Raw genomic sequence first — 206731 nt, 5'->3', positions numbered from 1 at the left:
GGGTGCCGGCCCGCGAGTGTGCCGGCACCCGACCGCAGCTGGGTATGCCGCGTTGTCGCGGCTACTTGGCCGCCTTCTTTGCGGCTGCGACGGCCTCGGTCCAGCCGGCGGCCGCGGTGCGCTGCCCGCCCTCGACGGCGCGCAGGGTGTTCTCCACGGCGTCGCGGACCGGCTGGTTCTTGGCGCCGAGGTAGACCGGCTTCAGGTTGGCCGCGCCGGCGACGAACAGCTCACCGACAGGGGCGTTGTTGAAGTAGTCGTTCTTGGCGTCCTTGAGGGCCGCTTCGGTGTAGAGCTTGGGGTTGGACGGCAGGTTTCCGGCCGCCTTGAACGCCGCGAGCTGGCTGTCACCCGTCGTGAGGAACTTGGCGAGCTCGACCGCCTCCTTCTGGTGCTTGCTCTGCGTCGGCACACCGAGCCAGGAGCCGCCCCAGTTGCCGCCACCACCGGGGATGGTGGTGATGTCCCACTTCCCGGAGTTCGCCGCACCGGCCTGGTCCTTGATGTAGCCGGTCATCCACGCGGGGCAGGCCAGCGTGGCGAACGAGCCGTTCTTGAAGCCGGCGTTCCACTCCGGCGAGAAGGCCTTGAGCTTGGCGGAGAGGCCGGTGTCGACCATCTTCAGCGACTCGTCCCAAGCCGACTTCACCGCGGGGTTGCTGTCGATGACCAACGTGTCGCTGCGGTCGAAGTAGGTGTGGTCACCCGACTGCATGAGGATCGAGTTGTAGGTGTTGGTGGCGCTGTCGACGAAGTGCGACTTCGCGTCCTTGATGCCGGCCTGGTACTTCTGGCCGGTGGCGATGTACTCGTCCCAGGTGGGCCACAGCTTGCCGACCTCGACGCGGTCGGTGGGCAGGCCGGCCTTCTCGAACAGGTCCTTGCGATAGCACATGGCCAGGCCGCCCACGTCGGTGCCGAGGCCGATGGTGGTCTTGCCGTCCGCCGTCGTGGCGTTGGAGTACTTCCACGGGAGCCAGTTGTCCTTGAGCTCGTTGCTGCCGTACTGCTGCAGGTTCACGAACTTGTCGGCGCTCTGCAGGAAGTTGACGACCTGGCCCTCCTCGATCGCCACGACGTCGCCGGCACCCGAGCCGGCCGCGATCCGCTGGATGAGCTGGGTGTTGTACTTGCCGAGGTCGCCCTCGGCGGTCTCCACGACGGTGACGTTCGGGTGGTCCTTCATGTACTTCGTGTAGAGGTCGGTGTAGCCGAACTTGCCGAACGTGCTCACCCGCAGCGTGACCTTCTCGCCGGGTGAGGTGGAGCCGCCGTTGTCGCCACCGCAGGCGGCGGTGAGGGCGGCCGTAGCGATCATTGCGGCTGCGGGAACCAGCCAGCGAGAGCGTGAGTGCACCGTTGCACCTTTCGTCGGGCTCCCTAATGGGAGCGCTCCCGAACAGCGTGGGACCAGGCCCGCCGCCGGGTCAAGACTTCCCTGGGAGCGTTCTCATTTCGTGATCATTCCGTGACCTTCGGCGTCGTGGCGGGCTCCGACATCGCCGCCACCGTGGCCGCGAACCGCGTCACCGAGCCCGGCGCCATCCGCAGGAAGAGGTCGGGTTCGATGAGCTCGAGCTCCATCAGGGTCGGTTGCCCGTCGACGTCGATGAGGTCGACCCGCGCGTAGACCAGGGCATCCGGGGCGTGGCCCATCGCCCGCTGGGCCACGTCGAGCTCGGCCTCGGTCGGGGTGTGGACCTCCTCCGAACCGCCGTGCAGGGCCTGCACGCGATAGTCGCCGGGCTTGGGCACCTTGCGCACCGCGTGCGACAGGTCGCCGCCGAAGAAGAACAGCGACACCTCCCCCGCCTCCACGCCCGTGGCGTACGGCTGGACGATCGTGTCGCCCGCCGCGACGAGGGCGAGCAGGTGCGCGCCCGCCTCCGCCGACCCGGCCGGCGCCTTGAGTGCTCCCCTGGCCCCACCGTCGACCGCCGGCTTGATCACCACCTCGCCCCAGCCGGTCGCCACCATGCGCTCGACGGGGTCCGCCGCCCCCCGCGCGAGGGCCAGGGTGGGCAGGACGGGGATACCGGCCTGGCTGAGCTCCAGCAGGTAGCCCTTGTGGGAGTTCCAGCGAATCACACTGGGGCTGTTGATGATTCGCGACACCGAGTCGACGTGGTCCGCCCACTGGAGGTAGTCGTCGAGGCGGTCGAAGTAGTCCCAGGTCGAACGGATCACGACGAGGTCGAACGACCCCCAGTCGACGCCCCGGTCGTGCCACACGACCACGTCGGCGTCGTGACCGAGCAGGCGCAGCTCGTCGGCGATCGCCGGCGGCTCGGGGTCGACGTACGACGGATCGGACCAGGTGCAGAGGGCGATACGGCTCACGGTGACAGTGTGGCAGCGGGCGCGCGACGAGGGCTTGCGCGACGCGGCATACGCGATATAACGTGAGTCTCGACAACGCGATATAGCGTGACTCTGGGTCACGACAGCACAGCGAGAGGACACCCCATGAGCGAGGAATGGTCGATCGACACCCCCCGGGTGCTCGACATCGGCGGAGACGGCGAGAAGGTCGGGCGGCTCAGCGTCGCCGTCGTCGGTGGCCGCGTCGACGTGGTCACGCACACCGACTCCCCCACCGCCCGCGTCGAGATCGCCCAGATCGAGGGTATGCCGGTCAAGGTCACCTGGGACGGGTGGAAGCTCAAGATCACGCACGGGGTCGACTCGACCCGGATCCTGGACCGCGTGCGGCAGGCCTTCGACGGCCTCGAGCGCAACCGGGTGGCCCTGAGCATCTCGATCCCCGAGGACGCCGAGACCTCGGTGAGCACGGTGAGCGCCAGTGGGTTGCTGGCGGGCATGCGAGCCGGGGCCAGGGCCAACACCGTCTCGGGGTCGATCACCATCGACGACGTGGTCGGCGACGTCGACATCAACACGGTCAGCGGCGAGGTCGAGTGCGGCAACGTGCGCGGCCGCCTCAAGGTGCACTCCGTCTCGGGTGCGGTCACCGCCCAGCAGAGCGACGTGCCCGAGGTCAGCATCAGCACGGTGAGCGGCGACGTGGCGCTCGACCTGGTCAACGGCACCGCTAGCATCAAGTCGACCTCGGTCTCCGGAGACGTCACGGTCCGCGCACCCCACGGCGGCTACGACGTGACGGCCAACACCGCCTCGGGGCAGGTCGTCATCGACGGGCACGCGATCCACAAGCACTCCTACACCGCAGGCAACCGGCTCACCGAGGGCGACGGCAGCCTGCGCGTGAAGGCCAACGCCGTCTCCGGGAACGTCGTCGTGCTCAAGGCCGCCGCAGCCGCCCAGCCGGGTGGTGCGTCCGCATGAGCCCCGTCTTCGCGCACGGCCAGCTCCGGCTCTACCTGCTGGCACTGCTCAACGAGGGACCGCGCCACGGGTACGAGGTCATCCAGGACCTCGAGCACCGGTTCAACGGCCTCTACTCCCCCAGCGCCGGCACGGTGTATCCGAGGCTGGCCAAGCTGGAGGAGGAAGGGCTGGTCGAGCGGGCTGAGGAAGGCCGCAAGGCGATCTACCGGATCACCGAGGCCGGGCGCCAGGAAGTGCGTGACCGCCAGGACGAGCTGTCGAGCCTGGAGTCCGACCTCGACCTCTCGGTGCGTGAGCTCGCCGAGCAGGTGCGCTCGCGCGTCCGCGGACAGACCAAGGACCTGCGGGCCGAGCTCAAGGCTGCCGCGCAGGAGGCCCGCCGCACCGCGACGCCGGTCGGTGGCCAGGAGCCGTGGAACGGCTGGAAGGGCAGTGACCCCAGCGCGATCCGCGACCTCGAGCAGGCGGTTGCCGAGCTGCGCTCAGAGGCACGCACGGCGTGGAAGCGGCACGGGCTGACCAGTGAGCAGAGCCGCGAGATCATCGACATCCTCACCGAAGCGACCGGTCGGATCCGCGACGTCTTCACCCGCCGCTGACCAAGCCCCTCAGGTGCGGACGATGAGGGTGCCGGCGGCCTTGTCGTGCAGGCTGCGGCCGTCCTTGTCCCAGAACATCGCCGGGAGGAAGAGGCACAGCAGGACCGTGCGCACCAGCACCTGGAAGGGTCTGGCGCGCTGGCCGTCGAGCGACAGCACGCGCAGGCCGACGACCCGGTGGCCGAGCGTGTAGCCCGCCGTCCCCACGAGCAGCAGCTGCTCGAGCGCGAACAGGCCGAGCAGGATCAGGGTGTCGTTGCCGGAGGCCACGCCGGCGAACGGGAGCGGCACGTCGAACAACGCTGCCGCGATGAGCTGGCAGGCGGTCCAGTCGATGAGGACGCCGACCAGGCGACGCCCGAACCGGGCGATCGAACCGCGACCGGTGCGCGGCATACCAAGTCGCTCTCCTGGGTATGCCGAGGAGGCACCTGAGCGCGAACCCGGGCCTTCGAGCCAGGACCCGAGGTCCTTGCGGTCCACCACGGCGCCAGCCTCTCACGTCGTAACACCCGTGAAACATTCGGGTCATGGGCGAGAAATCCCCACCCGTTAGGGTCGACGGCGACACCAGTTGAGCCATGGGCGGTTTCGCCCGCCCCACCACAGGAGGTTGGTTTGTTCAGCAATGCTGACGAGGTCCTGAAGTTCATCAAGGACGAGGACGTCATCTTCGTCGACGTGAGGTTCTGTGACCTGCCCGGCGTGATGCAGCACTTCAACGTGCCGGCCAAGAGCCTCGACGCGGAGTTCTTCAAGGAAGGCCAGATGTTCGACGGGTCGTCGATCCGTGGCTTCCAGGCGATCCACGAGTCCGACATGAAGCTGGTGCCGGACCCCACGAGCGCGTACCTCGACCCGTTCCGCAAGGAAAAGACGCTCATCCTCAACTTCTCCATCGTCGACCCGTTCACCGGCGAGGAGTACTCGCGCGACCCCCGCAACATCGCGGCCAAGGCCGAGGCGTACCTCAAGTCGACGGGCATCGCCGACACCGCGTACTTCGGTGCGGAGGCCGAGTTCTACGTCTTCGACGACGTGCGCTTCGAGACCAGGCAGAACGCCAGCTACTACTTCATCGACTCCATCGAGGCCGCGTGGAACACCGGTCGCGAGGAGGAAGGTGGCAACAAGGGCTACAAGACCCGCTACAAGGGTGGCTACTTCCCGGTGCCCCCGGTCGACCACTTCGCCGACATGCGCGACGAGATGACCCTGGCCCTGGAGGACGCGGGCCTCACGGTCGAGCGCGCCCACCACGAGGTCGGCACCGCCGGTCAGCAGGAGATCAACTACCGCTTCAACACGTTGAAGCAGGCCGCTGACGACGTGCTGAAGTTCAAGTACATCATCAAGAACGTGGCGTGGAAGGGCGACAAGACCGTCACCTTCATGCCGAAGCCGATCTTCGGTGACAACGGCTCGGGCATGCACTCGCACCAGTCGCTCTGGAAGGACGGCGAGCCGCTGTTCTACGACGAGCGCGGCTACGGCGGCCTGTCGGACATCGCTCGCTGGTACATCGGTGGACTGCTCAAGCACGCCCCGGCGCTGCTGGCGTTCACCAACCCGACGGTGAACTCCTACCACCGCCTGGTCCCCGGCTACGAGGCCCCGGTCAACCTGGTCTACTCGGCGCGTAACCGCTCGGCCTGCATCCGCATCCCGATCACCGGTGACAACCCGAAGGCCAAGCGCGTCGAGTTCCGCGTCCCGGACCCGTCGGCCAACCCGTACCTCGCGTTCTCGGCGATGCTGATGGCCGGCCTGGACGGCATCAAGAACCGCATCGAGCCCCCGGAGCCGGTGGACAAGGACCTCTACGAGCTGCCGCCGGAGGAGCACGACGCGATCGCGCAGGTCCCCGGTTCGCTCCCCGAGGTGCTCGACGCCCTCGAGGCCGACCACGAGTTCCTGCTCGAGGGTGACGTGTTCACCACGGACCTCATCGAGACCTGGATCGAGTGGAAGCGCAAGAACGAGGTCGACCCGATCCGCTTCCGCCCGCACCCGCACGAGTTCGAGATGTACTTCGATATCTGAGCGAGGAACGAGCGAACGTCCACCGAGTCCGCCCGCGCTGCCGTCACCGGCAGCGCGGGCGGACTCGTCTGCGTTGGGCCACGCGTGCCCATACGTGTTGAGGGTCGTCATCGGCGAGGCGTGCTGCAGCCGCGCCTGGACGATCTTGACGTCCAGCCCTGCCGAGATGAGCAGCGAGGCAAAGTAGTGCCGCAGGGTCGTGCAAGCGGAAACCCTCGGGCAGGCCCTTCACGGTCCCCCGGACTTCGCGCATCGCGCGCTCGATCGTCCATGGCGTCGCAGCCCTCTGGATCTCTGATGTCACCAGCACATCAGCACCGGTGCGGGCCACCTCGGCCGACAACATCAGCGCCAGCTCGGACGCTATGGGAACTGGTGTCATCGACGTCTCCAACTCAACGGCCGGGCCGGGTACCGGATCGCTGGCGCCAGCGATGCCACGCATGAAGTCGACGTCGGATACCCCTTGGCGCCGCGGCCTCCGACACCCGGAGGCCCGCGAACGCGCCCAACAGGACCGCAGGGCGCGGGCCCTCCGGGAAAGCGTCGTAGACGCTCCAGACTTGATCCGTGGTGGCCACGTAGGGACGCTGCTCCCCGACTTCGGCGCTGTCTTCCTCGAGCACGGCGACCTCGGGATGATGCCGTCATTGACCCCAGGGGATCCAAGAATCCCTACGCCCACGGACCGCTGGACCCGCCTATCCGCCTGATCAATCCACCTCGATTTTTCCTCACGAAGACCCTTTGGAGCGTCGTTCAGCGCAACCCTCCAGCGCTGGGTCAACAGGACCGGGTCGTCACTAGGTCCGAGGAGCGTCGTCCTCAGCGGCCCCCGGCAACTAGGCTGGCGTTTCGCAAACCTGCGTGGCGCGCTCCACTCTCACAACGCCATCCATAATCAGCAGGACCAGTCGGCTGGTGCAGGTCTGAGGCGCATCGCCCCCCACCGTGTCCCGTTCGTAGACGTTGTAGAAGGTCATCGTCTCGGTCCCGGAGTCACCTGCATACATCCGGACGGTGAGGTTCCGGTAGTGCGAGGACGCCTCGGGGTACAGGGGGCCAGCCTCACGTGTGTCTGTACCGCGGATGCTCGTCGTGTAGACGGCGCGTCCACTTGGTGTCACAGCTCCTGTCGACACGGCGTTGACCGTGAAGCAAAGTTGTGTCCCAAGGCCGTCCCAGTCGAAGCAACCGCTGAGCCTGGTGATGATGGCGCCCTTCGACGCCGGTTCGGCCGCGACCGGTGCGGCTGTCACTCCAACAACGAGCGCGGCGGCACATGTAACCACAGCGAGCCTTCGATTCATGATGCCCTCCAATCGAGTCATCGCCAGCCAAACACAAGGGCCGCTGCTGTCACACCCATCAAGTGGATTAGTCCCGAGCCGACTTCCGATTCACGCTCGACCCGGACTGGCGCACAGGGTGGGGGCCGTGAGCGGGGTTGGCCGCGCCTTCGCGCAGCAGGATGGCGTTGCGTTGTGCTAGGACAGATGGCGGGCGGACTGTGAATCTTCTGCGCGAAGCGCCTGGTTGCGGGCGGTGCCATCCTGACCAGCAGTGCGGGCACCAAGCCGCGACGAAGGGGAGGGGTTTCGTTATGGGCTGGAGCACGGTCACGCATGTGAGCCAGATCCGAAGGTCTGCCAGCGTGCTGGCAGTGACCTCCCTTTTGGCCGCGGGATGGGGCTCGCCGTCTGCTGCCTTTGCGGCAGACGGCCCAACCAACACCACCCCCGCAACGGCGATCACCTTCACTGCGCTGCCCTTCACCGCCGATGCCGAGGCAGCATTCGACCTGAACACGCCCGCCAACGACGCGTCGGCGCAGCTTGTGGCGTCCGAGTGCAACGGCGGCCAGCCGATTTACGGTCCGGTTTGGTGGAAATTCACTCCCACGAGCTCCGCCACCTTCGTCGCGCATGCGGCCGACATCGTTGGCAGCCTCGCCGGCTATGACCCTTCTGGACTGGCAGTCGTCTCGGCGGATGCCGCGTCGGTCGTGGAGTGCGGCGTTCCCCTGACCGGCATCCAAGGCACAGGCGCCCTGACCGTCCCGGCAGGCTCGTCCCTGTACATCGTGGCATTCCAGGCGCAGCCTGGGGACACCTTCTATCAGCCCGGAATCGGGGTCTACCCGAGCAGCGGGGTTCCCCCGCTGAATGATGAGCCGTCGACCGCAACCGTGATCCCGACCCTGCCGTACAGCGTCACGCAGGACACCACTTTGGCGACGATGAACTTCGGCGGCGTGGGCTGCTTCAGCAAGTACGGGCGCGGACCGGATGTGTGGTTCAGGTGGACCGCTGATCGAAGCGACCTCATCGACTTCCGCGTCGTCGGCGACTACGACGTCCACACGGCCATCGCGCCCCTGGTCGACGGACAGCCCGGCATGGCGACGTGCGACGAAGTCGTGTCGGCCGAAGCCGGAACCACTTACCTCGTCGCCGTCTGGTCCACCGCGGGCGACTTGAAGCAGTCCGGCACCATGACTCTCACAGCGGATTACCTCCCGCCGAAACCGGCGGTGACCGCGGCGATCGACCCCTCGGGCGTCGTCGCGAAGAAGGCCGGCGCCGTGACTGTCTCTGGCACCGTGAACTGTTCAGGGTCGTCGGGGACGCCGTCGATCAGCGGCACCGTCCGCCAGGTCTACAAGCGCCAGGTGCAGACCGCGCCCCTGACCTTCACCGGCCTCGCCTCGTGTACGGGCCCAGGCCGCTGGACCGCTAGGGGTTCGTCGTCGACCTTCCTCTTCACGGGTGGCACCGCGGACGTCTCGGTTACGGTCGAAGCCTGCAACCAGCGGGGATGCTCCACCGCCACCACCACGCGCACAGTCAAGCTCAAGGTGATGTGACCACGGGCGGCGGACACCATTTCGCCCTAGAAGGCGAGACAGGCCGTGTGCGGTGCCGTGCCGTAGAGCGTTTGTCAGCGTGCCCTTGCAGGAATGGTGACGGTCCGCGAGCCGCACGTGCCAGAAAGGATGCCTGAGAGCTTGGTGCGCTCGGCAGAGTCCATCGTCAGCCGCCACCGATACTTGATCTGCACCCAGTAGATCGCGTAGAGGCACCGGGAGGACGTCAGCGGAGGCAGCCACTGCGCCGGGTCGGACGCGCCCTTGGACGAGTTGAGGTTGTCCGTGATGGCATTGAGGTTTGGGTAGTACAGGTCGTTGGAGTAGCGGTGGCGGTCTGTGCTGCTCCAGTAGCGGGCCCCAGAGCCCCACGCCTCGGCCAAGGCGACATGGTGGTCGATGTCGACGTCGGCAGGGTTGGTCCATGTGTGTCCGTCCCACTTGGAGACCCACTTGCCGGATCGGACGTAGCACCGGTTACTCGAGGTGTAGGACACCGGAACCAGGGACTCAGAGACAAGGACCTCGGCCCGGGTGTTCTGGCAGTCGCCGTTGGCATCGATCCAGTCCTGGAACTTGGCCCTGTCGTAGCTCGCGTTGTTCTCGGAGGCCACGGTGATCTTGAACAGGAGCGACCGGGCGCTCGTGGTGGCGGCCTCCGCAGGCGCCGCGGCGCCGACAGCCAGGCTGGCTGATGTGAGTGTCGCCAGCACGGCGGCGATGAGGGGGCGCGAAGTCACGCATACAGCGGACCACAACTCACCCCCGGACGTCCTCGGAATCTGGATAGACGCCGAGAGAACACCCCCGCATGGGGGCCTCCCCCCGGCAGCGCGGCCGGCGTGCCGTGATCCACGCGTCCGCCAGTTGCTGATGTTCATGGCCGGTTCCGGCGCAGCCCCGGCCGTGGACGTGTGGCTGCGCCTCTTCACCGACCCTGCGTCTGCGGATGGTCGACCTGGACGGCGAGCAGGGTGAGGCCGAGGTCTCGGACCCGGTCCAGCAGTCCGTGCAGCGCGGCCTGGTCCGCCACGTCGCCGGTGAGGGTGGTGGTGCCGTCAGGCTCGTGGGTCACCGTGAACCCGTTGAACGACGAGCCCCAGTGCGCCCCGAGGTGCCCGTCGACCCGCAGCCGGTAGCCGGTGGGCGGTGGTCGGCGGTCCGGCTGGATCACGGCGAGCCCACCCGAGCGACCAAGCTGGCCGTGCGACCCGGACGAGCCTCGCGGACTCGCCTGCCGCGGCGGATGACGAGCTCCGCGACAGCGAGGTTGATCACCCAGCCGGCCCCGAGACCGAGGTCGGTCGATGGCGACCGGTCGCCGAGGACGGCATGGGCGAGGCCGAGGGTGAAGGTCTGGGTCCCGGCGCCGAGGGCGAGCGCATACGCCCGCGTCATCCAGGCCTGGTGGGTGGCGACGTCGGCACGCCGGATCGCTGCGAAGCCGAGCGTGATGCTGGCGGCCATGCCCGACCCGGCAGCCAGCCGGAAGAGGTAGGCCAGGACACCGGTGTCGGTCTGGCGGGGGTAGAACAGTGTCATCCACAGACCGGAGAGCGCGACGGCCAACCCGAGCACGACCAGCACGCGTCCGGTCCCCCGGTGCCAGCCGGGGCGACGACGACGCAGACGGGAGGAGAACTGGAAGGCGCCCAGGACGGCATACGGGATGACGCTCAGGATGTGCACCACGACCGGGGCCGGCGAGGCGGTGATGCGCGCGTTGTGCGGCATGACGTGCGGACCACCGAGCACCTCGACGAGGCGCAGCGAGCCTGCGATCACGGGTATGGCGCTGAGGGCCACGAGCGCGTACGGCACCCACCCTGCCGACCTGGTCGACGAGGTGGGTGCCGTGGTGCCGGAGGTGGTCACCTGGCGCCGGCCAGGTCGCGCCGCGAGCTGTCCGCGGTGGTGGCGGGCTGGGTAGCCCGGCTGCGACCTTCGCTCCAGAGCGAGTACCCGAGCCCGACCATGGCCACGCCGATGGGGAGCGCGAAGAGCCGGAAGTTCACCTGCGGGAGGAAGGGGATCGCGATGGTGGCGACGGTGCCGGCGGTCAGGACCACGGCCGCCCATCGGGCGAGGACGTTGGCCCGGAAGAGTGCGACACCGAAGAGGAATCCACCCAGCAGGTAGGTGACCGCGTTGACGATGCTGAGCGGTCCCATGAGCCCGAGGTCCCCGACCGCCTTGCCGTCGGTGGCAGCGGCGACCACGTCGGAGACGTATCCCGGCGACGTGTCCGCGATCGAGGGCAGGACGATGAGGCCGATGATCTCGACGCTGAGCATGATCAGGTAGCCGATCACGAACAGGCTGTAGCCGAGCAGCCCCAGGACCCGCGTCTGCCTCACCTGCCGCAGGTACATCCCGGTGATGCCGGCCAGCGACAGCACGGCCATGACCACCTTGGTGCCTTGGCGCACCTTCCACTCGGTCGTCGAGATGAACGCGAGGTCGAGCGGCGGGTGCTTGACCTGGACGGCGATGAAGAGGACTCCCGCGACGACGGCGCAGAGGCCGGCGGCGCGGATCAGCTTGGCGGTGGTGATGGTCATGGTTGGCTCCTGGGTCGAGATCCTCGGCGAGGCGCCGCGGGGGATGACCTGAAGGTAGGAGCCGACAGGGTGACGTGGCGTCACCCGACGATGTGACCGACGGGGTGATCCCTAGAGCAGGCCCCGCTCGCGCGCCCGGCGGACCGCTGCCCGACGGGTGTTGACGTCGAGCTTCGTGAAGATGTGCTTGGTGTGCGTGCGCAGCGTGTTGTGCGACACGAACAGCTCTCGGGCGATCTGCGGTCCGGTCAGCTCGCTGTCGAGCAGCCGCAGCACCTGGAGCTCCCGCTCACTCAGCAGCTCGGTCGCCGCGCGCACCTGAAGTCCACCGTCAACGCCTCCACCGTAGGTGCCCCCGCGGCCGAGGATGCGTCGGGCGCGTGCGGCGGCGGTCGCTCCCGGCCCGGCAGCGCCCTGCTGTTCGACGGCACGCAGCAGCTCGACCATCGGGGCACCTTCGTCGAGGAAGAGGCGCACGGAGCCCTCGGGTTCGGCGGCGTCGGCCAGAGCCTCGGCGAGCACCGTCGCCGCTCGTCCGCGATCGCCCGAGGCGTCGAGGGCCACGGCGGTGAGCATGCTGATCTCCAGGAGGCTGCCGTCCCGAGCGAAGGCCCGGGCATCGTCGGCCAACCTCCGCAACAGGCCGAGCGCGTCGTCCAGCGCGCCCGGGTCGGGGTGGGGGCGGTGTCGAGCGACCAGCAGCCGCACCAAGGTCAGGTGGTCGTGCTCGCGCAGGTAGTCAGGGCTGTCATCGGTCGACACGCCTCGCTCCGCTGCCCAGCGCGAGGCCCGCGACAGGTCGTCGGCCGCGATCCACACCCGGGCCCTGATCGACGCGATGGGACGGACATCGGGGAAGAAGCCGGGTCGGTAGCTCTCCTCTGCCTTGGTCAGCAGCGCGACTGCCTCGTGCGGGTCGCCGCCCGCCGCCGCCACGCGACCTCTCGCCACGAACCACCGGTGCAGGCTCTCGATCATCGGCGCCCGTTCGGCCAGCGCGGTGGCTGTGTCAAGGTGGCGCGTAGCCGCGTCGAGGTCTCCAGCGTCACGGTCCAGCTCGCTGAGTCCCACGTGCAGGGTGGCTGTGGCACGGGCGACGGGTTCGCCGTGCGCCTCCGCCACGTCCATGGCCCGCTCGTACAGGCGACGGGCCTCGCCCGGTCGACCCGCGGCGACCAACAGGTCGGCGAGCACCACGGTGCTGGTGAGCTCGTCGACCAGGTTGCCGGCCGCGTGCAGACTCGCCACCGCTTCGGTGAACGTGTCGAACGCGGTCCGCACGTCGCCCTTCGCCCAGGCCGCGAGCCCGAGGAAGCCCGCCGCCCCGCCTCGCGCGAGGTGGTCCTGCGGGCCGGCCAGCTCGAGCGCGCGGGTGGCGTGGGCGACGGTCCCGGCGACGTCACCATGCGCCTGGGCGATGGCCGCGCGGTGCACCGCGATCGTCGCGGGCAGCGTGCGCAGGTCGTCGGTGTCCGCCCACGGGGCGGACGGGTCCGGGCCCGCCGCGAGCGACCGCTCGGCATCGTCGAATCGCTCCCCGACCGCGTCGAGGTCACCGGAGACCATGAGGAGGTAGCCGTAGAACACGCTGAGCACCGGACTCCGCCGGACCGTCGCGTCGGGCAGCTCCTTGAGCCAGCCGAGCAGGAGGGGTTCGCGGCGGTGCCGCCGGATCGCCGGCACCGCGAGTTCCATGAGGTATGCCGCGCGGTCGAAGTCCCCCGCGTCCAGCGCGTGCCGGACCGCGTCGTCGGCGAGGTCCTGCTCCTCGTACCAGTGGCTCGCTCGCCGGTGCAGCAGCGGGACCAGGTCGGCGTGGTCGGCCAGCAGGTGCGCCTTCAGGACGTCGGCGAAGAGGTGGTGGTAGCGGTACCACCGCCGGTCGTCGTCGAGCGGGACGAGGAACAAGTTGGCTCGTTCGAGGGCCTCGAGGACCCGTTCGCCGTCGGAGCGTCCGGTGAGCGCATCGCACAGGGGACCGGTGAGGCGGTCCACCACCGCCGTCCGCAGCAGGAAGTCGCGGACGTGCTCGGGCTGGTGGGCGAGGACCTCCTCGACGAGGTAGTCGACGACGTAGCGGTCCGTGCCGGCGAACCGCGAGACGAAGCCGCTCGGGTCAGCCCTACCCCGCATCGACACGGCTGCGAGCTGGAGCGCAGCGATCCATCCTTCGGTGCGCTGCTCCAGCGAGGCGACGTCGGAGCGGGCCAGGCCAAGTCCCGCAACGGCGTTGAGGTAGTCCGTCGTCTCTCCCAAGGTGAAGCGCAGGTCGGCGGCGCGCACCTCGACCAGCTCGCCACGCACCCGCCAGCGCGGCAGGGGCAGGTCCGGGTCGGCGCGCGTGCTGACCAGGACGTGGACGTTCTCGGGGAGGTGCTCGAGGAAGAACGTCACTCCCCCGCGGACGTCCGGGTCGACGACGACGTGGTAGTCGTCGAGCACGAGCCAGACCTCGTCAGGTGCAGCACCCAGACCGTTCAGCAAGGGAGTCAGCAGGGCCTCCGGCGACATCGGCCCGGACTCGATGCGATCCCCCGCAGCGGGATCGAGACCGGTCACGGTCCGCTGCAGCGCGGCGGCCACATAGCTCCAGAACGACGCGGCCTCGTTGTCCGACGAGTCGAGTGACACCCAGGCGACCGCTCGCCCGGTCGTGGCCGTCCGCCGCGCCCAGTCGGACACCAGCGTCGTCTTGCCGAATCCAGCCGGTGCGGACACGAGGGTCAGTCGCGCCTGCTTCCCCGCGCGCAGGACGTCGTGCAGCCTCGGTCGGGCCACCAGACCCTGCCGTGGCCGGGGGACGTACAGCTTGGTCCCGATCAGCGGACGTGCCACGTGCTCCCCCGTTCCGAGGTGCACCACCGACCGATGCGTGGCGTTGCCCGGCCCACGCTAGTGCTCAGAAGCCGCCCATGTCGCCGCCGCCGAAGTCGCCGCCGCCGAAGTCGCCGCCGCCGAACCCGCCCGAGTCGAACCCGCCCGAGTCGAACCCACCAGCGTCGTACCCGCCCGAGTCGTAGCCGGCGTCTGCCGCCCCGACGTCGCCGGTCGAGTCGGCTGCGACCTCGCCGCCTGCGCCTCCCCCGTCGGACTGCGACCCGTCAGACCCGGACCCGTCCGAGCCAGAGGTGTCCGAGCCAGAGGTGTCCGAGCCGTCGGCCGCCGAGGTGTCGCCCGCCTCGGCGGCCTCCGGCGAGGAGTCGTAGCCGTCGAACAGCGAGTCGGCGATGGCGGAGCCGATGACGACCCCGGCGATGGTGCCCATCATCGAGCCCATGATCGTGCCGCCCATGCCGATCCCTCCGCCGGCCATCCCGCCGCCGAACCGGCCGCGGCTGAAGGTCTGCTCGAGGTAGCCCGGCTGCCGCAGCTCGGCGCGGGTTGCCGCCCGGGCCATCGACTGCGGGTCAGCCGTGGGCGGAGCCTCCCCGGCCGGCAGCCCCGAGGACAGCTCGGCCAGCACCTGCTGGCGCTGCTCGGGGGTCAGGCGCGCGAACGCCTCGGCGTGCACCTGCTCCAACGACTCCGGCGGCGCGGTGCGCAGGAGGTAGCGGTAGCGCGCGATGGCGCGGTCATCTTCGGACGCCGGGCCGGTGGGCGAGGGCCCGGTGGGCGAGGGCGCTGGGCGCGTGGACGGCGACTGGCCGGCATACCCGCCCTGGGTCTGGAGCGGTTCGCGGCCGAGCAGTCGGTCGAGGAAGCCCATGGCACTCTCCGTCGGGAGGTGGGCAGCTGGTTGCCCACGGTCCCACCACCCTGCAACGCGCGGGGGGCGAAAAGCAATCAGGCGCGACCGCGGCCTGAGTGCAGTCAGGAGGTCAGCGGGCTGATCGAGCCTTCGAAGGAGGAGCGGCCACGGCCACTGGCCCGCGACGCGTCGGCGGTGCGGGCCTGGACCGTCGAGACCATTCCGAGGGAGGCGCCCACGCCGTCACGCTGGTCGAGCGCGGAGGCGTCGCCATCCATCAGGGGGACGAAGCGATCGAGCAGCTGCTGCCACATGTCCATCCGGCCCTTCTGTGCCCAGGCCGATCGTTCGTGGAGCCGATCGGCGACCTTGCCGTCTTCTGACGCGCAGCATGAACGATGCCGGACGCCAGGTGGTGGTGGCGCGCCGCAGCATGCCGTCTCATTCGTTGGTCAGGGACCACTGGCCGAACGGCTGACCGGACAGTCCGGGACGAAGCGGGGCGAGTCGGGCACCAGCCGTCGACCGGACGCCGAGCTGCGCAGGTCAGCGGTTCAGGTCGTCCATCCGCCGGTCGCCGCGCTGCTCTCGACGAGCTCCACCGCCACCTCGAACCACACCGTCGCGCCCGCCGACGTGCGGTGCGCCCCGAACGCGTCGGCGATGGCCTTCACGAGGGACAGCCCGCGTCCCCGGACCGCCATGGTGTCGGCACCGGTGAGCAGCGGCTCCCCGCGGTTGCCGCTGTCTGCCACGGTGACCGCCACGATCCCTGTGTCGAGGTCCATGGTGAGGTGCGACTCGGTGCCGGCGTGGAGCACGGCGTTCGTGATCAGCTCGGAGATCCCGGTCACGATGGTGTGCTGGTCGCCGTCGCCGACCTCCCAGTCGGTCAGCTGCTCACGTGCCCAGTCGCGAGCGGCGCGCACCGACTCGGGCATCGGGGGCACGACGATCGCGGACCTGCGGTGTCCCTCCGGCGAGCGACCGACCGCGATCACCGCACAGTCGTCCTCCTGCCCGGAGGCCTGCACCATGGCGTCCATGATGTGGTGCGCCACGCTCCGGGGACTGCCGGGCGGGAGGTCGGCCAGCACGGCGAGCAGGCGGTCCTCGCCCTGGTCGAACGCCTCTCCCCGGCGTTCGAGCAAGCCGTCGGTGAACCCGACGAGCATGTCGCCGATCCCCAGGGTCAGGTGGTGGGCCGGTCGCACGCCCTCGATCCCGAGTGGCGGACCGACCGGCATCTCGACCAGCGTCCCGCGCGGGCGGCCGTCCTGCCGTGAGGCCCGCCCGAAGAGCAGCGCCGGCAGCGGGTGACCGGCGCTGGCCAGCACGACCTCGCCCGTGCCGGGTTCGACCGCGCCGTAGAGCATCGTCACGAAGAGCTCGCCACCGAACGCCATGCCCGGTCGGGCGCGGGGGCTGCCCAGCGGCATGGACGCCGGCCACAGGGCGTCGAGGTCCGAAACCACCCGGTCGAGGGCGGCCATCACCGACGCCGGGTCGCTGTTGGTCAGCGCCGCGCCACGGACCGCGGCCCGCACCTGTCCCATCACCGTCGCGGCCATCACCCCACGGCCGACGACATCCCCGATGACGATCGCCAACCGGCCGTCTGGGAGGAAGAACGAGTCGTAGAAGTCGCCTCCGGCCACGGTCCCCTCGGAGACCGGCTCGTAGCGGGCGGCGATGCTGATGGCGTCCGACTGCGGGAGGTTCGGCGGGAGCAGGGTCCGCTGCAACAGCTCGGCCGTCGTGCGCTCCGCGTCGTAGACGACAGCGCGACCGAGCGCATCGCCGACCAGCTCGCGGAACGGCACGAGCACCGCCACCACGTCGTGCGGCAGCGGCGCCGCCTCACGCTGGACCACGAGGGCGGCCTGGCTCCTGCCGGTGCGGAACGGGACAGCCACGATCTCGCCGTTGTCCGACAGGTACGGCTCGCCCCGGGCGATGGCCTGGGCGATGAGGGCAGCCATGTCCTCCCCGAGCTCGGACCAGATCAGGGGCAGCCGCTCCTCGTCCGGGGACAGCTGTTCGATGCGGTGCCGCCGGGCCATCCGCCACGACGACGGCGACGGCGACGGCAGGCAGATCGAGACCGACAGACCGTCGAAGGCCACCATGGCCTGGCGCAGCACCACCTTGCACACGTCGTCGACCGTGACCGCCACGGCCAGGAGCGCCGCGAGCTTGGCGACGGCGCGGGCGCGGCCGATCGCATTCGTGGTCTCGACGATGACGTGCAGCACCGCGAGGACCTCACCATCGGATCCCAGGACCGGCGACCCGCTCCTCAGGTAGTAGCCGACGTCGCTGCTGTCGGCGGCACCGAGGGCTCCCGCCCTGGTGCCCGGCCACGCACCACGCCCGCGGTCGAGCCGCAGCTCGACCCCATCGTCGAGGAAGGACTCGGCCTCGCTGAAGGCCCGCTCGAGAAGGGGCCCGACCTTGGGGTCGTCCCAGACCTCGGCGACGACCTTGCGGGCCGACTGGCCGAACGCCGACGGGTGCTTCGTCCCCAGCAGCTCCCGGAACGCGTCGTTGTAGAGCATCGTGAAGTCGGCACCGCACAACAGGGCCACCGGCAGGGGGCACTCGAGTGCGATCTCCCACGCGGCCTCGAGCTGGGTCGGCCACTGCTCCCGCGGACCGAGCGGCGTGGCCGCCCAGTCGCTGTGCGCAGCGAGGCGCCTCGCCTCTCGCGTCCGGCCCTCACCCACGCAGTCCGCCTCTGTCCGCCGCTCGCGCCGCTCCACGTGCCACCAGCGGTTCGCCCTATCCGAAAGGGTATGGCCCCGACCCCGGGTAGAACACGGTCAAACCGCACTCAATCGTGAGAGATCTTCTGCCCGGCCTGCGCCTGGTCGACGAGGAAGGCCCACTCCCAGGCCACCTGGCGCCACGCGTCGTAACGGCCGCTCTTGCCGCCGTGACCAGCGACCATCTCGGTGCGCAGCAGGACGGGCCGGGCGGCGGGGTCGCTCGCGGTGTGCTCGCGCAGCCGCGCGACCCACTTGGCGGGCTCGGTGAAGAACACCCGGGTGTCGTTCAGCGACGTCGTCGCCAACACTGCCGGGTATGCCGCGTCGCGCACGTTCTCGTACGGCGAGTAGGCCTTCATGTAGGCATAGACCTCGGGATCGGCCAGCGGGTTGCCCCACTCCTCCCACTCGACGACGGTCAGCGGCAGCGTCGGGTCGAGGATGGTGGTGAGGGCGTCGACGAAGGGCACCGCGGCGTGGACCGCACGGAAGCGTTCGGGCGCGAGGTTGACGGCAGCGCCGATGAGCAGGCCACCAGCGGAACCCCCTTCTGCCACAAGACGATCCGGCGCGACCCAGCCGCTGTCGACGAGGTGCGCCGCGCAGGTGACGAAGTCGGTGAAGGTGTTCTGCTTCGCCTTGAGCTTGCCCTGGTCGTACCAGGACCGCCCCAGCTCGCCCCCGCCACGGACGTGCGCGATGGCGTAGACGAAACCCCGCTCGAGCAGCGACAGCCTGGCCACCGAGAAGTAGGGGTCGGACGAGATCTCGTAGGAGCCGTAGGCGCTGAGCAGACCCGGGTGGCTGCCGTCCGGCTCCGAGCCGGCCGGAAAGACCAGCGACAGCGGGATCCGGGTGCCGTCGGCAGCGGTCGCCCACTCCCGGCGCTGCTGGTACTGCGACGGGTCGTAGCCGCCGAGCACCGGCTGGCGCTTGAGCAGCTCGAAGTCGCGGGTGGCCACGTCGTAGTCGAAGACCGTCTTCGGCGTCACCATCGACTCGAAGACGACCTGGAGCCGGGTCGTGGCGGTCTCCGGGTTGTCGCCGAGGCCGACCGAATAGACCGGCTCGTCGAACTCGAGGTCGTGGTGCCCACCGAATCCCGAGCCCTCTGACGCGTCGCGGGCCAGGACCCGCAGGGCAGTGAGCCCGTCGCGGCGCAGGGACAGGACCGCGACGTCGTCGAAGGCGTCGATGCCTTGGAACCGCTCCCCTGGCTGGGACCGCATCATCGTCTGCCACTGGTCGGCCGAGGTGGCGTCGATCGGAGCCCAGGCGAGGTCGGAGTCGAGCGAGTCTGCGTTGTGCACGATGAGGAGACGGTCGCCGGCCGGCTCGACGTCGTACTCGACTCCTTCGCGCCGCGGTGCCACGACCCGGAACTCGCCGGTCGGGTCGGCGGCGTCGAGGATGCGGACCTCCGAGGTCGTCTTCGACCCGAGGCCGATCATGACCCAGCGGTCGTCTCGGGAGGACCCGACGCCCATCCAGAAGCGCTCGTCGTCCTCCTGGTGGACGAGCACGTCGCCCTCCACGGAGGTCCCGACCTGGTGGCGCCAGACCTGGTGGGGGCGCCAGGTCTCGTCGACCCGCGTGTAGAAGACGTGCTTCCCATCAAGGGAGAACACGCAGCCGTAGCCGACCTGGTCGACCGCGGTGTCGATGACCTCGCCGGTGCGAAGGTCCTTGACCCGCAAGGAGAATCGTTCGTCACCCTCGGTGTCCACGGCATACGCGAGCAGCTGGTGGTCAGGGCTCACGGTCAGGGCTCCCAGCGCGAAGAACTCGTGGCCCTCGGCCTCCACGTTGCCGTCGAGGAGGACCTGCTCGCCCTCGACCACCACGTCGGCCGCCGGCATCGGCCGCGGCGCGCCCTCGACCCGTGGAGTGCGGCACTCGACCGAGTACTGCGCTCCCTCGAAGCTGCGGGAGTAGTACCACCACGCCCCGCTCGCCACCGGTACCGACAGGTCGGTCTCCTGGGTGCGCGAACGGATCTCCTCGAAGATCGCGTCCCGCAGCGGCTGCAGGTCGGCCGTCACGGCCTCGGCGTAGGCGTTCTCGGCCTCGAGGTGGGCCCGCACCGCCGGATCCTCCTTGTCGCGCAGCCACTCGAAGGGGTCGACGACCACGTCACCGTGGTGCTCGCGCACGGTCTCGCGACGCTCGGCGAGTGGCGGGGTCGGCAGGGTTGCCTCAGGCGTGCTCACGCTCGCACCCTACGTGGTGGCTCAGCCCGCGAGGCAGCGCGGGCCGAGGATCACCTTGAGGTCGCCGAAGAGCGCCTCCGTCGCGTTGACCCGGTAGGAGTCCTCGAGCTTCATCAGCACCGACCGGCCGGGCTGGCTCAGCCGCACGTGCACCTCGGTCGAGCCGGGGTGCGAGGAGAGCACCGACTTGAGCTCCTCGACCTTGGTCTGGGTGGCGCGGTTGGTGTCGATGGTGACGACGACCGGGCCCCGAGGACCCTCGGAGATGTCGGGCAGGGTCAGGTCGGACGCGAAGATCGTGGGGGTGTCGTCGCGCCGGTTCACCCGCCCCTTCACCACGACGACCGCGTCATGGGTCAGCGCGTGCTGCACGGTGAGGTAGGCGCTGGGGAAGAACAGGCACTCGATGGCGCCCTCGAGGTCCTCGACGGTCACGATCGCCCAGAGGTCGCCCTTCTTGGTGCGCTTGACCTGGAGCCCGGTGATCAGCCCGGCGATGGTGACGTTGGCCCCTTCGGGTTTGCCGTCCTCGCCCATCAGGCTCGCGATCGAGGTGTCGGCGTGCGAGCTGAGCACGTGCTCGATGCCGAACAGCGGGTGGTCGGAGACGTAGAGCCCCAACATCTCGCGCTCGAACTGCAGCAGCGTCTTCTTGTCCCACTCGACCCCGGGGATGGTCGGGAGCACCGAGAAGTCGACCGACTCACCAGCCGCGTCGTCACCGAACGAGCCGAACAACGAGTCCTGGCCGATCGCCTCCTGCCGCTTGATGTCGACGAAGTTGTCGACGAAGTCCTCGTGGACGCGGTAGAGGCCCTGGCGCGACTCCTGCAGCCCGTCGAAGGCACCGGCCTTGATCAGTGACTCGATGGTGCGCTTGTTGCAGACCACGGCCGGGCACTTGGACAGGAAGTCCTTGAAGGACGTGAACCGGCCCTTCTCCTCGCGCGCCGCCACGATCGCCTCGACGACGTTGTGCCCGACGTTGCGGATCGCCTGCATGCCGAACCGGATGTCGGTGCCGACCGCCGCAAACCGGGCCACCGAGTCGTTGACGTCCGGAGGGAGCACCTTGATGCCCATCCGCCGGCACTCGCCCAGGTAGAGGGCGGACTTGTCCTTGTCGTCGCCGACGCTGGTCAGCAGGGCGGCCATGTACTCGGCGGGGTAGTTGGCCTTGAGGTAGCCGGTCCAGTAGGACACCAGGCCGTAGGCAGCGGTGTGCGCCTTGTTGAAGGCGTAGTCGGAGAACGGGACGAGCACGCCCCACAGGGCCGCGATCGACGCCTCGTTGAAGCCCTTGGCCTTCATGCCCTGGGAGAAGGGGACGTACTCGGCGTCGAGGACCTCCTTCTTCTTCTTGCCCATGGCCCGGCGCAGCAGGTCGGCGTTGCCGAGGGTGTAGCCGGCGAGCTTCTGGGCGATCTCCATGACCTGCTCCTGGTAGATCACCAGGCCGTGCGTGGTGCCGAGGATCGGCAGGAGGGCGTCCACCATCTCCTGCTGGAGCTTGCCAGCCAGCTGCGGGTCGAGGGGGGTGAGCTCCTGCTTGCCGTTCTTGCGCAGCGCGAAGTTGGTGTGGGCGTTGACGCCCATCGGCCCGGGCCGGTAGAGCGCGAGGGCGGCGGAGATGTCCTCGAAGTTGTCGGGCTGCATGAGCTTGAGCAGGGTGCGCATGCCACCACCGTCGAGCTGGAAGACGCCCAGGGTGTCGCCGCGCGCGAGGAGGTCGAAGGTCGCCTTGTCGGTCATGTCCTTGGACAGCGCGTCGAGGTCGATGTCCTCGCCGCGGTTGGCCTTCACGTTGTCGATGGCGTCGTCGAGGATGGTGAGGTTGCGCAGCCCCAGGAAGTCCATCTTGACCAGCCCGAGTGCCTCACAGCTCGGGTAGTCGAACTGGGTGATGACCTGGCCGTCCTGCAGCCGTCGCATGATCGGGATGACGTCGATGAGCGGCTCGCTCGACATGATGACGCCAGCGGCGTGCACACCCCACTGCCGCTTGAGCCCCTCGAGGCCGAGCGCGGTGTCGACGATCTCCTTGAAGTGCGGCTCGGTCTCGACCAGGGCGCGGAAGTCGCCGCCCTCGTTGTAGCGCTTGTGCTCCGTGTTGTAGATCTCGGCCAGCGGCACGCCCTTGCCCATGACGTCAGGGGGCATCGCCTTGGTGAGCTGCTCGCCCACGACGAAGGGGTGGCCCATGACCCGGGCGGCGTCCTTGACGGCCTGCTTGGCCTTGATGGTGCCGTAGGTGACGATCTGGGCGACGCGGTCGGCGCCGTACTTGTCGGTGACGTACTTGATGACCTCACCGCGACGGCGCTCGTCGAAGTCGACGTCGAAGTCGGGCAGCGACGGTCGCTCGGGGTTGAGGAACCGCTCGAAGATCAGGCCGTGCGGGATCGGGTCGAGGTCGGTGATCTTCATGGCGTAGGCGCACATCGACCCCGCACCGGACCCACGACCGGGGCCGACCCGGATGCCGTTGGCCTTGGCCCAGTTGATGAAGTCGGCGACGACGAGGAAGTAGCCGGCATAGCCCTTGGAGACGATGACGTCGGTCTCGAAGGCGGCCTGCTTGGTGGCGTAGTCGGGGATCCCGCCGGGGAACCGCTCGACCAGCCCGCGCTGGACCTCCTTGATGAACCACGACTCTTCGTTCTCGCCCGGGGGGCACGGGAACCGCGGCATGTAGCGGCCCTCGTCCTCGGTGAACGAGATGTCGCACATCTCGGCGATGAGCAGGGTGTTGTCGCACGCCTCGGGCAGCTCGCGCCAGGTGTGGCGCATCTCGGCCGGGCTCTTGAGGTAGAAGTCGTCGGCGTCGAACTTGAACCGGTTGGGGTCCATCAGGGTCGAGCCGGACTGCACGCAGAGCAGGGCGGAGTGCGCCTTGGCGTCCTCCTGCGTCGTGTAGTGCAGGTCGTTGGTGGCCACCAGCGGCAGCCCGAGCTCGCGAGCCAGGCGGAGCAGGTCCTTCTGGACGCGGCGCTCGATGTCGAGGCCGTGGTCCATCAGCTCGGCGAAGTAGTAGTCCTTGCCGAAGACGTCGCGGAAGTCGGAGGCGGCCTGCAGCGCCTCGCGGTACTGGCCGAGCCGCAGCCGGGTCTGCACCTCGCCCGAGGGACACCCGGTGGTCGCGATGAGACCCTGGCCGTACTGGCCGAGCAGCTCGCGGTCGATCCGCGGCCACTTGGCGTAGACCTGGTCGAGGCTGGCCTGCGAGTCGAGCCGGAAGAGGTTGTGCAGGCCGTTGTTGTTGCGGGCCAGGAGGGTCATGTGGGTGTAGGCGCCGGACCCGGAGACGTCGTCGCCGGACTGGTGGTCCTCACCCCACTTGACCCTCGTCTTGTCGGTGCGGTGGGTGCCGGGCGTGACGTAGGCCTCGACCCCGATGATCGGCTTGACCCCCGTGCCCTGGGCCTTCTTCCAGAACTCGTAGGCGCCGAACACGTAGCCGTGGTCGGTCGTGGCCAGCGCGGGCATGCCCATCTCGGCGGCCTTGGTGAACAGGTCACCGATCCGCGCCGCCCCGTCGAGCATGGAGTACTCGGTGTGCACGTGGAGGTGGACGAACGAGTCGCTGCTGGAGGTGCCTGAGGCGATCTGGGGGGACATCAGAAGTGATCTTAGGTCGGGGGTCCGACGAGACCTAAGGGACGCGCCTGCCTGTGACGGATGAGGTGGGTGGTATGCCGCGAAGTCGGCTTCGCGGCATACCCCACGGCTCGCGCGGGCCGCTCAGAGGCGGTCGAGCGCCTGCGCGAGGTCGGGCGGGTAGGGGCTCTCGAAGGTGACGTACTTGCCCGTGCCCGGGTGGTCGAACCCGAGGCCCACGGCGTGCAGCCACTGCCGGTCCAGGCCCAGCCGGGCTGCCAGCTTCGGGTCCGCGCCGTAGGTGAGGTCACCGGCGCACGGGTGGTGCAGCGCCGAGAAGTGCACCCGGATCTGGTGGGTGCGGCCGGTCTCGAGGTGGATGTCGAGCAGGGAGACCGCCCGGAAGGCCTCGATCACCTCGTAGTGCGTGACGCTCGGCTTGCCCTTCTCCATGACCGCGAACTTGTAGTCGTGGTTGGGGTGCCGACCGATGGGGGCGTCGATGGTGCCGACCACCGGGTCCGGCAGGCCCTGCACCAGCGCGTGGTACTTCTTGTCGACCGAGCGGCTGCGGAACGCCTGCTTGAGGACGCTGTAGGCGTACTCGGACTTCGCGACCACCATGAGCCCGCTCGTGCCGACGTCGAGCCGGGACACGATGCCCTGCCGCTCGCTCGCACCACTCGTCGCGATCCGGTAGCCCGCGGCAGCAAGGCCGCCCACGACGGTGGGGCCGGTCCAGCCGACGCTGGGGTGGGCCGCGACCCCGACGGGCTTGTCGACGACGACGAGGTCGTCGTCGTCGTGGATGATGCTCATCCCCGGCACGGGCTCGGCGATCACCTTGAGGGTCGGGCTCTGCTCGCTGGCCGGCAGCGCGACCTCGAGGAGGTCGCCGGCACTGACCCGGTCGGACTTGCCGGCCTGCTTGTGGTTGACCTGCACGTCGCCCGCGGAGGCCAGGTCGGCGGCCTTCGTGCGCGAGACCCCGAACAGGCGGGCCAAGGCAGCGTCGACCCGCTCCCCCTCGAGGCCGTCGGGGACGAACAGGGTCCTGGCGTCGGTCAGGGAATCGCTCATTCTGCGGCCTCGTGTCGTCCGTGGTGGGGGCGCCGGCCGTCGACACCGATGCCGCGCAGGGCCAGCAGCCCGATCAGCAGGGCGGCGCCGACGATGGCGATGTCGGCGACGTTGCCGATGAACAAGCCGAAGTAGTCGATGAAGTCCACGACGTGGCCCCGACCGGGGCCCGGCTCACGGGTCATCCGGTCGGTGAGGTTGCCCAGCGAGCCGCCGAGCAGCAGGCCGAGCGCCCAGGCCCACCCGCGACTGCCGATCCTGCGGGATGTGCGGATGATGACCACGAGCACGCCGAAGGCGATCAGGGTCAGCACCCAGGTGGCGTTGTCACCGATGGAGAAGGCGGCGCCGGCGTTGCGGATCAGGTTGAGCCGGATCAGCTCGCCGACCACGTTGACGGGCGACCCGACGTCGAGGGCGGACAGTGCCCAGGCCTTCGTGACCTGGTCGAGGGCGTAGGCCACGACGGCCGAGCCCACGAGCAGGGCGAACAGGCCGCGGCGGTCGGTGGGGTGTTGAGGGGTGGAGGGGGATTCGTGGGCCGCGATCAGCGGCGCTCCTGCTTCGTCTTGCATGTCACGCATAGGGTCGCACGAGGAGCGGCCTGAAGGCGAAGTTTGCCGATGGGGTTGCCGCAGGACTCGCAGATCCCGTAGCTGCCGTCGTCCAGGCGCTCGATGGCGTGGAGGTTCTGGTCGAGCATCTCGCGGGCGTTGTTGGCCAGCGAGATCTCCTGCTCGCGCTCGAAGGTCTTGGCCCCGGCGTCCGCCTGGTCGTCGCCGGCGCCGTCACCGGCGTCGCGCATCAGGCCGACCAGGTCGGCCTCGGCCACGGTGATCTCCTGGCGCAGGTGCGCGACGTCCGCCTCGATCTCGGTGCGGATCTCGCGCAGCTCCTTGGCGGTCCAGGGCGACTCGTCGTCACGGACGCGCAGCGAGCGCGGCGCGGCCTTGGTGGCTGCGCTGGTCCGCTTCACCGGCGTGGCCTTCTTGGCCGGTGCGGCCTTCCTGGCGGGGGCGGCGTTCTTCGCGGGTGCCGCCTTCTTCGCGGGTGCGGCCTTCTTCGCCGGTGCCGCCTTCTTCGCCGGTGCCGCCTTCTTCGCCGGCGCGGCCGTCTTCGCGGGCGCGGCCTTCTTCGCGGGCGCGGCCTTCTTCGCGGGCGCGGCCTTCTTGACTGGTGCGGCCTTCTTCACGGGTGCGGCCTTCTTGGCCGGTGCGGCCGTCTTCGCCGGTGCGGCCGTCTTCACGGGCGCAGCCTTCTTCGCCGGCGCAGCCTTCTTGGCCGGCGCAGCCTTCTTCGCGGGCGCAGCCTTCTTCGCGGGGGTGGTCCTGGTGGCGCTGGAAGCCTTGCTGGCTGGTGCAGACTTCGTTGCGGCTCTCGCCTTTTGAACCATGATGTGCCCGGCCCCTCGGTCGCATGGCGCTCCTAGACGAGCGCTCACAGGTGCGGTGAGGATAAGCGCTGGACGCTGCGTACTCAACGCCAAAACGCGATTGGTGCCGAATCCGTTGCAGCGGCGGGGCCGATGGACGACGAAGGGCGCCCACCGCGATGCGGTGAGCGCCCTTCGTCAGGCCCTGCTGCCAGTGACCGACCGGCTGACTACTGCTGGTCGGAGTGCTGCTCCTCGTCGCCCTGCGACTCGTCGTCGCCGGCCTCCGCGGGCTCCACACCGGTCTGCTCGAGGTCAGCGAGCTGCTCCTCGATGTAGTGCTTGAGCCGCGCGCGGTAGTCGCGCTCGAAGGTGCGCAGCTCGTCGATCTTCTTCTCGAGCAGGTTGCGCTCGCGGGAGAGCTCCTCGAGGATCTGCGCCTTCTTCTGCTGCGCCTCGTGGACCATCCCCGTCGACCGCTCGCGCGCCTCGGTGATCATCTGCTCGTGCTTGGTCGTGGCCTCGCTGACGAGCTCGTCGTGACGGTTCTGCGCGGTGGCGAGCAGCTCGTCGTGACGGTTCTGACCGACCGAGAGGAGCTCGTCGTGCTTGTTCTGCCCCTCGCCGACCAGCTCGTCGTGCCGTGCCTGGGCCTCGGAGATGAGCCGGTCACGGGTGGACTCACCCTGGCCGACGTGCTCGTCGTGCAGTCGCTGGGCCATCTCGAGCAGGGCCGCCGCACTGGCGCCCCCGCCGGCCGCAGCCGCGCCGAGGGCCACGGGGGCGCTCTGCTCGACCGGGGCCGCCTGCTCCTGCGATGCCTGCTGGGCCGCCTGCGTTGCCTGCTGGGCCGCTTGCGCTGCTGCCTGCTCCGCCTGCGCTGCTGCCTGCGCTGCTGCCTGCTCCGCCTCCTGCTGGGCGGCCTGAGCTGCCGCGACCTGCTCGGCGCTGACCCGCTGGGCCTCCTCGGCCTGTTGGCGGGCCTCGTCAGCCTGGCGCTGGGCCTCCTCGGCCTGACGCTGCACCTCCTCGGCCTGCTGCTGGGCCTCGGTGAGGCGCTGCTCCGCGGCTGCGGCGCGCTCCTCGGCCTCCTTGGCGCGGGCCTCCACGGCCTTGGCGCGCTCCTGCGCACCCTTCTCCGTGTCGGAGATCCGGCCCTGGGCGGCCTGCTCTGCCTCGTCGGCGCGCGCCTGCGCGATCTTCTCGGCCTCCTCCGCCTTCGCGGTGGCCGCGGCGATCCGCGCCTGGGCTGCCTTCTCGGCCTCCTCGGCCTTGGCGGCGATCGCGGCGAGCCGGTCCTGCGCCTCGCGGTTCGCCTTGGCCTCGGCCTCCTCGGCCGCCTTCGCGTCCGCGGCCTTGGTGGCGGCGGCGTTCGGGTCGGCCTTGGCGACGGTGGGCATGCCCTTGGTCTGGCGGCAGTCGTTGAGCTGGTCTCGGAGGTCGTCGCCCTCCTTGACGATGCGGCGCATCTCGGCGACCACCTCGTCGAGGAAGTCGTCCACCTCGCGCTCGTCGTAACCACGCCGGAACTGCGTCGGCGTGAAGTTCTTGTTGAGGACGTCCTCAGGCGTGAGCGTCATGTAGTCACCTCGGTTGGCTGGCATGAGCAGAGCAGGTCAAGCAACAGTGCGGGTCGAACAGCAGCACACCGGAACAGCGGTGCGCGTCAAGCATCCCAGAGTCTGGGTCAGGGGCCAGCCTAGAGGATTCGGCGACGACTAGAGGATGGTCATCAGCAGAGAGGTCCCGACCATCAGGACGAGGAAGGCCAGGTCCAGCCGAAGGGTGCCGAGGGTCAGGGGCGGGATGACCCGGCGCAGCGCCTTGAGGGGCGGGTCCGTGATCGTGTAGATGAACTCCGCGACGACCAGCAGCGGGCCACGCGGCCGCCAGTCACGGGCGAACGCCTGCACCCAGTCAAGAACCAGGCGCCCGAGCAGGATGACGAAGAAGAGGAAGACGGCGAAGCGAAGGACGCTCGCGATGATGTTGTCACCCAGCAGCTGCATGGGTTCACCCTGTCATGGCGGGCTGGGCGCGGGCGGTGCGGGTCAGCTCTGGTTGAACAGGCCGCGCGCGGCCGTGGGAGCCGCCGGGCCCTCCTCGGCCGAGACCTCGACGTGGGCCGGCGACAGCAGGAAGACCTTCGAGGTGACCCGCTCGATCTGGCCGTGCAGACCGAACACGAGACCCGCGGCGAAGTCGACGAGGCGCTTGGCGTCGGAGTCGTCCATGTCGGAGAGGTTCATGATGACGGGGGTGCCGTCACGGAAGCTCTCGCCGATGTTCTTGGCCTCGTTGTAGGTGCGCGGGTGGATGGTGGTGATGCGGTTCAGGGCACCCACCTCGACATCGCGGACGACCCTGGCCACGGGCGTGCGCTGCGGCAGCGGCGTGACGGCGGCCGAGCGCTCGGCCGGTGCCTCCTGCCGGGCAGGCTCGTCGTAGTCGTACTCGTCGTACCCGTCATAGCGCTCGTCATCCTCGGCGAGCCCGAGGTACACCATCGTCTTGCGCAGCGCCCCAGCCATGTGCGAGCTCCCTTTGGTTTGCGTGCCTACCGTTGTCAGCGTTTCCCCGTGCGACGGACATCGATCCGCGAGGTCACCTTCGTCGGGACTGAAGTTACCGGTGTGACTGGCGAGAACCGAGGATTGCGCTTCCGACACGCAGGTGTGTCGCGCCGTGCGCGACTGCCGCCTCGAGGTCGCCACTCATGCCCGCCGAGACCCACGTCGCCTCGGGATACGCCTCTCGTATGCCGCGGGCCACCTCGGCGAGGCGGGCGAAGGCCGCGTCGGGGTCACCCCCGAGGGGTGCCACCGCCATCACCCCCCGCAGCTCGAGGTGCTCGCAGGCGGCCACCTGGTCGGCGAGGGCCAACGCTCCCCCGGGCTCGACCCCACCCCGCTCGGGTGGTTCGTCGAGCGAGACCTGCACCAGGACGGCAGGCCGGACCCCTCGCGACGCCGCGGCGCGGTCGAGGGCCGCGACGAGCTTGGGGCGGTCGACCGACTCGACGACATCGGCATACGACACGACCGAGGTCGCCTTGTTGGTCTGGAGCTGACCGATGAAGTGCACCTCGAGGTCGGCCCGTCGTCGCAGCTCGGCGACCTTGGCCGAGGCCTCCTGGTCACGGTTCTCGCCGATCGCGGTGACCCCGAGCTCGGCGAGGAGGTCTGCGTCGCCGGCCGGGAAGAACTTGGTCACGGCGACCAGCGACACCTCGGCGGGGTCGCGTCCCGCGAGGTCGCAGGCGGCCTTGATGCGGGCGTGCACGGTGGCGAGGTTGCGCTCGAGCTCGGCGCGGCGACCCGCGTCCGAGCTCACCGCGCACCAGCCACGACGACACCGGCGTACCGTCCCGTGCGACCTTCGCGACGATAGGAGAACAGCCTCTGGTCCTCGCGCGCACATCCCGGAACCCATTGCACCGCAACGTTGTTCGCGACAAGCTGGGCGACCACCCCTGCGGCCACGTCGATCGCGGGCGTGCCCGACCACGAGCGCGCCGAGGCCTCCGGCGCCACGGCCGTGGCCGCTGCCCGCAGCTCTTCCGGCACCTCGTAGCAGCGGGCGCAGATGGACGGCCCGACGACGGCACTCAGGGCTCGGGCGCCGAGCCCACGCATGCGCTCGACCGCGACGTCGACGATCCCCGCCGTCATCCCCGGGCGACCCGCGTGCACCGCACCGACGACTCCGGCGTCGACGTCGGCGAGCAGGACAGGGGTGCAGTCGGCGACCAGCACGGCCAGGGCCAGCCCGGCCGTGGCGGTGACCACCCCGTCGGCGGGAGGCGGACCACCGGCGTCCCATGGTCCGTCGGCCACGACGACGTCCGCCCCGTGACACTGGTGCATGAAGAGCAGGTGGTCGCGTCGCACGCCGGTCGCCGTGGCCACCGCAGCTCGGTTGGCCTCCACCGCCGCCGCGTCGTCACCCACGTGGCCGCCGAGGTTGAGGGAGTCGAAGTCGCCGGCGCTGCGGCCACCCTCACGGTCGGTGAAGGCCCACGACACACGACCAGTCTGCTGGCGCCAGTAGAACACCGGCCCAACCTACGACAGGGGCGCCGGACCAGCTCGGTCCGGCGCCCCTGTCGGCGAGAATGGTGCCTGACTACTTCAGGCTCTGCTCACTTCAAGAAGTCGGGGACGTCGAGGTCGTCGCCCTCGTCGAAGGTGACGGTCCGCGGCGGTCGACCGGCGGGCTCGCGCGGTGCCACCGGCTCGACCCCGTTGGGCTGAGACGTCGTCACCGGGCCGTCCTCGACCGCGCGGGCCGGGGCGGCAGGCTGGGCGGCAGGCTGGGGGGCAGCCTGGGCAGCTTGGGGGGCAGGCGCGGCAGCCGCTGCGGCCGCCGCGGAATGCCCGGCGGTCTCCTGGGCGGCGCGCTGCGAGCCCTGGATCTGGCCGATGGCGCGGTCGTTCTCGCGCTTGAGCGGGGCGCCGCCGTCGAAGCCGGCGGCGATCACGGTCACGCGCACCTCGTCACCGAGGGCGTCGTCGATGACCGCACCGAAGATGATGTTGGCCTCGGGGTGGGCGGCCTCCTGCACCAGTCGGGCCGCCTCGTTGATCTCGAACAGACCGAGGTCGCTGCCACCCTGGATCGAGAGCAGGACGCCGTGGGCGCCGTCGATGCTCGCCTCGAGCAGCGGGCTCGAGATGGCGAGCTCGGCGGCCTGGACCGCCCGGTCGTCACCGCGGGACGAGCCGATGCCCATGAGGGCCGACCCGGCTCCCTGCATGACCGACTTGACGTCGGCGAAGTCGAGGTTGATCAGGCCCGGCGTCGTGATCAGGTCGGTGATGCCCTGGACACCCGAGAGCAGGACCTGGTCGGCGGAGCGGAAGGCGTCGAGCATGCTGACCGTGCGGTCGCTGATCGACAGCAGTCGGTCGTTGGGGATGACGATGAGGGTGTCGACCTCCTCGCGCAGGTTCGCGATGCCGGTCTCGGCCTGGTTGGCCCGCCGACGACCCTCGAAGGTGAACGGTCGCGTGACGACACCGATCGTCAGGGCGCCCAGACCCTTGGCGATCTTGGCGACGACGGGCGCACCACCGGTGCCCGTGCCACCACCCTCACCGGCGGTGACGAAGACCATGTCGGCGCCCTTGAGCACCTCCTCGATCTCCTCCGCGTGGTCCTCGGCGGCCTTCTTGCCGACCTCGGGGTCGGCACCGGCACCGAGGCCACGGGTGAGCTCGCGACCCACGTCGAGCTTGACGTCCGCGTCACTCATCAACAGCGCCTGCGCGTCGGTGTTGATGGCGATGAATTCGACGCCCTTCAGGCCGACCTCGATCATGCGGTTGATGGCGTTGACGCCACCACCGCCGATGCCGACGACCTTGATGACGGCCAGGTAGTTCTGCGGTGCTGCCACGGCGGTGGGCCTTCCTGAATGCGGTGCTGGTGGTGGTCGTCCCTGCGGACGAAGTCCGTGGTGGGGCTGGTGGTGGGGCTAGTGGTGGGGCTGGTGGTGGAGCGATGGGGTGAACAGTGCGGCGGTGGTGCGAGATCGTGCAGTCGTGGGCGGGTCGCGTTGCCTCGACGTCTAGTTGAGGGTTACCTTGCGTTGAGGTCGGGCCCACCATTCGACGCCGCCGACGCTATGCGCCGCATGGGGTGCAGGCAACAAGGTCGACCGCGTGTCGCAGCACGGATTCACCCGATTTCGCGGTTTCTTCCGACGCGGTCCGGACTGGTCGTCACACCCGTCACACCAGCCTCATTCGCACCATTCTGACACGCCGAGCCGGGCCTGGTTGACGCCCTCCCCCACTGGCCCCTCAGCGGGTCACGGGCGTGCTCGGAGCGCTGACGTCGATGAGCTTCGGGTTGCCCTTGAGCAACGCCGTCATGATGGCCAGCTTGCGCTCGGGCTCGTTCACCCCGCCCCAGACGATCGAGGTGCGCCCGATCTTCAGCGTGACCAGGTTCGCGCTGCTGACCGTCACGTTGCTGACCCGCTTCTGCGTCGTCGCGGGCAGCACCTTCACCACGCTGACGGCCGCCGCGAGGGCGTCGTGCGACAGGGCGGCCTGGGTCGCGGCATTCACCGTCGGCACCCCGGCCGGAGCCTTGGTGACGTGGGCGTACGCGACCCCCGTCTCATCCACAACCTGTAGTTGACCTTGAGGGTTCTTGACCACCAGGAAGGGCTGGCGGGGACTCGCGTGGATGACCAGCGTGCTGGGCCAGGAACGCTCGATCGACACATCGGCGACGGTGGCCCGCTCCGCCACCCGCGCCGCGACGGCGGCGCTGTCGACCCGTGCCAGGGGCTGGCCCACCGGCACCTTCGCCAGCGTGCGGATGGCGGCGACCTCCGACTCGGGGACCCCCACGACCTCGACGGTGCGCACCGACAGGACCGGGCTGAAACCGACCACCCACCCGAGCAGACCGATCACGACGACGGCCGCCGCGGCATACCCGAGGAGCCGGAGGGGACGCTGTCGCACTTCGTGGGCGCGACGCTGGAACCTGGCTCGGGACGACGCGAGCCCGGTGCGCGTGGCGGTCCGGTGACCCGAGGAGCGGGGGTGCTGGGTCATGCCTGGCCGAGGGCGCGCAGGATCTCGGGCCCGATCATCGTCACGTCCCCGGCACCCACGGTGAGGACGAGGTCGTCGGCGCGGACCAGCCCCGCCACGTGGCCGGCCACGGCCGACCAGGAGGAGACGACCGAGACGTCGGCGTCGGGACGGAGCTCGCGCAGGGCGTCCGCGACGAGCTGGGAGGAGACCCCGGGCATCGGGTCCTCCCGTGCGGCATAGACCTCCATCAGGACGACCACGTCGGCGGGCGCGAGGGCCGCGGCGAACTCCCGGGCGAAGTCACGGGTGCGTGAGTAGAGATGCGGCTGGAAGACCACGACGAGGCGGCCCTCACCCACGAGCTCGGCACCGGTGCTGACGACCGCGGCCACCTTGCCGGGGTTGTGCGCGTAGTCGTCGACCACGGAGACCCCGGCCGCCGAGCCCTTGGGCTCGAACCGGCGCCGCGTGCCGGTGAACCCGAACAGCCCGTCGAGGACGCGGGTGGGGTCCTGGCCGAGCCCATCGACGGCCACGGTGTAGGCGGCCGCCGCGTTGAGGAGGTTGTGTCGCCCCGGGATGTTGATCCGCAGGTTGCGGTCGACGCCGTCCTGGCCGGTGACCGTCACGCGGCCCATCAGGCCGCGGAACACCTCGCCCCGCAGGACGACGTCGGCCTCGGTCGACCAGCCGTAGGTGAGCACGCGGGTGCCTGCTGCCCGTGCGAGCCGGGCGAGCTCGCGGGAGCCCTCGTCGTCCTCGCAGGCGACCAAGAGGCCACCGGGCAGGATCGTGGCGGCGAAGGAGGCGTACGCCTCCCTGACCCGCTCGAAGCTCCCGTAGAAGTCGAGGTGGTCGGGCTGCACGTTGGTCACGACCGCGACCTCGGGTCGGTAGACGAGGAACGAGCCGTCGCTCTCGTCGGCCTCGGCGACGAAGACCTCGCCGGTCCCCCAGTGGGCGTTCGTGCCGTGCTTCGCGAGCTCCCCGCCCGCCGCGAACGACGGGTCGATGCCACAGTGCTGGAGCGCCACGGTGAGCATCGAGGTCGTCGTCGTCTTGCCGTTGGCGCCTGCGACGGCGACCCGGCGCGAGTCGGCCATCGTGCTGGCCAGCGCCTGCGAGCGGTGCAGCACCCGGAGACCCGCAGCGCGTGCGGCCACGAGCTCGATGTTGGACTCGCGGATCGCCGAGGAGATCACCACGGTGTCCTTGCCCTGCACGTATGCCGCGTCGTGGCCCACGTGGACGTCGGCCCCCTCGGCGGCCAGGGCGGCGAGCACCGGCGACTGCTTCGCGTCGGAGCCGCTCACCGAGCAGCCGCGGGCGAGCATCACGCGGGCCACGCCAGACATGCCGGCGCCACCGATGGCGATGAAGTGGATCGCCCCGAGCTCTTCCAGTGGAGGGATGGGCGCGGTGAAGTCGAAGCGGTCGTTGGCGCCGTTCATCGTTGCCCCGCAACGGATTCCGCGTAGGCAGCGAGGACCATGTCGGCGAGGAACTCGTCGGCGCCCCGCTCCCCCGTGGCGGCCGACGCCGCCGCCATGGCGTCGAGGCGGTCGCGGTCGGACACCAGCGGGACGAGGGTGCTGTCGATCCACGCCGGGGTCAGCGCCGCGTCCTCCACCAGCAGCCCACCACCTGCGGCCACGACGTCAGCAGCGTTGAACCGCTGCTCGCCGTTGCCGATCGGCAGCGGCACGTAGACCGCGGGGAGCCCGACCGCCGTGAGCTCGCAGACGGTGTTGGCACCGGCGCGCGCGACCACGAGGTCGGCGGCGGCATAGGCCAGGTCCATGCGGTCGGCGTAGGGCGCGACGACGTAGGGGGCTCCGGGACCGCCGGTGGCGACCTCGAACTCCTTGCCTGCGCCGGTCAGGTGCAGGACCTGCACCCCCGACGCCCGCAACGCGTCCACGCGGGCCTCGAAGGCCGTGTTGAGGCGCTGCGCCCCGAGCGAGCCACCGGTCACGAGGACGGTGGGCCACTGGGGGTCGAGCCCGAAGTGCGCGAGCCCCTCGGGGCGTGCCGCGACCCGGTCGAGCTGGGTGATCTCGCGGCGCAGCGGCATGCCGATGGCCGTGGCATGGGCGAGCTTGGTGCTCGCGAACGTGGTCGCGACGAACCGCGTCATCCGCGCCCCGAGGCGGTTGGCGAGCCCTGGGCGGGCGTTCTGCTCGTGCACCACCACTGGGACGTGCCGGCGCCGGGCCGCAAGGTAGGCGGGGGTGGAGACGTAGCCGCCGAAGCCGACGACGACCTGGGCCCCGGTGTCGGCGATGGCCTGCTCGGCCGCAGCGACGGCGGCGCGCAGGTTGCCCGGCAGGCGCAGCAGGTCTCCGGAGGGTCTGCGGGGCAGGGGCACCTTCGGCACGGTCAGCAACGGGTAGCCGCGCTCGGGGACCAGCCGCGCCTCGAGGCCCGACTCGGTGCCGAGCGCGGTGACGCGGATGTCCGGGTCGCGGCGGCGCAGGCAGTCGGCCAGGGCGAGCAGCGGGGAGACGTGACCAGCCGTCCCACCACCGGCCAGCAGGACCGACGAGGGAGAGTCAGCGGACATCAGCGACGTCCCCGACGCCCCGGCAGGACAGCAAGGGAGCGGCGGACCACGGAGGGCTTCGCCGACAGCGCCTCACGGCAGCCGGGCTCCTGGCGTGCGAAGGACAGCAGCATGCCGAGGGCGAACATCGTGGTCATGAGCGAGGACCCGCCGTAGGACACCAGCGGGAGCGGCACACCGATGACGGGGAGCAGGCCGATGACCGCGCCGATGTTGATGGTGGCCTGGCAGACGATCCAGGCCATCACCCCGGCGGTGGCGACCCGGACGAACGTGTCGTTGGAGCGCAACACGATGCGGTAGCAGACCAGCGCCAGGGCGCAGAACAGCCCGAGCAGCACGAGGGTGCCCGGCAGCCCCAGCTCCTCGCCGAGGATCGCGAAGATGAAGTCGTTGTGCGCCTCGGGCAGCCACTGCCACTTCTCGCGGCTGGCTCCGAGCCCGACACCCCACCAGCCGCCGTCGGCCAGCGCGTAGCGGCCGTGGAGGGTCTGGCGGTAGCCGCCGTAGGGGTTGGTGTCCTTGCCGAGCCAGACGTCGAACCGCTGCAGCCGGTTCGCGCTCGTCAGGACCATCGTCACCGCCAGCGCACCGAAGAGCGCCCCGCCGTAGACGAACATCCGGCGCGGCACCCCAGCCGCGAACAGCAGGGCCGCGACGATGCCACCCATCACCATGACGGTGCCGAGGTCGTGACCGAGCAGCACCAAGCCGATCGTGACGGCCGAGACCGGGAACAGGAACGGGACGACCACGTGGGCCATCCGGCCGAGCAGCTTGCGCTTGGCGGTCAGCACCGTGGCCCCCACCAGGACGAGCCCGACCTTGGCGAACTCCGACGGCTGGAGCGAGATCGGACCCACGGCGAGCCAGTTGCGGTTGCCGTTCACCGACACCCCGAGCGGCGTGAAGACGAGGAGCTGGAGGAAGAGGGCGCCCACGAGGATCGGCACCGAGAGCGCCTTCCACGCGCGCAGGGGCACCCGCGCGGCGACGATGATGGCGATCGCGCCCATCGCGGCGAACTGCAGCTGCTTGCGGAAGTAGACGTAGGGCGTCGCGTTGTCGGTCTGCACCAGGGACTTCACGGACGAGGCGGACAGCACCATGATCAGCCCGATGACCACGAGCACGATGGTGACGCTGAGCAGCACGTAGTAGCTCGTCACCGGGGAGTCGAGCCGCTGGAGCCAGCCGCCGACCCGGCCCGGCTCGTCCTGGGTCACCGAGGCGCGCGACCCGGTCCGCGCCCGCGGGGGTGCGGCGGTGGCACTGCTCACGGCTACTCCCCCGTGGACCCGGCGCGGCGGGCGACCGCCGCGGCAAAGGCGTCGCCCCGGGCACCGTAGTTGGGGAACATGTCCATCGAGGCCGCCGCGGGCGCGAGCAGCACGACGTCGCCGGGCTGGGCGAGCTCGGCTGCGCGCGCGACGACGGTCTCCATGACCCCAGTGTCCGTGCTCGGCACCTCGACGACCGGGACATCCGGCGCGTGTCGGGCCAACGCCTCGGCGAGCCTGGCGCGATCGGCCCCGATGAGGACCACGCCGCGCAGCTGCCCCACGGCGTCGCGCACGAGGTCCTCGACCTCGGCCCCCTTGAGCAGCCCGCCGGCGATCCAGACCACGTGCTCGAACGCGTGCAGCGACGCGGCCGCCGCGTGCGGGTTGGTGGCCTTGGAGTCGTCGACGTAACGGACCCCGTCGACCTCACCGCAGTCGGCGATGCGGTGGGGGTCGGGCGTGAACGCGCGCAACCCGTCGCGGACCGCCAACGGCGCGACGCCGTAGGACCGCGCCAGCGCCGCGGCCGCGAGGGCGTTGGCGAGGTTGTGGGGCGCCAGTGTCGCGGCGGCGCCACGGACGTCGTCGAGGGTGGCCAGCTCGGCCGCGGAGGTCTTGCGCTGCTCGACGAAGGCCCGGTCGGCGAGGATGTCGTCGACGACCCCCACCATCGACAGGGCCGGGGTGCCGAGGGTGAAGCCGATGGCACGGCACCCGTCCTGCACCTCGGCGTCCCTCACGAGCTGCTCGGTGACAGGGTCCTGCACGTTGTAGACGCAGGCGACCTTGGTGCGCGCGTAGACCTTGCCCTTGGCCCGCTGGTACTCCTCGAGCGACCCGTGCCAGTCGAGGTGGTCGGGGGCGACGTTGAGGCAGGCCGACGAGTAGGGGGCGATGGAGTCGGACCAGTGCAGCTGGAAGCTCGACAGCTCCACCGCGATGACGTGGTAGGGCTGGGGGTGGAGCACGGCCTCCAGGATCGGCGTGCCGACGTTGCCGGCCGCGGTGGCGCGCAGGCCGGCCGCCCGCAGCATCGAGGCGAGCATCTCGACCGTCGTCGTCTTGCCGTTGGTGCCGGTGATGGTCAGCCAGGGCGCGGGGCCCACCTCGGCACGCATCCGCCAGGCCAGCTCGACCTCGCCCCAGACGGGTATGCCGGCCTGCACGGCTGCGCGGAGCAGCGGCTGGTCGGGGCGCCACCCCGGTGAGGTGACGACGAGGTCGGGCACCTGGCCGGCCGGCATACCGGTCACGTGCTCGGGGCCCAGGCGCACGTCCACGCCGAGGATGTCGAGGATCCGGGCGCGCTCGCCGAGGGCGGTGTTGACCTCGGGGTCCCCACCGTCGACCCCGACCACGCGGGCTCCTCGTTCGTGCAGCGCATCGGCGGCGGCGAAGCCGCTCACGCCGAGACCGGCGACGACCACGTGGATGCCGCCCCAGTCGGCGCCGCCGTTGGTGAGCCCGTCGAGCCGCCCGGTCACGCTGCGCCCACCACCCACTCGGCGTAGAACAGGCCGAGTCCGAGCGCGACGAAGAGCCCCGCGATGATCCAGAACCTGATGACGATGGTGACCTCGTTCCACCCGAGCAGCTCGAAGTGGTGCTGCAACGGGGCCATCCGGAAGACCCGCTTGCCGGTCATCTTGAACGACCCGACCTGGATGATCACCGAGAGGGTGATCGTCACGAACAGCCCACCCAGGATGACGACGAGCAGCTCGGTGCGGGTGGTGATGGCCAGACCGGCCAGCCCCCCGCCGAGCGCGAGCGATCCGGTGTCTCCCATGAAGATCTTCGCCGGTGAGGCGTTCCACCACAGGAAGCCGAAGCAGGCACCCATGGCGGCGGCCGCCACCACCGCCAGGTCTCTCGAGTCGCGGACCTCGTAGCACTTCAGCCCCGGCGTCGTCTGGCAGTTCTGGTTGCCCTGCCAGATGCCGATGAGGACGTAGGCCGCGAACACCATCACCGAGGCGCCGGTCGCCAGCCCGTCGAGGCCGTCGGTGAGGTTCACGCCGTTGGACGTGCCCGCGATCATGATGTTGGCCCAGATGATGAAGAGGATCAGGCCCAGCAGCGTGCCGGCGAACGCCAGGTTGATGGGTGTGTCACGCACGAACGAGATGTGCGTGGACCCCGGCGTGCGGTTCTTGGTGTTGGGGAACTGCAGCACCAGCACCGCGAACACGACCGCCACGAGGGTCTGGCCGGCCAGCTTCTCGCGGGAGCGCAGCCCGAGGCTGCGCTGCTTGGTGATCTTGATGTAGTCGTCGAGGAAGCCGACCAGGCCCAGCCCGGCCATGAGGAACAACACGAGCACGCCGCTCCACGTCAGCGGCGTGCCGGTGATGACGTGCGCGAGCCCGTATGCCGCGAGGCTGGAGCCGATGATGACCGCGCCACCCATGGTGGGCGTGCCGCGCTTGGTGTGGTGCGACGTGGGGCCGTCGTCGCGGATGAACTGGCCGTACCCGCGGCGGACGAGGAACTTGATGAACATCGGGGTGCCGAACAGCGCGCCCACGAGGGAGATGACGGCAGCGAGCAGCACCGCCTTCACGTCGTGCCCTCCTCGCTGTTGTCCGCGCTGTTCCCGGCGCTGGTGTCCGTGCGGCTCGCTGCGCCGGTGGTGTCCGCGCCGTCGCTCGCCAGTCTGTCTCCGAGCCACCGTAGTCCGGCATCGCGGCTGGACTTGAACAACACGACGTCACCGGGACGAAGTTCTTGGGCGAGCAGGGCGTAGGCGGCCTCCGCGTCGGGCACCCAGACCGCCTCGTCGCCCCACGACCCTTCGTGCTGGGCGCCCGAGGCCATCGGTCGGGCGGTGTCTCCCACCACGACGAGCCTGGCGATGTTGAGCCGCACGGCGAGCCGGCCGATCGCGTCGTGCTCGGCCGTGGAGTCGTCACCCAGCTCGAGCATCGACCCGAGCACGGCCCAGGTCCGGCGGGCCGGAGCGGTGTCAGCGCCGCCGCGTCCGCCGCCCATCGCCACCAGCGCCTTGAGGGCGGCGCGCATCGAGTCGGGGTTGGCGTTGTAGGCGTCGTTGACGACCGTCACGCCGTCGGCGCGCTCGGTGACCTCCATCCGCCAGCGGGAGACCGGCGTCGCCGTGGCCAGGGCGGAGACGATGTCAGGCAGCTCCAGGCCGCACTCGAGGGCGGCAGCGACGACGGCCAGCGCGTTGCCGACGTGGTGCTCGCCGTGCAGCGGCAAGGTCACCTCCGCACTGGCATCCCGGGTCGTCACCCGGAAGGTCGGCCGACCCGACTCGTCGAGCGTGGTGTCCGTGGCCCGCACGTCGGCCTCTGCTCCTGACCCCACCAGCTGCACGCGGGCGACGGTCGTGGAAGCCATGGCTCGGACCGCCGGGTCGTCGACGTTGAGCACCGCGAGGCCGGTGGCCGGGAGGGCTTGCACGAGCTCCGCCTTGGCCACTGCGATCGCCTCGCGCGACCCGAACTCCCCCACGTGGGCTGTGCCGACGTTGAGCTCGATTCCTATGCGGGGCGGGGCGATTCGCGTGAGGTAGGCGATGTGGCCCACGCCCCGGGCACCCATCTCCACGACGAGGAACCGAGTCTGCGGCTCGACCCGGAAGACGGTCAGCGGCACGCCCACCTCGGAGTTGAGCGACCCGACCGGGGCGACGGTCGGCGCGGCGCTGGACAGCACGCTGGCGAGCAGGTCCTTGGTGGAGGTCTTGCCGGACGAGCCGGTGATGCCGATGACGGTGAGGTCGGGGTGACGGTCCACGACGGCGCGCGCGAGGGACGCCAGCCCGTCCTGGATGTCGTCGACGACCACGCACGGCAGCTCGTCGACGGGACGGGTGGTCATCGCCGCCACGGCGCCCAGCCCAGCGGCCGAGGCGACGAACTGGTGACCGTCCAGCTGCTCACCGATGCGGGCGATGTAGAGACCACCGGGCCCGGCCTCGCGGGAGTCGGTGACGACGGGTCCGTCGACGACCAGGGAGGCGGCGGCCCGGTCGTCGAGGCCGTGCAGGCGTCCACCGGTGACCTCGGCGATCTGCGCCAGGGACATCGGGATCATCGCTCTCCCCCGTCTGAGTCGTGCGGGTCCTCGCCCAGGAGGGACTCGAGGGCGCGTCGGGCCTCGTCCCGGTCGTCGAAGGGATGCACCGTGCCGGCGATCTCCTGACCGGTCTCGTGGCCCTTGCCGACGATGGCGACGACGCTGCCCAGGCCGGCCTCGTGGGCGGCGCGGACGGCCTGCGCGATGGCGCTCGCCCGTCCCTCGACGTCCCGCAGCGTGGCGGACCTGCCGGCGGCGCGGGCGCCGTCGAGGACCGCAGCGCGGATCGCCTCGGGCGCCTCGGACCTCGGGTTGTCGTCGGTGACCACGACGAGGTCGGCCCCCTCGGCGGCAGCGCGTCCCATCGCGGCCCGCTTGCCGCGGTCGCGGTCTCCCCCGGCGCCCAGCACGACGACCAGTCGTCCGCTCGTCGCGGGCCGCAACGCCTTGAGCGCCGCGGCGACCGCGTCGGGGGTGTGGGCGTAGTCGACGACGACGAGCGGCAGGTCGGCCGCGGCGCCCTGTGCGGTCGTGGGACCGCCCAGCCGTCCGACGACGACTCGCTCCATCCGGCCGGGCACGTGGGGGTCGACGAGGAGTGCCCGCTGGGCGTCGTCGGCGGGGATCCCTGCGGAGAGCAGGGCCAGCGCGGCCATCGCGGTATTGACGCGGTTGAAGTCACCGGGCAGCGCCGAGCGCAGGTGCAGCGTGGTCGACCCGTCGGACAGCGTGAAGGTGGCCGGGTCCTCCTCCCCCGCCACGAGGCGCCAGTCGGCGTCGACGTCGGCCAGCGAGGTCAGCGTGGTCACGGGCACCGTGGAGATGGTGGCCAGCTCCCGGCCCCACTCGTCGTCGACGCAGACGATGCCGGTGCGCGACCGCTGGGGGGTGAACAGGTCGGCCTTGGCCAGGAAGTAGTCGCGCATCGTCGGGTGGAAGTCGAGGTGGTCCTGGGACAGGTTGGTGAACAGCGCGACGTCGTAGACGACCCCGTCCACGCGGTGCTGGCTCAGGGCGTGGCTCGAGACCTCCATCACGCAGGAGTCGATGCCGCGCTCGGTCATCACGGCGAGCAGGGCGTGCAGGACGGTGGCCTCCGGGGTCGTCCGGACGCTCTTGATCCGCTCGTCGCCGATGCGGGTCTCCACGGTGCCGATGAGGCCGGTCGTGTGACCCAGCGCGAGGAGCGCCGAGTTGACGAGGTAGGCCGTGGTGGTCTTGCCGTTCGTCCCGGTCACGCCGTACATCCGCAGCGGGAGGTCCACCGTCCCGTAGACCAGCGAGGCCACCTGGCCCACGTGGCTGCGGGGGTCCTCGACCACGACCAGCGGCAGGTCGATGCCGTCGGCGTCCAGGGCTTCGGCACCAGCCGCGTCGGTGAGCACGGCGACGGCGCCGGCGTCCCGTGCCCCCGCGGCATACCTCGCGCCGTGGGTGTTGGCCCCGGGAAGGGCCGCGTAGAGGTCTCCCTCGACCACGTCCTGCGACGAGAGGGTCACGCCTGTGACCTCGCGGTCGGGACCCGCCAGCTCACCACCGACCAGGGAGGCCACCGCAGCGAGGGTGGCGTGCGGGGACGACGGACGGGGTGATGACACGGACAGCGAGCCTACCGTCAGCGGGAGGCGCCGGATGCCCCCGACCTCCGGTCGCGGAGCACCGTGGTGTCACTCGCGGGCGGAGTCTTGTCGACGCGGATCTTCGCCACCGGGGAGGTGGTGCCCGTCGGCGGGATCTGGAGCTCCTGGAGCGCGTAGGTCATCACGTCGTGGAAGACCGGCCCGGCGACCACGCCGCCGAAGTAACCCTTGATCGGTCGCTGCAGCGTGACCGCGACGACGATCTCGGGGTCGTCCGCGGGGGCGAACCCGATGAAGCTGGCGGTCTTGCCCGAGTAGCCACCGACCCGCGCGTCGTAACGGTCGGCGGTGCCCGTCTTGCCGGCCACGCGGTAGCCGGGGATCTTGGCCTCGGGCGCGGTGCCCTCCTTGCCGACGACGCCCTCGAGCATGTCGCGCACCTGCTTGGCCGTCTCGGGCGAGACCACCTTCACGGGGGCCGGCTTCTCCGTCGGGGTGAAGCCGCCCTTGCCGTCGCCGGTGGCGGCCACGATCCGCGGCGGGATCCGGACGCCGTCGTTGGCGATGGTCTGGAAGACCCCGGCGGCCTGCAGGGCGTTGACCGACAGGCCCTGACCGAAGAGCACCGTGTAGCGCTGGGAGCCGTTCCAGTCCTTGACGTTGGTCAGCAGACCGGGACCCTCACCGGGGAAGCCCATCCCGGAGGTCTGGCCGAGGCCGAACTTCTTGAAGTAGTCGTACATCGTCGACGCCTTGACCTTCTCGCCAGCCAGGATGGTGCCGATGTTGCTGGACTGCGCGAGGACCCCGGCGAAGGTGAGGTACTCGGTCGGGTGGTCGTGGCTGTCCTTGAACTCCGTGGCGGCGCGGCGGATGCGGTTGGGCACCTCGACCACGGTGGACGGCGTGACCACGCCCTGCTCGATCGCGGCGGCGGCCGTCATTACCTTGCCCGTCGAACCCGGCTCGTAGACGTCGTTGAAGGCCTTGTTGGTCCAGTTCGCACTGGACTGCCCGGGCTGGTTGGGGTCGAAGGTCGGGTAGGACGCGACGGCGAGCAGCTCGCCGGTCTTGACGTTCTCGACGACCACCGTCCCGGAGAGGGCCTGGGTCTCGATCACCTTCTGCGCCACGGCGTTCTGGGCGAACCACTGCAGGTCGGAGTCGATGGTCAGCTGCACCTCGCGACCGGGGACGGGGTTGATCGTCTCCTGGCGGGCGTTGGGGATCGGCCGGCCGTCCTGCGACTGCTCGAAGATGGTCTTGCCCGACGTGCCCTTGAGGGTCTTGTCCATCAGGACCTCGAGCCCGCCACCGGCCGAGCCGTCCGACTGGACGAAGCCGACGAGGGCCGATGCGGCGGTGGAGGTCGGGTAGACGCGGTCGGACGTCGCCTCGGAGTAGATCCCGTTGATGCCGAGCTGGGAGATCTTGCGCCAGTTGAGGGGCGTGACGTTCTTCTGCAGGATGCGGTACTTCGCCTTGCCGTCCAGCTCCTTGGTCAGGCTGGCCACGGGGATGCCGAGCAGCGGTGACAGGTCGGCTGCGGCACCGGCCACGCCCACCGTCGTGAGCTTGCCGTTGACGGTCTTCTTGTAGAAGGGCACCGCAGTCTGGTCGACGGTCACGGTGCGCCGCTCGATGCTCGAGGCGAGGATCGTGCCGTTGCGGTCGGTGATCGAGCCACGCAGCGCAGGCAGGGGGATCGTCGCGGTACGCGACGACTGGGCATCCTTGGAGACCGCCGAGGCGTCGAAGCCCTGCAGGCGCAGCAGCTGCGCGCCGAAGATGCTGAAGATGAACAGGACGGCGACCGTCATGGTGCGCATCCGGCGACGCGGGCTGGACCCGTCGAGGCCGACCTTGCGCCGACCCGGCGGGCGCGGCGGCGAGGCCGGTCGCTGGGCCGCGCGCGCGGGCTTGGTGGCCGTGGCCTTGGGCGGTTTGCTCGACCCGCTGGTCTTGGTGGCCTTGCTCGGCTTCGCCTTGCCGGGGCCGGGCTGCCTGCGCGCGGCCGTGGCGCGGGGGTCGCCGGCCTTGGGGTGCGGTGCGCCGGTGCGGGCACCACGAGGACCCGGGGACGCAGTGGGGCGCGGGGCTCCGGGGCGGCTGCCTCGGGTCTGCGTCACTGGGTACCTCGCGTCCTTGTCCTGGGTGCCGTGGCTGGGGGGTGGTCGAGCAGTGGGGTCAGTGCGCGGCAGTCGGCGTGGGGCCCGGCTTCTTCGCCTTGGTGGTCGTGGTGCTCGTCGTGGTGTTGGTCTTCGCGTTGACACTCGTGACCGTGGTCTGGACCGAGCCGTCGGGCTTGGTCACCACCACCGTCGTCGTCGTCACATCCCCCTTCTTCGTGACGCGGGTCGACGGCTCGCTGGGCTTGGTCGTCCCGGCCCGCAACGCCTTGGCCGACACCACCGCAGGAGCCGTCACCACGGTAAAGCCGCTCTCCTTCTTCGCCGGCTTCGCCACGCCGAGGACCTTGCCGTCCGACAGCCGCAGGAACGCAGCGGAGTCGGCCGGGACCATGCCCAGCCGGGTCGCCCGCGTCGCGAGGTTCGCGGGGCTGCGCTGGGCGTCGATCGCCTGGGTCAGGGCGTCCTGGGTGTCGGCGAGCTCGCCGGAGGTCGACTGCAGGTTGTGGAGGGTGAACGACCCCTCGGCCATGGCGGTGTTGAGCATGAGCAGGCCGAACAGCCCCGCGCACAGCAGGGTCATGCAGAACGCGGCGAAGACGCCGTTGCCCGGGTGCCCCACGGCAGCCGGGACGACCCGCAGCGGTTGCGGAGGGGCGACCCTCCGGGCGGGGGCCCGAGATGCGACCCTCGCCGTCGCAGTCTGCTGCTGGCTCATCGGTGCGTTCCCTTCGTGGTGCTGGGGTTGGTATGGGTGGCAGGAGTGCTTCGGGTGCGCTCGGCGGCGCGCAGGCGCACCGAGGCGGATCGGGGGTTGCTGGCCTGCTCCTCGGCGCTCGCCTCTTCGGCGCCCCGGGTCAGCAGCCGCAGGTATGCCGCGTGCTCGGGCAGCTCGACCGGGAGCCCTTGGGGGCTGCTGCCCTTGGCGCCGGCGGTGAGGACGCGCTTGGTGATGCGGTCCTCGAGCGAGTGGTACGACAGGACCGCGATGCGTCCACCGACGGCCAGCGAGTCGATCGCGCGCGGCAGGGCCGCTGCCCAGACCGACAGCTCCGCGTTGACCTCGATGCGCAGGGCCTGGAAGGTGCGCTTGCCCGGGTGTCCCCCGCTCTTCTGCGACGCCGCGGGGACCACCTTCTTGAGCAGGTCGACGAGTCGCCCAGAGGTGGTGAAGGGCTCGGCCTCGCGCTCGCGGACGATGGCCGCGACGATCTTGCGGGCGAACCGCTCCTCGCCGAAGTCGCGCAGCACGGTCTCGAGGTCGCTGGCGTCGTAGGTGTTGAGCACCTCGGCGGCGGTGAGCCCGGCCGACTGGTCCATCCGCATGTCCAGCGGTGCGTCCTGGCTGTACGAGAAGCCACGGTCGGTCTCGTCGAGCTGGAGCGAGGACACCCCCAGGTCGTAGAGCGCGGCGTCGAGGTGGTCCACCCCCGCCTCGGCGAGGGCGCGCGGCACGTCGTCGTAGACGGCGTGGACGAAGGTGACGCGACCGGCATACGGCTCGAGCCGCTCGGCCGCGAGCGCCAGGGCCTCCTGGTCGCGGTCGATGCCCACGACGTGCGCGGCGGGGCAGCGCTCGAGGATGGCCTCGGCGTGGCCTCCCATGCCGAGGGTCCCGTCGAGGTAGACGGCGCCGGGCGCCTCGAGGGCCGGGGCCAGCAGCTCGACGATGCGGTCGCGAAGAACGGGAACGTGCCGGTCGGCGGCCATTCCTCGTGCGTTCATCGACATCTCCTGCTGGACGGTGCTGGTGCGGTGTGGCTTCGGTGCGGTGCTGCTGGGTGCGGTGCTGGCTGGTGTGGCTTCGGTGCGGTGTGGCTGCGGTGCTGCTGGGGTGGCCCTGCGGTCAGGTCTCCATCCGCTCCAAGGGATGCGGCCCGGGACGGGGGAAGTCGTCCCGGGAAGCGAAGCGGCTGGAGACCTGGCTCCAGGGGCACGGTCAGAGGAGTCCGGGGATGACCTCCTCGGACTGGTCGGAGAAGCCCTGCTCGGTGGACTCGAGGTAGGCGTTCCACGCCGTGGTGTCCCAGACCTCGACGCGTGAGCCGGCACCGATGACGGTGCACTCGCGGGTGAGGCCGGCGTAGGCGCGCAGGGTGGCAGGGATGGTGACGCGGCCCTGCTTGTCCGGCACCTCGTCGGAGGCGCCCGAGAGGAAGACACGGGTGAAGTCGCGAACGGCCTTGCTCGTGGTCGGGGCCGCCTGCATCTGCTGGGTGACCTTGAGGAACTCGTCCATCGGGAAGACGTAGAGGCAGCGCTCCTGGCCCCGGGTCACGACCAGCCCGTCGGACATCCGGTCGCGGAACTTGGCGGGCAGGAAGAGCCGGCCCTTGTCGTCGAGTCGGGGGCTGTGCGTCCCGAGAAACATCACGCCCACCTCCCCTGCCGACCCGGTCGAGGACCCCACGGTCCTCTCGTTTCCCCCACTTTACTCCACCGTCACCCGCCAAGGCAGCCACTTTGCCCAACTTCTCACCCCAAGTTCTATGTTTCTGCAGGTCAGAGTGGTGGTGGAAAGTGGTGCAAGATCCTCACCGTTAGGCCGATCGGGTCTCGGACGACTCCCGAGACGGCCGGCAACAGCCGCGCACCGCCTCCCCGCGCGGCCCCATCCGCCGGCCCAGCGGTGCCGAACGACGGGTGGAGCCGTCTTCACAGGTCACGAGACGGCATACCCCCTGTTTTGGTGGTGCGTTGTGGGGGAAGATCGATCGACCACCCGGAGGGGACGCAACGTGGCGGCCATGGGGACGACGGAAGGACAGCCGGTGCAAGCCAGGCACGAGGACGACGGCACCAAGCAGGCAGCACCCACGACACCAGTGGGCACCACCAAGCCGGAGAGCCTGCTCTCCCTCCCCGCGGGGTCACCCGCCTCCCTGGGGCAGGTGACCGAGGTCGCCGGACGGCTGGCGCGGGCCATCAACACCGTGATCGAGGGCAAGCCCGACGTCGTGCACACGGCGATCACCGTCCTGCTCGCCGAGGGCCACCTCCTGCTTGAGGACGTGCCCGGCGTCGGCAAGACCATGCTGGCCAAGACCCTGGCCCGGTCGATCGACTGCTCCGTGCGACGGGTGCAGTTCACCCCCGACCTGCTCCCCAGCGACATCACCGGCGTCAGCGTGTTCAACCAGGACGTCCGCGACTTCGAGTTCCGGCCCGGCGCGATCTTCGCCAACGTCGTCGTCGGCGACGAGATCAACCGTGCCTCACCGAAGACGCAGTCGGCCCTGCTCGAGTCGATGGAAGAGGGCCAGGTCACCGTCGACGGCCAGACCTACGACCTCCCCAAGCCGTTCATCGTGATGGCCACCCAGAACCCCATCGAGATGGAGGGCACCTACCCCCTCCCCGAGGCCCAGCGCGACCGCTTCATGGCCCGTATCTCCCTCGGGTACCCGTCCTCGCGCGCCGAGGTCGCGATGCTCGACAGCCACGGGCAGGTCTCCCCGCTCGAGACCCTGCAGCCGGTGACCGACGCCGCGACGGTCTCGGCGATGGTCCGGGCGGTGCGCTCGGTGTTCACCAGTGACGCGATCAAGCAGTACATCGTGGACCTGTCGGCCGCCACCCGCTCGAGCTCGGCGCTGCGGCTCGGGGCCTCCCCCCGCGCCACCCTGCACATGCTCCGTGCCTCCCGCGCGCACGCCGCGCTGGAGGGACGCGACCACGTACTGCCGGACGACGTCCAGTCGATCGTGCTTCCGGTCCTGGCCCACCGCATCATCCCCACGGGTGAGACCCAGCTCGCGCGACGCAGCACCGGGGAGGTCTTGCAGGACCTCATGCGGCGGGTGCCCGTCCCGGCCTCCGGCCGCTGAGGGGCGGCCGTGCGTCGAATCCGAGACCTGCTCACGACCCGCGGTCGTGCGTTCGTCGCGGCGGGAATCACGTTGGTGCTGTGCGGGATCGGGCTCGGCTTCACCGACCTCACCCGGATCGGTGTGCTGCTCGTCGCCCTCCCCCTCCTCAGCGGACTGCTGATGCGCCGGCACGACCTGCGGTTCGCGCTCGAGCGCACCGCCGTGCCGGGACGCATCCAGGTCGACGAGCAGTCCCTGGTCACGCTCGCCATCGAGAACGCCGGCGGTGGGGCCAGCCCCCTGCTGATGGCGGAGGAACAGCTCGACTACGCCCTCGGCGACCGGCCCCGCTTCGTGGTGCCGCGCCTGCGCCGCGGTGACCGGCAGGAGGTGCACTACTCGGTGCGCTCCCACGTGCGCGGGCGGCATCGGCTGGGCCCGCTCGGGGTCCGGTTGCGTGACCCGTTCGGCCTGAGCACGCGCGTGGCCGCGATCTCGGGGTCGAGCGACATCCTCGTGCTGCCGAAGATCGTGCCGCTCGGCGGCGGACAGCCCCCGGGCAGCGGGGTCGGCGCCGAGGGCGCCATCCCGCACATGGTGGCCCTGCACGGCGAGGACGACGTGTCGATCCGCTCCTACCGCGACGGCGACGACCTGCGTCGCATCCACTGGCCGGCGACGGCCAAGACCGGCGAGCTGATGGTCCGCCAGGAAGACCGACCTGCGCGTCGCCGCGCCGCGATCGTCCTCGACTCGCGAGCGCGTGGGCACCACGGCTCCGGCACGTCCGGCTCGTTCGAGTGGGGCGTGACCGCGTGCGCCTCGGTCGCCGCGCACCTGCTCGACCAGGGGTATGCCGTGCACCTCATCAGTGACGAGACCGCCGAGGACAGCCGGGCGGCCAGTGCCATGGAGGTCGACCCGATGCTCGACGTCCTGGCGATGGCCGAGACCGGATCGGACGACCAGTTCGGCGACGTCCTCCAGTCCGCCCACCCGGTGACCGCCTTCGGCGGCCTGGTCCTGGCCGTCGTCACCGACCTCGACGAGGAGCTCGCCCGTCGGGTGGCCTCGCTGCGCCAGCCCGGTGGGACCGCGCTGGCCATCGTGCTGGACCCCGACGGCTTCACCGCCACCCGGCGACACCGGGCCGGCAGCAGCGACGAGCTCACCTGCGTGCCCGTGCTCCGCGGTGCGGGGTGGACGGTGGCCGTCGTCGGCGCGGGTGACGACCTGCCCTCGGTCTGGGGAGTGCTCTCCGGGTCGACGAGCCGGGTGGGTGTGGCATGACCCGCGGACGCCTAGCCGACTCGCTGATCGCGGGCGCGTGCTCCGCCGTCGTCGCGTGGCCGTTGACCACCCTCTTCACGCCGAACACGTGGATCCGGCCGACCCTGGCCATGGTGCTGGCCGTCGTCGTGGTCGGGGTGGTGGGCCGGATGCTCACGAGCTCCTGGGTCGCGATCGCCACCGCCCAGCTCGTCGGCGTCATCCTGGCCGCCGGCTGGGTCTACGGGCGCGGACACCTCTGGCACGGCCTCCCCTACACCGACACCGTCCTCGCCTTCAACAACCTCCTCGTCGAGGCCCGCGAGACCATCCAGAACTACGCCGCCCCTGCCCCGACCGGCCGCGGGATCACCCTGGCCATCGGCCTGGCCATCGGTGTGGTCGCCGTCGTCGTCGACCACCTCGCGGTCATGCGGCGGTCCCCCGCGTTGGCCGGGCTGCCCCTGTTGACCGCCTTCCTCATCTCGGCCTCGAACTCGGGCAACTCCCTGCACCCCATGTTCTTCGTGGCCGCGGGGGGCCTGTGGCTGCTCATGCTGGGGCGGCAAGGCATCGCCTCGCTCCGGAGGTGGAGCACCACCGTGCCGATGAGCACGACGGGGCGCCGGAACACCGAGGACCACGACGGGGCGTACGGCTATGCCGCGGTGGGCCGGAGCCTGGCCGTCGCCGGGCTCGTGGCCGCGGTCGTCGTGCCGGTGGTCATCCCGCACTTCCCGACCCGTTACCTCATCGACGGCCTCGGCCGCTCCAACGAGGCCACCGGCTTCAGCGACGGTCAGGTGGGGCTGAAGTCCACCCTCGACCTGACCAAGAGCCTCAAGACCTTGTCGAAGGCGCCCGTCCTCAGCTACACCACCAACGCCGCCATCCTGACTCCCCTGCGGGTCGGGGTGCTCGAGGACTACCAGGGCGACACCTGGCGGACCGGGCGCGACGAGGTCGACTACAGCCGGCAGAGCTCGGTGCCCCTGCCAGCAGAGCTCGGTGACGACGTGCCCCGCGAGACCTACCGGATCTCGGTCGAGGACTCGCGCATCGAGGCTCCGCAGATCGCCGCCCCCACCCCCCTCGTGACCGCCGACCTCGGCCGGATCAGCTGGGGCCTGGACCGCACCACCTCGGTCGCCGTCGTCAACCGCTCGGCCAGCTCCTACAGCTTCACCTACCTCGCCCTCAACCCGACCCAGGCATCACTGGCCCAGTCGCGGCAGGGACCGACGGGTGGGTTCCTGCGCGAGGACCTGCGGGTCGACCCCGACTCGCAGGAGATCGTCAGCAAGACGGTCGGTGAGGTCGTGCCGCAGGACGCGAGCCGCATCGAGGCTGCGCGGGCCATCCAGAAGTACCTGCGCACCGACGGCGGGTTCCGGTACTCCCTCGACCTCCCCGAGACGGTGAAGAACGACCTGGGGCAGGACGAGCGCCCCGACGCGATCTCCCTCTTCCTGCGCAGCAAGGTCGGCTACTGCGTCCAGTTCGCCACGGCCATGGTGATGATGGCGCGCGAGGCCGGGATCCCTGCTCGCATGGCGATCGGCTTCCTGCCCGGCACCGCCGACCGCGGGACCTACACGGTGCGCGGGTCCGACGCCCACGCCTGGCCCGAGCTGTACTTCGAGGGCATCGGCTGGCTGCGGTTCGAACCCACGCCGTCTGGCACCCAGAGCACGGTCGCCCCGCCCTACTCGCTGGCGCCGACCACCCCCGGCACCGACCCGACGTCGACCAGCACCGCCACCGGCGGGGCGACCGCGCAACCGACCCGCCCCGACGGCGCCAACGACCCCGGAGCCACCGACCCGACCAAGACCACCGGCAGCGACTCGGGCCTCGGCAGCTGGTTCGGCCCCCAGACCCGCAGCCTCGTGCTGTGGATCCTGCTGGGGATCGTCATGGGCCTCTTCGGGTCGCTGGCTGTACCGCTCGCCGCCCGGAGCCGGTTCCGGCGCAGGCTGCGGCACGCGCCGGACGAGTCGACCCGGGTCGAGATCGAGTGGCAGGCGATGACCGAGCGGATCGGCGACCTCGGCGTCATCCCGCCACGAGGCAGCACCCCACGTCAGGCCGGCCGGTTCTACCAGCGGGAGGCATACCTCGAGGGTGACCAGACCGAGGCGCTGCGCCGCGTCGTGTCCGGGGTGGAGACCTCGCGCTACGCACCTCCCGGGTCGACCGTCACCGACATCCGCACGGACACGCAGACCGTCGTCAAGGCCGTCTCCGGCGTGCGGCGGCGCAAGGACCGGCTGCGCGCCGCCTGGTGGCCGACCGAGGGTCTGCTCGAGTGGCGCGACCGCCGCGCGGCCGTGGCTCGCGTGGTGCGGCGCCCGCTCGACCGGTTCCAGGACTGGCGCGACGCGCGCCGCGACTACCGCGCGTAGCCGCGACGCGGCATACCGGACCCCGGCACACGGCGAAGGGCCCCCGAGACTCTCGGGGGCCCTTCGTGCGTACTGCTCTGCTCTCGGTCCAGCCTCGTCAGTCCAGGTAGTCGCGCAGGACCTGGCTGCGGCTCGGGTGGCGCAGCTTGCTCATCGTCTTGGACTCGATCTGGCGGATCCGCTCACGGGTCACGCCGTAGACCTTGCCGATCTCGTCGAGCGTCTTCGGCTGGCCGTCGGTCAGGCCGAAGCGCATCGAGACCACGCCGGCCTCACGCTCGGAGAGCGTGTCGAGCACCGAGTGCAGCTGCTCCTGCAGCAGCGTGAAGCTGACCGCGTCGGCGGGCACGACGGCCTCGGAGTCCTCGATGAGGTCACCGAACTCGCTGTCGCCGTCCTCACCCAGGGGCGTGTGCAGGGAGATCGGCTCGCGACCGTACTTCTGGACCTCCACGACCTTCTCCGGGGTCATGTCGAGCTCCTTGGCGAGCTCCTCCGGGGTGGGCTCGCGCCCGAGGTCCTGGAGCATCTGGCGCTGCACGCGGGCCAGCTTGTTGATGACCTCGACCATGTGCACGGGGATGCGGATGGTGCGGGCCTGGTCGGCCATCGCGCGGGTAATCGCCTGGCGGATCCACCACGTCGCGTAGGTCGAGAACTTGTAGCCCTTGGTGTAGTCGAACTTCTCGACCGCACGGATCAGACCGAGGTTGCCCTCCTGGATCAGGTCGAGGAAGAGCATGCCGCGGCCGGTGTAGCGCTTGGCCAGCGAGACCACGAGACGCAGGTTGGCCTCGAGCAGGTGGTTCTTGGCCTTCTTGCCGTCCTGGGCGATCCACCAGAGCTCGCGCTTGAGCTTCATCTCGATCTTGTCGCCCGAGTTGAGCCGCTCCTCGGCGAACAGGCCGGCCTCGATGCGCTTGGCGAGCTCGACCTCCTGCTCGGCGTTGAGGAGGGCGACCTTGCCGATCTGCTTGAGGTAGTCCTTGACCGGGTCGGCGGTGGCGCCGGCGGTGACGACCTGCTGCACGGGAGCGTCGTCCTCGTCGTCGTCGCGCAGGACGAAGCCGGCGCCCTCGGACTCCTCGTCCTTCTTGTCGTCGTCCGTCTCGTCCTCGACGACGACGTCCTCGAGCTCGGACTCGACCACCTCGGTGGGCTCGGCCTCCACGACCTCGTCGTCACCAGCCGCGGGGGTGGCGTCGTCTGCGGCGCCCTTGGCGGCCGCCTTGGTGGCGGTCTTCGCCGCGGTCTTGGTGGCCGTCTTCCTGGCGGCCGGTGCGGACTCGCCTGCGGCGGCGGCGGCTGCCTTCTTCGTCGTGGTCGCCTTGGCCGGGGCCGCCTTCGCCGCCTTCGTGGTCGTCTTGGCCGCGGTCGCCTTGGCCGGGGCCAACTCGTCGGCCTTGGCCTCGACCTTGGTCGCGGTCTTGGTCGCGGCGGTCTTCGGCGCAGCCTTCTTGGCCGGCGCGGTGGCCGTCTTCTTGCGGGTGCTGGTGGCAGCCACCGCACGCGAGGCGGTCGCCGAGTCGAGGGTCACGTGGATCCCCTGCTCGTCCAGCGAACGCAGCACAGCCTTCATCCTCTTCGGTGCGATCTCGGCCCCCTCGAGGGCGTCACGCAGCTGCGCGCTGTCGACGGAGCCGTTGGTACGGCCCTGCTTGAGCAGCTTCTGCAGCGCGGGGTGGGAGAACTCCTGGGGGAGAGACGGTGCGGGGCTCGCAGCCTTCTTGGACACAGGCGACACGGACTACCTTTCGTCGCGGACTCGCGGCACGGCGCACGTCATCACAGCCATGCTTTGAGGGGATGTCTGTGACAACAACGGCGGGAGTGGAAGTATTGCGGAGACCGCTCGGGCTGACCCGTCGAGACCTCGTTGATGACATTGTAAAACGAGATGCCCCCAGAACCCGCATCGGCGTCACGGATGGCGCCGAACGTCGCGGCGACACCGGTCGCCGACGGCCGCAGCAGGTCGATCGGGCTGCTCGGTCAGGCGTCAGCCTTGACGGCCAGCACCGGGCAGGAGGCGTCGAGCAGGATGCGCTGGGCGTTCGAGCCCAGGATCAGCTTGCCGACCGGGGTGCGACGACGCAGCCCGATGACGATGAAGTCGGCGTTCTCCTCCTCGGCCACCGCGATGAGGTCCTCGGCCGGCTCGTTGCCCCGCACCAGCTGACGCACCTCGTGCTCCAGACCCTCCTCGTCGAGCTCGCCCTGGATGCGCCTGAGCTCGGTCTCGAAGCGGTTGGCCTCCTCACCGTCGAAGTCGCGCCCACCACGCTGGGAGTTGATGACGATGAGCTTCGACTTGCGAAGCAGGGACTCGTCAGCAGCGCGACGCAGGGCCGCACGCCCTTCCTTCGTCGGGACATATCCCACAACGATGGCCACGGGGGACCTCCTACGGTCTGTTCATCGGCCCAGGGTTGGCCGGGGCGGTATTGACCGGAGCCTCGTTGCTCCGACCATGGTGCCCGTGCGGCCGCAGCCGCTGCGCCGACCGTACCGGAAATCCCCCGGTCAGGCAGGCGCAGCCAGCACCTTCGCCACGATCGCGCCGACCTGCTCGATCTCGATGAGGAACCCGTCGTGGCCGTAGTCGGAGTGGACCGTGTGGAGCGCCGTCCCGGGGACCGCGTCGGCGAGCTCGTGCGACAGCCTCGGGGGGTAGAGCCGGTCCGAGTCGACGGCCACCACCACGAGGTCGGCGGTGACCCGCTCGAGCGCTGCCGCCACTCCCCCACGCCCGCGACCCACGTCGTGCGAGTTCATCGCCTCGGTGAGGACCACGTAGGAGTTCGCGTCGAAGCGCCCGGCCAGCTTCCCGGCATGGTGGTCGAGGTAGGACTCGACGGCATACCGACCGCGGCCACCCAACGGGTCCTCGGACTGCTGCGGCTCGCGACCGAAGCGCTCGTGCAGCTCGAGCTCGCTGCGGTAGGTGACGTGCGCGATCCGCCGCGCGATCCCCAGCCCGGTCTCGGGTCCGGTGCCGCGCTCGTAGTAGTCACCGCCGTGGAAGTGCGCGTCGGAGCGGATGGCCAGCAGCTGCGCCTGGCACCAGCCGATCTGCTCCGCGGTGGCGTATGCCGTGCTGGCCAGCACGATCGCCGTGCCGATCCGGTCGGGGTGCGTGACCGCCCACTCGATCGCCCGCATGCCACCCATCGAGCCACCGAGCACGGTGTGCCAGCGGTCGACTCCGAGGGCGTCGGCGAGCAGGGCCTCGGTCTGCACCTGGTCGCGCACCGTGATGAACGGGAACCGGCTAGCCCACGGCCTGCCGTCGGGCGCGGGGCTCGAGGGCCCGGTGCTGCCCTGGCAACCACCCAGCACGTTGGCGGCCACGACGAAGTAGCGGTCGGAGTCGAGCGGCTTGCCCGGCCCGACGAGGCCGTCCCACCACCCGGGCGTCGGGTGACCGGGCCCGGTCGGCCCGTCGACATGGCTGTCTCCGGTCAGTGCGTGTTCCACGAGCACCGCGTTGTCGCCGGCGGCGTTCAGCTCGCCCCAGGTCTCGTAGGCCACCCGGACCGCGGGCAGCACCCCTCCGCGCTCGAGCTCGACGGCGCCGAGGTCGACGAACTGGCGGCGACCGACCGGGTCGCCGTCCCGCCAAGCCCCGGAAGTGGCCCGTGGTGGGGAGGTCGTGGTCATCGAAACTGCTCCTGTGGCGCTCGCGCTTGCCGCCCAGGTGAGGGTCGGCCGGGTCTTCACCCGGGGCACCCCACCGCGAGGAGGGTTGCCGCCCAGCAAGCCGGGGCTTGGCGCTGGGACTCATAACCTGCCGCTCATCATACGAGTCGGTCCTTCCCCTGTCCGCTGCGTCCGCTGCGTGGACGTGGTCGCCGTCGTCCACCACGGCTCGGTCGCTCACCCCGCCCACGCGTCCTCCCGAGGTCCCGCCCCGCGGCCCGGACGAACCCCGAGATCGAGCATCCGCTCGAGCAGCAGGGCCAGCCGGTAGCCGGGCGAGGCCCCCAGGGCACGCTCCAGACAGGTCCTCGCGAAGGCGCCGTCGCCGAGCCACCACGCGAGGTTGGCCAGCACCGTCAGAGCGGCGGCGGCGTGCTCGTCGGGCACGGCCCTGACCAGGTGCTGCAGCCGGACCAGATGTCGCCTCCCGGCCAGCGTCTCGTCGTGACCGGGGCGGGGCAGGCAGGTGTGGACGGCGTCCACGACGTCGGGCGACAGGCAGTCCCGGGGCAGGGATCCCGGGCATAGCCAGGCCACCAGTCCGTCGCGGAGCCCGAGGTCCCGGAGGCTGTCGACGAGCAGCGCGACCTGGTCGGGACGCAACGTCTCGACGATCGGCTCGTCATCCCCTGCGCCCGTGAGCCCCAGCGCAACGGCCCAGACCGACAACGCCTCGAACCGGTGGGCCGCCCGCCCCAGACCACCCGTGCCGGTGCGCTCCTTCCTGGCGGTGCGCTCGGCCCTGCCGGTGCGCTCCTCCCCGGCGGTGCGCTCGGCCCTGCCTGCGCTCTCGGCCCGGGCGGCGCGTTCGGCCCGGGCGGCGCGTTCGGCCAGGGCAGCCGCCACGGGGGCGGTGCGCGCCGGGTCGGCAGCCACGAGTGCCGCGAGCGCTCCCCGACCGGGCAGGGGTGAGACGCCGATCCCGACGAACTCCGCCACCGCCGGCGTGTCGGCCGGCGTGGGGATCGGCGAACCGGCTGCGGGACAGCACCCTTCGACGCAGTCGACCGCGAACCACCTGCCGTCGCGCACCACCATCCGGTCGAGCACCTCCACCCCGGCCCGGACCAGGTGACCGCGGACCGTGTCGAGCCCCGGCCGGCCTGCACCCCTGCGCGTCTCGTAGGCGACGAGCAGGACCGCGTCGGGCTCCTCGCGCAGCAGGGGCGGGATCAGCACCCGGGACGCCTCGTGGGCCTCGGTGGCGGTGGGCAGGTCGACCCGCTCGACCAGGACGACCGCCCGGTCGCGCAGCGCGACCACGACCAGCGAGTCCTCGGGGTGGTAGCCGAGCTGGTAGGGCAGGACGGCGACGACGTCGCCCTGGCTGCGCAACCTGATGGAGTTCATGGGTCCACCGTTCCCGGCCGCGCAGCCCTCGGCACCGTCGTGCCAGCACCCTGTGGACGGAGCGGGTCAGGGCCCACCCCCGTGCACAGTGATGGGGCGGTGCGGCGCCGTATCCGCGCCGGACCGCCCCATCGAGGCTCTGCTGGGGTGGGGCCTCGTCGCCCTCAGGACCCGAGGACGGGGAAAGACCTGAGGACCCCGCCGCGCGCTACCGCAGGACGTCGCCCTGGACGGTCTCGTGCGCGGCTGCGCCCTTGCTGGCAGGGTCCAGCCGTTCCCACGCCAGGAAGGACTCGGTCTCGTTGACCACGGTCGCCGCGATCCACGAGACGACGACGGCGTCGTCGGCCAGGCCGAACACCGACAGGGCCAGCTCGGGGATGAGGTCGATCGGGGACACGACGTAGGCGACCGCCCCGAGGACCAGGAGCAGCCGCCCCCGGGTCGTCCCGGCATACTCGCCGCGGAAGGTGGCCGCGAACAGCCTGGGCAGGCTCATCAGCCGCTCCCCCATGCCGGGCGACCCGGGACGGGTGGCGGTCCGCACCGCGGTGGCGATGGTGCGCAGGGCACCGAATCGGTTCATGGCCATGGACGTCCTCCTTGCTCCCGGACGCCAACTGGCCCGGACACGGTGCAAACGACCCGGAGGTCGTGGTGATTCCCTCGCAGCACGGTGACCACGCTCAGATCCCGGTGGCCCGGCGGGGGAACTCGTGCCGGGCGTGGTCGGCGATCTTCTTGAGGAGGAACCCGTCGAGACCGGCTCCGAGGACGCCGCCGATGACCGGGACACCCTTGCCGAACTTCGTCAGCGTCTTCTTGCCGGCGGTCGACAGCAGCCGGAACCCGACCGCCTTGTTGACCACCATCATCGCCGGACCCGGCAGGCGCTGGGCCGCGAGGTTGGCGAGGCGTCCGGTCGAGGCCACCCCGGCCTTCTTGAGCAGGTCGTCGGCATCAGCCCCGACCAGCGTCAACAGCACGGCCGAGCGGATCTCCGGCTGCTTGATGTCGTACCCGCGCAGCGACGCGATGGCCGCAACCATGCGGGTCGCCACGACGTAGAACTCGACGACGTTGGCCGGCAGCGCCACGGGCAGGGTGATGAAGCCGCCGAGACCGGTGACGAACCCACCCGCCGCGGCGAGCTTGAGGTGGCCCCGTACGACGGCGTCGACGGCCTCCTCGGCATCGGGCTTCTCGGCGCGCTTGACGTCGGCGACCTTCTGGGCGGAGTCGAACGGGCCCCTGCCGTCGATGCCCACGTCGAGGAGGCTCTCGATCAGCCCGGTGACGGCGCCGGCGAACATCCCGGAGTCCTCCCGCCCGGCCTTGGCCTGCTCGAGCGCCGAGGTCGGTGCGACCTGCGGCTCGTCCTTGCCCAATCCGAGGAACCCCACGCAACTCTCCCTGATGTCGTCCGGCGCGCTGTCGTGCGTCGGACCGGCCCGGTGACCTGCCCTGACAGCTGTGCTCGCCATCCTGCCACGAGGCCCGATGACCAGCAGGTTTAGCCTTGGAACATGCCTGAGTCCGCTGCTTCGTCCACTGACCGGTCCACCTTCTCCGCCTACGCCCACCCCGACCGGCTCGTCAGCACCGAGTGGCTGGCCGAGCAGGTCGCCGCGGGGCAGGTCGGCGGCCCCGACGGGGTCGTCGTCCTCGAGTCCGACGAGGACGTCCTGCTCTACGACACCGGCCACATCCCCGGTGCGCTCAAGCTCGACTGGCACCAGGACCTCAACGACCCCGTCATGCGCGACTACGTCGACAGCGAGCAGTTCGCGTCCGTCATGTCGGCGCGCGGGGTCGGCCGCGACACGACCGTCGTCATCTACGGCGACAAGAACAACTGGTGGGCGGCCTACGCCCTCTGGGTGATGAGCCTCTTCGGCCACGAGGACGTCCGGCTGCTCGACGGCGGCCGCACCAAGTGGGTCGCGGAGGGCCGCGAGCTGACCAAGGACGTGCCCCAGGTGGCGTCGCTGACCGGCGACGCGGCATACCCGGTCGTGGAGCGCGACGACGCACCGATCCGGGCGTTCAAGGACGACGTGCTGGCCCACCTCGGCGGACCGCTCGTCGACGTCCGCTCCCCGGGCGAGTACTCCGGTGAGCTGCTGCACATGCCCGACTACCCGCAGGAGGGGGCCATGCGTGGCGGCCACATCCCCGGTGCCAAGTCGGTGCCGTGGGCGCGTGCGGCCAACGAGGACGGCACGTTCAGGTCCCGCGAGGACCTGGAAGCCATCTACCTCACCGAGCAGGGCCTGTCGCCGACTGACCCCACGATCGCCTACTGCCGCATCGGTGAGCGCTCCTCGCACACGTGGTTCGTGCTGACCCACCTGCTCGGCTTCGACACGGTGCGCAACTACGACGGCTCGTGGACCGAATGGGGCAACGCGGTCCGCGTCCCCGTGGAGAAGTGAGACGCCGGTGAGCCAGGACACGACCCGCGCGGAGCTGCCGGCGGCGATGCAGGAGATCGCCGACGACTTCGCCGAGCTCCTTGCGCCGCAACGGTTGGAGCTGCTGCTGGAGTTCAGTGAGGGTCTGCCCCAGCTGCCGGAGAGGTATGCCGGTCGGCTGGGTGAGATGGAACAGGTCCACGAGTGCCAGTCGCCGATCTTCCTGGCGGTGGAGGTCGGGGACGAACCGGCGGACTCCCCGGGAGACCGCCCGGTGCACCTGTACTTCTCCGCACCCCAGGAGGCGCCGACCACGAGAGGCTTCGCGGGAATCCTGCACGAGGGCCTCGACGGGCTCACCGTCGACGAGGTGCTCGCGGTGCCCGAGGACGCGCCCTACCGGTTCTCACTGGGCGAGGCGGTCTCGCCGCTGCGGCTGCGCGGCATGGTCGGGATGCTGAGCCGGATCAAGCGCCAGGTCGCCCTGAAGACCCGCGCCTAGTACCCCCTCACGGCGCCTCCCCTCGGCCCCGGTGTCCCGCATTCCTCGGGTGACCCGATGAGTGGTCGTCGGCACGGTCTCCGGGCCCGTCGGGGCGGGGTGCGAGGATGAGCCCGCCATGGCTGCCCTCGTCGCGTTCGTCACCGCCCCGGACGGTCGTGCCGCCCTCGTCGGCGCCGGGCTCGACACCCCCCTCGAGCACGTCGGGCCGCTGGCCACGCTCGTGCACCGGGCCGCGGAGCTCGAGACCGACCGCCCGACCCGCTGGGTCTGGTGGTCGGCCGACGCCGACGCGCTCCCCCTGGCGTCGGCGGGCCTCCCCCTGGCGCGGTGCTGGGACGTGGCCGAGGCCCACCGCCTCCTCGTGGGCGGCTGGGAGGCGACTCCCCAAGTGGCTTGGGCCGCAGCTCACGGACTGCAGCGGGCGGGCCTGCCCGAGGCGACGCGCGGCGACCTGTTCGACTTCAGCGCCGCCCACCCGACCCACCACGCGCCGGACGCGACGGCGGCGAGCCGCGTGCTGCGGGCAGATGGGTACCTCGACCCCGACGCGGGCACGGCGAGCTGGCACCCCGACGACGACACCCTCCTGGCCTGGGGGCGGGCCGCCCTCGACTGTGCCCGCGCGCAGGAGGAGGCCCTCGGCGCGGTCGGACCCCGCGCCGTGGCGGCGGCCCACTCGGAGTCGGCCGCGGCATACCTCTGCCTCGAGCTCGCCCGCGACGGCCTGCCGGTCGACCGCGCGACGGCCGAGCGGATGATCGCGGAGGCCGCGGGAGCCCGTCCCGAGGACGAGGCAGACGCACGTCGCATCCGGGCCGAGCGCGACCGCGCCGTCCTCGCCCACACCCCCGGACGCGAGACCACCGACCTGCGAAATCCCTTGCAGGTCAAGGAGCTCCTCGCCTCGGTCGGGGTCGTCGTGCCCAACACCCGCAAGTTGGTGCTCGAGCCGTTCCGCGACACCCACCCGCTCGTGGAGGCGCTGTTGGAGTGGCGCAAGGCCGAGCGCATCGCCACCACCTACGGCTACCCGTGGCTCGATGCCCACGTCGGCCCCGATGACCGCCTCCGGGGCGGCTGGACCGCGTGCGACGGTGCCGCGGGCCGGATGACCGCCCAGAACGGCCTGCACAACCTGCCCACGTCCCTACGACCCGCGGTGGCAGCCCACCCGGGCCACGTGTTCGTGCGCGCCGACCTCGGCCAGATCGAGCCGCGGGTGCTGGCCGCGGTCTCGGGCGACGAGGCGTTCGCGGCTGCCACCCGTGCCGACGACCTCTACGCACCGGTCGCCGCCGCCCTCGGGGTGGAGCGCCCGGTGGCCAAGATCGCGGTGCTCGCCGCGATGTACGGCCAGCGCAGCGGAGCAGCCGGCGAGGCGCTCAAGGGCCTCGAACGCACCTACCCCGTCGCCATGGGCTACCTCGACGCCGCGTATGCCGCGGGGCTGCGGCGCGAGCCGCTGCGCACCTACGGGGGCCGCCTGATCCGACTCGACGCCGTCCTCGCGGACGTGCCGGCCGAGTCCGTGGCCGCGTACGACGCAGCCCGGGGGCGGTTCGCCCGCAACGCCGTCATCCAGGGCTCGGCGGCCGAGCTCTTCAAGGCGTGGGCCGCGACGGTGCGGGCGACCACGCGGGACCTCGGCGCCCAGATCGTCCTCTGCCTCCACGACGAGCTGCTGGTGCACGTGCCGCAGGCGAACGCCGAGGAGACCCGCCGCAGGCTCGACCAGGCCCTCACCGACAGCTCCCGCCGCTGGACGGGGTCGACCCAGGTGCGGTTCGTGGCCGACGCCTCGGTGATCCACCGCTGGTCGGAGGCGAAGGAGTAACCGGGATCTTGCGCCGACAAACCCCTGACCTGCGGCAACGCATGGTTAGGTGGGGGCATGGATCACCAGGACGTCAAGCAGGCCGCCTCCAGGGCTGCCGACCACCCAGCCCTCGAGGCCGTCGCCCGCGTGGGTTACGCCGTCAGCGGGCTGCTGCACCTGCTCATCGGGTGGATCACGCTGCAGGTCGCCTTCGGCGGAAGCGGCAAGAACGCCGACCAGAGCGGCGCCCTGGCGTCCCTGGCCGGCAACGGCGCGGGCAAGGCCGCCCTGTGGGTGGGCGTCATCGGTTTCCTCGGCCTGGCGATCTGGCAGGTCGCGGATGCCATCGTTGGGCACCCGGGTGACGACAAGGACGCGTGGGGCGGTCGGGCGAAGGCCGTCGGCAAGGCCCTCGTCTACCTCGCGCTCGCCTTCTCGGCCTTCAACTTCGCTCGCGGCAAGTCCAGCAACGGCCGGAGCCAGAGCATCGACTTCACCTCGAAGCTGCTCGACAAGCCCGGTGGTCGCGCCCTCGTCGTGGTGGTCGGCCTCGTCGTGATCGGGATCGGGCTCTACCACGTCTACAAGGGCGCCAAGAAGAAGTTCCTCGAGGACCTCAAGGAGCACCCCGGCACGTGGGCCACCCGCGCTGGGCGGATCGGCTACATCGCCAAGGGCGTCGCCCTCGTCATCGTCGGCTTCCTCTTCGTCGCTGCCGGGGTGCACAAGCAGGCCAAGGAGGCCAGCGGGCTGGACGGTGCACTGAAGTCGCTGCGGGACGAGTCGTTCGGCCCCGTGCTGCTGGTCGTGATGGCGGTCGGCTTCGCCGCCTTCGGCCTCTACAGCTTCGCCCGCGCCAAGCACGCCAAGGTCTGATCGACCCCGGGTGGTCGGCGCCCAGCTCAGCTGGGGTTGCCCTCGCCGGAGGCCTCGTCGTCGGCGACGTCGCGCAGGAACTGTTCGAACTCGGCCCCGATCTCGTCGGCTGACGGCAGCTCGCTGACGTCGGTGGCCAGCAGGCTCGGCTTCTGACGTCCTTCGCTGAAGGTGTCGTACTGGCGCTCGAGCGCCGCAATCACCTGGGACACCTCGTCGGACCCCTCGATCTCGCGGGCGATCTCGGCCCGGTTGAGCCCGGCCTGCGCGATGAGGTCGTCGATCGGGAGGTTCAGGCCGGTGGCCGCGGTGATGGCGTTGAGGGCCGTGACCGCGCCGTCGGCGAACTCGGCCTGGGCGAGGTAGTGCGGCACGTGCACCGCGAACCCGAGGGCGTCATGACCCGACTCCCCCAGCCGCAGCTCGAGCAGCGAGGACAGGCTGGCCGGCACCTCGACGCGCCCGAACGGGTTGTCCTGCAACGGAATCAGTCGCGGGTCGGTGGCGTGGGAGGTCAGCCCGATCGGCCGGGTGTGCGGGACGGCCATGGGGATGCCGTGCGCGCTGACGACGAGGTTGACCCCGAGCAGCACGACCAGCTGGCGGACCGCCTCGGTCATGCGCTCCCACTGGAAGTCCGGCTCGGGCCCGGTGAGCAGCAGGTAGGGGGTGCCGTCGCGGTCGACCAGCCGGTGCAGGGCCAGGCACGGGTCGTCGTAGCTGAGCCAGCGGTTGGAGTCGAAGACCATCCCCGGACGGCGGCTGCGGTAGTCGACCATCTGGTCAGTGTCGAAGGACGCGACGACGGTGGACTCGCCGGTGGCCAGCAGGTGGTCGGTGAGCAGTCGCTGCGTGTGGCCGGCGTCCATGAACCCGCCCAGCGCGACGAGCAGGACCGACGCCCGCAGCTCCTGCGGGTCGGTGTCGGTCTCGAAGTGGTAGAGCTCGGACGGGTTCAGCACGGCTACTCCAGCGGTCGGTTCGACGATCTGCGTTCGACCCGGGTCGCTGGGTGCGACCCGGTCGACAGTGCCAACGCTTCAGCATGGCAGGGGATTCCGCCGTCCACCTCCACCACCGTCGGGAGGTCGCCCACCAACTTCGGTGTGACGCCCGTCACATTCGGAGATTTTGCGGAATCGCTCGACCGGGCGTACGGTTCGATGAAACGAAACAGTTTCGTTCCATCCCGATGAGCAGGACCGAGGAAGCAGCCGTGACCCCCACCAGCACCGCCACCGCCCCGGAGACGCAGGAGGCGCCCGAGCCGGCGCGCACCCGTCCCCGCGTCGAGGGTGACCGCGAGCGGGAGATCCTCGAGGCCGCGCTCATCACGCTCGCCGACGTCGGCTACGACCGGCTCAACTTCGACGCGGTGGCCAGTGCTGCCAAGGCGTCCAAGGCGACGCTCTACCGCCGTTGGCCGGGCAAGGTCGACCTCGTCGTCGACGCGCTGCAGCTGATGATCGGGGTGGAGGCCGACCGCTTCCCCGACACCGGCACCCTGCGCGGAGACCTGATCGCCCAGGCCTGCGCCAAGGGGGGTATCGGTGAGGACCTCCCCCTGCAGGTCTTCGCCGCCCTGCTCGGCTCGCTGCACCGCGACCCGGAGCTCCGTGACGCCATCATGACCCGCCTGATGGGTCCCAAGATGGCGGTCACGCTCATGACCTTCCGCGCTGCTCAGCAGCGCGGGGAGATCGGCAAGGACGCCGATCTGGAGACGCTGGCACGTCTGCTGCCGGCGATCACCATCCACGAGGCGATGCTGACGGGTGCGCACCCGTCGCAGGAACGCCTCATCGCCTTGGTGGACAGCGTCGTCCTCCCTGCCTGCGCCGCGACGTTGCAGCGCGACTGACCACGCACCACCACCACATCAGCCGCACCACCCACACACCAAGGAACAACCATGTCCTCCACTGCTGTCGTCGAGCCTGTCTCGACGCCGGAATCCGAAGCCGCGACCAGCGGCAAGGGCCGGCACCTGGGCATCGCCCTGACCGTCATCACGGCCGCCCAGCTCATGGTCGTGCTCGACGGCACGATCGTGAACATCGCGATGCCGCACATCATGACCGACCTCGGCTTCACCCAGGAGAACCTCTCGTGGGTCGTCACGGCCTACACCCTCGCCTTCGGCGGGCTCCTGCTGCTCGGTGGCCGCCTCGGTGACCTGTTCGGTCGCCGCAAGGTCTTCATGACCGGCGTGCTCGTCTTCGCGGGCGCCTCCCTCCTCGGCGGCCTCGCCCAGACCGAGGGCATGCTGCTCGGTGCCCGCGCCCTCCAGGGCATCGGTGCCGCACTCGCCTCACCCACCGCCCTCGCCCTGATCACCACCACGTTCCCGGCCGGCCCGGCGCGCAACCGCGCCATGGGCGTGTATGCCGCGATGTCCGGTGCCGGTGCGGCGGTGGGCCTCATCCTCGGTGGCGCGCTCACCGAGATCGACTGGCGATGGACGATGTTCATCAACGTGCCGATCGGCCTCCTCGTCGCCTTCCTCGCCCCGCGCTTCCTCCCGGAGTCCGCCCGCGGCAATGGTCGGATCGACGTCCCCGGAGCGATCCTGGGCACCGGTGGCCTGGTCTCCCTCGTCTACGGCCTCACGAACGCCGCCAGCGACTCCTGGACCTCCGGCACGACCCTCACCACGCTCATCGCCGGTGTCGCGATGCTGGTCGCCTTCGTCGTCGTCGAGATGCGTTCCACCCACGCCCTCATGCCGATCCGCATCCTGGCCGACCGCACCCGCGGCACGTCCTTCGCCGTGATGCTCATCGTCGGCGCCGCGATGTTCGCGATGTTCTACTTCCTCGGCCTCTACATCCAGCAGGTGCTGGGCTACTCGCCGCTGAAGTCCGGCTTCGCGTTCCTGCCGTTCTCCTTCGGCATCGTCGTGGCGGCGCAGATCGCCTCCACCCTGATGACCCGCGTCGACCCCCGGTGGATCGCCGGCGTCGGCACCCTGCTCGCCGCGACGGGCATGTTCGGCTTCGCCCAGCTCGACGTGGACAGCTCGTACGCCAGCGGCCTGCTCCCCTGGATCACCATCCTCGCCGTCGGCATGGGCCTGACCTTCGTGCCGATGACGCTCACGGCGACCGCCGGGGTGGCCTCGGAGGACTCCGGTGTCGCCTCTGCGGTGCTCAACACCATGCAGCAGGTCGGTGGTGCCCTCGGGCTGGCGACCCTCAGCACGGTGTTCGCCAACGGTGCCAAGGACCGTGGTGCCGAGCTCGGCGCCGCCCTGCAGGCCAAGGCAGCCTCCGGCGCACTCTCCCCGGAGCAGATCCAGGCCGCCCAGCACCAGATCGCGCTCCAGGCGCAGACGTTCGGTTCCAGCCACGCCTACTGGGTGGCCGGGATCATGATCATCGTCGGCTCACTGGTCACGTTCGGTTTCCTCAACGTCAAGCACGAGTCGCTGTCGTCCGAGGGCCACGAGAACGTGCACCTCGCCTGACCGTCACCGCACCGACGAGGGCCCCGACCACAGCCGTGGTCGGGGCCCTCGTCCGTCGCGGGTGCAGGGGCGCCCGGCTCAGCCCAGGGCGCCGATGGCTGCGCGGATCCGCTTCTCCGACACCGGGTATGCCGTGCCGAGCCCGTTCGCGAACAAGCTCACCCTCAGCTCCTCGACCATCCACCCCACGTCGCGGACCGGCGCCGAGCGCCGCTCGACGACGGGCAGGGAGTCGAGCAGGTCGGCATACGCGATCTCGACCCGGTCGACCACCTCCTGGTTCGCCGCGTCGCGGGCCAGGGCGGTCGGCGACGAGGGCGCCTTCTCGAGCCGCTGGAGCATCGCCTTGAGGTAGCGGCGCAGGGCCGGCAGGTGCGCCAGCCCCGTGTCGGCCACGAAGCCGGCGTAGACGAGGCTGTCGAGCTGGGCGCGCACGTCCGCGACGAGCGCGGAGGTGGCCGGCGCCGCAAGGCTGTCGAGCCGTACCCGGACCTCGTTGGCGGCCGACAGCACCGGCTCGACCTCGGCGACCACGGTCAGCACCCGGGTCGCGACGTGGGTCCGGACTGCGGCGAGCACCTCGCCGAAGGCGGCGGCGTCACGGACACCCCCACCGCTGGCGGCTCCACCGACCGGGCGTTCGAGGACGATCGCATCGACCGCGCAGGCGAGGGCGTCCTCCAGCAGGGCAGGCACCGAACCGTGGGGGTTGTTGCCGAGGGCCAGCTTCTGCGCGTTGCCCAGCGAGGACAGCACCCGCTTCCACGGTGCTGTGGTGTTGAGCAGCAGGAGCCTGCGCACGCCCAGGACGGTCGCGGCGTCGGCCTCCCGCTCACCGGTCATCACGACCAGGTCGACGGCGTCGCCGCGGTCGACGAGGGCTGGGTAGCCCTGAACCGTGCGGCCACCAGAACTCGACTCGAAGGTGCGCGGCAGATCACCGAAGTCCCACTGCCGCAGGCCCTTTCGCTCGACTGCAGCGCCGGCGCGTGACATCCGCCGTTGGACCTGTCCGGCGAGCTCGTCCTGCAGCCGGGCCAGCTCCTTGCCGCTGCCCAGCACCCGCCCGTTGCCGTCCTCGACGGCGAACGTGATGCGCAGGTGGTCGGGGACGCGCTCGTCGGCGAACTGCTCCGCGGGCACGGCGATCCCGGTGCGGGCGTGCAGCACCCGAGCGAGCTCGTCCGCCAGCCTGCGTCCACCGCCGGGCTGCGCCTGCGCCAGGGCAGCGGCGGCATGGTCGGGGGCCGGCACGAAGTGGACGCGAGTCGCCTTCGGCAGCGACCGCAGCAGGGCGGTCGCCAGCTCTTCGCGCAGGCCGGGCACCTGCCAGTCGAACCCGTCGTCGGTGACCTGGTTGAGGACCTGCACGGGGATGTGGACCGTCACGCCGTCGGCCGCCGCGCCCGGTTCGAACTGGTAGGTCACCGGCAGCTCGATCCCGCCCTGGGTCCAGCTCTTCGGGTAGTCACGGGCCGAGACGCCCTCGGCGGTGTCGCGGGTCAGCAGCTCCTCGGTGAACGTCAGCAGCTGTGGCGTCTGCCTGCGCGCGTCCTTCCACCACCGGTCGAAGTGGCGCTGGGAGACCACCTCCGCCGGGACCCGCGCGTCGTAGAACGCGATGAGGTCCTCCTCGTCGACCAGGATGTCGCGTCGGCGGGCGCGCTCCTCGAGCTCTGAGAGTCGTTGCAACAGCGTCTGGTTCGCCTTGAAGAACTCGTGGTGGGTGTCCCAGTCACCCTCGACGAGGGCGTGCCGGATGAACAGGTCGCGCGACTCCTCGGGGCTGATCCGCGCGTACTGCACGGTGCGCGCGGCCACGAGGGGCACGCCGTAGAGGGTGACCCGCTCGGTGGCCACGACAGCGCCCTGCTTGCGGGACCAGCGCGGCTCGGAGTAGGTGCGCTTCACGAGATGGGTGGCGAGCCGCTCGGCCCAGACCGGGTCGATCCGCGCGTTGCTGCGGGCCCACAACCGGGTGGTCTCGACCAGCTCGGCGGACATCACCCAGGTCGGCTGGCGGCGGAACAGCGTCGAACCGGGCGAGATGCCGAACCGCGCGCCCCGGGCACCGAGGTAGTCACGCTTTGCCTCGTCGCGCAGACCGATGTGGGACAACAGCCCAGCCAGCAGGGCCTGGTGGACGAGGTCCGCGTTCGGCGGCTCCCCCGGGGCGGACGTCGCCGACCTCGGGTCGATGTCGAGGTCCTGGCAGGCCTTGCGGAGCTGGCTGTGCAGGTCCTGCCACTCCCGGACCCGGAGGTAGTGCAGGAACTCCGTGCGGCACATCCTGCGGAAGGCGCTGTGCGACAACGCCTTCTGCTGCTCCTTGAGGTAGGCCCAGAGGTTCAGCAGCGAGACGAAGTCGGAGTGCTCGTCACGGAACCGCGCGTGCGACTGGTCGGCCTGCGTCTGCTTGTCGGCGGGGCGCTCCCGGGGATCCTGCATCGACAGCGCGGCGACGATGATGAGGACCTCGCGGGCGCAGCCGAGCTTCCCCGCCTCGATCAGCATGCGCCCCAGGCGCGGGTCCACGGGCAGCCGGGCCAGGGCCCGTCCGTATGCCGTGAGCCGGCGTCCCTCGCGGCGCCCACCCCGGGCCCGTGGTCGGCCGCCCTCGGGCACTGCTTCCGTCCCCGCCGGCCGCTCCGACTCCGCCGCGTCCGGTGCCGAAGGGTCCGCCATGGCGAACGCGCCCAGCTCCTCGAGCAGGCGCACCCCGTCGGCGACCTGCCGCGCGTCGGGCGCGTCGACGAACGGGAACCGGCCGACGTCGCCGAGACCCAGGGCGGTCATCTGCAGGATGACCGACGCGAGGCTCGTGCGCTGGATCTCGGGCTCGGTGAACTCCGGCCGGGCGAGGTAGTCGTCCTCGGAGTAGAGCCGGATGCAGATGCCGTCCGCGAGCCGGCCACAGCGACCGGCACGCTGTTTGGCGCTGGCTTGCGAGATGGCCTCGATCGGGAGGCGCTGCACCTTGGTGCGCTGGGAGTAGCGGGAGATGCGCGCGGTGCCGGCGTCCACGACATACCGGATGCCGGGGACGGTCAACGACGTCTCGGCGACGTTGGTGGCCAACACGATCCGGCGCCCGCTGGCCCGCCCGAAGACCTTGTGCTGCTCCGCGGCGGAGAGCCGCGCGTAGAGCGGGAGCACCTCGGTCTGGGGCAGCTTCATCGACTCCAGTGCGTCGGCCGTGTCTCGGATCTCGCGCTCCCCCGACAGGAACACGAGGATGTCGTGACCGGTGCCGTCGGCGGCGCGCTCGGTCCACAGCTCCTCCACCGCCTCGCAGACGGCGGTGACCTGGTCACGCTCTTCGGCGTCGGGTCGCTCCGGGTCGACGAGCGGGCGGTAGCGGACCTCGACGGGGTAGGTGCGGCCCGAGACCTCGATGATCGGCGCCGGCTCGTCTGCGATCGTCGAAAAGTGCTCCGCGAAGCGTTGCGGGTCGATGGTCGCCGAGGTGATGACGACCTTGAGGTCGGGGCGCTGCGGAAGCAGCTGCTTGAGGTAGCCGAGGATGAAGTCGATGTTGAGCGACCGCTCGTGGGCCTCGTCGATGATGATCGTGTCGTACTTGCGCAGCAGCCGGTCGCGCTGGAGCTCGTTGAGCAGGATGCCGTCGGTCATCACCTTGACGAGCGTGTTGTCGCTGCTCTGGTCGGTGAAGCGCACCTGGTACCCGATCGCCCCCCCGAGCTCGACCTCCAGCTCCTCGGCGATCCGTTCAGCCACGGAGCGTGCAGCGATGCGGCGCGGCTGGGTGTGCCCGATCAGGCCGGCCCGCCCACGCCCGACCTCGAGGCAGATCTTGGGCAGCTGGGTCGTCTTCCCGGACCCCGTCTCCCCCGCGACGATGACGACCTGGTGGTTCCGGATCGCTGCCGCGATGTCGTCCTTGCGCGCCACGACCGGGAGGTCCAGCGGGTACTTCAACTCGGGGACCGGGATGTCCTGCCTCCGAGGCGCCGCTCGCTGCCGCGCTGGTCGCTGCCCAGTGGGTCGCTGCCCCTCCGGCCGCTTGCGCCGACCCCGGTTCCGGGCAGCACGGGGCTGCGGAGAGTCGGCGGAGGACATGGCCGCAGCATACGTTCGGCGTGCTCTCCCCGCGGACGAGGCAGGAACGACCCTTCCTCCTCTAAGGTGACCTGACGATGAACACCCGGTGAACATCTCTCCGCACCCCAAAGACGAGGTTTCCTCCTGTGACATCCCCCGACCTGTCGCCCGAGGCCGCGACCAGCGACCGCAGCGGCTACTGGAACGACTACTACGCCGCCAGGGCAGCCACTCAGCGTCCGCTCCCCTCCCAGTTCGCGGCCTTCGTCGCGGGTGAGCTCCAGGGCCCTACCCGCGTCATCGAGCTCGGCTGCGGCAACGGCCGGGACTCCCTCTTCTTCGCCTCCTACGGTCACGACGTCACCGGCGTCGACGGCTCGCAGTCCGCGGTCGCCGCTGCCAGCGCCACCGCCGAGGCCAATGGGGTCAAGGCGAACTTCCTCGTCTCGTCGATCGACGACCCCGCGCTGCCCGAGCGGCTCGGCGCCGCGTCCGGGCCACTGACGATCTACGCCCGGTTCTTCGTCCACGCGATCACTGATCGCGAGGAGCAGGACTTCCTCACCCTGGCCGCCGGTCTCACCTCGCCCGGCGACCTGCTCGCCGTCGAGTACCGCACCGTGCGCGACCAGACCGGCGCCAAGGTGACCGGTGCGCACTACCGCCGGTTCGTGGCCCCTGCGACCTTCCAGGCCCGCGCCCTGAGCAAGGGGTTCGAGGTCACCTACGCCACCGAGGGCTTCGGCTTCGCCAAGTACCGCCAGGACGACGCGTACTGCGCCCGCGAGCTCTTCACCCGAGTGTGACCCGATGACCGCCGGCGCCCAGCCCCTGGCTGACCTCGAGGACATCATCCGGGCCGGCCGCGCCCTCTTCCCGGACCTCGATGTCATCGCACCCGACGGGCTGCTCGACCTGCAGCTCGCCCATGACGGGATCCGTCGGCTGCGGGTCGAGGGAGCCTCCGAGCAGTTCCTGCACCTGCAGTCGCTGGGCGTGGACACCACGAAGGGCTCCGTCGGACGACGGGACGCCAAGGTGACCACGAGCAGCTGGCACAAGAACTTCGGCGACGCCTTCAACTCGGTGCGACTGCTCGACGTCGAGCACCCGTCCGGCACGGCCCTGCACACCGGGGCCGACAGCCCCGGCTGGGTGGAGCTGGCGTTCAAGAAGCCGGTGGACCTGCGTCGGGTGCGCCTGCGCAACGTCCCAGGAGCCACCGCGCGGCGGCTCAGGGGGGTCCGGGTGCTCGTCGAGGGCCCGGCCGGGTGGGTCGTCGTCTACGACCACCTCGCCCGGGTGGACCAGCTGCGCCAGACCCTCGCCGCGCCCGCCAGCAACGGCGCGTCGGCCGAGCTCAGCGCCTTGCTGCCCATCCTCGGCGACACCTTCGGCGGCTTCTACGAGGAGGCCCGCAAGGCCCTCGACGCCCTGACCGACGTGCCCGACCAGCAGCGCTCGGCCTTCCGCACCGTGGTCACGCACGCCCTCCTCGCCGACCGGGCGATGGAGTGGACGGTCCACGGCCCGCAGCGCTGCTTCCGCTTCTGGACCGAGCAGGAGAAGGTCCGCTACGTCGGGTCCGCGGTCGAGATCACCGACGCGCTGGCCTCCCTCACCCCGCACGTCTGCTTCGGGTTCGGGGCGGCGCTGTCCGTGGTCCGTGACGGTGCACTCATCCCCCACGACGACGACCTCGACATCATCATCGCCTTCGACCCTCACGAGGCGAGCACGCTGGCCGAGGGTCTCGCCCTGGTCGAGCAGCACCTGCGGCCCCTCGGGTTCACGGTGACGGGCAACTTCTCGGCGCACCGCCACGTGCGCAAGCCTGGCGCGAAGCACGTCGACGTCTTCGTCGGGCTCTTCGAGGGCGACGTCGTGTCCTGGTATCCGGGTGCCCGGGGCGCCCTCACCCGGGACATGATGTTCCCGGCCTCGAGCGCTCCCCTGATGGGAGTCACCTGCCCGTTGCCCCGCAACCCGCTCGTCTACCTCGAGCGGTTGTACGGCACCGGGTGGCGGCACCCCGACCCGAACTTCCGGCACACCTGGGACCGGTCGGCCTACGCCGACCTCGCCGGTGGCCGCAAACCTGCGACCACCGGCAGCTGAGGCGGACGCGGGTCAGGCTCCCTTCGCGGCGATGAAGCCCTGCTCGAGGTCGGCGATGATGTCGTCGATGTGCTCGATCCCCACGGCCAGCCGGACCAGCCCCGGGGTGACGCCGGCCTTGAGGCGGTCGCCGTCCGGACCCTGCGAGTGGGTCGTCGACGCCGGGTGGATCGCGAGCGACCGGACGTCACCGATGTTGGCGACGTGGCTGTGCAGCACCAGCGACTCGACGAACCGTCGACCCGCCTCGACCCCACCGGCGATCTCGAAGGCGAGCACGGCACCGGCCCCTCGTGGGGTGTACTTCTTCGCCTTGGCGTAGGACTCGTGGTCGGGCAGCGAGGCCCACACGACCTGCTCCACCTGCTCGTGCCCCTGGAGGTACGCCGCCACCTTGTGGGTGTTCTCGAGGTGCCGCTCGAGGCGCAGGCTCAAGGTCTCGATGCCCTGCGCGATGAGGAACGCGTTGAACGGCGAGATGGCCGGGCCGAGGTCGCGCAGCAGCTGCACCCGGGCCTTGAGGATGAAGGCCAGGTTCGCGCCCAAGGGGCTGCCGACGCCGAGGTCACGGGCGAAGACGAGCCCGTGGTAGCTCTCCTCGGGCGTGTTGTAGTTGGGGAACTTCTCCGGGTCTGCACCGAAGTCGAAGGTGCCGCCGTCGACGATCACGCCGGCGATCGAGGTGCCGTGGCCGCCGAGGTACTTGGTGGCGGAGTGCAGGACGATGTCGGCTCCCCACTCCAGGGGCCGGATGAGGAACGGGGTGGCGATCGTGTTGTCGACGACGAGCGGGACGCCGGCCTCGTGGGCCGCGGCCGCCACGGCCTCGATGTCGAGCACCTCCGACTTGGGGTTCGAGATGGTCTCGCCGAAGAACAGCTTGGTGTTGGGCTGGACCGCCGCCTTCCACGACGCGATGTCGTTGGGGTCCTCGACGAAGGTCACCGTGATCCCGAACTTGGGCAGCGTGTGCTTCAGCAGGTTGAACGTCCCGCCGTAGAGGCTGGGGCTGGCCACGATGTGGTCGCCCGCCTCCGCGATGTTGAGGATCGCGAGGGTCTCGGCGGCTTGGCCCGAGGCGACGAGGAGCGCGCCGACGCCACCCTCGAGCGAGGCGACGCGCTGTTCGACCGCATCCTGCGTCGGGTTCATGATGCGGGTGTAGATGTTGCCGAACTCCTTGAGCGCGAACAGGTTCGCCGCGTGCTCGGTGTCCTTGAAGACGTACGACGTGGTCTGGTAGATCGGCAGGGCGCGGGCGCCCGTGGCGGCGTCCGGCTCCTGTCCGACGTGGACCTGGCGGGTCTCGAACGACCAGTTGGTGGAGCTCATCTCAGGTTCCTTCACTCTCGTGTGCCGCGGTGCGGCGTCGGGGCCCGTATGCCGGTGGGTCCCGATCGAGAGTGGCTGATCGAGCTGCTGGTGCCACCTCCACGGAGGGTGCACCGGCGACACCGCCGGAGACGGTGCGGGACACGTGGTGGTCTCCCGCGCTTGCGGCCGGCAACCGGTGCCGTCCGCCAGGTCTTCACCCGGGGCACCCCACCGCGGAGGAGGGTTGCCGGCCAGCGAGCCGGGGCTTGTCGCTGACACTCATGACCTACTCGGAGGGTACGCCGCGGCGGTGAGCGCCCGGCATACCCATCTCTCATCGCGGACGAGGTGGGACTCACCGGCCAGGGGTGCCGGAGCGCGCGTCACGCAGCCGCTTGGCCTCGCTCTCCTCTCGGTCGATGAGGTGGTCGCGCAGCACCCCTGCCGCCCGACCACCGGAGGACGCCGCCTCGGCACTCAAACCGGTCACCAGCATGGTGCGGGAGCGCGCCGGGTCGCGGGTGGCGAGCGCGAGGTCGTCGAACCACTTGACCCGGGCTGCGTGCTTGGCGCGCCCGACCACCTGCTCGGTGAGCCAGTGGGCGGTGGCCGCGGGAGAGCCCGCCCGGGAGAGGGCACGGGTCGGCCGGAACGGGCGCAGCGGGCGCTTGACCTCGGTGCGGCCCAGCTGTCGGAGCTCCGCGGCGGTCGCGAGCCGCAACCGCTCGCCGACGTCGTAGCGCAGCAGCCGGCGCTCGGTGCGGGTGGCGGCGGCCCGGGCTGCGGGGTTGGTCGCGAGCGCACCCCGCTTGAGGACGGTGGACGCCCGCCCGGTGGCCATCGCGCCCGCGGAGAGGCCGATCGACGTCCAGTCGCCGTCACCGTAGGCGACCTTCACCGACGCGTCGGCGAGCAGCTTGGTCGCGCCGGCGACCCCGGCGACCACGCCGAACGCCTTGGTGGGAGGGGTGGGCAGGAGCGCGATCGACCCGGCCACGTCTTCGACCCCACCGGCTGCCCGGCTGAGGCCGGTCAGGGTGTCGTAGGCGCGCGAGTCGGCAAGACCGTCCTCGACGAGCCGGTGGAGCACCGCGGCGCACTGGCGGTCGGCCTCGAGGAACTGGCGCCAGGCCGCGGCGTGCCGGCGTTCGGCGTCCTGCGCCCGCTCCAGCTCGGCGACCTCCCGGCAGTGCAGCGCCACGGCGGTGGCGCGCTGTGCGGGGTCGGCGGACTGCTCGGCCTCGACCCGGGCGGTGCCGAGCGCCACCGCCCGCGGGTAGGCGATCGTGTGCTCGGTCACGGCTGCGCCGACCACCTGCTGGGCGTGTTCGAGCGCGGCAGCCAACGGACGGAGGGCGGCAGCGGAGACGCCGTGGCGGCGTCCCACCGAGACCAGCAGGGAGGCGGCGGCCTGTGCGCGCGCGGCGAAGGCCTCTCCGGCCGGGCTCTCCCAGGCGACGTCGGGACCGGCCAGCCCGCGCAGGACCTCGGCGCGGGTCAGGAGCAGCTCGCTCTGCACCTGCAGCCGGTCGGCCAGCGCCCGCACGGTCGCAGGATCGCCGTTCAGCGGCCGCAGGACGGTCATCGGGGAGCGGCCGGCTCGAGCCACCCGCCGACCTCGAGGTCCACCACGGCGTAGAGCCGTCCGGCGTTGGTCACGCGGCCGGCCAGGTCGTCCAGCTCGCGACCGAGCAGCTGCCGCTGGTGCTCGAAGTCCCCGAGCACCGACGCGAGCGCCCCCGCGGTGTCGCCGGGACCGAGCGCCCAGGCCTGCTCGGCGGCGCTGGTCGCCTGCCACTGCAGGTCTGCGGCGACCTCGGTGAGGGAGCGGCCGAACGCGACGAGGATCTCGGGGTCCACCTCGATGCTGGTCATCCACCGAGGGTAGGCGGGCGTCGAGAGCCGCCCGTCAAGTTGTCCACAGGCCACTCGGCCACCCTGAGGGGCGGTCGCGCGGGCGTCAGGGAGGCATGTTGGGATGGGCCCATGACCATCACCGGCGACTACGCAGCCAGCCCCACCAAGTGGGTCCGCACCCAGGTCGAGAAGATCGAGGCGGCGGGCACCACCCGGGCCGTCGACATCCAGGGGCGCCCGGTGGTGCTGCTCACGATGGTGGGCGTCTCCGGCAAGGTCCGCAAGGTGCCGCTCATGCGGGTCGAGCACGACGGCGTGTATGCCGCGGTGGCCAGCCAGGCCGGCGCTCCCGAGCACCCGAAGTGGTACGCCAACATCCGCAAGAACCCGGTGCTCGACGTCCAGGACGACGACCGCACCTGGACCGTCCGCGCCCGTGAGCTCGAGGGGGCCGAGCGGGACGAGTGGTGGCCGCGGTGCGTCCAGGCGTTCCCGCCCTACGCCGACTACCAGGTCAAGACCGACCGGCTCATCCCGGTGTTCGTGCTGGAGCCGGTCGAGGCCTAGCGGGCTGCTACACCGTGCTGCTACACCGTGCTGCGGGATCGCGCGGTGTGCCGCAGCCAGAGCAGTCCGAGCACCGGTAGGACGAGCGGCACGAACCCGTAGCCCGAGCCGAAGTGCGACCACACCGTCTTGTCGGGGAAGGCGTCCCTGTCGAGGTAGGACGCCAGCCCCACCACCAGCACGCCGACCAGCTCGACGCTGATGGCGACCAGCGCCACCCGGCGTGAGGTGCGGTCTTCCCGGGCGAGCGCCACCGTCGCCACGACGTAGATGACCGCGGCCAGCGCCGACAAGAGGTAGGCCAGTGGTGCGCGGGAGAAGTACTCGGTGATCTGGAGCACCGACCGGCCGGTGGCGGCCAGGGCGAGGAGGCCGTAGACGGCCACCAGCACCACCCCTGGCCCCGAGCGGGTGGGGCGAGGGGTCTGTGCCTCGGTCTGCTGGTCAGCCACCGAGGTTCCAGATCTGCTGGAGCCGCGCGGTCATCACGGCGACCGCGAACGCCCCGACGGCGACGACCCCCATGGCCCAGCGAGTCTTCTCCTTGAGCGCGAGGAAGACCGCCGCTGGAGGCACGAAGGGCAGCGTGATCGCGTAGGCCGCGAAGGTGGCCTGTTCCGCACTGTCGCCGGGGACGCTCCCGAGGTGCGCCAGGGCGACCACGAGCTGGACGACGAGTCCGAGCTCGACGACCGCGGCCACGAGGAGGAGGCGGTCGTCGACGAGACGCCGGCGCGCGGCATACCCGGCGGCGACGGCGAGGAGCACGACGGATGCCACGAGCAGCACGACGGTCAACGGGTAGAGCACGGCGGGAAGCCTACGCGAGGGCGGTGCCGCACCAACGCAAGGCACCCACCGGCTGACGTGGCGCGATCGGGCCGAGGTGGTCGAGGTGCTCGCCGGCGCCAGCAGCAGGTAGGCCTGGGCAGCAAGCAGCACCACGATCGCCACCCACTGGCCCGGAGCCAGCTCGACGCCCGAGCGGACCCGGTCGAGGACGACGAGCCCGACCTGCAACATGACGATCCACCCCATGGTGACCAGGGCCAGCTGGGCGTACTGCAGCGACTCTGACTACGTGGTCTCCACCGCCGGCACGAGCGCTAGCCGCCGCTCGGAGCGCCCTGGCCGTTCCCGTTGCCGGCACCGGTGCCCGGGGCCGTGCTGGTGCCCGACTTCTTGCCCTGGGTGGTCGAGGTCTCCTGGCTCTGCGTCGCCTGGGAGGTGGGCTTCCCCTTGGTCGCAGGCGCAGACTTCGTGGGGCTGACTGGTGTCCCTTGTGCCGTGTGGGTGCTGCCGGTCGAGGCCTTCGTGGTGGTCTTGCTGGCGGGCTCGCCGGTGCCCCGGTCGGTGGGCTTGCCCGTGCCCTGGTCGGTGGGCTTCCCCGTGCCGGGTTGGGCCGGCTTGGTGCCGTCGGAGGTCGTCGGGGCGCCGTGCGAGGGCTTCGCGGCGAGTGCCGTCGCGCAGTAGGCCTGGACGTTCTCCGGCCCACCGGCCGCCGAGGACAGGTTCCGGAACGCCACCGAGTGCTCGCGGGCGGTGCCCTTGGCCTTGTCAGTGGACCACGCGCGACAGAGCCCAGCGGCCGCGCTGCTCGTGGCAGAGGGGCCGACCCCGGCGGTGGGCGACGTCACCGGCTGGCGGCCGGTGGAGGAGCCCCCGCCGCGCGCGCCGGGGGCGGGCGCGCCGACGGCGTCGTGCATGGCCTGCTGCACCGGGGTCGGGAGGACACCGACGTAGGCCGCGGCACTGAACCCACCGATGGACGCAAGGGACAACGACAACGCGGTCACGGTCAGGGCGGCCGTGCGCGACCGGCCTGCGACGCCCGCGCCGCGGGCTCCCGTGCGGGCCCGGGTGTCGACGGTGCTGGGCGCCCACCGACCGCCGGAGGCGCTCCCCTGGGTGCTGCGAGGTGCGCTGCGCGCTCCGGTCCGGGAGTCGATCAGGACGAGGCCTGCGGTCCCAGGGCGGGCGGACCGTTGGCGCGCGGCGGCTCGGCGACTGCTGGTCCCCACGGCGAGGACCTTGACCTTGTCCGCGTTCGTGCGGGACAGGACCTTGCGGAACGCGCCGACGGCGACGCTCTCGTCGGCGAGCTCGGCGCGCGACGGCGGAGCAGCCAGCGACCAGGACACCAGCTCGGCCCCGGCGCCCAGACGCTCGAGCGCCCTCGCCTCGGCCCGCTCGACGTCGTCCTCGTCGACACCGACGACGCTCGCCACGGCGCTCGGAGGAAGCCCGGCGCCGAGCCGCAGCACCACGACCTCGCCCTGTCCGAGCGGCAGGTCGCGCAGCGCAGTGAGGGTGTCGGAGATCCCGCGGTGGGTGGGGTCCACGGCGTCCTCTGGTTCGAGGACCTCTTCCAGGTCGATGTCGCCGTCCCCCTCCACCAGGAAGCCTTCGTAGCCGGTCGCCGAGCCCCAGGTGCGCCGCAGAGTGCCCTCCTCGGCACGCTGGCGGGCACAGGCCAGCACCCAGACGCGCCAGTCGGTCTCGTCCCCGGTGAAGCCGGGGAGCGCTCGCACGACCGTGACCCAGCCTTCGCAGGCCTCGTCGTACGGGTCGTCGTGCCCGACCACCCTCAGGTAACGGACCATGGCCGGGTTGGCATCACGCCACAGCCGGACGAAGGCATCTTCTTCGCCGGCTTGGGCGGCGCGCATGGTTCGCGCGAAGTCGGTACCCAGCACCCTCCCAGTATCGAGGCGAACGGCTCCCGTCCCCTCATACTTTCGGACCGAGTCGAAACTCCATCATTCACTCGATTTCGTGCTCAACGACCAGCCGCGCGGCCGACCTGGTGGTCGGTCGCGCGGCTGGGGTTCCCCGACGGTTGCCGGGCTGGTGAGCGGCTCGTCAGGGTGCGGGTGCGAGCTCGGGGGTCGGCAGCACGCGGACGGGTGCCGCGACCGGCTCCTCCCGGTGCCCGTGGCGGTCCCACCAGCGGGCCAGCGGCCCGGGGGCGTACCAGTTGGCCCGACCCAGCAGCCGCATCGTCGCGGGGACCAGCAGCGCCCGCACCACGGTGGCGTCGAGCAGGACGGCGACCAGCATGCCGACCCCGATCATCTTGATGAAGATGATCCCGCTCGTCGCGAACCCGCCGATGACGACGGCCAGCAGCAGGGCGGCGCTCGTGATGATCCGGCCCGAGCGCTGCACCCCTGCCGCGACGGCCCGGGTGTTGTCGCCGGTGCGGTCCCACTCCTCCCGGACCCGGCTCAGCAGGAACACCTCGTAGTCCATCGACAGCCCGAACAAGATCGCCAGCATGAGGATCGGCTGTGTCACGTCGAGGTAGCCGGGCGACGTGAAGCCGAGCAGGCCGGAGAGGTGCCCCTCCTGGAAGATCCAGGTGACGACCCCGAACGACGCAGCGATCGACACCGCGTTCATCACGATCGCCTTGAGCGGCAACACGATCGACCCGAAGGCGACGAAGAGCAGGACGAGCATGACCAGCGCCACGGTCAGGGCCATCCACGGGAGGCGGTTGCCGATCGAGTCGATCAGGTCGACGGCGTCGGCCGTGGGCCCGCCCACCAGCGCGGTGCTGCCCGGTGGGGTCTCGACGGCCCGGATGCCGTGGACGACGTCCTGGCTGGCGGAGGTCTGGGAGTTCCCCCTCCAGGTCGCCTGCACGAGGGTGAGCGGCGCGCCGTCGACGGCCTTGCTGGCCACCGCCTGCGCCTGGGTGACGCCGTCGACGCCCTGCAGCTGGGTGACGTAGGCCGCCGTGGCCGCCTGGTCCGCCCCGCGCAGCATGATCGACGCGGTCGACGTCTCGCCACCGAACAGCTCCGCCTGGAGGTCGGCGGCCTGGCGGCTGGGCGAGCTCACCGGCAGCACGCGTTCGTCCACGCTCCCCCACGTCGCCCCGAGGAACGGGCTGCCGAGGGCGAGGAGACCGATGACGATGACGACCAGGTAGGCGACCGGGCGCCGCATGACGCTGTGCGCGACCCGCGCCCAGGCACCGTGCACGACCTCTTGGTCGGCCCCGTGCAGCTCATCCGGGGTGCGGGCGTCGGCGAGCCGGGCCCGCGAGCCGCGGCGCCACGGCATACGACCGAACTCGATGCGCGGACCGAGCACGCCCAGCAGCGCCGGGAGCACGGTCAGGGCCGCGACCATCGCCACGAGCACCGCAGCCATGCCGCCGTAGCCCATCGAGCGCAGGAAGTTCTGGGGGAAGAGCAGCAGGGAGGCCAGCGATGCGGCCACGATCAGCCCCGAGAACAGCACGGTGCGGCCGGCCGTGGTCATGGTGCGGACCACTGCGGAGCGCACACTCTCCCGCGAGGTGTCCGGCGCGAGCGCGAGCTCCTCCCGGAACCTGCTGACGACGAAGAGCGCGTAGTCGATCGCCAGTCCCATGCCGAGCAGGGTGATGACGTTGATCGAGAAGATCGACACGTCGGTGACCCCGGTGATGAGCCGCACGACGGCGAAGGCTCCCATCACGGCGATGCCGCCGACGAGGGTGGGCATCAGGGCCGAGACCAGGCTGCCGAAGATGAGCAGGCTGAGGAGGAACACGATCGGCAGCGAGATCGACTCGGCACGGGCGATGTCCTCGGACACCTGCGTGTTGACGTCGCCGAACACGGCCCACCGACCGCCGACGCTCGTGCTGAGGCCGGGGGCGGACAGGTCGTCCTTGACGGCGTCCCAGTCGTCGCTCTTCTCGTCCTGGGTGGCGCCGGCCAACGTGATGACCACGCGGGTGGCGTGACCGTCGGTGCTGACCAGCCCCGGCGACTGGGTGGCGTACCAGGTGACCGTGCCCGCGACGTCGCTCGCAGGCAGCGCGGCCAGCGTGTCGGTCACGGCCTTCTCGAAGGCGGCGTCCTGCACCTTCATCGTCGGGCTGGAGTAGACGACCACGAGGTCGGTCTCGCGGCCCGGGAAGGTCGCCTGCTCGAGGGCGAGCTCCTTGGCCGAGTCGGTGGCCGGGTCGTCGAACCCGCCGTTGGAGAGGCTGCCGAACACCCCGATCCCGTATGCCGCGGCGACCAGCACCACGGCCAGGCCACCGAGGAGGACGGCCCAGGACCGTCGGGCGACGAACTGACCCCACGTCTTCATGCGAACCACACCTTCATCTGAACCACGTCCTTGCTACCCCACATCACGAATGTTTACGCCAGTAACAGTGATGGGTGTAAACTAACTTGTCAAGGGTTCAGCCAAGGGTTCGTGGTTAACTCTTCGTGACATCGATCCGAGCCCTTCGAGTCCGAGCCCACGAGCCCGAGCCCTTCGAGGCCCACAAGCCCCACAAGCCCCACAAGCAGGAGCAGAGTGCCCATGACGGCGGTTCCGACGCGGCGCGAGCGACAGCGGCAGGCGACCTTCGACGAGATCGTCGACGTGTCGCGCCGGCTGCTGCGCACCGGCGAGGACGTCTCGATCCGGGCGGTGGCCCAGGAGATGGGACTCACTCCCCCGGCGCTCTACCGGTATGTCGACAGCCACGCGGAGCTGCTCACCCTCGTGGCGCGGTCGATCTTCGAGGACGTGGTCGCCGCGATGACGGTGGCTCGTGACGACCAGGCGGCGGACGACCCGTCGGCGCAGGTCGTCGCGGCCTCGGCGGCGTTCCGGGCGTGGGCCCTGCGCAACCGCACCGAGTTCCAGATGGTCTTCGCGTCGGGCGAGCTGATGCAGTCGGACGAGGCAGCTCGCGCCAAGAAGACCGCGCTGATGACCTCACTCGCCGACTGCCTGCCCGACGACTCGGGCGTGCACCTGTTCGCGGCGTTCTTCAGCGAGATCTTCGGGCGGCTGTGGGTGAAGTACCAGTTCGCCGTCCCGACCGACGACGAGCTCGACCCTGCACTGCTGGAGATCCTGCGCAGCGAGATCAAGCCGGACGAGGTCACCGACGGCCTTGGATCGCCCACCCCGGGGATGGTCTGGATGTTCGAACGCGCGTGGGCCCGGCTCTACGGCACCGTGACGCTCGAGGTGTTCGGGCACGTGCACCCCGCGATGATCACCACCGGCGCGCTCTTCACCGCGACCATCCTCGACATCGGCGCGGACCTCAACATCAGCGACGAGTGGCCGCGGCTGCAGGCCGTTGCGAGGGCCGAGGCGGAGCGCATCCCCGCCTCTTCCTGACGGTCCGAAAACGTTCAGGCGGGAACACTCGCTCAGGCGGGTCGCTGCCGCTCGAAGGTCACGAGCACGCCCTCGGTGCCTCCCGGACCGATCCGGCCCTTCACCTCGACGGCCGTCACGGACTTCGCCTGCCAGCCCTTCTCAGCCCATTCGTTGAGGACCTTCTCCAGCTTGTCCGCCGACATCTTGCCGCCGATCAGGCCTTCGCGGACCTGGACCACCTTGTACTCGTACATGGCCGCAGCCTAGAGCCCGCCGTCGCCATCCGGGCCTGGTCTGCAACGCCGGGTGGACGCCCTTCAGTCAGCTGGCCCGGGTGAGTGGCTCGGGGAGCGCCTCGACGCCGTCGGGTGACGCGAGGTAGAAGCCGAGGAGCCGCACCCCGTGTCGCCGACACGCCTCCACGGTCTCCTGGTGCCAGGCGCGGTCGTTGTCGGTGGGCATCAGCCCACGCCGGCGGCCGCGCCCGACCAGCACCGCACCATGGTCCGCACCGATCATCGGCAGCAGGAGGTCAAGGACGGAGCGCAGGTCGGTGGCCGGCGCGTCGGACGGCAGGTCGGACAGCACGATCGGCTGCACCCCGCGGTCGGCCTCGTCGCACAGCATCAGCGCCAAGGCGCCCCCGCGGCGTTGGTCGAGATCGAGGATCAGGTCGATGACGTTGCTCTGGATGACGTTGTCAGTCAACGGAATCGAGCGCGCGTCGGGCGGAAGGTCGTGGTAGCTCATAGTCCGATGCTGCCGCACCCGACGCCCACGTCCGGAAGTTATCCCCAGCCGGACTGGAGGATGCGGCGCAGGCGAAAGACGCCGTGCGTCTTGACGTAGCCCACCTGTGATCCAGTCGTGGGGGCGGGCAAGCGGAGCCGCGTCTAGTGAAGGTGCACCCTTACGTCCTGCCGCGACTCGTGCCGCCGTCGGTCGTCCGCGCTAGCGTGCCAAGCGTGACCCTCGACGAGATCGACGAGTACGCCACGTCGCTGGCGGGATGCAAGCGCAAGGGCCATCCCGGACGGGTCGCGTGGTACGTCGACGACCGTCTCGTGGTCCGGCAGGACGAGCCGGGGACCGTGCTCGTGAGGGTGGGCTTCGAGGACCGCGAGAAGCTGTTGGATGACCACCCCGACACGTTCGGCTTGCCGCCGCGGTGGGAGAAGCACATGAAGGTGCAGGCCGACCTCGACGGCGATGCCGACGCGATCCGCACCGCGATCCGTCTCGCGTGGGCTATGCAAAAGCGCTGATCAGCCTGCTTTCGTCGTGGGCAGGTGGCCTGTTCAGCCGACCACGATCCCACCGGTTCACCCTGTTCGGTCAGCTTCACCTCAGACGAACGGAGGGGGTGCTCGCCATTGCGAGGCTGATCGCCGGGACCCGCTCATAGCGTGCTCTTCGTGGACAGCCCCCTCATCACCCCCGACCGCACCCACGGTGCGCAGCTCGCCAGATGCGTCTGCGGAACCTCCCTCGACGAGGGCGTGCACCGCACCTGCACCGGTGACGCGGCGGTCCAGCACAGCGCCCGCGTGGAGGACAACGCCAACCTGCTCCTCAACCGGTTGCGCGCCATCGTGCTCATGGGCACCCTCGACGGCGAGCTCCGCCCGCTGTCCGTCTGACCCGGACCGGACACTCACCCGGTTCGCTCGAGGCCTCCTGCGTTGGTTGCTCTGTGGGTCTGCACTGGGGCTCAGTGCGCCACCAGGCGGGCGTGGGCCGTCTTCACGGTGAGGGTCTCGGCGGTGCCCCGGATGGTCACGTCTCCCGGGATGTCGATCCACTGGCCGCCGTTGACGCGGAACTGGCCGGAGTAGGTGACGTCCGCCCGGATCGTGAAGTCGCCGGCGCGGGGGTAGCTCTTGGTGATGTCGCCCTCCGGGTAGGGACCGCCGAGCGAGGTGGTCGCGCCGCTCGAGGAGCCGTCGCCGTAGTCGTAGGTGATGCTCTTGACCTTCGGCCGGATCTCGACCCGGAACCCGGCCATTCGCGCGGGGTCAACCCGGTCGATCTCCCCCGGCTCGTACCCGCTCCGCGGCCAGCTGGTCTGGAAGTACGTGGGCAACCTGACCAGGGTGACGTTCCCCCGAGGCTCCACGCCGAGGGTGGGCTTGGCGAAGTCCGTGTCGTGGAACGCGGCCAGCACCATGGCCATCGTCACCCTCGGTCGAGCCGGGCCGGGCGCATCCTCCGGGAAACAGGTTGAGCCGTATTGGACCCAACGGCCCGATGGCACCCCGTCAGCGTTCACCGTTCGCCGGAACAGCCGAACGCTCGGGCCCAGCCCCTGCTCGGGGGTGTTCCCGGCGCACGCCAACGCCGCATCTCGGCAGAGGTCATCAGGGTTGGCAGAATCCGGGCTGTTGTTGCCGCAGTCCGCGACCGATGCGTACTCGAATCGTGGCCCCGCCTTTGCCGCGGCCGCATCAGCCCGAATCTCCTGCAACTCGTGGCGGTCCTTGACCGTGACCTTCGCCCCGCCTGAATGCCAGTCTCCACTGGTGTCAGCGGCCGCTTGCGTGCACAAGAGTCCCGAACTGAACACAACGAGCAGGCTTCCCGCCAGCAAGCGTCCAATCATCCCATGTCGAAAAGCCACCAGCGTCCCCCCTCCCACACCAGCTTGGCGTCCCCAGAAAACCTCTTCTCGTGATCCGTCGACACGACATTGCCTTGCTGGTCAACAATATTGACCTCATGCTGCTGAATGACCGCGTGCACTCGCTCTCCGGTCCCGTCCGCCACTGCTGAGGTTGAGAGCATCGTGGACGGGCGTCGTTCGTAGCGATGCCCCTTGCTGACCAGACTCGCAGCGGTCGTTTCGAACGAGCGGCACGCCAAACAGTCTGGGAGGCCCAGGTCTCTGATCAGGCCCGTCTCGGGAGTAGTCCAGGCTTTCGAGACCTGATCCATGAAGAACCGCACGAAGGCTTCCGCTCCGGCTTTGGTGTGGGCTCTTGCTGCGGCGGGGATCTGTACCGCTGCAGAGGTCGTGATGGTGGATGTCGTCGTGGTGATGGGCGGGGACGAGCTGGGCAACGCGGTTGGCGTCCCGCCCGTCACCGCCGTGCCGGTGCCGGTCGCCGGCGGGTCCTCCGCACCGCCGGTGCAACCAGTCAGCACACCCACCCCGCACGCGACAAGCAGGCTGAGCGCGACGGCATACCCGTGCTTGGAACTCACCCGCGGACTCCCCTTCGACCACTCAGTCAACTCGAACGCACGTCAGTGTAGGCAAACCCGGGCATCCGAAGCGGTCGCTGTCCACACCCCCGCACGCCCGAGCCCCCGACAGGCTCAGTGCGCCACCAGGCGGGCGTGGGCCGTCTTCACGGTGAGGGTCTCGGCGGCGCCCCGGATGGTCACGTCTCCCGGGATGTCGATCCACGGGCCGCCGTTGACGCGGAACTGGCCGGAGTAGGTGACGTCCGCCCGGATCGTGAAGTCGCCGGCGCGGGGGTAGCTCTTGGTGATGTCACCCTCCGGGTAGGGACCACCGAGCGAAGTCGTCCCACCGCTCGAGGAACCGTCGCCGTAGTCGTAGGTGATGCTCTTGACCCTCGGCCGGATCTCGACCCGGAACCCGGCCATTCGCGCGGGGTCGACCCGGTCGATCTCCCCCGGCTCGTACCCGCTCTGCGGCCAGCTGGTCTGGAAGTACGTGGGCAACCTGACCAGGGTGAGGTTGCCGCGAGGTTCCACGTCGAGGGTGGGCTTGGCGAAGTCCGTGTCGTGGAAGGCGGCCAGCACCATGGCCATCGTCACCCTCGGTCGGGCAGGGCCCGGTGCATCCTCCGGGAAACAGGTGATCCCGTACTGAACCCACGGACCGGTCGGTGACCCGGCGGCGTTCACCGTTCGCCGGAACAACCGCACACTCGGCCCAAGCCCCTGCTGCGGCGGATTGCCGATGCAGTACTGGACTGCCGTGGTGCATAGGTCGTCGGGATTCACGGAGTCAGGTCGGTTGGATCCGCAGTTGGCGACTGATGCATAGGCGAATTGCTGAGCCTTTCCAGCTGCGACCCCAGCCTCGGCTTTGATTGCCTGCATTCCCGATCTGTCGAACAGGTTCATCTGAGCGCCGTCTTGCGTCGTGTTTCCCCACAGGGCTGAATCAGCCAGAGCCCCTCCCGCGCTGAGCTGTGTTGCGAGCCCCGCGATCAGGGCAGCCTCTACTGTGCGATGCCAAAGACGAGCCACTTGTCCCCCATCCATTTCAGCGATGTGGTCCGCGCGAGCTTGGCCTCGGGATCCGTTGAGACCTTCGTGCCGGAGGCATCAACAACGTCGGCAAGGTTTTGGACCAGTTGCAGGCGGACAAACTGTTGCCCGGCGGGGGCACCATCGATGGCTTTCACGCGCGACACGCTCACCGGTTCTGTCGCATAGTGGTGGCCTTTCGCCTTCAGCTCCGCCACCGCGCCCTGCAGCGCACCGCAGGACTTACAGGATGGATCGCTGAGAGCCGGCAGAATTGAGATGTCCGCCGTCATGCTCGCAACGTTCGATTGTTCAACGAAGAACCGCACGAAGGCTTCGGCACCGGCTTTGGTGTGGGCTCTGGCCGCCTCGGGGATCTGCACGGCGGCAGAGGTCGTGATGGTGGATGTCGTCGTGGTGGTGGGCGGGGACGAGTTGGGCGACGCGGTTGTCGTCGCGCCGGTCACCGCCGTGCCGTTGCCGGTCGCGGGTGGGTCGTCCGCCCCGCTGGTGCAACCAGTCAGCGCACCCACCCCGCACGCGACCAGCAGGCTGAGCGCGGCGGCATACCCCTGCTTGGAACTCACCCGCGGACTCCCCTTCGACCACTCAGTCCACAAAGCTCCGCGGGCGCCGTCCCTGCGACACCCATCATCGTTCCGATGACCAGCATGGCAGTCCCGAAGGTTCTGCTCAGCCCATGTCCCACAGAAGCCATCTGTCCCCCTGCCACATAGTCATGGCCGTCACGGCGATGGGTTTCCGTGGGTCAGTACTGACCACTTTGCCCGAGCGGTCGACAATGTCGACGCGCTGCTGAACGCCGATGATTCGAACCCGCCGACGCCCCTCCTTCGTCACCCCGCCGAATGCCGTGACCTTGGTGAAGAGCGCTGGAGCCTTGGCGTACCGATGGTGCTCCGCGACCAGCTCAGTTGCCTCCATCTCGAAGCCCTTGCACGACAGGCATCCCGAGTCGCCCAGGGGCGGCAGCAGCCCTGACTGCGGTCGTGTCCAAGCGACATTGACCTGCTCCAGGAAGAACCGCACGAAGGCTTCGGCGCCGGCTTCGGTGTGGGCCCTGGCCGCCTCGGGAATCTGTACCGCTGCGGTGGTCGCCGGCGTGGCTGACCTCGTGGTGGTGGGCGGGGACGAGCTCGACGACGCGGTTGTGGTCACGCCCGTCACCGCCGTGCCGTTGCCGGTCGCGGGTGGGTCGTCCGCCCCGCTGGTGCAACCAGTCAGCGCGCCCACCCCGCACGCGACCAGCAGGCTGAGCGCAACGGCATACCCCTGCTTGGAACTCACCCGCGGACTCCCCTTCGACCACTCAGTCAACTCGAACGCAGGTCAGTGTAGGCAAACCCGCGCATCCGAAGTCTCGCTGTCCACACCCCTGGACGCCCGAGCCCCGACAGAATGACGGCATGGCGTATGACGAGCGGGTGGCACAGCGGATCCGGGACCTGGTGGTCGGCGACCTCGACGTGACCGAGAAGAAGATGTTCGGCGGGCTGGCCTTCCTGGTCAACGGCAACATGTCGGTCGCCGCGAGCAGCAAGGGCGGGCTGATGGTGCGGCTCGACGAGGACGAGGCGGAGCAGTTGCTCCAGCGCGAGTCGGTGCGCCCGTTCGAGATGCGCGGGAAGGCCATGAAGGGCTGGCTGCGGGTCGACGACGCCGGTTTCGAGGGCGACGACGACCTGCGCGAGTGGGTCGAGCGCAGCGTGGAGTACGCCCGCACGCTGCCGCACAAGTAGGCAAGGGGCTGGCGGGGTGCGCGACAGCGACGGGATCATGGTGGTCTCGGTGCCGGACGGCTCGGTGTGCCGTTGTGGGGAGCAGATGGGCGCCGGGGAGCGCGCTGGTTTCGATCCCGCACGGGACGAGGTCATCTGCCTGCACTGCCTGGCTGACCGGCGTGCCGGCCGGCCTCAGGTCCTCCAGCGACACCAGCCGAGTCCGACACCGGTCCCGGCCCACTACCCCGGCGCGTGGGTCCCTGGTCCGCCCTCTCCCCGCCCGTCCGGCACACCGGGCACCCTCACGACCGTGCTCATCGCCGCCATCCTGGTCGCACTGGTGGGCGGCGCTGTCGCGTTCCGTGCCGTGGGGCTGGTCCCCAGCACCGCGGCGAGGGCGTACGACGACCCGACCGCCTACGTGTTCATGAACACGACCTCACGCGGGGCGCCTGTGACGTGGGACCCGTGCCTGACCATCGAGCTCGTCGTGAACAGCGCCGCTGCGCCCGAGGGGTCCGACACGCTCCTGGCCGAAGCCGTCGAGCGCGTCAACGCCGCGAGCGGCCTGCACCTGCACATCGCCGGTCCCACGACGCAGGTCCCCCGACCCGCGAAGAGCGCCCGCGACCTGACCAATGGCCTCCCGGGCAGCGCGCGCGCACCCGTGCTCATCGCCTGGACCACGCCGGACGTGGTGCCTGGCCTGAAGGGCTCCATCGTCGGCCTGGGCGGACCCGTGCACCGGCTCGCGAACAGCCTCGATCGGGACCGGTACGTCGGGGGTTCGGTTGACCTCGACGGGCCGCAGCTCGCCGAGATCCTGCTCCGTCCCAACGGCCACGCCCAGGCGCGGGCTGTCGTCATGCACGAGCTGGCGCACCTCGTCGGCCTGACCCACGTGGACAACCCCACCCAGGTGATGGTCGCCGCTAACGGCACAGCCACGGAGTTCGCTAGGGGCGACCTCGCGGGCCTGGCCGCGCTGGGCTCGGGTGGGTGCCCCTACGACCTCACACCCGACTCGCCCTGAACCAGCAGCTGAGCTGGCCTGCCAAAACGCAGGCTGAGCCGGCACGCTGACGGCCGTCGCTCAGTGCGGCTGGTGTCGACGCTGGTGCGTCCCGCCCTGGTTGGCGAGGAGTCGCCGGCCGAACCGCACGACGGTCCAGCACCACCAGCGGTCGATGTCCCTGGCCGCCAGGTCGGCGCGCCACTCCCAGTAGCCGCACAGCTGGACGAGCTCGGCGTCGTTGAGCGACAGGCAGATCTCGACGAAGGAGCCATACCGGCCGATCGTCGGGTCGACGAACGGCGGCCCCTCGTAGATCACCCAGGTGTCCCCCGAATCGATCCTGTCCACCTCAGCCATGGCCTGATCCTGCTCCTGCCGGACGAGGGGCGCCTCCGTCGATCGATGGAGAACGCTCTCGCGCGGATGCTCGGGCTCAGGCTGGGTCGCGCTCGGGCTCGGGCTCGGGCTCAGGCTGGGTCGGGCTCGGGCTCGGGCTCAGGCTGGGTCGGGCTCAGGCTGGGTCGGGCTCAGGCTGGGTCGGGCTCCGGCTCAGGCTGGGGTCGGGCTCAGGCTGGGGACGGGCTGGGGCAGGCTCGAGTCAGGTTCGGATCAGGCGCCTGGCACCCCTCCGACGAACCGGCCGAGCGCCTCGTCCCAGTGCGCCTTGTCACCCCGCGGGTCGCCGGCGATGCCACGCCCCTCGTGGTAGACCTCGACGCGCGTCGAGTCGCCGTCAGGATGGAGCTGGACGTCGAGCATGCTCAGCGGTCCGTCGTCGTGCGGGTGCCACGTGACCCGCACCTGCTCGACGGGGTGGATGCTGCGCACCACGCCGTACGAACCGTCGGACGCGCGCCACGGCTCGCCCTTGTTGCCGATCCTGGCGCCGTCGCCGAGGAGCGCCTCGGTGCCGGCGGGACTGACCAGGTGCTGCCAGACCTGGGTGGGCGTCGCCGTGACCTCGTGGCTGGCGTGGACGCCAGCCTCCAGGTCGTCGACGTCGTCAGGAAGCGTGTCGACCTCACTGCTCATGTGCAGACCTCCGTCCGAGCTGGCCGCGCCCCGGGTGGGCGTGACCCACACTCCGACAGTCGACCGCGTGTGGGCGCTGTCGGCAACCCCTTGGGGGCCCTTGATTTGGTCGGCCGGGTCCCGTGCCACGACACGGCCAGGGCGTATGCCGGGTGGTGCGCACCCGGCATACCCCTGGTCGGCCGTCGGCCGGCCCTCACATGGCGAGGTCAGTGCTGGGCGATGACGGTCTTCCAGCCGTAGTCGTAGGCGAAGCCGGTCGGGAAGTTGTCGTCGGTGGCGCTGGAGTCGAACACGCAGAACTGCACCCACGCGGAGCCGTTGGCGAGCGTGCCCGAGACGAAGTTCGTGCCGAACGGGTGGTCGACGAGCTTCACCGTGAAGCGCTCGACGTGCCACTGGCCATCGCACTGGATCGTCTGCCCAGCAGGGTCGTTCGCGTACTGGTAGTTGGTGTCGTACCAGGCATCGGACAGCATGCCCGAACCCTCAGCGGTCGGGTCCGCGCCGCCCTGCTTGATCGAGGCCCAGAGGTGCGTGCCGGTCTCGCCACCCCAACAGCGGAACTTGGCCTGGATGTACGCGTCGCTGCCGTTGGCGACGACGTGCTTGCCGACCCAGGCGATCTCGGGCGCGGGCAGCTCCGCCGCGGAGGCGGAGCTCGCGGGGAGGGTGATGGCAGCGGCCAGGGCCAGTACGGCGGCGGCTGCGACGCGGGCAGGTCTCATGGGTGTCTCCTCGGGGCCTCGTGTCGTCTCAAGGGGCTGGGTGTCAGCCCCCGGCCGACGCTAGGGGCGGTCGTCAGCGCGCGGCTCCCACTCAAGGGTGACCGCGCCTGCGACGGATGCCTGAGACGACGGAGGTATGCCGCGTGGTCGCCCACGCGGCCGACCGCGCCTCGGCGCGCCCCCTCGCCCTGGCGACTGCGCTGGCCACGCGTCCCACCTCGCGTCGGCGGCTCAGCCGGCCGTCACCGTGGTGAGGGGCGCACCGCTGGCGAGGATGGCGGACGTGAGGGCCTTGGCCGGCTCGGCGGGCGCGCTGCGGTTCGTCAGCAGGACGAGGTCGAGGTGCGGCAGCTTGGGCAGTCCGACGGTGGGCGGCACCTCCACCAGGTCGGCCGGCATGAGGGTCCGGGCCATCACGGCGACTCCGAGTCCTGCGCGGACTGCGGCGAGCACGCCGTTGACCCCTCTGACGGTGCAGGTGATCCGGCTGCGCCGGCCGACCTTCTCGAGGGCCTGCACGCTGACCGCGCGGCTGAGGCTCGGCGCCTGGTAGACGACCAGCGGGACAGGCTGCTCGGGGTCGATCCGGGTCGAGCTGATCCCACACCAGACCAGCTGGTCGCGCCGCACGAGCTGCCCGCGGGTGGTCCGTGGTGCGTCGGCGCCGCGCTTCACGAACGCGACGTCGAGGTGACCCGACTCGATCCGGCGCACCAGCGAGTCGTTCTGGAGGACGGCGAGCTCGAGGTCGATCCGCGGGTAGAGCTGCCGGAAGTCGCGCAGGATGCGCGGCAGGGGTGTGAGCGCGAGGTCGTCGGTGACCCCGAACCGCAGTCGCCCCTGCAGGTGGGAGCCGGTGAAGTAGCCGACCGCCCGCTCCTGCGCCGCGAGAATGTCGCGGGCGAACGCTGCCATCGCCTCACCGTCGGACGTCAGGGCGACGCTGCGGGTGTCACGGACGAAGAGGGGCCGCCCCACCGCGTCCTCGAGCCGACGCACGTGCTGGCTGACCGTGGGTTGACGCAAGCCGAGCGTCTCGCCGGCCCGGGTGAAGCTCAGCGACTGGGCGACGGCGACGAACGTCCGCAGCAGCTCGGGGTCGTACACAGCTCGCAACCTCTCGCAGATGTGTCATTGCGATGCTGCATGACACTTATAGGACTGATTCTGGATGAGAATACTGCGTTGCGCCGTTGACCGGGCGAGACTGGACCTCGTCCGCGCTTCTCGAATAGATCCGCTCCCCGACTCCACCCGCTCCCCGACTCCACCCGACCACGACGCTACTTTCCCGGGACGACCCTTGAGCTCCACCGACGCTGCCTCTGTCCGTATCTCCAGACCACTACTCCCCCACCACTTCTCGCGCACCTTCCCCTCCCTCGGCAACCGTAACTTCCGGTTGTTGCTGTCCGGCCTCCTCCTCTCGGGCACCGGCGGGTGGGTCCAGCGCATCGCCCAGGACTGGCTCGTCCTGACCATGACCGACAGCCCGACGGCCGTCGGGGTGGTCACGGCCTTCCAGTTCGCGCCCACCCTGCTGTTCGGGCTGCACGCCGGCCTGTTGGCCGACCGCCTGCCCAAGCGCCAGCTGCTCCTCGGCACCCAGGTCTCGATGATGCTGACGGCGACGGCCCTCGCCGTGCTGACCCTCAGTGGTCGGGTCGAGGTGTGGCACGTGTTCCTGCTGGCCGCCGTCCTCGGGACGGTCGCGGCGCTCGACAACCCGGTGCGCCAGTCGTTCGTGTCCGAGGTGGTCGACGGGCCCCAGCTGGCCAACGCCATCAGCCTCGTCTCCTGCACCTTCCAGATCGGCGCGATGGCCGGGCCGGTCCTCGGCGGACTGTTGATGAGCACGGTCGGCGCGGGCTGGGCGTTCGTCGTCAACGCGCTGTCCTTCGTGGGACCGGTCGTCGCGATGCTGTGCATGCGCGGCACCCCCACCCGAGCGGAGGTGCGGGCCGCCCGCCTGGCGGCCGCCGCGCGCAACGGCGCCAGTGGTCGCGCCCCAGGTGTCCGGGCGGGCCTCTCGTATGCCGTGCACACCCCGAGCGTCCTGTGGCCCGTCGTGATGGTCGGCGCCTTCGGGTTCTTCACGATCAGCCTGCCAGTGACGCTCGCGGCCTACGCCAAGGACGTCTTCCACTCCGGGGCCTCGGGCCTCGGACTGCTCAACGGCGTGGTCGCGCTCGGTGCCCTGGCGGGCGCCCTGACGACCGCCCGTCGTCGGCACCAGCCGAGGCTGCGCACGGTCGGAGTCGCCGGGTCGACGCTGGCGGTCGCCTTGCTCGTCACGGCGGCCGCTCCGGGACAGGAGGTCTTCACGCTGCTCCTGGTCACGGTCGGTGCCGCCAACCTCGGCTTCCTCACCTCGGCGCAGTCGCTCGTCCAGCTCGCAGCTGTCGACCACCTGCGTGGCCGCGTCGTCGGGCTCTACCTGCTCGTCTTCATCGGCAGCGGAGCCGTGGGCGGACCGGTGGTGGGGTGGTTGGCCGAGACCTACGGCGCCCGCACCGCCCTGCTCGCGTCGGGGGCGGTCCCGGCGGTCGTCACCCTGCTGGTGTGCCGGCACCTCGCGAGGGCTGCCTCGCTGCGGCTCGGCCTCACCTCCGTGGCGATCCACCTCCCCCGTCCGTCCCTGCTGCCCCGGCCCTAGTCGCAGCGTCACTACCCCGGCCCTAGTCGCAGCGTCACTACCCCGGCCCCAGTCGCAGCGTCACTACCCCGGCCCTAGTCGCAGCGTCACGATCCCCGTCACCGGTGGCGCCGGCCAGTCCCCGCCGACCCGAGGGCCCACGAAGGCGCCCACTGAGCAACGCCCCCCGGCGCATGGCACCCCGGAGCGTCTGGGTCGACGGGGACCGCTGATGTGGCCGCGAGGTCAGGCCGAGATTGCGTGCTGCCGCCGGTCGCCCGAGCTGATCTCGATCTTGCGCGGCTTGGCCTGCTCGGCCACCGGGATGGTCAGCCGGAGCACGCCGTCGACGTAGCCGGCCTCCACGCGGTCGACGTCGAGGGTGTCGCCGAGGAACAGCTGCCGGCTGAAGACCCCGCGCTGTCGTTCGGTGGCGATGGTGTCCACGTCGTCGTCGAGCCGCTCGCGCTCGGCCTTGACGGTGAGCACGTTGCGCTCGACGTCGAGGTCGATCGAACCAGGGTCCACGCCCGGGAGGTCGAACTCGACAACGAAGGTGTCGCCCTGTCGCCAGGCGTCCATGGGCATCACCGTGGGACGAGCCATCGTCCCGAAGACCTGCTGGGCCAGCTGGTCCAGCTCGCGGAACTGGTCAGTCCGCATCAGCATCACAAACCACCTCCAAGGATGAGGGCCTATTTCCTTCCCTGACTGCGTCTCGGTAGAATCTCAGTCATGGGCTATAGATTTTATAAATCCGTAGATACCAGTTTGTCAAGCGCTTGGGTGCGGCAGCCGTGACCGAGGAGCCCCAGCCGTCGGGGCGTCCGCTGTACGCGATCTCGGTCGCGGCCGAGCTCGTCGGCCTGCCCGTCCCCACCCTGCGCCTCTACGAGGAGAAGGGCCTGGTGACGCCCCAGCGGACCGAGGGCGGGACCCGCCGCTACAGCGACGCAGACCTGGCCCGCATCGCCCGGGTGGGTGAGCTGGTCGAGTCCGGGGTGACCCTCGCCGCCGTCGCCATGGTCCTCGACCTGCAGGACGACAACGCGGACCTCAGCCACCGCAACCGTGGGCTCAGCCGGCGCAACACCGAGCTGCGGGAGGACAACGCACGCCTGCGTCGGGCGAACGCCAAGCCGTGACTGTCACACCGGGACGAGCTGTCTTGTCTGAGTTGCTGTAGCTGACCAACGATGATCGAGACGAGATCGGAAGCGAGGCAGAACCATGAAGGTGTTCGTCGCAGGAGCCACCGGAGCCATCGGCCAGCAGCTCGTGCCGCAGCTGGTGCAGGCGGGCCACGAAGTCACCGGGATGACACGGAGTGCGTCGAAGCAGCAGCTGCTGCGCGACCTGGGTGCCGAGCCGGTCGTGGCCGACGCGCTCGACGCCGACCAGGTCGCCGAGGCTGTCGGGCGGGCGCAGCCGGACGTCATCGTCCACCAGCTGACCTCGATCGGGCCGATGGACCTGCGCCACTTCGACCAGGCCTTCGCGATGACCAACCGGCTGCGACGGGAGGGCACCGACCACCTGCTGTCGGCGGGTCAGGCGGTCGGCGTGAAGCGGTTCGTCGCGCAGAGCTTCTTCGCGGCATACGAACGCGTCGGCGGACCGGTGAAGAGCGAGGAGGACACGTTCGGGGTCGGGGCCGCCAAGGAGATGCGCCAGACGGTCGCTGCCATCAAGCACGTCGAGGACGCAGTCCTCGCGGCCACCTGGACCGAAGGGATCGTGCTGCGGTACGGCGGTTTCTACGGGCCGGGCACGTCGCTGGGCCCCGATGGCGAGCAGACCGCCGCCGTGCGGCAGCGCAAGTTCCCGGTCGTGGGCAACGGCGGCGCAACGTGGTCGTTCATCCACATCGCCGACGCTGCCGAGGCGACCGTCGCGGCCATCGACCACGGTCGACGCGGGGTGTACAACGTGGTCGACGACGAACCGGCGAAGGTCGCCGAGTGGCTGCCTGTGCTGGCGCGTACGTTGGGGGCGAAGGAGCCGATGCACGTGCCTCGGTTCGTGGGGCGGTTGCTGACCGGGGAGATCGGAGTGGCGATGATGACCGAGCTGCGGGGCGCGTCGAACGCCAAGGCCAGGCGCGAGCTCGGCTGGGAGCCGGCGCACCCGAGCTGGCGGCAGGGTTTCGCCGAGCTGACGTCCACCGAACGGGTGCGGACGTGACCGACAGCCCCCTGACGGAGCGGGAGGAGCTGCTCGACGAGCTGCGCCCGACGTCGTTCGCGATCGCGTACCGGATGCTCGGCAGTGTCTCGGAGGCCGAGGACGTCGTGCAGGAGGCGCTGCTGCGGGTGCACCAGTCGCTCGACGCCGGCGAGGAGATCGCGTCGCCGCGCGCCTTCGTCGCCACCATCACCACCCGGCTGGCGATCAACGAGCTGAAGTCGGCCCGCGCACGCCGCGAACGGTATGTCGGCGAGTGGCTGCCCGAGCCGATCATCACCGACGGCTCGGGGGCGCCCGACGACCCGGCGCGGTATGCCGAGACCGCCGACTCGCTGTCGCTGGCGATGCTGGTGCTGCTCGAGAGCCTCTCCCCCGAACAACGAGCGGTGCTGTTGCTGCACGACGTGTTCGGTTACGGGTATCCCGAGATCACCGACATCGTCGGCAAGTCCGAGGACAACGTCCGCCAGCTCGCCAGCCGCGCTCGTCAGCACGTCAAGACGCGACGGCCGAGGTTCACCACCACCCGCGAGCAACAGCGCGAGCTGGCGTCCCGCTTCTTCGCCGCCGCCCACGACGGAGACCTCGCCGCGCTCGAGTCGCTGCTGGCCCATGACGTGGAGCTGACCGGCGATGGAGGCGGCAAGGTGCCCGCCCTCGCCCGGTCGCTGCGCGGTCGCAGTCGGGTCGCCCGCACCCTCGGCAACTGGCTGCGCGCGCTGGCGCGGTTCCCACAGGTGTCGATGCGGCCGGTCGAGATCAACGGCGGTCCTGGCGCGATCTACGTCGACGACCAGGACCGGGTGCTCGGCGTGTGGTCGCTCGACATCACCGAAGGCGAGATCACCGGGATCCGCTCGATCGTCAACCCCGACAAGCTCGCCCACCTCGGCGAGGTCGGAGACGTGGTGGCGATCATCCAGTCCGCGCGCTGAGTGCACCAGTCGCCCGGACACGCTTCGCGCCCCGCCGGTCCAGGCGGGGTGTGGAGCGGGGTCATGGTTGCGGTGGCGCGTCGCCACCGTCGCCACCGTGGCCATGGTCGCCACCGTCGCTCCCGTTGCTCCCGCGGCTCCCGTGGCCAGCGGGCTGGGCGCTCCGCCACCGAGCAAGCTGGACGTCGTAGGAACCCGGTGTCAGGTCCCACTTCACGAACGGGCCGCTGAGCCCCCTGACGACTTCGCCCGCGTAGCGGTTGGAGTGCACGACGGTGTGGTGTCGCTGGCACAGGAGCGCGCCATGGGCGGTGTCGGTGGGACCGCCATCGGCCCAGTGCAGCAGGTGATGGGCGTCGCACCAGCTCGCGGGTCTGGTGCACCCGGGGAAGGTGCAGTGCTTGTCGCGTAGCCAGAGGTGGCGGATCTGCGCGCGGTTGAACAGCCGCTCGGCCCGACCTTGCTCGAGGATCTCGCCGCGGGTGCCGAGCACGGCTGGGATGACCTGGGCGTCACACGCCAGGCGCCGCACCGTCTCGATGGGCACCGGCTCGCCGCCGACGGTGAGTCCGGCACCCCGACACAGCTGCTGCAGCTCGTCGAGCTTGATGGTGACCAGCAGGCTGGTCTTGGCCTGACGCGGCACGCCGTCCGGGGCGCTCACCGCTCGCCGCACGAGGTCGATCAGGGCGTCCGCCCGTCGCGCACCCGGAGTCCGGGGGTCGTAGTCGCCAGTGTCTGGATCCTTCTGGGGCTTAGCCAGCGCATCGACGGCGGCGTCGACGATCGCGGCGCCCTCGTCGTCGAGCATCAGCGTGTAGCGCCACATCCCCAGCGGGCCCTTGGCCTTGTCCAACGCGCGGTGCGCGCGACGGACTTCCGCCTCGTGCTCGACCAGCCGGTCAGGTCGCAACAGGTCCGCAGTGCGGCGGATTGCGATCGCCAGGGACTTCTCGGGCATCCCATCGTGGCCCCGTGCTCCCCAGAGCAAGGCGGCGGTGGCGTCCTCCAGGTGGTGCGGCTCGGCCAGCGATCGCACCCCGCGGTGGAACCGCGTGATCATCGCCGCCTTGGCGACCGGCAATGCGTCTGTTGCACCGGGCCGAGCACCAGCCTCGACCGCCTCCCTCACCTCTGCTAGGCGAGGCTCAGACGCGATCTCTGCGACGGTGTCGAGGTCGGATACGAGACGCGCGCCGAGTCGGGGGGCCTGTTTGCGAGCCCAGTCCTGCGGCCCCCAGCCCTCCCCCACCCCGAGGCCCCGAGACTTGGCCTCCGTCATGACCGCCGCCAGCCGCGTCTCGGATCCGGCGTGCACGTCGCCCAGGACCGTCATGGTCTCCTCGAGCTCCGCATCGGACAACGCCCACAGCCGCTCCGAACGCGCGCCGGCCAACGCATCTCGGGCGCCCTTGGCAGCACTCAACACCGGCCGGTCGGAGCCGTGTCCGCCGGGCGCCGCGTTGTCGGGTGCGAGTGCCATGGAACAACCGTAGACGGAACCACTGACAGCCCAACGCAATGCATAGGGAGCGAATCCCCTTGCACCACAAGCGGATTCACATCGCGCGCGACCGCGTGTGACGTCAGTGAACTAGTGGTGCGATATCGCGCCGATACGGTGCCGGATCCGCATCTTTGTCCACAGGAAAGCCCAGCAACCTGAAGCGAGGCAGTCCAGGCAACGGCCGGCCGCAACCTTCCATCTCCCCGCCGCTGGACAGACGCGTTAGTGACGACTAACGTATTCAGCGTTGTGACTGACCCACTCTCCGCCGCCGCCGAACCGAGCCGCCGCCGGATCCTGCAGCTCCTGGCCCGAGGGCCCCGGGGCGTCACGGACCTGGCCGGCGAGTTCACGGTGACCAGGTCCGCGATCAGCCAGCACCTCCTGGTGCTCGCCGACGCCGGTCTCGTGGCGGCGGAGAAGGTCGGGCGCACGCGGATCTACCGGGTCGTGCCGAGCGGGCTGCAGCAGCTGCAGGCCGAGATCGACCGGTTCTGGACCTCCGAACTCGACCAGCTCGTCGCTGACGCGCACCGCCTGAAGGGAACACCATGAGCTTCACCAAGTCCGTAGTCCTGCCCGTCTCCCCCGACGAGGCGTTCGCCCTCGTCACCGAGCCGGAGCGGCTGCGTCGCTGGCAGACCGTGACGGCGACCGTCGACCTGCGAGCCGGTGGGTCGTACCGCTGGACCGTCACCCCGGGCCACATCGCCGAAGGCACCTACCGCGAGGTCGAGCCGGGCCGTCGCGTCGTGTTCGGCTGGGGCTGGGACGAGAATCCCGCGCTGCCGAAGGACGCCTCCACCGTGACGATCACGATCGAGCCGGTGGCCGAGGGCTCCCAGGTCACCCTCGTGCACGAGGGGCTCAACGACGAGCAGGCCGCCATGCACGCCGAGGGCTGGGACCACTTCTTCGAGCGGCTCGAGCGGCTCGCCACCACCGGCGACGCCGGGCAGGACGAGTGGGCCTGGGCCCCCGAGGGCCTCACTCCGCTGGTCGCTGCGGAGGCAGCCCTCGCCGCCCTCCAGCCGGTGTTGCGCGCCCTCACCCCCGAGGACCAGCCCAAGCCCACGCCCTGTGCCGACTTCACCGCCCACGAGCTCGCCGTCCACCTGCTCGGTTCGCTGGTCCAGCTCGGTGGCATGGCGGGCGCCTCGCTCGCCATCCCCCCGAGCGGGTCGCTGGAGGACAAGGTCTCGACCCTTGCCGCTCAGGCCGTCGCAGCGTGGCGCGAGGTCGACCTCGACGGCACCATCACGACCCCTGGCGGCGACGCCCCGGCTGCCTTCCTCGCCAGCATCCTGCCGCTGGAGCTGCTGCTCCACGGCTGGGACCTCGCCCAGGCCAGCGGCCAGCAGCTGCGGGTCTCCGACGAGGTCGTGACCTACATCCACGAGCTGTCCAGCGGCGTCATCGCCCAGGGCCGCGGCAGCTCCTTCGCCGACGAGGTCACCGCAGGTGCCGACGCAGATGCGGTCGAGCGCTTCGCGGCCTACGCGGGTCGCGCCCCCATCCCGGCCTGAACCCGGCGCTCCCGTCCCAACCCGGCGGGCCAGCCCAACCAGCGCCCGTCACAGTCAGACGCCATCCCAGTCCCAACAACGGACGAAAAACCCAGCCCACCAAGGAGATCCAGTCATGAGCAAGTTCCTCTTCATCTACCACGCCCCGACCACGCCCGCCGAGAACACCCCCACCGACCCCGCCGAGATGGAGGCCGTCATGGGTCAGTGGATGGAGTGGGCCGGCCGCGTCGGTGACGGCATGGTCGACTTCGGCACCCCGCTGGCCGAGGGCGTCCGCGTCACCCCCGACGGCACCTCGCCCGCGACGAGTGACGTCGTCGGCTACAGCATCATCGAGGCCGCGGACCAGCAGGCCGCGCTCGCGCTGGCCGAGGGCCACCCGCACCTCAACATGCCCGGCGGGTGCACCATCGAGGTCCACGCGGCACAGCCCGTTCCCGGCATGTGACCGAGCGGGCGCGACCCTGAGCCGCGCCCGCCACACACCGAGGGGTATGCCGCGTGGTCACCACGCGGCATACCCCTCCCGCCCCCCTAGGTGGTTCAGGCAGCCGACGTGCTGAGGACGACGCCAGCCTCCTGGGTGTGGCGCGATCCGCGCACCACCAGCCGAGCGCCGAAGACCAGCGCCCAGACCAGGTAGACCGGGATCGTGAAGTAGAACGGCAGCAGGATCCCGCAGAGGCCGGCGACGACCGAGAAGACAGCCAGCCATCGTGGGAGCGCGGCGCGAGCGGCGAGCACGATCGCCACGACTCCGACGAAGAACGCCGGCCCGCACAGCGCCAGCAGGTTGCCGATCTCGCTGATCGTGTAGACGACCGGGTGCGGCACGCCCTGCCTGACTGCGTCACCTCCCTCGGCCAGAGCCGTGACGAGTCCGCCCCCGACGAAGGCGCCGACCACGCTGATGGCCGCGCCGGCCACCGACAGGCCCCACGCCGTCTCTCCCACCGCGCCTCCCAGCCTGCGCAACCCGTGCCCGAAGGCGAGCAGCCCCAGAGCGGCGAGCGCGCCGAGGTACCAGAAGCCGATCGAGGTGGCGTAGTGGCTCGGGTCGACGTACCCGGCGACCATGCCCGGCTCGTAGTCGCCCCCGGGACCACCCGCTCCGGCAAAGCCGACCGTGGTGCCGACCGCATAGACCAGGAGCCCGATGCCGGCACTGCGTGGAATGGTGTTCATGTTTCCTCCCCGTGGTGGTGTCGCACCGCGGTGGTGTCGACCTCAACGACGGTAGGAACCCGCTCTCCGCACGTCGTCCTGCCCGGGCACGAAATCGCGCTGTCCGACAGCAGGACTCCCACATCCTCCGCAAGGAGGACGTGCGACCGCCCGCGCGGGCGTACCTTCGGTGCGTGACGCGCAGGAACTGGGCGTTCGACCTCACCGTCGCGGTCGTGGTCGGCGTTCTCGGGCAGCTCGAGGCGTGGTGGGGGTTCACCTCCACGCACCGCCAGGGGCCGTTGTGGGCCCAGGCCCTCCTGTATGCCGTGACGGCGGTCCTGCTCGCGGGTCGCCGGGTGAACCCGCTCGCGTGCCAGGGGGCAATCCTCGTGGCCAGCACGGTGGAGTTCGCAGTCTTCGGCGCGCCCGAGGGCAACGGCGTGATGCTCCCCATGCTGATCGCGACGTACACCGTGGGCCGACGACTGCCGTCGCGACGCGCGTGGTGGGGGCTCGTGCTCGCGGCGGCGTTCTGGCTGTCCTGGTCGAGCCTGGACCCGACGGGCGAGCGCGCCACCATGAACGAACGACTGCTCACCCTCGTCTGGCTGTCCCCCTCGATCATCGCCTGGCTGGTCGGCGCGGTAGTCCGCCTCACGGTCCTGAACACCGAGCAGCGGCGCGTGAACCGTCGCGCACTCGCCTCCCAGGCGGTGGCGGAAGAGCGCAACCGCATCGCCCGGGAGCTGCACGACGTCATCGGGCACAGCGTCAGCGTCATGACGGTCCAGGCCTCGGCGGTGCGGCGACGGCTCGCGCCCGACCAGGCGACGGAGCGCCAGGCGCTGGAAACCGTTGAGGCGGTGGGCCGCGAGGCGCTGGCCGAGATGCGTCGCATGGTGGGGGTGTTGCGCCAGCCGGGTGACGAGACCCAGCTCGAGCCGCCGCCTGGGCTCGACCAGCTGGACCGGCTCGCCGACAAGTTCCGCACCGCCGGGCTGCCGGTGGAGCTCGAGGTGAACGGCCCCGTGCAGGCACTCGCGCCGGGGCTGGACCTCACCGCCTACCGGCTGGTGCAGGAGGGCCTGACGAACACACTTCGCCACGCGCGGAACCCAAGGCGCGCGGCGGTGGTCATCGACTACGGCGCCGAGCGGATCCAGCTCGCGGTGCGCGACGACGGGCAGCCCCCGGTGGGCGCCGGCACGCACTCCCCTGAGGCTGGCAGCGGACTGCGCGGGATGCGGGAACGCGTTGCGGTGTATGGCGGTTCGCTGGTCGCGCGGGTCAGGCCGGAGGGTGGCTTCGAGCTGGTCGCCACGCTGCCGCTGGAGTCGGCATGAGCGCGAGCCCGCGGGAGGCGCCAGAGGGACCAGAGGTGCCGGAGGCGCCAGACCCGTCGAACGCGCCGGACGCGCCGGACGCGCCAGACGCGCCGGATGTGCCGGACGCGCCGGACGCGCCGTCGTCGACGACCGGCACCATTGGCGTGCTCATCGTGGACGACCAGGCGCTGGTGCGGGCCGGGTTCCGGATGATCCTCGAGATCGAGCCCGACCTGCGCGTGGTCGGCGAGGCTGCGAACGGCGAGGAGGCGGTGGCCCAGGTGGCGGCCCTGCGGCCCGACGTGGTGCTCATGGATGTCCGGATGCCCGGCCTCGACGGCATCGCGGCGACCAAGCGACTGCTGGCCGACGGCCCGGCCGGGACGCGCGTGGTGATGCTCACGACGTTCGACATGGACGCCTACGTCTACGAGGCGCTGCGCGTGGGCGCCAGCGGTTTCCTGCTCAAGGACGTGCAGCCGGAGCTGCTGGTGGCCGGGATCAGGGCGGTGCACGCGGGCGAGTCGCTGCTGGCACCCAAGGTGACCCGGCGGATGATCGAGTCCTACCTGGCGCGACCGCGCGTGGTCGATGGAGAGGCCCGGGCGCGGCTCGACTCCCTCACCCCACGCGAGCTCGAGACCCTGACGCTGCTCGCCCGCGGGCTCACCAACGCCGAGCTGGCCGAGCAGCTGTTCGTCTCGGAGACGACGGTGAAGACCCACGTCGGCCGGGTGCTGATGAAGCTCGGCCTCCGCGACCGGGTGCAGGCCGTCATCTACGCCTACGAGACGGGGTTGGTGACCAGCGCCGGTCCGCAGGACCCGCAGTAGACCTGCCCGGCCAGCAACGCCCGAGGGGTATGCCGCGTGGTGACCACGCGGCATACCCCTCGGCTTGCGGCGCAAGGGCTCCGGTCAGGCGACGCGCTTCTGGGGCGACGTCTCCTTGGTCTTGCCGGCGTCGCGCTCGACGATGTCGCCGAGCACGTCGTCGATCTTGGCCATCAGCGCGGGCTCGAGCTTCACGCCGGCGGCCTTGACGTTCTCGTGCACCTGCTCGGGACGCGAGGCGCCGACGAGCGCGGCGGCGACGTTGTCGTTCTGGAGGACCCAGGCGACGGCGAGCTGCGCCATCGTCAGGCCGACCTCGTCGGCGACCGGCTTGAGGCCCTGCACGCGGGTGAGCACGTCGTCGTTCATGAAGCGGCTGATCATGTCGGCGCCGCCCTTCTCGTCGGCGGCGCGCGAGCCCTCGGGCGGCTTCTGGCCGGGCTGGTACTTGCCGGTCAGCACGCCCTGCGCGATGGGGCTCCACACGATCTGGCTCACCCCGAGCTCGCGAGACGTCGGCACGACCTCGTCCTCGATGACGCGCCACAGCATGGAGTACTGCGGCTGGCTCGAGATGAGCTGGATGTTGAGCTCCTTGGCCAGCGCCACGCCGTCGCGGATCTGCTCGGCGGTCCACTCGCTGACGCCGATGTACAGCGCCTTGCCCTGACGGACGACGTCGGCGAAGGCCGTCATCGTCTCCTCGAGCGGCGTCTCGGTGTCGTAGCGGTGCGCCTGGTAGAGGTCGACGTAGTCGGTCTGGAGGCGCTGCAGCGAGCCGTTGATCGACTCCATGATGTGCTTGCGCGACAGGCCGGTGTCGTTCTTCCCGCCCGGCCCGGTCGGCCAGTAGACCTTGGTGAAGATCTCCAGGCTCTCGCGCCGCTCGCCCTTGAGCGCCTCGCCGAGCACGGTCTCCGCCTTGGTGTTGGCGTAGACGTCGGCGGTGTCGAAGGTGCTGATGCCCGCGTCGAGCGCGGCGGCCACGCACTGCGCGGCGACGTCGTTCTCCACCTGCGAGCCGTGCGTCAGCCAGTTGCCGTAGGTGATCTCCGAGATCTTGAGTCCGCTGTTGCCCAGGTATCGATAGTCCATGCTTCAACCGTATGTCGCCCGCCTGACACCCGCCGCACGGGGGCGGTGCGTGCTGGGCTAGTGGGCGGGTTCGAGCTCCACGCCCGGTGCCTCCTCGGAGACCGGCTCCGCGCTGTCGAGCTCGGCGTCGCGCCTGGCGAGCGCGCTCGGCCACCACATCCGTCCGCGCACGTCGAGGTTGAGCGCGGTCACGAGCACCGAGCGGACAACCAGGGTGTCGAGGAGGACACCGAGGGCCACTGCGATCCCGATCTCGGCGAACGTGACCACAGGCAGCGTGCCCAGCACCGAGAAGGTGCCCGCGAGGACCAGGCCGGCCGAGGTGATCACGCCACCGGTGGCGGCCAGACCCACGAGCGCACCGCGGCGGGTGCCGATCTCCTTGGCCTCCTCGTGGACTCGCGTCATGAGGAAGATGTTGTAGTCGATCCCCAACGCCACCAGGAACACGAAGACGAAGAGTGGCAATGACGAGTCGGCTCCGGCGAAGCCCAGCACGTGCCTGAAGATCAGTGCCGACAGACCCATGGCCGCGCCGTAGGAGAGCACGACGGTGGCGACGAGGATGAGCGGTGCGGTGAGTGCGCGCAGCAACAGGATCAGGATGAGCAGCACGACGCCGAGGATGAGCGGGATGATCCGCACGTTGTCGTCGGCGGACGCCCGCAACGTGTCGGCCCGCGTGGCCGTGTCGCCACCGGCGATCGCGTTGGCGCCGGGGACCGCAGCGATGTCGTCGCGGATCCGGTCGACCGTCGCGGTCGCCGCATCGGAGTCCGGGGCGTCGGTGAGGGTGGCCATGATCAGCGACCGCCCACCCTTGGTCACCGGGTCGGCGACCGTGGACACACCCTTGACCGTCTCGAGCTTGGTCTTCACCGTGGCGGCCTGGTCGGCGTTGGCCAGCACCATGACCGGCGAGCCGGTGCCCGCCGGGAAGTGCCGGGCCACGACCTGCTCCCCCACGATCGAGTCGGGGGTGCCGTAGTAGACGTCCTTGTTCTCGAGGCCGGTGGCGTTGAGCTGGAGGATGCCCAGCGAGGCGATGGCCAGCAGCAGCGACGTGACCACCCAGGTGCGGCGCGGAGCCTTGGCGATCCGGCGTCCGATCCCGGCCCAGAAGCCGTCGCGGGTGTGGTCGACCGAGCCGTAGCTCGGCCGGACCGGCCAGAAGATCCACCGCCCGCAGACGACCAGGAGCGCTGGCAGCAGGGTCAGCATCACGAGCAGCCCGACGGCGACGCCGATGGCGGCGACCGGGCCGAGACCCTTGGTCGAGTTCATCGTCGCGAAGAGCAGGCACAGCATGCCGGCGATGACCGTGGCACCCGAGGCGAGGATGGCCGGCCCGGCGCGGTGGAGCGCGAACGCCATCGCCTCGTGCCGGTCCTCGTGGCGCCGCAGCTCCTCGCGATATCTGGCGACGAGCAGCAGGGCATAGTCGGTCCCCGCGCCGAAGACGATGACGGTGAGGATGCCCGAGCTCTGGGCGTTGACGGTGAGGGTGTCGTCCTTGGCCAGGAAGTAGATGACGGCCTGGGCGACGAAGAGCGCGGTGCCGGCCGAGATCACCGGGATCAGCCACAGCACCGGGCTACGGTAGGTCAGCAGCAGGATGATGATGACGACCGCCATCGCGGAGTAGAGGAGCTTGCCGTCGATGCCCGAGAACGCCTCGGACGAGTCGGCGGCGTAGCCCACCGGACCGGTGACGTGCATCGAGAGGCCGTCCGGACGCTGGTCGGCCACGGCGCGGAGGTCCTTGACCGTGGCGCCCAGGGTGTCCCAGCCGCCCTCCCCCGCGTCGACGGGCACGATGACCTGCAACGCCTTGCCGTCCTGCGACGGGATCGGGCCGACCGTCTCGCTCTTGACCGGGTCGAGGGCGTTGAACTTCGCGACCTGCGCGGTGACGGCCTGCTGGTCCTGTGGCGTGACGCCAGCCGGGCGCTCGTAGACGATGACCGCCGGGAACTCGTTCTTGCTCTGGAACGCCTCGATCTGCTTGACCACCTGGGTGGACTGCGCGTCAGCAGGGAGCCAGGCGACGGCCTCGTTGTTGAGGACCCCCTGCAGCTTGCCGGCGGGGCTGAACGCCGCGGCGAGGATCGCCAGCCAGAACAGGAGGACGAACCACTTGGTGACCTTGCTCGACGGGAACCAGGCGAAGCGCCCCACGTCTGCCATCCGGGTCTGTGCCATCGTCTGTCCCTCACCTCGAGTTGGTCGCACCTCCTGCTCGGCGCCGCTGTCCTCCACCGTAGGCTGCGGTTGCGTTGACGGACAACGAATTTCGTGTCAGTTGGGCGTCGGTTCAGGGGCCGTTCAGGGGTGACCCTGAGGAGGGTTCGGGCAAATCAGGGCGTATGCCGCGGAGTCGCGGCAGTGGGTATGCCGCGGGGCGGGGAGAGCGCGGAGGCGGCCGACCCGGCGAACGCCACGACGAACCCCACCCCCATCACCCAGGTCAGCGGACGGTCCGTGAAGAACTCGTGTCGCGCGCGCACGACGGCCACCAGGATGAGGGCGAACATCACGAGCTGCACCCGGCGCATCACCCGGACGGTCTCCCACCGTGGGTCCCTCAGCACCCCGAGGCCGGCCGTGCCGAGGCAGAACGTCGCACCCACGACTCTGCTGGTCAGCGGGGTGAGCGGCCACGGCCAGAGCGGGATCGCGCGGGCTGGTGCGACGAAGAGGAGCACGCCGGTGACGGGGGCGAGCGCGCCCGTCCCAGCCACGACTGTCCGGGCCACGCGGCCGAGGCGAGGTGCGTCCGGAGCCGGTAGCGCGGCATACCGCTGGTTGGCGAGCCAGGCCGCGACGACGAGGAAGGGCGCCGTGAAGTAGAGGCCGGCCCACAGCCAGAAGGCGACCTTGTCGTGGGAGAACTTGTCCCAGTGGATGATCGTCGCGATGCCCAAGAGGCTGGCGAACAGCGCCACTGACACGAATCCGGCGCGCACCTCGGCCCACCGCCGCTCCACCAGGAGGACGCGCAGGAAGAAGTAGCAACCGCCGAGGTAGGCGGAGGCCAGCAGCATCGAGGTCATGTGGGACTGGATCTGCCACGACCACAGGCGCGCGGTCTCGCCCGGGAAGCCATAGAGGATGACGAAGGCCACGAGCAGGAAAGGGGCGATGAAGGCGGAGAGCGCCCGGGTCGTGGTCAGCACCCGGTCGTCGCGCTGGCCTGCGCGATCGTGACTCGCGGGCGGTCGCGCGCTTGGCTGGCTCATGTCGGCACCCGCGAGACCGAGTCGAGCAACGCCCCGTAGGAGGCGACGAGGGCGCGGCGCTCGGCGGCGAGGCGTGGGTCGGCGAGGTCGCAGCCGCCCTCGACCCAGGCGTCCGACAGGTCCATCGCCTCGGCGCGCCAGCGGGCGGCCTCGTGCATCGACTCGGGCGGCGCGGAGTAGACGTAGGAGTAGAGGTCGACAAGGGCGCGCTCGAGCTGCTCCCTGGTGGCTGCGTCGTCGCGTTGGCGTGCCCGGTGGGCGCGCCACCACTCGACCTCGAGCTCCGAGGCGCGCACCGGGTCGAAGTCGAGGTCGGAGTGCGCGAGGACGACCTCGTAGAACTGGCGCATCGAAGCGCGCGCGGCGTCAGGATCGTTGGTGGGCACCGGTGCCCACGCCTTGTTGGCCTTCAGCACGTGATACGCGCCGATGAGGGTGCGCCGTGGCCCGAGCCCGAAGCCCTGGTCGATCATCCCGACGAACGACCGCAGCGCAGGCCACCACTCGCGCCGGTAGTAGCTGGCCCACGCGAGGGTCTCGTGGTGCCCGAGCGCGACGGGGTCGAAGTCGCGCGGACTGTGCCGGCTCAGGCTGGTCACGGCGCACCTGACTCTCCGCAATCGGGCCGCTGACAACGTCGGCCGTCAGTCGGATACTAGTCGCGCAGGCCCAGCCCGTCAGGGGGTGCAGATGCCCACGCGAGACATCGCCACGGTCGTTGCTGCCATGGATGCCCGGCTCGACCGGATGCCTCCCGAGCGCACCGCGCAGCGAGTCTTCCTCGACACCTATCGGCGCACGACCATCGCCGTGGGCAAGGCGATCGCGGACGCGCAGTTCGAGGATCCCGAGTGGGTGGAGCAGTGGGACGTGGCGTTCGCCGACCTTTACCTGGAAGCCCTCGAGCTCGACCTGGCCGGCAGTCACGAGGTGCCGCGTCCCTGGCGGCTCGCCTTCGACGCGCCGGAGTCCCTGCCGGCGTTGCGCCACGTGTTGCTCGGCATCAATGCGCACATCAACTACGACCTCCCCCAGGCGCTGCTCGCGGTGATCAGCGACGCGGAGTTCGGGGATCCGGTGGTGATGGGGCGCAGGCAGCGCGACCACGAACGCATCGACAGCGTGCTGTCGGGCCGCGTCGCCGCCGAGGACGACGAGCTCGGCGGCGCCCGCTCGCTGCTCGACCGGGTGCTTCAACCGCTGAACCGCCTGAGCAGCAAGCGGTTCCTGCGCGAGGCGCGACAGAAGGTGTGGCACAACACCGTCGAGCTCCAGCACGCGCGCGTCGCCGGCCCGGAGGTGTATGCCGCGCGGCTGGCCGAGCTCGAAGTGCTCAGCGCCGCCCGCATCGCCGACCTGCTGGCGCCGGGTCAGGTGCTGCTGCGACTGGCCGTGGCCGGCTTCGGCGTCACCCTCCCGCCCCCGGCCTGAGGGGCGCTCCTCCCACTTGTGGCCACCTGTACCTCACCGATCCCCCGATTCAGCCCCGTCGTGACGCACTAGTGGCAACAAGTCGGGAGCGGCCCGGGAGGGGTTCCTGGTTCAGATGACGCGAGCGGGCCCGTCCCTCCATTCCGGGAGGTACGGACCCGCTTGTGCACACCAGCGAGCTACGACCTGGTCATCGGGCGAGCTCGTCCAGCAGCGTTACGTCAGAGGACCGCGTCAGCAGCCTGGGTCGCCTGCGCCTTAGTGAACTGGTCACCAGCCGACGAGGACAGCTGCCGGATCAGCGCCGAGCGAGACATCGGCATGATCTCCATGTAGTTCTTCGCAGACTCGACCGCCTCGGCGTTCCAGTCGACCTTGACGTGGTTGGCGGCGTAGGTCGCGTCAGCTTTTGAGTATCCGTCGCCCGCGGGGGACGACAGCTGGCGGATCAGACCGGCCTTCGACATGGCCATCAGGGACACGTAGTTCTCGGCCGAGCGCAGTGCGTTCTTCTGACCGGACGTCAGTTTCGGCGCCGCGGGCTTGGGGGCCGCGGGCTTGGGGGCCGCGGACTTCGCTGCCGGGGCAGCAGCCTCGGAGCTGGCCGAGGTGGTGGGGCTGGACGCGGACACCGGCTCCGTCGCATCGCCGCCGCCGCCGAGGGCGCTGGCGAAGATGGCCACGGCGACGATCCCGGCCGGGATCAGCACGCGCTTCTTGACGTACCAAGCGCGCTTGGCCTTCGGCTCGATAGCCGTGGGGACCGGAGCATCGGTGGATCCCGGAGCGAAGTGCTCCGTCCACTGCTGACCATCCCAGTAGCGCTGCTGACCGTCGTTCTGCGGGTACCAGCCCGCGGGCGTGCTCATCTCGTCTTTCCTCCATGACTTAGGGCGGCCGACTGTTGCGGAAGCGGCCATACGTATGCCCGAAATAGGGGCCTTGGACAGGATTACGGAACTCAGTCCGAAAGGCGTCTTCCGTGGCTTAGTAAGCGCTTTCAGCCGATTCGTGGGTAGTCCGAACGGACGATGACTCGTCCGTTTACGGCTCACTGCGCTGACTTGCGGCGACACGCGGGCGACACGCCGAAGGCGGATCGTCCGAACGGACCTGTTTCCGGGATCAATGCGGCACCAGATGGTTGCAGATGCCACTCTTCACTGTCGTCACACCAGCCCCCCGCCTCCCACGATCCCCCCGGACGTAACTCGTGCGCCTTCTCCCCGCCTCCCTCGCTGCTCTGGTCATCACCCCCGTCTTCGTGGCCCTCCCCACGGTGTCGTTCGCCTCCACGGACACGGCCCATCCCGTTGCCCCGCGCGTTCAGTCGACCGCGATCCACGGCGTGGACGCCGTCGCCAAGGGCCAGCTCTGGAACCACCGCGTCCTCCACCCCGGCCGCGCCATCAGCACGCTCACCCCCGTCCAGGAGCGGTCGCGGTTCACCGTCGCGGGAGTCTCGTGGTCCCGCACGACCGGGCTCACCAACGACGACGTCATCGTGCAGCTCCGCGTGCGTGAGGACTCCGGCTGGAGCGCCTGGGAGAAGCCCGGCGTGACCGACGAGGGCCCCCAGAGCGGGACCGGTGAGTCCGTCACCGCCCGCCTCGGCACCAACCCCCTCGTCACCGACGGCGCGACGGCCATCCAGGTGCGCGTCGACACCCCGAACGGCCAGCCGCTGCCCGACGTGCAGGTCACGACGATCAACCCGGGCACATCGTCCGCCGACGACGACCTCGCCCCCAAGACGCCCGCCGCCTCTGCCTCAGCCGCCGCGGCGATGCCCACGATCATCACCCGCAAGCAGTGGGGCGCCGACGAGTCGCTGCGTGGGTCGACGACCTACAACACGACGGTCAAGGCGATCACGATCCACCACACCGCCAGCTCGAACGACTACACCGAGGCCACGGCCGCTGCCCAGATCCGCGGCATCTACGCCTACGACACCAAGGGCCTGGGCTGGTCGGACATCGCCTACAACTTCCTCGTCGACAAATACGGCCGGATCTACGAGGGCCGGGCCGGCTCCATCACCTCAGCTGTCCGCGGAGCCCACGCGATGGGCTTCAACACCAACACGATGGGCGTCGCCGCGCTCGGCAACTACCAGACCGCCAAGCCCCCAGCCGTCATGGTCGACTCACTCGCCAAGGTCGCCGGCTGGAAGCTCTCGCAGTACGGCGTCGACCCGTCCGCCACCACGAAGCTGACCTCCGCGGGCGGGACCGGCACCAAGTACGCAGCCGGCGTCGTCGCCACCCTCCAGACCCTCAACGCGCACCAGAACACGTCCTACACGCTCTGCCCCGGCCAGTACCTCTACCCGCTCATGGCGACCATCCGCAGCAAGGCCACTGCGTACGCGAAGACCTCGGTGCCGCCGCCCCCGACTCCGGTCGCCACCGCGAAGCTGTTCGCCACCTACGGCACGCTCACCCTGGCCATCGGCTCCAAGGGCTGGGCGGTGCGTGACCTCCAGCTCGAGCTCAACAGGCGTGGGTATGCCGCGGGCACTGCAGACGGCGCGTACGGCACCGGCACGGCTGACGCCGTGCAGCGCTTCCAGAAGGCCGCGGTACTGACGGTCACCGGCAAGGTCGCAGCCAACGACTGGCGCGCGCTGTCCGGACTCAGCTACACGAAGACCGGCACCCCCCCACCGCCGCCGCCGCCGACGCCCACCGTGCCCACGCCCACGACGAACGCGCCGAGCGTGCCGGCGAAGCCGATCGTCGGGTTCAACGCCGACGGGCGCGGAGACGTCATCGGTCGCACGTCGGCCGGCGACCTCTACTTCTACCCCGCCAAGGTCGGCGGCATCGGCACCCCTGTACGCATCGGCACCGGCTGGAACATCTACAGCCAGGTCGTCTCCCCAGGCGACCTGTCCGGCGACCGGCTCGCCGACATCGTTGCGGTCACGCCGGAGGGCTGGGCTTACCTCTACAAGGGCAACGGCAAGGGCGGCGTCATGGGCGCCCGCATCCTGTTGTCCCAGACGTGGAAGGCCTACACCGACCTGCTCACGCCCGGAGACTGGACCGGGGACCACAAGCCAGACCTGATGGCGCGCAAGGCCAATGGCGAGCTGTGGATGATTGTCGGTGACGGCAAGAGCGGCTTCACCGGCACCTGGACTCGCATCGGCACCAACTGGCAGTCGCTCGCGCAAGTCATCACACCGGGCGACGTGACGGGCGACGGCCAGGCCGACCTTCTCGGACGCACTCCTGCGGGCAAGCTCTACCTCTACCGCGGCACCGGCATCGGCACCGCCACCGCGACCGGCTACCTGCCCGGCGTCTTCGTCTCGACCGGCTGGCAGGCCTACAACACAGTGCTCTCGACCGATGACCTCACCGGGGACGGCAAGGCCGACCTCATCGGTCGCACTCCGGCCAACGTCGACTACGTGTATGCCGGCACCGGCAAGGGCAGCTTCGCGGCACCCAAGAAGTTCACCGCCCCTTGGGGCGCCACCACAAGGATCACCGGAGTCCGCTGACGAGGACGACAAGGGTGTATCTCGGAAGCCCGTAGACCCATCTAGACGACCGGCCATTGGGCAGCGGGATCGTCTACCTGGACGTGCGCGCGATCGACCTGGGGGTCAGCGCGGATCCTCGTCGTACGTGATCGTGACGCTGATGTATCCGAGCGAGCCGAGCAGGCCGCGGAGCATCGCGCTCGTGTTCTCTTTGGCCTTGTCGGTCAGCAGGTCCTCGCCAGTGGCAGCGGCGCTCATTTGGCTGATCGCCTTGAGCTGGGCCTCTCGCTCGAGGTCCGACCCCTTGAACCGGGTCAGGAGGCCCTTGTCATGGTTGACCACATAACTGGTCTCCAGGTCGAGCACGGGCTTGCCAGCGGTGGGTGCAGGCAGCTTGATCGTCACCGACTTGGCGTCCTCAGAAAGGAGGACCCGTTCGTTGTCGAGCTCGCCGAAGTCCACCACCGCGTCCACGTCGCCCTTGCCTACGTATAGCACCCGCTCGCCGCTGAACCAGGCGGGCAGGTGGTTCGTGGTCTTGTCCAGGTCGACCACGGTCTCGTAGTGAGCGGTCAGCGCGTGATACTCGCTGATGTCAGTGAGCGACCTGAGCACCGGCGAGCCAGTGCGGTCCGTTGTCTTCTCGCCAAACGGGTTCAGCGAGGGCCGCCAACCGGCGAGCATGCACACCGCCCCGGCCAACATCGCCACGATGACGACCGCCCCGACCACTGAGGTGATCCGCCCGAGGGTCGGCATCAGCCAGGGACCGCCCCTACCACGGGTGCTCGAGTTGTCGCTCACATGGCTCATGACGGGAACCCCTCCATACCTAGTCTGTCGCTCCGGCTTCCCACTCACGGAACGTGTCGAGCTCGCCCCGCACCGTCTTTACGACCCACCCAATGACGGCCGCATCATCAACGACGCCGAACCCCGGGATCGTGTCCGGAATGAGGTCCAAGGGGGACACCACATAAATAAGTCCAGCGACAACGATCACCAGCGAGTCCACGGGAATCTCACGGTAATGGCCGCGCGCGTACGCCACCACGAGCCTGATCAGGGCCCGAAAATCGTCTGTCACGGCCGCGAAGGGCCCTGACCTCATGGCGGCTGAACGTCCTGCCTTCTCAGCGATGTCCCGAAGTTTCTGTGGGTCACCTGCTATCCGCCGAGCGCGTTCCGTCGCACGCCGGAAGAACTTGGATTCGACGGCGCCCGCGGCCTTCACAGCGGGCGCACGTTTCGTGCTTGCCGGTGCCTTCTTGGTCGCCGTTGCCTTCTTGGTAGGCGTCGTCTTCTTGGTTGCCCTGGCGACCTTGGAGACCGTGGCCTTCTTGGTCGGCGTGGCCTTGTTAACGGGGTCCGTCATCAGATCCCACCTTTCTTGTCTAGCGGAACGTACCGGTTACTGCTTCCGTATGTCCGGAAAGTACGTGTATAGGTTGACGATTGTCTGGGTTGAGCTGCTGCGGACACAGCGAGGTCGCCTTGGGTTAATTGCAGCGTCGTAGAAGCTCAGGGCGCCTCGTGGACGGTCGCCGCTCCGCGACGAGCGTGCATCCAAAGCACAGCGTCGAGGTGTCTGAGGCGGTTGTTCGGCGAGCCGACGTCTACTCCAGGCCTCGATGCGGCTTCGTCGACGACACGGTCGAGCCGTCCGCGGACCTCAGGGTCCTGGAGCAAGCGTCGATACACCTGCCAATCGACCTCATAATTCTTCCCGATCCCCAAAAGTCCGGACACCACGGAGTCGCGAACGGGAAAGAGGTCGGGCCGCTTGCGGGCGCTCAGCTTCGATGCCGTCACCCAGGGGTTGCCCGCCGGGGACTCATCCGCTGACAGGGCCTGCTTCAGCCCGACGTGAAAAGCCGCCATGTCCAGCAGCGTTTCGTCGTCCGCAAGCGCAAGGTCGGCGTTCAGAGGCAGATGGTCTTCGGCCAGCATCCGTTCGAGTTTGCCGCGAGTGCGGCTTGGCTCGGTGAGGCGACGGACTACAACGGGCGAAGCAGAGACACCCAACAGAGTCACGGCCAGGAGGTCTCCAGAGGTGAACCGGTGCGGATCGCACGGACCGACTGTCAGGAACATCGCGCCGGCGAAGTCGCCCGTCCGGGAGTAGTAGCTCGTCAGGCGATCGATGACCATCGCATCGTGCAGCACCTTCCAAACTGCCTCGCGCGCCGATGCGTAGCTCTCCTCAGTCAACGGCTCCCAGCCTTCAGGAACCGTCGTGAAGCGTGTGTCGTAGTTCATTGGGCCCCTACCTGACCGATCCGCAGTTGCCTTGCCACGGCTTCTCCGCCCATCTCTCGGATGACTTCCGGGTTCCCGACGACGATGAGCAGGTCGGTGGCTCGAGACATGCCGACGTAAAGCCGCTCGCGCGACCTGTCTGTGACCTTGGCCTGGTTGACGCAGAGGACGACCGCTCGTCGTTCGAGTCCCTTGCACCCGAGGACATGTCCGTAGAAGACCTCGTCGTCTTCCCAGAAACTCCGCCAGTAATCGCGTTGGTCGGTGTCGCCTGCGAGTCGGACCTGTTGCGGGTGTCGACTCCCGGTCGTGATGACGGCGATGTGCTTGGGCAGCCACTTGTCGTCGAGCAGCCGTAGTGCCTGTTCGTCTGCCGCGTCGACGGCCTCGTCCGGGGTGGCGGCGGCCACGAATCGCACTTCGACTCCGTCCCCTCCTCGCGGGGTCATCCTCATGGGGGCAAGGGGTCCGAACGCGGCCGCGATCTGTTTCGTGTTACGCAGGACTCCGCGGGCACGCAATCCACCAGCGGCCACAGCAAGAGGGTGGGCCCGGAGCGTTTCGCTCCGGGCCCACCCTCTTGCTGTGGCTAGGTCAGGGTCAGCTGCAGCCGCTGGTGCTTCCGCAGCCTTCGCAGACGTAGCAGGAGCCGGCGGGGCGCATCTTCGTGCCGCAGGTCAGGCACATCGGGGCGTCGGCGGAGATGCCCTGGAACTTCTCCAGGAGCTCGGCGCTCGAGTGGACCTCGACCGAGACCTCACGGGCAGAGGCTGCACCGGCACCGGACTTCACCTGGTCGGCGTCGAGTGCCTTGCCCTCGACCGTGGCCGTAGAGGTCGCGGCAGCAGCCGGCTTGGTGACCGGAGCGGACTGGCTGAAGTTCTCCAGCTCGTCCTCGAGCTCCTCGTCCGACTCGTCGGCCTCGGTGTCCTGGTACGAACCGGTCTCCAGCTGGCGAGCACGCTCGGCAGCGGTGTGGATGCCCATGAACGACCGGGTGTCGAAGTCCATGTGGTCCAGCGCCAGGCGACGGAACACGTAGTCCATGATCGACTGCGCCATCCGCACGTCGGGGTCATCCGTCAGACCAGCAGGCTCGAACCGCAGGTTGGTGAACTTCTCGACGAAGGTCTCCAGCGGCACGCCGTACTGCAGGCCGATCGAGACCGCGATCGAGAAGGCGTCCATCACGCCGGCCAGGGTCGAGCCCTGCTTGCCGAACTTGAGGAAGATCTCACCCAGGTCGCCCGACTCGTAGGTGCCGGCCGTGAGGTAACCCTCGGCGCCACCGACCGCGAACGACGTGGTCTGCGAGGTCCGGCGCTTCGGCAGGCGCTTGCGCACCGGGCGGTACTCGATGACCTTCTCGACCTTGGCCTCGGCGGCCGCGGTGAGCTTGTCCGCCGCAGCGTCCTTGGCGGTCGAGCCACCATCGGACAGCGGCTGGCCGACCTTGCAGTTGTCGCGGTAGACCGCGATCGCCTTGAGGCCCAGCTTCCAGCCCTGCATGTGGACGTCCTCGATCTCCTCGACCGTGGCGTTCTCAGGCAGGTTGACCGTCTTGGAGATCGCACCGGACAGGAACGGCTGGACCGCCGCCATCATCCGCACGTGGCCCATGGCCTCGATCGACCGGGCGCCCATCGCGGTGTCGAAGATCTCGTAGTGCTCGGTCTTGAGGCCGGGGGCGTCGATGACGTGACCCTTGTCGGCGATGAACTCGACGATCGCCTCGATGGTCTCGCCCGTGTAGCCCAGCTTCTTGAGCGCACGCGGGATGGTGAGGTTGACGATCTGCATCGACCCGCCACCGACGAGCTTCTTGAACTTCACCAGCGAGAAGTCGGGCTCGATGCCGGTGGTGTCGCAGTCCATCATGAAGCCGATGGTGCCGGTCGGCGCGAGGACGGAAGCCTGCGCGTTGCGGTAGCCGTTCTTCTCGCCGACCTTGACCACGTCGTCCCAGGCCTTGGTGGCCGCACGGTGGATCGCGGTGTCCATCGTGTCGAGCGGACGGATCGCGTCGTTGGCACTCTGGTGCTTGCGCATCACCCGCTTGTGGGCGTCCGCGTTGCGGGCGTACCCGGCATACGGGCCGACGACGCCGGCGATCTCGGCGGAGCGCTTGTAGGCGGCACCGGTGAGCAGCGAGGTGATGGCGGCAGCGAGCGAGCGACCACCCTCGGAGTCGTAGCCGTGACCGGTCGCCATGAGCAGCGCGCCGAGGTTGGCGTAGCCGATGCCCAGCTGGCGGTAGTCACGCGTGGTCTCGCCGATCGCCTCGGTCGGGAAGTCGGCGAAGCAGATCGAGATGTCCATCGCGGTGATGACCAGCTCGGCGACCTTCTGGAAGGTCTTGGCGTCGAACGTGTCGTCGTCCTTGAGGAACTTCAGCAAGTTGAGCGACGCCAGGTTGCACGAGGAGTTGTCGAGCGACATGTACTCGGAGCACGGGTTGGACGCGGTGATCCGGCCCGTCTCCGGGTTGGTGTGCCAGTCGTTGATGACGTCGTCGTACTGGATGCCCGGGTCGGCGCACTCCCAGGCGGCCTGCGCCATCTTGGTGAACAGCTCGCGGGCGTCGATGGTCTCGATGACCTCGCCGGTGTCGCGAGCACGGAGCCCGAACTCGGTGCCGTCCTCGACCGCCTTCATGAACTCGTCGCTGACGCGGACCGAGTTGTTGGCGTTCTGGTACTGGACGCTGACGATGTCCTTGCCGCCGAGGTCCATGTCGAAGCCGGCGTCACGCAGCGCGCGGATCTTGTCCTCCTCGCGCGCCTTGGTCTCGACGAACTCCACGATGTCGGGGTGGTCGACGTCGAGGACGACCATCTTGGCCGCCCGACGGGTCGCGCCACCGGACTTGATCGTCCCTGCGGACGCGTCGGCGCCACGCATGAACGACACCGGGCCGGAGGCCGTGCCACCGGAGGACAGCAGCTCCTTGGAGGAGCGGATGCGGGAGAGGTTGAGGCCGGCGCCGGAGCCGCCCTTGAAGATGAAGCCCTCTTCCTTGTACCAGTTGAGGATCGAGTCCATCGAGTCGTCGACGGCCAGGATGAAGCAGGCGCTGACCTGCTGGGGGCTCTGCGTGCCGACGTTGAACCACACGGGCGAGTTGAAGCTGAACACCTGGTGCAGCAGGGCGTAGGTCAGCTCGTGCTCGAAGACCTCGGCGTCCTCCGCGTTGGCGAAGTAGCCGTGGTCCTTGCCCGCCTTGACATAGGTCAGCACGACGCGGTCGATGAGCTGCTTGAGCCCGGTCTCACGCTTGTCGGTGCCGAGCGCGCCGCGGAAGTACTTGGTGGTCACGATGGTGGAGGCGTTGACGCTCCAGAAGTCGGGGAACTCGACCCCGCGCTGCTCGAAGATCGTCTCGCCGGTCTTCCAGTTCTGCTGGACGACGTCTCGCTTCTCCCACGTCACCTCGTCGTACGGGTGCACACCAGGGGTGGTGTAGATCCGCTCAACCTTGACACCCTTGCCGGATGTCTTGCGGGCACCTGCACGTGCCCCTGCGGTTTCAGTCATTTCTGGTGGCCTCCCTAGCCCCTGGTGTTTCTACTTGGTGATTGTCTCGTGCGGCACTGACAGTGCCGCGGTCGTTCGGGTGGCCCGGCGGAGCGGGCGGTGCGTATGCCGCGGGGCTCAGCCCGGCGGCATACCGGCATGTCGATCAGGCCGAGGCTCGGGCTCGGTGCCGGTGGCTTCGCGCTCGGCGCGGAGCAAGGTGATCGCACCCTCGAAGTCCTCGAGGCTGTCGAACGCCTGGTATACGCTCGCGAAGCGCAGGTAGGCCACCTCGTCGAGCTCGCGGAGGGGCCCGAGGATGGCGAGCCCGACCTCGTGGGCGTCGACCTCGGCCTGTCCCTGCTGGCGGATGCACTCCTCGACCCGCTGGGCCAGGAGGGCGAGGTCGTCCTCGGTGACCGGGCGGCCCTGGCAGGCCTTGCGGACCCCGACGAGGACCTTGCTGCGGCTGAACGGCTCGCTCGCGCCGGAGCGCTTCGTGACCGTCAGGCTCGCCGTCTCGATGGTGGTGAAGCGGCGCCCGCACTCGGGGCACTGGCGACGCCGGCGGATCGAGCTGCCGTCGTCGGTGGTGCGCGAGTCCATCACGCGGGAGTCGGTGTGCCGGCAGAACGGACAGTGCATGACGGCTCTCCTCCCTCGTGCTTGGGTGGTGCTGGCTCATCCGGCTGGGGATGAGACTGTGGACTGCGGTGTGGACGATCTGGGGACAACGTGTGGGTAACCCGTCTCGCCCTGTGCACTACATGTGGACGAACTACAGCGGTGTAACCACTAGATGTAGGGATAGTCTGCCTCGCTGTGACCTAGGACGCAAGCGGTTCACCGAAACTGTTGCCGCAGTCTGCATCGGCGCAGGTCAGAGGCCTGTGAGGGCGTGGCGCGACACGCCGCAGTGACCTGCAAACTGATGCTCCTGTGACTGGTGTGACGTCAGAGGCGCCCAGATGTAGGGTTTGTCCACCGTTGGCTCCCCCACATGTGGTGTGCGGCGGCCGCCCGCGTGCGCTCAGGCCATCGAGAGCAGGAAGGCGGCGCTGAAGCCGACCACGGTGAGCAGCCCGACGAGGCGTCCGGCGTGCTCGACCGCCTCGGGGACCATCGTGTCGGCGAGCATTGTGAGGATCGCCCCGGCCGCGAACGCCTGGATCGTCGCGACCACGGTCGGGTCGGCCCCGTCGAGCAGCACCCGGCCGAGCGCGGCAGCAACGGTCGCGGCTGCCGCGACCGCCAGCCACATGCCCATGATGAAGCGAGCGCTGTGCCCGGCCGACTTCATCCCGGCCGACGACGACAGGCCCTCGGGGATGTTGGACAGGAACACCGCGGCCACGACCGCGACTCCCACCCCTCCCCCGCCGATCGTGCTGACCCCGATCGCCGCCGACTCCGGTATGCCGTCGAGCAGGGCGCCGAGCGCGAGTGCAGACCCAGCCGCACCGGCTGCCGGTCCGTTGGGGCTCTTACGACGATGGCCGCCGCGGCGGTCGATGAACCAGTCGCCGAGGAAGAACACGACGGACCCGGCGAGCAGCCCGAGGACGGTCGAGACTCCCCCGGCCTTGTCGTAGGCCTCGCCGGCGAGCTCGAAGGTCAGGGCGCTGACCAGCACCCCGGACCCGATCGCCATCACCCATCCGATCACCCGCTTCGACGTCGGCAGCCAGATGCCTGCCGCCGCCCCGATGAGCAGCGCAGCGCCACCGACGAAACCCCAGAACCCTGCTTCGAGCACCCTTGTCTCCTCTTCTGGACCCCGCTGACCTGCGCCGATGCGACACCGGGCCCTTGGACCCTACTCGCGCCGCGGACGAGGGCAGACAGTGGAGGGACCCCTCCCGAAACCTCACGAAAGGATCGCCATGAACACCTACGGACTCGGTGGGAAGGTCGCCGTCATCACCGGCGGCGCCTCCGGCATCGGCCGGTCGGGCGCCCACACCCTCGCCCGCTCAGGAGCAGACATCTCGATCTGGGACCTCGACCAGGGCGCACTCGACGTCGTCGTCAAGGAGCTCGACGCCTTCGAGTGCCGCGTGCACAGCGCCGTCGTCGACGTCAGCGACTCCGCGGCGGTCGACGCGGCCATGGACGACGTCGTCACCGCCCTCGGGCACGTCGACATCGCGGTCTGCAACGCCGGCATCGGTGGCGAGGCGAACACGAGCGGCGACTACACCGACCAGGGCTGGCACAAGGTCATCGGCATCAACCTCAACGGCGTGTTCTTCACCCAGCGGGCGGCGATCCGGGCCATGAAGGCCGGCGGTCGGGGCGGGTCGGTCGTCAACATGGCCTCGATCCTCGGGGCGGTCGGCTTCGCCACGGCGAGCGCCTACACGGCGGCCAAGCACGGCGTCGTGGGGATGACCCAGGCCGCGGCGTGGGAGCACGCCGCTGACGGCATCCGCATCAACGCCGTCGGGCCCGGGTTCATCCGCACCCCGCTGCTCGACGAGCACCTCGACCAGCCGACCCTCGACTTCCTCGCCACGCAGCACGCACTGCAGCGGCTCGGCGAGCCGGAGGAGGTCGCCGAGCTGGTGGCCTGGCTGGCCAGCGACGGCGCGTCGTTCGCGACCGGCACCTACTACCCGATCGACGGCGGCTACCTGGCCCGCTGACCGAGTACCCGGGTGAGCGCCAACCGACTCACCCGGGGCGGCGGAGAGTGCGTTGGCGCTCGGTCGGCGCGGTGTCACCGCACGGTGGTTGGCTGGGCTCATGCCCGAGACGTGGGAGACGCACCCGGTGACGCCCGACCGGTTCGAGGACTTCGCCGACGTCATCAACCCGAACCGTCGCCCCACCCACTGCTGGTGCCTGTCCCACCGCATCCAGGCCAAGGAGATCACCGAGCTGGGCGGCACCGGCACGGACGCCCGCGAGAAGGCGATGCGAGCCCTCTGCGAGCGCGAGCACCCGCCAGGCGTCGTCACCTACCTCGACGGCGAGCCGGTCGGCTGGTGCAACATCGGCCCACGCTCGGAGATCCCGCGGCTCGCGCAGTCGAAGCTGATGCTGCCGGCCGACGACGCGCCGGTCTGGAGCATCGTCTGCGTCGTGGTGCGCTCCGGCTTCCGCAGGCGCGGCGTCACCGCCCACCTCATCGAGGGTGCGGTGGAGTATGCCGCGGCCAACGGTGCGCCCGCCGTCGAGGCCCACCCGGTCGATCCCGGTGACAAGCGGATGGACCTCACCATGGCGTTCGTGGGGACACGATCGATGTTCGAGCGGAACGGGTTCTCGGTCGTGGGGACCACCGACGCCGTGGCGAGCAAGCTGCCGCGACTGGTGATGCGCCGCATGCTCGGGTCCTGAGGGCCAGGCGCGGGTGCCGGTCGGCGACCCCACCGCACGTACCAGCCGAGCATCAGGCCGGTGCTCAGCAGGTAGAAGGAGTGCAGCACCCAGAGCGGGCCGGGCGGGAGGCTGAAGACGTAGACCGAGTGGACGGCGTTGCCGACGTTCGCGAGCGCGAGGTTGCCGAGGCTGTACGACGACAGGTCGCGGCTGCGGGCGGCCTTGACCAGCATGGGCAGCACGCTGCCGGCGAAGATGGTCGTCGAGACCATCCCCGCGAGCAGTGGCAGCGTGGTGTGCATGGCTCTGACGGTAGGAGCGCGGGGCGTCGGCCCTCATCGGTTCGACGGCCCATCCCGTTGGACGAGGCCGTGGGTCGTTCTACCCAGCGGGCCGTGCTAGCCAGCGGCCCGTGCCCCTCGTCTCCTCAGGCCAGCTCGTGCTCGAACGCGTAGGCCGCGGCGGCGGTGCGGGTGGTCACGTCGAGCTTGGTGTAGATGTTGCTCAGGTGTCGGGCCACGGTCTTGTGGCTGAGGACCAGCTCGGCGGCGATCTCGGCGTTGCTGCGACCCGAGGCCAGCAGCCGCAGCACCTGCACCTCGCGCTCGGTGAGCCCACCGGGCAGCTGGGTCGGGGCCAACAGCCGACGCACTGCCTCCGCGTCGGGCACGGCACCCAGGCCGGTCAGCGTCGACAGCGCGGCTCTCAGCTCACGGCTCGCTGACTCGGCGTCGCCGAGCTCGGCGAGGCACCGGCCCAGCTGACCCTGTGACCGCGCGGCCCGGTAGGGACAGCCCAGCTGCGACCACGCGCTGCGGGCGGCCCGCAGGTGGGGCAGCGCGCCCGCGGGGTCGCCTACAGCGAGGCGCAGCAGGCCGACTGCGTCCCGCGACTCCGCCGTGACAGCAGCGCAGCCGAAGCCCTCGGCGATCGCGGCCAGCTCGGTGGCGCACTCGAGGGCACGCTCGACCTCGCCCACCGTGAGCAGCACCTGCACCGCCGCCGGCAGCACCCGCGCCCTCCCCACCGGCCCCTCCGTCTCCGCGAGCAACCGCACCACCGCGGCGTGCGCCACCTCCTGGCGCCCCTGGGCGAGCCACAGCAGCGCCAGTCCGGGCTGCGGCTCGAAGCCGTAGGTGGCGGCCTCGGTGTAGGCGGCGTCAGCGGCGGCATACTCCCCCTGCAGCCGCAGCACGCCACCGCGCTCGGCGAGCGCCAACCCGCTGGCCTCGGTCGCCTCGGCGCGCACGTAGCGCTGCAGGGCCAGGCCGAGCTCCTCCAGGGCCTCGGCCCACGCCCCACGCAGGGCCATGATCTGGCCGCGGTGCACGGCGCACTGGCCGGCCCAGGGCACCAGCCCGGGCTGGCGGTCGCACCACACGGTGAGCGCATCGGTCCACTCCGCCGCCCGCCCGAAGTCCGACACCTCCTGGCAGCCCTCGATCATCAGGCAGTAGATGTCACCCGCCCACACCGGCGCCACCTCACCCGAGGCCACCGCAGTCATCGCCTCGTCGAACAGCACCAGTCCCTGCTGCACCGAGCCCGACATGAGCGTCAGCCGGCCCTGCGCCGAGAGGCCCAGCGCGACGAGGTCGGCATCCCCGAACCGGCGCCCGACGGCGGTCGTCTCCTGCGCGCAGGTCAGCGCCTGCGGCCACTCGTGCTGGTCGATGTGGCGGTACATCTGCAGGTGGGTCAGGTAGCCGCGCTCCACCACGTCACCCGCCTCGGCGAGCAGGCCCTGGGCGCGCACCGCCCACCCGCCGGCGACCGACAGCTCGCCCACCCGCGCGTGCACCATGGCCAGCCAGACGGCGGAGTGGGCCGCTGCCGCGGAGTCCCCCGCGTCGACGTGGGTCCTGAACGCCCGCTGCAGTGCTGCCACGCAGTCCTCGCGACGCCCGAGCAGGTAGGCCGTGTAGGCCAGCCGGGTCTGGTCGGCAGCATCGAGCGCGTCGGGTTCGACGTCGGACCAGGTCTGGAACGCGGCGACCCAGTCGCCGCGTTCGTAGGTCTCCCGCGCCCGGATCAGCTCGTCCACGACGCCCATCGCGGTACCTCCACCTCGGAGGATACGCGCGACGGGGCGACTATGGATCGGCCTGACGGACGACGCCGATCGGAGGCCCTGGTGAGGCTGTCAGACCGGGCTCGGGCTCGCGCTCCGGCTCGGCCTCCGGCTCCGGCTCGGTCTCCGGCTCCGGCTCGGTCTCCGGCTCGGTCTCCGGCTCCGGCTCAGGCTCCGGCTCAGGCTCAGGCCGCGAGCCGGCCTGCCCGGGGGGCGCGGGCGGCATCGGTCGGGGTGGCACCGCGGGTGGCCCGGCGGGCGATCTCCTTGGCGACGTAGGCCGCGTCGGCTCCCACCCCGCCGATCAGCATCGAGCGGAACGAGCTCTGCATCGACAGCCCGCAGAAGTACAGGCCCGGCGCGTCCTGCACCACACCGCGCAGCTCGCGCGGCCAGCCGTCCTCGCCGACCACGCCCGCGACATCGATCCAGCCGAAGTCCTGGGTGAAGCCGGTCGCCCACACCACGGACGCCACGTCGACGACCCGGCCGCCCGCGAGCACCGGTCGACCACCCTCGACACCGGTCACGCGCTCCTCCACGCGTTCGACGCCGCGCCCCTCGAGGTCCGCCACCTTGACCCGAAGGGCCGGACCGCCGTGGAACCGGATCTCCTGCATCTCCTTGCGGCCCACCGGAGTTCGCCGGTTGATGACGTGTCCCCAGACGAACCACAGCACCGGCATCGCCATCCTGAACCGCCGCGAGCCGTGCGGCACGGGGATCTCCCCGCGCGAGGCCCCGGCCAGGATCGTCGAGTGGTCGGGCGCCACCTCGTAGGCCACGTCGAAACCGGAGTGGGAGGCGCCGACGACGAGCACCGGCCCGTCCGGCAGCTGCGACGGACGGCGGTACCCGCTCGAGTGCAGCTGCACGATCGCCGGGTCGAGCTCGGCCGCGAAGTCGGGCACCTGCGGCCGGCGCCCGAAGGTGCCGGTGGCGACGACGACGTGGTCGGCCAGGTAGTCGCCGCTGTCGGTCTCGACGAGGTACCCGCCCGTCGTCGCCGCAGCCAGCCGGCTCACCCGGGTGTTGAGCCGCACCGGCAGGGCGAACTCGCGCGCATAGGTCTCGAGGTAGTCGGCCACCTCGTCCTTGCCCGGGAAGTGCCACGGGTCCGCGGGGAAGGCCAGGCCGGGCAGCGAGTCGTGCTTCGCGGGGCTGTAGAGCCGCAGCGAGTCCCACTGGTTCCGCCACCCGTCGCCCACGCGGGCGCCGGCGTCGACGACCAGACAGTCTCGTCCCGACTGCTTCAGCTGGTATGCCGTGGCGAGCCCAGCCTGCCCCGCGCCGATCACGATGGTTTCGAGGTGAGTGTTCATGCCCTCGACGGTAGGAAGGGGGGCCGGCCGCCCGCGTCGGTCGAACCGCCCATCCGCACGACGGGTGGCATGGGCAGATCGACCCACTCCCCACTTCTGGCCACCCGTGCCGGGTGTGCGCCCCGTTCCGGGCGCTCCCTGCCGCACCGGTGGCCAGAAGTCGGGGAAGGACGGTCAGGGCTTGGTGACCTCGTAGTCGATGAAGGTCGCCAGCGGCGACTGCCGGACGCCCTTGGGGGTGAGCTCGATGTCGTGGTCGAAGCCCTCGAACAGGAGCTTGCCGCGGCCGAGGATCACCGGGGCCACGATGATGCTGAGCTCGTCGACCAGCCCCGCGGCGAGGGCTTGGCGGATGATGTCCGCTCCCCCGCTGAGACTGACGTCCTTGTCCCCGGCCGCAGCCTTGGCCCGGTCGATGGCCTCCACCACCCCGTCGACGAAGACGAAGGCGTCGCCCTCGGGCTGCTCCTCGGGACGGTGGGTGACGATGAAGGTCGGGACGCCCCACGGGTTCTGGTCGCCCCAGTGCCCGGCCGCCTCGTACATGGTCCGGCCGGCGACGGAGGCTCCGAGCCGCGCGAAGGCGGCGTCCATGTACTCCTTCTCGACCCCGCCCAGGTCGGCGCCCGGCGCCCCTTCGGGCTCGGCGTCGTAGGACCACGGTCCGCCGAACACCCAGTAGTGCAGCCGCTCGCCGCCTTCCCCGAGTCCCTTGCCCGGGCCGTCGTCGGGTCCGGTGATGTAGCCGTCCACCGAGGTCGTGATGCTCGCGCACACCTTGGTCATGTCTGCCTCCTGCTGTCGTCGGAAGTGGTGGTGCTGGCAGTCGTCCTGTCAGCCATACCGACCCACCGAGCCGACCGAACTCATCGGCGCCCTTCGCAGCGAGCCTTCAGCCCGGCCGCCTCGGTCGCGAGGTAGCGGTCGGTCAGCCCCCGGTAGAACCGCCCCATGAACGACCCGAGCCAGCCCGCCTGCTCGACGGACAGCCGCACCCGCGAGCCACCGCCGGAGAGCGGCTCGATGCTGTGCCGAGCGGTGGTCAGCACGCCAGGACCGGTGGCCACCCACGTGAACGAACGCCCCGGCTCGAGCTCGGTGACGACGTACTCGGTCTCCGGCACCTTCGGCTGGTTGATCTTCGCCCGCGACCCCGGGCGCAGCGGACCCTCGTCGAGCCGGCGCACCCAGGTGACGGTGTCGGTCCAGTCCGACCAGCGCTCCACGTCGACCATCACCTCCCAGACGCGCTCGGGCGGTGCGGCGATCTCCACGGTCGTGCTCTGTTCCATCACCCCATGGTCGCGCACCTGTCGGCGGTCTTCGAGAGGATGGCGCCATGGACTCCTCCCGCGTCCTCGCCCAACGCCTGGCGACGCAACGGCTGTCGTCGGCGCCAGCCCCCAAGGCGGTCGACGTGGTGCGGCTGCTCACCTGCGTACAGAGCCAGGAGCGCGACCACGCCTTCTTCTCGCTCGGCCTGCGCTCGCGCAATGGCACGTATGCCGCGGTGCAGCGCGAGTTCGACTCCGGCGCCTTCCTGCGCACCCACATCCTGCGGCCTACGTGGCACTTCGTCGCGCCCGAGGACCTGCGCTGGATCCTCGACCTCACCTCGCCCCGCGTGTTGTCCAGCATGGCCGCTCGGCACCGACAGCTCGGGCTCGACGACCAGCGCCGCATGTCCGACGGCCTCGACCTGCTGTCAGAGCTGTTGCAGGACAAGACCTTCCGCACCCGCCCTGAGCTCAACGACGAGTTCACCAACCGCGGGTCCCCCATCAAGCCCGGCCAGCAGCTCGGCCACCTGCTGCTCGTCGCCGAGCTGAGGGGCCTGGTCTGCTCGGGGCCCATGAAGGGCGTGCACCACTCCTATGCGCTCGTCGACGAGGTCGTGCCGCCGACCCCCACGCGCACCCGGGAGGAAGCCGTGGTCGAGCTCGTCCGGCGCTACGTCGCGGGCCACGGACCGACCACCATCAAGGACTTCACCCGCTGGGCGACCCTCACCGTCACCGATACCAAGCAGGCGCTGGCCGAGATCGGCGACGACCTCGAGGAGGTCGAGGTCGACGGCATCCCGCACTGGTTCGACCCCGCCCAGGTGCGCCGGCGCAGCCCGGCCGCCCCCGCGGCATACCTCTTCCCCACCTACGACGAGGTGGTGCTCAGCTATCCGCAGGTGAACTTCCCGTCCCTGCCCGACCATCCCTACGCCGAGCACAACGACCCGTTCTGGGCCTGGGTGGTCCTGGAGTCGGTGAACGTCGGACTGTGGAAGCGGACCGTGCGCCCCGACGTGGTCGAGGTGGAGGTGCGGCTCGCTCCCGGCGTCACGACGGCGGGACGCACCCAGGTGCGCAGGGCGGCCCAGCGACTCGCGCACTTCCTCGGCCGCGACCTCTCCTACGTCGAGAACGAGGGCACCCCACACCTCTGGGGCGGCGTGCAGGGGCACCCGGCACGCCGACCGCGCCGGGCCGGCCGCTGAGAGGGCCGCCCCGGCGTCTCGGCCGTTCGGCCGATGCCCCATGGCCGTCCTGAGCACGAGCCGTCGAATTACACGGACGGTGTTCTCCGGGCAAATGGGACAAGAGGATCCGACGTAGGGCACCCTGTCGAAGCCCCCCCGACCGGGCCCCGTTTCCGCCGAGCACCATCCGGCACCCCGCCCGGTCCCCCCAACCCCCGGGAAGTCATGCGACGTCACCTCCCCCGCGCTGCCGCACGCCTCGCCGCGCTCGCGCTCACCGCCAGCGCAGCAGTGGCCTTCACCGCCACCGTGGCAACGCCGGCGCACGCCGAGACGATGGTCCGGGAGTGCAAGGCGTCGAACGTCTCGTGCATCGCCTTCTCCGGGTATGCCGGGAAGCCGATCTGGGGCTACCCGGTGAGCTCGTCGGGCAACAACTGCGTCAACTACGTCGCCTACCGACTGGCGCGCAACGGCGTCGCCCAGCAGAGCGCGATGGGCAACGGCGGCAGCTGGGCGGTCAACGCCACCAAGCGCGGTTTCAAGGTCGACAAGACGGCCGCCGTCGGCTCGGTGGCGCAGTGGGGCTACGGCAGCGCCTACGCCCCCAGCTACGGCCACGTCGGCTACGTGGAGGAGGTGACGGCGGCCTACATCGTCATCTCCGACTCGTCCTACGGCGGCGGCTACTCGTCTCGCTGGCGGGTGCCCCGTGGTGACCGCAACTGGCCCACCAACTTCATCCACTTCAAGGACAAGGCCTACCAGCCCCCGCCGTCGGGCAGCTTCATCAAGGTCCGTGAGACCTCTCAGGCCTTCCGCCTCGTGGGCAAGTCCCCGGTCTACGTCTCCACCTGGGCCGCCTTCGGCGGGACCCAGCCGACCCACCTGGTCTCCAGCGCCTCGCTGGCCACGCTGCCGATGCGACCGCCCGAGGGCACCTTCATCAAGGGCGCCCAGCGCAGGGAGGCCTACCGCATCGTGGGCGGCGCTCCGGTCATCGTCACCTCGTGGACCGTCTTCGGGGGCACCAAGCCGACGGTCGTGGTCGACCAGAACGCGATCGACCGGGCCGGCTCGGGCGGGGTCTGGAACCACCTCAACGCCGTGCCCGCCGACGGGACGTTCATCAAGACCGCACAGCGGCTGGAGGCCTACCGGATCAGCGGTGGCGCACCGATCGCGATCAGCTCCTGGGCAAACGTCGGTGGGTACAAGACCCCCCTCTACGTCGACCAGCTCGCGGTGGACCAGGCCGGGTCGGGCCTGAAGTTCAACCACCTGCGGTTCCACCCCAAGGACGGCACCGTCATCACGGCGCTCCCGGGGACCGCGTCCTACACGGTCACCGCGGGGGTGCCGATCCGCACCACCACGACCACCTCGGCCGTGGGCGTCGACCAGGTCGCCATCGCGAAGGCAGGCGACACGTCAGCCATCCGCTGGACCCACTTGGCCAAGGCCAGCTGACCTGGTCGGACCTACCGACTGGTCAGTGGGCCCGGGCCGTGGGACCTCGACCGACGCGCTCGACCGACACGCGCTCAGCCGACCCGCGGGATGAGCAGCGTCTGACCGGCGTGGATGTCGCTGCCGGTCAGGTCGTTCGCGATCTGGAGCTGGGCCACGGCCTCGGCCATCGGCAGCTGAGGGAGCTGCTGCGTGGCGATCTCGGAGAGGGTCTGGCCGGTGCCCACGGTGGTCGAGTGGTCGATGACGGTGGCGGAGGCTCCGCCGGAGAAGAGCGCGACCGCCAGGGCGACCGCCGCCACGACGACGATGAGGGTCAGCGCCAGCCGGCCCGCGCGGGTGATGCGCAGCGGCGTGGCCGGCACCTGGGGGACCGCTGCCCCGGTGGGCACCGAGACCAGCTGGGGGCGAGCCGGGCGAACGGGGACCCGCACCGGCGCGGGGGCGACGTCCCAAGCGACTGCTGCACTCATCTGGTCCTCCATGGGGGCGGTGAGCTGGGGGCTCATGGTTGCGTTCATCGAACGGGTGTGCGAAGAACTGCCTGGGTGATTTCTAGCACGCATGTTCGAACGGATCAAGACACGCGTCGAACACATGTTTGGCACAGACGTTCGAAGGCCATACGCTGTGTTCATGCCCCAAGCACATCAGAGGCCACTGACAGCCCACCTGTCACAGCCGCTGAGTTGCCCGGCACACGGCATCTGACCTGCACCTTTATCGGCTCAAGTGAGGAAGCGGCATGAGCGACGACAACGTCAAGGAACTGCCCGACCGCGATCGCGGCGACGGTCTGACCGTCCGGCAGCGACGGGTGCTCGAGGTGATCCGCAACTCGGTCGACCGGCGTGGCTACCCGCCGAGCCTGCGCGAGATCGGCGAGGCCGTGGGGCTCACCTCCCCCAGCTCGGTGGCCCACCAGCTGTCGACGCTCGAGCGCAAGGGCTTCCTGCGTCGCGACCCCAACCGACCGCGCGCCATCGAGGTCGTCTCACCCGACTCGCCCGCCGACATGCGGGGCTACCGCGGCGGCGCCAGCGTCGAGGACGAGACCGCCACCTATGACGAGACCGGGATCAACGACCGCCGCCCTGAGGCGTCCTACGTGCCGGTGCTCGGTCGCATCGCGGCCGGTGTGCCGATCCTGGCCGAGGAGACCGTCGAGGACGTCTTCCCGCTCCCCCGCCAGATCGTGGGCGAGGGCCAGCTCTTCCTCCTGCAGGTCGTCGGTGACTCGATGATCGAGGCCGCGATCTGCGACGGCGACTGGGTCGTCGTCCGGCAGCAGCCCAGCGCCGACAACGGCGACATCGTGGCCGCGATGCTCGACAACGAGGCGACGGTCAAGACCTTCAAGCGCAAGGACGGCAAGGTGTGGCTGATGCCGCACAACGCCGCCTTCGACCCCATCGACGGAGACCACGCCACCATCCTCGGCAAGGTCACGGCGGTGCTGCGCCGCATCTGACCTCGACCCTCAGGTGCCGGCTGCACCGTGTGCCGCGGTACGCCCCGTGCGTGCCGCGGCACACGCGTGTCGGGGCCCCGCAGGCAGGGAGAAGGCTCAGTCACCCAGGGCGTCGAGCAGGTGGGTGACCTTGGTGGCGAACCGTTCGCCACCGTCGCCGTCGGCCCACAGCTCCCAGAGCTCGTTGTCGTCGGACTTCAGGGCGCGGTGCAGGGCCTTCGTCGCGAGCTCCTCGAGCCGCTCGTCCACCTCGATGGGGTCCTCGTCGATCCAGCGCGGCACGTTCCGCTCCCCGATCACCGCCTCGAAGTCGTCACAGGCGGCCACCACCGCGGCGGCCGCCACGGCCTCGGACATGGTGGGGGCCTCGATGTAGCCGGACGCACGGACCACCCGGGCGAGGGCGGTCTCCACCTTCCGGCGGCGCACGTCCTGCCCCGACTCCTCGAGCTCGTCGAGGAAGTCCAGTGCGTCGTCGTTCTCGAACGGCCCAGCTCCGATGGCGCCCATCTCCGAACCTCCACAGCCTGCGACAGGGGTGCAATTCCGAGAGTGCCGCGCGAGGGCGCGACACGCCAGCCCTAATCCGTGGGGCTCATCCGTTGGTACCACTCGGTGTCGACATAACGACCGAACTTGTGCCCCACCTCCCGCAGGACCCCCACCCGTTCGAAACCGGCCGCCAGGTGCAGCGCCACGCTCGCGTCGTTCGGGAGGGCCACCACGGCCACCTGGGTGTGCACGCCCGGCGCGGCGTCGAGCCGCGCCAGCAGCGCGGCATACAGGGTGCGGCCGAGGCCGCGACCCCGCGCGGTCTCGGCGAGGTAGACCGAGACCTCCTTGGTGCCCGCGTAGGCGGGCCGGGGGCGGAACGGTCCGGAGAAGGCGTACCCGAGGAGCTCGTCGGCGGCCGTGCAGGCGACCAGGACGACGTTGCCCTCGTCGACGGCGGCGAGCTTCTCCCCGAGGTATGCCGCGCCGCGCGGCTCGGTGTCGAAGGTCGCCAGCGAGGTGCGCACCTGCTCGTCGTAGACGACGGCCATGGCCGGCAGGTCGGCCGGGGTCGCGTCGCGGACGACGATCGCCGGGTCCTCGGCAGGGACGAAGCTGCTCATATCGGCGATGCTAGGGGGATGAGCGACGGGCACCAGCACTCCGACAGGCACGGCTCGACCGACGGACCGGCCCTGCCCGACCCCGACCGGGGCACCCCCACGACCCGTCAGGCGCTGTGGGACGAGCGGTATGCCGCGCACGAGCACGTCTGGAGCGCGACCCCCAACGCCGAGGTGGAGCGGATCGTGGGCGGGTGGCCGCCCGGTCGGGCGCTCGACCTCGGGGCCGGTGAAGGTCGTCACTCCGTGTGGCTCGCGTCGCTGGGCTGGCGGGTGACGGCCGTCGACTTCTCGTCGGTCGGGCTGGCCAAGGGTGAGAAGGAGTCGACGCGTCTCGGCCACCGCATCGACTGGGTCGTCGCGGACGCCCGGTCGTGGCACCCCGCACCCCAGGTGCTCTACGACCTCGTGCTGGTCTCCTACCTGCACCTCCCGTCGGACGTCGTGTCCCGCACCCGCAGCTGGCTGGCTCCCGGTGGTGCGCTGGTGGTGGTCGGGCACGGCCTGCGCAACCTCACCGAGGGCGTCGGTGGGCCGTCCGACCCCGCCCTGCTGCACTCCCCCGAGCAGCTGCGCGAGGCCGCGGGCGACCTGGTGGTCGAGCGCTGCGAGGAGTACGTGCGGCCGACCGAGCAGGGGGACGCGATCGACGTGGTGCTGGTCGCCCGACGGCCGGCCTGACCGCCGACTGCCGGTCACCCGCCGGGGTCACGCCGGGGTCACGCCGGGCGGGTCTACGCCAGGTGCGGGAGGGCTGCCGCGGGACACGGTCATACCGTGGACCGCAGAGTGGCTCGTCGCTGAGGAGGGATCCGTGCGCCCGCGATCGTCGTCCTCAACAGCTGCAGTGCTGGCAGTCCTCGCGCTCTGCTCCTGCAGCGGTGGGGCTACTCCGACAGGGTCAAGCGTCGACCGCTCGCGGGTGGCAGCAACCACCTCGGCGACCGGCGCGCCGTCCGGCGTGGACGCGGACCACCCCGAGGGGGTGATCGCCCTGGGCCACTCGGGAATGACCGGCTTCCAGTCCGATCCCGCAAACCCCGGTGAGAACGTCGTCGACAACTCGTGGGCCACGGGCACCAACCCCGAGGTCAACAGCGTCTACGAGAGGTTGGTTGCGGTCCGTCCCAAGACGCAGGGCTTGGTGGCCAACGTGTCGCGCAACGGGGAGAAGGCCGATGGGCTGGAGTTCCAGGTGCCCGCCGCGTTGGCCATCGTCCCGACACCTTCGCTGGCGCTGGTCATGATCATGGACAACGACATCCGTTGCGACGGAACCGATCCCGCACACCTCCCGGAGTTCCGAGCGCAGGTGAGGTCTGCCGTGCAGTCCATCGTCAAGGCGTCCCCCAAGGTGACGGTCGTGCTGGCGACCGGAGCCGGTCGCCCGGCCGAGTACGCCAGGGCGATCGCCACCCTCCCCACCACGCCGGTGGACCTCGTGGGGCAGGAACCGTGCGCGATGTTCTCGGCCAACAAGAAGGTCAACACGGCCGAGGTGAGACGGCTGACGTCACTCATGGAGGCGTACGAGGCGGAGCTCGACCGGGCGTGTGCAGGAATTCCCCAGTGCCACACCGACGGTGGCGCGCTGGCCCGCCACCCCGGCGATCGGCTGGAGGAGCTGGGCAACGACCTCGGTCACCCCTCCGTGCTCGGGCACCAACAGTGGGCGGCGGCGATCTGGCCGGCGGTGGCCAAGGCGATGGGCCCGGGCTGAGCCGGGCGCTAGGCAGCCAGGCGGTCGAGCAGAGCGGCCAGCGTCGGGCCCAGTGGGGCATCCACCTGCACCGAGGCCTGCTCGTCACCCCGGGTGGGACCGCGGGTGATGATGGCGACGGGGATGTCGAGCGCCGCGGCTCGGCGCACGAAGCGGTAGCCGCTCATCACCTTGAGACTGGACCCCAGGACGACGAGCGCACTCGCCTCCTCGGTGAGCCGGAAACACTTCTCCACCAACGGTTTCGGCACCGACTCCCCGAAGAAGACGACATCGGGCTTGAGGGTGTCGTGAGCGCAGACGAGGCACAGCGGGGTGCGGAAGGCCTCGACGTCGAGCTCGTTGAGGACGATGTCACCGTCCGGCCTGATCTCGTCGCTCGTCACCGTGTAGGTCGGGTTGGCTTCGCGCATCCGCTCGTCGAGGTCCCACCGGGAGGACCGGTCGCCGCAGGTGAGGCAGACGACCCGGGCGAGTGACCCGTGCAGCTCCTCGACGTCAGTGGCGCCGGCCTGCTGGTGGAGGCCGTCGACGTTCTGCGTGATGACGGGTCCGACCAGCCCGCCGCGCTGGAGGCGGGCCACGGCCTCGTGGCCGGAGTTCGGCTGGGCCAGGTTGAACCGCTGCCAGCCGACGTAGCTGCGGGCCCAGTAGCGCTGTCGCGCCTGCGACGACCCGAGGAACTCGGCGTACTGCATGGGCGTGACCCGGCGGGTGCCGTCCGGGCCCCGGTAGTCGGGGATCCCGGAGTCGGTCGAGATGCCCGCACCGGTGAGGACGAGCACGTTGCGGCGCTCGAGCAGCGCCGCGACGGCATCCAGCTGGGTGGTCGCGGCAGCAGTCGTGGTCACGGAGGCCGGGCTCGTCACGTGGCTAGCGTACGTCGACCGGTCGAACGCGTCAGGACCGACCGAGGAGCCGGCGCTTGGCGGAGTCGACGAGGGCCGCGGCGGCGACCGCGGCGTCGGCGACGTCGTCGTGCGGTGGGACCGCCGGGGCGTCCCGGGTGACCAGCTCGGGGCAGTGCGCGCTGACCTGGGCGTCGGCGATGAGGTAGCCGTGGCGCTCCAGCACGTGTTGCTCCCCGGTGCTGAACACGTCGAGGTCGGTGCGGACCGCGTTGACCAGCTCGGTGGTCTCGCGGGGGTAGCAGCCCTCGACGACGGTGTCGAGCGCCCACGACGTGCCGTGCAGCGCACCGCGGGCATAGCCGGCGTGGAGCCAGCGGCTGCGGACCGACTGACCGCCGTTGGTGGCGATCCCGAGGATGCGCAGCGTGCGGCCGACGACCGTGCGTTCGGTGCGGGCTCGGAACACCCCACCCCCGTCGCTGACCAGGACGGTGGCGTGGCGCTTCCAGACCGGCTCGAGGCCGAGGTTGTCGTAGACGCCGCCGTCGGTGAGCCGGACGCGGCGCATGATCGAGGCGCGCTCGTCGTCGGACTCCAGCCCCTTCTTCCCGCCGGTGAGGTGCATCGCGACCCCGTCGAGGACCATCGGGGCGAAGAACGGCGGAAAGGCACACGAGGCCGCCACGACGTCGGCGAGCCGCAGGTCGGCCGGGGGCGCGGCATACCCGACGCGGTAGCCGCCGACTCGCCCGTGGGGTCGGTGGGCCGTCGGGCCCTCGAAGACCCAGTCCACGCCGTAGCCGATCTCGGTCGCGCAGGTGACGACCGCTGGACCCGAGTGGGCGTTGTCGCGCAGCGGCGTCGACCACCACGTCACGGCATCGGCGAGCTCGTCGGCGAGCGCCCGGATGGCGGCGTCGCGGGCCGGCCACTTCCACGGCCTGAGCTTGGACAGCAGGGCGGGCGTGCGGATGTTGCGCGAGGTCAGTCGGGTCAGCGGGTCCGCGACGAAGTCCTCGAACCCACCGACCACCCCGCCGTCCCGGGGGAACTCGAGCCTGGGGTCGGCGAGCAGGTTCGCGACGATCGACCCTCCGGAGACACCGCTCACCGTCGTGAGCTGCGACAGCACGCCCACCTCGTTGAGCCGTCGCACGGCCCCGAGGTGGAACAGCGCGGCGCGGTAGCCACCACCGGACAGGCAGAGCGCGGTCCCGTCCCGCCCCGCCGCCGGCGCGTGGTCCTGACCGGGGTGGTCACCCGGCGCGAAGTCAGGACTGAGGGTGTCGCCCTCGGTCGCGTGGGTGGTGGAGGTCTGCTCGGGCTGCATCGTGCTCCCGATGAAAGCAGAGCCCGGTGACACCTGCCCGTCGGCGGGAACGACGCCACGACCACCCGCGCCGGGGCCGGATCCATCACGACCCACTCAACAACTAACCATCTGGATAACGAACGGTTATGCTTCCTCCATGATCGACGCCGCAGGTCTCCGTGTCATGAAGGCCATCTCCGACGAAGGCAGCTTCACCGGTGCTGCCCTGGCGCTGGGCTACTCCCAGCCCGCGATCTCCCAGATGGTCCGTCGGCTCGAGCAGCGCACCGGCACCGTGCTCGTGGAGCGGATCGGGCGCAACGTCCGCCTCACCGAGGCCGGGCAGGTGCTGGCCCGGCACGCCGTCGCGGTGCTGGCTGCGCTGGATGCCGCCGAGGAGGAGGTCGCGGCGATCGCCGGCCTACGTGCCGGACGGGTGCGGCTCATGGCGTTCCCGTCGAGCTCGGCCACCCTCGTCCCCCGGGCCCTGGCGCTGGTCAAGCAGCGGTTCCCCGACGTGCAGGTCACCTTCACCGAGGCCGAGCCCCCTGAGTCGCTCGCCGCGCTCAAGGCGGGCGAGTGCGACCTCGCCGTCGCGTTCGCCTACGAGGGCACCGACGTCGGTCGCGGCGAGGAGGACATGGACCTCTTCGTCACCCACAAGCTGCTCGACGACGAGGTGCGCCTCGCCCTCCCCCGCGCCCACCCGCTCGCGACCGAGGACATGGTCGAGCTGTCCGCGTTGGCGCAGGAGAACTGGATCGCCGGGTGTCCCCGATGTCGTGGCCACCTCCTCCAGATGTGCGCGAACGCCGGCTTCTCGCCCCACGTCGGCTTCGAGACCGAGGACTACGTCGCGGTGCTCGGCCTGGTCGCCGAAGGCCTCGGTGTCGCCCTCATCCCCGACCTCATCCTCCGGACCGCCCACCACCACGACGTCGTCACCCTGCCGATCAACCCCGCCTCGCGACGGTCGGTCAGCGTCGTCACCACCGCCGACCTCCAGCGCGTGCCGGCCGTGCAGGCCACCATCGACGCACTCGTCGAGGCCGCCAAGGCCAAGCCCCGGGTGCTCGCCAGCACCTGACCTGCCGGGTCCACCAGCCGCCGGCGCCTAGCGTCGACGCCAGGTGACGCCCACGTCGTCATCGACGGCGACGACGGCCACGTCGCCGCGCTGGTCGGTGCGCAGGACGGCATACCCGTTGCGGCGCAACACCTCCAGCGCCTTCGGTGACGGGTGGCCGTAGTCGTTGTCCTTCCCCACGCTGATGACCGCGACCGGGGCGCGCACCTCAGCCACCAGGCCCTCGTCGAGGTTGCCCGAGCCGTGGTGGGCCACCTTGACCACGTCGAAGCCGGCCGCCCGGGCCGCCATCGCCGGGTCGCGACGCAGCTGGAGCAGGAGGGCATGGGCCGCCTCGCGTTCGACGTCTCCCAGGAGCAGCAGGTCGACCGGGCCCGAGCGCACCGCGAGCACCACACTGGCGTTGTTGGGCACCGAGCCCGCGGCGATCCTGCGGGCCGGCCACCACACGTCAGCCGTCACCCCGGGCCAGCCCAGGTGGTCACCGGCGACGACGTCGCGGATGGGTATGCCGCGGGCCCGGGCCAGTGACTCCACCTGCGACCACTGGTAGGCGGGTTCGCGCACGGGGGTGGCGAGGATCTCGCGCACCTCGCGGCCGGCCAGGGCGCCGGGCAGCCCGTCGACGTGGTCGGCGTGGAAGTGGCTCAGCACCACGGAGTCGAGCACGCGCACCCCGAGTCGCCGGAGGCACGCGTTGACGGTCGTAGGATCCGGGCCGACGTCTACCAGCACGGCATGGCCGGGCGTCGTGGCCAGCACCAACGCATCGCCCTGCCCCACGTCGCACGCCACGAAACGCCATCCCGCGGGTGGCCAGGTGACGGCGGAGGTCGGCGCAGCGGCGGCGAGCACGAGGACGAGCACGGCGGCGGCGAGCACCGGGTGGAGCCGCGCACGGTGCGCCCACCACCGGCCGCTGAGCAGCACGAGGACCGTGACCAGGGTGAGCAGGAGCGCACCCACCGCCCCGTCCGGCCACGGCAGGGTGCCGCCGGGGATGGTCGCACAGGTGCGGGCCACCTTGGCGATGCCGAGGGTGGGCACGGCCCCGACCCAGCAGAGCAGCCGGGCACCGAACGGCCAGAGGGGAGCCAGGCCAGCGGCAGCCACGCCGGTGACCGTGGCGGGCGCCACAAGGGGCGCGGCCAGCAGGTTGGCCAGGATGCCGACGACCGAGACCGAACCCTGCAGGAGGACGACGACGGGCGCGCACATCGCCTGTGCCGCAATAGGAATCGCGATCGGCGGACCCCAAGAGCTGATCCGCCGCGGCAGTCGCCGTCCGATGGCGTCGCCCCACGTGCGCGTGAAGAGCAGCAGGCCGAGCGTGGCGAGGGTCGAGAGCGCGAAGCCGTAGGACCGGCTGAGCCACGGGTCGACCACGAGGAGCACCACGACGGCCGCGGAGAGGACGGGCAGGCCAGCAGCCCGCCGCGAGCGGCTCAGCCCGATCAGCCCGATGGTGCCCATCGCAGCGGCCCGCACGACGCTCGGCTCCGGTCGGGCGAGGACGACGAATCCGGCGAGGACCGTGACGGCGACCCACGGCCTCAGGCGGCGCCGGACACCGACGAGGGACGCACCACCCAGCGCGAACGCCAGCACGATGGCCACGTTGCTGCCCGAGACGGCCGAGAGGTGCGTCATCCCGGTGGCGAGCATGGCGTCGGTCAGGTCGGGCGGGGTGCGGCTGGTGTCGCCGATCACGAGGGCCGGGAGCAAGCCCCGGGCATCGGGCGGCAGGGGCGCGGCCGCGTCGCGCAGCCCAGCCCGCAGGTGCTCGGCCGCCCTCGCGACAGCACCGGGCGCGGACAGGGACCGGGGCTCGCCCCGGGGTCGCAGCACTGCGACGACGTCGTCGCCGGGCTCGGACTCGAGCAGGGTGCCCTTGACCGTGACACGTTCGTGCCAGTGCACCCGTTGCCACGCGGTGTCGCCCATCACGAGCACGGGAGTCGACACGCGCGATCGCCTCCCCCGACCGCTGACTTCCTCGACCCGCATGACCAGGCGCACCGTGGCGCCCTCCAACCGCCGGCCACCGACGACCACGGGGTCCTTGGTCACCACGCCGGAGAGCTCGACCATGGCACGCTCACGGGCCAGCGCCCGCACCGGACCGGCCTCCCGCGCCGCGCTGTGGCCGGCGGTCGAGGCCAGCACCAGGGCTACTGCTGCCGACCCCAGGGCCAGCAGTGCGCCCACGCGGCCGAGCCGTCCCTGCGTTGTCGCCCAGAGCACGAGGACCGCCGCCAGCAGGCTGCCTCCGGCCGCGAGCGCCACAACGCGCGGGCTGAGCCCGAGGGTGCAGGCACTGGCCGTCCACGCGGCGAGCGCGGGGACGAGCAGCCTCAGGTCGAGGTCGCGCTGGTCGTCGTCAGGCGCAGCGCCTGTCCGCCGCCGGGTCACACCGTCACCTTGGGCTGGAGCGCAGCGAAGATCTTCTCCCCGATGCCGCTGACCTCGCCCAGCTCGTCGACCGAGGCGAACCGGCCGTGCTCGGTGCGCCAGTCGATGATCCGTTGCGCCAGGACTGGTCCGACTCCCGGCAGCTCCTCGAGCTCGGCAGCCGAGGCCGCGTTCAGGTTCACCTGGCCGGCGGTCCCCGAGCCAGCTCCTGAGGCTCCGGCTCCCGATCCCCCACCGCTGGACCCCGCAGACCCCGCAGTCCCCGCGGATCCTGCCGCGGAGGCAGCTCCCCCAGCACCACTTCCCCCTCCACCGCTGGCCAGCACCTCACCCGGCTTCGGCACGTGGATCTGCTCTCCGTCGACCAGCGGTCGGGCGAGGTTGATGGCGGCCAGGTCGGCCCCCTTGCCCGCGCCCGCCTTGGCCACTGCGTCAGCGACTCGCGACCCCGCGGGCATCGTGAACACCCCCGGTCGCTTGACCTGTCCGACGACGTGCACGGTCACCGTCCCGACGGCAGGAGGCCCGCCGCCTCCCGAGGCCGTGCTCGACGAGGCGAACACGCTCCCGCCCGGGTGCTGGTCACCGAGCGCGGACCCTGCGGCCGAGGGCGCGACGACCTGCGGCGTGCTGGCCGCCCTGGCCCAGGCGACCCGCACCCCGAACGCCACCGCAGCCACCAGGACGACCAGGAGCAGTCCGGCTGCGGCTGCGCGAGGTCCGCCGAGGCGGGCCCCCCGCAGTGACGTGGGGACCGTCAGGAACCGCGGCCCGGGCGGCACGGGCCGCCGGTGCCGGCCCGCCCGCGCCGGACGGTCCGGCTGGTCGGGGCGGTCCGACCGGTCAGGGCGCCCCGTGCGGTCCACTCGGTCCACTCGGTCCACGCGGCCCGGGACTCTCGCCGGCTCGGCCGCGGAGGCCTCGACCCAGCTCCGCTCGGGAAGCCACGGCACCACGTCGCCCACCGGACGACCCGGCTCACCGAGCGCCAGGGCGCGTCGGCCGTCGGTGGACTCCAGCAGGGCACGCACCCGGGCCGAGGGCTCGGACGGTCGGCGACGGGACGGCATACGGACACGGTAGGAAGCCCACCACCACCGCGACAGGACGCGGTCAGCGAGCTGTGGACGAACGCTCGCCGGACCTCAGCCTGTGGACGAGGCGTCGCGTCGCGCGGAGATCCACAGCTCGATGTTGCGACGGTGCCGGTAGATCACGACCAGCGCGAGGACCACGCACCAGGCACCGGTCTCGCGCGTCCCGAACGGCACCCAGCGCAACCAGGTCAGCACCCCGAGCAGGAGCAGCAGCAGGCAGGCGGACACCGAGGCCCCGGCCACCCACCGCATCCGCCAGACGAGCAGCCCGAACACCACCGCCATCCCCAGCCCGAACCACGGCTGGACGGCCAGGATCGCCCCGAGCGAGGTGGCCACCCCCTTGCCGCCCTGTCCCCTCAGGAACGGTGACCAGATGTGGCCGAGCACCACGGCGAGCCCGACGAAGAGCGCGGTGACGGTGCCGAGGAGCTGCTGCGCCGCGAGCACGGGGAGGAGGCCCTTGAGGACGTCCAGCACCCCCACGACGACGCCCCAGCGGGCGCCGAGGACCCGCCCGGCGTTGGTGGCCCCGGGGTTGCCCGACCCGGAGTGTCGTAGGTCCTTGCCGAGGAGCTTCGCGAGGATCGTCGCGGGGTTGACCGCCCCGACGACGAAGGCCGCCAACGACGCGAGCACCGCCTCGACCAGCTCCCCCGTCGACACGTCCGCGACTGCGGTCATGACGCAGGCCGTGGCGACACCGCGACGGCGATGGTCCCCGGCCCCACATGGGCCCCGACCACGGCGCCCAGCTCGACGACTCGCACGTCCCCGTCGTCCGGGAGCTCGGCGAGGCGGGCGGTCAGCCGCGCGGCCAGGTCGTCGGCCCGGGACTGCGAGTCGAGGTGGTGGACCGCGATGTCGACGGCCGTCTCGGCCTTCTGGACCGCCGAGACAGCGAGCTCCTCGAGCCGAGCGAGGGCGCGCGACGACGTGCGCACCTTCTCCAGCGGGCGGATGTGCCCGTCGACGAGTCCGAGGATGGGCTTGATGGCGAGGGCGGACCCCAGGAACGCCGACGCGGAGCCGATCCGACCACCCCTGCGCAGGTGCTCGAGCGTGTCGACGTAGAACACGACGGTCGATGCCTCCGCGCGCGAACGTGCTTGTGCTGCAACGTCTTCCAGCGACCCGCCGTGTTCGGCCAGCTGCGCTGCGGACACCACGGCATACCCCATGGCCATGCCCAGCGAACGCGAGTCGACGACCGTGACCGGCACCGGAGACTGCTGTGCGGCGAGGTGGGCGGACTCGACGGTCGAGGACATGTCGGCGGAGATGTGCACCGACACGATGCCCTCCGCTCCCCCGGCTGCCGCCTTCTCGTAGGCGTCGAGGAAGGCCTGCGGGGACGGTCGTGAGGTCGACACCGGCTTGAAGGAGCGCAGTGCCGCCGCAACCTCCGCCGTGGTGATGTCCACACCCTCGCTGAACTCCGTGCCACCGACGATGACGTGGAGCGGCACGACCTGGATCGAGTGCGCGTCGACGACCGAGTCCGGCAGGTATGCCGTGGAGTCAGTGACGATCGCGACGCTCACCTGCGCAGGCTATCGGTGCGGGGTCAGAGCGGGACGATGTTGACGAGCTTGGGCGCTCGCACGATGACCGTGCGGATGCCGGCCTCCGTTGCGGCGACGACCTTGGGGAGCGCCAGCACCTGCTCGCGCAGGGCGTCCTCGGTGATGTCGGCGGGCACCTCCAGCCGGTCGCGCACCTTGCCCTTGATCTGCACGACGCAGGTGACGGTGTCGTCGACCAGCAGTGCCGGATCGGCCACGGGGAAGCTCTCGAACGTGATCGACTCCTCGTGGCCCAGCCGCTGCCACAGCTCCTCCCCGATGTGCGGGGCCAACGGAGCGACCATGACCACCAGCTTCTCGGCAGCCTCGCGTGGCACCGCGTCGAGCTTGGTCAGCGCGTTGTTCAGCTCGATCAACCGCGCGATGGCGGTGTTGAAGCCCAGCGTCGGGAAGTCCTTCGAGACCGCATCGATGGTGCGGTGCAGGGCCCTGGCCGTCGCATCGTCCAGCGGCGCGTCGACGACCCGCACTTCGCCGGTCTCCTCGTCGATGACGTTGCGCCACAACCGCTGAAGGAACCGCTGGGCACCCACGACGGCGCGGGTCTCCCACGGCTTGCTCAGCTCCAGCGGGCCCATCGACATCTCGTAGACCCGCAGGGTGTCCGCGCCGTACTGCTCGAACATCTCGTCGGGGCTGACGACGTTCTTCAGCGACTTGCCGATCTTGCCGTACTCGCGGGTGACCGACTGGCCGTTCCACGCGTACGTCACGTCGCCGCTGTCCGGGTCGGTCGCCTCGACGACCTCGGACGCCTCGACCGGCTGGCCGCGGTCGTCGCGGTAGGCCGCCGCCTGGATGTAGCCCTGCGAGAAGTACTTCCGGAACGGCTCGTCGCTGCTCAGGTGGCCCAGGTCGTGCAGCACCTTGTGCCAGAACCGGGCGTAGAGCAGGTGCAGCACCGCGTGCTCGACGCCACCGATGTAGAGGTCGACGCCACCGGGGTCGGTGACGCCGGCGGGGGCCGTCGCGACCGGGGTCGACTGCGGGCCCATCCAGTAGGCCTCGTTCTCCGGGTCGACGAACGCCGCGTCGTTGGCGGGGTCGAGGTAACGCAGGTAGTACCAGCACGACCCGGCCCAGTTGGGCATCGTGTTGGTCTCACGGCGGTACTTCCGCACGCCTCGGCCGTCGCCCAGGTCGAGCTCGACGTTGACCCACTCGTCGACGCGCCCCAGCGGCGGCTCGGGCTGGCTGCTCGCGTCCTCCGGCTCGAATGTCTTGGGAGAGTAGTCAGGCACGTCCGGCAGCTCGACCGGCAGCATCGACTCGGGGACGGCGTGGCTCACCCCGTCCTCGTCGAACACGATCGGGAACGGCTCACCCCAGTAGCGCTGGCGGCTGAACAACCAGTCGCGCAGCTTGTAGCTCACCGTCGGCTGCCCGAGCCCCTGGCGCGCCAACCACTCGATGATCGTGGCCTTCGCCTCTGCCACACCCATTCCGTCGAGCGACACCTCGTCGTTGGCCGAGTTGATCGCCGGGCCCTCCCCGGTGAACGGCTCGTCGTCCGGGTGGCCCTCAGACGGCTGCACGGTGCGAATGATCGGCAGCCCGAACTGCTCGGCGAACTCCCAGTCGCGGTGGTCCTGGCCGGGCACCGCCATGATGGCTCCCGTGCCGTAGCCCATCAGGACGTAGTCAGCCATGAAGACCGGGATCCGTTGGTCGTTCACGGGATTCGTCGCGAAGGCCCCCGTGAAGACACCGGTCTTGTCCTTGCCCTCGGTCTGGCGCTCCACCTCGCTCTTGCGCGAGGCAGCCAGCCGGTATGCCGCGACCGCGGCTTCCGGGGTGGCCGCACCACCCGTCCAGCTCGGGTTGGTGTCGGGGGCCCAGTCGCCCGGCGGGACGATCTCGTCGACCACGGGATGCTCCGGCGCCACCACCATGAAGGTCGCCCCGAACAGCGTGTCGGGCCGCGTGGTGAAGACCTCGATCGAGGCGTCGCGGTCCACCACCGGGAAGGAGACGCGCGCACCCTGGCTGCGCCCGATCCAGTTGCGCTGCATGGCCTTGACCTTCTCGGGCCAGTCGACGCGGTCGAGGTCGTCAGCCAGCCGGTCGGCATACGAGGTGATCCGCATCATCCACTGGCGCAAGTTGGTCTTGTAGACCGGGAAGTTGCCGCGCTCGGAGCGTCCGTCGTTGGTGACCTCCTCGTTGGACAGCACGGTGCCCAGCCCGGGAGCCCAGTTGACCGGCGCCTGCGAGGTGTAGGCCAGCCGGAAGTCGTCGAGGATCTCCGACCGCTCAGCCGGTGACAGCTCGGACCAGCCCTGACCACTCGGGGTGGGACGGTCGCCGGACACGAACTGCTCGACCAGCTCACTGATCGGGCGAGCGCGTCCCGCGCCACCGTCGGGCCGCCTGGCCTCCGGGTCGTACCAGGCGTCGTAGATCTGGGTGAAGATCCACTGCGTCCACTTGTAGTAGCCGGGGTCGATCGTGGCGATGGTGCGCCGGTCGTCGTGACCGAGCCCCAGCCGGCGCAGCTGGCGCTTCATCACGACCATGTTGTCCTCGGTCGTCTTGCGCGGGTGCTGACCCGTCTGCACGGCATACTGCTCGGCCGGCAGCCCGAACGCGTCGTAGCCCAGGCAGTGCAGGACGTTCTTGCCGGTCATCCGGTGGTAGCGCGCGAAGACGTCGGTGGCGATGTAGCCCAGCGGGTGGCCGACGTGCAGCCCCGCGCCGCTGGGGTAGGGGAACATGTCGAGGACGAGCAGCTTCTCGCGGCCGGCGACCTTCTCCGGCTCGGCCCACGGGCCCGCGGGGTTGGGCGCGTGGAAGGTGCCCTCCTCCTGCCAGCGGTCCTGCCAGGCCAGCTCGATCTGCTGGGCCAGCTCGGCGGTGTAGCGGTGCGGCGTCTCGCTCATCTCATCCTCGTGTCTGATGGTGGTGCCATCCCCGGTCGTGGCTCCCGACCACCGTGCTCACACGCTGGGTCGTCTGACAACTGAGCCGTGACACAGAAGAACCCCTCACACAGGAGGGGTTGGCCGCGGTGACGTGGACGGGTGATCCGGATCGTCAACGCGGCTCGGGAAGAAGCAGCGACCGTGCCATGAGAGGAAGGCTACCGCAGCGGTCGGCGCATCAGCCATGTCACCCCTCTGGGCGTCCGCACGCCCGTCGACCTCATCCCCGACTACGCAGATCGGACGATCCCGCGGATGATGCGAGGTCGTACGTTCGGTCCATGGGAAGCAGCGGCCCTCTGGACGTCGTCCTGCGACGCGCTGCACCGGTGTTCGGCGCAGTGGGAGGGCTGTGCTTCTTCGGTTACTGGTTCGTGCGGGCCCGTGAGGTCAGCGTCTCACCGGTCGCCGCCGCCCTCCTCGATGTGGCCACCTTCCTGTTCCTCGGCACTGCGGTCCTGGCGCACCTGGTTGCCCAAGGCCTCGGTCCGGGCGCCTGGGTGGGTTGGGCGGGCGTCACCGCGCTGCTCCAGGGGCTGCTGTTCTCACCGCCCGCCGTGTGCTGTGGGCTTTTCCTCCTCGGGGTCTCGATCGCCCGGTCGGGGGCCCATTCCCGCATCCCGGGGGTGATCATGGCGACGAGCGGCTTCGCGCTCCTCTGGACGTTCTACTACTCGTCCGGATTCGGCCGCGGCCATGCCGAGATGGGCCTGGTGGGCAAGGCCGTGATGGGTGCGGCGCTCGTCGGTGTCGCGGCCTCGCTGGCTGACCTGCTCGTCCTGGAGCACGGCCCTGAGGGTCGCGTCGGAGAGCCCCATCACGTCGGACGTGCCTGACCGGTTTGCCGGGCGACCGCCGGGGGTAGGACGCAGGAACACCGGCGCGCACCTCGCGCTGGTCCTCACACTGCCAGGAGCCCTCGTGTCCACCGACGCCATCGTCATCCTCCGCGACGACCACAAAGAGGTCCGCGGCCTCTTCCGCGAGTTCGAGAAGTCCACGACAACGAAGGCCCGCAAGGGCACCATCGTGAAGAAGGTCATCGAGCTGCTGACCGTGCACACCTACATCGAGAACGAGGTGATGTACCCGGAGGTCCGCCGGCTGCTGCCCGAGCTCGAGGACGACGTGCTGGAGTCCTACGAGGAGCACCACGTCGCCGACGTGCTGGTGATGGAGCTCGCTGCTCTCAAGCCCGGGGACGAGCGCTTCGAGGCCAAGACGACGGTCCTCATCGAGAACGTCCGGCACCACATGGACGAGGAGGAGCAGGACTGGTTCCCGAAGGTGCGGGAAGGACTGGGGCGCAACCAGCTCCAGGACCTGGGCGCTGCGCTGCTGGCCGCCAAGAAGAAGGCGCCGCGCTCGCCCGCGCAGCCCAGCGCCCTCAAGAAGGCCGTCGACGCGGTGGTGTCCTGAGACGTGGCGCAACCGGCCGACGAGGTCCAGGAGCTGCCTGAGCTCCTCGAGGACCTCGCCCTCTCCCACGACGCCGACACGCCTCCGGACGAGATCGCCGAAGGCCTCGAGTCGATGGTGCTGCACCCCGACTACCCCTGCCTCGGCGCCCGCTCGGTCTTCAACCGGGACCGGGCCACCGTCGTCGTCCTCGAGCGGCTGGCCACCGAGGAGAGCACCCAGGCGTTGCTCCGTGCCCTGACGGACTTCGGTCGCGAGACCGACCGCACCGCGGGCTTCGCCTCCCTCGTGGCGGTGTTCCGGGCAGTCGAGATCTCGAGCGAGCCCGAGTTCGAGACCCTGCTGTGGCGACAGCTGGAGCTGCTCCACGAGGCCGACAGCCAGCCGTGGGACCCCGGGGTGTCTGACGACCCCGACAACCCCCACTTCGCCTTCAGCGTGGGTGGGACGGCGTTCTTCGTCGTGGGTCTGCACCCCCAGTCGTCCCGCATGGCCCGACGGACACCGCTGCCCACCCTCGTCTTCAACCTCCACGACCAGTTCGAGGAGCTCCGTGCGTCAGACCGGTTCGAGCGGATGCGTGACACGATCAGGCGCCGTGACACCGAGCTGCAGGGCTCGCTGAACCCGATGGTCGCCGACCACGGGCAACGCTCTGAGGCACGGCAGTACTCGGGGCGGTCAGTGCCCCAGGACTGGGAAGCGCCGGCCAGCTTCGACGAGGAGAAGCCCGCATGAGTGCAACGACCCTGGCACCCCAGACCGGCACCGGCTTCCTGCTCCGGGCGGGCGAGGTGCTCACGGTGGTCGACCCGCAGGGCGGACAGGTCAGCGACCTCTTCTGCTTCGCGGCCGACGACCACGACGAGAAGCTCTCCAGCGGCAGGACGATCGACTACGCCAACACGATCTTTGTCACGACTGGGCACACCCTCTACAGCAACCGCAGCCGCCCGATGCTGACGGTGGTCGGCGACACCTGCGGCCGGCACGACTTCCTCCTGACGCCGTGCAGCCAGGACACCTTCGACCTGCTCTACCCGGAGTTCGACGGCGCCTACCACCCGAGCTGCCTCGAGAACCTCTCGACCGGGTTGGCGCCGTTCGGGGTACGACCGGACGAGATCGGCACCACCCTCAACATCTTCATGAACGTGTGGCCCGAGCCGGGTGGGGAGCTGCACATCGACCCGCCCACCTCGCTGGCGGGCGACCGCTTCGTGGTGCAGGCCGAGATGGACCTGCACGTCGGGCTGACGGCCTGCTCTGCCGAGAAGTCCAACGGCGGCGTGTGCAAGCCCATCGAGTTCTCCGTGACGCAACCTCACGACGGGATTTCCACGACGGCCGGGGCCGCGAGGTCAGGGGCATGACCGGACCCCTGCCCACGGCGGAGGTGCGCCTCGTGGAAGACGCCTTACCCGGTGGCAACGGTCCGGGTGATACTGAGCGCATGCAGACACCGATTCCCGGGGAGGCCACCCAGGCGTTCGCCGCCCTGGCCAAGCTCGTGTACGCGGGGACCGGCACGGACGAGGTGCTCACGGAGATCTGCCTGAGGGCCGTGGAGCTGATCCCCGGCGCCGACCACGCGTGCATCTCGACCCTCGACGCCCACGAGCAGCTGAGGACGCAGGCCTCCTCGGACGACGTTGCCAGCCTCATGGACCGGCTCGAGTCGGAGGCCCACGAGGGACCGTGCCTGGACAGCATCGAGCAGGACTCCGTCCAGCACGACTCCGACATCACCACGGAGACGAAGTGGCCGAAGCTCGCCGAGCTGACCCTCAGCCGCACGCCGGTGCGCGGCATGCTCGGCTACCAGCTCCTGGACGGCCTGGGCAGCCGAGCGGCCTTCAACGTCTTCTCGGACACGCCAGGCGCCCTCACGAAGGAGTCGGTCGACGTGGGCGCCGTCCTCGCCTCGTTCACCTCCGTGGTCCTCGCGGCCGCTGAGCGGCACGCCACGGCGGAGAACCTTCGGCGCGGGCTGGAGAGCAACCGTGAGATCGGCAAGGCGATCGGGCTCCTCATGGCCGCCCACAAGGTGAGCGACGAGGAGGCCTTCCAGATCCTCAAGAGCGCCTCGAGCCGCACCAACACCAAGCTGGCCGCCGTGGCCAGCAAGATCAACGAGAGCCACCGCGAGACCCTCGCCTGACCCTCGCCTGACCCAGAACGACGGCGCCAGGGGGTCGCCAGCGTCGGTGCCAGGGGTTACCTTGGCCAGAGAAGTCCAGAGCCGGTCAAACCAGGTGCCAGCTGCCCCAGTCGGGCGCCGCCTGCGCGCTCGACGCTCCTTCCCGAAGGTCAGCCGTGAGCCTCGTCATCGCCTCTGTTCCCTCCAGCCACGTCTACGTGCGGCACCTGTCGCCGCCTCCCCCGCACGCCACGGCCGTGGTCCGGCTCCCCGACCCCCCGTCCGGCGCCTCGCCCGACTCCCCCTGGTGGCCACCGCGGATGCTCACGAGGGCGTGGGTCGAGGAGCACGCGAGCGACTTCGACGTGATGCACGTCCACTTCGGCTTCGACGCGATCTCGCCGGAGGACCTGGGCGACGTGGTCGACGCCCTGCACCGCCACCGCAAGCCGCTGGTGCTCACCGTGCACGACCTGCGCAACCCGCACCACGACGCCGCCGAGCTCCACGACGCGCAGCTCGCCGTGCTCATCGAGGCCGCTGACGCCCTCATCACGCTGACGCCCGGAGCGGCGGCGACCATCCGGACCCGCTGGGGCCGTGACGCGACCGTGCTGCCCCACCCCCAGGTCGTCCCCGACGAGTGGCTGGGTCGGGCTCGCGCGCCGCGAGCCGAGTTCGTGGTGGGTCTGCACGCCAAGAGCCTGCGCGCCAACATGGATCCCCTGCCGCTGGTCGACGCCCTCGTCGCCGCCCTGCCCGGTATGCCGGGTGCCCGGCTTCGCGTGGACGCGCACACCGACGTGATGACCGAGGGGTACCCGCGGTACGAGCCGGCGTTCGCCGACCACCTCCGCGCCCTCGCGGACGAGGATGCGCTGGACCTGCGGGTGCACGACTACTTCACCGACGACGAGCTGTGGGGATACCTCCAGGGCCTCGACGTGTCCGTGCTGCCCTACCAGTTCGGCACCCACTCCGGCTGGCTGGAGGCGTGCCACGACCTCGGGACGTGGGCCGCCGCGCCGAACTGCGGCTTCTACGACGAGCAGCGTCCATGCCTGTCGTATGCCGCCAACGGCCCCTCGCGCACGTCGTCGCTCGTCACCGCCGTGCGCACGGCATACGGCAACTGGCTCACCGGTGGGACCGCGCCGCGCGCGTCGCTGGGCACACGGCATACCGAACGTCGACTGCTCGGCCGGGCGCACGAGCGGGCCTATGCAGCGGCGTTGGCCCGGAGGCTCACATGCACGTTGTGATCCTCGCCGCCGCCAGGCACCCCCTCCGCCAGCCGTTCGCGGGAGGCCTCGAGTCGCTCACGTGGGCGCTGGTGCGAGGCCTGCGCCAGCGTGGGGTCGAGGTGACCCTCTTCGCCGGCCCCGGCAGCGACCCGGCCCTGGGTGCGCGCGAGCTCGAGGTGCGTCCCCTCGAGCTCAGCGACCTCGCCCGGTCCGACGTCGCGATGCCGCCCGAGCCGTGGCTGCGCGAGCACCACGCGTACCTCCAGGTGATGCTCGAGCTCCGGGACCGCGCGGACGTCGACGTGATCCACAACAACAGCCTGCACTTCCTGCCGCTCGCCCTCGCCCAGTCCTGCGCGGCACCGATGCTGACCACCCTGCACACCCCGCCGACCCCCTGGCTGGAACCGGCGATCTCCCTCATGGACCAGACCCGCAGCCGGTTCGTGGCGGTCAGCCGGCACACCGCGGAGCAGTGGTCGCACGTGACCACCGCGGAGGTGGTGCACAACGGCGTCGACACGACGGTGTGGACGCACGGACCCGGTGGCGACGACCTCGTGTGGGTGGGGCGCGTGGTGCCGGAGAAGGCCCCGCACGAGGCGGTCCACATCGCGCTCGCGAGCGGGCGACGGATCCGGCTCGCCGGACCCGTGGGCGACTCCGACTACTTCCACTCCACCCTCGAGCCGCTGCTCGGGCCGACCGTGGAGTACCTCGGACACCTGGGCGTCCCGGCGCTGCGCGACCTGGTGGGGTCCAGCGCGGCCCTCGTCGTCACCCCCGAGTGGGACGAGCCCTACGGCTTGGTCGCGGCCGAGTCACTGGCCTGTGGGACGCCGGTGGTGGGCTACCGCCGGGGTGGCCTGGCCGAGTTCGTCGCGCCGCACTGCGGTGTGCTCGTCGAGCCGGGCGACGTCACTGCGGCAGCGGCCGAGGTGGCGGGTGTCTGCGCCCTGGACCGGCGCCGCTGCCGGGAGCACGCCGAGTCCACCTGCTCGCTCGACACGATGGTGGACGCCTACCTGACCCACTACGAGCGGCTTGCCGCGGGCCTCGGACGGGCCGCGTGATCGGCTACTACGCGCACCACCAGGGCGCCGGCCACCTCACCCGGCTCCTGAGCATCGCCGGCGCGATGGACGAGCCCGTGTGGGGACTCAGCTCGGCTCCCGCCCCGGCGGGCTGGAGCTCCGGGTGGACCCAGCTGGCTCGCGACGACGACCCCGATCCCGCGGCCCTGGCCCGGGAGGACGACCCCAACGCGCACGGCGTGCTGCACTGGGCGCCGCGCGGACACGCGGGACTCGCCCGGCGGTCCGCCCAGGTCACCGAGTGGGTCGTCGAACACCGGCCCCGCGCCGTGGTCGTGGACGTCTCGGTCGAGGTGGCGCTGCTCGTGCGCCTGTCCGGCGTGCCCACCGTCGTCGTCGCCATGCCGGGCGACCGGTTCGACCGGACCCACCGTCTGGCCTACGACTCGGCCGACGCGCTGCTGGCGCCGTGGCCGCGCGGGACGCACGACGTCGACTGGCCGCCGCACTGGACCGCGAAGGCGTGGTTCGTGGGCGGCATCTCGAGGTTCGACCACCTGACGCCTCGTGCTGCGGGAACACCCCGGGCCCACGGGGGGACGGTGCTCGTGCTGTGGGGCGCCGGAGGTCGCACGACCACCGCGGCCGAGCTCGACGCTGCGAGGGCGGCCACCCCGGAGTGGACCTGGGTCGAGCGGTCACCGGCGACCCCCTCTGCCACACCACTCTGGGAGGAGCTCCAGGCAGCGGACGTCGTCGTGACCCATGCGGGGCAGAACGCCGTGGCCGAGGTCGCCGCCGCCCGACGACCGGCCGTCGTCATCGCGCAGCCACGACCCTTCGACGAGCAGGTGGCGACGGCGCGACAGGTGGAGGCGCGGGGGGTCGCGGTCGGCCGGGAGGCGTGGCCACCGGCGGACCAGTGGCCCGAGCTGCTGCGGCGTGCCCACGGTCGCGGCGGGGCCGGGTGGGGACGGTGGTCGACCGGGAGGGGCGCCGAGGACGCCGCGGCCCACCTCTCGACCGCTGGCCTCCGGACGCCGGTGGGCGCATGACCACGCCGACCACCGCCGTCGTGACCATCGCCCACGGCCGCCACGAGCACCTGCGCGGCCAGGGCTGGGGGCTGGCTCGCCAGACCCGACCGGCGGACCTCTACGTCGTCGTCGCGATGGGCGACCCCGACGCCGGTGCGGTGGCTCGCGAGCAGCATCCCGGCGCGATCGTCGTCGAGCTGCCTGCGGACGCCACCGACCTGCCCCTCGCCCAGGCCCGCAACGCCGGTGCCGAGGCGGCCATCGCGGCCGGTGCGGACCTGCTCGTCTTGCTGGACGTGGACTGCATCCCCGAGCCGACCTTGGTGGAGCGGTATGCCGAGGTGCTCGCTTCGCGTGCCGGTCCGGCGCCGGTGGTGGCCTGCGGCGAGGTGCGCTACCTGCCGCCGGTCGGCCACCCCGCCGAGTACCGCGGCCCGGGCCTCGCGGAGCGCGCCGAGCCACATCCCGCCCGGCCGGCTCCTCGCCGGGACGCCGTCCTCGAGAACGGCGACGTGCGGTTGTTCTGGTCGCTGTCCTTCGCCCTGACCGCCGGGAGCTGGGAGGTCCTGGGCGGGTTCGACGAGGCCTACTGCGGCTACGGGGCGGAGGACACCGACTTCGGCCAGCGCCTCGCCGCCGCCCACGGTGAGCTGCTCTGGGTGGGTGGCGCGGCGGCATACCACCAGCACCACCCGACCGAGGTGCCGCCGATCCATCACCTGCACTCGATCGTGCGCAACGCCAACCTGTTTCGTGACCGCTGGGGCTGGTTCCCGATGGAGGGCTGGCTCGCCGAGCTCGAGGCCCGCCACCTCGCCGAGCTGGACGCAACGACCGGCCGCTGGCGCGTCAGGGACTGGCCGCGTCCCGGACTGAGGTGACCACGTACTCAAGGGGCGTCGACGTGAGCTGCGCCATCAACCCGCGACTGTCCGTTTCCGCGCGCGGCCTGGGGGTAGGGGCTGCCTGAGGCGCGTCGCCTGTCTCCAACAGCGCGGGACGGGTGGCGCGTCCGACCTGTTTCGGACGTTTGGACCCCGGTGGTTCGGGGAACGTTCAGCTGGGCACCACTGGGCAGGCCGGGTGCGGCACCACACGAGGAGACGCATGACCACCCCCACCGCTTCCACCAGCGAGCACGACCCCGGCTGGGCCGACGAGCTGGCCACGTATGTGGGTCCCGGCTGCTTTCCCGCCACCCATGACCACCTGGCCGCCACACTGATCCAGCGGCACGCCCCGAGCCATCTCCTGTGGCACCTGTCGGTCCTGTCCCGGACCCGCGAGTTCCAGTCGCTGGACGAGCTCGTCGAGGTCCTGACGCACACGGCACCACCGGCCGGCCCGGGGGCCGTCGGGGACCACTACTGACCCGATGACGCGGTCCGAGGCTGAGGGCGCTGCGCGGCGACCTCCGCGACCCCGCGGAGACGTCCGGATCGGGACCTCCGGGTGGCGCTACCCGTCGTGGCGAGGTGACTTCTACCCGACCGGCCTGCGCCAGCGTGACGAGCTCGCCTACCTGGCGCAGGAGCTCAGCGGGGTCGAGCTCAACGGCTCGTTCTACTCACTCCAGCGCCCGAGCAGCTACGCGTCCTGGGCGGAGCAGGTGCCCGACGACTTCAGCTTCGCCGTCAAAGGTGGTCGGTTCATCACCCACATGCGCCGGCTCGTCGACGCGGAGACCGCGCTGGCCAACTTCTTCGCCTCCGGCGTGCTGGCCTTGGGCGCCAAGCTGGGCCCGGTGCTCTGGCAGCTGCCCGCCAGCCTGGAGCTCGACGAACAGCGCCTCAACGACTTCTTCGACCTCCTTCCCCGGACCACTGACGCGGCAGGCGAGCTGGCCGGTCGGCACGACGACAAGGTCCAGGAGGGGCGGTCCCTCACCACGCCGCTCGTCAGCATGCCGATTCGGCACGCGCTCGAACCTCGCCACGAGAGCTTTCGTTCGCCGAGGGCACGCGATCTGTTGCAGCACAACGGAATTGCCATGGTCATCTCCGACAGCGCCGGCACCTGGCCGCAGTTCGACGTGGTCACGGCCGACCTCGTCTACGTCCGTCTCCACGGCGACACCGAGCTCTACCGCAGCGGCTACTCCCCGACAGTGCTGGAGTCGTGGGCTGAGCGCGTGCGAGGTTGGGCGGACCAGGGCCTGGACGTGCACGTCTACTTCGACAACGACGCCAGGGGGCACGCCCCGCACGACGCCCGGGCCCTGCTGGACCGCCTGGGCCGCGACGCCGATGAGCGCGAATAAGTCGGGCATTTCCACGTTTGCGCAGGTCAGGAGCGGGCAACCCTCTTCCACCGGCGGTTGAACAGACAGCCCGTCCACCACTCGTTGACAGGACAGGAATGGACATGAGCGACATCTACCGAAACACCAACACACCCGAGGAAACCACCCGCGACCTCGGCACGGTGGAGGCATCCCCCGTGCCTGGCACGGACACCTATGGCACCGACACCCACGGCACGGACAGCCCCTTCGCCACCCCGTCCGGCAGCGCGATCAGCACCGGGTCCGCGACGTCCAGCGGTTCAGCGACGTCCACCACCGGCCCGGGAACCTCAGACTCCGACAGCACCAAGGACGTCGCCAAGGAGGAAGCCCGCGCCACGGGCCAGCAGGCCAAGGAGGGCGTGAAGCGCGTCGCCGAGGTCGGCAAGGACGAGGCCAAGAACGTCGTGGAGGAGACCGGCCAGCAGGCCAAGGAGCTGTGGCAGCAGACGCGCAGCCAGCTCCTCGACCAGAGCGCGCAGCAGCAGACCCGGGTCGCCGACGGTCTCCGGTCCCTCAGCCAGGAGCTCTCCGGGATGGCCCGCAACAGCGAGCAGCAGGGGGTTGCGAGCGACCTCGCCCAGCAGGCCTCCCAGCGCATGGGCGACGTGGCGGGTTGGCTCGACCAGCGCGACCCCGGCTCCCTCGTGTCGGAGGTCAAGCAGTTCGCCCGCCAGCGTCCCGGGGCGTTCCTCGCCACCGCGGCCGTCATCGGCCTCGTCGGCGGGCGCCTCAGCCGTGGTCTCGTGGCCGACCACCAGGACCAGGCGACCGAGGACGACCGGCACGTCGCGAACGCCGCGGCCTACAGCGGTGAGCACACCGGGGCTGCCAGCGGCAGCTACAGCGGCGCCCACCCTGACCGCGGCCAGTCGGCCATCGCCGACCCGGACGCCTTCCCGGCATGAGCCAGGACCCACGGCTCGACGGGTCACCGCCGCGGTCGCTCAGCAACGTCGGTGAGATCTTCGCCGACATCAGCCGCGACCTGTCGACCCTGATCCGTCAGGAGACCGAGCTGGCCAAGGCCGAGCTGCGTCAGTCCGCCACCCGCGCGGGCAAGGGCGCGGGCATGCTCGGCGGAGCCGGCGTCGCCGGCCACTTCGTGCTGCTCTTCCTCTCGATCACCCTCTGGTGGGGGCTCGGCAACGAGATCGGACGCGCCTGGTCGGCGCTCGTGGTGGCCGTTGTGTGGGCCGTCATCGCGGCCGTACTGGCCAGCATCGGTCGACGAGAGATCAAGCAGGTCAAGGGAATTCCACAGACGACAGAGACGGCCCGGGAGATCCCGGACGCCCTCAAAGGCAACGAGGAGAAGCGATGACGAACAACCCCGACGAGATCCGCCGCGACATCGAGGACACCCGCGGTCGACTGAGCAGCGACGTCAATGCGCTCACCGAGACGGTCAGCCCGTCCAACGTCGCCAAGCGCCAGGCCGACAAGGTGGCCGGCGTCGCGACCTCGGTCAAGGACCGCGTGATGGGCACCGCGGACGACCTGCGCAGCACGGGGTCGGACGCAGCCGCCAGCGTCGGGCACGCGCCTGGTGCGGCTGCGGACAAGGCCCGCAGCAAGACCCAGGGCAACCCCCTCGCCGCCGGTCTCATCGCGCTGGGCGTGGGCTGGCTCGTCGGCTCCATGCTCCCCGCGAGCGAGAAGGAGAAGCAGGCAGCGAGCACCCTGAAGGACAAGGCGCAGCCGCTGGTCGACGAGGCCAAGAGCGTGGCGCAGGACACGGCCCAGGAGCTCAAGGAGCCCGCCAAGCAGGCGGCCCAGAGCATCAAGGAGACCGCGACCGACGCCAAGGACACCGTCGTCCAGGAGGGCCAGAGCACCGCCGAGGACGTCAAGACCCAGGCACAGGACTCCGCGGACGCCGTGCGCGCTTCGCAGTAGCAGCACGACCTGCAGGGTGACGGCGAGTGGCGAGGGCACGGTGCCTTCGCCACTCGCCGCCTGCGCGCCCGGACGGCTGACCCGCCGCGCCCGGTGAGGTTTGGGAAACCTCCGTCAGGGGCAGAGCCATGGAGAGCACGGCTCGCGAGCGCAGCAGCAGCAGCAGCAGCACAACCACACGCGGAAGAGGAGCGGTCATGGACGAGCCGGACACCAGCGTCGTCACGATCACGCGCAGGGTCGACGCGCCGACCCAGGCGGTCTGGGACGTCCTGGCCGACGGCTGGTTCTACGCCACCTGGGTCGTCGGGGCCTCGCGCGTGCGCGGCGTCGACGAGGGGTGGCCCGCGGCGGGCACCCGGATCCACCACTCGTTCGGGGTGTGGCCCGCGGTGGTCAGCGACACGACCCACGTCATCAGCAGCACTGCCCCCACCGAGCTCGTGCTGCGCGCGAAGGGCTGGCCGGCCGGCGAGGCGAAGGTCATCATCACGGTCACCCCCGCGGGCGGCGAGTCGTGCACGGTCGCGATGACCGAGGACGCGGTGACGGGTCCCGGCACCCTCGTGCCACGACCACTGCGCCAGCTCGCCATCGGGCCGCGGAACGTCGAGGCGCTGCGTCGCCTCGCCTACCTCGCCGAGGGGCGCCACCGCGAGCGCGCGTCCGCCGGCTGACGCGCCGAGGCCCAGCGCTCAGTCCCGGAGGAGCCGGTCCCACGCGGTGCGGGCGAGCGCTCGGCGGACCCCGCCGGCGAGGCGGCCGTTCGCGCCCAGGGCCGCGCGGGCGGCGTTCCACCCGCACGCTCCGTGCACCCCGCCCCCCGGGTGCGCCGAGGCACCGGCGAGGTAGAGACCCGGCACCGGTGTCTCGGGTCGTCCCAGACCCGGCGTGGGCCGGAACACCAGCTGCTGGTGCAGACCAGCGGTGCCGGCGTTGATGGCGCCGCCGACCAGGTTGGGGTCCTCCGACTCGAGGTCACCCGGCGCCTGCACGTGACGGGCGACCTGGCTGCCCCGGAACCCGGGAGCCACCCGTTCGACCGCGGCCTCGATCCGCTCGACGTGGTCGGCGAGCCGCTCCCCCGACCAGTCGGGACCCTGCGGCACGTGCGTGTAGGCCCAGGCCGACTCGGTGCCCTCCGGCGACCGCGTCGGGTCGGAGGTCGTCATCTGCCCGAACAGGAGGAAGGGCCGCTCCGGCGTGCGCCCCACGGACAGGTCGGCGGCGAAGTCGACGAAGCCGTCCTGGTCGACCCCCAGGTGCACCGTCCCGGCACCGCGGGCCGCGTCTGCCGTCCACGGCACGGGTCGGTCGAGGGCCCAGTTCACCTTCACCGTCGCGTGGTCCCACTGGAAGCGGTCGAGGTCCCGCGCCAGGCGAGCCGGGAGCGGGTGGTCGGCGAGCAGGTCGCGGTAGAGCGTCGTGGCCGGCACGTCCGCGAGGACCCCCCGGGTGGCCCGCAGCAGGGTGCCGTCGGCCAGCCGAACGCCCGTGGCGCGTCCGCCGCCCGTGGTCACCGCCGTCACGGGCGACCCGGTCAGCACCCGCACTCCGCGGCTCTCGGCCCGTCGGCGCAGCGCCTGCGCCAGCTCGCCGGCCCCACCCTCCGGCACCGGGAAGCCGACGTCCTGGCCCAGCATGCACAGCAGCCACCCGAACATCCCGCTGCCGGCCGCGTCGGGCGGGAGGTCGCTGTGCAGCGCGTTGCCAGTGAGCAGGAGCCCCGCGCCCTGTCCCTTGAACCGCTCGGCACCCAGCCTGCGCACCGGCGTCACGGCCAGCCGGGCGAAGTCGAGGGTGTCGGCCGCGCCGAGCCGCCGCACCATGCGGGTCGCGGACGCGACCGGCGGGAAGGGGGTGAACAACGCGTCGAGCAGGGGGTCGCGGATGCGGTCCCAGCCACGGACCAGCTCCAGCCACGCGTCGCCGTCGCCTGCCGCCTCGGCCTCGAGCCGCGCCGCCGTGTCCTCCGCCCGCGAGCAGAGCAGGGCGGCGCTGCCGTCGTCGAGGGCATGGGCGAGGACGTGCGGCGCCCGCCGCCAGACCAGGCCGTGGTCCTCGAGGTGGAGGTCGCGGATGATCGGGCTCGCTGCGGCCAACGGGTAGAACGCGCTGAACAGGTCGGAGACGTAGCCGGGCGCCGTCACCTCGGCGCTGCGCACCGCGCCGCCGACCTCGGCGTTGCCCTCGACCAGCACGACCTCCCAGCCGGCGTCGGCGAGGGCATTGGCCGCCACCAGCCCGTTGGGGCCTGCGCCGATGACGACGGCGTCCACTGTGCTCACGAGCGTTCAGTCCTCCGGTGCAGGTCAGGGGGTGTGTGACCACTGTGTCACCGACCGACCGCGCCCGCCGTCCCACCCCCTCGCACCCTCAGGTCAGGTGCTCGCCGCCGTCAGGACACCGACCACGAGCAGCGCCTGGGCGAGGTGGTAGGTCACCATCACCGCGAGCGCGCCGAATCGTCGTCCCTGCACGAACCGGTCCAACGCGAGGATCGCGTCGCTCACCATGAAGACCGACGCACCCAGGGCGACGAGCAGGTGCCCGGTCGCCCAGGCCGCCACCACCATCACCCCGATGACCCCCATGTATGCCGTGACGGCACCTCCCAGCGCCGGCCCACCCTCGCGCCAGGCCGCGGGCACGACGCGGCGCCCCACGACGGCCGCCAGCCCCGCGACGAGGGCGAGCCCGACGAGCGCGAGGGAGACACGCGGCATACCGAGGTGGGCGAAGGCGACGACGAACGCGAGGTGGGCCAGCAGGAAGCTGGCCAGGCCGACCACGAACCTGGTCTGGCTGTCCGCGAGGAGCGCGACGTCACCGGCCAGGCTGAGGCCGAGCGCCACGAGCAGCCACCCACCGGCTGCGGAGTCGGGCGCTCCGCCCACCCAGGCGGTGACCACCAGCAGGGCCAGCACGAGCGGCTTCGAGACCCACTCGCGGCGCCGACCGCCGACGGCGACGGACCACCAGTTCAGTGGGGCGACCAGGGCGACCGCGGCCAAGCTGGTCAGGGCGGCGTCGGACACGCGCCCAGCGTGGCAGAAGGTCAGTGGTGGTACTCGTGCATCACGGCGTGACCTCGGCCACGGGAGATCAGCCAGCGGTTCACCGGCACCGTCACGACGAACGCGATCGCCAGCGACGCCGCCAGGGTGCCCCAGAACAGCCCGCTCGCGAGCCCGGCCTCCATCGCACCCGGGATGGCCACCACGAACGCGTTGTCGACCACCTCCATCACCGAGATAGACACGGTGTCGGACGCGAACGCCACGCCGAGGGCGGCGGCCAGGGGCAGCCCGGCCCGCAGGACGGGCCGCATCGTCAGGGAGTAGCCGAAGACGAAGGCGAGCGCCACCGACAGGAGGACCGTGGCGACGTTGCCCCAGCCCAGCGCCGAGCCGACGACCATGCCGAGCACCTCGCCGATGGCGCACCCCGTGAGGCAGTGGAGGGTGGCGCTGACCGCCTGGCGCCACAGGGAGTCCGTCGTCGCGTGGCTGTGCTGGTGTTCGCTCATGCCAGGACCAACCTTACCCCCTAGGGGTATATTCCGTGCGATGTCTGCCGGGCCGCCTAGTCTCGACGCCATGAGCGCACCTGTCTCCACCCCCCACGACCTGCGCACCGTGGTCGACGCCATCATGATCGGCTTCGCGCAGGTGCCCGACGACGGCTGGGCCCGCCCGGCCCACGGCCTCGAGTGGGACTGCCGCGACACCGCCGCCCACCTGGTCGACGACTTCGCCGCCTATGCGCTCAACCTGTCGAGCCGCGAGGTCCACCTCGACGGCTACATCCCGTTCGTCGACCCGCCGCAGTGGCAGCCCACCACCCCGCCGAACCTGGTCTGGCCCGACCCGGCCGGGGGCACGGCCGCGATCGTCCGCTGCGTCGACGCGGCCGGCGGGCTGCTCGTCGCCGTCACCACCACGGCTCCCCCGGGGCACCTCGGCTATCACCCCGCAGGCAACTCCGACGCGTCAGGCTTCGCGGCCATGGGCATCGTCGAGGGCGCCGCCCACGCCTGGGACGTGCTGACCGCCCACGGTCTCGACTTCAGCATCGACGACGACATCTGTGGCCGGGTGCTCAACCGGCTCTTCCCCGGCGCCAGCCGCACCGGCGACGGCTGGCACGACTTCCTCACCGCCACCCACCGCACCGAGGCCAACCGCGCCCCGCACTGGCGCTGGGACTCCACGGTCCGCGACACCTACGGCGACTGAGCTTCCCGGCCGGAGCGCAGCTGCCCCACGACGGCGAGCAGGCGTTCGGTCTCGTCGCCGGTCAGGCCGACCCGGAGCTCGCCCAGGAGTGACTCCAGCTCACCCTCGGCCAGCTCACGGTGCTCGGTGGGTTCGCCGGGTCGCCGCACGGTCACGGTCTCGTGGGTGACCGCCACGTGCCGGTCGGGCAGGTGGCGCGTCACCATCAGGCCGTGACGGAAGTGCGACGCCGGGTAGGTGCTGGTGAAGTGGTGGCCGGACCGCACGTCCACCTGCTGCACGGGCAGCTCGTCGGTGGTGTGCATCAGCTCCCACGCGCCGTCCCGCTGGCGCTGCAGCTCCCAGGTGGCGCCGCTGGCACCCCGGTCACCACGGTCGCCCCGGACCATGCGGTAGGCCCACCCGCCGTGGTCCTCCACCGCGCCGTCCTCGAGCCGGATCGGGTGCATCAGGCTGAGCCCGAACCCCGGGTCGGACAGCCACCGGGTGCCGTCGAGCCGCACCGCCACCACGCAGTGCGTGCGGGCTGACGCCGTCACGTCACCGACCCGGGCGAGCATGCGCACCACGTCGTAGCCCAGCGCGTCGAGCACCGCGGCGAAGAGGGTGGCGTGCTCGAAGCAGTAGCCGCCGCGACCACGGCCCACGAACTTGGCCTGCACGTCGGCCAGCTCGACGCCCGGGTGCTGTTCGAGCAGGACGTCGATGTTGTCGAACGTGAAGGTGCGGACGTGCGCCTCGTGGAGGCGCTGCAGCCCGGCCAGGTCGGGCGACTCCACCTGCGCGCCCACCCTGGCGAGGTAGGCCTCGACGTCGACCCCGGGGCCCGCCGAGGCTCCCGCAGTCACGACGTGACCCCGAGCCCGAGGGCGAGGTCGAAGACGTGCGCCATCGCGGCATACCCGGCGTCGTTGGGGTGGAACCTGTCGGCGGCCAGCTTGCCCCGCCAGCTGCGCGGGCCGTGGGCCCGCATGTCCGCGACGACGAGGCGACCGTCGCGCTCGCGCTGTCGCAGGAGGCCCTCGACCCGGCGCGCCTCGCGGTGCGGGTTGGGCAGGTTCGCGACCACGGCTCCCGCCGGGAGGCCGTCGAGCAGCTCGGTGAACCGGACGGTGAGCCCGGCCCGCAGCCTCGGCGAGACGACGTCGTTCGACCCGATGACGACCGTCACCAGGTCGGGCACCTGACCCAGCGCGACCAGGTCGCGCAGCGCCGGCAGCTGGTGGTCGACGGCATCCTGCACCCGCGCACCGGTGACTGCCAGGTTGACGACCCGGTGCGCGCGCCCCGACGCCGCGAGGTGCCCGCCGAGCTGGCCGACCCAGCCGTGCTCGGGCGCGGAGGCGCCGATCCCCTGCGTCATCGAGTCGCCGATCGCCACCCACAACGGGCCGTCAGCCCCGAGCGCCGCGTCGTTGGCGCGGCGCCAGGCGGCGGCATACGACTCGGTCTGCGCACGGACCGCGCCGACGCCGGGCAGCAGCCTCGACAGAGCAGTCATGAACGCCCCCGGTGGCCTGGCGCTGGTGTTGTCGTAGTCGAACCCCACGCTCATCGGAGCATCGTCGCACGACGACCCCTCGCCGAGGCGCACGGCCACCAGCACCCCGGGACCGTCCCTGCCCTCGATGCGAGGATGGCGCGCATGGACTGGTCGTGGTGGTCGATGGCGGTGGGCCTCGGGGGCGGTGTCCTCCTGCTGTGGGCCGTGCTGCTGGTCGCCCTGTGGGCCGGCCGTCCGGACGAGCTCGGCCTCCGAGACGCGTTGCGGCTCCTGCCCGACGTGATCCACCTCCTCCGCCGACTCGCCACCGACGCCACTCTGCCTCGCGGGGTCCGGGTGCGGCTGTGGCTCCTGTTGGGCTACCTGGCGATGCCGTTCGACCTGGTGCCCGACTTCATCCCGGTGATCGGGTACGCCGACGACGTCGTCATCGTCGCGGTCGCGCTGCGTGCGGTGGTGCGGCACTCGGGGATGGGCGCCCTCGAAAGGCACTGGCGGGGGACCCCGGACGGGTTGGCCGCGGTCTGTCGCGTGGCCGGTCTGCGCCGCCCCAGCACTGGTCCCTGACGCCAGTGCAACGGCCGGCCGAGCCGGTCCACGACCTGCACCATTTCGAGGGGTCAGGTGGTCCCCAATGAGCATTTCAGGCGTAGCCTCGGGTCAGGACGTCTGGCACGCCGGTTTGACCGCATTGTCGCGGTGAACCTTCTCCGAAGGGGGGCGCCCACGTCGCACCAGGGAGCCGATGGTGGCACCGCCCCAGCAGGGACGGGGAGCACTGCCACGAGGTCCCGGGACGGTCGGCACCGCACCCATGACGGTTACCGCCACGAGGCGTTCTTCTGGGACGGCGACGACCAGTTCCTCGCCGGGACGGTGCCCTTCATCCGGGAAGGCCTGGGGGCCGGCCAACCGGTGATGGTGGCGGTCACCCCGGGCCGCCTCGACCTGCTGCGCGACGCGTTGGACGGCGATGCGGCCCAGGTCAGGTTCGTCGACATGGCTCGACTGGGGGCGAACCCGGCGCGGATCATCCCGGCCTGGCGGCTCTTCACCGACCAGCATCCGGGACAACCGGTGCGCGGCATCGGCGAGCCGATCTGGAAGGGCCGTCGGCTCGCCGAGCTCGCCGAGTGCCAGATGCACGAGGCGCTGCTCAACCTGGCCGTCGACACGGACACTCCCCTGTGGCTGATGTGCCCCTACGACACCGCCACGTTGCCCGACGACGTGCTCGCGGAGGCGCACCGGTCCCATCCCGTCGTGCTCGACGTCGAGACCCACCGCGGCAGCACCACCTACGGCGGAGTCCACCATCTTCGTCAGATGTTCAAGGCCGAGCTGCCGCGGACCCAGGTCCAGGTGGTGGTCTCGCACCGGTCGTTCGGCGCCGACGACTACGCGGAGGTCCGCGCCGACGTCCGAGCCCACGCGTCGTCTGCTGGCGTCGACGTCGAGCGGACCGACGACCTCGTCCTGGGGGTCCACGAGGTGGCCGTGAACAGCGTGCGGCACGGTCGCGGGGCCAGCGAGCTCCGCATCTGGGAGGAGCACCACGCACTGGTCTGCGAGGTGCGCGGAGTCGGCCGCATCGTCGACCCGATGGAGGGACGCCTCCCACCGGCGTCGGCGGACGAGTTCGGCCACGGGCTGTGGATGGCCCACCAGCTCTGCGACCTGGTCCAGGTCCGCTCCGGCAAGACCGGCACGACCGTGCGCATCCACACCTGGCTCTAGCCTGCCCGCCCGTCCTGGCCGGCCCGCTCGTCCTGACCGGCCCGCTCGTCCTGACCGGCCCGCTCGCCGACGACAGATGACACGGATGGGCTATGGCGTGTGACGACCGGGCACCACACCATCGAGGGTGAGGGCGGGAAGCCACTCACCCGAAGCCGACCCGGCCCACCTGTGGCCCCGCAGGTGCCGGTGACACCGAACCACAGACGTGGAGCGGGGACGCGTCGCCCGGGACCTCGGTCCCGGTTGCCCAGCCTTTGGAGAGGACCACGCTCATGGTCCCCACCGATCCCGGCGAGCCGCTGGTCGACACGGCCCTCGCCGACGAGATCGCGTTGCTCGGCGAGGTGATGGCGGCCGCAGCCGTGGCCGGACACACGCTGAGCCAGGCCGAGATCGACGCTGCGCTCGGGCTGTCGTCCCCCGACCGCGAAGGCCGCGGCTCGCCACGGCAGGACTGACCGACCGTATGCCGCGGACGCGCCCGAGCTCGAACGGCTTCTTCAGCCGGCGGGCTCAGGGCAGAGCGACGTAGGGCGCCAGGAAGGCTCTCGCGCCGGGCGTGTCGACCCGGTAGGCGACGTTCGTGGCGTAGCAGGGGACGTCACCGGTGATGGTGGTGGCCGCCAGCACCAGCCGGCCGCCGAGCTGGACGAAGTTCGGGCCGCCGGAGTCGCCGTAGCACGCCCCGCCGAGGCCGCGGGACTGGTTCATCGCCAAGCGGACCCACGTCTTGTTGAGGGCGTTGAAGTCCTCCATGCCCTTCATCCGCACCCCACCACCCGGGTGGGTCTGCCCGCCCGGTCCGCGCGCCGCCTCCTCGGTGCCGTACCCGACGGCCCACCAGTCGGCGGCGTCCAGGGCCCGGCTGCCCAGCTGGGTGAGCTGGCCGGCAGTGGGCAACGTCGCCGGGGTGAAGTCCCAGACGTCCTGGGGAGTCACGGCTCGTTCGGCGAAGTCGATGACACCGATGTCGTGGGCGTCGGCGGAGTTGCCGGGAAAGGCGGGGTCCTGGTGGGTGTCACCCTCGACGACCCACCCGTTGGCCAGGAACAGGGCGGCCTGTGCGGAGGGCGGCAGGGCGTCGTGCGTGTCGATCAGGGTCTGGAAGTCCTGCTCGAGCGAGACGAAGAACCGGGTGCCCGCCGGCCAGTCGTCGGTGCAGTGTGCGGCCGTGAGGTAGGTGTCGTCGTCGACCATGGCCCCACTGCAGACCCAGTCGAACCGGTCCGGCACCCCGTCGCCGGTGTTGTCCCACAGTGCGACGAAGGCGCCCACCTCGGTGCGCTCCGGCGCGGGGGCCGCGTTGTAGCTGTTGATGGCGCCGGCCGGAAGGGCCAGGGCGACCGAGGTGGCCCCTGCTGCGACCAGTGCGGTGATGACGGTGGTGATCGGACGACGCATGGTTCATTCCCCTCTGAGGCTGTCCCGGACCGGGTGGCGACCCGGTCAACGTACGCCCTGACCTGCGACGACGGAACCCCTGCGCGACTCACCCCGGGGTGGCGGGCGCTTTCGGGGCGTGGTGCCGGACGAATGAGGGCAGACTGGGGCCCATGAGGCCGAAAGCACCCAGCGACCAGCGCACCCGATGAGCGACGCCGAGCCTGCCGATGCGGTCCTGAGCGCGGCAGGCCCCCGCCGGATCCTCCTCGTCGACGACGACGAGGACATCCGCGAGGTGGCCCAGATGAGCCTGGAGGCGGTGGGCGGCTGGGAGGTGCGCACCGCCAGCAGCGGCCTGGAGGCCCTGGAGCTGGCGGTCAGCGAGCGACCGGACGCCATCGTGATGGACGTGATGATGCCCGGCATGGACGGCACCACCGCTGCGGTCGCGCTGAGCCAGAACCCGGCCACGGCCCACATCCCCGTCATCCTGCTCACCGCGAAGTCGCAGGGAAAGGGGCACCCAGACCTGTCCGCGCTGCCCGTCGTCGGCGTGCTGGGCAAACCGTTCAACCCGATGCTCCTGCCCGCCACCCTGGCCGAGATGCTGGGCTGGTCGTGAAGGGCCCCCGGTTCAGTGCGGGTGACCCGCTGGCCGGGCTGCCGTTGCGCAGGGCGCTGCTGATGGCCGCGGTCGCCGCAGTGGTCCTCCCGCTGCTGGTGGTGACGACCGCCCTGACGGGGTTCGCGGCTGTGGAGCGCTCGCATGCGATGTCCTATCGTCTGCTCACGGCCCAGCAGTACCAGCAGGATGCCGACCTGATGTACGCGACCATCCACAGCGATGTGCTGGAGTCACTCGAAGGCTTCGAAGGCAACAACGAGACCGGAGAGCAGCTCGCGGTCCGCACCCGCTCGCACGTCGCCCGGCTCGAGGACGACCTGCGCCGCCTCACCGCGATGAAGCTCACGCCAGCCGTCGCCGAGCGCGTGCGCGCCCTCGACGCCCCCCTGAAGGCCTACGCCGCCGAGGCGGTCCGGCTGACCGACCTCGCCACCGTCTCGCCCGTTCGCGCCCGCGAGGAGCACCCTGCGTTCGATGCCGCCTTCGACGACCTGACGCAGCGACAGGCGACGTTGACCGCCGCCTTCGCCACCGAGGCCGGCGCCGCGCACCGGGCCGCCGACGCGCGGCAGGAGACCGCCATCCGCTGGACGTCCATCATCGCCGCCGCCACGCTGGGCGCCCTGCTCGTGCTCGCGTTGGCCCTCTACCGGGTGGGCGTCGGCAACGAGGTCCTGCTGCGCCGCGTCGAGGAGAACGCCGAACGGCTCGCCTTCAGCAACGACGAGCTGCAGGATGCCCAGCAGCTGGCCCACATCGGCAGCTGGCACTGGGAGCTGGCGACCGGGAAGACCCAGTGGAGCGCCGAGTTCTACCGCATCCTCGGCGTCGACCCGGACACCAAGGGCAACCACGCGGAGCTGTTCACCGCCCGCGTCCACCCCGACGATGCGGCCGATGTCGTCCGCGCCCAGGACCAGGCCGCCGCCACGCCCGGCGACGTCCACTCCGAGTACCGCATCGTGCGCCCCGACGGTGCGGTCCGCGATGTCCGCGCGATGGGACGGGCGGTGCGCGACGACTCCGGGACCGTGGTCCGGCTGGTCGGGACGGTGCAGGACATCACCGACCAGCGCGAGGTCGAGCGGATGAAGGACGAGTTCGTCGCGGTCATCAGCCACGAGCTGCGTACGCCACTGACGTCGATCCGTGGCGCGCTGGGACTGATGGCCGGCGGAGCCGTGGGCACCCTCCCGCCCAAGGCGCAGCGGATGGCTGACGTGGCCCTGAACAGCTCGCAGCGCCTGGTCCGCCTCATCAACGACATCCTCGACGTGGAGAAGATGTCTGCGGGAAAGCTCGAGCTGGACGTGGTCCACCTGCCTGCCGCAGAGGTGGTCGGCGCCGCCATCGAGGAGATGCGCGCGATGGCCGACGGCGCCGGCGTCACCCTGGTGGCGACGCCGATGGACAGCGTCGTTCTCGCCGACCGCGACAGGGTCGCGCAGACCCTGACGAACCTGCTCAGCAACGCGGTGAAGTTCTCCCCGGAGGGTGGGACCGTCACCGTGTCGGCCGGACCAGCCCGGTCCGAGCCGGATGGCGTGGACGCCGTGCTGTTCACCGTCACCGACCAGGGCGCGGGCATCGCGTCCGACAAGCTGGAGTCCGTCTTCGACCGGTTCGCCCAGGCGGACGCCTCCGACACCCGCGCCAAGGGCGGCACCGGTCTCGGCCTGCCCATCTGCCGCGCGATCGTCGAGCAGCACGGCGGACGGATCTGGGCCACCAGCAGCCCGGGACAGGGGACGACGTTCTCGTTCACGCTGCCCCCCGTCCCCGCCCCCAGTGCGGACATCACCACCGGGACACTGCCCACCGGGGCCATCCTCATCTGCGACGACGACCCGGACACGGTCGAGGTCCTGGCCGCCATGGTGGAGGCCCACGGGTACCGCACGCTGCGCGCCCACAGTGGCCCCGAAGCGCTGTCCCTGGCGGCTCGCCACACCCCCAGCGTCGTCCTGATGGACCTGCGGATGCCCGGGATGTCGGGGTGGGAGACCATCGCCGCCCTCGGCGCCGACCCTGCGACCACCGACATCCCCATCGTCATCCTCAGTGCCTTGGCCCCGGACGACATCGCCGTCCCGGCTGCCTCGTCCTGGTTGACCAAACCCATCGACCAGGGTGCCCTGATGGGCTCGCTCCGCCACGCCCTCGGGAAAGGGTCCACCACCAGCGTCGTCGTGGTCGAGGACGACGAGGCCCTCGGTGAGGTCCTGCTGGCCTTCTTCAGTGAGCAGGGCGTCCACGCCCGCGTCGCGCACACCGGAGCGCAGGCGCTGGCCATGATCCGCGCGGTCCCCCCCGACCTGTTGGTGCTCGACCTGGGACTGCCCGACATCGACGGCTACCAGGTCGTCGAAGAGCTGCGCCGTGACGAACGACTGCGGTCACTGCCGCTGCTGGTCTACACGGGCAGCCAGCTCGACGCCGCGGACCGGTCGCGGCTGCGGCTGGGCGAGACGCGGTTCGCCACGAAGGCCGAGGGCGGGCCCACCGACTTCGAAGACCAGGTGGTCAGCCTCCTGCGCACCATCACCGCCCCCACGCCCCTCTGACCGGCCAGCGCCACCCACGGACAGAAACGAAAGAAGACCAGACGGAAAAGCGTGTCTGGTCTTCTTTCGTTTGTGGAGCTGAGGGGATTCGAACCCCTGACCCCTTCCATGCCATGGAAGTGCGCTACCAACTGCGCCACAGCCCCGGATCTCCCGAGGGGGATGTCCCCCGGAGGGGACTGCGGAAGTTTACCCAGTGACCCACCTGTTTCACCAAATCGGCGGGTGGGCCGACGACCATGGACTCAGGCGTGGGCGTTCCACGCGGTCAGCTGCCACCCGATGCGGCTCTGCCTGAGCTCGGCCCAGTGGCAGTTGCCCATCGTCGCCAGGGCGTGGGTGGCCAGGTGCTGGTCGAGCCCGAGCAGGTCGGCGATGGCCGCCCGGCTCGAGACGCCGTGCGCCACCACGACGACGCACTCGTCGTCGCCGAGGCCGTCCAGCACCTCGCGCAGCGACTCCCCGGCACGAGCGCCGACCTCGGCCAACGTCTCGCCGTCGACGCCGCGACGGATGTCGGCACTGTCCATCTCGGCCAGCAGGTCGGCATACCGGGCGCGCACCTCGCTGGTGTGCAGCCCCTGCCACTGCCCGACGTGGATCTCGCGCCAGCGCGGGTCGAGGACCAGCGGCACCCCGGCCGCCTCGGCCACGTGCTGGGCCGTGACGGCCGCCCGCGCCAGGTCGGAGGCGATCACCCGGGTGGGCCGGTATGCCGCGATGGCCCGGCCCGCGGCGCGGGCCTGCGCCACCCCGAGGTCGGACAAGGGGGTGTCGAGCTGTCCCTGCCAGACGCCGCCGGCGTTGTGGTCGGTCTCGCCGTGGCGGACCAGCAGGACGCGCCGCGCAGCGGTCATGCGTCCCGGCGCTTGGGCACGCCGAGGTCGATCTCGGGACAGTCCTTCCAGAGCCGCTCGAGCTCGTAGAACTCGCGCTCCTCGTCGTGCTGGACGTGGACGACGATGTCGCCGAAGTCGAGCAGCACCCAACGGCCGTCCCGCTCGCCCTCGCGGCGGATCGGCTTGGCGCCCTTCTCGCGGAGCTGGTCCTCGACCTCGTCGACGATGGCGCCGACCTGTCGGTCGGTGCTCGCCGAGACGATGACGAAGACATCGGTCAGGGCGAGCTGCTCGCTGACGTCGATGCCGGCCACCGTGGTGGCGAGCTTGTCGTCTGCTGCTTTGGCGGCCGTCATGGCCAGGTCAAGGGATCGTTCGGTGGCGGGCACTGCTCTCCTACGTTCGTGCCGGTGCGCCGGCGGGTGAGCCGGCGGCATACAGGCGGTATTTGTTGACGTACTGGACGACGCCGTCCGGCACGAGGTACCAGACGGGTTCGGCGCGCTCGACGCGCGCCCGGCAGTCGGTGGAGCTGATCGCCATCGCGGGCACCTCCTGCAAGGTGACCCGGTCGGCCGGGAGGCCTGACTCCGACAGGACGTAGCCCGGTCGGGTGACCCCGATGAAGTGGGCCAGGTCGAACAGCTCGTCGGCGTCCTTCCACGACAGGATCTGGGCCAGCGCGTCGGCGCCGGTGATGAAGAACAGCTCGGCATCGGGCCGTTCGGTGCGCAGGTCGCGCAGGGTGTCGATCGTGTAGGTGGGTCCGGGGCGGTCGATGTCGACCCGGCTCACGGTGAAGCGGGGGTTGGAGGCGGTGGCGACGACGGTCATCAGGTAGCGGTGCTCGGCCGGGCTGACCTCGCGCTCGTCCTTCTGCCACGGCTGACCGGTGGGCACGAAGACGACCTCATCGAGCCCGAACCGGGTCTGGACTTCGGAGGCGGCCACGAGGTGACCGTGGTGGATCGGGTCGAACGTCCCGCCCATCACTCCGAGGCGCATGGTCAGTGGTGACTGCCCTGCGGGCCGGCGTGGGCGTCGTGGGCGTCGTGGTGGCCGGCCGCGGCGTGCGTGCCGTGGGCTCCCTGGCCGGTCGCGATCTTCGTCGCCACGCCTCGGAAGAACCACAGCACGCCCAGGAGGGCGAGGAACGAGAGCATGGCGATGGCCCCGATGGCATAGGGGGACATCGGCAGCTCGCGGGTGTGCTCCTCGGCGGCAGCGACCAGGGTGAAGGCAGACGACGACATGCCCCACAGCGTACCTGCCGCCAACCCCCTCCCCGCGACCATCGCCGTCGGGCCGCGCAAGCCCCCGCTGTCCACGGATGTTGTGCACAGGGGTGTGCACAACCTGTGCGTTGCGCACGCTCGGGTGTGGACAACGGTGTGGGAAACCAGTGGACAGAAAAAGGTGCGCGAAACCTATTGCGGCACAACGGATCGGGCCGTTAGAAATCTCCTACGCGCTCCGGTCGGAGGGTCGAAACGAGGAGACTCGGGACGGCCGCGAGACAGGGGCACAGGTCAACCGGATAACGGACGACCGCCTCGACCGGGTTCGCTCGGACGAGGTCCTCGAAGCCTTCGGGCGGACAGGTTCGCGGGCGACGCCGCGGAGGAACGCCGGGCCCGTTGACCAGATCGCATCGTCGTGGGGTGCACCGGTTCGCCGGAGCACACCAGGGCGCCACCGTCGCAGTGGCCACAACACCCCGTTCGCCGGGGGGCGTGGGCGATCGACCGGGGCAGCATCGTGGGGCGGTTCGCCGGCCCAAGGAGCTGCACCACACAGTGGGGGTCGCCGTCACCTCGGTGAGGACGAAGCCCGCTGGTGGGTCGTCAGGTCGCTTCGGTGACCGGACAGCCCGCACCCCGTGGCCGACAACAGACCCACCTCGGTGGGGAAACCGACACCACTCGTGGGAGCCGTGAACCACTTCGGTGGTGATCGACCCCCGCCCCGTGGGAAGTGCCGTCACCTCGGTGACGACAGGACCCGCACGTGGGAGACCAGGCCGCTTCGGCGGCACGGTTTCCCGCAGCGGACAGGGCACCACCTCGGTGGCGCCGGACTCCGCACCCGGCGATCCACCCAGCAGCTGGTTCTGCCAGCGGCCGGGAGGATCTCCACCGAGGGCCCCTCGAACTCATACTTCGAGGGGCCCTCACCCTTTGTGCGCGGGCTGACGCGCGCCCTGGATCCCGGCTGGGACCGCAGATCCCCGTAACCTTGGGGCATGCCCCCCGAGCTCAGCATCGTCATCCCCGTGTACAACGAGGAAGACGTCCTGCCCCTGCTCGCCGCACGGCTGCGACCCGTGGCGGACGGGCTCGGTGCCGCCTACGAGGTGATCACCGTGGACGACGGCAGCGACGACCTGTCGCCCGCGGTCCTACAGCGCCTCATGCGTGACTGGCCGCAGCTGCGGATCGTCCGGTTGCGCGCGAACGCCGGTCACCAGGCCGCGATCTCGGCCGGACTCGCGAGCGCCCGCGGCGACTACGTGGTCACCCTCGACGCCGACCTGCAGGACCCGCCCGAGGTGATCCCCGAGATGCTCACCCAGGCGCGCGCCCAGCGGGTCGACGTCGTCTACGGCGTGCGCTCCGACCGCTCCAGCGACTCGGCCTTCAAGCGGCTCAGCGCCAAGGCCTTCTACCGGCTGATCCGCGTGTTGTCGGGCACCCACGCCCAGGTCGACGCCGGCGACTACCGGCTGATGTCGCGGGCGACCGTCAACGCCATCAACTCGCTGCCGGAGCACCACCGCGTGCTGCGCTTCGTGGTCCCGGCCCTGGGGTTCCCCTCGAGCTCGGTCACCTACCGGCGCGACGAGCGCGCGGCCGGCAGCTCGAAGTACCCGCTGTCGAAGATGATCCGCCTGTCCCTCGACAGCGTGACCGGCTTCTCCACCGCTCCCCTGCGCGCCGCCACCTGGCTGGGCCTGCTCGGCGGCCTCGCGGCGCTGATCCTGCTCGCCTACGCACTGGTCGCCGCCTCACTGGGCCACACCCTGCCGGGGTGGACGTCCACGGTCGTGGCGGTCGCCGGCGTGGGTGCGGTCCAGCTGCTGTGTGTGGGGATCCTCGGCGAGTACGTCGGCCGGATGTACGCGCAGCTGCAGGCCCGCCCGACCTACTTCGTCGCCTACGACTCACTCACGGGGCCGGTCACCGCCGCGGACGAGCCCTCACCATCAGCGTCACCCCGGGCATAGCCCGCACCGGCAGGTAGCGCTCGACCGTCACGATCGCGCGCAGCCCCAGGTTCACGATGGGGTGCACGGTCTCCAGGTCGGAGCCACTCGCCTTGCGTCGCCGCAGCGCGACGACGGGACGCAGCAGCACGTTCCACGAGGTCATCGACGTGATCTCGAACCCGTTGCGCTCCAGCACCGCACGCAGCGTGGCGCGGGTGTAGCGGCGCACGTGGTCGACCGCCACGTCGTGGTCCGACCACAGCTTGGGGTCGGCCGGCACGGCGATGAGGAACATCCCGTCGGGACGCAGGGCCCGGCGCACCTCCGACACGGCGGTGTCGTGGTCGACGATGTGTTCGAGCACGTCGAACGCCACGACCAGGTCGAGGCTGTCGTCGGCGACGGGCAGCGCGGTGGCGTCCCCGCGCACCACGCAGAGGCCGCGCTCGGCGGCCACCTCGGCCCCGTCCGCTCCGTACTCGAGGGCGCTGACCGACCAACGGGCCCGGCGCAGCACGCGCGTGTTGCCCCCACCGGCCGCGCCGATGTCGAGCGCCGTGCCGGGGCGGAGCCCGTCGATCATCCGGCCCAACAGGTGGCGCCGCTCGCGGTACCACCAGTGGGCATCCTCGAGCGCGGCCAGCTTGCGGACCTCGGTGCCTTCCAAACTACGTGCCTTTCAAGCTACTCAGTGCCTTCCACGGGCGCTCATCCTGCCAGTTTCCCGCGGACCCGCATGACCAGCCCCCGGTATGCCGCGCAGCCGGGTCAGGCGCGCACCTGTCCGTCGCCCTCGACGATCCACTTCGTGGTGGTCAGCTCGGGGAGGGCCATCGGGCCCCGGGCGTGCAGCTTCTGGGTGGAGATGCCGATCTCGGCGCCGAACCCGAACTCCCCACCGTCGGTGAACCGGGTGGACGCGTTGACCATCACGGCGGCGGAGTCGACCTCGTTGGTGAAGCGCCGGGCGGCAGCGCGGTCCTCGGTCACGATCGCCTCGGTGTGCCCGGAGCTGTAGGTGCGGATGTGCTCGAGCGCGGCGTCGAGGTCGGGGACGACCCGGACGCTCATCTCGAGCGCGAGGTACTCGGTGCCGTAGTCCTGCTCCGTCGCGGCCTCGTGCGGCACGCCGGCGGCCTCTGCCGCGGCGCCGGAGGCGTCGTCGGTGTGCAGGGCCACCCCGGCGCCGGACAGCTCGGCGAGCACCTTGGGCAGGAAGTCCGCCGCGACGGCCTCGTGCACGAGCAAGGACTCGGCGGCGTTGCAGACGCTCGGGCGGTGGGTCTTGGCGTTGACCGTGATGGCGAGTGCCTTGTCGAGGTCGGCGGCCGCGTCGACGTAGACGTGGACGATGCCGATGCCGGTCTCGATCACCGGCACGGTCGACTCGGTGACGACGGTCTGGATCAGCCCGGCCCCACCTCTCGGGATGATCAGGTCGACCAGCCCGCGGGCGGTGAGGAGGGCGCGGACCGCGTCGCGGCCACCCTCGAGCAGCGTGATCGCGTCGGCGGGCAGGCCCTGGGCCTCCAGACCGGTGCGCATCACGTCGACCAGCGCGCGGTTGGTCGACTCCGCCGCCGAACCGCCTCGCAGGATGACGGCGTTCCCGGACTTCAGGCCGAGGCCGGCCGCGTCGACGGTGACGTTCGGGCGGGCCTCGTAGACCATGCCCACCACGCCCATCGGCACCCTGACCTGACGGATCTGGAGGCCGTTGGCCAGCGTCGAGCCACGCACCACCTCCCCCACCGGGTCGGGCAGCGCGGCGACGGCGCGCAGCGCCTGGGCCACGTCGGCGACCCGCTGCGGGTCGAGCGCCAACCGGTCGAGCAGACCCTGCGGCATACCGGACTCGCGTCCGCGCTCGACGTCGTCGCGGTTGGCGGCGACGATGCGGTCGGTGGCCGCGTCGAGGGCGTCGGCCAGCGCGAGCAGCGCGGCGTCCTTGTCGGCGCGGGACAGCAGCGCCAGGCGGCGCGAGGCCACCCGTGCGGCGCGCGCCGCGGTGGCCACCTGCTCGACGGCGGCGGGGTCGATCTCAGCCATGCTCCAAGGGTATGCCGCGCCGTGACCGGAAGCGGCGGGCTCCCACCTCGCGGACGACCACCCGGGACACCGCACCCTCGAGCTGCTATGCCGTGCCCCTCAGGGTGGGGCGCGGTCCACCCCGGCGCCGCACCCTGCCCCTCAGGGCGGGGCACGGCATAGCGCCCCGATCAGCACGTCGGGCGACCCTCGGCGGGTCGCTCGGTGGAGCAGCACTGGTTGAATGCGTGGGTGAGTATCCTGTCGATCCAGTCCTCGGTCGCGTACGGCCATGTCGGCAACAGCGCCGCCGTCTTCCCGCTCCAGCGCCTCGGGGTCGAGGTGTGGCCGGTGCACACGGTGCACTTCTCGAACCACACCGGGTACGGCGAGTGGCGCGGCCCGCTGCTGCCCGCCGACGACGTGCGCGCCGTGATCCGGGGCGTCGAGGAGCGCGGGGCGTTCCCGGGGGTGGACGCGGTGCTGTCGGGCTACCAGGGCGGCGAGGACATCGGCGATGTCATCCTCGATGCCGTCGCGAGGGTGAAGGCTGCGAACCCCGCCGCCATCTACGCCTGCGACCCGGTGATGGGCAACGCCAGGAGCGGCTGCTTCGTGCACCCGGCCATCCCGGTCCTCCTGCGCGAGCGCGTCGTGCCGGCCGCCGACCTCATCACGCCCAACCAGTTCGAGCTCGGCTTCCTCACCGGCACCGAGCCGCACACCGTCGAGGAGACCTTGGCGTCCGTCGAGCTGGTCAGGGCGATGGGGCCTTCGGTCGTCCTCGTGACCAGCGTCGAACGACCTGACGCGCCGGCTGACACGATCGAGATGATGGCTGTCACCGACGACGGCGCGTGGATCGTGCAGACGCCGCGGCTGCCCCTGAAGGCCAACGGCTCCGGAGACGTGACGGCAGCGTTGTTCACCGCCCACCTGCTCGCCACCGGCGACCCCGCGCTGGCCCTGGCCCGCACGGCGAGCAGCGTCTTCGACCTGTTGGCCACCACGCTGGAGTCGGGCGAGCGCGAGCTCCAGCTGGTCCAGTCGCAGGCCACCATCGCCGAGCCGCAGATGCAGTTCGAGGTCACCCGGCTGCCCTGAACCGCCGGGGCCTGGCACGCAACCTTTCGCCAGTGGCGAACGTCTCACCGGGTATGAGTCGGCACTCCCCCGCCCTCGTCGCCGTCCTGGCCGCCACGCTGCTGGCCGCCGCCTGCGGGTCGGTGGGCGGCCCCGGGACCGTGGGCTCACCCTCGCCGACCGTGAACCAGGGGGACAGGGCGCACCGCGCGGCCCTGATGCTCGACCGGTACGCCGACGCCCGGAAGGCCAGCGAGTCAGGCGCCCTGGACCTCGGCGACCAGCTGGAGCAGCAGGACGGCGACTGGGAGCCAGCCGTCGGCGAGAACAACAAGCTGGCCTGGCTGACCGGTCACCTCGTGCAGTTCGCCCCGCTGCCCGGCGCCCCCGGGCCCGGACGAGTGCTCGACGGGACCGTGGGAGGCGTCTCGACGAGCGTCAGCGGGGCCGGCGACGTCCTCGCCGCGATGACGGCTCGGCGCAGCGACTGCGGCGGGTGCACCGACCTGCGGGTCACGGGGGCGGTCCTGACCACGATGGACGTGCGGACCTCCGCAGGGACCGTCACCGTGCCGGCCTGGCGGTTCTCCCTGGAGGGCACCGAGGTGACCCTGCTCCGGGTGGCGGTGCCCGTGTCCGCTCTCGTCCAGACCCCACTGGACTGGACGCAGGCACCCGGGGACGGCGTGCCCGCGGAGTCGTTCGAGCTCGCCCAGGGCGGTCGCGCCCTGAGGGTGGTGTTCACCGGGGCACCGGACGAGCCGGGCGCGTGCGGCGCTGACTACCGCGGCCAGGCGTTCGAGTCGGACCAGGCCGTCGTCGTCGCGGTGCTCCAGGTCCCCCGCCAGCCCAGCGGCCAGGACATCGCCTGCGCGGCCATCGGTGCCGTGCGCACCATCGACGTGCCAATTCAGCGCATGCTCGGCGACCGAGCCGTGCTCAGCCTGGCCGACGGGCACCTGGTCGTGCAGGGTTCGGCGCGCACGATCGGGCCGCCCGCCCGCTGACCCGGGCCCGCGGCATACCTCGGGCGCCGGCTAGAGGATCACGAGGTCGTCGCGGTGGACGACCTCGCGCTCGTACTCCGGGCCCAGCTCCTTGGCGAGCTCACGCGTCGAGCGGCCCAGCATCCCCGGCAGCTCGGCGGAGGTGTAGTTGACGAGCCCGCGGCCGATCACCCGGCCGTCGGGCGCGCAGAGGTCGATCGGGTCGCCGTCGGAGAACGTCCCCTCGACGCCGGTGATCCCCGCCGGGAGCAGGGACGTCCGGCGCTCGGTCACCGCGCGGACGGCTCCCGGGTCGAGCAGCAGCCGGCCCATCGGGGTGGTCGCGTGCGCCAGCCACAGCTTGCGGGAGGTGCGCTTGGAGCCGGTCGGGACGAAGACCGTGCCGACGTCCTCCCCCGCGAGCGCCTGCTCGACCTGCTCGGCGCTGGTCAGCACCGTCGTGATGCCGGCGGCGTTGGCGATCGACGCCGCCTCGACCTTGGTGACCATGCCGCCGCTGCCGACGCTCGAGCCGGTGCCACCGATGACCAGGTCGTCGAGCCCGGCGCCCCCGACCACGGTGGGGACGCGCTTGCTGCCCGCCTTGGTCGGCGGCCCGTCGTACAGCGCGTCGACGTCGGTGAGCAGCACGAGGCCGTCGGCGTGCACGAGGTGGGCCACCAGCGACGCCAGCCGGTCGTTGTCGCCGAACCGGATCTCGTGCGTGGCCACGGTGTCGTTCTCGTTGACGATCGGGACGATCCCGAGCTCCAGCAGCCGGTCGAGGGTGCGGCGGGCGTTGGTGTAGTGCGAGCGGCGCGTCACGTCGTCGGCCGTGAGCAGCACCTGACCCACCGTGAGCCCGTGGGCACCGAAGGCGCGCTGGTAGGCCGCGACGAGGGCTCCCTGCCCCACGCTGGCGGCCGCCTGCTGCGTCGCGAGGTCCCACGGCCGCTTGGTCAGCCCCAGCGGTGCGATGCCCGCGGCGATGGCACCCGAGGACACCAGCACGACCTGCTGGCCGGCGTTCCGGCGCTTGGCGAGCACGTCGACGAGGGCGATGAGCCGCTGCTCGTCGAGCGCTCCTCCGCCGACGTCGGTCAGGCTGGAGGAGCCGATCTTGACCACCAGGCGCCGGGCGCGCGCCACGTCGCCCCGGCGGTCAACCCCGCTCATGCCGCCGCGCTCATTCCTCGGTGTCCTCGTCCTTCGCAGTGGCCCAGTGGCCGGCCCGCCGCTCGGCAGCCAGCTCGTCGCGGGCGACGGTCCGGGCGACCCGGCGCTCGGCATAGTCGGCCCGCTTGTCGTCACGGGTCGGGCGGGTGGCCTCGTCGAGGCGCAGGTCGGTGCCCCGGGCGCCGAGCAGCTCGGCGCCGGCCACCAGGGTGGGCTCCCAGTCGAAGACCACCGCGTTGTCCTTGGGCCCGATGAGCACGGTCGCCCCCGCGACGGCTCCGGCCTTGAAGAGCGCCTCCTCGATGCCGGCCCGGCCGAGCCGGTCGGCGAGGTAGCCGACGGCCTCGTCGTTGGAGAAGTCGGTCTGGCGGACCCAGCGGGTGGGACGCTCCCCCTCGATGCGGAACACCTCACCGTCGGCGGTGTTCTCGCGGATCACCGTGAAGCCCGAGTCGTCGACTGCCTTGGGGCGGATGACGATGCGCTGCGGGGTGGCGGCGGCGACCGCCTCGATCTCGGCGCGGGCCTCGGCGACGTGCCGGGCCATGGCGAAGGTCAGCTCGCGCAGCCCGGTGTGGGCCACCGCCGACACGACGAACACCTCGATGCCGCGCGCCTCGAGGTCGGGCTTGACCATCTCGGCCAGCTCGAGCGCGTCGGGGACGTCGGACTTGTTGAGCACGACGATGCGGGTGCGCTCGGCCAGCGGGCGGCCGCCGAGCGTCGCGTCGGGCACGTACTGCGCCAGCTCGCGCTCGATGACGTCGAGGTCGGTCATGGGGTCACGACCGGGCTCGAGCGTGGCGCAGTCGATGACGTGCACGAGCACCGAGCACCGCTCGACGTGGCGCAGGAACTCCAGGCCCAGGCCCTTGCCCTCGCTGGCGCCGGGGATCAGGCCGGGCACGTCGGCGATGGTGAACCGGCCCTCGCCGGCCTGCACCACTCCGAGGTTCGGCACCAGGGTGGTGAACGGGTAGTCGGCGATCTTCGGCCGCGCAGCGGACAGCACCGACACGAGCGAGGACTTGCCCGCAGAGGGGAAGCCGATCAGCGCGACGTCGGCCAGGGACTTGAGCTCGAGCACGATGTCGAGGGCGTCGCCGGGCTCGCCGAGCAGGGCGAAGCCGGGCGCCTTGCGGCGGGCCGACGAGAGCGCCTTGTTGCCGAGGCCTCCGCGGCCGCCGCGGGCGACGACGAACTCACCGTCGAGCCCGACGAGGTCCTTCAGCACCTCCCCGGACCCGTCCTTGACGACGGTGCCCTCGGGCACGGCCAGGACCAGGTCGCCGCCGTCGGCGCCGTTGCGCTCGTCACCGGCGCCGGGCTTGCCGTTGGTCGCCTTGCGGTGGGGGTGGTGGTGGTAGTCGAGCAGCGTCGTGACGTTCGGGTCGACCCGCAGGATGACGTTGCCACCCCGCCCGCCGTTGCCACCGTCGGGACCGCCGAGCGGCTTGAACTTCTCGCGCTTGACCGAGGCCACTCCGTGTCCGCCATCGCCGGCGGCGACGTGCAGCACGACGCGGTCGACGAACGTGGTCATGGGGGCTCCTCTGTGGTCTGGGTGGAAAGTCTAGGCGGGCCGTCACTCGGCCCCCTTTATCGGGTTTAGGGGGAAGGTTGCGCTTCACCCGAGAAGCGTTCTCGGGTGAAGCGCAACGAAGTCCCTAAACCCGATAAACGTGCAGGACGTGCGAAGGGGCGGGCCCGTATCGGGCCCGCCCCCTCCGGTGCGGTGCGTCACGTGGCCTGGCCACGCGGCATACCGAAAGTTTCTGATCTCCTGCTTCGCCCGGAAGTTCAGCTGGCGTCCGAGGTCTCCAGCGGGACGATGTTGACGACCTTGCGCCGACGCTTCGTGCCGAACTGGACGTTGCCCGCGACCAGCGCGAACAGCGTGTCATCGCCGCCACGGCCGACGCCGTCGCCGGGGTGGAAGTGCGTGCCGCGCTGGCGGACGAGGATCTCGCCCGCGTTGACGAGCTGGCCGCCGAAGCGCTTCACGCCGAGGAACTGTGCGTTCGAGTCGCGACCGTTGCGGGTCGAGGACGCACCCTTCTTGTGTGCCATGTCAGTACCTGCCTTCTCTGGGTCTCTGGTCCGAAACTCAGGCGTCGATCGAGGTGATCTTGACCTGGGTCAGGTGCTGACGGTGGCCCTGACGCTTGCGGTAGCCGGTCTTGTTCTTGTACTTCATGATCGTGATCTTGGGGCCCTTGGCGGCCTTGACCACCTCAGCCTTGACGGTGACCTTGGCGAGCTTGTCGGCATCGCTGGTCACGGTCGAGCCGTCGACGACGAGAAGGGGGGTCAGGTCGATGCTGTCGCCAGCCTTGCCGCTGACCTTGTCGATGATGAGGACATCGCCGACGGAAACCTTCTCCTGGCGACCACCAGCGCGAACAATCGCGTACACGTGGAACTCTCTTTCCTACTTCGGGCGGCACGCGCTCTCTGTCTGGACCGGCCGGCAGCTACCCGCGCCATGACCGAATCCCGAAGGAACGAGCACAGTTGCGGACGCCGGACGGTGGGCGCACCAAGGAACAAGATTACCGGGTGGAGGGCTTGCCGACCAAACCGGCGGTCGTGCGGCACACCAGCGGTCAACCCACCGGTATGCCGCACGGCTCAGGACTGCTCGGAGGCCGCCTCCGCGCCACCTGACGTGGCGTCCTCCCCGGCGACCGCACGAGGCGGGCCGGCGGGTGCCATGACCCGGCCCCGACGGCGCCGCTTGGGGGCGGCAGCGGCCGGCTCGGGCTCGGGGGCGGGCTCGGGGGCGGGCTCGGGCTCGGGGGTCGGCTCGGGCTCGGGCGTCGGCTCGGCGGTCTGCTCCTGCTCGGGGGTCTCCTCGGCCACGGACTCCGCCACGGCCTCGACCCCGAGCTCGGTGTCGGGCTGATGGGGCTGCTGCTGGTCGACGTCCTCGTGCACCTCGACGACCGGGGCGTCCTGGCCCGCGACGTCGTCGAAGTCGTGGTCGTGGTCGTGGTCGTGCTCGCCGTGCTCGCGGTGGAGGTCGTCGTCGTGGTGGTGGTCGGCAGACTTCAGTGCCGCGGCGTGGGCCGCTGCGGCGATCTGTGCCGGCGTCGGGCCGGAGTGCACCGGCTGGGGAGCCGGCTCGGGCGTCGTGCCGGTCGCACCGGAGCGGCCACGCCGACCGCGACCGCGGGCAGCCTGGCCGCCGGCACCGCCGTTGGCACCACTGTCACGACCGCTGTCACGACCACTGTCACGACTACTGTCACGACCACCGTCGCCACCGCCGGACGGCTTCTCGACGGGGTCGGCGTGCACGATGATCCCGCGTCCGCCGCAGTGCTCGCAGTTCTCGGAGAAGACCTCTATGAGACCGGAGCCGACCCGCTTGCGGGTCATCTGGACCAGGCCGAGCGAGGTCACCTCGGCGACCTGGTGCTTCGTGCGGTCCCGGCCCAGGCACTCGAGCAGGCGTCGCACGACGAGGTCACGGTTGCTCTCGAGCACCATGTCGATGAAGTCGATGACGATGATCCCGCCGATGTCGCGCAGCCGGAGCTGGCGGACGATCTCCTCGGCGGCCTCGATGTTGTTCTTGGTGACCGTCTCCTCGAGGTTGCCGCCGGACCCGACGAACTTGCCGGTGTTGACGTCGACGACCGTCATGGCCTCGGTGCGGTCGATCACCAGGGAGCCACCAGAGGGCAGCCAGACCTTGCGGTCCATCGCCTTGGCGATCTGCTCGTCCACCCGGTAGTGGGTGAACAGGTCCTCCTCGGAGGTCCACTTCTTCAGCCGCTCGGCGAGGTCGGGTGCGACGTCGCCGAGGTACTCGCTGACCTCTCCCCAGGCCTGGTCGCCGGCCACGACGAGCGAGGTGAAGTCCTCGTTGAACACGTCGCGGATGACCCGCACGGTCAGGTCGGGCTCACCGTGGACCAGGGACGGCGCACCGCCCTTGCCCTTGCTCTTGGAGTCGGCCTTGGCCTTGATCTTGTCCCAGGTCTTGGTGAGCCGCTCGACGTCGGCGCGCAGCTCCTCCTCGCTGGCCCCTTCGGCGGCGGTGCGCACGATGACGCCCGCACTGTCCGGGACGACCTCCTTGAGGATGCCCTTGAGGCGGCTGCGCTCGGTGTCGGGGAGCTTGCGGGAGATGCCGGTCATCGAGCCCTCGGGCACGTAGACCAGGTAGCGACCCGGGAGCGAGATCTGGCTGGTCAGGCGCGCGCCCTTGTGGCCGATCGGGTCCTTGGTGACCTGCACGAGGACCGTGTCGCCGGACTTCAGGGCGTTCTCGATCCGCTTGGGCTGGTTGTTCTCCAGGCCTGCAGCGTCCCAGTTGACCTCACCGGCGTAGAGGACGGCGTTGCGGCCCTTGCCGATGTCGACGAAGGCGGCCTCCATCGACGGGAGCACGTTCTGGACGCGACCGAGGTAGACGTTGCCGGCCATCGACGCGTTGGTCTCGCGCGAGACGTAGTGCTCGACGAGGACGTTGTCCTCGAGGACGCCGATCTGGGTGCGGCCCTCGCGCTCGCGGACGACCATCACCCGCTCGACGCTCTCGCGACGGGCCAGGAACTCGGCCTCGGTGATGATCGTGCGGCGACGACCGGCCTCGCGACCCTCGCGGCGACGCTGCTTCTTGGCCTCCAGGCGGGTCGAGCCCTTGACGCTCTGCGGCTCGTCGCGGCGCGACTCGCGCACCCGCGTCACGGTGCCGGGCGGGTCGTCCCCCTCGGCGGAGGAACCACTGCGACGGCGGCGACGGCGACGGCGGCTCGACGAACCCTCTTCGCCGCCCTGGTCGTCGGACGCCTCGGCGTCCTCGGTGTCGGCGCCGGAGTCCTCGTCCTCGTCGGAGGACGCGGCGGCGTCGGCGTCGCCCTGACCGCGACCACGGCCGCGGCCCTTGCCCCCGCGGCGACGACGACGGCGACCGCCCTCGCCGCCACCGTCGGTGTCGTCGTCGCGGTTCTGGCTCGCGTCGTCCTGGTCGTCCTGGTCGGCCCGCTCGGTGGCTGCGGCGTCGTCGGCGTCGGCGGACTGGCTGGCGTCCGCCTGGGCGCCGCGTCCCCCGCGACCACGACGGCGCCGGGGCGCCGGGGTCTTGTCCTCGGTGCCGTGCGTGTCGGTCCCGACCTCCTCGCCGGGGGCGGTCTCGGCCTCCGCGGAGTCCGTGGTGTCGGCGGCGGGCACGGCGGCGACCTGCGGCGGGCCGGCCGCCTTGGTCGCAGCGCGACGGCGGGTCGGGCGGGCCGCAGCCGGGTCGGGCGCCTGGAACAGCACGCCGAAGCTGGGCACGGTGGCCGCGGTGGGCTGCCCGTCGGCGTCCAGCTCGACCTCGTCCTCGTCCTCAGCCTGCGTGGGCTCGCTGGCGGAGGGGTCGACGGCGGCGTCCACGTCGGCCGGCCCCGCGAGCAGCGCCGCGGCAGCGTCCTCGCTCGACTCGGCGTCGGGCTGGTCCGCGGGGGCGGCCTTGGTCGCCTTCGTGGCGGTGGCCTTCTTCGCGGTGGTCTTCTTCGCGGTCGCCTTCTTGGCGGTGGTCTTCTTCACGGCGGCCTTCTTGGCCGTCTTCGGAGCCGGGGCGTCCTCCTCGGCCGGCGCGGCCGACTCAGCGGTCGCGGGCTCAGTGGTCTCGGGCGCTGCGGTCGCTGCGGTAGCACCCTCGCCACCCTCGGCGGGGGCCACCGGCGCGGAGGCCTTCTTCGTGGCGCGGCGGGCGCGCTTGCGGGCGGGCGCCGGAGCGCTCTCGGCGCTCTCGGCCCCGGCAGCGCCCTCGGCGCTCTCGGTGGGAGCGTCCTGCGAGGAGGAGTCGGGGTTGAACAGGTCTTCCGTGGAGGCCATCCGTGGCGTCCTTCCGTCACCCACGGGCGAAGGCCACACCGAGAGTCCGGATCGGACTCTCCCCTCGGCCACGTGGTGCGCGGTGTTGCTCGTGTCGGCGGCGGGTGCCGTCGGCACGGAAGTCGGTTGGGCTACGCCTGTCGAGGCTCGCGCAGGTCGCGCGGCACCAGGTCAAGCGCCGTCGTCGTCCTTGTCGGCAGCCAGTGGATCAGCCACCCCAGCGGTTGCGGGTCGCAGCGGGCCTTGCGCCAGTCGGGTCACCAGGGGTGGTGTCGGTGGCGCCAGCTCCGTGGCTGCTCGCAGCGCGGTCAGGACGTCGTCGGGGCGTACGGCCGGTGTGGTGTGCCGTACAACCACCCGAAGTATCGCACAGTCGGGCCGCTCCGACGGCTCGGTGGCCATCGACACGACGGCGGACCGCACGTCGAACGTCTTGGGTCCGGTCTTGAAGGTCCTGGTCACCTCGACCCGGTCGAGCGAGAGCAGCTGGTCGGCAGCGGCCTGGAGCTGCTCGGCGGTGACCCCCGGGAAGTCCATCACCCAGTCGCTGCCCTGGAGGCGGTCGGCCAGCGCGCCCGGGGCGGCCTCGACGACCTCGAGCACGTCGAGCCCCTCGGGGAGCGCCTCGTCCAGAGCCCGGCGCACCGACTCCGGGTCGACCCGCTCGGTCACCGAGATCTCGAAGTACTCCGCCTCGCTCGCGGTCCCGGTCGGCGCCGCGTTGGCGTAGCTGATCTTGGGGTGCGGGTGGAACCCGGCCGAGAACGCCATCGGCACACCGGCCCGGCGCAGGGCACGTTCGAGGGCACGCTGGAAGTCCCGCGTCGACGAGAACCGCAGCCGACCGCGCTTGGCGTACCGGATCCGCAGCTTCTGCACGGCCAGCGCGGGTGGGGGTCCTTCGGGTACGCGTTGCCGGGCCATGGTGGCAGCCTAGGCACTCCCGCGCGAGTGGCTCCAACGGGCCATGGCGGGCCGACGCGGAAGGTGCCACGGTGAGGTCGTGGCAGCGGGCGACCTCCTGCGCGACGTCGTGGAACGCACGGTGGTCTCGGACCACGTGGGCAAGTCCGGAGCGGGCCTGGAGCGGGTCCGGCTCCGGGACGGGCGTGCGCTCGTGGTCAAGCGGGTCGACCCGCAGCACGACGTGACCCTGGCCATGACCGGTGGTGGGCCATCGAGGGAGTACCTCCTCTGGCGCGACGGCGTCCTCGACCAGCTGCCCCCCGGCGTCGGCCACGCCGTGCTGGACGGGTGGGTCGAGGGCGACAGCACCGTGCTCGTGCTTCGCGACCTCGGCGACCGCGTCCTGAGCTGGGCGGACCGGCTCTCGGCCGAGCAGGCCGCCCGGACGATGACGGCGGTCGCCACGCTCCACCGCACCTTCCTCGGTCAGGCACCGCCCGGCCTGGCTCCGTTGGACCTCGTCGTGACGCTGTTCACGCCGCGTCGGATCCGGGCGGCCCAGGTCGACCAGGTCGAGCTCATGCGGCTGGCGCTGCGCGGGTGGGAGCTGTTCGCGGACGCCGTCCCCGCCGACGTCGCCGAGCCGGTGCTCGGGCTGCTCGACGACCCCGAGCCGCTCGTCACGGCGCTGCACCGTGCGCCGGCGACGCTGGCCCACGGCGACCTCGCCACCGTCAACATGGCGTTCGAGGGTGACGACCTCGTCCTCCTCGACTGGGCGATGGCGACGGAGGGACCAGGAGCCCTCGACGTCGCCAGGTTCGTGGCGGGGTGCTCCTCGGTGGTCGACGCGACGAGGGAGGACCTGATCGGTTGGTACCGGGCGGCGGCCGGCCCTGCGTGCGACGACCGCACCATGCACCTCGGACTGCTGTCGGCGATGGTCTGGCTGGGGTGGAACAAGGCGCTCGACGCGGTCGAGCACCCGGATCCGGCGATCCGGGCCCGGGAGAGGACGGACCTCGACTGGTGGGTGGACGCCACCCGAACGGCACTGGAGAGCGGAGCGATCTGATGGACCTCAACACGCTGTACCACCGCACGGTCGAGCGCTGGGCCGACGTCGTCGTCGCCGTCCGGGACGACCAGTGGCAGTCCCCCACCCCCTGCAGCGAGTGGAGCGTCCGAGACCTGGTGAACCACGTGACGTCGGAGGACCTGTGGACGGCCGCCCTCCTGGAGGGTCGGACCATCGAGGAGGTGGGCTCCAGCCTGGACGGCGACCTGCTCGGCGACGAACCCATCGCCAGGTCGATCGACGCGGCGAAGGCAGCCACGACCTCCGTGGCGGATCGGCTGCCCCGGGGTGGCACGGTGCCGCTCTCGTTCGGCGACACCGACGTGTCCGAGTACGTGTGGCAGCTCGCGGCCGACCACCTCATCCACTCCTGGGACCTGTCGGCCGCCACCGGGACCGACCGGCGCCTGGACCCGGCCCTCATGGCGGGCGTGGCGGGGTGGTTCACCGACCGCGAGGAGCTGTACCGCGACTCGGGGGCGGTGGCCGCCCGAGCCCTCTCGCACGGCGGACCCCAGGGCGACCTGCTCGCCACCTTCGGTCGCGACTCGGAGTGGGGCCCGAACCACGCCTGCGCCGCGCGATTCCTGCGCGCCTTCGGGAGCGGCGACATGGACGCGGCCCTGCTCGAGATGACGCCCGACTGCGTGTTCGAGGCGACCGGGCCGGCGCCCGACGGGGTCCGCCACGAAGGAGCCGGTGCGGCCCACGCCGTGTGGACCCAGATGTTCGCCGAGACCACCAACCCGCTCTTCTCCACCGAGGAGCAGTTCGTCGCGGGCGACCGGGCCGTGGTCCGGTGGTCCTACAGCTGGACCGACGACCAGGGCGCCCCGGGACACATCCGCGGGGTGGACGTCATCAGGTTCCGGGACGGGCTCATCTGCGAGAAGCTCTCCTACGTCAAGGGCTGAGCAGCACCGGCCCAGACCCCCACCTACGGAATCCGCAGTCGGGTGCGGCCGGCCACCTCCCGGTCCTAGCGTGTCCCCCATGGCAGACCTCGACCGCGCCCGGCTGGCCACGCTCCTCGACGGCGAGCAGGCGGCATACACCGCACGGCACCCACGCAGCCGCGCCCTCTTCGAGGAGGCGGGCAACCTGTTCGGGCGGGTGCCGATGACGTGGATGAACATGTGGTCCGGCGGCTTCCCCCTCTACCTCGACCGGGCCTCGGGCAACCGCGTGACCGACGTCGACGGCCACACCTACGTCGACTTCGCGCTCGGCGACACCGGCGCGATGGCGGGGCACTCCCCCGCCGCGACCGTGGCCGCCGTGCAGCAGCGTGCCGGCGAGCTCGGTGGGATCACGACCATGCTCCCGACCGCTGACGCCCAGTGGGTGGGCGCCGAGCTCGAGCGACGGTTCGGTATGCCGTTGTGGAGCTTCACGCTGTCGGCCACCGACGCGAACCGGTGGGCCATCCGGCTGGCCAGGCTCGCGACCGGCCGGCCCAAGGTCCTCGTCTTCGCCTACTGCTACCACGGGTCCGTGGACGAGGCGTTCGCGCTGGCCGGTCCGGACGGCAAGGCCCAGAGCCGTCCCGGCAACGTCGCGCCCCCGGTCGACCTCGACCTCACCACCCGCGTCGCGACGTGGAACGACCTCGCCTCGGTCGAGGCCGCCCTGGCCCACGGCGACGTGGCGGCGGTGCTCACCGAGCCGGCCCTGACCAACATCGGGATCGTCCTGCCCGAGCCAGGGTTCCTCGAGGGCGTGCGTGCGCTGGCCACGGAGTACGGCTCGCTGCTCATGGTCGACGAGACCCACACCTTCTCGGCGGGCTGGGGCGGCGCGACGACCGAATGGGCCCTGGAGCCGGACGTCCTGGTCATCGGCAAGTCCATCGGTGGTGGGATCCCGTGCGGCGCCTACGGGTTGTCGCGAGAGGTCGCGCAGGCGGTCACCCGACACACCGACGCGGGCGACGCCGACATCGTCGACGTGGGCGGCGTCGGCGGGACCCTCGCCGGCAACGCCCTCTCGACCGCTGCCATGCGGGCCACCCTCGGCGAGGTGCTGACGCCCGACGCCTTCGCGCACATGACCGAGCTCGCGACCGCCTTCACCACAGGCGTCCAGCAGACCCTCGACGAGCTCGACGTCCCGTGGTCGATCAGCCGGCTCGGCGCCCGGGCGGAGTACCGCTTCGCCTGTCCGGCGCCGCGCTCCGGCGAGGAGTCCGCGGCGGCGGCCGACGACGCCCTCGACGCCTACCTGCACCTCGCGATGGCCAACCGGGGCATCCTCATGACGCCGTTCCACAACATGGCGTTGATGTGCCCGGAGACCTCGCGGGACGACGTCGACCTGCACACGCGGGTCTTCCGCGAGGTCGTCGGCGCCCTCTTCGACTGACCGCTCAGCGCAGGGCCCGGTTTGTCCGGTGACGGTGCCCGGCGCCCGGCGTAACTTCGGGAGTCGGACCACTTCGCTGGGAAGCGGCCCCTGCGAGAGAAGCGGAGGGTATGCGGTGTTCATCCAGATCATCCAGGGAAAGTGCCGGGACGCGGACCGAATGCACCGGCTGACCGACGAGTGGCGCGAGCAGCTGGGACCGACGGCCGAGGGCTGGCTGGGTGGGACCTACGGCATCACCGACGACAGTGAGTTCGTGGGTGTGGTGCGGTTCGAGAGCCGCGAGGCCGCCGCCAGGAACTCCACCAGGCCCGAGCAGGGTGAGTGGTTCACCAAGATGCAGGAGTGCTTCGACGGCGACGTCATGTTCCACGACTGCGACAACGCGCAGATGTTCCTCGACGGTGGGTCCGACGACGCGGGCTTCGTGCAGGTCATGCAGGGCCGGCTCAGCGACCCCGAGCGGTTCCGGCGCTTCATGGACCAGCCGATGGACATGCTCCAGGAGCAGCGGCCCGAGATCATCGGCGGCACCATCGCCATCGACGAGGACGGCTTCTTCACCGAGACGATCGCGTTCCGGAGCGAGGCCGAGGCACGGATGGGCGAGCAGAAGGAGATGCCCGAGGAGAGTCGTCGCGAGTTCGAGTCCGAGATGGCCCAGGTCAGCGACATGCGCTACCTCGACCTGCACCAGCCCTGGTTCGCGAGCCGGATGGGCTAGCTCCGACCACCCGTTCGGGTGGAAACGTAGGCCGCCCGCTCAGCCCTGGCGCGAAGCCTGGGCGAGCGGGCGGCATACCCCAGCCCTCTCCGCACGAGCGGCTGGGGGGTGGCACCAGCAGGCGGGTGAAGGGGACCCGACCACTGGTGCGCGGCGGTCTGGAGGAGGCGACCGCGGCCACTCACATTGGACAACGCGGCGGGGTCATCCTCCGATGACAAATGTCACCGGTTCCATGTGAGTTCCCTGGGAGTGGAGCACCGACGGGCGGGTGAAGGGACCCACCCGCCGGTGCACGGCGGTCAGGAGGAAGCGACCGCGTCAAGCCACGCCTGCCCGTTGGGGACACCGACGCCGGTGACATCGTCGTACCCGGGGCGGACGTGGATGGTCAGGGCGGCATCGCTGTCGAAGGTCCGCTCGCTGTAGACGTAGCCCGCCGAGGCGTCCACGCCGTTCACGTAGTCGGACCGGACGTCACCGGGGTAGGCGGCGAGGTCGGTCTTGGTGATGTCGATGCTCGAGCTGCGAGCGCCGTAGAGCACCGGGTTGGCCAGCCCGAACTCGTGTCCGGCCTTCTGCTCGGCCAGCGCGAACATGCCCGCGTAGAGCGGAGAGGCGAGCGAGGTGCCGCCGATCCGGTACTCGGAGTAGTGCTGCGAGCCGTCCGGGAAGGTCTGGGTCTCCCCGACGAGCATGCCCGTGTTGGGGTCACCGAGCGCCGCGACGTCGGGCACCGCACGCATCGCGCCGCCACCGTAGGTCTGCGAGATGGCGCCGGGCACGACACCCGCCTGGTAGGACGGCTGCGCGAACAGTCGCGAGGTGCCACCGCCGCTTCCGTAGAGGAAGGCGGGGGTGTTCCAGGTGGTCGTGGCCTTGTTCAGCGTGCCCTTGGCGGTCTCCCACCCGAGCTCGAAGACGCGGCCGTTCGACTGGGAGACACCAGCGCTGGTGCCACCGACTGCCGTGACATAGGGGCTCGAGGCCGGCCAGTCCGGCGTCGGGGTCGCGCCCGCGACAGCGCCGGTCTCGTCGGCGCTGTCACCCGAGGAGAAGAACAGCGTGATGCCCTCGGCGGCGGCCTGGAGCTGGGTGTCCAGCGACGGCTTGATGGTGCCGGCCGGGAGGGCCTCACCGCCGTAGCCGTAGGAGTTGCTGACGATGTCGGCCAGGTGCTGGTCGACCACCTTGTTCATGATCGCGTCGAGGTCGCGGTAGTTGTTCGGGGCACCGATGTACGTGATGTCCGCCCCCGGGGCCATCGTGTGGACGGCCTCGACGTCGAGGGTCTCCTCACCGGCCCAGCCCTGCGGGTCCTGCTTCGGGTTCTCCGGGCGGTTGTAGGTGCCCGGTGCCACGACCTGGGTGAAGTGTCCGTTGAGCGACGGAAGGCCGTGTGCCGCGGAGTAGGTGTTCGCGTCCTGCAGGATCGTGGGCGAGGCGTAGGCGTCGATGACGCCGACGGTGACGCCGCGTCCGTCGTTGCCCGAGCCGATCGCCCCGGTCATGCCGTAGAGGCCCTGGAGCTGCGCCCCGGCATACCCCTTGGGCGCGAAGGCGCTCGGCGAGGACGGCAGCGGGGTGCCATCGGGGGTGGGGGTGTTCTGCACCGTCTTCTGGCCCCAGTAGTCGCTGGTCGGCTGGGCGTTGCGGAACAGCGCCGGGCCGGGGGTCACCTTGTCCTGGCGGGCCAGGGTCTGCGACTCGTCGAGCCCGACCACGCCCTCCACTGCGGTGAGGGACGCGGGCACCTTGAGCGCGGTGGTGTTGCCCCGCACCGTCTTGCCCTCGGTCCGGTACTCCGCGAAGGACGTGTCGAACGCCTTGGCTGCCTGGGCGAGCGTCCCCGTGGCCTCGACGTACTTGTGGTTGGCCGGGAGTGCTCCGACGGTGAAGCCCTGGGTCTTGAGCCAGGACGAGACGGTGTCGACATCGGCCTGGGCGGGCGAGAACCTGGCGCGGAACTGCGCCGGGGTCAGGAACTTCTGGTAGCTGGCGCTGCCGGGGGTCGAGACCGAGCTGGCGTATGCCGCGGCGGCGTCACCACCCCGGTAGTTGAGGTACACGCGGAACGTGACCTGCTGGGTGGCGTCGGTGGACGCGGCACGGTTCTTCGCGACGGCCCACGACGGGACGCTGCCGGGCAGGGCGTGGGGCCCGGCAGGGGCGGCCAGCGCGGAGCCGGCCGATGCTGCGGTGACCAGGGCTGCTGCACCGAGGGCGGCGCAGGTGGATCTCGACAGACGGGACATGAAACCTCCGGGACGGGGTGGCCGGGCCGGCCGGGTCTCGGCCGCCCACGGGTGGAGCCGTTTCATTCGACACCGGGGTCTCGGCCCGACCCGATGACAAATGTCACCGGTTTGATGGGAGTTCCCTGAGAGTCGGCCAGGGCGATCTTGCGGCACAGAGGTCCACGGGCAACGCAATCTCTTACTGAAACAACCACTTTGGGCACTTCCTCCTGCGTCATATGGCGGTCACGCACACACCCCGAGGCACCTAGCGTGGGACCCGGCACCCGACGACCGTGCCCGACGACCCCACCGCCCTCGGACCCCCTTCTCGCCTTCTGGGGGGCTCCCCCGACGACGGAGCCGCGGTCCACACCGCCGACGCGATGTCCTGCCCCAGCCCCATCCGGCTGGGGTTCATCAGGAATGGAGGAGTCATGGCGCTACGCATGACCGTCGCACGGGACGGACGCAGGAGCACACGCAGGACGCGCCTGAAGGCGGTCCTCGCCATCACCGGCCTGGTCGTCGCGGGAGCAGTGGCCCTCCCGCAGGTGGCGTATGCCGCCGACGGGCCGTTCACCATCGACGGCACCATCCCCGATCCCAACACCACCGAGCTCCCCGACCCGTTCGGCAACGTCAAGGAGCTCGGACCCAAGAACTCCAACGTCACGAAGATCGGGGTCATCCACGGCGCAGCACTGCCGATGCTCGACACGACCAACCCCAACGGACAGGTCGACCTGCGTCGTGCGTGGCTGGACACCGAGCGTGACACCGGCACGCAGCACGACTGGCTGTACTTCGCGTGGGAGCGCGATGCCAACAGTGGCAGCGGCTTCATCGCCTACGAGTTCATGCAGAACGCCGCTCCCGCGGGCTGCGCCTACGACACCGCCACCGATGCGCAGCTCATCGCCGCCTGCAACCCGTGGGCGAACCGCAAGGCCGGCGACTTCATGATCCTGTGGGACCAGCAGGGCGGCAGCAAGGACCTGTTCCTGCGCACCTGGTCGGGCACCTCGCCCAACCTCGTCCTGAGCGCCCCGAGCCAGCTCAACGCCGCCGTGTCCCAGGCGGAGTACAGCGCCGACGGGTTCCGCGGCGAGGCTGCGGTCGACCTGACCGCGACCATCTTCGGCGGCAGCACCGCCTGCAAGGTGTTCGCCAACACCATCCCGAGCACGGTGACCGGCAACTCCGACACGGCCGACTACAAGGACACCATCCTCAAGAACGCGCCGCCGATCACCAACTGCAGCTCCACCACCGTCACCACCCCGAAGCAGGGCGATGGCACCGCCATTCCGGCCGGTGGCCTGTCGATCGGCTCCGGTGTCGTGTCCGTCAAGGACTCCGCGCTGGTCAGCCTCACCGGTGGTACCTCCACCCCAGCGGGCTCTGTCGCGTTCTCCCTGTGCAAGGTCGACTCGCCAGGACTGTGCACCTCCGGCGGGACCTCGGTCGGCTCGACGAACCTGACGGGTGCGGCCTATCCCGTGACCGTCGTGTCGCCGATCGCCTACGTGACCTCGGCAGGCCGGTACTGCTGGCGCGCCGTCTTCAGCGGTGACACGGCCAACGGCATCCCCGGGTCGTCCGACTCCTCGGCGGGTGAGTGCTTCACCGTCAACCCGGTGACACCCACCCTGGCGACCACGGCCAGTGCGAGCGTGATCCTCGGTGGCTCGGTCAGTGACAGCGCCACGCTGAGCGGCCTGGCCACCCAGCCGGCCAACCCGGTCATCAACCTGACCGGCACCGGCGGCGCGGCTGCCGGCGGAACGGTGACGTTCACCCTCTTCGGGCCGGCCAACTGCACCACGGTGGCCTACACCTCGGCTGCCGTGACCGTCTCCGGCAACGGGTCGTACTCGACCCCGACACCTCAGTTCGTCCCGACGGCGCCCGGGACCTACCACTGGGCGGCCTCGTACAGCGGCAACCTGCCCAACAACAACGCCACGACGCACAACACCGCGTGTGACGACACCAACGAGGACGTCGTCGTGACGACCGTGCCCTCGTCGCTGACCAGTGCGCAGACCTGGGTGCCGAGTGACTCGGTGACCGTGTCCGCCACCGGTGGCGGCGCCATGGCCGGGACGGTGTCGTTCGAGTTCTTCACCAACGGCACGTGCAACGGCACGAGCGCCTTCTCGACGACGAAGGCCGTCGCCGGCGCCTCGCCGCAGACCGTCCTGTCGGGCAACGCCCCGGCGCAGACGGCCTCCGGGTCGTTCTCGTGGCGGGTCAGCTACGACAGCACCAACCAGGGGCAGCGGGACATCCCCGCCAGCTGCCACGAGACGTCGAGCCTGACCGTCGCCAACGGCGGGACGATCTCGAGCCCGTGACGTACTGAACGCACTGGTGGGCCCGGCCGCCCSGCGGCCGGGCCCACCACTGCGTCCGGTTCCGGGAAATCACCCAAAGGCATGACGTCATGCCCGGGCAGGGCGAGCACCCTTGAGACGGAGTGCACGCGCTGAAGGGGCACGGGCAATCCGACGCGGTCGTGACCGCGGCCGTGAACCGCGCCCTGAGGAGCACCCATGTCTGGGAAGTCAATGCTGCGACGGCTCGTTCTGGCCGTCATCTCCGTCACCGTCCTCACCATCCCCTTTGCCGTGGGCTCGAATGCCTCGGCGGCGGCCCCCAGCCCCGCCACGTGGCACGTGCGCGTCGGCGCCGAGACCCCCGACATGGCCGTCACCGCGATGGCCTTCCTGCCCAAGGACATCTGGGTCGACGCCGGCGACACCGTGCACTGGACGTCGAACAGTGCGGAGCCGCACACCGTGACCTTGCTCGCGCCCGGGACGGCGCTCCCCGAGTTCAACCCGTTCGACCCCTCCCAAACCGCGGCCCAGGGATCGTCGGCCTACGACGGCACCGCCTACGCCAACTCCGGCATCATGGCCACGCAGCCGATCTTCGTCTTCACGGACCCAGCCACCGCCTATGACCTGACCTTCACGACCACCGGCGACTTCACGTACTACTGCCTCCTGCACGGCCTGATGATGACGGGCACCGTGCACGTCCGTGCGGCTGGGACCGCCTACCCCTACACCCAGCAGGACTACGACCGGGTCGGCACACAGCAGGCCAACGCCGCGATCAACCGCGGACGGGACGCCTGGCGCGAGGCCACCCAAACCCATGCCACGACCGGCTCGCGCGTGCTGGTCGGCATCGACGGAGAAGGCTTCGGGGTCTCGCGGTTCGTCCGCGACCGGCTCGTGGTGCACGTGGGAGACACGGTGTCGTTCTCCGTGGCCGGGCCGGGCGCACCGCACACGGTGACCTTCGGGCAGGAGCCTCCGGGGCTGGCGATCCTGGCACCCTCCGGTGACCCGACCCACTTCGCCGGCGGGGACCTCAACAGTGGGGTGCTCGCTCCTGGCGCGCCGTTCGACGTCACCTTCACCACGGTGGGCAGGTTCCACTACATCTGCGCCATCCACGACGACATGGGCATGGTCGGGGACGTCGTCGTCGTTCCCTGACCCGCGCCGAGGGTGAGCCCACCCGACTCGCGCAGCTGGGCTCGCCCTCGACGACCCCTGCGATCCGTCCATCGACGGACCCCAGGCGCGGCGGAGGTGTCACCCGCGAGGTCGGCTCAGTGGGCGTGCGCCTCGGCCATCGCCGCACGCCCTGAGCCCAGAACGGTCAGCGGCAGCAGGGTCTTGCCAGTGGGCCCGACCTCGATGTCGGTGCCCATCTGGGGGCAGACACCACAGTCGAAGCAGGGCGTCCAGCGGCAGTCGTCGACCTCGGTCTCGTCGAGGGCGTCCTGCCAGTCGGCCCACAGCCACTCCTTGTCGAGACCGGAGTCGATGTGGTCCCAGGGCAGCACCTCGGTCTCGCCGCGCTCGCGCGTGGTGTACCAGGCGACGTCGACGGGCAGGTCGGCCAGCGCGGTCTCGGCAGCGGTCATCCACCGCTCGAACGAGAAGTGCTCGCTCCAGCCGTCGAACCGCCCGCCGTCACGCCAGACCTGCTCGATCACCCGGCCGACGCGACGGTCACCGCGCGACAGCAGTCCTTCGACGATGCCGGGCTTGCCGTCGTGGTAGCGAAACCCGATCGAGCTGCCGTAGCGACGGTCGGACCTGATCGCGTCGCGCAGCTTGGCAAGCCGGGCGTCGGTCTCCTCGTCGCCGAGCTGCGCGCACCACTGGAAGGGCGTGTGCGGCTTCGGGACGAACCCACCGATCGAGACGGTGCACCGGATGTCGCGGCGACCCGAGACCTGGCGGCCGGTCTCGATGACCTTCTTGGCGAGCTCGGCGATCTGGAGCACGTCCTCGTCGGTCTCGGTCGGGAGGCCGCACATGAAGTAGAGCTTGACCTGGCGCCAGCCCGCTCCGTACGCCGCGGAGACGGTCTTGATGAGGTCTTCCTCGGTCACCATCTTGTTGATGACCTTGCGGATCCGCTCGCTGCCGCCCTCGGGGGCGAAGGTCAGGCCGGAGCGCCGGCCGTTGCGGGTCAGCTCGTTGGCGAGGTCGATGTTGAACGCGTCGACGCGGGTGGACGGCAGCGACAGCCCGGTCTGGGTGCCGTCGTAGCGGTCGGCCAGTCCCTTGGCGATCTCGGCGATCTCGGAGTGGTCGGCGGACGACAGCGACAGCAGGCCGACCTCCTCGAACCCGGTCGCGGCCAGGCCCCGCTCGACCATCTCGCCGATCCCGGTGATGGAGCGCTCGCGCACCGGACGGGTGATCATGCCCGCCTGGCAGAACCGGCAGCCGCGGGTGCAGCCGCGGAAGATCTCGACCGACATCCGCTCGTGCACCGACTCGGCCAGCGGCACCAGCGGCTGCTTGGGGTACGGCCACGCGTCGAGGTCCATGACGGTGTGCTTCGACACCCGCCACGGCACGCCGTGGGCGTCGGGCTTCGGCGCGACCCGCTGGATCCGCCCGTCCGGTAGGTAGGACACGTCGTAGAGCGACGGCACGTAGACCCCGCCCGTGCGCGCCAGGCGCAGGAGCAGCTCGTGCCGGCCACCCGGCATACCCTCGGTTTTCCAGGCGCCGATGTGGTCGGTCACGGCCAGCACGGCTTCCTCACCGTCGCCCACGATCGCGGCATCGACGAAGTCGGCGACCGGCTCGGGGTTGAACGCGGCGTGGCCCCCGGCGACGACGATCGGGTCGTCGTCGGTGCGGTCGACCGCGTGCAGCGGGATGCCAGCGAGGTCGAGGGCGGTGAGCATGTTGGTGTAGCCCAGCTCGGTCGAGAACGACAGGCCGAGCACGTCGAAGTCACGGATCGAGCGGTGGGCGTCGACGGTGAACTGCGGCACGCCGGACTCGCGCATCAGCGCCTCGAGGTCGGGCCAGACCGCATAGGTCCGCTCGGCCAGCGCATCGGGGCGCTCGTTGAGCACTTCGTAGAGGATCATCACGCCCTGGTTGGGCACGCCGACCTCGTAGGCGTCGGGGTACATCAGCGCCCAGCGGGTGGTGAGCTCCTGACCCTGCGGGCCGTGGCCACCGCAGTTCCAGTCCTTGACCGTGGAGTTCAGCTCGCCCCCGACGTACTGGATCGGCTTGCTGACCTGCTCGAGCAACGGCTCGAGCAGCGGGAAGACGGAGGTGCCGGGGGTGGAGTCCATGATGGGACAAGGGTAACGGCGGCACCGCTGAGCACCGAAAACGAGCTGTCCCACGGTCGGGGTGCGGGCTCCCACGCTTCTCCCAGCATCGGTTCCTAGCATCGCGCGGGTGTCTCGTCACCGGGTGCCGCCCACGGTCGTGGCCGGCGGAGTCGCCGTCGCGGCGGTGGTCGTCGCCCTCGCGGCGGTGGTCGGCGTGGTGGGGTGGCGAGCGCCCAGCGGTGCGGCACCGCGGTCGATCCACTCGGCACGCCCCAGCAGCCCCGCGCGCCCCAGCAACCCCGCACGCCCCCCCAGCTCCGCAGCGCCCACGCAGAAGGCGACGTCGTCCATCCCTAGCCCCCTCTCCGTCGTGGGGGTCGGCGACTCGGTGACCGCCGGGTCGAACTGCGACTGCGCACCCTTCATGGAGCGGTTCGCCGACCTGCTCTCGGCCCGCGACGGTCGGGCCGCGACGGCGACCAACCTGGGCACCCCCGGCCTGACGACCGGCTCGCTCGCCACCCAGCTGGCGCAGCCCGGACCGGCCAGGTCGGTGGCGAGCGCCGACACGGTGGTGGTCACGATTGGCGCCAACGACCTCGTGCCGCTCGAGGACCGGTGGGAGGGGGCCGGCTGCGGCACCGCCTGTGTGGCCCCCGCCGTGGCGTCGATGGCCCGAGGGCTCGCCGGCGACCTGGCCAGGATCAAGGCGCTCGGGTCGGCCGGCCAGAGGGTCGAGGTGACGACCTACTGGAACGTGTTCGAGGACGGTGACGTCGCCGATCGGCAGCGAGGTGCGGGCTTCGCCGACTGGAGCGACGGCGTGACCGTGGCTGCCGACCGGGCGATCTGCGCGACGACACGGACCTTCGGTAACACCTGCGTCGACCTCTACGCGCCGTTCCTCAGTGCCGACGGGAACCGCAACCCCACGCCGCTGCTGTCCTCCGACGGCGACCACCCCGACGCCGCGGGTCACGACCTGATCGCCCGCACCCTCCTGGCGGCCACCCCGCGCTGACCCCGATCTGACATTTGCCTTGACCCCGGCCTTCACGCCGGCCCTGACACCGGCCCTGACACCGGACCTGACACCGGATCTGACCCCGGACCTGACGACGGGGCGGTCAGGACCCGAGGTGGGCGGACAGGAAGTCCAGGGCGCGCGGCATCATGGCCGACCACGCCGTGAAGTTGTGGCCGCCGCCAGGGATCACGACGGTCGTCACGGACATGGGGGCGTGGACCAGGGCCACGAACCTGCGGGTGTCACGGAGACCGGTGCCGCTGACCTCTCCCGTCCCGATCGTCGCGAAGAGCGAGACCGGCGGTGCCGGCTGGTGCCGCAGCAGCCACTCCGGGTCGTTCAGGTCGCGCAGCACGGCGGAGCCACCCCAGAGATCGCCGGTCGTGCCGTCCTCGAGCGTGTGGTAGTACCCGGAGAGGGCCGCGCCGGTGGTGAAGACCGAGGAGTGCGTGAGGAGGAGCTTGGCGGCGCAGTAGCCACCGGTGGAGTCGCCCATCGCTCCCCACCCCACGGGTGACACCCGCAGGTCCTGGGAGATCGTCCGCGGGACGTCCTCCCCCAGGAAGGTCAGGACCTGGGGTCCGGCCGGGACATCGGTGCACTCGGTGTCGCGCGGTGGCGCGGCGGTCGGTCGCAGCATCACCAGGACCATCGGCTTCGCCCGGTGCGCCTGGAGCTGCGAGAGGAGGACGTCGGGGTACTGCATCCGCGCGACCATGGCCCGCGTGGCGCCCGGGTAGCCGCTCATCACCTCGACTCCGGGGAACCGCTTGCCCGAGTAAGCCTTCTGGAAGTACTGCGGTGGGAGGTAGACGGCGGCAGCCTCGGACAGCCCGCTGTGAGCGCCCACGACGGTCAGCGCCTCGACCCGCCCGCGGGTCGCCCACTGGGTCGGCGTCGACCACGAGCCGATGCCGGCGAGGGAGGGGTCGAAGCTGGCGGCGCGGGGCGGTCTGCTCTGGTGCCGTGCGACGCGGGTGGTCGCGGCGTGGACGACCGCGCTGCCGGAGACCGACCTGCCGAGGAGCTCGGACCAGGAGCCGTAGAAGTAGCCGTAGTCGTTGAGGGCCGCGGCGACGAACAGCACGGCCGCGAGCTGCCCGGCCACCACGAGTCCGACGCGCTGCCCGGCCCGGGCCGGCTCCGGCCCACGCACGCGCGACCACACGAGCAGGGTGAGGACCGTGCAGGCCACCGTCGCGACACCCAGCGTGACCAGCAGGGGCCATCCCAGCAGGGGCATGTCACGCGACCTCCGACCTGCCCCGACCCCGGAGCTCCGACCCAGCGTGCGCGTCGTGGATGGGAGGCGGCTGCGACCCGGCTGGGGGTTGGCTGGGAGCCAGGCGTGTCGCTACCCCATGCAATAGGCGAGTTAGCGCCGGCGCCAACTCGCCTTTTGCATGAGATGGCGACGGGCGAAAGGGGGGGAACTCAGGCGGTTCCCAGAGTCGCGTCCTAGCCTCGCCGTCATGCGCGCGTCCTCGGTCCGGATCATCGCCGTCTTCGGCCTGCTGCTGACCCTGGCGGTGTCTGCCCACTGGATCGGTGGCGGCCCCGACCCGGCTCCGTCCAGCCACCCCAGCGCGAGCCACCACGCGGGCCACGCCGCCACCCCGGTCGGCTCCACCGGGTCGGTGCGCTGACCGACCCGCGCCGTCGCATACTGGAGCCGTGCCGAGCCCGGCCGAACGCGTCGCCGCGGCCATGGAGGCGGTGCCCCGCGCCCACTTCCTGCCGCCCGCCCAGCGCGCCCACGCCGACCGCGACGCGCCGCTGTCGATCGGTCACGGCCAGACGAACAGCCAGCCGACCACCGTGCGCCAGATGCTCGAGCTGCTCGATGTCCAGCCAGGTGAGCGCGTCCTCGACGTCGGCTCGGGCTCGGCCTGGACGACCGCGCTCCTCGCGCACCTGACCGGCCCGGACGGCAGCGTCACCGGGGTCGAGCGAGTGCCCGACCTCGTCGCCTTCGGTGCGGCGAACCTCGACGCCGTCGGTATGCCGTGGGCGCACGTCGAGCGCGCCGTCCCGGGCACCCTGGGGTGGCCCACGGGTGGTCCGTACCAGCGCATCCTCGTGTCGGCGCAGGCCTCCGCCCTGCCCACCGAGCTGGTGGCCCAGCTCTCCCCCGCCGGCGTGCTCGTCCTCCCGGTGGCGGGCCGGATGCTCCGCGTCCGCGCACCGGACGGACCGCCGGGCGACCCGTCGTCGGCGGGCAGTGGCGGACGGACAGCCGACAGCGGGCCGGCGGTCGAGGAGCACGGGTGGTACCGCTTCGTGCCCCTCGTCGCCGACCCGCCGGTGCGGCGTGCCGCCCCGGGTCGGGTGGTCTGACGCCTAGCCGGTGTAGTGGGCGTCGAGCGTCTCCTGGTACTTCTCGCTGACCGCCTTGCGCCGCAGCTTGAGGCTCGGGGTCAGGTCGCCGTCCTCGATGGTGAGGTCGTGGTCGAGGATCGTGAACTTCTTGATCTGCTCCCACCGGTTGAGGTTCACGTTGAGGTTGTCGACGTAGACCTGCACCATGTCGCGGGCCTCCTTCGACGTGACGATGGCCTTGTAGTCGCCGGTGACACCGTGCACGCCGGCCCACTCCTTGATCGCGTCGGGGTCGAGGGTGACCAGCGCCGTCACGAAGTTGTGGTCGGCGCCGTAGACCATGAACTGGCTGACATAGGGGCACAGTCCCTTGAAGGTCGACTCGATGAGCGACGGGGCGACGTACTTGCCGCCCGACGTCTTGAAGAAGTCCTTCTTGCGGTCGGTGATCCTGAGGTAGCCGTTGTCGTCGAGCGTGCCGATGTCGCCGGTGTGCAGCCAGCCATCGACGTCCTTGGTCTCGGCGGTGTCCTGCGGCTTGTCGTGGTAGCCCTCCATGACCCCGGGGCCACGCAGGAGCACCTCGCCGTCCTCGGCGATCCTCACCTCGGTGCCGGGCAGGGCCCAGCCCACGGTGCCGATCGCGTTGCCGTTGGGGCGGTTCACGAACGAGGCCGCACTGGTCTCGGTCAAGCCGTAGCCCTCGAGGATCGTCAGGCCGATCGAGTCGAACCAGTTGGCGATGTCCTTGTTGAGGGCCGCCGACCCGGAGATGAAGAAGCGGATCCGGCCACCGAACCGCTGGCGGACCTTGTGCAGCACCAGCTTGTCGGCGAGGGCGAGCTTCTTGGCGAGCATGCCGGTGGGCTGCTCGCCCCGGGCCCGCATGCCGGCGACCTCGCGGCCGACGGACACCGACCAGAGGAAGAGCTTCTCCTTGAGGCCACCCTCCGCCTTCATCATCATCGTGATCCGGCCGTAGGCCTTCTCGAAGATGCGCGGGGCGGCGCCCATGAAGGTCGGCTGCACGACGGCCAGGTTGTCGACGATCTTGTCGACCCGCCCGTCGATGGCGGTCGGGAAGCCGACCTGCAGCGGCAGGGTCAGCAGCACCTTGCCGAAGACGTGCGCCAGCGGCAGCCAGAGGTACTGGAGGTCGTTGGAGTTGAGGATCCCGATCGAGTCGACCGCGGCCGCCTCGTAGGTCCACGCGTCGTGGGTGAGCCGGACGCCCTTGGGGCGACCGGTGGTGCCCGACGTGTAGATGATCGTCGCGAGCTGGTCCTTGGTGAGCGCGTCGATCCGGTCGTCGACCGTGGAGGAGTTGGTGGCGAGCAGCTCGACGCCCATCTGCTCGAGCTCGTCGAGGCTGATCACCCAGTCGCCGTCGGAGGTGCCGTCGAAGGTCACGACCCGGGTGATCTCGGGCAGGTCGATCCGCCGCTCCCAGAGCTTGGCGATCTGGTCGTCGTCCTCGGCGAAGACGACGACGCTGCCGGAGTTCGCGAGGATGTAGGCGACGTCGGGCGCGATCGTCGTCGGGTAGATCGTCGTGGTCGCGCCTCCCGCACACATCACCGCCAGGTCGGTCAGCGCCCACTCGTACCTGGTCGAGGAGGCGATGGCCACGCGGTCCTCCGGGTGCACCCCGAGCGCGACCAGTCCGGCGGCCAGGCGGTAGGCGCGCTCGCGGACCTGGGTCCACGTCACCGACGACCACGAGTCGTCCTCGGCGAAGCGGAACGCCTCGGCGTTCGGCGACTTGGCCACGCGGTCCCGAAACAGGTGCGCGACCGTCTCAGGGCGCTGCTCCAGGACCGCGTCGTTGACGCGCTCGTTCTGGGCGGTGAAAAGGGGGGTGTGAGTCGACATCGACCGTCCTCGGCTCGGTGCAGGGGTTGCGGGGGATAGTGCCACGCACCGGCAGGCAGTGGGGGTGAACGAGCACGATTGTGGCCAAAAGGTTGGACGTCCTCGTATCGGCCCCGAACGGTCAGCGACGCCGCGCGGCCAGGTGGACGTTGTTGACCAGCCCGATGGCCAGCCAGCACGCGAACATGGCGGACCCCCCGTAGGACAGGAACGGCAGGGGCAGACCCGTGACCGGCATGATCCCGAGGTTCATGCCGACGTTCTCGAAGACCTGGAACAGGAACCAGACGGCCACCCCCGACGCCATCAGCCGTCCGAAGGCGTCCTGGGCCCGGGCGGCCACGAGCACCGCGCGGAGCACCACGAAGCCGAGCAGGAGCAGGAGGCCGGCGGCGCCGAGGAACCCGAGCTCCTCACCCGCCACCGAGAAGACGAAGTCGGTCTGCTGGAAGGGGATGAAGCCGCCCTGGGTCTGCCGACCCTCGAAGAGCCCCTGTCCCTGCCACCCGCCCGACCCGATCGCGATGCGCACCTGGCGGGTCTGGTAGCCGATCCCCTGCGGGTCGGCCTGGGGGTCGGCGAACGCCGTGAGGCGGTCGCGCTGGTAGTCGCTCAGCAGCGGTGTGGTGAGGGCGACGACCACCCCCGCGGCCAGGAGCGCCACGGCTGCGGCCAGCCAGCGCTTGGGCGTGCCGGCCACGGCCACCACGCCGAACGCGAGCGCGCCCAGCACCAGGGCGGAGCCCAGGTCGGGCTGGAGCATGACCAGCCCGATCGGCACGGCGGCCACCAGGACGGCCAGCAGCAGGTCACGCGCGTCCGGCTGCGCCTGCCGGTCGATCCGCTCGCCCAGGATGATCGCCAGCCCGAGGCACAGCGCGGCTTTGGCGAGCTCCGAGGGCTGCACGGAGAAACCGCCCGGCAGCAGGATCCACGAGTGCGAGCCGTTGACGGTCGAGCCGACGGGCGTGAGCACGAGCACCAGGCCCGCCACGGAGACGAGGTAGAGCAGCGGCGCGGCGGCACGCAGCCACTGGTAGCCGGTGCGGGTCACGGCCGCGGCGAGCGCCACCCCCACCGCCGTGTTGAACAGGTGCCTGGCGAGGTAGGCGGTGCCGCTCTGGTGGCGGGTCGCCGAGTAGACGAGGAGGGCACCGATCAGCGACAGGCCCAGCGCGGCCACGACCAGTCCCCAGTCGCTGCGCGACCACCGCGCAGCGCCACCGCTCGCCCTGGCCCACAGCCCGCCGTGGCGGGACCGGGTCAGGACGGGACGATCGAGGCCAGGACCTGTCGGCACGTGGTGATGTCCCCGGCCATCGCCTCGAGCAGCTGCTCGATCGAGTCGAAGCGCAGCGTCGGCCGGATCCGGTGGACGAACTCGACGGTGACCTCCTCGTCGTAGAGGTCGAGGTCGGTGCGGTCCAGGACGTAGGCCTCGACGGTCCGCAGGGTGCCGTCGAAGGTCGGGTTGGTGCCGACCGAGATGGCTGCGGGCAGGGTGCGCTCGGGGTCGTCCTCGGCCTTGGCGACGCGGGTGAGCCACCCGGCATACACACCGTCGGCGGGCACCAGCCCCAGCGAGTCGGGCGAGAGGTTGGCGGTCGGGTAGCCGAGCTCGCGCCCGCGGTGGGCACCGTGCACGACGGTGCCGGTCATGCGGTGCGGCCGCCCGAGGATGGCCGAGGCCTCCGCGATCTCGCCGGCGGCGAGGTGGCGGCGGACGGCGGAGGACGACCACCGCTCGCCGTTGCCCAGGTCCTCCAGCACGATGACGTCGAAACCGTGGGCCTCACCGAGGGCGGCGAGGGTGCCGACGTCACCGGTGTAGCCGCGGCCGAACCCGCGGGCGTCCTCGCCGACCACGATCGCCCGCACGCCGAGGGTCTCGACGAAGGTGTGGACGATGAACTCCTCGGCGGTCTGCTGGGCGAACTCCTCGGTGAAGTCGAGCACGAGCAGCCCGTCGATGCCGGTCGTGGCGAGCACCTCGTCACGCAGCCGCCCGGGCGAGATCAGCTCGAGGGTGTCGGGGTGGAAGATCGTGGCCGGGTGGGGGTCGAAGGTGACGGCGACGCTCGGCACGCCGCGCTCGGTCGCCTCGGTGACGAGCCGCGCCAGCACGGCCCGGTGGCCGAGGTGGACGCCGTCGAAGTTGCCGAAGGTGGCCACACAGGGGCGCAGACCAGCAGGGGTCGCGGCGGGGTCGGTCCAGCGGTGCACGGAGGACACTCTACGAACCGGCCGGGGCGAACACGACGTAGGCCTTGGCGAGGTGACCCGTCTCGTCGAGCATCGCGACCAGCCGGCCGTCCGGGGCGAAGGCGGCGACCGGCTCGGTGCGGCCCTGCTGGGCCGACTCCACCCGCTGGCCGTAGCCCACGGCGGTGGTCTCCTCGGTGGTGAGCTCGCGGACGGCGAACTGCGCCCGGGCGGCGTCGGCCAGGGGCGTGACCGGGATCTGGTCCGGGTCACCCACCTCGCCCAGCGCCTCGAGGCCGTGGGCCCGGTCGAGGGTGAACGCGCCGACCCGCGTGCGCCGCAGGGCGGTGAGGTGGCCGCCCACTCCGAGCGCGGTGCCGAGGTCGCGCGCCAGCGCCCGCACGTAGGTGCCGGAGCTCACCGTCACCTCGACGTCGACGTCGAGCACGGGTATGCCGTCCACGTCGCCCTCGCGGGTCGTCAGGACCTCGAACCGGCTGACCGTGACCGGTCGGGGCGGGAGGTCGACCTCCTCGCCGGCCCGGACGCGGTGGTAGGACCGCTCCCCCTTGACCTTGATCGCCGACACCGAGCTCGGGACCTGTTGGAGGTCGCCGGTGAGCTCGCGCACGGCTGCCTCGAGACGGCCCGTGCTGATGCCGTCGGCGGCCACCGCCGCGGTGACTTCACCCTCGGCGTCGTCGGTGATGGTCGTCTGCCCGAGCCGGATGGTGGCGGTGTAGTCCTTGTCGGACCCCACCAGGAAGGTCAACAGGCGGGTGGCGCGGCCGATGCCCAGGACGAGGACCCCGGTGGCCATCGGGTCGAGCGTGCCGGCGTGGCCGACCTTGCGGGTCGCGCAGAGACGCCGGGCCCGACCGACCACGTCGTGGCTGGTCCAGCCGGACGGCTTGTCCACGACGAGCAGGCCGTCAGGAGCGGGCATCCGCGCCGGAGTCCTGCGAGCCGTCGGTGCCGGCGTCGGTCGAGGCGTCGACCTCCGCAACCCCGTCGAGGTCGTCGTCCTCGGGTTCGGGCTTGCGGTAGGGGTCCGCCTCGCCGGCGTAGGTGGCTCCCGCAGCCGCGGCCGCGACGGCCTCGTCGCGCTCCTTGGCCTCGCGGAGCAGGTCCTCGAGGTGGGCGGCGGTCTCGGGGATGGCGTCGGCGAAGAAGTCCAGGCTCGGCGTCAGCCGGATCTGGATCTGCCCGCCGACGAACGAGCGCAGCCGACCCTTGTTCTTCTCCAGGAGGGCCGCGGTCTTGGCGCGCTGGGTCTCGTCACCGAACACGGTGTAGAAGACCGAGGCGTGCTGCAGGTCACCGGTCACGCGCACGTCGGTGATGGTGACGAAGCCCAGGTCAGGGTCCTTGACGATCGACTCGAGGTTCGCGGCGATCAGGGTCTTGATGCGGTCGGCGATCTTGCGGGCACGTCCGGCGTCAGCCATGCGAGGACTCCTTGCTGCTGCAGAGGGTGGTGGTACACCGGCGAAGCCGGTGGGGACGAGTGCGCGGTGCGGCCGAGGCTCTGCCCCGGCCGCACCGCATACGCATCAGTCGCGCGGCTTCTCGCGCATCTCGGACGTCGCGATGAGGTCACCGATCTGGAGGTCGTTGAACGATCCCAGGTTGATGCCGCACTCGAAGCCCTCGCGGACCTCGGTGACGTCGTCCTTGAACCGGCGCAGACCGGCGATCTCGATGTTCTCCGACACGACCACGCCGTTGCGGGTGATCCGCGCACGGGTGCCGCGCTTGATCTCGCCGCTGCGGACGATCGATCCGGCGATGTTGCCGAACTTGCTGGAGCGGAAGATCTCGCGGATCTCGGCGGTGCCGAGCTCCACCTCCTCGAACTCCGGCTTGAGCATGCCCTTGAGGGCTGCCTCGATCTCCTCGATGGCCTGGTAGATCACCGAGTAGTAGCGGATCTCGACGCCCTCGCGCTCGGCGTAATCGGCGTTCTGACCCTCGGCCCGGACGTTGAACCCGATGATCACCGCGCTGGACGCCATGGCCAGGTTGATGTTGTTCATCGTGATCGCACCGACGCCACGGTCGATGATCCGCAGGTCGACCTCGTCACCGACGTCGATCTGCAGCAGCGCGTCCTCGAGGGCTTCGACGGAACCGGACACGTCACCCTTGAGGATGAGGTTGAGGGTCTCGACCTTGCCTGCTGCGAGGGCCTCGGTGAGGTCCTCGAGCGAGATGCGCTTGCGGGCCTTGGCCAGCGAGGCCTGACGATCCGCAGACTCGCGGCGCTCGGCGATCTGGCGGGCCGTGCGGTCGTCCGGTGCCACCACGAAGGTGTCACCGGCGCGCGGCACCGAGGACAGCCCCAGCACCTGCACCGGCCGGGACGGACCCGCCTCGGTGAGGTTGTTGCCGTGCTCGTCGAGCATCGCGCGGACGCGGCCGTAGGCCGAACCCGTGACGATGGCGTCACCGACGTGGAGCGTGCCGGCCTGGACCAGCACCGTGGCCGTGGCGCCACGGCCACGGTCGAGGTTGGCCTCGATCGCGACACCGCGGGCGTCGCGGTCGGCGTTGGCGCGCAGGTCGAGCGCAGCGTCGGCGGTGAGCAGGACGGCCTCGAGCAGAGCGTCGATGTTCTGGCCGGCCTTGGCCGACACGTCGACGAACATCGTCTCGCCGCCGTACTCCTCGGCGACCAGGTTGTACTCGGTCAGCTGCTGGCGCACCTTGGCCGGGTTCGCACCCTCGACGTCGATCTTGTTGACCGCCACCACGATCGGCACGTCCGCAGCCTGGGCGTGGTTGAGCGCCTCGATGGTCTGCGGCATGACGCCGTCGTCGGCCGCGACCACGAGGATCGCGATGTCGGTCACCTTGGCACCACGGGCACGCATGGCGGTGAACGCCTCGTGACCCGGGGTGTCGATGAAGGTGATCGGACGGTCGACGCCCTCGTGCAGCTTGTGCACCTGGTAGGCACCGATGTGCTGGGTGATGCCACCGGACTCGCCACCGGCGACGTCCTCGTTGCGGATCGCGTCGAGCAGTCGCGTCTTACCGTGGTCGACGTGACCCATGACGGTCACGACCGGCGGACGCGCCTCCAGGTCCTCGTCGTCCTCGCCCTCGATGCCCGTCTCCAGGTCGATGTTGAAGGCGTCGAACAGCTCCTTCTCCTCCTCCTCGGGGGAGACGACCTGGATGTCGTAGCCGAGCTCGGCGCCGAGCAGCTTGAAGGTGTCCTCATCCAGCGACTGCGTGGCCGTGGCCATCTCGCCGAGGTGGAAGAGCACCGTCACGAGGGCACCGGGGTTGGCGTTGATCTTGTCGGCGAAGTCGCTCAGCGACGAGCCGCGGCGGACCCGGATGAGGGTCGTGCCGTTGCCGCGGGGGACGGTGACGCCACCCAGCGACGGAGCCTGCATCTGCTCGAACTCCTGGCGCTTCGCACGCTTGGACTTGCGTCCGCGCACGGGACGGCCACCACCGCGGCCGAAGGCACCTGCGGTCGAACCGCGACCGGCGCCACCGCGGAAGCCACCGCCACCGGGGCGACCGGCGAAGCCGCCGCCACCGCCGGGGCCACCGGGACCACCCGGGCCACGACCGGCACCGGCACCGCCGGGGCCACCGGGGCCACGCGCGCCACCACGGGCGGGACGGTCACCGGGACGACCGACCGCACTGCGGTCGGGCATCATGCCGGGGCTGGGACGGGCACCGGCCGGACGCGGTCCACCGGGGCCGGCCGTGCCACCCGGGCGCGGACCGGCTGCGCCGGGACGGCTCTGGGGACGGGGCATGCCCTGGCTGGGCGCGAACGGGTTGTTGCCCGGACGGGCGCCACCCTCGCGGCCGCCACCCTCACGGGCGCCGCCTTCACGGGGCGCGCCTTCACGGGGCGCGCCTTCACGAGCGGCCGGGCCGCCGTCGCGACCGGTGCGCATGCCCTGGCTGGGGGCGAACGGGTTGTTGCCCGGGCGCGGGGCGCCGGGACGAGGTGCCGAGGCACCGGGACGGGGCGCGTTGCCGGGCCGCGGGGACGCCGGCACGCCGGGACCCTGCTGACCACCGTCACGCGCGGACTGGACGTCTGCCCGGGCCGCGGGGGCCTCGGGAGCGGCCGGAGCAGCGGGAGCCGGTGCGG

General features: G+C 70.8%; 191 protein-coding genes, 1 tRNA gene and 2 riboswitches. Of the genes, 74 read left to right on the top strand and 118 right to left on the bottom strand.

The window, feature by feature from the left end:
- Nucleotides 1–61: 61 nt before the first annotated feature.
- The gene (locus AC1DWJ_RS18665; protein WP_477621639.1) at nt 62–1318 is read right to left on the bottom strand and encodes an ABC transporter substrate-binding protein; all 1257 of its coding nucleotides are present in this window, start codon (nt 1316–1318) and stop codon (nt 62–64) included.
- Between the two features lie 143 nt (nt 1319–1461).
- Nucleotides 1462–2340, bottom strand: coding sequence for an ATP-grasp domain-containing protein (locus tag AC1DWJ_RS18660; protein WP_477621638.1), 879 nt, complete (start codon nt 2338–2340; stop codon nt 1462–1464).
- A 126-nt stretch (nt 2341–2466) separates the two neighbouring features.
- Here AC1DWJ_RS18660 and AC1DWJ_RS18655 point away from each other — a divergent pair, with 126 nt between their 5' ends.
- Nucleotides 2467–3306: a DUF4097 family beta strand repeat-containing protein gene (locus tag AC1DWJ_RS18655; protein ID WP_457252988.1), complete on the top strand. Its 840-nt coding sequence runs from the start codon at nt 2467–2469 to the stop codon at nt 3304–3306.
- Nucleotides 3303–3908: a PadR family transcriptional regulator gene (locus AC1DWJ_RS18650; protein ID WP_457252990.1), complete on the top strand. Its 606-nt coding sequence runs from the start codon at nt 3303–3305 to the stop codon at nt 3906–3908. The genes AC1DWJ_RS18655 and AC1DWJ_RS18650 overlap by 4 nt, the downstream gene beginning before the upstream one ends.
- Before the next feature lie 9 nt (nt 3909–3917).
- Here the strand turns inward: AC1DWJ_RS18650 and AC1DWJ_RS18645 are convergent, their stop codons facing one another.
- Entirely contained in the window at nt 3918–4394 is a 477-nt protein-coding gene (locus AC1DWJ_RS18645) for an RDD family protein (RefSeq protein WP_457252991.1), read from the bottom strand.
- Nucleotides 4395–4526: 132 nt separating this feature from the next.
- On the opposite strand from AC1DWJ_RS18645, the gene glnA reads away from it, so the two are divergent.
- Nucleotides 4527–5951 (top strand): type I glutamate--ammonia ligase, encoded by a 1425-nt coding sequence (glnA, locus tag AC1DWJ_RS18640; protein ID WP_457252992.1) that lies wholly within the window; start codon nt 4527–4529, stop codon nt 5949–5951.
- 842 nt (nt 5952–6793) lie between these two features.
- Here glnA and AC1DWJ_RS18635 read toward each other — a convergent pair.
- Nucleotides 6794–7261 carry a hypothetical protein gene (locus AC1DWJ_RS18635; protein WP_477621637.1) on the bottom strand — a complete coding sequence of 156 codons (468 nt, stop codon included), beginning with the start codon at nt 7259–7261 and terminating at the stop codon, nt 6794–6796.
- A 317-nt stretch (nt 7262–7578) separates the two neighbouring features.
- Between AC1DWJ_RS18635 and AC1DWJ_RS18630 the strand changes: the two genes are divergently transcribed.
- Nucleotides 7579–8817: a DUF6299 family protein gene (locus tag AC1DWJ_RS18630; protein WP_477621636.1), complete on the top strand. Its 1239-nt coding sequence runs from the start codon at nt 7579–7581 to the stop codon at nt 8815–8817.
- A gap of 74 nt (nt 8818–8891) precedes the next feature.
- On the opposite strand, the gene AC1DWJ_RS18625 is transcribed toward AC1DWJ_RS18630, so the two are convergent.
- The 13 genes from AC1DWJ_RS18625 to AC1DWJ_RS18565 form a co-directional block, all read right to left on the bottom strand.
- Nucleotides 8892–9557, bottom strand: coding sequence for a GmrSD restriction endonuclease domain-containing protein (locus AC1DWJ_RS18625; protein WP_477621635.1), 666 nt, complete (start codon nt 9555–9557; stop codon nt 8892–8894).
- A 188-nt stretch (nt 9558–9745) separates the two neighbouring features.
- Nucleotides 9746–9991 (bottom strand): hypothetical protein, encoded by a 246-nt coding sequence (locus AC1DWJ_RS18620; protein ID WP_477621634.1) that lies wholly within the window; start codon nt 9989–9991, stop codon nt 9746–9748.
- A complete protein-coding gene (locus AC1DWJ_RS18615; RefSeq protein ID WP_477621633.1) occupies nt 9988–10638 on the bottom strand; it encodes a DUF2306 domain-containing protein in 651 nt (216 codons plus the stop codon). Before AC1DWJ_RS18615 ends, AC1DWJ_RS18620 begins: the two co-directional genes overlap by 4 nt.
- 50 nt (nt 10639–10688) lie before the next feature.
- Nucleotides 10689–11378, bottom strand: a complete 690-nt coding sequence (locus AC1DWJ_RS18610) for a hypothetical protein (RefSeq protein ID WP_477621632.1) — start codon at nt 11376–11378, stop codon at nt 10689–10691.
- Nucleotides 11379–11489: 111 nt separating this feature from the next.
- Entirely contained in the window at nt 11490–14213 is a 2724-nt protein-coding gene (locus AC1DWJ_RS18605) for a winged helix-turn-helix domain-containing protein (RefSeq protein WP_477621631.1), read from the bottom strand.
- A gap of 64 nt (nt 14214–14277) precedes the next feature.
- Nucleotides 14278–15084: a hypothetical protein gene (locus AC1DWJ_RS18600; protein WP_477621630.1), complete on the bottom strand. Its 807-nt coding sequence runs from the start codon at nt 15082–15084 to the stop codon at nt 14278–14280.
- Nucleotides 15085–15188: 104 nt separating this feature from the next.
- Nucleotides 15189–15386, bottom strand: coding sequence for a hypothetical protein (locus tag AC1DWJ_RS18595; RefSeq protein ID WP_457253002.1), 198 nt, complete (start codon nt 15384–15386; stop codon nt 15189–15191).
- A gap of 234 nt (nt 15387–15620) precedes the next feature.
- Nucleotides 15621–17792 carry an ATP-binding SpoIIE family protein phosphatase gene (locus AC1DWJ_RS18590; RefSeq protein ID WP_477621629.1) on the bottom strand — a complete coding sequence of 724 codons (2172 nt, stop codon included), beginning with the start codon at nt 17790–17792 and terminating at the stop codon, nt 15621–15623.
- A 107-nt stretch (nt 17793–17899) separates the two neighbouring features.
- Nucleotides 17900–20044 (bottom strand): S9 family peptidase, encoded by a 2145-nt coding sequence (locus tag AC1DWJ_RS18585; RefSeq protein WP_477621628.1) that lies wholly within the window; start codon nt 20042–20044, stop codon nt 17900–17902.
- Nucleotides 20045–20065: 21 nt separating this feature from the next.
- Entirely contained in the window at nt 20066–23662 is a 3597-nt protein-coding gene (gene dnaE / locus AC1DWJ_RS18580) for a DNA polymerase III subunit alpha (RefSeq protein ID WP_477621627.1), read from the bottom strand.
- Nucleotides 23663–23785: 123 nt separating this feature from the next.
- On the bottom strand, nt 23786–24721 hold the full coding sequence (locus tag AC1DWJ_RS18575; protein ID WP_457253006.1) for an RluA family pseudouridine synthase: 936 nt from the start codon (nt 24719–24721) through the stop codon (nt 23786–23788).
- Entirely contained in the window at nt 24718–25296 is a 579-nt protein-coding gene (locus tag AC1DWJ_RS18570; RefSeq protein ID WP_477621626.1) for a signal peptidase II, read from the bottom strand. Before AC1DWJ_RS18570 ends, AC1DWJ_RS18575 begins: the two co-directional genes overlap by 4 nt.
- Nucleotides 25269–25697 carry a TraR/DksA family transcriptional regulator gene (locus tag AC1DWJ_RS18565; protein WP_457253009.1) on the bottom strand — a complete coding sequence of 143 codons (429 nt, stop codon included), beginning with the start codon at nt 25695–25697 and terminating at the stop codon, nt 25269–25271. The genes AC1DWJ_RS18570 and AC1DWJ_RS18565 overlap by 28 nt, the downstream gene beginning before the upstream one ends.
- A 4-nt stretch (nt 25698–25701) precedes the next feature.
- Between AC1DWJ_RS18565 and AC1DWJ_RS18560 the strand changes: the two genes are divergently transcribed.
- Nucleotides 25702–26109, top strand: coding sequence for a hypothetical protein (locus AC1DWJ_RS18560; protein ID WP_477621625.1), 408 nt, complete (start codon nt 25702–25704; stop codon nt 26107–26109).
- 214 nt (nt 26110–26323) lie between these two features.
- On the opposite strand, the gene AC1DWJ_RS18555 is transcribed toward AC1DWJ_RS18560, so the two are convergent.
- The 18 genes from AC1DWJ_RS18555 to mraZ form a co-directional block, all read right to left on the bottom strand.
- Nucleotides 26324–27673: a DivIVA domain-containing protein gene (locus tag AC1DWJ_RS18555; RefSeq protein WP_457253011.1), complete on the bottom strand. Its 1350-nt coding sequence runs from the start codon at nt 27671–27673 to the stop codon at nt 26324–26326.
- A 138-nt stretch (nt 27674–27811) separates the two neighbouring features.
- Complete coding sequence (locus AC1DWJ_RS18550; RefSeq protein WP_457253013.1) at nt 27812–28102, bottom strand: YggT family protein; 291 nt, start codon at nt 28100–28102, stop codon at nt 27812–27814.
- A gap of 42 nt (nt 28103–28144) precedes the next feature.
- The gene (locus tag AC1DWJ_RS18545) at nt 28145–28624 is read right to left on the bottom strand and encodes a cell division protein SepF (protein ID WP_056920685.1); all 480 of its coding nucleotides are present in this window, start codon (nt 28622–28624) and stop codon (nt 28145–28147) included.
- Nucleotides 28625–28718: 94 nt separating this feature from the next.
- Nucleotides 28719–29426 carry a YggS family pyridoxal phosphate-dependent enzyme gene (locus tag AC1DWJ_RS18540; protein ID WP_477621624.1) on the bottom strand — a complete coding sequence of 236 codons (708 nt, stop codon included), beginning with the start codon at nt 29424–29426 and terminating at the stop codon, nt 28719–28721.
- Nucleotides 29423–30118: a peptidoglycan editing factor PgeF gene (gene pgeF / locus AC1DWJ_RS18535; protein ID WP_457253018.1), complete on the bottom strand. Its 696-nt coding sequence runs from the start codon at nt 30116–30118 to the stop codon at nt 29423–29425. Before pgeF ends, AC1DWJ_RS18540 begins: the two co-directional genes overlap by 4 nt.
- Nucleotides 30119–30234: 116 nt before the next feature.
- Nucleotides 30235–31491 (bottom strand): cell division protein FtsZ, encoded by a 1257-nt coding sequence (gene ftsZ / locus AC1DWJ_RS18530; RefSeq protein WP_477621623.1) that lies wholly within the window; start codon nt 31489–31491, stop codon nt 30235–30237.
- A gap of 406 nt (nt 31492–31897) precedes the next feature.
- Nucleotides 31898–32665 carry a cell division protein FtsQ/DivIB gene (locus AC1DWJ_RS18525; RefSeq protein WP_477621622.1) on the bottom strand — a complete coding sequence of 256 codons (768 nt, stop codon included), beginning with the start codon at nt 32663–32665 and terminating at the stop codon, nt 31898–31900.
- On the bottom strand, nt 32662–34098 hold the full coding sequence (gene murC / locus AC1DWJ_RS18520; RefSeq protein WP_477621621.1) for a UDP-N-acetylmuramate--L-alanine ligase: 1437 nt from the start codon (nt 34096–34098) through the stop codon (nt 32662–32664). Before murC ends, AC1DWJ_RS18525 begins: the two co-directional genes overlap by 4 nt.
- Nucleotides 34095–35210 (bottom strand): undecaprenyldiphospho-muramoylpentapeptide beta-N-acetylglucosaminyltransferase, encoded by a 1116-nt coding sequence (gene murG, locus AC1DWJ_RS18515; protein ID WP_477621620.1) that lies wholly within the window; start codon nt 35208–35210, stop codon nt 34095–34097. The genes murC and murG overlap by 4 nt, the downstream gene beginning before the upstream one ends.
- The gene (gene ftsW, locus AC1DWJ_RS18510; protein WP_457253028.1) at nt 35210–36490 is read right to left on the bottom strand and encodes a putative lipid II flippase FtsW; all 1281 of its coding nucleotides are present in this window, start codon (nt 36488–36490) and stop codon (nt 35210–35212) included. Before ftsW ends, murG begins: the two co-directional genes overlap by 1 nt.
- A gap of 2 nt (nt 36491–36492) precedes the next feature.
- Nucleotides 36493–37977: a UDP-N-acetylmuramoyl-L-alanine--D-glutamate ligase gene (murD, locus tag AC1DWJ_RS18505; protein ID WP_477621619.1), complete on the bottom strand. Its 1485-nt coding sequence runs from the start codon at nt 37975–37977 to the stop codon at nt 36493–36495.
- Nucleotides 37974–39056, bottom strand: coding sequence for a phospho-N-acetylmuramoyl-pentapeptide-transferase (gene mraY / locus AC1DWJ_RS18500; protein WP_457253032.1), 1083 nt, complete (start codon nt 39054–39056; stop codon nt 37974–37976). Before mraY ends, murD begins: the two co-directional genes overlap by 4 nt.
- Nucleotides 39053–40552, bottom strand: a complete 1500-nt coding sequence (locus AC1DWJ_RS18495) for a UDP-N-acetylmuramoyl-tripeptide--D-alanyl-D-alanine ligase (RefSeq protein WP_457253034.1) — start codon at nt 40550–40552, stop codon at nt 39053–39055. The genes mraY and AC1DWJ_RS18495 overlap by 4 nt, the downstream gene beginning before the upstream one ends.
- Nucleotides 40549–42132: a UDP-N-acetylmuramoyl-L-alanyl-D-glutamate--2,6-diaminopimelate ligase gene (locus AC1DWJ_RS18490; protein ID WP_477621618.1), complete on the bottom strand. Its 1584-nt coding sequence runs from the start codon at nt 42130–42132 to the stop codon at nt 40549–40551. The genes AC1DWJ_RS18495 and AC1DWJ_RS18490 overlap by 4 nt, the downstream gene beginning before the upstream one ends.
- A gap of 17 nt (nt 42133–42149) precedes the next feature.
- Nucleotides 42150–44243: a peptidoglycan D,D-transpeptidase FtsI family protein gene (locus tag AC1DWJ_RS18485; RefSeq protein ID WP_477621617.1), complete on the bottom strand. Its 2094-nt coding sequence runs from the start codon at nt 44241–44243 to the stop codon at nt 42150–42152.
- A gap of 58 nt (nt 44244–44301) precedes the next feature.
- Nucleotides 44302–44961: a cell division protein FtsL gene (gene ftsL, locus AC1DWJ_RS18480; protein WP_457253040.1), complete on the bottom strand. Its 660-nt coding sequence runs from the start codon at nt 44959–44961 to the stop codon at nt 44302–44304.
- Nucleotides 44958–45968, bottom strand: a complete 1011-nt coding sequence (rsmH, locus tag AC1DWJ_RS18475) for a 16S rRNA (cytosine(1402)-N(4))-methyltransferase RsmH (RefSeq protein ID WP_457253042.1) — start codon at nt 45966–45968, stop codon at nt 44958–44960. Before rsmH ends, ftsL begins: the two co-directional genes overlap by 4 nt.
- 214 nt (nt 45969–46182) lie before the next feature.
- Nucleotides 46183–46614: a division/cell wall cluster transcriptional repressor MraZ gene (gene mraZ, locus AC1DWJ_RS18470; protein ID WP_457254153.1), complete on the bottom strand. Its 432-nt coding sequence runs from the start codon at nt 46612–46614 to the stop codon at nt 46183–46185.
- A gap of 376 nt (nt 46615–46990) precedes the next feature.
- On the opposite strand from mraZ, the gene AC1DWJ_RS18465 reads away from it, so the two are divergent.
- From AC1DWJ_RS18465 to AC1DWJ_RS18455, 3 genes are read left to right on the top strand one after another with little or no spacing between them, the layout of a single operon-like run.
- A complete protein-coding gene (locus AC1DWJ_RS18465) occupies nt 46991–48070 on the top strand; it encodes an AAA family ATPase (protein WP_457253044.1) in 1080 nt (359 codons plus the stop codon).
- 9 nt (nt 48071–48079) lie between these two features.
- Nucleotides 48080–49342, top strand: coding sequence for a DUF58 domain-containing protein (locus tag AC1DWJ_RS18460; protein WP_457253047.1), 1263 nt, complete (start codon nt 48080–48082; stop codon nt 49340–49342).
- Nucleotides 49339–51726: a transglutaminase TgpA family protein gene (locus AC1DWJ_RS18455; RefSeq protein ID WP_457253049.1), complete on the top strand. Its 2388-nt coding sequence runs from the start codon at nt 49339–49341 to the stop codon at nt 51724–51726. The genes AC1DWJ_RS18460 and AC1DWJ_RS18455 overlap by 4 nt, the downstream gene beginning before the upstream one ends.
- Before the next feature lie 97 nt (nt 51727–51823).
- On the opposite strand, the gene AC1DWJ_RS18450 is transcribed toward AC1DWJ_RS18455, so the two are convergent.
- The 6 genes from AC1DWJ_RS18450 to AC1DWJ_RS18425 form a co-directional block, all read right to left on the bottom strand.
- Entirely contained in the window at nt 51824–53461 is a 1638-nt protein-coding gene (locus AC1DWJ_RS18450; RefSeq protein ID WP_477621641.1) for an RNA polymerase sigma factor, read from the bottom strand.
- A gap of 257 nt (nt 53462–53718) precedes the next feature.
- Nucleotides 53719–54120, bottom strand: coding sequence for a universal stress protein (locus tag AC1DWJ_RS18445; RefSeq protein WP_457253051.1), 402 nt, complete (start codon nt 54118–54120; stop codon nt 53719–53721).
- Nucleotides 54121–54249: 129 nt separating this feature from the next.
- Entirely contained in the window at nt 54250–55386 is a 1137-nt protein-coding gene (gene metX / locus AC1DWJ_RS18440) for a homoserine O-acetyltransferase MetX (protein WP_457253053.1), read from the bottom strand.
- Nucleotides 55387–55403: 17 nt separating this feature from the next.
- A riboswitch (SAM riboswitch) is annotated at nt 55404–55514 on the bottom strand.
- Nucleotides 55515–55602: 88 nt separating this feature from the next.
- Nucleotides 55603–56775, bottom strand: a complete 1173-nt coding sequence (locus tag AC1DWJ_RS18435; protein WP_477621616.1) for a DUF4192 domain-containing protein — start codon at nt 56773–56775, stop codon at nt 55603–55605.
- Nucleotides 56776–56983: 208 nt separating this feature from the next.
- Nucleotides 56984–57367, bottom strand: a complete 384-nt coding sequence (locus AC1DWJ_RS18430) for a YkvA family protein (protein ID WP_477621615.1) — start codon at nt 57365–57367, stop codon at nt 56984–56986.
- 94 nt (nt 57368–57461) lie between these two features.
- Nucleotides 57462–58178: an EcsC family protein gene (locus AC1DWJ_RS18425; protein ID WP_477621614.1), complete on the bottom strand. Its 717-nt coding sequence runs from the start codon at nt 58176–58178 to the stop codon at nt 57462–57464.
- A gap of 123 nt (nt 58179–58301) precedes the next feature.
- Between AC1DWJ_RS18425 and AC1DWJ_RS18420 the strand changes: the two genes are divergently transcribed.
- From AC1DWJ_RS18420 to AC1DWJ_RS18405, 4 genes are all read left to right on the top strand, one after another.
- Entirely contained in the window at nt 58302–59210 is a 909-nt protein-coding gene (locus AC1DWJ_RS18420) for a sulfurtransferase (protein WP_477621613.1), read from the top strand.
- A 46-nt stretch (nt 59211–59256) separates the two neighbouring features.
- On the top strand, nt 59257–59691 hold the full coding sequence (locus AC1DWJ_RS18415) for a SufE family protein (RefSeq protein WP_477621640.1): 435 nt from the start codon (nt 59257–59259) through the stop codon (nt 59689–59691).
- A 118-nt stretch (nt 59692–59809) separates the two neighbouring features.
- Complete coding sequence (locus AC1DWJ_RS18410; RefSeq protein WP_477621612.1) at nt 59810–61528, top strand: DNA polymerase; 1719 nt, start codon at nt 59810–59812, stop codon at nt 61526–61528.
- Between the two features lie 57 nt (nt 61529–61585).
- Nucleotides 61586–62386, top strand: a complete 801-nt coding sequence (locus AC1DWJ_RS18405; protein WP_457253064.1) for a DUF1206 domain-containing protein — start codon at nt 61586–61588, stop codon at nt 62384–62386.
- Between the two features lie 26 nt (nt 62387–62412).
- Here AC1DWJ_RS18405 and AC1DWJ_RS18400 read toward each other — a convergent pair whose 3' ends face one another.
- The gene (locus AC1DWJ_RS18400) at nt 62413–63348 is read right to left on the bottom strand and encodes a PAC2 family protein (protein ID WP_457253065.1); all 936 of its coding nucleotides are present in this window, start codon (nt 63346–63348) and stop codon (nt 62413–62415) included.
- 254 nt (nt 63349–63602) lie between these two features.
- Here AC1DWJ_RS18400 and AC1DWJ_RS18395 point away from each other — a divergent pair, with 254 nt between their 5' ends.
- Together AC1DWJ_RS18395 and AC1DWJ_RS18390 are read left to right on the top strand one after the other, a co-directional pair.
- Nucleotides 63603–64247, top strand: a complete 645-nt coding sequence (locus AC1DWJ_RS18395) for a TetR-like C-terminal domain-containing protein (protein ID WP_477621611.1) — start codon at nt 63603–63605, stop codon at nt 64245–64247.
- 51 nt (nt 64248–64298) lie between these two features.
- Nucleotides 64299–65852 (top strand): DHA2 family efflux MFS transporter permease subunit, encoded by a 1554-nt coding sequence (locus tag AC1DWJ_RS18390; RefSeq protein ID WP_477621610.1) that lies wholly within the window; start codon nt 64299–64301, stop codon nt 65850–65852.
- Nucleotides 65853–65930: 78 nt separating this feature from the next.
- Here the strand turns inward: AC1DWJ_RS18390 and hrpA are convergent, their stop codons facing one another.
- Complete coding sequence (gene hrpA / locus AC1DWJ_RS18385; RefSeq protein WP_477621609.1) at nt 65931–69932, bottom strand: ATP-dependent RNA helicase HrpA; 4002 nt, start codon at nt 69930–69932, stop codon at nt 65931–65933.
- A 128-nt stretch (nt 69933–70060) separates the two neighbouring features.
- On the opposite strand from hrpA, the gene AC1DWJ_RS18380 reads away from it, so the two are divergent.
- On the top strand, nt 70061–70720 hold the full coding sequence (locus AC1DWJ_RS18380; RefSeq protein ID WP_457253070.1) for a class I SAM-dependent methyltransferase: 660 nt from the start codon (nt 70061–70063) through the stop codon (nt 70718–70720).
- 4 nt (nt 70721–70724) lie between these two features.
- The gene (locus tag AC1DWJ_RS18375; protein WP_457253072.1) at nt 70725–72032 is read left to right on the top strand and encodes a hypothetical protein; all 1308 of its coding nucleotides are present in this window, start codon (nt 70725–70727) and stop codon (nt 72030–72032) included.
- Between the two features lie 12 nt (nt 72033–72044).
- On the opposite strand, the gene AC1DWJ_RS18370 is transcribed toward AC1DWJ_RS18375, so the two are convergent.
- From AC1DWJ_RS18370 to AC1DWJ_RS18360, 3 genes are all read right to left on the bottom strand, one after another.
- Nucleotides 72045–73364, bottom strand: a complete 1320-nt coding sequence (locus AC1DWJ_RS18370; protein ID WP_457253073.1) for a bifunctional o-acetylhomoserine/o-acetylserine sulfhydrylase — start codon at nt 73362–73364, stop codon at nt 72045–72047.
- Between the two features lie 153 nt (nt 73365–73517).
- A riboswitch (SAM riboswitch) is annotated at nt 73518–73633 on the bottom strand.
- Nucleotides 73634–73701: 68 nt separating this feature from the next.
- Entirely contained in the window at nt 73702–74931 is a 1230-nt protein-coding gene (locus AC1DWJ_RS18365) for a hypothetical protein (RefSeq protein WP_477621608.1), read from the bottom strand.
- Entirely contained in the window at nt 74928–75221 is a 294-nt protein-coding gene (locus AC1DWJ_RS18360; RefSeq protein WP_457253075.1) for a hypothetical protein, read from the bottom strand. Before AC1DWJ_RS18360 ends, AC1DWJ_RS18365 begins: the two co-directional genes overlap by 4 nt.
- Before the next feature lie 111 nt (nt 75222–75332).
- Here AC1DWJ_RS18360 and AC1DWJ_RS18355 point away from each other — a divergent pair, with 111 nt between their 5' ends.
- Nucleotides 75333–75770 carry a nitroreductase family deazaflavin-dependent oxidoreductase gene (locus AC1DWJ_RS18355; RefSeq protein WP_477621607.1) on the top strand — a complete coding sequence of 146 codons (438 nt, stop codon included), beginning with the start codon at nt 75333–75335 and terminating at the stop codon, nt 75768–75770.
- A 20-nt stretch (nt 75771–75790) separates the two neighbouring features.
- Here AC1DWJ_RS18355 and AC1DWJ_RS18350 read toward each other — a convergent pair whose 3' ends face one another.
- The 4 genes from AC1DWJ_RS18350 to AC1DWJ_RS18335 all read right to left on the bottom strand — a co-directional run bounded on the left by AC1DWJ_RS18350 (nt 75791) and on the right by AC1DWJ_RS18335 (nt 80864).
- Nucleotides 75791–76222 carry a hypothetical protein gene (locus AC1DWJ_RS18350; protein WP_477621606.1) on the bottom strand — a complete coding sequence of 144 codons (432 nt, stop codon included), beginning with the start codon at nt 76220–76222 and terminating at the stop codon, nt 75791–75793.
- Nucleotides 76215–76808, bottom strand: a complete 594-nt coding sequence (locus AC1DWJ_RS18345; protein ID WP_477621605.1) for a hypothetical protein — start codon at nt 76806–76808, stop codon at nt 76215–76217. Before AC1DWJ_RS18345 ends, AC1DWJ_RS18350 begins: the two co-directional genes overlap by 8 nt.
- 68 nt (nt 76809–76876) lie before the next feature.
- The gene (locus AC1DWJ_RS18340) at nt 76877–78466 is read right to left on the bottom strand and encodes an RNA polymerase sigma factor (protein WP_477621604.1); all 1590 of its coding nucleotides are present in this window, start codon (nt 78464–78466) and stop codon (nt 76877–76879) included.
- Nucleotides 78467–78632: 166 nt separating this feature from the next.
- Nucleotides 78633–80864: an MMPL family transporter gene (locus AC1DWJ_RS18335; RefSeq protein ID WP_477621603.1), complete on the bottom strand. Its 2232-nt coding sequence runs from the start codon at nt 80862–80864 to the stop codon at nt 78633–78635.
- Nucleotides 80865–81086: 222 nt separating this feature from the next.
- On the opposite strand from AC1DWJ_RS18335, the gene AC1DWJ_RS18330 reads away from it, so the two are divergent.
- Nucleotides 81087–81902, top strand: a complete 816-nt coding sequence (locus AC1DWJ_RS18330) for a TetR/AcrR family transcriptional regulator (RefSeq protein ID WP_457253084.1) — start codon at nt 81087–81089, stop codon at nt 81900–81902.
- Nucleotides 81903–81934: 32 nt separating this feature from the next.
- On the opposite strand, the gene AC1DWJ_RS18325 is transcribed toward AC1DWJ_RS18330, so the two are convergent.
- Together AC1DWJ_RS18325 and AC1DWJ_RS18320 are read right to left on the bottom strand one after the other, a co-directional pair.
- A complete protein-coding gene (locus tag AC1DWJ_RS18325) occupies nt 81935–82138 on the bottom strand; it encodes a DUF4177 domain-containing protein (RefSeq protein ID WP_457253086.1) in 204 nt (67 codons plus the stop codon).
- A gap of 67 nt (nt 82139–82205) precedes the next feature.
- The gene (locus tag AC1DWJ_RS18320; protein ID WP_457253087.1) at nt 82206–82634 is read right to left on the bottom strand and encodes a hypothetical protein; all 429 of its coding nucleotides are present in this window, start codon (nt 82632–82634) and stop codon (nt 82206–82208) included.
- Between the two features lie 215 nt (nt 82635–82849).
- On the opposite strand from AC1DWJ_RS18320, the gene AC1DWJ_RS18315 reads away from it, so the two are divergent.
- On the top strand, nt 82850–83149 hold the full coding sequence (locus AC1DWJ_RS18315; protein ID WP_457253089.1) for a hypothetical protein: 300 nt from the start codon (nt 82850–82852) through the stop codon (nt 83147–83149).
- Between the two features lie 150 nt (nt 83150–83299).
- Nucleotides 83300–83524 carry a hypothetical protein gene (locus AC1DWJ_RS18310; protein ID WP_457253091.1) on the top strand — a complete coding sequence of 75 codons (225 nt, stop codon included), beginning with the start codon at nt 83300–83302 and terminating at the stop codon, nt 83522–83524.
- Between the two features lie 71 nt (nt 83525–83595).
- Here AC1DWJ_RS18310 and AC1DWJ_RS18305 read toward each other — a convergent pair whose 3' ends face one another.
- From AC1DWJ_RS18305 to AC1DWJ_RS18285, 5 genes are all read right to left on the bottom strand, one after another.
- Complete coding sequence (locus AC1DWJ_RS18305) at nt 83596–84057, bottom strand: hypothetical protein (protein WP_477621602.1); 462 nt, start codon at nt 84055–84057, stop codon at nt 83596–83598.
- 422 nt (nt 84058–84479) lie between these two features.
- Complete coding sequence (locus AC1DWJ_RS18300) at nt 84480–85085, bottom strand: DUF6318 family protein (RefSeq protein ID WP_477621601.1); 606 nt, start codon at nt 85083–85085, stop codon at nt 84480–84482.
- A 114-nt stretch (nt 85086–85199) separates the two neighbouring features.
- Entirely contained in the window at nt 85200–85661 is a 462-nt protein-coding gene (locus AC1DWJ_RS18295; RefSeq protein WP_477621600.1) for a hypothetical protein, read from the bottom strand.
- A 416-nt stretch (nt 85662–86077) separates the two neighbouring features.
- Complete coding sequence (locus tag AC1DWJ_RS18290) at nt 86078–86692, bottom strand: DUF6318 family protein (RefSeq protein ID WP_477621599.1); 615 nt, start codon at nt 86690–86692, stop codon at nt 86078–86080.
- Nucleotides 86693–86798: 106 nt separating this feature from the next.
- A complete protein-coding gene (locus AC1DWJ_RS18285) occupies nt 86799–87413 on the bottom strand; it encodes a hypothetical protein (RefSeq protein ID WP_477621598.1) in 615 nt (204 codons plus the stop codon).
- Between the two features lie 119 nt (nt 87414–87532).
- On the opposite strand from AC1DWJ_RS18285, the gene AC1DWJ_RS18280 reads away from it, so the two are divergent.
- Both AC1DWJ_RS18280 and AC1DWJ_RS18275 read left to right on the top strand, forming a co-directional pair.
- Nucleotides 87533–87865, top strand: coding sequence for a TfoX/Sxy family protein (locus tag AC1DWJ_RS18280; protein ID WP_477621597.1), 333 nt, complete (start codon nt 87533–87535; stop codon nt 87863–87865).
- Nucleotides 87866–87881: 16 nt separating this feature from the next.
- Nucleotides 87882–88880: a peptidase gene (locus AC1DWJ_RS18275; RefSeq protein WP_477621596.1), complete on the top strand. Its 999-nt coding sequence runs from the start codon at nt 87882–87884 to the stop codon at nt 88878–88880.
- Between the two features lie 60 nt (nt 88881–88940).
- Here AC1DWJ_RS18275 and AC1DWJ_RS18270 read toward each other — a convergent pair whose 3' ends face one another.
- From AC1DWJ_RS18270 to AC1DWJ_RS18255, 4 genes are all read right to left on the bottom strand, one after another.
- Nucleotides 88941–89219: a hypothetical protein gene (locus AC1DWJ_RS18270; RefSeq protein WP_477621595.1), complete on the bottom strand. Its 279-nt coding sequence runs from the start codon at nt 89217–89219 to the stop codon at nt 88941–88943.
- A gap of 252 nt (nt 89220–89471) precedes the next feature.
- Nucleotides 89472–89894: an SRPBCC family protein gene (locus tag AC1DWJ_RS18265; RefSeq protein ID WP_457253107.1), complete on the bottom strand. Its 423-nt coding sequence runs from the start codon at nt 89892–89894 to the stop codon at nt 89472–89474.
- A gap of 209 nt (nt 89895–90103) precedes the next feature.
- Nucleotides 90104–90622 carry a hypothetical protein gene (locus AC1DWJ_RS18260; RefSeq protein ID WP_457253108.1) on the bottom strand — a complete coding sequence of 173 codons (519 nt, stop codon included), beginning with the start codon at nt 90620–90622 and terminating at the stop codon, nt 90104–90106.
- A 231-nt stretch (nt 90623–90853) separates the two neighbouring features.
- The gene (locus tag AC1DWJ_RS18255) at nt 90854–91729 is read right to left on the bottom strand and encodes a LysR substrate-binding domain-containing protein (RefSeq protein WP_457253109.1); all 876 of its coding nucleotides are present in this window, start codon (nt 91727–91729) and stop codon (nt 90854–90856) included.
- 196 nt (nt 91730–91925) lie between these two features.
- On the opposite strand from AC1DWJ_RS18255, the gene AC1DWJ_RS18250 reads away from it, so the two are divergent.
- Entirely contained in the window at nt 91926–93278 is a 1353-nt protein-coding gene (locus tag AC1DWJ_RS18250; protein WP_477621594.1) for an MFS transporter, read from the top strand.
- A gap of 225 nt (nt 93279–93503) precedes the next feature.
- On the opposite strand, the gene AC1DWJ_RS18245 is transcribed toward AC1DWJ_RS18250, so the two are convergent.
- Nucleotides 93504–93926: an Hsp20/alpha crystallin family protein gene (locus tag AC1DWJ_RS18245; protein WP_477621593.1), complete on the bottom strand. Its 423-nt coding sequence runs from the start codon at nt 93924–93926 to the stop codon at nt 93504–93506.
- A 128-nt stretch (nt 93927–94054) separates the two neighbouring features.
- Here AC1DWJ_RS18245 and AC1DWJ_RS18240 point away from each other — a divergent pair, with 128 nt between their 5' ends.
- The 3 genes from AC1DWJ_RS18240 (at nt 94055) to AC1DWJ_RS18230 (ending at nt 96379) form a co-directional block, all read left to right on the top strand.
- A complete protein-coding gene (locus AC1DWJ_RS18240; protein WP_477621592.1) occupies nt 94055–94402 on the top strand; it encodes a MerR family transcriptional regulator in 348 nt (115 codons plus the stop codon).
- Nucleotides 94403–94487: 85 nt separating this feature from the next.
- Nucleotides 94488–95441 (top strand): NAD-dependent epimerase/dehydratase family protein, encoded by a 954-nt coding sequence (locus AC1DWJ_RS18235; RefSeq protein WP_477621591.1) that lies wholly within the window; start codon nt 94488–94490, stop codon nt 95439–95441.
- Complete coding sequence (locus AC1DWJ_RS18230) at nt 95438–96379, top strand: RNA polymerase sigma-70 factor (protein WP_477621590.1); 942 nt, start codon at nt 95438–95440, stop codon at nt 96377–96379. The genes AC1DWJ_RS18235 and AC1DWJ_RS18230 overlap by 4 nt, the downstream gene beginning before the upstream one ends.
- 61 nt (nt 96380–96440) lie before the next feature.
- Here AC1DWJ_RS18230 and AC1DWJ_RS18225 read toward each other — a convergent pair whose 3' ends face one another.
- Entirely contained in the window at nt 96441–97862 is a 1422-nt protein-coding gene (locus AC1DWJ_RS18225; RefSeq protein ID WP_477621589.1) for an HNH endonuclease signature motif containing protein, read from the bottom strand.
- A gap of 273 nt (nt 97863–98135) precedes the next feature.
- Here AC1DWJ_RS18225 and AC1DWJ_RS18220 point away from each other — a divergent pair, with 273 nt between their 5' ends.
- The 3 genes from AC1DWJ_RS18220 to AC1DWJ_RS18210 all read left to right on the top strand — a co-directional run bounded on the left by AC1DWJ_RS18220 (nt 98136) and on the right by AC1DWJ_RS18210 (nt 99863).
- Nucleotides 98136–98441, top strand: coding sequence for an ArsR/SmtB family transcription factor (locus AC1DWJ_RS18220; RefSeq protein ID WP_457253118.1), 306 nt, complete (start codon nt 98136–98138; stop codon nt 98439–98441).
- A complete protein-coding gene (locus AC1DWJ_RS18215) occupies nt 98438–99412 on the top strand; it encodes a TIGR03086 family metal-binding protein (RefSeq protein ID WP_477621588.1) in 975 nt (324 codons plus the stop codon). The genes AC1DWJ_RS18220 and AC1DWJ_RS18215 overlap by 4 nt, the downstream gene beginning before the upstream one ends.
- A gap of 115 nt (nt 99413–99527) precedes the next feature.
- Entirely contained in the window at nt 99528–99863 is a 336-nt protein-coding gene (locus tag AC1DWJ_RS18210; RefSeq protein WP_477621587.1) for a hypothetical protein, read from the top strand.
- Nucleotides 99864–99958: 95 nt separating this feature from the next.
- On the opposite strand, the gene AC1DWJ_RS18205 is transcribed toward AC1DWJ_RS18210, so the two are convergent.
- Nucleotides 99959–100600: a hypothetical protein gene (locus tag AC1DWJ_RS18205; protein WP_477621586.1), complete on the bottom strand. Its 642-nt coding sequence runs from the start codon at nt 100598–100600 to the stop codon at nt 99959–99961.
- 173 nt (nt 100601–100773) lie between these two features.
- Here AC1DWJ_RS18205 and AC1DWJ_RS18200 point away from each other — a divergent pair, with 173 nt between their 5' ends.
- Together AC1DWJ_RS18200 and AC1DWJ_RS18195 are read left to right on the top strand one after the other, a co-directional pair.
- Nucleotides 100774–101925 (top strand): sensor histidine kinase, encoded by a 1152-nt coding sequence (locus AC1DWJ_RS18200; RefSeq protein WP_477621585.1) that lies wholly within the window; start codon nt 100774–100776, stop codon nt 101923–101925.
- A complete protein-coding gene (locus tag AC1DWJ_RS18195) occupies nt 101922–102740 on the top strand; it encodes a response regulator (RefSeq protein WP_477621584.1) in 819 nt (272 codons plus the stop codon). Before AC1DWJ_RS18200 ends, AC1DWJ_RS18195 begins: the two co-directional genes overlap by 4 nt.
- Nucleotides 102741–102824: 84 nt before the next feature.
- Here the strand turns inward: AC1DWJ_RS18195 and AC1DWJ_RS18190 are convergent, their stop codons facing one another.
- The 4 genes from AC1DWJ_RS18190 to AC1DWJ_RS18175 form a co-directional block, all read right to left on the bottom strand.
- The gene (locus AC1DWJ_RS18190) at nt 102825–103835 is read right to left on the bottom strand and encodes an aldo/keto reductase family protein (RefSeq protein ID WP_477621583.1); all 1011 of its coding nucleotides are present in this window, start codon (nt 103833–103835) and stop codon (nt 102825–102827) included.
- Between the two features lie 57 nt (nt 103836–103892).
- Nucleotides 103893–106037, bottom strand: coding sequence for an MMPL family transporter (locus AC1DWJ_RS18185; RefSeq protein WP_477621582.1), 2145 nt, complete (start codon nt 106035–106037; stop codon nt 103893–103895).
- 155 nt (nt 106038–106192) lie between these two features.
- Complete coding sequence (locus AC1DWJ_RS18180; protein WP_477621581.1) at nt 106193–107074, bottom strand: hypothetical protein; 882 nt, start codon at nt 107072–107074, stop codon at nt 106193–106195.
- On the bottom strand, nt 107071–107673 hold the full coding sequence (locus AC1DWJ_RS18175) for a hypothetical protein (RefSeq protein ID WP_477621580.1): 603 nt from the start codon (nt 107671–107673) through the stop codon (nt 107071–107073). Before AC1DWJ_RS18175 ends, AC1DWJ_RS18180 begins: the two co-directional genes overlap by 4 nt.
- 91 nt (nt 107674–107764) lie before the next feature.
- Here AC1DWJ_RS18175 and AC1DWJ_RS18170 point away from each other — a divergent pair, with 91 nt between their 5' ends.
- The gene (locus tag AC1DWJ_RS18170) at nt 107765–108505 is read left to right on the top strand and encodes a DUF5995 family protein (protein WP_477621579.1); all 741 of its coding nucleotides are present in this window, start codon (nt 107765–107767) and stop codon (nt 108503–108505) included.
- Nucleotides 108506–108726: 221 nt separating this feature from the next.
- Here the strand turns inward: AC1DWJ_RS18170 and AC1DWJ_RS18165 are convergent, their stop codons facing one another.
- Nucleotides 108727–109374: an Ltp family lipoprotein gene (locus AC1DWJ_RS18165; RefSeq protein ID WP_477621578.1), complete on the bottom strand. Its 648-nt coding sequence runs from the start codon at nt 109372–109374 to the stop codon at nt 108727–108729.
- Between the two features lie 344 nt (nt 109375–109718).
- Between AC1DWJ_RS18165 and AC1DWJ_RS18160 the strand changes: the two genes are divergently transcribed.
- Complete coding sequence (locus tag AC1DWJ_RS18160) at nt 109719–112019, top strand: FG-GAP-like repeat-containing protein (protein WP_477621577.1); 2301 nt, start codon at nt 109719–109721, stop codon at nt 112017–112019.
- 105 nt (nt 112020–112124) lie between these two features.
- Here AC1DWJ_RS18160 and AC1DWJ_RS18155 read toward each other — a convergent pair whose 3' ends face one another.
- The 7 genes from AC1DWJ_RS18155 to AC1DWJ_RS18125 all read right to left on the bottom strand — a co-directional run bounded on the left by AC1DWJ_RS18155 (nt 112125) and on the right by AC1DWJ_RS18125 (nt 119529).
- Nucleotides 112125–112733 (bottom strand): DUF4230 domain-containing protein, encoded by a 609-nt coding sequence (locus AC1DWJ_RS18155; protein WP_477621576.1) that lies wholly within the window; start codon nt 112731–112733, stop codon nt 112125–112127.
- A gap of 100 nt (nt 112734–112833) precedes the next feature.
- Nucleotides 112834–113376: a YkvA family protein gene (locus tag AC1DWJ_RS18150; protein WP_477621575.1), complete on the bottom strand. Its 543-nt coding sequence runs from the start codon at nt 113374–113376 to the stop codon at nt 112834–112836.
- 146 nt (nt 113377–113522) lie between these two features.
- Nucleotides 113523–114260, bottom strand: a complete 738-nt coding sequence (locus tag AC1DWJ_RS18145; RefSeq protein WP_477621574.1) for a DUF6308 family protein — start codon at nt 114258–114260, stop codon at nt 113523–113525.
- Entirely contained in the window at nt 114257–114670 is a 414-nt protein-coding gene (locus AC1DWJ_RS18140; protein ID WP_477621573.1) for an ATP-binding domain-containing protein, read from the bottom strand. Before AC1DWJ_RS18140 ends, AC1DWJ_RS18145 begins: the two co-directional genes overlap by 4 nt.
- A 190-nt stretch (nt 114671–114860) precedes the next feature.
- Nucleotides 114861–117794 carry a vitamin B12-dependent ribonucleotide reductase gene (locus tag AC1DWJ_RS18135; RefSeq protein ID WP_477621572.1) on the bottom strand — a complete coding sequence of 978 codons (2934 nt, stop codon included), beginning with the start codon at nt 117792–117794 and terminating at the stop codon, nt 114861–114863.
- A 117-nt stretch (nt 117795–117911) separates the two neighbouring features.
- Complete coding sequence (gene nrdR / locus AC1DWJ_RS18130) at nt 117912–118418, bottom strand: transcriptional regulator NrdR (protein WP_457253142.1); 507 nt, start codon at nt 118416–118418, stop codon at nt 117912–117914.
- Between the two features lie 385 nt (nt 118419–118803).
- Nucleotides 118804–119529: a ZIP family metal transporter gene (locus tag AC1DWJ_RS18125; RefSeq protein WP_477621571.1), complete on the bottom strand. Its 726-nt coding sequence runs from the start codon at nt 119527–119529 to the stop codon at nt 118804–118806.
- A gap of 127 nt (nt 119530–119656) precedes the next feature.
- Between AC1DWJ_RS18125 and AC1DWJ_RS18120 the strand changes: the two genes are divergently transcribed.
- Together AC1DWJ_RS18120 and AC1DWJ_RS18115 are read left to right on the top strand one after the other, a co-directional pair.
- The gene (locus tag AC1DWJ_RS18120) at nt 119657–120418 is read left to right on the top strand and encodes an SDR family NAD(P)-dependent oxidoreductase (protein ID WP_477621570.1); all 762 of its coding nucleotides are present in this window, start codon (nt 119657–119659) and stop codon (nt 120416–120418) included.
- 100 nt (nt 120419–120518) lie between these two features.
- Nucleotides 120519–121115 (top strand): N-acetyltransferase family protein, encoded by a 597-nt coding sequence (locus tag AC1DWJ_RS18115; protein ID WP_477621569.1) that lies wholly within the window; start codon nt 120519–120521, stop codon nt 121113–121115.
- A 409-nt stretch (nt 121116–121524) separates the two neighbouring features.
- Here AC1DWJ_RS18115 and AC1DWJ_RS18110 read toward each other — a convergent pair whose 3' ends face one another.
- The 4 genes from AC1DWJ_RS18110 to AC1DWJ_RS18095 form a co-directional block, all read right to left on the bottom strand.
- Nucleotides 121525–123150: a LuxR C-terminal-related transcriptional regulator gene (locus AC1DWJ_RS18110; RefSeq protein ID WP_477621568.1), complete on the bottom strand. Its 1626-nt coding sequence runs from the start codon at nt 123148–123150 to the stop codon at nt 121525–121527.
- Between the two features lie 203 nt (nt 123151–123353).
- Nucleotides 123354–124490 (bottom strand): flavin-containing monooxygenase, encoded by a 1137-nt coding sequence (locus tag AC1DWJ_RS18105; RefSeq protein WP_477621567.1) that lies wholly within the window; start codon nt 124488–124490, stop codon nt 123354–123356.
- Between the two features lie 174 nt (nt 124491–124664).
- Entirely contained in the window at nt 124665–125276 is a 612-nt protein-coding gene (locus AC1DWJ_RS18100) for a dihydrofolate reductase family protein (protein WP_457253148.1), read from the bottom strand.
- Nucleotides 125277–125356: 80 nt separating this feature from the next.
- The gene (locus tag AC1DWJ_RS18095) at nt 125357–125782 is read right to left on the bottom strand and encodes an SRPBCC family protein (protein ID WP_457253149.1); all 426 of its coding nucleotides are present in this window, start codon (nt 125780–125782) and stop codon (nt 125357–125359) included.
- Between the two features lie 47 nt (nt 125783–125829).
- On the opposite strand from AC1DWJ_RS18095, the gene AC1DWJ_RS18090 reads away from it, so the two are divergent.
- Nucleotides 125830–126981: a winged helix DNA-binding domain-containing protein gene (locus AC1DWJ_RS18090; protein WP_477621566.1), complete on the top strand. Its 1152-nt coding sequence runs from the start codon at nt 125830–125832 to the stop codon at nt 126979–126981.
- 207 nt (nt 126982–127188) lie between these two features.
- The gene (locus tag AC1DWJ_RS18085) at nt 127189–128433 is read left to right on the top strand and encodes a CHAP domain-containing protein (RefSeq protein ID WP_477621565.1); all 1245 of its coding nucleotides are present in this window, start codon (nt 127189–127191) and stop codon (nt 128431–128433) included.
- A gap of 74 nt (nt 128434–128507) precedes the next feature.
- On the opposite strand, the gene AC1DWJ_RS18080 is transcribed toward AC1DWJ_RS18085, so the two are convergent.
- Entirely contained in the window at nt 128508–128954 is a 447-nt protein-coding gene (locus tag AC1DWJ_RS18080) for a LysM peptidoglycan-binding domain-containing protein (protein ID WP_477621564.1), read from the bottom strand.
- Between the two features lie 224 nt (nt 128955–129178).
- On the opposite strand from AC1DWJ_RS18080, the gene lexA reads away from it, so the two are divergent.
- The gene (gene lexA / locus AC1DWJ_RS18075) at nt 129179–129904 is read left to right on the top strand and encodes a transcriptional repressor LexA (RefSeq protein WP_457253154.1); all 726 of its coding nucleotides are present in this window, start codon (nt 129179–129181) and stop codon (nt 129902–129904) included.
- A gap of 96 nt (nt 129905–130000) precedes the next feature.
- Here lexA and AC1DWJ_RS18070 read toward each other — a convergent pair whose 3' ends face one another.
- Nucleotides 130001–130414, bottom strand: coding sequence for a DUF4259 domain-containing protein (locus AC1DWJ_RS18070; protein ID WP_477621563.1), 414 nt, complete (start codon nt 130412–130414; stop codon nt 130001–130003).
- Nucleotides 130415–130485: 71 nt separating this feature from the next.
- Complete coding sequence (locus AC1DWJ_RS18065; protein WP_477621562.1) at nt 130486–131019, bottom strand: N-acetyltransferase family protein; 534 nt, start codon at nt 131017–131019, stop codon at nt 130486–130488.
- An 18-nt stretch (nt 131020–131037) separates the two neighbouring features.
- Between AC1DWJ_RS18065 and AC1DWJ_RS18060 the strand changes: the two genes are divergently transcribed.
- Nucleotides 131038–131700 (top strand): class I SAM-dependent methyltransferase, encoded by a 663-nt coding sequence (locus AC1DWJ_RS18060; RefSeq protein ID WP_457253158.1) that lies wholly within the window; start codon nt 131038–131040, stop codon nt 131698–131700.
- A 241-nt stretch (nt 131701–131941) separates the two neighbouring features.
- Nucleotides 131942–132739: an SGNH/GDSL hydrolase family protein gene (locus AC1DWJ_RS18055; RefSeq protein WP_477621561.1), complete on the top strand. Its 798-nt coding sequence runs from the start codon at nt 131942–131944 to the stop codon at nt 132737–132739.
- Between the two features lie 8 nt (nt 132740–132747).
- Here AC1DWJ_RS18055 and AC1DWJ_RS18050 read toward each other — a convergent pair whose 3' ends face one another.
- Nucleotides 132748–133608, bottom strand: a complete 861-nt coding sequence (locus AC1DWJ_RS18050; protein ID WP_457253161.1) for an NAD-dependent protein deacetylase — start codon at nt 133606–133608, stop codon at nt 132748–132750.
- A gap of 31 nt (nt 133609–133639) precedes the next feature.
- A complete protein-coding gene (locus AC1DWJ_RS18045; protein ID WP_477621560.1) occupies nt 133640–134920 on the bottom strand; it encodes a patatin-like phospholipase family protein in 1281 nt (426 codons plus the stop codon).
- A 139-nt stretch (nt 134921–135059) separates the two neighbouring features.
- On the opposite strand from AC1DWJ_RS18045, the gene AC1DWJ_RS18040 reads away from it, so the two are divergent.
- Nucleotides 135060–135989, top strand: coding sequence for a LysR family transcriptional regulator (locus AC1DWJ_RS18040; RefSeq protein WP_457253164.1), 930 nt, complete (start codon nt 135060–135062; stop codon nt 135987–135989).
- A 27-nt stretch (nt 135990–136016) separates the two neighbouring features.
- Here the strand turns inward: AC1DWJ_RS18040 and AC1DWJ_RS18035 are convergent, their stop codons facing one another.
- The 5 genes from AC1DWJ_RS18035 to leuS form a co-directional block, all read right to left on the bottom strand.
- Nucleotides 136017–138401 (bottom strand): ComEC/Rec2 family competence protein, encoded by a 2385-nt coding sequence (locus tag AC1DWJ_RS18035; RefSeq protein ID WP_477621559.1) that lies wholly within the window; start codon nt 138399–138401, stop codon nt 136017–136019.
- Entirely contained in the window at nt 138398–139471 is a 1074-nt protein-coding gene (locus AC1DWJ_RS18030; RefSeq protein WP_477621558.1) for a ComEA family DNA-binding protein, read from the bottom strand. The genes AC1DWJ_RS18035 and AC1DWJ_RS18030 overlap by 4 nt, the downstream gene beginning before the upstream one ends.
- Nucleotides 139472–139546: 75 nt before the next feature.
- Entirely contained in the window at nt 139547–140182 is a 636-nt protein-coding gene (plsY, locus tag AC1DWJ_RS18025) for a glycerol-3-phosphate 1-O-acyltransferase PlsY (RefSeq protein WP_457253168.1), read from the bottom strand.
- Complete coding sequence (locus AC1DWJ_RS18020; RefSeq protein ID WP_457253170.1) at nt 140179–141042, bottom strand: DegV family protein; 864 nt, start codon at nt 141040–141042, stop codon at nt 140179–140181. Before AC1DWJ_RS18020 ends, plsY begins: the two co-directional genes overlap by 4 nt.
- 23 nt (nt 141043–141065) lie before the next feature.
- Nucleotides 141066–143963: a leucine--tRNA ligase gene (gene leuS, locus AC1DWJ_RS18015; RefSeq protein WP_477621557.1), complete on the bottom strand. Its 2898-nt coding sequence runs from the start codon at nt 143961–143963 to the stop codon at nt 141066–141068.
- Nucleotides 143964–144286: 323 nt separating this feature from the next.
- Here leuS and AC1DWJ_RS18010 point away from each other — a divergent pair, with 323 nt between their 5' ends.
- From AC1DWJ_RS18010 to AC1DWJ_RS17940, 15 genes are all read left to right on the top strand, one after another.
- Nucleotides 144287–144841, top strand: a complete 555-nt coding sequence (locus AC1DWJ_RS18010; protein ID WP_457253172.1) for a hypothetical protein — start codon at nt 144287–144289, stop codon at nt 144839–144841.
- 85 nt (nt 144842–144926) lie between these two features.
- Complete coding sequence (locus AC1DWJ_RS18005; protein ID WP_457253173.1) at nt 144927–145424, top strand: hemerythrin domain-containing protein; 498 nt, start codon at nt 144927–144929, stop codon at nt 145422–145424.
- Between the two features lie 3 nt (nt 145425–145427).
- Nucleotides 145428–146162, top strand: coding sequence for a guanitoxin biosynthesis heme-dependent pre-guanitoxin N-hydroxylase GntA (gntA, locus tag AC1DWJ_RS18000; RefSeq protein ID WP_457253174.1), 735 nt, complete (start codon nt 145428–145430; stop codon nt 146160–146162).
- Nucleotides 146159–146797, top strand: coding sequence for a DUF1989 domain-containing protein (locus AC1DWJ_RS17995; RefSeq protein ID WP_477621556.1), 639 nt, complete (start codon nt 146159–146161; stop codon nt 146795–146797). The genes gntA and AC1DWJ_RS17995 overlap by 4 nt, the downstream gene beginning before the upstream one ends.
- An 80-nt stretch (nt 146798–146877) precedes the next feature.
- The gene (locus AC1DWJ_RS17990; RefSeq protein WP_477621555.1) at nt 146878–147585 is read left to right on the top strand and encodes an ANTAR domain-containing protein; all 708 of its coding nucleotides are present in this window, start codon (nt 146878–146880) and stop codon (nt 147583–147585) included.
- Nucleotides 147586–147740: 155 nt separating this feature from the next.
- The gene (locus tag AC1DWJ_RS17985; RefSeq protein ID WP_477621554.1) at nt 147741–148826 is read left to right on the top strand and encodes a glycosyltransferase; all 1086 of its coding nucleotides are present in this window, start codon (nt 147741–147743) and stop codon (nt 148824–148826) included.
- Nucleotides 148814–149881: a glycosyltransferase gene (locus AC1DWJ_RS17980; RefSeq protein WP_477621553.1), complete on the top strand. Its 1068-nt coding sequence runs from the start codon at nt 148814–148816 to the stop codon at nt 149879–149881. Before AC1DWJ_RS17985 ends, AC1DWJ_RS17980 begins: the two co-directional genes overlap by 13 nt.
- Nucleotides 149878–150897 (top strand): glycosyltransferase, encoded by a 1020-nt coding sequence (locus AC1DWJ_RS17975; RefSeq protein WP_477621552.1) that lies wholly within the window; start codon nt 149878–149880, stop codon nt 150895–150897. The genes AC1DWJ_RS17980 and AC1DWJ_RS17975 overlap by 4 nt, the downstream gene beginning before the upstream one ends.
- On the top strand, nt 150894–151760 hold the full coding sequence (locus AC1DWJ_RS17970; RefSeq protein WP_477621551.1) for a glycosyltransferase family 2 protein: 867 nt from the start codon (nt 150894–150896) through the stop codon (nt 151758–151760). Before AC1DWJ_RS17975 ends, AC1DWJ_RS17970 begins: the two co-directional genes overlap by 4 nt.
- A 226-nt stretch (nt 151761–151986) precedes the next feature.
- Nucleotides 151987–152250 carry a DUF2795 domain-containing protein gene (locus AC1DWJ_RS17965; protein ID WP_457253183.1) on the top strand — a complete coding sequence of 88 codons (264 nt, stop codon included), beginning with the start codon at nt 151987–151989 and terminating at the stop codon, nt 152248–152250.
- A gap of 4 nt (nt 152251–152254) precedes the next feature.
- Nucleotides 152255–153139 (top strand): DUF72 domain-containing protein, encoded by an 885-nt coding sequence (locus AC1DWJ_RS17960; RefSeq protein ID WP_457253185.1) that lies wholly within the window; start codon nt 152255–152257, stop codon nt 153137–153139.
- Between the two features lie 104 nt (nt 153140–153243).
- Nucleotides 153244–154071 (top strand): hypothetical protein, encoded by an 828-nt coding sequence (locus tag AC1DWJ_RS17955; RefSeq protein ID WP_477621550.1) that lies wholly within the window; start codon nt 153244–153246, stop codon nt 154069–154071.
- Entirely contained in the window at nt 154068–154487 is a 420-nt protein-coding gene (locus AC1DWJ_RS17950; protein WP_457253189.1) for a phage holin family protein, read from the top strand. Before AC1DWJ_RS17955 ends, AC1DWJ_RS17950 begins: the two co-directional genes overlap by 4 nt.
- Nucleotides 154484–155062: a DUF3618 domain-containing protein gene (locus AC1DWJ_RS17945; protein ID WP_457253191.1), complete on the top strand. Its 579-nt coding sequence runs from the start codon at nt 154484–154486 to the stop codon at nt 155060–155062. Before AC1DWJ_RS17950 ends, AC1DWJ_RS17945 begins: the two co-directional genes overlap by 4 nt.
- A 197-nt stretch (nt 155063–155259) precedes the next feature.
- Nucleotides 155260–155739: an SRPBCC family protein gene (locus tag AC1DWJ_RS17940; protein ID WP_457253192.1), complete on the top strand. Its 480-nt coding sequence runs from the start codon at nt 155260–155262 to the stop codon at nt 155737–155739.
- Nucleotides 155740–155757: 18 nt separating this feature from the next.
- Here the strand turns inward: AC1DWJ_RS17940 and AC1DWJ_RS17935 are convergent, their stop codons facing one another.
- The 3 genes from AC1DWJ_RS17935 to AC1DWJ_RS17925 all read right to left on the bottom strand — a co-directional run bounded on the left by AC1DWJ_RS17935 (nt 155758) and on the right by AC1DWJ_RS17925 (nt 158591).
- The gene (locus AC1DWJ_RS17935) at nt 155758–157350 is read right to left on the bottom strand and encodes a phytoene desaturase family protein (RefSeq protein WP_477621549.1); all 1593 of its coding nucleotides are present in this window, start codon (nt 157348–157350) and stop codon (nt 155758–155760) included.
- Between the two features lie 93 nt (nt 157351–157443).
- Nucleotides 157444–158100, bottom strand: coding sequence for a lysoplasmalogenase (locus tag AC1DWJ_RS17930; RefSeq protein ID WP_477621548.1), 657 nt, complete (start codon nt 158098–158100; stop codon nt 157444–157446).
- 20 nt (nt 158101–158120) lie between these two features.
- Complete coding sequence (locus AC1DWJ_RS17925; protein ID WP_477621547.1) at nt 158121–158591, bottom strand: DUF4396 domain-containing protein; 471 nt, start codon at nt 158589–158591, stop codon at nt 158121–158123.
- Between the two features lie 70 nt (nt 158592–158661).
- Here AC1DWJ_RS17925 and AC1DWJ_RS17920 point away from each other — a divergent pair, with 70 nt between their 5' ends.
- Nucleotides 158662–159300, top strand: coding sequence for a DinB family protein (locus tag AC1DWJ_RS17920; protein WP_477621546.1), 639 nt, complete (start codon nt 158662–158664; stop codon nt 159298–159300).
- Here AC1DWJ_RS17920 and AC1DWJ_RS17915 read toward each other — a convergent pair.
- Nucleotides 159288–160148, bottom strand: a complete 861-nt coding sequence (locus tag AC1DWJ_RS17915) for an arylamine N-acetyltransferase family protein (RefSeq protein ID WP_477621545.1) — start codon at nt 160146–160148, stop codon at nt 159288–159290. The genes AC1DWJ_RS17920 and AC1DWJ_RS17915 overlap by 13 nt on opposite strands.
- Nucleotides 160145–160855 carry an SGNH/GDSL hydrolase family protein gene (locus tag AC1DWJ_RS17910; RefSeq protein WP_477621544.1) on the bottom strand — a complete coding sequence of 237 codons (711 nt, stop codon included), beginning with the start codon at nt 160853–160855 and terminating at the stop codon, nt 160145–160147. The genes AC1DWJ_RS17915 and AC1DWJ_RS17910 overlap by 4 nt, the downstream gene beginning before the upstream one ends.
- 90 nt (nt 160856–160945) lie before the next feature.
- Between AC1DWJ_RS17910 and AC1DWJ_RS17905 the strand changes: the two genes are divergently transcribed.
- From AC1DWJ_RS17905 to AC1DWJ_RS17895, 3 genes are all read left to right on the top strand, one after another.
- Entirely contained in the window at nt 160946–161371 is a 426-nt protein-coding gene (locus AC1DWJ_RS17905; protein WP_457253200.1) for a YkvA family protein, read from the top strand.
- A gap of 132 nt (nt 161372–161503) precedes the next feature.
- A complete protein-coding gene (locus tag AC1DWJ_RS17900; RefSeq protein WP_477621543.1) occupies nt 161504–162541 on the top strand; it encodes an anti-sigma factor RsbA family regulatory protein in 1038 nt (345 codons plus the stop codon).
- Between the two features lie 275 nt (nt 162542–162816).
- Nucleotides 162817–163002, top strand: coding sequence for a hypothetical protein (locus AC1DWJ_RS17895; protein WP_457253202.1), 186 nt, complete (start codon nt 162817–162819; stop codon nt 163000–163002).
- Between the two features lie 55 nt (nt 163003–163057).
- Here AC1DWJ_RS17895 and AC1DWJ_RS17890 read toward each other — a convergent pair whose 3' ends face one another.
- Nucleotides 163058–163945, bottom strand: a complete 888-nt coding sequence (locus AC1DWJ_RS17890) for a trypsin-like serine protease (protein WP_477621542.1) — start codon at nt 163943–163945, stop codon at nt 163058–163060.
- 187 nt (nt 163946–164132) lie between these two features.
- Here AC1DWJ_RS17890 and AC1DWJ_RS17885 point away from each other — a divergent pair, with 187 nt between their 5' ends.
- Nucleotides 164133–164549, top strand: a complete 417-nt coding sequence (locus AC1DWJ_RS17885; RefSeq protein ID WP_457253204.1) for a response regulator — start codon at nt 164133–164135, stop codon at nt 164547–164549.
- Nucleotides 164546–167116, top strand: coding sequence for a hybrid sensor histidine kinase/response regulator (locus tag AC1DWJ_RS17880; RefSeq protein ID WP_477621541.1), 2571 nt, complete (start codon nt 164546–164548; stop codon nt 167114–167116). The genes AC1DWJ_RS17885 and AC1DWJ_RS17880 overlap by 4 nt, the downstream gene beginning before the upstream one ends.
- 73 nt (nt 167117–167189) lie before the next feature.
- Here the strand turns inward: AC1DWJ_RS17880 and AC1DWJ_RS17875 are convergent.
- The 5 genes from AC1DWJ_RS17875 to AC1DWJ_RS17855 form a co-directional block, all read right to left on the bottom strand.
- Nucleotides 167190–167262: transfer RNA gene (locus AC1DWJ_RS17875), tRNA-Ala, on the bottom strand.
- A 99-nt stretch (nt 167263–167361) separates the two neighbouring features.
- Complete coding sequence (locus AC1DWJ_RS17870; RefSeq protein WP_477621540.1) at nt 167362–167973, bottom strand: histidine phosphatase family protein; 612 nt, start codon at nt 167971–167973, stop codon at nt 167362–167364.
- Complete coding sequence (gene rsfS / locus AC1DWJ_RS17865; RefSeq protein ID WP_082592622.1) at nt 167970–168344, bottom strand: ribosome silencing factor; 375 nt, start codon at nt 168342–168344, stop codon at nt 167970–167972. The genes AC1DWJ_RS17870 and rsfS overlap by 4 nt, the downstream gene beginning before the upstream one ends.
- Nucleotides 168345–168351: 7 nt before the next feature.
- Nucleotides 168352–168960 (bottom strand): nicotinate-nucleotide adenylyltransferase, encoded by a 609-nt coding sequence (gene nadD / locus AC1DWJ_RS17860; RefSeq protein WP_457253209.1) that lies wholly within the window; start codon nt 168958–168960, stop codon nt 168352–168354.
- 2 nt (nt 168961–168962) lie between these two features.
- Nucleotides 168963–169208 (bottom strand): hypothetical protein, encoded by a 246-nt coding sequence (locus tag AC1DWJ_RS17855; protein ID WP_477621539.1) that lies wholly within the window; start codon nt 169206–169208, stop codon nt 168963–168965.
- A gap of 989 nt (nt 169209–170197) precedes the next feature.
- Here AC1DWJ_RS17855 and AC1DWJ_RS17850 point away from each other — a divergent pair.
- Complete coding sequence (locus AC1DWJ_RS17850) at nt 170198–171178, top strand: glycosyltransferase family 2 protein (RefSeq protein WP_457253212.1); 981 nt, start codon at nt 170198–170200, stop codon at nt 171176–171178.
- Here the strand turns inward: AC1DWJ_RS17850 and AC1DWJ_RS17845 are convergent.
- Both AC1DWJ_RS17845 and AC1DWJ_RS17840 read right to left on the bottom strand, forming a co-directional pair.
- Nucleotides 171132–171827, bottom strand: coding sequence for a class I SAM-dependent methyltransferase (locus AC1DWJ_RS17845; RefSeq protein ID WP_477621538.1), 696 nt, complete (start codon nt 171825–171827; stop codon nt 171132–171134). The two genes, AC1DWJ_RS17850 and AC1DWJ_RS17845, sit on opposite strands and share 47 nt — an antisense overlap.
- 101 nt (nt 171828–171928) lie before the next feature.
- Complete coding sequence (locus tag AC1DWJ_RS17840) at nt 171929–173209, bottom strand: glutamate-5-semialdehyde dehydrogenase (protein WP_477621537.1); 1281 nt, start codon at nt 173207–173209, stop codon at nt 171929–171931.
- Between the two features lie 231 nt (nt 173210–173440).
- Between AC1DWJ_RS17840 and pdxY the strand changes: the two genes are divergently transcribed.
- On the top strand, nt 173441–174292 hold the full coding sequence (gene pdxY / locus AC1DWJ_RS17835) for a pyridoxal kinase PdxY (RefSeq protein WP_477621536.1): 852 nt from the start codon (nt 173441–173443) through the stop codon (nt 174290–174292).
- Nucleotides 174293–174345: 53 nt separating this feature from the next.
- Nucleotides 174346–175278: a hypothetical protein gene (locus AC1DWJ_RS17830; RefSeq protein ID WP_477621535.1), complete on the top strand. Its 933-nt coding sequence runs from the start codon at nt 174346–174348 to the stop codon at nt 175276–175278.
- Between the two features lie 30 nt (nt 175279–175308).
- Here AC1DWJ_RS17830 and proB read toward each other — a convergent pair whose 3' ends face one another.
- The 6 genes from proB to AC1DWJ_RS17800 form a co-directional block, all read right to left on the bottom strand.
- Entirely contained in the window at nt 175309–176433 is a 1125-nt protein-coding gene (proB, locus tag AC1DWJ_RS17825) for a glutamate 5-kinase (protein WP_457253217.1), read from the bottom strand.
- Between the two features lie 10 nt (nt 176434–176443).
- The gene (gene obgE / locus AC1DWJ_RS17820) at nt 176444–177976 is read right to left on the bottom strand and encodes a GTPase ObgE (protein ID WP_457253218.1); all 1533 of its coding nucleotides are present in this window, start codon (nt 177974–177976) and stop codon (nt 176444–176446) included.
- Nucleotides 177977–178233: 257 nt separating this feature from the next.
- Nucleotides 178234–178503, bottom strand: a complete 270-nt coding sequence (gene rpmA / locus AC1DWJ_RS17815) for a 50S ribosomal protein L27 (RefSeq protein WP_179420401.1) — start codon at nt 178501–178503, stop codon at nt 178234–178236.
- A gap of 37 nt (nt 178504–178540) precedes the next feature.
- Nucleotides 178541–178849 carry a 50S ribosomal protein L21 gene (gene rplU, locus AC1DWJ_RS17810; protein ID WP_057377831.1) on the bottom strand — a complete coding sequence of 103 codons (309 nt, stop codon included), beginning with the start codon at nt 178847–178849 and terminating at the stop codon, nt 178541–178543.
- A gap of 215 nt (nt 178850–179064) precedes the next feature.
- Nucleotides 179065–182262 (bottom strand): Rne/Rng family ribonuclease, encoded by a 3198-nt coding sequence (locus AC1DWJ_RS17805; RefSeq protein ID WP_477621534.1) that lies wholly within the window; start codon nt 182260–182262, stop codon nt 179065–179067.
- A 171-nt stretch (nt 182263–182433) separates the two neighbouring features.
- The gene (locus tag AC1DWJ_RS17800; RefSeq protein WP_477621533.1) at nt 182434–183186 is read right to left on the bottom strand and encodes a TIGR03936 family radical SAM-associated protein; all 753 of its coding nucleotides are present in this window, start codon (nt 183184–183186) and stop codon (nt 182434–182436) included.
- A gap of 79 nt (nt 183187–183265) precedes the next feature.
- Between AC1DWJ_RS17800 and AC1DWJ_RS17795 the strand changes: the two genes are divergently transcribed.
- The 4 genes from AC1DWJ_RS17795 to AC1DWJ_RS17780 all read left to right on the top strand — a co-directional run bounded on the left by AC1DWJ_RS17795 (nt 183266) and on the right by AC1DWJ_RS17780 (nt 187331).
- Nucleotides 183266–184243 carry a protein kinase family protein gene (locus tag AC1DWJ_RS17795; RefSeq protein ID WP_477621532.1) on the top strand — a complete coding sequence of 326 codons (978 nt, stop codon included), beginning with the start codon at nt 183266–183268 and terminating at the stop codon, nt 184241–184243.
- On the top strand, nt 184243–185160 hold the full coding sequence (locus AC1DWJ_RS17790) for a TIGR03086 family metal-binding protein (RefSeq protein ID WP_477621531.1): 918 nt from the start codon (nt 184243–184245) through the stop codon (nt 185158–185160). Before AC1DWJ_RS17795 ends, AC1DWJ_RS17790 begins: the two co-directional genes overlap by 1 nt.
- Before the next feature lie 79 nt (nt 185161–185239).
- Entirely contained in the window at nt 185240–186607 is a 1368-nt protein-coding gene (locus AC1DWJ_RS17785) for a transaminase (protein ID WP_477621530.1), read from the top strand.
- 115 nt (nt 186608–186722) lie between these two features.
- Nucleotides 186723–187331, top strand: a complete 609-nt coding sequence (locus AC1DWJ_RS17780) for a hypothetical protein (RefSeq protein ID WP_477621529.1) — start codon at nt 186723–186725, stop codon at nt 187329–187331.
- A gap of 302 nt (nt 187332–187633) precedes the next feature.
- On the opposite strand, the gene AC1DWJ_RS17775 is transcribed toward AC1DWJ_RS17780, so the two are convergent.
- Entirely contained in the window at nt 187634–189586 is a 1953-nt protein-coding gene (locus tag AC1DWJ_RS17775; protein WP_477621528.1) for a S53 family peptidase, read from the bottom strand.
- A gap of 431 nt (nt 189587–190017) precedes the next feature.
- On the opposite strand from AC1DWJ_RS17775, the gene AC1DWJ_RS17770 reads away from it, so the two are divergent.
- Nucleotides 190018–191928, top strand: a complete 1911-nt coding sequence (locus AC1DWJ_RS17770) for a hemagglutinin (protein ID WP_477621527.1) — start codon at nt 190018–190020, stop codon at nt 191926–191928.
- A 198-nt stretch (nt 191929–192126) separates the two neighbouring features.
- Nucleotides 192127–193083, top strand: a complete 957-nt coding sequence (locus tag AC1DWJ_RS17765; protein ID WP_457253227.1) for a cupredoxin domain-containing protein — start codon at nt 192127–192129, stop codon at nt 193081–193083.
- Between the two features lie 116 nt (nt 193084–193199).
- Here AC1DWJ_RS17765 and AC1DWJ_RS17760 read toward each other — a convergent pair whose 3' ends face one another.
- Nucleotides 193200–195203 (bottom strand): TIGR03960 family B12-binding radical SAM protein, encoded by a 2004-nt coding sequence (locus AC1DWJ_RS17760; RefSeq protein WP_477621526.1) that lies wholly within the window; start codon nt 195201–195203, stop codon nt 193200–193202.
- A 109-nt stretch (nt 195204–195312) separates the two neighbouring features.
- On the opposite strand from AC1DWJ_RS17760, the gene AC1DWJ_RS17755 reads away from it, so the two are divergent.
- Entirely contained in the window at nt 195313–196206 is an 894-nt protein-coding gene (locus AC1DWJ_RS17755; RefSeq protein WP_477621525.1) for an SGNH/GDSL hydrolase family protein, read from the top strand.
- A gap of 106 nt (nt 196207–196312) precedes the next feature.
- Here AC1DWJ_RS17755 and AC1DWJ_RS17750 read toward each other — a convergent pair whose 3' ends face one another.
- The gene (locus AC1DWJ_RS17750; protein ID WP_477621524.1) at nt 196313–197455 is read right to left on the bottom strand and encodes an alpha/beta hydrolase; all 1143 of its coding nucleotides are present in this window, start codon (nt 197453–197455) and stop codon (nt 196313–196315) included.
- Between the two features lie 229 nt (nt 197456–197684).
- Here AC1DWJ_RS17750 and AC1DWJ_RS17745 point away from each other — a divergent pair, with 229 nt between their 5' ends.
- A complete protein-coding gene (locus tag AC1DWJ_RS17745) occupies nt 197685–197858 on the top strand; it encodes a hypothetical protein (protein WP_457253231.1) in 174 nt (57 codons plus the stop codon).
- A 28-nt stretch (nt 197859–197886) separates the two neighbouring features.
- Nucleotides 197887–198549, top strand: a complete 663-nt coding sequence (locus tag AC1DWJ_RS17740; RefSeq protein ID WP_477621523.1) for a protein-L-isoaspartate O-methyltransferase family protein — start codon at nt 197887–197889, stop codon at nt 198547–198549.
- Nucleotides 198550–198552: 3 nt separating this feature from the next.
- Here the strand turns inward: AC1DWJ_RS17740 and AC1DWJ_RS17735 are convergent, their stop codons facing one another.
- From AC1DWJ_RS17735 to infB, 6 genes are all read right to left on the bottom strand, one after another.
- Nucleotides 198553–200403: an AMP-dependent synthetase/ligase gene (locus AC1DWJ_RS17735; RefSeq protein WP_477621522.1), complete on the bottom strand. Its 1851-nt coding sequence runs from the start codon at nt 200401–200403 to the stop codon at nt 198553–198555.
- A 121-nt stretch (nt 200404–200524) separates the two neighbouring features.
- On the bottom strand, nt 200525–201703 hold the full coding sequence (rodA, locus tag AC1DWJ_RS17730; protein WP_457253235.1) for a rod shape-determining protein RodA: 1179 nt from the start codon (nt 201701–201703) through the stop codon (nt 200525–200527).
- Nucleotides 201667–202626, bottom strand: a complete 960-nt coding sequence (locus tag AC1DWJ_RS17725; RefSeq protein ID WP_457253236.1) for a bifunctional riboflavin kinase/FAD synthetase — start codon at nt 202624–202626, stop codon at nt 201667–201669. The genes rodA and AC1DWJ_RS17725 overlap by 37 nt, the downstream gene beginning before the upstream one ends.
- A gap of 10 nt (nt 202627–202636) precedes the next feature.
- A complete protein-coding gene (truB, locus tag AC1DWJ_RS17720) occupies nt 202637–203551 on the bottom strand; it encodes a tRNA pseudouridine(55) synthase TruB (protein ID WP_457253237.1) in 915 nt (304 codons plus the stop codon).
- Nucleotides 203538–204053, bottom strand: coding sequence for a 30S ribosome-binding factor RbfA (rbfA, locus tag AC1DWJ_RS17715; protein ID WP_457253238.1), 516 nt, complete (start codon nt 204051–204053; stop codon nt 203538–203540). Before rbfA ends, truB begins: the two co-directional genes overlap by 14 nt.
- 105 nt (nt 204054–204158) lie before the next feature.
- On the bottom strand, nt 204159–206731 hold a 2573-nt coding region (gene infB / locus AC1DWJ_RS17710), incomplete at its 5' end, for a translation initiation factor IF-2 (RefSeq protein WP_477621521.1).

The sequence above is a fragment of the Pedococcus sp. P2_D7 genome, from assembly GCF_056404295.1.
This window is presented reverse-complemented; position numbering and strand designations above follow the sequence as displayed.

What these genes read in the sequence shown, in the direction of transcription:
- AC1DWJ_RS18665 (WP_477621639.1), bottom strand. Translation starts at nt 1,318, where the DNA reads ATGATCGCTACGGCCGCCCTCACCGCCGCCTGCGGTGGCGACAACGGC.
- AC1DWJ_RS18655 (WP_457252988.1), top strand. Translation starts at nt 2,467, where the DNA reads ATGAGCGAGGAATGGTCGATCGACACCCCCCGGGTGCTCGACATCGGC.
- AC1DWJ_RS18650 (WP_457252990.1), top strand. Translation starts at nt 3,303, where the DNA reads ATGAGCCCCGTCTTCGCGCACGGCCAGCTCCGGCTCTACCTGCTGGCA.
- AC1DWJ_RS18635 (WP_477621637.1), bottom strand. Translation starts at nt 7,261, where the DNA reads ATGAATCGAAGGCTCGCTGTGGTTACATGTGCCGCCGCGCTCGTTGTT.
- AC1DWJ_RS18610 (WP_477621632.1), bottom strand. Translation starts at nt 11,378, where the DNA reads ATGACCATCACCACCGCCAAGCTGATCCGCGCCGCCGGCCTCTGCGCC.
- AC1DWJ_RS18600 (WP_477621630.1), bottom strand. Translation starts at nt 15,084, where the DNA reads ATGGGCTTCCTCGACCGACTGCTCGGCCGCGAACCGCTCCAGACCCAG.
- AC1DWJ_RS18595 (WP_457253002.1), bottom strand. Translation starts at nt 15,386, where the DNA reads ATGGACATGTGGCAGCAGCTGCTCGATCGCTTCGTCCCCCTGATGGAT.
- dnaE (WP_477621627.1), bottom strand. Translation starts at nt 23,662, where the DNA reads ATGTCCCCCCAGATCGCCTCAGGCACCTCCAGCAGCGACTCGTTCGTC.
- AC1DWJ_RS18575 (WP_457253006.1), bottom strand. Translation starts at nt 24,721, where the DNA reads ATGAGCGATTCCCTGACCGACGCCAGGACCCTGTTCGTCCCCGACGGC.
- AC1DWJ_RS18570 (WP_477621626.1), bottom strand. Translation starts at nt 25,296, where the DNA reads ATGCAAGACGAAGCAGGAGCGCCGCTGATCGCGGCCCACGAATCCCCC.
- AC1DWJ_RS18555 (WP_457253011.1), bottom strand. Translation starts at nt 27,673, where the DNA reads ATGACGCTCACGCCTGAGGACGTCCTCAACAAGAACTTCACGCCGACG.
- AC1DWJ_RS18550 (WP_457253013.1), bottom strand. Translation starts at nt 28,102, where the DNA reads ATGCAGCTGCTGGGTGACAACATCATCGCGAGCGTCCTTCGCTTCGCC.
- AC1DWJ_RS18545 (WP_056920685.1), bottom strand. Translation starts at nt 28,624, where the DNA reads ATGGCTGGGGCGCTGCGCAAGACGATGGTGTACCTCGGGCTCGCCGAG.
- AC1DWJ_RS18525 (WP_477621622.1), bottom strand. Translation starts at nt 32,665, where the DNA reads ATGACCCAGCACCCCCGCTCCTCGGGTCACCGGACCGCCACGCGCACC.
- murC (WP_477621621.1), bottom strand. Translation starts at nt 34,098, where the DNA reads ATGAACGGCGCCAACGACCGCTTCGACTTCACCGCGCCCATCCCTCCA.
- murG (WP_477621620.1), bottom strand. Translation starts at nt 35,210, where the DNA reads ATGTCCGCTGACTCTCCCTCGTCGGTCCTGCTGGCCGGTGGTGGGACG.
- AC1DWJ_RS18495 (WP_457253034.1), bottom strand. Translation starts at nt 40,552, where the DNA reads ATGATCCCGATGTCCCTGGCGCAGATCGCCGAGGTCACCGGTGGACGC.
- ftsL (WP_457253040.1), bottom strand. Translation starts at nt 44,961, where the DNA reads ATGAGCCAGCAGCAGACTGCGACGGCGAGGGTCGCATCTCGGGCCCCC.
- rsmH (WP_457253042.1), bottom strand. Translation starts at nt 45,968, where the DNA reads ATGAACGCACGAGGAATGGCCGCCGACCGGCACGTTCCCGTTCTTCGC.
- mraZ (WP_457254153.1), bottom strand. Translation starts at nt 46,614, where the DNA reads ATGTTTCTCGGGACGCACAGCCCCCGACTCGACGACAAGGGCCGGCTC.
- AC1DWJ_RS18465 (WP_457253044.1), top strand. Translation starts at nt 46,991, where the DNA reads ATGGGGACGACGGAAGGACAGCCGGTGCAAGCCAGGCACGAGGACGAC.
- AC1DWJ_RS18455 (WP_457253049.1), top strand. Translation starts at nt 49,339, where the DNA reads ATGACCCGCGGACGCCTAGCCGACTCGCTGATCGCGGGCGCGTGCTCC.
- metX (WP_457253053.1), bottom strand. Translation starts at nt 55,386, where the DNA reads ATGACCACGACCTCCCCACCACGGGCCACTTCCGGGGCTTGGCGGGAC.
- AC1DWJ_RS18435 (WP_477621616.1), bottom strand. Translation starts at nt 56,775, where the DNA reads ATGAACTCCATCAGGTTGCGCAGCCAGGGCGACGTCGTCGCCGTCCTG.
- AC1DWJ_RS18430 (WP_477621615.1), bottom strand. Translation starts at nt 57,367, where the DNA reads ATGGCCATGAACCGATTCGGTGCCCTGCGCACCATCGCCACCGCGGTG.
- AC1DWJ_RS18420 (WP_477621613.1), top strand. Translation starts at nt 58,302, where the DNA reads ATGCCTGAGTCCGCTGCTTCGTCCACTGACCGGTCCACCTTCTCCGCC.
- AC1DWJ_RS18415 (WP_477621640.1), top strand. Translation starts at nt 59,257, where the DNA reads ATGCAGGAGATCGCCGACGACTTCGCCGAGCTCCTTGCGCCGCAACGG.
- AC1DWJ_RS18410 (WP_477621612.1), top strand. Translation starts at nt 59,810, where the DNA reads ATGGCTGCCCTCGTCGCGTTCGTCACCGCCCCGGACGGTCGTGCCGCC.
- AC1DWJ_RS18405 (WP_457253064.1), top strand. Translation starts at nt 61,586, where the DNA reads ATGGATCACCAGGACGTCAAGCAGGCCGCCTCCAGGGCTGCCGACCAC.
- AC1DWJ_RS18390 (WP_477621610.1), top strand. Translation starts at nt 64,299, where the DNA reads ATGTCCTCCACTGCTGTCGTCGAGCCTGTCTCGACGCCGGAATCCGAA.
- hrpA (WP_477621609.1), bottom strand. Translation starts at nt 69,932, where the DNA reads ATGTCCTCCGCCGACTCTCCGCAGCCCCGTGCTGCCCGGAACCGGGGT.
- AC1DWJ_RS18375 (WP_457253072.1), top strand. Translation starts at nt 70,725, where the DNA reads ATGACCGCCGGCGCCCAGCCCCTGGCTGACCTCGAGGACATCATCCGG.
- AC1DWJ_RS18370 (WP_457253073.1), bottom strand. Translation starts at nt 73,364, where the DNA reads ATGAGCTCCACCAACTGGTCGTTCGAGACCCGCCAGGTCCACGTCGGA.
- AC1DWJ_RS18365 (WP_477621608.1), bottom strand. Translation starts at nt 74,931, where the DNA reads ATGACCGTCCTGCGGCCGCTGAACGGCGATCCTGCGACCGTGCGGGCG.
- AC1DWJ_RS18360 (WP_457253075.1), bottom strand. Translation starts at nt 75,221, where the DNA reads ATGACCAGCATCGAGGTGGACCCCGAGATCCTCGTCGCGTTCGGCCGC.
- AC1DWJ_RS18355 (WP_477621607.1), top strand. Translation starts at nt 75,333, where the DNA reads ATGACCATCACCGGCGACTACGCAGCCAGCCCCACCAAGTGGGTCCGC.
- AC1DWJ_RS18345 (WP_477621605.1), bottom strand. Translation starts at nt 76,808, where the DNA reads ATGGGGTGGATCGTCATGTTGCAGGTCGGGCTCGTCGTCCTCGACCGG.
- AC1DWJ_RS18335 (WP_477621603.1), bottom strand. Translation starts at nt 80,864, where the DNA reads ATGAAGACGTGGGGTCAGTTCGTCGCCCGACGGTCCTGGGCCGTCCTC.
- AC1DWJ_RS18330 (WP_457253084.1), top strand. Translation starts at nt 81,087, where the DNA reads ATGACGGCGGTTCCGACGCGGCGCGAGCGACAGCGGCAGGCGACCTTC.
- AC1DWJ_RS18325 (WP_457253086.1), bottom strand. Translation starts at nt 82,138, where the DNA reads ATGTACGAGTACAAGGTGGTCCAGGTCCGCGAAGGCCTGATCGGCGGC.
- AC1DWJ_RS18320 (WP_457253087.1), bottom strand. Translation starts at nt 82,634, where the DNA reads ATGAGCTACCACGACCTTCCGCCCGACGCGCGCTCGATTCCGTTGACT.
- AC1DWJ_RS18305 (WP_477621602.1), bottom strand. Translation starts at nt 84,057, where the DNA reads ATGGCCATGGTGCTGGCCGCGTTCCACGACACGGACTTCGCCAAGCCC.
- AC1DWJ_RS18295 (WP_477621600.1), bottom strand. Translation starts at nt 85,661, where the DNA reads ATGGCCATGGTGCTGGCCGCCTTCCACGACACGGACTTCGCCAAGCCC.
- AC1DWJ_RS18280 (WP_477621597.1), top strand. Translation starts at nt 87,533, where the DNA reads ATGGCGTATGACGAGCGGGTGGCACAGCGGATCCGGGACCTGGTGGTC.
- AC1DWJ_RS18270 (WP_477621595.1), bottom strand. Translation starts at nt 89,219, where the DNA reads ATGGCTGAGGTGGACAGGATCGATTCGGGGGACACCTGGGTGATCTAC.
- AC1DWJ_RS18265 (WP_457253107.1), bottom strand. Translation starts at nt 89,894, where the DNA reads ATGAGCAGTGAGGTCGACACGCTTCCTGACGACGTCGACGACCTGGAG.
- AC1DWJ_RS18260 (WP_457253108.1), bottom strand. Translation starts at nt 90,622, where the DNA reads ATGAGACCTGCCCGCGTCGCAGCCGCCGCCGTACTGGCCCTGGCCGCT.
- AC1DWJ_RS18245 (WP_477621593.1), bottom strand. Translation starts at nt 93,926, where the DNA reads ATGCTGATGCGGACTGACCAGTTCCGCGAGCTGGACCAGCTGGCCCAG.
- AC1DWJ_RS18235 (WP_477621591.1), top strand. Translation starts at nt 94,488, where the DNA reads ATGAAGGTGTTCGTCGCAGGAGCCACCGGAGCCATCGGCCAGCAGCTC.
- AC1DWJ_RS18225 (WP_477621589.1), bottom strand. Translation starts at nt 97,862, where the DNA reads ATGGCACTCGCACCCGACAACGCGGCGCCCGGCGGACACGGCTCCGAC.
- AC1DWJ_RS18215 (WP_477621588.1), top strand. Translation starts at nt 98,438, where the DNA reads ATGAGCTTCACCAAGTCCGTAGTCCTGCCCGTCTCCCCCGACGAGGCG.
- AC1DWJ_RS18210 (WP_477621587.1), top strand. Translation starts at nt 99,528, where the DNA reads ATGAGCAAGTTCCTCTTCATCTACCACGCCCCGACCACGCCCGCCGAG.
- AC1DWJ_RS18205 (WP_477621586.1), bottom strand. Translation starts at nt 100,600, where the DNA reads ATGAACACCATTCCACGCAGTGCCGGCATCGGGCTCCTGGTCTATGCG.
- AC1DWJ_RS18195 (WP_477621584.1), top strand. Translation starts at nt 101,922, where the DNA reads ATGAGCGCGAGCCCGCGGGAGGCGCCAGAGGGACCAGAGGTGCCGGAG.
- AC1DWJ_RS18190 (WP_477621583.1), bottom strand. Translation starts at nt 103,835, where the DNA reads ATGGACTATCGATACCTGGGCAACAGCGGACTCAAGATCTCGGAGATC.
- AC1DWJ_RS18185 (WP_477621582.1), bottom strand. Translation starts at nt 106,037, where the DNA reads ATGGCACAGACCCGGATGGCAGACGTGGGGCGCTTCGCCTGGTTCCCG.
- AC1DWJ_RS18180 (WP_477621581.1), bottom strand. Translation starts at nt 107,074, where the DNA reads ATGAGCCAGCCAAGCGCGCGACCGCCCGCGAGTCACGATCGCGCAGGC.
- AC1DWJ_RS18170 (WP_477621579.1), top strand. Translation starts at nt 107,765, where the DNA reads ATGCCCACGCGAGACATCGCCACGGTCGTTGCTGCCATGGATGCCCGG.
- AC1DWJ_RS18165 (WP_477621578.1), bottom strand. Translation starts at nt 109,374, where the DNA reads ATGAGCACGCCCGCGGGCTGGTACCCGCAGAACGACGGTCAGCAGCGC.
- AC1DWJ_RS18150 (WP_477621575.1), bottom strand. Translation starts at nt 113,376, where the DNA reads ATGACGGACCCCGTTAACAAGGCCACGCCGACCAAGAAGGCCACGGTC.
- AC1DWJ_RS18145 (WP_477621574.1), bottom strand. Translation starts at nt 114,260, where the DNA reads ATGAACTACGACACACGCTTCACGACGGTTCCTGAAGGCTGGGAGCCG.
- AC1DWJ_RS18135 (WP_477621572.1), bottom strand. Translation starts at nt 117,794, where the DNA reads ATGACTGAAACCGCAGGGGCACGTGCAGGTGCCCGCAAGACATCCGGC.
- nrdR (WP_457253142.1), bottom strand. Translation starts at nt 118,418, where the DNA reads ATGCACTGTCCGTTCTGCCGGCACACCGACTCCCGCGTGATGGACTCG.
- AC1DWJ_RS18120 (WP_477621570.1), top strand. Translation starts at nt 119,657, where the DNA reads ATGAACACCTACGGACTCGGTGGGAAGGTCGCCGTCATCACCGGCGGC.
- AC1DWJ_RS18115 (WP_477621569.1), top strand. Translation starts at nt 120,519, where the DNA reads ATGCCCGAGACGTGGGAGACGCACCCGGTGACGCCCGACCGGTTCGAG.
- AC1DWJ_RS18110 (WP_477621568.1), bottom strand. Translation starts at nt 123,150, where the DNA reads ATGGGCGTCGTGGACGAGCTGATCCGGGCGCGGGAGACCTACGAACGC.
- AC1DWJ_RS18105 (WP_477621567.1), bottom strand. Translation starts at nt 124,490, where the DNA reads ATGAACACTCACCTCGAAACCATCGTGATCGGCGCGGGGCAGGCTGGG.
- AC1DWJ_RS18100 (WP_457253148.1), bottom strand. Translation starts at nt 125,276, where the DNA reads ATGACCAAGGTGTGCGCGAGCATCACGACCTCGGTGGACGGCTACATC.
- AC1DWJ_RS18095 (WP_457253149.1), bottom strand. Translation starts at nt 125,782, where the DNA reads ATGGAACAGAGCACGACCGTGGAGATCGCCGCACCGCCCGAGCGCGTC.
- AC1DWJ_RS18090 (WP_477621566.1), top strand. Translation starts at nt 125,830, where the DNA reads ATGGACTCCTCCCGCGTCCTCGCCCAACGCCTGGCGACGCAACGGCTG.
- AC1DWJ_RS18085 (WP_477621565.1), top strand. Translation starts at nt 127,189, where the DNA reads ATGCGACGTCACCTCCCCCGCGCTGCCGCACGCCTCGCCGCGCTCGCG.
- AC1DWJ_RS18080 (WP_477621564.1), bottom strand. Translation starts at nt 128,954, where the DNA reads ATGAACGCAACCATGAGCCCCCAGCTCACCGCCCCCATGGAGGACCAG.
- lexA (WP_457253154.1), top strand. Translation starts at nt 129,179, where the DNA reads ATGAGCGACGACAACGTCAAGGAACTGCCCGACCGCGATCGCGGCGAC.
- AC1DWJ_RS18070 (WP_477621563.1), bottom strand. Translation starts at nt 130,414, where the DNA reads ATGGGCGCCATCGGAGCTGGGCCGTTCGAGAACGACGACGCACTGGAC.
- AC1DWJ_RS18065 (WP_477621562.1), bottom strand. Translation starts at nt 131,019, where the DNA reads ATGAGCAGCTTCGTCCCTGCCGAGGACCCGGCGATCGTCGTCCGCGAC.
- AC1DWJ_RS18060 (WP_457253158.1), top strand. Translation starts at nt 131,038, where the DNA reads ATGAGCGACGGGCACCAGCACTCCGACAGGCACGGCTCGACCGACGGA.
- AC1DWJ_RS18045 (WP_477621560.1), bottom strand. Translation starts at nt 134,920, where the DNA reads ATGCAGCCCGAGCAGACCTCCACCACCCACGCGACCGAGGGCGACACC.
- AC1DWJ_RS18040 (WP_457253164.1), top strand. Translation starts at nt 135,060, where the DNA reads ATGATCGACGCCGCAGGTCTCCGTGTCATGAAGGCCATCTCCGACGAA.
- AC1DWJ_RS18030 (WP_477621558.1), bottom strand. Translation starts at nt 139,471, where the DNA reads ATGCCGTCCCGTCGCCGACCGTCCGAGCCCTCGGCCCGGGTGCGTGCC.
- plsY (WP_457253168.1), bottom strand. Translation starts at nt 140,182, where the DNA reads ATGACCGCAGTCGCGGACGTGTCGACGGGGGAGCTGGTCGAGGCGGTG.
- leuS (WP_477621557.1), bottom strand. Translation starts at nt 143,963, where the DNA reads ATGAGCGAGACGCCGCACCGCTACACCGCCGAGCTGGCCCAGCAGATC.
- AC1DWJ_RS18010 (WP_457253172.1), top strand. Translation starts at nt 144,287, where the DNA reads ATGGGAAGCAGCGGCCCTCTGGACGTCGTCCTGCGACGCGCTGCACCG.
- AC1DWJ_RS17995 (WP_477621556.1), top strand. Translation starts at nt 146,159, where the DNA reads ATGAGTGCAACGACCCTGGCACCCCAGACCGGCACCGGCTTCCTGCTC.
- AC1DWJ_RS17990 (WP_477621555.1), top strand. Translation starts at nt 146,878, where the DNA reads ATGCAGACACCGATTCCCGGGGAGGCCACCCAGGCGTTCGCCGCCCTG.
- AC1DWJ_RS17980 (WP_477621553.1), top strand. Translation starts at nt 148,814, where the DNA reads ATGCACGTTGTGATCCTCGCCGCCGCCAGGCACCCCCTCCGCCAGCCG.
- AC1DWJ_RS17970 (WP_477621551.1), top strand. Translation starts at nt 150,894, where the DNA reads ATGACCACGCCGACCACCGCCGTCGTGACCATCGCCCACGGCCGCCAC.
- AC1DWJ_RS17965 (WP_457253183.1), top strand. Translation starts at nt 151,987, where the DNA reads ATGACCACCCCCACCGCTTCCACCAGCGAGCACGACCCCGGCTGGGCC.
- AC1DWJ_RS17960 (WP_457253185.1), top strand. Translation starts at nt 152,255, where the DNA reads ATGACGCGGTCCGAGGCTGAGGGCGCTGCGCGGCGACCTCCGCGACCC.
- AC1DWJ_RS17955 (WP_477621550.1), top strand. Translation starts at nt 153,244, where the DNA reads ATGAGCGACATCTACCGAAACACCAACACACCCGAGGAAACCACCCGC.
- AC1DWJ_RS17950 (WP_457253189.1), top strand. Translation starts at nt 154,068, where the DNA reads ATGAGCCAGGACCCACGGCTCGACGGGTCACCGCCGCGGTCGCTCAGC.
- AC1DWJ_RS17945 (WP_457253191.1), top strand. Translation starts at nt 154,484, where the DNA reads ATGACGAACAACCCCGACGAGATCCGCCGCGACATCGAGGACACCCGC.
- AC1DWJ_RS17940 (WP_457253192.1), top strand. Translation starts at nt 155,260, where the DNA reads ATGGACGAGCCGGACACCAGCGTCGTCACGATCACGCGCAGGGTCGAC.
- AC1DWJ_RS17925 (WP_477621547.1), bottom strand. Translation starts at nt 158,591, where the DNA reads ATGAGCGAACACCAGCACAGCCACGCGACGACGGACTCCCTGTGGCGC.
- AC1DWJ_RS17920 (WP_477621546.1), top strand. Translation starts at nt 158,662, where the DNA reads ATGAGCGCACCTGTCTCCACCCCCCACGACCTGCGCACCGTGGTCGAC.
- AC1DWJ_RS17910 (WP_477621544.1), bottom strand. Translation starts at nt 160,855, where the DNA reads ATGAGCGTGGGGTTCGACTACGACAACACCAGCGCCAGGCCACCGGGG.
- AC1DWJ_RS17905 (WP_457253200.1), top strand. Translation starts at nt 160,946, where the DNA reads ATGGACTGGTCGTGGTGGTCGATGGCGGTGGGCCTCGGGGGCGGTGTC.
- AC1DWJ_RS17895 (WP_457253202.1), top strand. Translation starts at nt 162,817, where the DNA reads ATGGTCCCCACCGATCCCGGCGAGCCGCTGGTCGACACGGCCCTCGCC.
- AC1DWJ_RS17890 (WP_477621542.1), bottom strand. Translation starts at nt 163,945, where the DNA reads ATGCGTCGTCCGATCACCACCGTCATCACCGCACTGGTCGCAGCAGGG.
- AC1DWJ_RS17885 (WP_457253204.1), top strand. Translation starts at nt 164,133, where the DNA reads ATGAGCGACGCCGAGCCTGCCGATGCGGTCCTGAGCGCGGCAGGCCCC.
- AC1DWJ_RS17870 (WP_477621540.1), bottom strand. Translation starts at nt 167,973, where the DNA reads ATGACCGCTGCGCGGCGCGTCCTGCTGGTCCGCCACGGCGAGACCGAC.
- nadD (WP_457253209.1), bottom strand. Translation starts at nt 168,960, where the DNA reads ATGCGCCTCGGAGTGATGGGCGGGACGTTCGACCCGATCCACCACGGT.
- AC1DWJ_RS17855 (WP_477621539.1), bottom strand. Translation starts at nt 169,208, where the DNA reads ATGTCGTCGTCTGCCTTCACCCTGGTCGCTGCCGCCGAGGAGCACACC.
- AC1DWJ_RS17850 (WP_457253212.1), top strand. Translation starts at nt 170,198, where the DNA reads ATGCCCCCCGAGCTCAGCATCGTCATCCCCGTGTACAACGAGGAAGAC.
- AC1DWJ_RS17840 (WP_477621537.1), bottom strand. Translation starts at nt 173,209, where the DNA reads ATGGCTGAGATCGACCCCGCCGCCGTCGAGCAGGTGGCCACCGCGGCG.
- AC1DWJ_RS17830 (WP_477621535.1), top strand. Translation starts at nt 174,346, where the DNA reads ATGAGTCGGCACTCCCCCGCCCTCGTCGCCGTCCTGGCCGCCACGCTG.
- proB (WP_457253217.1), bottom strand. Translation starts at nt 176,433, where the DNA reads ATGAGCGGGGTTGACCGCCGGGGCGACGTGGCGCGCGCCCGGCGCCTG.
- obgE (WP_457253218.1), bottom strand. Translation starts at nt 177,976, where the DNA reads ATGACCACGTTCGTCGACCGCGTCGTGCTGCACGTCGCCGCCGGCGAT.
- rpmA (WP_179420401.1), bottom strand. Translation starts at nt 178,503, where the DNA reads ATGGCACACAAGAAGGGTGCGTCCTCGACCCGCAACGGTCGCGACTCG.
- AC1DWJ_RS17805 (WP_477621534.1), bottom strand. Translation starts at nt 182,262, where the DNA reads ATGGCCTCCACGGAAGACCTGTTCAACCCCGACTCCTCCTCGCAGGAC.
- AC1DWJ_RS17800 (WP_477621533.1), bottom strand. Translation starts at nt 183,186, where the DNA reads ATGGCCCGGCAACGCGTACCCGAAGGACCCCCACCCGCGCTGGCCGTG.
- AC1DWJ_RS17790 (WP_477621531.1), top strand. Translation starts at nt 184,243, where the DNA reads ATGGACCTCAACACGCTGTACCACCGCACGGTCGAGCGCTGGGCCGAC.
- AC1DWJ_RS17785 (WP_477621530.1), top strand. Translation starts at nt 185,240, where the DNA reads ATGGCAGACCTCGACCGCGCCCGGCTGGCCACGCTCCTCGACGGCGAG.
- AC1DWJ_RS17775 (WP_477621528.1), bottom strand. Translation starts at nt 189,586, where the DNA reads ATGTCCCGTCTGTCGAGATCCACCTGCGCCGCCCTCGGTGCAGCAGCC.
- AC1DWJ_RS17770 (WP_477621527.1), top strand. Translation starts at nt 190,018, where the DNA reads ATGACCGTCGCACGGGACGGACGCAGGAGCACACGCAGGACGCGCCTG.
- AC1DWJ_RS17765 (WP_457253227.1), top strand. Translation starts at nt 192,127, where the DNA reads ATGTCTGGGAAGTCAATGCTGCGACGGCTCGTTCTGGCCGTCATCTCC.
- AC1DWJ_RS17760 (WP_477621526.1), bottom strand. Translation starts at nt 195,203, where the DNA reads ATGGACTCCACCCCCGGCACCTCCGTCTTCCCGCTGCTCGAGCCGTTG.
- AC1DWJ_RS17750 (WP_477621524.1), bottom strand. Translation starts at nt 197,455, where the DNA reads ATGCCCCTGCTGGGATGGCCCCTGCTGGTCACGCTGGGTGTCGCGACG.
- AC1DWJ_RS17745 (WP_457253231.1), top strand. Translation starts at nt 197,685, where the DNA reads ATGCGCGCGTCCTCGGTCCGGATCATCGCCGTCTTCGGCCTGCTGCTG.
- AC1DWJ_RS17735 (WP_477621522.1), bottom strand. Translation starts at nt 200,403, where the DNA reads ATGTCGACTCACACCCCCCTTTTCACCGCCCAGAACGAGCGCGTCAAC.
- truB (WP_457253237.1), bottom strand. Translation starts at nt 203,551, where the DNA reads ATGCCCGCTCCTGACGGCCTGCTCGTCGTGGACAAGCCGTCCGGCTGG.
- rbfA (WP_457253238.1), bottom strand. Translation starts at nt 204,053, where the DNA reads ATGGCTGACGCCGGACGTGCCCGCAAGATCGCCGACCGCATCAAGACC.